Genomic DNA, 230,686 nt, shown 5'->3' with positions numbered 1-230,686 from the left:
ACCTCTATGTGAGAAATATTGCGATGGACCTCCGGCAATTGCCCGCCCTGAACGCAGTCAAAGCGTTCGAAGCCGCCGCCCGCCATGAAAGCTTTTCGCGCGCCGCCGACGAACTGTTCGTCACGCACGGCGCCGTCAGCCATCAGATCCGGGCGTTGGAGGCCGAACTCGGCGTCACGCTGTTTGCTCGCGACGGCAAGCGCGTCCGGCTCACCGACACCGGCCGCCGCTACGCCACCCGCGTGCGCACCGCGCTGATGGCGCTCGCCGACGCCACCCGCGAAATCCGCGCCGGCGACCGCGAGCGCCGGCTGGTCGTGTCCATGCTGTCGTCGTTTGCAGCGCGCTGGGTGACGCCGCGCATCGGCAGCTTTATTGAGGCGCATCCGCAGTGGGACCTCGAACTCCTATCCACCAACGCCCTGACCGACTTTGCGCGCGACGACGTCGACGTGGCGATCCGTTTCGGCTTCGGCAAATACCCGGGGCTGCATGCAGAGTTGCTGCTGGAGGAGATCTTCTTTCCGGCCTGCGCGCCCGGTTTCAACGGCGGCAAGTTGCCGAAGACGCCAGCCGATCTGGCCAACGTCCCGCTGCTACGTTCCGACGACGAACTGTGGCGCCCCTGGTTTGACGCCGCCGGCCTCACCGACTGGCCGGAACCGAAGCGCGGTGTGCTGTATCAGGATTCGTCGAATCTGTTGCAGGCAGCCATCGACGGTCAGGGGATCGCGCTCACGCGCCGGTCGCTGGCGATTCAGGAGATCGCCGCGGGCCGCCTCGTGCGGCTATTCGATGTGGATGGGCCGAGCCCGTGGCAGTACTACTTCATCTGCCCGCTGCAGATGCTCGAAACCGCCCGGGTCAAAGCGTTTCGCGACTGGGTATTCGAGGAGGTGGGACGGTTCAAACAGCTTTTCGACCGCGCCTGCCAGGCTGGGCCCGCCGCAAGCGGCGATCTGACGGCGGGCGCATCGCGCGCCATGCCGTAACGCGAGACATCAGGGCTCTACAACACCACTTTGACCATTGGATGCCCCGTGAGCGCGCGATAAATATCGTCGAGTTGCTCACGGCTCGTGGCGCGCACGGTGACCGTCAAACCGGTGTAATTGCCGCCGCTGGACGGCCGCGCCTCGACACGCGTGGCGTCGACCTCGTTATCGAACTGCCGGACCACCGTGACAATCGTCTCGGTGAACTCGGGATGCGATTTGCCCATGATCTTGATCGGGAAATCGCAGGGAAACTCAAACAGTGATTCGTTCACGGAACTCATTTTCTACTCCTTGCTGCGCCTGTTGCGCTTCCTTCGCCTTGGCACGCTGGTACGCCGCGTACAGCGCGGCAAACACCGCGCCCGGCTTGCCGTCGCCGACCGGCTGACCGTCGAGTTGCGTGACCGGCAGCACTTCCTTGGTGGCGGAACTGACCAGAATCTCGTCAGCGGTACGCAGTTCGGCTTCGGCGATCTCGCGCGCTTCGAAGCGGATGCCGCATTCGCTCGTCAGTTCTTCGATCAAACCGTAGCGAATCCCTTCGAGAATCTTGTGACTGCGCGGCGGCGCGAACAACACGCCGTCCTTCACCATCCAGATATTCGAGGAAGAACCTTCGGTTAGCATGCCGTCACGGAACTGGATCGTTTCGAACGCGTCGTTTTCGGCCGCGTATTGCGCCATTAACACGTTGCCAAGCAGCGACACCGATTTGATGTCGCAATTGAGCCAGCGGCGATCTTCCGCGCTGACGCAACGCACGCCCTGCGCGCGCTGCGCCGTGTCAGGCAGGTTCAGCGGCGTGACCATCACGAACACGGTTGGCTGAATGCCGGCCGGGAACGCGTGCCCGCGTTTCGCAACACCTCGGGTGACCTGAATATAGGCAATCGCGTTCTGATCGGCACGCAGACTGCCATCCGCCTCGTTAGCCGCGACTACCCGCTCGATCAGTTCGCGCCAGCCGGCGTCGCTGAACGGATTGACGATGCCAATTTTGCCCAGCGAACGCGCGAGCCGCGCCAGATGCTGCGTGAAGCGAAACGGCGTGCGGCCGCGTGCCTGCGCATACAGTGGCGCGACTTCGTAAATGCCGTCGCCGAAAATAAAGCCACGGTCGAGAACCGGCACGCGCGCTTCGGACAACGGCACCATTTCGCCGTTCAGAAAAACAATCGGATCGAGCGGAACATCAGAAACAGCGGTCATCGCAATCAGGCTCTTATTTCTTCTTGTTGAACATCAGCATCAGCGAATCCCACACGCGGCCGACCACGCCGGCTTGCGGCACAGCCTGCAAGGCGACCACCGGGAACTGCGCGAGAACCTTGCCGTCCGCAACCAGCTTCACAGTGCCGACCTGCTGACCATTCGCGATCGGGGCGATCAGCGGATCGATCTGCTCGACCTGCGGCTTCACCTTGTCGCCCATGCCCTTCGGCACGGTGATGTACTGGTCGCTCTTCACGCCGATCTGCACGGTGTCCTGGGCGCCCTTGTAGACGCGCGGCGTGCCGATCACCTGAGCGGCTTTGTACAGACGCACCGTGTCATACGCGGTGTAACCGTAGTTCAGCATCTTCAGGCTGTCCTGCACGCGGTCGTGTTCCTTGACCTCGCCCATCATCACCGAGACCAGACGGCGCGACGCGTCGGTCGCACCCGGCAGGGAGCGCTTCGCGCTCGCGATCAGGCAGTAGCCGGCGCCCTGGGTGTGGCCAGTCTTCAGGCCATCCACCGTCGGGTCGATCCACAGCAGACGATTGCGGTTCGGCTGCTTGATCTTGTTGTACGTGAATTCCTTGACCGAGAAGATGTTGTAGTAGTCGGGGAAGTCACGGATCAGACGCGCCGACAGGACCGCGAGGTCGCCCGCAGTGGTGTAGTGCTGCGGGTCGGGCATGCCGTTCACGTCGGCGAAATGGGTGTTCTTCATGCCGAGGCGCTGCGCTTCGGTGTTCATCATGTTGACGAACTGCGATTCGCTGCCGCCGACCAGTTCAGCCAGCGCGATTGCCGCGTCGTTACCCGACTGGATGATCATGCCGTAGACCAGATCGTGCACGGTCACCGGCTTGTTGGCTTCGATGAACATGCGCGATTCGTCGGTGCGCACGCGACGTACGGCTTCGCTCGGCATCACCGTCTGGTCCATCGCGATCTTCTTCGTCTGCAATGCTTCGAAGACGAGGTACGCGGTCATCAGCTTGGTCAGCGAGGCCGGTTCGACGCGCTCGTCGGGATTGCCGGACGCGAGCACCTGATTGCTGGTCGCGTCGACCAGCACCCACGAACGCGCGTTCACCGCGGGCGGCGGCACCTGCGCGAACGCCGTGCTGGCCACCAAAGTGGCCGGCAGAACGACGCCGAGGGTCACGGCACGGCTAAGGGTATGGGGAACAAAAGAAGAAACAGACTTGAGACCGGTGGTGGAAAAACGCATAGGGTCGATTCGTGCGGATAGATACAACGCGCACAGGGCGCATAGTTTGGAGGAGCCGGTCGGCGAGCGTCTGGCCGTTAAAACGGCGCGGCGCCCATTTGACTTCCGGCCACGCGATCGGTTCGCGCAGCACGCCTCGCATCCGGCACCGCTGCGCGCGAAAAGAAGCCACGCGTCGCGCGAACTGCCGGGTGGGCGGTGCTGCGCCCAAAAAAGAGCGCTCATTATACGCGCGCTATGCGCGCTGCCCGGCGCGATGGGCGGTGATTAATTTGCAATTGTGCGTACCTGTACCCCGGAAAACACACATTGCATACCGCTTATCGCCACGCGTCGACAATGATCCGCTTCAGGACATGCAGCTTGCGATGCAGAAAATGCTCAGCGCCCGGGATCACGACCACCGGTAATTCCTGCGGCCGCGCCCAGTCGTAAACGGATTGAATAGGCACGGTGTCGTCGGTTTCGCCGTGAATCACGAGCGTGTTTTCCGCCACAGGTGCCACTTCCCAACGGCTCGCCGCCGTGCCGACGAACACAATCCGCTCGATCTCCTGACCTTCTTCACGCAGCCGCGCGGCCACGTGCGAGAGCACGAAGGTGCCGAACGAAAAGCCCGCGAGTACAAGGGGCAGATCAGCCTGCCCCGCTTCCGCGCGCATGTGATCCAGCACCGCGCGCAAGTCGTCACGCTCGCCGATGCCCGCGTCGTGCTCGCCCTGCGTTTGGCCGACACCACGAAAATTCGAGCGATACGTCACGTAGTTCAACTGCACAAGCGTGCGCGCGAGCGTCTGCGCGACCTTGTTGTCCATCGTGCCGCCGAATAGCGGATGCGGGTGGGCGACCAGCGCGATCCCGCGTGGCGCGGCGCCGTTCTCGCGGGTTTCGTCGGGCAGATCCAGGGCGACCTCGATCTTGCCGACCGGGCCGTCGATCAGATACTTCTTCGTATGTACGTTCATGGCGAGGCTTATTGATCGATCTTCAGGCGCTCGACGATCTTGCCGTTCACAAGATGCGAATCGACGATTTCGTCGATGTCGCTTTCGTCGACATAGGTGTACCAGATGCCTTCCGGATACACGACCAGCGCCGGCCCGAGTTCACAGCGCTCCAGACAGCCCGCCTTATTGATGCGAACCTGGCCGGGGCCGGCGAGGCCAAGTTGCTTCACGCGTTTTTTAGCGTGCTCCTGCATGGCCTGCGCGTTGCAGTTCGCGCAACTCGGCCGTTCCGCGGCGGGATCGCGCTGATTAAGGCAAAAGAAGACGTGGTACTTGTAAAAGGAGTCCATGGTGTCCGGGGGCGAACCTGTAAGAATGGGGAACAGCGCTGGGCGCGTTGCGGCGCGCCTAGTGTGCGGACGATTATAGCGAGCGGGGCTGGCGGTCGCCGGAGCGCGGCGCATCGGCGAGCACCGCGCGTCGAAGAACATCACACGCGACGAACACGCCGCCTGAGCCACGCCTGTTCGACGAGAAACGCCAGCCACACCAGCGCCGCATACGGCCAGACCCATGCAAGCCAGTGCGCGAGACCATTGAAGTGCAGATAGCGTCCCTGCCGCCAATCGGCCAGCACGACGTCGAAATAGGGATTCACCGGCAGCAGATTGACGAACACCAGCGCGATGCTCAACGCGCAGGCCGCGAGCGCCGCGCGCGACCTGCGTTGCAAACGCAGCACGAGCAACGCTGCAACGATGCCGCATACCAGCCCGGTGAGCGCGCCGGGCGTCGCCCAGTCGAATGCGAGGCCGGATTGCGATTGCAGAAACGTGGCGCCCACCTTGACGAACAAGGTCGTGACAATGAATGCGAGCAGCAATCGCACACGAGGCGCGTGACGGCGCATCGGCAACGAAGCCAGCGCGCCCGCGGCGAAGAGATTGAGTGTGGTGATGACGGCTTCCCAGCCATTGTCAGGCAGCCACGCGGCGACCAGCATCGGCCAGGCGCCGACATGCCAGCCGGGCGGTGTCCAGGCAAGCAACGCATCCTGCGTCGTCGAGTCGAAACGCAGCCAGAGTGCGCGCGGCCAGTTGCCGAGGCCGAACAGACGCGGCGCCGGATACAGGGTCGCGAACGGCCACAAGCTGACCAGGCACGCGAGCGCCGCGCTATCGCGCTCAAACCAGACAAGCCGTAAGCGGCGCAGCAGGCCGCGATCGAGCAGCGCGCCGGTGGCCGGCGACATCATCGCCGCGCCGAGCAGCGAGCCGAGCGCATTGGCGGCGAGATCGAGGTTGGAGGCGACGCGCGTGGGCAGATAGGTTTGCACGGCCTCCATCGCGCCGGAGAGCAGCCCGCCGAGCACGAAGGCCAACGCCACCGCCAGCGTGCCGCGCCAGCGTGGATAGACGGCGAGCACCACCAGCGCGCCGAACGGCATATAGCCCAGCACGTTGCTGACGACGTCGAACGCCGTCAGGTACTGCGGCATGGGATCGAACAGAAAGGCGAACGGACCGAGGCCGAGCGAACGCCAGCCGGAAAACGGATACCACGAACCGTAGACGATCAGCGCCGCGTACAGCACCAGCGCCTGCCGGGCAAGCGCCGACGGCCGGCGCACCCAGGGCTTTACGCTCATGCAGCGCTCCGATGCGTGCGCTGCCGCGTGGTCATTGTGCGGCGACCAGTGCCTGCACGCCGAGCCATGCGCTGATCTGCGCGACGAGGTCGTCGCTGGCGGTGGCAAGCGCCTGCGCGCCGCCGGCGGCATCGGCCGAACTGGACGGCGCGCGCGCGATGAACGTGCGCTGGCTGAGCACCTTGCCGTTTTGCACCAGCGTGGCGCGCGCCGTGATCGCGCCGTGGCTTTCCGAGCGGCTATCGAACACCTGCTCGAACTCGCTCAGATCGACCTTCAGGACTGGCGCACGCACGCCGTCCGCGCCCGTCAGCACGGTGCCGCGCGAACTCAGCGCGCCACGCAGACGCTGCGTCAGCAATTGCGAAGGCGCCATGGTCCAGTGACTGTTCGCGTATGACGCTATCTGCTGCGCGTCGGCGTAGCTCAACCGGTAGATCAATTTATCGGACTCGAGCGTATCGGGAGCACTGACATCGAGCACCTTGACCGCCGGCTGCGAGCCGGCCGAGGCAGCCGGATTCGGCGGCCCGAAGTCGTAACGGATGTCCGAGATCGCGGCCGGCGTGCCGGCGCAGCCCGCAGCCAGGATGCCAAAAGCGAGCAGCACCGCCAGCGCGGCGCTCGACGGGAACAATCGGTAAATCGAGCGTGACATGAGAATCTTCCTTTCTTCAAACTTTCAGATCATTTGGCGGTACGGGCGGCGGGCCACGTAAAACCAGCCTCGCCTGGGCCGGGCGCCGCCGCCGGCGCGCCGAACAGCACGCTGCGCGGATTGGTACTGAACGTGTCGGCTGCGCGGTCCACCGAACGGGCCGCGGAGCGCACGTCGTCGGCGAGCGAATTGACACGCGGCAGCGTGTCGTAGCCGACTCGCGCGGAAAGCTCCTGCAACGAACCATCCATTGACACCAGCGCCTCGCCTGCCTGTTGCGCCGCCGTGCCGACCTTGTTCAGGTTGGTCTCGAACGGACCGTCCGGCCGGTTCAGACTGGTGATCAGCTGGTTGGTCGACGCCAGCGTGCGATCCAGCTGGTTGATCGTGGCGGGCAGCTTGCCGGCCACCGGGGTAATTTGCTGGGTCAGCGTGGCGACGCCGTCCGCAGCTTTCTGGATGCTTGCCGCCGTGCCCTGCAACTGGCTGACCATTTCCGGCGACAACAGTTTGTCGACGTCGTCGGCGACTTTTTCGAGCTTGCGCAGCAACACGTCGCCGCGCTGCTGCAACTGATCGAGCAGGCCCGGATGCATCGGCAACTGCGCGACATTCCTGGCCGACGACACCAGCGGCGACGGATCGCGCCCGTTGTCATCCAGCTGGATGAAGGCAATCCCCGTCACACCCTGGAAACCCAGGCTGCCAAAGGTTGAATGGGTAATGGGCGCGTGTGTGTCGACAAGAATGCGGATCAGGATCTGACCCGGATGATCCCGATCGAATTTGATCGACTGCACCTTGCCGACGTCGAGCCCGCGATAACGCACCGCTGCGTCGGTAAAAAGTCCCGTTACATTGGTGCGCGCGATCAGATCATACGGCACCCGCACCGAGCGATCGACGTTGAACAAAAAAGCCGCCACCGCGATCGCAACCAGCAAGGCCACCGTGAAAAGGCCTGCCCAGAAGGCATGTGATTTATTTTCCATTGTCAGGTTCCCTGGTTCACAGCGGCAATTCGGACGATGCCGATTCGAGCGCCGCACGCGGCAGCCTCGCGCGGCGCTCCGGCGGCAGCGCCTGCAGCGCGCGGCGCCCGCGCAGGCCGAGGAAATATTCGCGGATGAACGGATGATCGACGGCCGCCGCTTCTTCCACCGGCGCGGCGACCAGCACCTTGCGATCGGCCAGCACGGCGACGCGTGTGGACAGCGCGATCATCGTGTCCAGATCGTGCGTGACCATCACCACCGTCAGGCCGAGTGCGCGATGCAGCGCGGAAATCAGTTCGACGAATTCATCGGACGCCTGCGGATCGAGTCCGGCAGTCGGTTCGTCGAGAAACAGCAGTTCGGGCTCGAGTGCGATCGCGCGCGCGATGCCCACACGCTTGACCATCCCGCCCGACAGCGCCGAGGGCATCTTCGACGCGTGTTTGCAGGGCAGCCCGACCATCTCGAGCTTGAGCATGACGATGTCGCGCAGCAGGTCTTCCGGCACCTTGCCGAGTTCACGCAACGGCTGCGCAATGTTGTCGAACACCGACAGCGAAGAGAACAGCGCGCCGCGCTGAAACAGCATGCCGGAGCGGCTGCGCATCAGCAGCGCGGTATCCGGGGAAATGGTCGCCAGATTCTCGCCGAACAGCTTGATGGTGCCGGACGAGGGCCGCTCCAGCCCGAGAATCTGCCGCACCAGCGTGGTCTTGCCCGAACCCGAGCCGCCGACAATCGAGACGATCTCGCCGCGCCGCACTTCGAAATTCAGGTGCTGGTGCACGATATTGCGGCCGTAGCGCTTGGTCACGTCGATCACTTCGATCACCGGCTCGGCGATCTCGGGCATCGGCTGGCCGCGCACGGCCTGGGTGAGTGGCGCGATCATCCGAGCCCCACGTTCTGGAAGAGGATCGCGAACACCGCGTCCGCGAGAATCACGATGGTGATCGAGGTCACCACCGAGGTCGTCGTGCCTTCACCGAGACTCTGCGAATTGGCCTTGATGCGGAAACCGAAGTGACAGCCGACGATTGCGATCAGCATGCCGAACGCAACGCCCTTGCCGAGGCCGATCCACAGATTCGCCACCGGCACGACGCTCGGCAAGGCTCGCGCGAAGTAGCTCATGTCGATGCCGAGCACCACCTTCGCGGCGAGCGCGCCGCCGGTCAGCGCAACGATATTGGTCCACATCACGAGCAGCGGCATTGCCACGCCGAGCGCGATCACGCGCGGCAAGATCAGCCGCAGCCCATGCGGAATGCCCATCACGCGCATGGCGTCCAGTTCCTCGGTCACACGCATCACGCCGATCTGCGCAGTGATCGCCGAACCCGAGCGGCCCGCCACCAGAATCGCCGACAGCACCGGCCCCAGTTCGCGAATCACCGACAGCCCGAGAATGTTGACGATGTACTGGTTCGCGCCAAAAAGCCGCAGTTGCTGCGCGGACAGGTAGCTCAGCACGATGCCGATCAGGAACGCGACCAGCGCGGTAATCGGCAGCGCCTTGGTGCCCGCGTTGTAGATGTTCGCCGAGATTTCGGTCCACGGCGTGATTTTTGGTTTGCGCAGGATCGCCAACAGATCGAGCACTACGCGCCCGAACATGGCGACGCCGCCGTACAGATGCTCGAAGAACGAGAAGATCGCGAGGCCCAGCCGCGTGAACGGGTCGAACCTGAGCACCGGCTCGGCCGTTTCGCGCGCGGTGTCGAGCAGCGCGATGCGCTCGAAGATGTCGCGCTGCGTATCCGTGAGCGTAGTGTCGGCGGGCATCTTGTGGCCCCACACGCGCCACAGTGCCTGGCCGCCGACGTGGTCCATCCGGTCGATGCGCGACAGGTCCCACTGGCGGATACCTTCAGCGCCGATCAGCGACCGCAGAAGGGGGATGACATGGCCGGTGGCGCGGTCGCGCGCGAGCGCAAGCGCCGTCCAGTGGCCCGAAAGCCGGACGACCTTGCCTTGGCTGCCTGCCGCGACTTCGAGGCCGGGCGGAGTGTCGTAGTTCAAGGATCGCTGGAACATGGTGAGCGGATTAGGGGCCATTGTAACGAAGGCGCGGACGATGGACCGTCCTCGTGGGCTTGCAGGGTTCGCTATCGCTACAATATGAGACATGAACGCATCCAAGACCCCACCCCAAGCCGCTGCGGCGGATGACTGGCGCATCGACCGGGAACGCGCCGTGGCCCTGTTCGGGCCTCATGCGCATGACTGGCCGATCGAGATCGTCGAGGAAACCGGCTCGACTAACGCCGACCTGATGGCGCGTGTCAAAGCGTTGCCGCGCAAGGCCGGCGCGCTGCCGCGGCCGATCGTGCGAGTCGCGTATCTGCAAACCGCCGGTCGCGGCCGCCGCGGCCGCCCCTGGTATGCGGATCCGGGCAATGCGCTGCTGTTTTCGGTCGCATGTGTCCTGCCGCGTCCACTCGAAGGGCTAGCGGGCTTGAGTCTGGCCGTGGGCGTCGCGCTGGTGGACGGGCTGCGTACGCTGCCGATGGCGGGCCCTGGCCAGATCGCGCTGAAGTGGCCCAACGACGTGCTGCTGGAAGGCGACAAGCTGGCCGGCATCCTGATTGAAACCGCGTGGAGCACGGATGACGCGAGCGCCGTCGTGATCGGCATCGGCACCAATGTGAAGGGTGCGGACGATCTCGCCGCCAAGGTCGGCGCGTTGAACGCCGACGTGCCGCCGCAAGCGCGCGGCACTGTGCCGACGGCGCTGCAGCGCGCGTTGCCCAACGCCAATCTCACCGACACGCTGGCTGCGGAACTGAACGCGCTCGAACCCGCGTTGCAGCGCTTCGGCGCCGAGGGCTTCGCACCGTTCCAGCCACGCTGGAACGCGGTGCACGCCTATGCCGGGCGCGAAGTGGTGCTGCTGGAGCAAGGCGCGGAAATGACACGTGGCGTGGCGGTGGGCGTCGACGAACGCGGTCAATTGTTGCTCGATACGGCGGCTGGCCGTCAAACCATCTCGACCGGCGACGTCTCCCTGCGTCTGGCCGACGGTGCTGCATGACGAGCGGCGCGCCTTATCTGCTGATCGACGCGGGCAATAGCCGCATCAAGTGGGCGCTAGTGCAGCCGGACGGCACGCAAAGCGCGGCCGGCGCCCTCGCGCACGGCGGCACGGATCAACCGGACTGGTCGACTTTACCGACGCCCGCCGGCGTGTGGATATCCAACGTTGCGGGCGAAACCGTCGCAGCGCGAATCGTCGCGTTGCTCGACGCTCAATGGCCGCATTTGCCGCATTTGCCGCGCACGACGATCCGCGCGTGCGCGCGACAATGCGGCGTGACCAATAGCTACACCACGCCGCATGCGCTTGGCAGCGATCGTTGGGCGGGGCTGATTGGCGCACGCGCGGCGTTTCCTGGCGAGCACGTGCTGATTGCGACGTTCGGCACTGCGACCACGCTTGAAGCGTTGCGTGCGGACGGCTGCTTTGTCGGCGGATTGATTGCGCCGGGCTGGAGTCTGATGATGCGTTCACTGGGCGAGCACACGGCGCAACTGCCGACGCTCGACGCCCGCGCTGCGCGCGGCCTGCTCGATGCGGGCGAGAAGGCGGACGGAGAACGGCGCGGCCCATTTTTCGCGACTGACACACCGCGCTCCCTGTCTGCTGGCTGCACGTTGGCGCAGGCGGGCTTGATCGAGCGGATGTGGCGCGACTTGCAGGATGAGTGGCAGGTTCCGGTGCGGTTGGTCGTGAGTGGCGGAGCTGTGGACGAAGTGACAAGCGCGCTAAAAGTGCCGCATACTCGACACGATTCGCTGGTGCTGTCTGGGCTTGCGTTGATTGCTGCCGCGAGCGGGATGGAACGCGACGTCTGAATCGCGGCCATAGAAAAAGCGGCTCAACTATTGGACGGGGAAATCAAACGATGCTGCGCTGGCTGATTGCCATATTGTTTCTTGCCAACATGCTGGCCTTCGTCGCGATGCGCGGCGTATTCGGCCCGACGCCCACCGCTGGCGGCCGCGAGCCGAACCACCTGAACCGGCAGATCCATCCGGACTGGTTGCGCGTACAACCGGTAACAGCAGCCGAAGCCGCCGACCAGGCCGTAGTAGGCGGCCCAGCGCCGTCAGCACCGATCGCAGCATCGGCGCTGACGCAATAGGGGAAGACGGAGAAGACGGACGCGTAAGAGGCTCATCCAAGCTCCGCCGAAACACCAGAAGAAGCGACAACAGAGATGGTGTTGGAAATGCCGTTCGGCGCGCGCAGCGCCGCCGGAAGAATGACGGCCTGGTCACATAGGCCAAAAGGTGCGCAAGCGGAATCTCTACGGAGCCACGATCCCCTCCAAGCCAAGGGACCCGCTTAAGAATTGGCGGTGTAAAGCCGCTTTCTTTTGCCTACTTTTCTTTGCGGCCGGCAAAGAAAAGTAGGTGCCCCCCCGCACAGGGGGAACGCTAATAAACCAATAACAAAACAAGGAAAGGCCAAAGAAGCGAAAACCAGGAAAATGCCGCCGCCAAAGGCAAAAAACCGCTTACCCCTGTTCCCGAACTCTCTTCAAAAGCTTGGAAGTCGACCGATCATACTCGAAGGGAATAGCCAACACCGCCCCGCCCCATCCCCTCACAATCGCCGACTCCGGCAGCGCATCCATATCATAGTCACCGCCCTTAACGAGCACATCCGGCCGCAGCGCCGAAATCAACTCCACGGGGGTCTGCTCACCAAAACCAACAACATAATCAACGCTCTCAAGAGCAGCAAGCAACGCCATTCGATCAGCCTCATTATTGATAGGCCGATCATCACCTTTGCCTAGCATCCGCACGGACGCATCACTATTCACGCCGACGATCAGGCAGGCCCCCAACGCCTTGGCATCAGCCAGATAACTCACATGCCCGCGATGCAGGATATCGAACACGCCATTGGTGAACACCACCGGCGCTGGCATCGAGCGCCTGAGTTCAACCAACGCATCACGCGAAAAAATCTTACGTTCAAAACTAGCAGCCATGACGGAGTCAGAAAAGAAAAAAAGAAAGTTTCGCCACGATACACGCCGAACGGCATCAAGCAAAACGGCCCAGCAAGCTTACGCCTGCCGGGCCGCTATCAAAGCTGAAAAAACGGTCCGCGGCGCGAGCGCCGATCGAACTCAACAACATCAAGCCGGCTGTTCAGCCGTCTTCTGATCGGCCTGCAACCTCGCCACCACTTCCTTGCGATAGCGGTTCAGTTCCTGAGCGGTATTGAACGTGCGCTCGAACAGGATCGACAGGTTGTGCAGAATCCGCTCGACCACCTTCTTTTCCCAGCCGTCGTCGAAACGGATCTGGTCGTCGAGCCAGCGTTCGAGCCATTCCGGATCCGGCAGACGCGACTGGATCGTGTCGCGCGGGAACAGCGCCTGGTTCACGTGCAGGTTGGTCGGGTGCAGCGGCTTTTCAGTGCGGCGCGCCGATGCCATCAGAACGCCGATCTTCGCAAAAGCGGCGCGCGCGATGTCGCCGGTTTGCGCCATGGCCTTCTTCATGTAGCGCAGATAGGCGCCGCCGTGACGCGCTTCGTCGCGCGAAATGGTTTCATAGATCTGCTTGATGACCGGCTCGGTGTGCCACTCGGCTGCACGGCGATACCAGTGGTTCAGGCGAATTTCGCCGCAAAAGTGCAGCATCAGCGTTTCGAGCGGCGGCGCCGGATCGAATTCGAAGCGCACCGCGTGCAGTTCTTCCTCGGTCGGACACATTTCCGGCTTGAAACGGCGCAAATATTCCATCAGCACCAGCGAATGCTTTTGTTCTTCGAAGAACCACACGCTCATGAACGCGGAGAAATCGCTGTCGTGATGGTTGTCACGCAAGAACATTTCCGTGGCGGGCAGGGCCGACCATTCGGTGATCGCGTTCATCTTGATCGTCGCGGCCTGCTCGTCGGTCAGGAGCGATGCATCGAATTTATCCCAGGGAATGTCTTTCTCCATGTCCCATCGAACGGATTCGAGTGATTTATAAAGTTCCGGATAAAGCATGGTGTTCATAGTCCCACCCCTGTTCTGCGCATACCTGTTGTGTCTGTTACTACTACGTGTAGCACTCTTGCTGACGACGAACGAAACGGACCGTTTGTCGGCCAAGCATTCAATTTTACGCGGTAATCGACCGCCCAGATGCATCCGGCGGCAAAGAAGTCATGAGCGTTTGCGCTGCGGCGATAACCAGAGGTTACGCGCTGCGCGGCCAACCGTGGGTGAGGGATACCCTGTGCCTGAGGTCGAGCCAGTCTGCGATGAAAACCGCACCGTCCAGCCCTGCGCCGGTCGTACCGGCGACGAATGGAGCAAGGGCGGCTGGATTGGTTGTTTTCAGCGCACGCCCAAAAGCCATATAAAGCTTACACAATGATAGCACGCTGACTTTTCAGAACCCGCACGGTAAGCGTCGCAATTCCGGTGCCCGGATTGACTTGTCTCAATGAAGCGGGCAATCCGGGGAGTATGGCGAACGATCGCGGTCAAAACCGTGACAGGCGGCAAATCGGAGTCCGATCGCCGCCTGTCAGGAGGCGTCGCGCCCCCTTTATTCGCGCCGCTAGACCGGCTTTTTCGTGGCGCGCGGGCTGGTGGCCGAACTGCTTGCGCGCTTGGCGGGCGCCGACGCCCGCTTGGCTGCGGGCCGCTTCGCTGCTGATCCGGAGCCCGCCGCTTCTCCAGCCGCGCCAGCGGATTCCCCGGCGGAGGCTGAACCGGTCGCCGAATCTGGCGGCGAATCGGCGTCAGCGCCGCTCGCCGCACCCGCTGCTGGCTGCGTCATGGCGAACTGGGCGATCTGGTTGAATTGCGATTGCAGCAGATTCCACCAGGCCGACGCGTCGAACGGCGGCGTTGCAGCCGTCTCGCCCTCCTCGGCCTCCGGCTCGGCGCCGGCGGATGAAGCCGCGCTGGACGCGGCCGACGACGCACTCGACGCTTCCGGATGCGGCCACCCGGACGCCGGCGACGGGCTCGGCGCGGCGGACGCCGACTCCGGCCGGGACATCGACGACTGCGCGAACGCGCCGAACGCGCGCAGCGTCGCGAGCGTCGCGCGCTGCACTTCGAGCGCCTGAATCGCGGACTGCAGCATGCTCAGGTTAAGCTTGAGCCACTGCTCGACGGCACGCATGTCGGTGATCCGCTTGTCGAGCTCTTCGACGTTGGTGAGCGGCGCCATCATGTCGGACATCATCGACAACGACGGCCCAAGCCCGCCGCCGGTTTGCGCGCCCGGCATGGCCGAGCCGAACGGCGACAGGCGCATCATGCCCCACATGCGCTCGAGCATTTCAGCAGGCGGAAAACCAGGAAAGCCGGGGAAGGGGGGCGTAGAGCCAGATGTATCAGTCATGCTTGTCGCCTCGTTGCTTGAAGAGAAGAAAGTAACGCCGTCCCGCGCGCGTCCGATTCGATCATACCGCGCGCGGAGGCTGCCCACGCCACGGGTCCGCGCCGCCAAAGTCAGGCGCACGCCGCTCGCGCAGCGAGTTCACGCCTTCGCGCACATCCGGCCCCGCGAAACCCATGAATTCCAGCGCCAGCGAGGTATCGAAAGCCGGCCCCGCGGAGCGCAACCAGTTGTTCAACGCGTACTTGGTCCAGCGAATCGCCGTTTGCGAGCCATTGGCCAGTTTCCGCGCGACCTCGAATGCTTTGGGCAAAAGATCGCTTTCGTCGACCGCCAGCGATACCAGGCCGATGCGCTCAGCCTCTTCCCCGCTCACCGGCTCGCACAGCAGCAGGTAATACTTGGCCTTCGCCATGCCGCACAGGAGCGGCCAGACAATGGCCGCGTGATCGCCGGCCGCGACGCCTAAACGCGTATGGCCGTCGATGATGCGCGCCGTTTTCGTCGCGATCGAGATATCGGCGAGCAGGCCGGCCACGAGCCCGGCGCCAACCGCCGGCCCGTGCATCGCCGAGACGATCGGCTTGCTGCAATTGATCACGTTGTAGACCAGATCGCGCGCCTCGCGCCAGACTCGCGCGCGGACCTCGAAATCGGTCGCCATGTCCTCGACGAGTTGCAGATCGCCGCCTGCCGAAAAGCCCTTTCCTTCGCCCCGAATGATCGCGACGCGCGTGTCGGGATCCCGATCGATATCGCGCCAGATTTCAGCGAGTTCGAAGTGCATGCGCGCGTTAGCGGTGGCGAGTCCACTTTTGTTGGCGCCCTCGCCGCTCATCACGACCTCGAGCACGCCATCCGGATGACGGTGCAATTGCAGCGACTGGTAATGCGCGTAAAAGGCGTCGTTACTGTGTGGTACTTGAGACATGGTGCCATCCGTCCATCGGTATGTCTGTTAAACCCGCGCACGTTCGGAACACCGTCAGCGCGGCTGATAAACCCACTTTCCATTCATGATTTCGACCATCACGCGCGCCCGCTGGTCGAGCCCGAGGTGATCGGTCGCGCTCATGTTGACCACGCCGTTGGTGTCCGCGAGACCATGAGTAGCCTCGAGCGCATCGCGCAGCGCGCGGCGAAATTCCGGCGTGCCAGGCGCGCCCGCTTTCAGGGCGATCGGGATCGCGTTGCCGAGCAGCATGCCCGCGTCCCACGTGTACGAACCAAACGCCGACACCGTGCCCGGCCCGCGTGCCGCCTCGAAGCGCGCGATGTAGTCGAGCGCGAGGCGCTTGGCCGGATGGTCGGCCGGCAATTGCGCGGCGACCAGCACGGGGCTCGCGGGCAGGAAGGTGCCGTTGCAGTCGGCGCCGCACACGCGCAGGAAGTCGTTATTGCCGACGCCGTGGTTGTGATAGATCAGGCCTTTGTAGCCGCGTTCGCGCAGCGTTTTCGGCGGCAACGCGGCGGGTGTCCCGGCCGCGCCGACCACCACCGCATCGGGATGGGTCGCGAGGATCTTGAGAACCTGGCCGGTGACGCTCGGATCAGTGCGATTGAAGCGTTCGCTCGCCACCATGTTGATGTGATGCAGTTGCGCGAATTTCGCGACCTCGGTGTAGAAAGTTTCGCCGAGCGCGTCGGCCTGGCCGATGAACGCGATCGTTTTGACGTTGTGCGTGCTGGCATGTTCGGCGATCGCCGACGCCATCATTGCGTCGGTTTGCGGCGTCTTGAACACCCAGTGGCGTTTCGCATCGACCGGCTCGATGATTTTCGCCGACGACGCCAGCGAGATCATCGGCGTTTCGCCGTCGGCGACCACGTCGATCATCGAAAGCGAATTCGGCGTGATCGACGAACCGATGATGGCGTCGACGTGATTTTCGGAGATCAGCTTTTTGGTGTCCTGTACGGCTTGCGTCGTGTCGGAAGCATCGTCGAGCACGATGTATTCGACTTGCTGGCCGCCAATCTGTTTCGGCAGCAAAGCCACGGTGTCGCGTGCCGGAATGCCGAGCGACGCCGCCGGCCCGGTCAACGACAGCACGAGGCCGATCTTCACCTGCGCGAAGGCGAGGGCGGGCAACGCGGCGCACAGCGCGGCGGCAAGCCTGGCGAACCGATGACCCGATTTTGCTGCGTGCACGCCCGAGGCGCGAGCGCGCCAGGTTCCGGGTCCAATCGACTCAAATCGCGCCATGCTGTCTCCTCACGTCGGTTTTTCGTTTTTGATGTGCTGCCGATGTGCTGCCCGTTCTGCCGCTTGCGTGGTGCTCGTGTAACGCTCTACGTTGCTCCCGCAGCGAGGCCGCGGCCAGCAACCTCGCGCCGGCGCCGCCGCCAGTCAGTGTAGCGGCGCACTCGTGTGCCGGCATCGGGCGAAACCCTTTCGCCCGCAGGCGCCCTGCTCCGTTTCGCACAAAATCGGTGCCTCAGTCCAGCGGCGCGATACCTTGGTCGATTGAGCCGAAAATCGACTTGCCGGCCTCGTCGAACATTTCGATCTTCACTGTATCGCCGTATTTCATGAATTCGGTTTGCGGCGCGCCATGCTCGATGGTCTCGAGGCAGCGCTTCTCGGCGATACAGCAATAACCACGCTTCGCATCCTTGTTCGAGACCGTGCCCGAACCGACAATCGCGCCGGCGCGCAGGTTGCGCGTTTTCGCCGCATGCGCGATCAGTTGGCCGAAGTGAAACACCATGTCGGTGCCGGCGTCCGGCTGGCCGACCTTCTTGCCGTTCCAGTGGACGATCATCGGCCGGTGCACGCGGCCCTCGCGCCAGTGTTCGCCGAGTTCGTCCGGCGTCACGGCGACCGGCGCAAAAGACGTGGCCGGCTTGCTCTGGAAAAAGCCGAAGCCCTTCGCGAGTTCAGCGGGAATCAGGTTGCGCAGCGAGACGTCGTTGACCAGCGTCAGCAGGCGCACGCTCCTGAGTGCCTGGTCGGGCGTGGCGCCCATCGGCACATCCGTGGTGAGCACGGCGACTTCCGCCTCGAAGTCGATGCCGAATTCCTCGGAGGCGCACAGCACATCGTCTTTCGGACCGATGAAGTCGTCGCTGCCACCCTGATACATCAGCGGATCGGTCCAGAATTCCGGCGGCATATCCGCGCCGCGCGCCCGCCGCACCAGTTCGACATGATTCACGTACGACGAACCGTCGGCCCACTGAAATGCACGCGGCAGCGGCGCCATGCACTCCTTGGCGTCGAACGGAAACGCATTGCGCGCGCGCCCCTGATTGAGCGTGTCGTACAGCTCCTGCAATTGCGGCGCGTAGAAGGCCCAGTCGTCGAGCACGCGCTGCAGCGTGGGCGCGATGGCGTCGGCGACGGCCGCGGTATGCAGGTCGCGGGACACGACGATCAGCTGGCCGTCGCGCGTGCCGTCCTTCAGCGTGGCAAGTTTCATAGAGGAATGAGCCGTATTAGTGACGATAGAGGGAATCTATTCTACGATGGTGAATCGATGCGACCCAAATGCCGCCGCGCAGAAGCGGCTTGCGGACCGCGGCGTGCCGGCCATCAAGGGTCTGCTGCCCACTCCTTTCACCTCCTTTGAATGCGCTCCGTGCGCCTCGCTCATGCCTCCACATGCCCGCTCCGGCGCGATCCGTACCGACGCCGACCCCGCCGAAGCGCTGGATACACCCGATTCCGACGACGAAACCGTCGAGGCCGGCGAAGAGAAGCTGCGCTCGGGCATCCAGTCGATCGAAGTCGGCTTCAGATTGCTCGACGTGCTGACGCACGAACCGCGCGCCATGATGCTGCGCGATCTCGCGCAGCGCGCCGGCATGAGTCCGGCGAAGGCGCACCGCTATCTGGTGAGTTTCCTGCGACTGGGCGTGGTCGCGCAGGACCCGCTGTCGGGCCGCTACGAGCTGGGCGGTTTCGCGCTGCAATTGGGGCTTGCGCGCCTCGCCCGCGTCGACGGCGTCAAGCTCGCGCGCATTGCGCTTGCAGAACTGCGCGACCGGCTCGATCTGACGGTGGGCATCGCCGTGTGGGGCAATCAGGGACCGACAATGGTTCACTGGATGGAATCGAGCCACCCTGCAAAAGCGTCGCTGAAACTCGGCGATGTCATGCCGTTGCTCAGTTCCGCGACGGGCCTGCTGTTCGCCGCCTATCTGCCCTCGAGCAAAACGGCCGGGATGATCGAGCGCGAGCTGGCCGATTCGCGCCGCTCGTCGCACAGCAGCGGTCCACGCACGCACGAAGAAGTCGAACGGGCGCTCGCGGAAGTTCGCCAGCACGAAGCGGCGCGCGTGGAAGGCATGCTGCTGCCGACCATCCACGCCTTCTGTATGCCGGTGTTCGACTCGACCGGCGATCTGGCGCTCGGCCTGATCGCGCTCGGCCATGAAGGCGCGTTCGATATCCAATGGGGCGGCGAGATCGATACGGCGATGCGCGAATGTGCACAAAAACTCTCGTATGAACTGGGGTATAGTGCCGCGCCACGCTAGAAGCGGTGGGGGCTGATCGATACGTTCAATCGGCATGCGCCGGTTTTCGCCGTCGAGGAACATCCCCCGCTTCGCTGCGGTCGAACCCGTTCGCTGCGGGCCTGAGGGCAAGGCTTCGCATTGTCAGCAGCACGTTCGCCGATCCTGTCATTTTCCGCTCATCCCCCTTCACTAGCCGATGGCCTCACCCCCCTTCACACGCCGTTCCGACCGTCCATTGCCCGCTGGGCCGCGGCGCGGTTTGCGCGCGTGGCGATGGCTCGTGGTCCTGCTGGTGGTGGCCGTGCTGCACTGGCTTGCCGCGCAGTGGGTCGAGCGCAATCGCGCCACGTTGAACGCGTCGGACAGTGAGCACGTTCCCGTGCAGGTCGCGCTGCTGACACCCGAACGCATCGAACGCACGCCGGCCGCCGCGCCGTCCCCTCCGGCGCGGGCGCATAAGAACGCAGCAAGCAAGCCGCGCGAACATGTGCTGACAGCGACGCAGCCGCGAACGGAAGCACCCACGGCGACGGCCACCGCCGCGTCGGAAGCTGCATCCGAAGCCGCCGCAAGCGCCGCCGTCGCAGCAGCCTCGGCGGGCAGCGCCAATGCAAACGGCACGGCTAGCGCGGCCGCTGCCGCTGCCGCTGCCGCCAGTTCGCCACAAACGTCACCCGGCGTGAAATTTTCGGTCCCGCCCTCCGGTGAACTGCAGTACGACACCTTCTACAACGGTGTGCGCAACCAGCCCGGCACGATCCACTGGACCAGCACCGCCCAAAGCTACGAAATGGTCGTATCCGTGCCGTTGCCGTTCGTGGGCACTTTCGTGTATTCGAGCCATGGCCGCATCGACGCATTTGGTCTCGCCCCGGACCAATACATCGAAAAGCGCGGTCACCGCGCTGAAGATGTCGCGATCTTCAACCGCACCGACAAAATGATCGCGTTCACGCGCACCCCCGCCACACTGCCGCTGCCCGACGGCGCGCAAGATCGCTTCAGCATGGTGATGCAACTCGCAAGCCTGGTGCGCGGCGACCCTGCCGCCTACAAGCCGGGTGTCACGCGACAGTTCTTCGTAGTGGACAACAACAGCGGCGAGAACTGGCCGGTCGAGACCATCGGCGACGAAACCATCCGCACCGCGCAGGGCTACCTCGATACGCGCCATTTCAAACGCCTGCCTCGTCGCGACGGCGATCTGCGCCGCATCGACGTATGGCTTGCACCATCGCTTGGCTGGTTGCCCGCGCGAATCGTGCAGACCGAACCGAACGGTACGCAATTCGAACTGGTGTGGCGCGGCAAGCTCAATGTCGACACCGGAAATGGCTCGGCCAGCAGCGCGGATAACAGCGGCAATGCCCCGTCCGCGACTGCGCCCGCAGCCACACCCGATGCCGCCCCACCTGCACCGGCCAACCCGGCCGACCCCGGCAACTTCCCCGAAAAGCCCTGAACCCGAGTAGGGTCTCCAACAGGTCGTCGAAACTTCCATGCCGATGCTTACTCGCAACAGATAGCTGCAACCGTTCGCGCGTGCTCTGCATAGGTGCAATGAAGGTGGGACATAGCGCGCGGACGGCTCTTTCCACTGCGTTCCCCTTCCAGGAGCCCGCATGCAAGTGAACATCAACGGTATCGAAACGCGTTATGTACTGAGCAATGAAGGCGGCGGCCCGTGGCTCACGTTCATTCACCAGCTCGGTGGTGATCTGTCTGTATGGGATCAGCTCGCGGGCTATTTCCGCGACGACTACACCGTCCTGCGCTATGACGTGCGCGGCCACGGCAAGACTGATGTCTCTCGTGAACCATTTAGCATCACCGATCTGTCGCGTGATCTCGCTGCGCTGCTCGATGCACTCGGTGCACCCAGTACGCATGTTGTCGGTATGTCGATGGGCGGCATGGTCGCGCAGCAATTCGCGCTTGACTATCCAACGCGCATCGACAGTCTGACAATTGCCGACAGCTCGGGCGGCACGCCGCCCGAAGGCCGCGCACTCTGGAATCAACGCGCTGCATCGGCTCGCAACGACGGCATGGCGTCGTTGGTTCCTGCGACATTGAGCCGCTGGCTGACGCCCGATTTTCAGGCTGCGCATCCCGAAGCGGTCGAGCAGATTCGCGAGGTACTCACGCATACGTTGCCAGAAGGCTACGCTATGGCGTGCGTAGCGCTGCGCGATTTCGATCTACGCAGTAAGCTAGCAGCTATTCACCTCCCCACCCTGACGGTGGCGGGCCGCCACGACACAGGCACGCCACCTGCTGCTACACAGGCGATAGCACACGCCATTGAAGGCGCGCAGTTCGAACTCCTCGAAGCCGCTCATCTTGCGCCAATCGAGCAATCTCACCGTTTTGCTGCACTGCTTGAAACGTTTCTTGAAAGGCCGGTCTAACCGGTAGGTTCGGAACTTTTACAAGCGTCAATCCGGACCCACCCCTTGAATTCCACACCATACGCTCCACCTATGGCGCAGGAATGGCCAGGAGCCAACGGAAATAAGGAGTGTCGCCATGCAAATGATCTATAACAGCCCCAATTACTGTGTCGTCGAATTCCCGCCGCAAGAAGGTCCGCTGGCCATGAAGTCTGGTGGGTACGAGATCGTCGACAAAAACATGCAGCGCGAAATTTACATCGACGGTGCAATGGCGGCGCGCTTTCGCGAGCATGTGCAGAAGCTGATCGAAGAGGAACCGTCGCTGGATGAAGTAGACGAATTCCTTGGCCAGTTCGACAGCCTGATGCATCAACCGGTGATTCTTCACTAACCGCGGGGTTTGGTTTAGCAGTTTGGCGACCTTGGATTGACCGCGCCGTCCGGCCCAGCCGGCGGCCTTTACAAGACGGTCAGCATCAATCGAACGGCCCAGCAGGCTTTTGCTTCGCTGGGCCGTATTCTTTGCGGCTCCCGCGCGAGCGTTGATGGTCCGTGAGCCCCTCCCGCCCGCGCCCGGCGCAACCACGCCGCAGCGGCTACAATGACAGGTTTCCCGAAAAAGCCGGCGCAAGCCCACGTCCGCCATGAACCAGACTGCTCAAACCGCCACGCCAGTCCGCCCAGACGCCGCCTATACGCGCGGCGCGGCGCTGCCCGCGCTGCTCAAGTCGCGCATCCTGATCCTGGACGGTGCAATGGGCACGATGATCCAGCGCTACAAGCTCGACGAAGCCCGTTATCGCGGCGAGCGGTTCAAGGACTACGGACGCGATATCAAGGGCAATAACGAGCTGTTGTCGATCACGCAGCCGCAGATCATCAGCGAGATTCACGAGCAGTATCTGGCGGCGGGCGCGGACATCATCGAGACCAACACGTTTGGTGCGACCACGGTGGCTCAGGCCGACTACGGGATGGAAGACCTCGCCATCGAGATGAATCTCGAATCGGCCAGGCTGGCGCGCGCCGCCTGCGACAAGTATTCGACGCCCGACAAGCCGCGCCTCGTCGCCGGCGCAATCGGGCCAACGCCGAAAACGGCGAGCATTTCTCCTGATGTGAACGATCCGGGCGCACGCAACGTAACATTCGACGAATTGCGCGCAGCGTATTACGAGCAGGCGAAGGCATTGCTCGACGGCGGCGCCGATCTGTTTCTCGTCGAAACGATCTTCGACACGCTCAATGCGAAGGCCGCGCTGTTCGCACTGGACGAACTGTTTGAAGACACCGGCGAGCGCTTGCCGATCATGATCTCGGGCACCGTCACCGACGCGTCGGGGCGGATTCTGTCAGGCCAGACGGTTGAAGCATTCTGGAACTCGCTGCGTCATGCGAAGCCGCTCACGTTCGGGTTGAACTGCGCCCTCGGTGCAGCGCTGATGCGCCCGTACATCGCCGAGCTGGCGAAACTGTGCGACACCTACGTGTCGTGCTATCCGAACGCCGGTTTGCCGAATCCGATGAGCGATACAGGCTTCGACGAATTGCCGGCGGACACCTCGGGACTGCTGAAGGAATTCGCGCAGGCAGGGCTCGTGAATATCGCCGGCGGCTGCTGTGGCACGACGCCGGAGCATATTGCGGCGATCGCCCAGGCGCTGGCCGAAATCAAACCGCGTCAATGGCCGTCGCAATACCGCGACGCCGCCTGAGCCACCGCTCTTTCGCTATCGAAACAGCCGCACTCATCCGCACGTAAACGCACGCACCGAACCGCACATACGCCATGACCGATCACACCATGCGCCTTTCCGGCCTCGAGCCGTTCAACGTCACGTCCGGGACGCTCTTCATCAACGTCGGTGAGCGCACCAACGTGACCGGTTCGAAGGCGTTCGCGCGAATGATCCTGAACGACCAGTTCGACGAGGCAATCGCGGTCGCGCGCCAGCAGGTCGAAAACGGCGCACAGGTCATCGACGTCAACATGGACGAGGCGATGCTCGATTCAAAAGCGGCGATGGTCCGCTTCATGAATCTGATCGCCTCGGAGCCGGATATCGCGCGCGTGCCGATCATGATCGACTCGTCGAAGTGGGAAGTGATCGAGGCGGGTCTGAAGTGCGTGCAGGGCAAGGCGATCGTCAACTCGATCTCGCTGAAAGAAGGCGAGGAAGCGTTCCGTCATCACGCGAACCTGATCCGCCGCTACGGCGCGGCCGCCGTGGTGATGGCGTTCGACGAGCGGGGCCAGGCCGATACGTACGAACGCAAGACGCAGATCTGCAAGCGCTCGTATGACTTTCTCGTGAACGAAGTGGGCTTCCCGCCGGAGGACATCATCTTCGATCCGAACATCTTCGCGATTGCAACGGGTATCGAAGAACACAACAACTACGCGGTCGACTTCATCAACGCCACGCGCTGGATCAAGGAAAACCTGCCCTACGCGAAGATCAGTGGCGGCGTGTCGAACGTGTCGTTCTCGTTCCGTGGCAACGATCCGGTGCGCGAAGCGATCCACACCGTGTTCCTGTATCACGCGATCCAGGCCGGCATGGACATGGGCATCGTCAACGCGGGTCAGCTCGGCGTGTATGCCGATCTTGATCCGGAGTTGCGCGAACGTGTTGAAGACGTGGTGCTGAACCGTCGCGAAGACGGCACCGATCGTCTGCTCGAAATCGCCGACAAGTTCAAGACCGGCGCTGCGAAGAAAGAAGAAAATCTCGAGTGGCGCAACCAGCCTGTCGAGAAGCGTCTGTCGCATGCACTCGTGCATGGCATTACCAACTTCATCGTCGAAGATACCGAGGAAGTGCGCGCGAAGATCGCCGCGGCCGGCGGCCGTCCGATCAACGTGATCGAAGGCCCGCTGATGGACGGCATGAACGTCGTCGGCGATCTGTTCGGTCAGGGCAAGATGTTCCTGCCGCAAGTGGTGAAGTCGGCGCGCGTGATGAAGCAGGCGGTCGCGCATCTGATCCCGTACATCGAAGAAGAAAAGAAGCTGATGGCCGAAGCCGGCGCCGACGTGCGCGCAAAGGGCAAGATCGTCATCGCCACGGTCAAGGGCGACGTGCACGACATCGGCAAGAACATCGTCTCGGTGGTGCTTCAGTGCAATAACTTCGAAGTGGTCAACATGGGCGTGATGGTGTCGTGCAACGACATTCTCGCGAAGGCAAAGGTCGAAGGCGCGGACATCATCGGGCTCTCTGGCCTGATCACGCCGAGTCTCGAAGAGATGGCCTACGTCGCGTCGGAAATGCAGCGCGACGACTATTTCCGAGTGAAGAAGATTCCGCTGCTGATCGGTGGCGCCACCACCTCGCGCGTGCATACGGCCGTGAAGATCGCGCCGCATTACGAAGGCCCGGTGGTGTATGTGCCGGATGCGTCGCGCTCGGTGTCGGTGGCCTCGAGCCTGCTCTCAGATGAAGGCGCAGCCAAATACCTCGACGATCTCAAGACCGACTACGACCGCATCCGCCATCAGCACGCGAACAAGAAAGCGCTGCCCATGGTCACGCTCGCCGAAGCCCGCGCGAACAAAACCAAGGTCGATTGGGCCGGCTACCAGCCGGTCAAGCCGAAATTCATCGGCCGCCGGGTGTTCAAGAACTTCGACCTGAGTGAACTGGCGAACTATATCGACTGGGGTCCGTTCTTCCAGACCTGGGACCTTGCCGGCCCGTACCCGGCGATCCTGAACGACGAGATTGTCGGCGAATCGGCGCGGCGCGTGTTTTCCGACGGCAAGTCGATGCTCGCGCGCCTGATCCAGGGCCGCTGGTTGCAGGCGAATGGCGTGGTCGCGCTGTTGCCGGCCAATACGGTGAACGACGACGACATCGAAATCTACACGGACGAATCGCGCTCGGAAGTCGCGCTGACGTGGCGCAACCTGCGCCAGCAAAGCGTGCGTCCGGTGGTGGACGGCGTGATGCGGCCGAACCGGTCGCTCGCCGATTTCATCGCGCCGAAGGATTCGGGCGTGGCTGACTACATCGGCATGTTCGCGGTCACGGCGGGTCTGGGCGTTGACGTGAAGGAAAAGCAATTCGAAAAAGATCACGACGACTACAGCGCGATCATGCTGAAAGCACTCGCCGACCGTTTTGCGGAAGCCTTTGCCGAGGCGTTGCACGCCCGTGTGCGGCGCGATCTGTGGGGCTATGCGAACGCCGAGACGCTCTCCAACGAAGACCTGATCGACGAAAAGTACCGCGGCGTCCGCCCGGCGCCGGGTTATCCGGCCTGCCCGGATCACCTGGTCAAGCGCGACATGTTCGAGGTGCTGCAAGCCAACGAAATCGGCATGACCGTGACCGAATCGCTGGCAATGCTGCCGGCGGCAAGCGTGTCCGGCTTCTATTTGGCACACCCGGACAGCACGTATTTCTCGGTCGGCAAGATCGGCCAGGATCAGCTGGAAGACTACGCAAAGCGGATGGCGTTGTCGAAAACGGACGCTGAGCGGGCGCTGGCGCCCTTGCTGTAACGCTTGCGTGGCGGGAAACCCACTATATCGGGCGGGCTAGGCTGAATATTTGCGGCAGTGCAATTTTCGGCTTTGTAGACTGATTTGGTTTCAACCCGCCAGACGCGGCCAAAACGCGTCGGCTTATTTATTGCAATCGTCACGGAGAGAATCGTATGAAGAAGCTGACGCTGTTATTGACTGCTGTTTCGCTTGCCGCAGGCGCCTCGATGGCACAGGCGCAACCCGCCAGCGCGGTCAGTTCGTATTCGCCGCCTGTACAGAAACACGTCAAGAAGCCCAAGAAACAGAAAGCAAAGAAGGGCGCGTCGGCGCCGATGGCCGCCCCGGCGGACGCCGCCAGCCAGTAAGCTGCACGGCAAACCGGTCGATCACCGCCGGCAAAAGACAAAGAGCCCGCACAAAGCGGGCTCTTTTCATTGCTGCGGACGGTGTGCGTGGCGGGTTTGCGCCGGGGGGCACAACGGGCTCCCGGCTCGACTGGCAAATCCGGCGGCCGGCGATCCGGCGGCCGGCGATCCGGTGGCCGGCACTCCGGTGGCCGGCGATCCGGTGGCCGGCACTCCGGCGGCCGGCACTCCGGTGGCAGGCAATCCCGCGGCCGACAGTCGACAGGCCGGCACTCCGGGAATCACAGCCCCCAGACGATATCCGCGTTTTCCTTTTGCGCGGCGCGCAACATGTCGAGGAACGGATAGGCGCGCTGTGCCAGTCCGGGCGGAATCTCATGATGCTCGTGGCCGTCTTCGCCTTCGTGGAAATGGCCCTCGTGCTCGGCGCGCTCCTGCTTGTCGGTACTGATGGCCGATTCGAGTTTCGTGATCGCGACGCTCAGTTCGTCGTGGGTGATCACCCCTCGCTCACCCAGCCGCTTGCCGACAATGCCGACCAGGTACTGAGCGAGATTCTCCAGCATCATCACGTCTGGCGCAGCGCGACATTTGAAAGTAATCAGCATGACTGTTCCCTTTTTCGTCATGTTGGATCGACGCACAAGCGGCTGTAAGCCGGCCGCCGGCGCGCGCTTCGTTGACACGCCGATCAGGCACGGCGGCCACGGCCCTTAGTGGGCATCTCATTAAACATATTAGCACCTGCTAAAATCCGTCTGGACGGAAAAGCGCGCTGCCATGCGCCGTGCGCGGCAAAGCCGGGACGGTGCGGCTGAGCCGGCTGGCAGCGGTCTGTGTGCCGCCGTTGCGTGCCGCGCCTGCCCATGCCCATGCCCCTGCCTGTCGCCGCGCATCCGCATCAACTGCGTCGCAGGCAATGTGCCTGATGCCGCGACGCTATGCCCCGTGCGCCACGGCGGGCGCAGCACCGCTTTCCACGCTTCTGACGAATCGGCTGCGCCAGCTGCGCGGCCGGCGCCTCTTCCGCATCACCGGATTGCCTCACTGGACTCGCAACAAGCATGCTGCCTGCACACAAACATACCCTCGAAACCCTGCTCGCCGACACGGTGAAGCAGGTTGCGCAAGCGTCCCAAGGCGCAAACGAAGCGGCTTTCGTTTCGCCCACGATCACGCTGGAGCGCCCCAAAGTCGCCGCGCATGGCGACGTCGCCTGCAATGTGGCGATGCAACTCGCCAAGCCGCTGCGCGCCAATCCGCGCCAACTGGCGCAGCAGATCGTCGACGCGCTGCTCGCGCAACCGCAGGCCCAAGGTCTCGTCGAAGCGGCCGAAGTAGCGGGCCCCGGCTTCATCAACCTGCGCCTCGCGGCCGCGGCCAAGCAGGCGGTGATCGCCGCCGTGTTCGCCGAGAAAGATACGTTCGGCCGTTCGCAGCGCGACGCGGGCAAGCACGTGCTGATCGAATTCGTCTCTGCCAACCCGACCGGTCCGCTGCACGTCGGCCACGGCCGCCAGGCCGCCCTTGGCGACGCGCTCTCGAACGTGCTGGCCTCGCAGGGCTACGACGTGCATCGCGAGTTCTACTACAACGACGCCGGCGTGCAGATCCATACGCTCGCCGTGTCGACCCAGGCGCGCGCCCGCGGCCTCGCCCCCGGCGACGAAGGCTGGCCGGCTTCGGCGTACAACGGCGAGTACATCGCCGATATCGCGAAAGATTATCTGAGCGGCGCAACCGTGGCCGCGAGCGATGGCGAGCCTGTCACGGGCGCGGGCGACATCGAAGACCTCGAGGCGATCCGCCGCTTCGCGGTGGCCTATCTGCGCCGCGAGCAGGACATGGACTTGCAGGCGTTCGGCGTGAAGTTCGACCAGTACTACCTGGAATCGTCGCTGTACAAGGAAGGCCGGGTCGAAAAAACCGTCGAGGCGCTGATCGCCGCCGGCAAGACCTACGAGCAGGAAGGCGCACTCTGGCTGCGCACTACCGACGACGGCGACGACAAAGACCGCGTGATGCGCAAGAGCGACGGCACCTACACGTACTTCGTGCCGGACGTCGCCTATCACGTCGCCAAGTGGGAACGCGGCTTCACCAAGGTCATCAACGTCCAGGGCTCGGACCACCATGGCACGATCGCGCGCGTGCGTGCCGGCCTGCAGGGTCTCGGCATCGGCATCCCGAAGGGCTACCCCGACTACATCCTGCACAAGATGGTCACGGTGATGCGCAACGGCGAAGAGGTGAAAATCTCCAAGCGCGCTGGCAGCTATGTGACGGTGCGCGACCTGATCGAATGGTCGGGCGGCGCGACGCCGGGTTCGGAAGCCGCTGTCGATCTGATCGACGAAGAGACGATTCGCCGTGGCCGCGATGCCGTGCGCTTTTTCCTGATCTCGCGCAAGGCCGATACGGAATTCGTGTTCGACATCGACCTCGCGCTGAAACAGAACGACGAAAATCCCGTGCATTACGTGCAGTACGCACACGCCCGGATCTGCTCAGTCATCAATGAGTGCAAGCTGCGTTACAACACGGACGAGAGCACGCTGGCCGGCGTCGACGTGTCGCCGCTCACCAGCGAACGCGCGATGGCCTTGCTGAACAAGCTCGCCGAGTTCCCCGACATGCTGGAACACGCCGCCGACGAACTCGCGCCGCACGCGGTCGCGTTCTATCTGCGCGACCTCGCCGGGGAATTCCACTCGTTCTACAATGACAAAGCCGAACGCGTGCTGGTCGACGACGCCGCCGAGCGCAACGCACGCGTCGCCCTGCTCGCGGCCACGCGTCAGGTGCTGGCCAACGGTCTCGCGACGATCGGCGTCTCCGCTCCCGTCAAGATGTAAGTCCTCCGGCGCAACATGCATGCGGCCGTCGTTATAATCGACGGCCGTTCCAGGATTCTTTTTGCAGGTGATTCATACGATGGCAAAACCACGCCGCACAACAAAGCAGTCGAAACAAACCGGGGGGACTTTTCTCGGCATCGTGCTGGGCCTGATCGTCGGTCTTGCGATCGCGGTAGTGGTGGCGCTGTATATCACTCGCGCGCCCACGCCGTTCGTCTCGAAAGTCGCGCCGCCCGCGGCGTCGGATTCCGGTGCGACCCAGCCGCAATACGATCCGAACCGTCCGCTGCAAGGCAAGACACCGGGTCAGCCGGTGCCGCAAGCTGCGCAGCCGGCGCCGCCGAACACCGCGCCGGGCCAGACCAACGCGCAGACGCAGTCGGGCATGCTCGAAGAGCCGCAGATCGTCGAGGTGCCGCCGCAGAATGGCAACACCAACGGCACGGCGGTTGCGCCGAAGCCCGCGCAGGACAATGGCACCACGGCAGGCACCACCGTGCCGGCCAAAAAACCGCAAGCTTCTAGCGCGCCGGCAGCTACGGCGTCGAGCTCGGCGCCCAGGAGCACGTCGTCCACCGCCGCCGCCAACGCCAAACCGGGTTCCGGCGCAGCGCCGGCGGCTGGCGACGCGGACACGGGCTATTTCCTGCAAGTGGGCGCGTACAAGACTTCGGCCGATGCCGAGCAGCAGCGTGCGCGCCTTGCCTTCCAGGGTTTCGAATCGAAGGTTACGCAGCGCGATGCGGGCGGCGTCACATACTATCGCGTGCGCATCGGGCCGTTCTCGAAGTTTGAAGACATGAATTCGAGCCGCCAGCGTCTGTCCGACGCGGGTGTGGACACCGCAGTGATCCGCTTCACGAAGCAATAAGCAAACAATAAATAAACGGTGATTGACCGTAACGCGCCGCCGCCGAAACTATCGGCGCGCGGCGCCTGTCACAAGCACGACGGACGACTGAAACGTCCACAGCCGATTACGAAACGGTGACGGGCATTTGCGTGGCGCCACCGCTTTACCGCCTACCTGGGTTAGCACAACATGAAAAAACTGCTGAGCATTCTGTTCCTCTCGCTGGGCCTCGTGGCCGCCACGGCGCACGCATCGCCGGCCGCGCCGGTGTCCGGCAAAGACTTCACCGTACTGTCGGCGGCGCAGCCGACCGACGAGCCGGCGGGCAAGATCGAAGTCATCGAATTCTTCTGGTACGGCTGCCCGCACTGCAATGAATTCGACCCGTACCTCGAAGCGTGGATCAAGAAGCAAGGTCCGGACGTCGTGTTCAAGCGCGTGCCGGTCGCTTTCCGCGACGACTTCATCCCGCATTCGAAAATGTTCCACGCGCTCGACGCGCTCGGCCTCGCGCAACAGCTCACGCCGAAGGTTTTCAATGAAATCCACGTCAACAAGAACTATCTGCTGACGCCGGAAGACCAGGCCAAATTCCTCGCCAAGAACGGTGTCGATCCGAAGAAGTACATGGACGCGTACAACTCGTTCTCGACGCAAAGCGCGTTGCAAAAAGACAAGAAGCTGCTCGAAGACTACAAGATCGACGGCGTGCCGACACTGGCCGTGCAGGGCAAGTATGAAACCGGCCCGGCGGCAACCAACAGCCTGCCGGGCACGGTCCAGGTGCTCGATTACCTGGTGCAGCAGGTCCGCGCCAAGAAGATGTAAAGCCGAGGCGCCGGAATGAGTTTCCCCCAGAAAGTTTTCATTACCGGCGCCTCAAGCGGCATCGGCCTCGCGCTCGCCGCCGAATATGCACGGCGCGGCGCGATTCTCGGCCTGGTTGCCCGCCGCGGCGACGCGCTCGCCGCCTTCCAGGCGTCCCATCCGCAAAATTCCGTCTCCATCTATACCGTCGACGTGCGCGACGCCGAGGCGCTCGCCGAAGCGGCGGCGCTGTTCGTCAAGCAGCACGGGTTGCCGGACGTCGTGATCGCCAATGCCGGCATCAGCCGTGGCGCGCTGACCGGCCACGGCGATCTGCGCACCTTCCGCGAAGTGATGGACATCAATTACTTCGGCATGGTCGCCACCTTCGAGCCGTTCGCCGCCGCCATGGTTGCCGCGAAGAAAGGCACGCTGGTGGGGATCGCCAGCGTCGCCAGTGTGCGCGGCCTGCCGGGGTCCGGCGCCTACAGCGCGTCGAAGTCGGCGGCACTCAAGTACCTGGAAGCGTTGCGCGTTGAGATGCGGCCGCTGGGCGTCGGCGTGGTCACTATCGCGCCAGGTTATATCCGCACGCCGATGACCGAACACAACCCTTACACCATGCCGTTCCTGATGGACGCAGACCGTTTCGCGGTTAAGGCCGCTCAGGCGATCGAGCGACAGACGGCCTTTGCGGTGTTTCCGTGGCAAATGCGTATTGTCGCGGTGCTGCTGCATGTTCTGCCGCGCTGGCTCTACGACCGCGCCTTCGAACGCGCGCCGCGCAAGCCGCGCGCCGCCACCGAGTAAATCGTGCCGTCACGTGCGGTCGATGCAGCTGGCGTCGCGCACGAAACGTGGGGCGCCTCACGGATGCCCGCCCCACGCATCGTCTCGCTCGTGCCGAGCGTCACCGAATTGCTGTTTGCGCTGGGGCTCGACGAACAGATTGTCGGGCGCACCGGTTTTTGTGTGCATCCGCATGACAAAGTGCGGCAGGTGCGCAAAGTGGGCGGCACCAAGGCCGTGAATATTGACACGATCCGCGCGTTACGCCCCACTCATCTGATCGTCAATATCGACGAAAACGAACGCGAGACGGTCGACGAACTGCGCGCGTTCGTGCCGCATATCGTCGTCACCCATCCGCAAACACCGCAGGACAATCTCGCGCTGTACGCCTTGCTCGGCGCGATCTTCAATCGCGAACAGGAAGCGTCGCGCTTGAGCGGAGCGCTTGAAACGCGCCTGCGCGAAGCCGCAGCGCACGCGTTCGTGGCGCAGAACGTGCTGTATCTGATCTGGCGCGAGCCATGGATGACCGTCGCGCGCGACACGTACATCGCCGCGATGCTGCGGCTCGTGAACTGGCAGACGCTGCCTGACGTGCACGGCGGAAATGCCGGCGCCGCGCGCTATCCTTCGTTCGATTTCGACCACGCGCCATGGCTCGCCGACGTCGATCGCATCCTGCTTTCCAGCGAACCGTATCGCTTCACACAAACTCACTGCGACACGCTCAAACGCGATCCCCGGTTCGCCGGCAAGCGCATCGAGCTCATCGACGGCGAGCAGGTGTCGTGGTACGGCGTGCGCGCGATCGACGGGATCCGCTATCTGCTGGATCGGGCAACTGCCGTCTGAGCGCCATAGGCGCCCGGGGCCGCCGTAACACCTGAATCACCTGAAGCACCTCAAGCGCCTAGAGCACCCGAAGCCCCAACCATATAGATATGCGGATTAAGTTGTTGTCGCCGCAACCACCCTTCGATAAGCTTTCGCGAAGGCGGAGCCGCGCATGTGTCGTCACATCCAGGCCATGCGCCAGCGCCGGAAACGTATCAAAATAAAGAGGGTGGCCCGCCCGTCGCCGGCTGCCTGCCGTCACCGGAACATAAGCACACAACCAGACGCACTGCCTGACTGCGCTTGTTATGGGAGATCCTATGCGCTTCAAACTGCTCGCAGCCGCCGTACTGTTCACGGCGCCCGCGCTCGTGCTCGCCAAACCGCTGACCGTCTGTACCGAGTCGAGTCCCGACGGCTTCGATGTCGTGCAGTTCAACTCGCTGGTTACGACCAACGCGTCGGCCGACGTGATCTTCAATTCGCTGGTCTCGTACGACGAAGCCGCGAAGAAAGTGGCCCCCGCGCTGGCGGATAAATGGGACGTGAGCGCCGACGGCCTCACCTACACGTTCCACCTGCGTCCGAACGTGCAGTTCCAGACCACCGACTACTTCAAGCCCACCCGCGCGCTGAATGCCGACGACGTCGTCTTCACGTTCGACCGCATGCTCAACGACAGTAATCCGTGGCACAAGGTGGCGGGCGCGAGCGGCTTCCCGCATGCGCAGTCGATGGGTTTGCCGAAGCTCATCAAGTCCATCAGCAAGGTCGACGACAACACGGTCAAGTTCGAACTGAACGCGCCGGATGCGACCTTTATGTCGATCCTGACCATGGGCTTCGCGTCGATCTATTCTGCTGAATACGCCGACCAGTTGCTCAAGGCCGGCAAGCAGGTCGACCTGAACGCGAAGCCGGTCGGCACCGGTCCGTTCGAACTGAAGAGCTACACGAAAGACGCGGTGATCCGCTACGACGTGAACCCGACCTACTGGGGTCCGAAGCCAAAGATCGACCGCCTGATCTACTCGATCACGCCGGACGCCACCGTGCGCGCACAAAAGGTCAAGGCAGGCGAATGCCAGATCGCGCTGTCGCCAAAGCCGCAGGACCTCGCCGAAGCGAAAAGCGACAAATCGCTCGCCATTGTGCAAACGCCTGCGTTCATGACCGCGTTCGTCGCGCTGAACACGCAGAAAAAGCCGTTCGACAACCAGAAGGTGCGCGCTGCCCTGAACATGGCGTTCGACCGCACCACATACCTGAAGGCGATCTTCGACAACACCGCGACGCCGGCCGTCAATCCGTACCCGCCTAACACGTGGAGCTACGACAAGGCCGTGAAAGCATGGCCGTACGACCCGGCGAAGGCGAAGAAGCTGCTCGCGGACGCGGGCTACCCGAACGGCTTCGAAACCACCATCTGGGTGCGCCCGAATGGCAGCGTGCTAAACCCGAATCCGAAAGCCGGCGCCGAACTGCTGCAAGCCGACTTCGCCAAGATCGGCGTGAAGGCCGATGTGAAGGTGATCGAATGGGGTGAGTTGATCAAGCAGGCAAAGCAGGGTCAGCATGACACGCTGTTCATGGGCTGGGCCGGCGACAACGGTGATCCGGACAACTATCTGTCACCGCTTTTCAGCTGCAATGCGGTGAAGTCAGGGATCAATTTCGCGCGCTTCTGCGATCAGGATCTGGACAAGCTGATCGCCGACGGCAAGACAACGCCGGATCAGACCAAGCGTGCCAAGGCGTATGAACAGGCGCAGCAGATCATCCATGATCAGGCGCTGTGGATTCCGCTGGGTTACCCGACCGCTGCGGCCATCACGCGCACGAATGTGAGCGGCTATCACGTGAGTCCGTTCGGACGGCAGAACTTTGGGACGGTGGCGGTGCAATAAACCTCGGCCTACGACTCACAGCCTTTTTACACAGGCCCTGTTGCACCGCACAGGGCCTGTTTTCATTCTGTCTCACACAATTCGTACACCGCAATGTGTCTTATCGTGACAACGCACCACGCAGCGCAACCTTACGCGGCAAAATCAGCTTGCTATACTTTCGGCACTTTCCTCAACCGGTATCAGCCAAAGTGAATAACTAAGCCTTCCAGAATGTTTTCGCCATAGACCGCTTCCATGCGTGTCTGTGCGAAAGGTTTCACACATTTTCGGAGGTGCTTATGGCTCATATCGCGCCAGCATCCACACTCGTTTCCCTGCGTCAGGTCTCGTTCCATTTCGACGATGGCGCGACACTTTTCGATTCACTCAATCTCACGTTCGATCACGCGCGCACCGCGATCGCCGGCCGTAACGGCGTGGGTAAAAGCCTATTGGCGCGAATGATTGCGGGCGAGCTTGCGCCGTCGGCGGGAAAGATCGAGCGATACGGCTCGGTTGCTTTTGCCGCACAAGACGCACTTGTCGCGCCGGGCGCCACCGTGGCCGAGGCGGCCGGGCTGGCGGCCCCGCTCGACGCCCTGACACGCCTTGCCGCCGGTACTGCCGAGGCCGAGGCCGAAGCCGAAGCCGAAGCCGACATCGATCTCATCAACGGCCGCTGGGACCTTGCCGCACGCTTACTAAGCGCGCTAGCAGAAGCTGGCCTGCCCGGGTTGACACCCGATCATCCCGCTCGCTCGTTGAGCGGCGGCCAACTCGCGCGGGTCGCCCTGAGCGGCGCGCTGCTGTCCGGTGCCGATCTGCTGATCCTCGATGAACCGACCAATCACCTCGATCGTCAAGGCCGTGCGTGGTTGAGCCGGATGCTCGACGCCTGGTGCGGCGGTCTGATCGTCGTCAGCCACGACCGCGAGCTGCTCGGCAACGTCGCGAGAATCGTCGAACTGACGCCGCATGGGCCGCGTATTTATGGCGGAAACTATGAGGTATTCGTCGCCCGGCGCGAAGCGGAGGACGCCGCAGCGCAAGCCGCGCTCGGCCACGCTCGCACCGAACGCGCCCGCGACCGGCGGCGTCTGCAACGCGAACACGACACCGTGCAGCGACGCGCGGCGGCGCTGCGCCGTTATGCGGAAACAGCGAACGTGTCGAGTAACGAGCGCTCAGCAATGAAAGCCGCAGCCGCCGAAATCATGGGACATGTCCGGCGCGCCCAGCAGCAATTCAAAGCGCAACTCGACGCGCAGGTCGGCGAGAGCGCGGCGCGGCTGTTACCGGACAGCCCGGTGCTGCTCGCGTTGCCGGGCGCGATCGTACCGACGCGCCGTCAGGTGTTCACGCTAGACGATGCCCAACTACCGTGGCTGGCTACCGGCGACCCCTGCGCTACGGTGACGTGGTCCGTGGAAGGTCCGCTGCGCATTGCACTCATCGGCCCAAATGGCTGCGGAAAATCGACCCTGCTGCGAGTACTCGCAAGTCAGATCCCGCCGTTAAGCGGCACGAGCAGAACGCACGTGCCGTGCGCCTACCTCGATCAGCGGCTGGAACTGCTCAACCCGGAGTGCTCGATAGTCGAACAGTTGGGTGTGCTCGACACGCCGCTCGCCGAAGGCGAATTGCGCAGCCGCCTTGCCTTGCTGCAACTCGACGCACAACGCGTGACGCAACCCACACGCAATCTGAGCGGTGGCGAGCGCCTGAAAGCGGCGCTAGCGCATGCGTTATGGCGCGGCACGCCTGCGCAATTGCTCCTGCTCGACGAGCCGACCAATCACCTCGATCTCGAATCCGTGCTGGCATTCGAAGAGGCGCTAACGGACTTTCCTGGCGCCATAGTTGTCGTGTCGCATGACGCGGACTTCCTTGAAGCGTTGCACCCAACCCATACGATGCAATGGACCATCGCGGGTTGGCGCTTCGGACCGGTCACAGTGGACTAACCGGGCCACCATACGTTACGGACTATCCCGCGTGCTGAGCCGCCGAGAAGCGGATCACCCCATCCGCATCCTGCGTGCGCTTCAACTCGCCCGCGAGCCACAGCAGATGCAAGTGCGCCAAAGCCTCGCCCATCGCGAACGTCATCTGATGGATGTCGAGCTCACGCCTGAACATGAGCGGCACGATGTCCGCGGCGCTCTGCGGCCTCTCGGCACAGGCCTCGCGCACTTCAGCCAGACGCGCGTCATGATGCTCACGCAACTGTTTGATGCGCGTACGCACGCCGCGAAACGGCTTGCCGTGCGACGGCAGCACGAGCGTGTCTTCCGGCATGGTCTCGTAGCGGCCGAGCGATTCCAGATACAGCGCGAGCGGCGTGCCTTCCGGCTCCATGTCGAACACAGACACATTGGTCGAAATGCGCGGCAGCACCATGTCGCCAGAGATCAGTGTGCCGGTCCCTTCGCAATACAGCGCGCAGTGTTCCGGCGAATGACCGAAGCCGGTCACCACGCGCCACGTCTTGCCGCCGATCTTCACGCCATCAGCCTCGCGCAAACGGCGGTACTGACCCGGAATCGCCGGCACGAGGCTCGAGTAGTAGTTCGTGCGATTGCGCAGCTTCTCGAGCGACGCCTCGTCGTTCAAGCCATGCCGCGCGAAGTGCCGAGCCGCGCCCTCGCCGCCCGCATTCGAACCGTCGCCCGCCGCCATCACACGGGCCTGCATGTATTCGCCTAGCGTCGTCCACAAGCGCACGTCCCAGCGCTTCTTGTCGCCGCCGCTGCAAATCCAGTGCGCGAGGCCGATGTGGTCCGGATGGCAATGTGTAACGACCACGCGCAGCACCGGCAGGCCGTCGAGCACCGTGTCGAACACTTTCTCCCAGTTCTCCTTGATCACGTCCGATGTAATGCCGCAATCCACCACCGTCCAGCCCTCCTGCCCGTCGATTTCATCGCGTAGCAGCCACAGATTGATGTGGTCGAGTGCAAAGGGCAGCGGCATGCGCAGCCAGAACACGCCGGGCGCGACTTCCATTGCGTGGCCCGGCTCCGGCAAGGCGTCGTTGAATGGATAGTCGAGTTGATGTTCGAGTGCATTCATTGTGGGTGTCTTCCTCCGTCGACCGTGCGGCATGGCGAGGTATGCGATGCCGGACGGCGTGGTTGTGCCGCGTGGTTGTGCCGTATTGCGTTTCGATCAGGTTGACGATAACGTAAACGTCGATTCTATCGTCCAATCCGATTTTCTGCCCGGCTACGGGATCTCCCGATGAACACGCAATACACGATCACCGAGCTCGCACGGGAATTCGACGTCACACCGCGCGCGATCCGCTTCTACGAAGACCAGGGTTTACTCTCACCCAGTCGCGAGGGATCAAGTGGTTTGCGGCGCGTCTATTCGGGCCGCGACCGCACGCGGCTAAAGCTGACGCTGCGCGGCAAAAGGCTCGGCTTCACGTTGTCGGAAATCCGCGACCTGCTCGATGTTTACGAATCGCAAACCGATACCGTGCCACAACTGCATGCGTTCCTCGCGACCGTCGCCCGGCATCGCGAAGTGCTCGAACGCCAGCTGGAAGATCTGAACGCGACGCTCGAAGACCTCGCGCAATATGAAGGCCAGGCGCGCGCCCTGCTGGAGAATGGCTTACGCGAAGCCAAACCGGCGTGAGCCGCTAGCCCACCCGGACGCTACAATCACGGGTGTCTTCACGACATGGGACAAATGCACGGTCGACATGAATCACTTCCCTAAACTGTTGTCGTCGCAGATCGGCTTTGACGTCGCCCAGACGATGCTCGAAGGCTTCGATCGGCATTACCGGATCTTTCGCGACGCCGCGATCCATGCCAAAACGCTTTTCGAAGCCGCGGACTGGCATGCTCTGCAAAGGCTCGCGCGCGAGCGCATTACCTCGTATGACGAGCGCGTCGAGGAATGCGTCGTCTTGCTTGAAGACGAATACGACGCGGAAAACATCGACGACGAAGTGTGGCAGCAGATCAAGCTGCACTTCATCGGCCTGCTGACCACGCACCGCCAGCCCGAGTGCGCGGAAACGTTTTTCAATTCGGTGTGCTGCAAGATCCTGCACCGTTCGTATTTCAACAACGATTTCATTTTCGTGCGGCCGGCGATCTCGACCGAATACATCGAAAACGACGAACCAGCGGCGAAGCCGACCTATCGCGCGTATTACCCCGGCAAGGATGGTCTTGCCGCAACGCTCGAGCGCATCGTCACGAACTTTCAGCTGGAACCGCCTTTCGAAGATCTGCAACGCGACGTCGCATGCGTGATGCAGTCGATCCACGAAGCGTTCGGGGTATTCGACGAAGCGCCCAACTTCCAGATTCACGTGCTGTCGTCACTGTTCTACCGGAACAAGTCGGCGTATATCGTCGGGCGAATCATCAACGGCGACTCGCTGCTGCCGTTCGCGGTGCCGTTGCGCCACGTCACGCCCGGCGTCCTCGCGCTCGACGCAGTGCTGCTCAACCGAGACCAGTTGCTGATCATCTTCGGCTTCTCGCACTCGTACTTCCTGGTGGACATGGAAGTGCCGTCCGCTTACGTCGAGTTTCTCGGCACGATCATGCAGGGCAAACCGAAGGCGGAAATCTATACGTCGGTGGGCTTGCAGAAGCAGGGCAAGAATCTGTTCTATCGCGACCTGCTGCACCATCTGAAACATTCCAGCGATAAGTTCATCATCGCGCCCGGTATCAAGGGGCTGGTGATGCTGGTGTTCACGCTGCCGTCGTTTCCGTACGTGTTCAAGCTGATCAAAGATTACTTCCCGCCGCCGAAAGAAACCACGCGCGCGAAGATCCAGGAGAGGTATCAGCTCGTCAAACGGCACGACCGTCTCGGCCGCATGGCCGATACGCTGGAATATTCGAGCGTCGCATTGCCGCTGTCGCGACTCGACGACGCACTGTTGCGTGAGCTCGAAAAGGAAGTGCCGTCACTGATCGAGCACGACGGCGACAATCTGGTGATTCGCCATATGTATATCGAACGCCGGATGGTGCCGCTCAATCTGTTCCTGCACAACGGTACCGACGCGGACGTCGATCACGGCATCCGCGAATACGGCAACGCGGTGAAGGAACTGATGCAGGCGAACATCTTCCCCGGCGACATGCTGTACAAGAACTTCGGCGTGACACGTCACGGCCGCGTCGTGTTCTACGATTACGATGAAATCGAATATCTGACCGATTGCAACGTGCGCGCCGTGCCGGCGCCACGTAACGAGGAAGACGAAATGTCGGGCGAGCCATGGTATTCGGTCGGCCCGCACGACATCTTCCCGGAGACATACGGCACGTTTCTGCTTGGCGACCCACGCGTGCGCCAGTCCTTCATGCAGCATCACGCGGACTTCTTCGATCCCGCGCTGTGGCAACGGCACAAGGATCATCTACTGAAAGGCGAACTGCCCGACTTTTTTCCGTACGACAACAACGTGCGCTTCTGCATCCGCTATCCGGAACGATTTGCCGATGCACCGGACACGTCACCGGATGTACGCAACGTGCGCGCGGCGTAAGCATCACGCGCCGCCAGCATGATTGAATGCATCGTCCGTACCTTATATAACGACACCGACCGGTCAATCGGTCGAGCAACCGCCCAGACGCACCATGAACACGAACGCTTCTTCTCTTCCTAATCCGCTCGCGCATCTGTTCGACAACAACGACGCGTGGGTGGCCCGCAAACTGTCCGAAGACCCGGAGTATTTTTCGCGTCTCGCACATCAGCAAACGCCTGAATACCTGTGGATCGGCTGCTCCGATTCGCGCGTGCCGGCCAATCAGATCATCGGTCTGCCGCCAGGTGAAGTGTTCGTACACAGAAACATCGCCAACGTGGTGGTGCATTCGGATCTGAACTGCCTGTCGGTGATCCAGTTCGCCGTCGACCTGCTGAAGGTCAAGCACATCATGGTGGTTGGCCACTATGGCTGCTCCGGTGTCGGCGCGGCGCTGCACGGCCGCCGCGTGGGGCTGGCGGACAACTGGCTGCATCACGTGCAGGACGTGCGCACCAAGCACGCGGCGCTGCTCGAGGAGTGGCCGCTCGGCGAAGCGCGCCATCGGCGCCTGGTCGAACTGAACACCATCGAACAGGTGGTCAACGTGTGCCGCACCACCATCGTCAACGACGCGTGGGCGCGTGGTCAGGAACTCACGGTGCACGGCTGGGCGTACGGCGTGCACGACGGCAAGGTCCGCAATCTCGGCATGACTATCACCGAAGCGGCCGCGCTGGATGAGACCTATAAGAACTGCGTCGCGGCAGTGTCGGCGAGCCGCGCGCATAAAGCGGATAACGACGTGGTGGCCGCGGATGCGGCGCAGCTCGGCGACGTGCCGGCCATCGTCGAAGGTGTGATCAAGGAGCTTAAACATGAGTGATACACAGTCTGATCCGATCGTCATCGTAGGCGTGGCGCGCACGCCAATGGCTGCATTTCAGGGCGATTTCGCCTCGCTGACGGCGCCGCAACTCGGCTCGGTCGCGATCGAAGCCGCGGTGCAACGCGCGGGGCTGAAGCCCGAGCAGATCGACGAAGTGGTGATGGGCTGCGTGCTGCCCGCCGGCCTCGGCCAGGCGCCCGCGCGTCAGGCCGCATTGGGTGCCGGTTTGCCGATGAGTACCGGCAGCACCACGGTCAACAAGATGTGCGGCTCGGGCATGCGCGCGGCGATGTTCGCGCACGACATGCTGGCTGCGGGTTCCGTCGACGTGATCGTGGCAGGCGGCATGGAGAGCATGACGAACGCGCCGTATCTGTTGCCGAAAGCGCGCGGCGGTATGCGCATGGGCCACGGTCAGGTGATCGATCACATGTTCTACGACGGCCTCGAAGACGCCTACGAGAAAGGCCGCCTGATGGGCACTTTCGCCGAGGAATGCGCGGCGTCGTTCGACTTCACGCGTGAAGCGCAGGATGCGTTCGCGGTCGAGTCGCTGAACCGTGCGAAGCGTGCCAATGAAGACGGCTCGTTCGCATGGGAAATCGCGCCGGTGAAGGTGGCAGGCCGCAAGGGCGACGTGACGATCGATCGCGATGAACAACCCTTCAAGGCGAACCTCGACAAGATCCCCACGCTCAAGCCGGCCTTCAGCAAAACCGGCACGGTGACGGCAGCAAACTCGTCGTCGATTTCCGACGGCGCCGCCGCGCTCGTGATGATGCGTGAATCGACCGCGAAGCGTCTCGGCGTCGAACCGATTGCCCGCGTGGTCGGCCACTCGACGTTCGCGCAGGAACCGGCGAAGTTCACCACCGCCCCGGTCGGTGCGATTCGCAAGCTGTTCGAGAAGAACGGCTGGCGCGCGGACGAAGTCGATCTGTATGAGGTCAACGAAGCGTTCGCGGTGGTCACGATGGCGGCGATGAAGGAACACCGTTTGCCGCATGAGAAGGTCAACGTGAACGGCGGTGCCTGTGCGCTCGGCCACCCGATCGGTGCGTCGGGCGCACGGATTCTCGTCACGCTGATCGGCGCGTTGAAGAAGCGCGGTGGCAAGCGCGGCGTGGCGACGCTGTGCATCGGCGGCGGCGAAGCGACCGCAATGGGTATCGAACTGGTTTGAGTGTTTGACCAGTCACAGAGTCTGGGTGAGAGCATGAAGACAGTGTTGATCGTCGGTGCGTCGCGCGGCATCGGCCATGAGTTTGTGCGGCAGTACGCAAAGAGCGGCTGGCGGGTGCTCGCCACCGCACGCGACGGTGCTTCGCTCGACGCCTTGAATGAACTCGGCGCGGAAACCTTCTCGCTCGACGTCACCGTGCCCGAAGAGATCGGGGCGCTGGGCTGGAAGCTCGACGGCGAACGGCTCGATGCCGCGGTGCTGGTATCGGGTGTGTATGGCCCGCGCACCGAAGGCATCGAAACCGTCACCGCCGAAGACTTCGATCACGTGATGAGCACCAACGTACGGGGTCCGATGCAGTTGATGCCCGTGCTGCTGCCGCTGGTCGAAGAAAGCGGCGGCGTGTTCGCCGTGATCTCGAGCAAGATGGGCAGCATCAGCGACGCGAGCGGCACGACCGGCTGGTTGTATCGCGCGAGCAAAGCGGCGCTCAACGACGCGTTGAAGATCGCTTCGCTGGACGCGAAGCGCGCCGCCTGCATCGCACTGCATCCGGGCTGGGTGCGCACCGAGATGGGCGGTGCCCAGGCGGCCATCGATCCGGCACGCAGCGTCACCGGCATGCGTGAGGTGCTCGCGCAGGCCGCCGCCGCGCACGCGTCGTTTAACGGCCGCTTCTATCAATACGACGGCACGCCGCTCGACTGGTGAAATACGAATGAGGAGACTGAGCCATGGTGCTTGATCAGGATCACCTGATGGTCCGCGATGCGGTGCGCACGTTCGTGCGCGAAGCGGTCACGCCGCACGCTGCGCGCTGGGACCGCGAGCGTACTTTTCCAAAAGACGTGCATCGTCAGCTTGCCGAGCTCGGCGCCTATGGCGTGCTGGTGCCCGAAGCCTACGGCGGTGCCGGCATGGATGCGCTGGCGCTCGCACTGATTCTCGAAGAAATCGCCGCGGGCGACGGCGGCACCTCGACCGCGATCTCCGTCAACAACTGCCCCGTGTGCAGCATCCTGTTGACCTACGGCAACGACGCGCAGAAGCGCGACTGGCTCACGCCGCTCGCACGCGGCGAGATGCTCGGCGCCTTTTGTCTGACCGAACCACAAGCGGGCTCGGATGCCTCGGCGTTGCGCACCACCGCGACACGGGACGGCGATGCCTACGTGCTGAATGGCGTCAAACAATTCATCACGAGCGGCAAGAACGGCAACGTCGCGATCGTCCTGGCCGTCACCGATAAAGCGGCGGGTAAGCGCGGCATCAGCGCGTTTATCGTGCCGACGGATACCAAGGGTTACGTCGTCGCGCGCGTCGAGGAAAAGCTCGGCCAGCATTCGTCGGACACGGCGCAGATCATTTTCGAAGAGTGCCGCGTGCCCGCCGCGAATCTGATCGGTGCGGAAGGCGAAGGCTATCGGATCGCCCTTTCGGGGCTCGAAGGCGGCCGCATCGGTATCGCCGCGCAGAGCGTCGGCATGGCGCGCGCCGCGTTCGAAGCGGCGCTCAGCTATGCGAAGGAACGCGAGAGCTTCGGTCAGCCGCTGTTTTCGCACCAGGCCGTGCAATTCCGTCTCGCCGACATGGCGACCCAGCTCGAAGCCGCACGTCAGTTGATCTGGCACGCGGCGTCGCTGAAAGATGCGGGGCTGCCCTGCCTGACCGAAGCGGCAATGGCCAAGCTGTTCGCCTCGGAAGCAGCCGAGCGCATCTGTTCGGCGGCCTTACAGATTCATGGCGGCTACGGGTATCTGAGCGATTTCCCCGTTGAGCGAATCTACCGCGATGTGCGCGTGTGCCAGATCTACGAAGGCACCAGCGACATCCAGAAAATCCTGATTGCGCGCGGCCTTGCCTGAACGTCTGATGAATAAGCCCTTATTGAACACGCAACGCCCTGCCGACTGCCCGTGCGGCGGCGCCTCGCCCGGGCAGCGCAGCGGCGCCAAAGCGCCCCGCTTCGCACAATGCTGCGGCCGCTATATCGACGGCGGCGAAGCGGCGCCGCGCGCGCTCGAACTGATGCGCTCGCGCTACAGCGCGTATGTCGTGGGCGCAACGGATTATCTGCGCGCCACCTGGGCGCCCCATACCTGCCCTGCCGACCTCGACGCCGATCCAGCCGCGCCCGATGCGCCGCGTTGGCTCGGACTGCAAATCAAGGGCTTTGCGGAAACGGGTCCCAATCACGCGACGGTGGAATTCGTCGCACGTTATAAGGTGGGTGGCCGCGCTCATCGGCTGCACGAACTGAGCCGCTTCGCACGCGGCGAAGATGGTCGGTGGCGCTACGTCGAGGGCGACCTCACCGAATAGAACGAATCCTTCCGATCGCTTACGGGGCGCTATCGCACACCTGACACGCCGTCGCATCGGCACATATGGCCCTGAAAACCGGGCTTTTTTTTCGTGTTGGCGCTGCACCACAGCACGCGCTTTTACGCCGACTGTTTCGGGCAGCCAGGCACCGCCAGTCGGCGCTTCTGTGCCCACCTACCCTCTCGATCCGGACGCGGGAATTTTTGCGCCGCGGGTTCTCCTTGATTGCGCAAAACAAAATTGTCGTGCCAGGATGAGGCCGTAGGTTTATGACGCCACGTTGCGAGGACCGGCCGATATCGGTTCCGCAGACTGCGCAGGCGCCTCGCCGATCACTGGTCATTCTGGTACGGCGGCGGTTCCCGGCTGCTTCGTGTGGCGCTCATCATCGGCGCGTGGGGTCGCGTCGGCCGTTTGGGTTCATCCCGTGCGATCTCGATTAGCGTGCGTGCGCCTGGCGCACAACGTACGCGAGTGTGTTTTTGTTTGTCGAAAATGACAGCGAAAGGCAACTGTCAGTAACGAGTTTCGGCAAACAGGCGTCACGGTGTTCAGGGCAGGTCTTTGAGGCAGGTGCGTCAATGGTGTTCAGCAAGGTTCTGACGAAGTGTGCGGTGATTTGCGCAACGGCAACGTGCGCTATCGCCCTCGCACACGCCGATCCACTCGCCGACACCCAGGCCGGACCACTGACGCGTGCACACGTGCCCCGCATCGCGCTGGACGACGACGTCTACCTGCCGACCGCCGGCCTCAACGAACAGATCATCCGCGTGCCTGTCGATGCGTCCGGCGAGACCACGCTCGAAACCACGATCTACAAACCGGACGGCGCAGGCCCGTTCCCGATGATCGTTTTCAACCACGGCAAGATGCCTGGCGACCCGCGTACGCAGGAGCGCAGCGACCCGCTGCCGTTCGCGCGCGAGTTCGTGCGCCGCGGCTACGTGGTGGTGGCGCCGAACCGTCAGGGGTTCGGCCATTCCGACGGCACGTATCAGCAGGATGGCTGCGACGTTGAACGCAACGGTGTCGGCCAGGCCGGCGATGTGGCCGCGACCATCAACTACATGTCGAAGCAGTCGTATGTGGATGCGGCGCACATTGTGGTGGCCGGCACCTCGCACGGTGGTCTGGCGACCATGGCTTACGGCACGCAAGCGGCTCCCGGCGTACGGGCGCTGATCAATTTCTCAGGCGGATTGCGGCAGGACGCGTGTACGGACTGGCAAGGCAACCTGACACGCGCGTTCGGCGCTTATGGCGAGAAGACCAAGGTGCCGTCGCTGTGGCTGTATGGCGATAACGATTCGGTCTGGACTGCGCCGTTGGTGGCCGGCATGTATGCCGCGTATTCCGAGCATGGCGCGAGTGCCAAGATGGTGGATTTCGGCAACTACAAGAACGACGCGCACCGGCTGGTGGGTGATCGGGACGGCGTGCATGTGTGGTGGCCTGCGGTGGAGGCTTTCCTCGCGCAGGCGGGGATGCCGACTGGCGTGCAATATCGGGTGTCCGATCCTTCGTTGCCCAAGCCGAGTGGGTTTGCTGCTGTCGATGCGGTCGACGCCGTGCCGTTTGTCGACGAAGCTGGGCGCAATGGGTATCGGAATTTCTTGCATCAGTATCCGAGCCGGGCGTTTGCTGTTTCTGACTCAGGGGCGTGGTCCTGGGCCGAGGGCGGCGATGATCCGATGTCGGTGGCGATTGCCAATTGCCAGAAGCAGAGTTCGGATCCATGCCGGTTGTATGCCGTTGACAACTCCGTTGTGTGGGGTCAGGGGCAGGGTTCGCAGACTGCAGATGGGGCCGGTTCTTCGAACTCGGATAAGAGGGCTATTGCTAGCCGGGAATAGGGGTTGGTTTTTGCCTTTGGCGGCGGCATTATTTGGTTCGCCTGTGGCGTTGGCTGCTTCTTTTGCTTTTGGTTTATTAGCGTTCCCCCTGTGCGGGGGGGCACCTACTTTTCTTTGCCGCCGCAAAGAAAAGTAGGCAAAAGAAAGCGGCTCAAACCGCCAATTCTTAAGCGGGTCCCCTGGCTTGGAGGGGATCGTGGCTCCGTAGAGATTGGGCCTGCGCGCCTTCTGGCCTGAGTGACCAGGCTGTCATGCTTCCGGCGCCGCTGCGCGCGCCGATGCGGTACTTCACAAAACCATCCGTGTTTTTTCGGCGCCTCGCCGAGGCGAAGCCGATGGCCCCCGCCGCGTACAAACGAAGCACCCGGTTTCCCTGGCAGACCCGTCCGCGCGACGCACGCAGTGCGGAGTGGGAGCGGATGACGGCTGTGTCACAGACCGTTATGGACCGAGGTGTGATCCGTTAATCGGACCACAATCCCCTCCAAGCCAGGGGACCCACTTAAATGTTGGCGGTGTGAGCCGCTTTCTTTTGCCTACTTTTCTTTGCGGCCGGCAAAGAAAAGTAGGTGCCCCCCGCACAGGGGGAACGCTAATAAACCGATAAGAAAACAAGGAAAGGCCAACGCCGTAGGCATACAAGTCCACCGAAAGGCCAAAGACGCCAAAACCAGGAAATGCCGCCGCCAAAGGCAAAAAAACCCCCTATCCCATTCACTACCCCCCAACTACTTTGACGTCGCTAAAACCCCTGATCCTCAGCGATCAAAACAAAACCGCAGCGACTTGCCGCGAACACTCAACAACCTCAAGCGCCGCAGGCAAACCACCCCTCGAACCCCTAATGCAAACGAGCAAATAAAGCGCTAATCTCGACCCCGCAAAACCGCCAGGGCCGCGCGCAGCGCAACGAAATCGCGCATAAAAAAGCCAGCCTGCAACGGCAAAAAAAGCACCATGGAGTACCTCTTTGGAAAAGACAGCATCCCCAGAAGACTGGATCACCCGCAGCCTGCGTGCCGTCTGGCACCCCTGCACCCAGATGAAGCACCACGAGCGCCTGCCGTTGATCCCGGTCGCGCGCGGCCAGGGCGCGTGGCTCTACGACCGCGCCAACCATCGTTATCTGGATGCCATCAGCTCGTGGTGGGTCAACCTCTTCGGCCACGCCAATCCGCGTATCAATGCAGCGCTGAAAGACCAGCTCGATACGCTCGAGCACGCCATGCTCGCCGGCTGCACGCACGAACCCGCGATCGAACTCGCCGAACGCCTCAGCGCCCTCACGCACAACACGCTCGGTCACGCGTTCTTCGCGTCCGATGGCGCGTCGGCCGTCGAAATCGCGCTGAAGATGAGCTTCCACTCGTGGCGCAATCGCGGCTTCGCGGACAAGCAGGAATTCGTCTGCATCGCCAACAGCTATCACGGCGAAACCATCGGGGCGCTCGGTGTCACCGATGTCGCACTCTTCAAGGATGCCTACGACCCGCTGATCCGTCACGCGCACGTGGTGGCGTCGCCCGACGCGCGTCTCGCACAACCCGGTGAAACCGCCGAAGACGTCGCGCGCCGCGCGCTCGATCACGTTCGCGCGCTGTTCGACGCGCGTGCCGCGAAAATCGCCGCGCTGATCGTCGAGCCGCTCGTGCAATGCGCGGCCGGCATGGCCATGCACGACGCGTCCTATATCGCGGGCCTGCGCGCGCTGTGCGATCAGTACGGCGTGCATCTGATCGCCGACGAAATCGCGGTCGGCTGCGGACGCACCGGCACGTTCTTCGCCTGCGAACAGGCAGCCATCTGGCCGGACTTCCTGTGTCTGTCGAAAGGCATCAGCGGCGGCTATCTGCCGCTCTCGATCGTGCTCTCGCGCGATGAGATCTTCGAGGCCTTCTATCACGACGACACGGCGCGCGGCTTCCTGCACTCGCACTCGTACACCGGCAATCCGCTCGCCTGCCGCGCGGCGCTCGCCACGCTCGATCTGTTCGCGAGCGACAACGTCCTCGCCGCCAACGCGCGGAAGTCCGCGAAACTGAAGGCCGCACTCGCGCCGCTCGCGCAACACAGGCAGGTGCGCCATCTGCGTCAGTGCGGCACGATCTTCGCGTTCGACGCCGTGATCGACGACGCCCAGCACGCCCGAACATTCTCGCGCCGCTTCTTCGAAAACGCGTTGCAGCGCGAACTGCTGCTGCGCCCGATTTCGACCACGGTGTATCTGATGCCGCCTTATATCCTCGACGACGAAGAGCTCGCGCTGCTCGCCTCGCGCACCCGCGAGACCTTCGAAGCGACGCTCGCGGAGACCCGCTAATGCATTTGCTCGACACGCTCACCCAAGGACTCAAGGACATCGACGAACGCGGCTTGCGCCGTCGCCGCCGTACCGCCGACACGCCGTGCGCCGCACACATGACCGTTGATGGCCGCGCGATCATCGGCTTCGCAAGCAATGACTATCTCGGCCTCGCAGCGCATCCGCAACTGATCGCCGCGATCGCCGAAGGCGCGCAGCGCTACGGCGCGGGCAGCGGCGGTTCGCATCTGCTCGGTGGGCATTCGCGCGCGCACGCGCAACTCGAAGACGATCTGGCTGAATTCGCCGGCGGCTTCGTCGACAATGCGCGCGCGCTCTACTTCAGCACCGGCTACATGGCGAATCTGGCGACGCTCACCGCGCTCGCGGGACGCGGCACCACGCTGTTTTCCGATGCGCTGAATCACGCGTCGCTGATCGACGGCGCACGTCTGTCGCGTGCCGACGTGCAGATCTATCCGCACTGCGATATGGAAGCGTTGAGCGCGATGCTCGACGCCTCGGATGCCGAAGTCAAAGTGATCGTCTCCGATACGGTGTTCAGCATGGACGGCGACATTGCCCCGCTGCCGCGTCTGCTGGCGCTCGCGGAACAGCACGGCGCGTGGCTGATCGTCGACGACGCACACGGCTTCGGCGTGCTTGGCCCGCAAGGCCGGGGCGCAGTCGCAGAAGCGGCATTGCGTTCGCCCAATGTGATTTCCATCGGCACGCTTGGCAAAGCTGCGGGCGTGTCCGGCGCGTTCGTCGTTGCGCATCAGACCGTGATTGAATGGCTCGTGCAGCGCGCCCGTCCGTACATCTTCACGACCGCCTCGGTGCCCGCCGCCGCGCACGCGGTATCGGCGAGTCTGCGCATCATCGGTGGCGAAGAAGGCGACGCGCGCCGTGCGCATCTTCGGCAACTGATCGAACGCACGCGCGCGATGCTCAAGGCGACGCCGTGGCTACCGGTCGATTCGCATACCGCCGTGCAACCGCTCATCATCGGTGCGAACGACGCCACGCTGGACATCGCGGCCACGCTCGATCGCGCCGGTCTCTGGGTGCCGGCGATCCGTCCGCCGACCGTGCCCGCCGGCACGTCGCGGCTGCGCATTTCACTGTCGGCCGCGCATTCGCACGCGGATCTGGACCGGCTTGAAGCCGGCTTGCAACAACTCGGGGTCAAAGCGGCATGAGCGGCTCGAGTCAAGGCGCGTTGTCCCTGTTCGTCACCGGCACCGATACGGAAATCGGCAAGACCTTCGTGTCCGCGGCACTGCTGCGCGGCTTCGTGCGCGAAGGCCTGCGAGCCGCCGCGATGAAGCCGATCGCGGCAGGCGCATTCGAAGTGAATGGCGTGCTGCACAACGAAGACGCGGATCAACTCGACGCGGCATCGGGCGTCCTGCTGCCGCCCGCGATCCGCACGCCGTATCTGCTGAAGGAACCGGCCGCGCCGCATATCGCCGCCGCACTGGAAAACGTCGCGTTCGACATCGGCCACATTGTCGATTGCCACGCCCAGGCGCTCACGCGCGCGGATATCGTCGTGGTGGAAGGCGTGGGCGGCTTTCGCGTGCCGCTGACCATCACCCAGGACACCGCCGATCTCGCGGTCGCGCTGAAGCTGCCCGTCGTGCTCGTGGTGGGCATGCGCCTCGGCTGCATCAGCCATGCGCTGCTGACCGCCGAAGCGATCGCCGCGCGCGGTCTGACGCTGGCCGGCTGGGTCGCCAACCGCATCGATCCGAACATGACGTTCCCCGACGAAAACATCGCGTCGATCCGCGAGCATCTCGCGCGTGAACACGACGCGCCGCTGCTCGGCATCGTGCCGCATCTGAGCCCGGCCTCGCCCGAGCTCGCGGCAGATCAACTCGACATCAATGGCCTTCTAAACACGCTGCGCGCCGCGCAGCGTTGAACCCTATCAAACATCCCTCCATGAGGATTGACGACATGACGCAACTGAACATCGCTCCGACGCCAGCCGACACGGCCGCCGCGCACAACCATGCCAATAACGACGCCGCCGGCGCGAAACCGGTGGCGCGCTGGCGCGTCGCCGACATCGTCGCGCTGTACGAACTGCCGTTCAACGACCTGATGTTCCGCGCGCAGCAAACGCACCGCGAACACTTCGACGCGAACACCGTGCAACTGTCGACGCTGCTCTCGATCAAGACCGGCGGCTGCGAAGAAGACTGCGCCTATTGCCCGCAGTCGGTGCATCACGACACCGGCTTGCAAGCCGACAAGCTGATGCCCGTCGACGAAGTGCTGGCCGCCGCGAAGGTTGCGAGGGAAAACGGCGCGACACGCTTCTGCATGGGCGCCGCGTGGCGTAATCCGAAAGACCGGCATCTGGAGCCGATCAAGGACATGATCCGCGGCGTGAAGGCCATGGGTCTCGAAACCTGCGTGACGCTCGGCATGCTCGAAAAGCACCAGGCACAAGGTCTGCGCGAAGCGGGCCTCGATTACTACAACCACAACCTCGACACGTCGCCGGAGTTCTACGGCCAGATCATTTCGACGCGCACCTATCAGGACCGCCTCGACACGCTCGAACGCGTGCGCGACGCGGGCATCAACGTGTGCTGCGGCGGTATCGTTGGTCTGGGTGAATCGCGCCGCGAACGCGCGGGCCTGATCGCGCAACTGGCGAACATGGAGCCGTATCCGGAATCGGTGCCGATCAACAATCTGGTGCAGGTGGAAGGCACGCCGCTGACCGGCACTGAAGCGATCGACCCGTTCGAATTCGTGCGCACGATTGCGATTGCGCGCATCACGATGCCGCGTGCGATGGTGCGTCTGTCGGCGGGCCGCGAGCAGATGGACGAAGCGCTGCAGGCGCTGTGCTTCCTCGCCGGTGCGAACTCGATTTTCTACGGTGATCAACTGCTGACCACCAGCAACCCGCAGGCGGAAGCGGACCGCAAGCTGATCGAGCGCCTCGGCATTCGCGCGGAAGCGGCGCAGCAGATGCCTCTGGATCAGAGCGGCTGCGAACATGGCTGCGCGCATGAACACCACTCGCACGCCGCGTCGAACTAAAAGCTCAAGGTTCGGCAGCGTAGCAAGTACGCGCAAGCACGCGCAATAAAAAAGGCCGCCTCGTTATCGAGGCGGCCTTTCCACATCCAGCTATCAGACTTACTTTCTGTCCACGATGATCTGATCGAACGTGCCGCCATCGGAGAAATGCGTCTGCTGCGCTTTCTGCCAGCTGCCGAACATCTCTTCGACGGTGAACGTCTTGATCGGCTTGAATTCCGCCGCGTGCTTCTCGAGCACGGTCTTGTCGCGCGGACGCAGATGGTGCTACGCGATGATTTCCTGCGCGGCAGGCGACCACAGATAATCCAGATATGCCTGCGCTTCCTTGCGCGTGCCACGCTTGTCCACCACCTTGTCGACGATCGACACGGGCGGCGCAGCCAGCAGGCTCACCGACGGATACACCGCTTCGAAATTGCCCGCGCCCACGCCGCTATCGATCAGCGACACTTCGTTTTCGAATGTCACCAGCACGTCGCCGATGCCACGTTGCGTGAAGGTCGTAGTCGCGCCGCGGCCACCCGTGTCGAGCACCGGAACATTCCTGAAGATCGCCTTTTCGAAATCGAGTGCCTGCGTGTCAGTGCCACCGTGCTGCTTGCGATAACCCCATGCCGCCAGATACGCGTAACGGCCGTTACCCGAGGTCTTCGGATTGGCGATCACTACCTGCACGCCAGCTTTCGCGAGATCGTCCCAATCCTTGATGTGCTTCGGATTGCCCTTGCGCACGAGGAACACCATGGTCGTGGTGTACGGGGCGCTGTCGTCCGGCAGACGCGTGCGCCAGTTCGCGGGCACCAGTTGCCCCTTCTCGGCGAGCAGATCGATGTCGTTCGGCTGGTTCATCGTCACGACATCGGCCTGCAATCCCTGCAGCACCGACAGCGCCTGCGCGCTCGACCCACCGTGCGACTGACGGACCGACACGGTCTCGCCGCTCTTCTGCTTGTACGCCGTGATGAAGCCGGCGTTGATGTCCTTGTACAACTCGCGCGTCACGTCGTACGACACGTTGAGCAGCGCTGCGTCTGCGTGCGCCGCCGACACGCCGCCTAGCGCGAGCGTGATCGCCGTCATGCCGGCCGCCAGCCAGCGCGATGTCCCCGTCTTGCCTGCCATCCCTGTCCCCGCCTATCGTTGATGAAAACCTGTGGCCGCAGGAAGCCGCGGCATGAAGCGGGATTCTAACGGATCGCTTACTCGCTCACTTGCGCTGCGGCCAACGTCTAAACGCCGCGCAAAAAATTCAAACGAACGCGTGCTGCGCGGCCTCGAACGTTTCCTCGCGAAAGCGCAGCGGCGCCGCGCAATGCACCAGCGTGTCGACGAAATATTTCGCTCGCGGCCACGGACCGAATCCCGCCGCGGTGTTGATATGCCCGGCGTCGCCCAGATTGACGAAGGCGCTGCCGAAACGCCGTGCGAGCTCGCGCGATCCGGAGAGCGGCATCCATGGATCGGTTTCGCTGCCGATCAGGATCGACGGCACACCGAGGCGCCGCGCGTCGAACGGACCGGCGAAGGCGAATTTCTCCGGACTCGCCGGTGCGACAAACAACACGCCGACCACCTCGGCGACATACGAGGCCTGCTGCAGCGCATAGGCCGTCGCAAGACAGCCGAAGCTGTGCGCGGCCAGCACGAATGGCCCGCGCTCGCGCGCCAGCAGGTCGCGCAGCGACTGCGACCAGACCGCGAGGTCCGGCGCGTCCCAGTCGGCCTGTTCAACGCGCAAGGAGCGTGAGAATTGCCGTTCGAGCCATGTTTGCCAGTGCGCGCCCTCGCTGCCGTGAAGACCGGGAACGGTGACGAGCCGCGGCGGCCATGTCGATTTGATGCATGAAAGCATGTCTGTTCCTCGCTGCCGGAATCCGGGAAAGTATTGTCCCGCCCGGTGCCGCACTGGCGAACCAAGTTTTTGTGCTTTGTTTATGGGGCGGCAAGCGTTCAGCAATCGTTCAAACCACACGGCCGTGCGCAAACGCGCGCGATTCGCGTCGAAAAAGTAGAATGAACCCCGTCTCGACCACGCACGCGCCATCTGGACCGTATGAAAATCCTCTTTTACATGCCGCATGCCGACGCTGCAGCATGGCTGCACGACTTTGCCCGTGCGCTGCCTGAAGCCGATTTGCGCGAATGGCAGCCGGGCGACCACGCGCCGGCCGATTTCGCGGTGGTGTGGCGGCCGCCTCATGAGATGCTCGCCGGGCGCGACGATCTGCGCGCGATCTTCAATCTCGGCGCGGGTGTCGATGCGATTCTCGCGCTCGAACAAGCGCAGCCCGGCACCTTGCCACGCAACGCGCAACTGGTGCGGCTCGAAGACACCGGCATGGCGCCGCAAATGGCCGAATACGTCGCGCACGCGGTGTTGCGTTACATGCGGCGCTTCGACGAATACAAGTTGCAGCAAGCCGGGCGCCGCTGGCATGTGCTGGACCCGCATCCACGCGAGACCTTCACGGTCGGCGTGCTCGGGCTCGGCGTGCTCGGTGCGCATGTTGCGCGAACGGTCGCCGCGTTCGGCCTGCCGGTGCGCGGCTACAGCCGTAGCGCGCGGCATGTCGAGGGCATCACGACCTTTGCCGGTGAAGCGCAGTTCGACGCGTTTCTCGACGGCGTGAAGGTGCTGGTGAATCTGCTGCCGCACACGCCGGACACGGCCGACGTACTGAACGCACGCACGTTCTCGAAGCTGGCACGCGGCGCGTATCTGATCAACGTCGCACGCGGCGGCCACCTGGTCGAAGCGGATCTGCTCGAAGCGCTGGCAAGCGGCCAGCTTGCCGCCGCTACGCTCGATGTGTTCCGCGACGAACCGTTGCCGCCCGATCATCTGTTCTGGCAGGAACCACGCATCACGATCACGCCGCACGTGTCGGCGCTCACGCTGCGCGAAGAAAGCGTTGTGCAGGTCGCGCAGAAGATCACCGCGCTGACGCGTGGCGAAGCAATCAGCGGCGCGGTGGATATCGAACGCGGATACTGAGCAGTCGCGAAACCAACTGAAAGAGTGCCGCCACGCGCGGCGTCAACAAGTTACACGGGACCGGAGTAAGCGCTAAAGCGCCAACTCCGGTCGACATAGGAGACACATCATGGCCTTGCCTCAACAAGTCAAAATCGTCGAAGTGGGTCCACGTGACGGACTGCAAAACGAAAAAGAATTCGTCGCCACGGCGACCAAGATCGAGCTGATCAACCGCTTGTCCGCGGCGGGTTTCCGCAACGTCGAAGCGGCTTCGTTCGTATCGCCGAAATGGGTGCCGCAGATGGCCGACGGCGCCGACGTGATGGCCGGTATCGAGCGCCGCCCGGGCACGATCTATTCCGTGCTGACGCCAAATTTGCGCGGCTTCGAAGGCGCACTCGCCGCGCGTGCCGATGAGATCGTGATCTTCGGCGCGGCCAGCGAGGCGTTCTCGCAGAAGAACATCAATTGCAGCATCGCGGAAAGCATCGACCGCTTCGCGCCGGTCGCGCAGGCAGCGAAACAGCACGGTCTGCGGATTCGCGGCAGCGTCTCGTGCGCGCTCGGCTGCCCGTATCAGGGTGAGGTACCGGTGGCGTCGGTGGTCGATGTGGTCGAGCGGTTTGCGGCGCTGGGCTGCGATGAGATCGATATCGCCGATACGATCGGCGTCGGCACGCCGAAACGTACTCGCGAAGTGTTCGAAGCCGTCACGAAAGTATTTCCGCGCGAACGTCTGTCGGGCCATTTCCACGACACCTATGGTCAGGCACTCGCGAACATTTACGCCGCCCTGCAGGAAGGCATCGAGATCTATCACGCGTCGGTGGCGGGTCTCGGCGGCTGTCCGTATGCGAAGGGCGCGACCGGCAATGTCGCGACCGAAGACGTGCTGTACCTGATGAACGGCCTCGGCATCGAGACCGGCATTGACCTCGCGCAGGTCGTCGCCATTGGTGATTTCATTTCGACGTCGATTGGCCGGCCCAATGTGTCGCGCGCCGGCAAGGCCCTGCTCGCTAAAGCGCGCAGCGAACAATCCGACTGCGTTTGACTTGCCACACACAGGAAGGAAATAGAACGATGAGCGAACACGCTTCTCTCGAATCCGACGATCTCGACGCCCTGCCCGAGTCGGCACGCCGCGTCGCGTTATTGCTGCGTGAACGCGGTCACGCGGGCCGCATCGTGATGCTGCCGGAGACCGGCAAGACCTCCGCCGAAGCCGCCGCCGGGCTCGGCTGCTCGGTCGCGCAGATCGCCAAGTCGATCCTGTTTCGCCGCCGTGAAGACGACGCGCCGGTGCTGGTGGTCGCGAGCGGCGCGAATCGCGTCGACGAAAAGAAAGTCGCGGCGCAGGTCGGCGCGATCGGCCGTGCGGACGCGAAGTTCGTCCGCGAGAAAACCGGCTATGCGATCGGCGGCGTCTGCCCGATCGGCCACGCCACGGAGCCGGTCACGCTGATCGACGCCGATCTGCTCGAACTCGACAGCCTGTGGGCCGCCGCCGGCCATCCGCATGCGGTCTTCAATCTCACGGCGCAGGAACTGATTGCGCTGACCGGCGCGCCGGTACTCGACGTGGCGTTGCGCGAAACGGCGTGACGACATGACATCGGGCACCGACAACGAAGATCGCGCAGCCGTGCCGTCGCCGTGCATCAATGTGTGCAGGATGGATGCCTCGACCGGTTGGTGTGAAGGCTGTCTGCGCACGATCGACGAAATCGCCGGCTGGTCGTCATTCACCGACGACGCGAAACGCGCGGTCTGGGATGCGATCGAGGAACGCCATGTGGAGTGCATGGCGCGGCAAGCGCGGATTCAAACGCAGGTACCGCGATGAACGCCGCGCCTCGTATCGTGACGATAGGCGAGACATTCAGTTCGACGTTTGAACTATCAGCCGATTCGGTGAAATCGTTCGCCACGCTCGTCAACGACCTCAACCCGCTGCATCACGACGAAGCTTATGCCGCGCAAAGCCGCTTCGGCGGTCTGATCGCATCCGGCACGCAACCAACCGCGCATTTCATGGCGCTGCTGGCGACGCATTATTCGACCTACTCGCAGCCGCTCGGTCTCGAATTCAATATCAAGCTGAGGAAAGCCGTCCACGCGCACGACACGCTGACGATCACCTGGCGCGTGCGTGACGCGTACTGGAAGCCAAGTCTGAACGGCGATCTGACGCATCTCGAGGGCACAGTCGTGAATCAGCGCGAAGAGACCATGTTGACCGGCACATCGACGATTCTCGTGATGCCGAAGCCCGAAGTATCTGCACTACCGGCCACGTCATGACGACGCTACCGGAATCGATTCGCGTGTTCGAACGCGGCTGGCTTTCATCGAACAACGTGCTGCTCACCGACGATCAATGCGCCGCGCTGGTCGATACCGGCTACGCAACCCACGCGCCGCAAACGCTCGCGCTGGTGCAGCAGGCGCTCGGCGCGCGGCCGCTGGATCTGATCGTCAACACGCACCTGCATTCTGATCACTGCGGCGGTAACGCGCTATTGCAATCGACATGGCCGTGCCGCACGATTATCCCCGCTTCCGAGGCCGATGCGGTGCGCGACTGGGACGAAACGCACCTGACGTTTCGCGCGACCGGCCAGACCTGCGAGCGCTTCAGCTTCACCGGGACGACTACGCCCGGTGCGCATCTGCGGCTCGGCGCGCTCGACTGGCAAGTGCTCGGCGCGCCCGGCCACGATCCGCATTCGCTGATCCTGTACTGCGCGGACGAGCGCAGCCTGATCAGCGCGGACGCGCTGTGGGAAAACGGTTTCGGTGTGATCTTTCCCGAACTGGAAGGTGAAAGCGGTTTCGCTGAAGAACAGGCGGTACTCGAAGCCATTGCGCAACTCGACGTGCGCCTCGTGATCCCCGGCCATGGTTCACCCTTCACGAATGTCGAACAGGCGCTTGAACGGGCGTTTTCGCGCGTGGCGTGGCTGCGGGCCGATCCGGCGCGCAATGCAAAGAATGCGTTAAAGGTCCTGATCGTGTTCAAGCTGCTCGAAGTCCGCGCAATGCGCTTCGATACGCTATTGCAGATGCTCGACGACGCCGCCGTGATGCGCGCCGCCGCGTCCATGCTCAAGCCGCGCGGCGAATGGCCCAGATTGGTGCACACAATCGTCGAGGAACTGGCCGGCAACAACGGGCCGCTGCGGATCGACGGCGAGCGTATCGTTGCGCGTCAGGGCTGACGCGCTTGCGGCACAGGGCGCGGAGCGCGCCAATGACTGAAACCGTCGCCACAAAAAGAAAGCCGCTCGACCATCAAGGCGAGCGGCGGAAATTCTGTCGGACGTGATCAGCGTCACTGCGAATGATACGCGTGCCTGTTTTTTGATCGCATCGGTGATTTCCCTACAGAAGCATGACGGGCCCTTTTAAAGCCGCATACATGCGGCGTTACCAAGCCACGTAGTGCTGGGCGTTCGGCTCCATTAGTCCGTCGATGTGAACAATGCGGCGGCCAATTTGCTCCGGAATCCGTATCATTCGCGCCGCCGCCCAATCTGGATGTCCACTATCAGGTCGAAGACAGGCGCTTCTGCGGCACGATTCGCCAACCGAGATTGACGCCCGCTGCCGCGAGCAGAATCAGCACCGCGCCGAGCACCTGAATCCACGCTAGCGTCTGCCCGAACGCAACCCGATCCACGATGATTGCAACCACCGGATAGATGAACGACAGCGCGCCGGTCATCGAGGTTGGCAGCTTCTGGATACCGCCGTAGAGCAGCACATACATGAGCCCCGTGTTGACGACGCCGAGCACGATCAATTCGAGCCATTGCACTCCGGTGGTGGGCAACGCGTCGAAGCGCACGAACGGCGCGAGCATCAGCACTCCGAGCGATACCTGGATCAGCGCGATCAGATGCGGAGGCGTGCCCTTCAGCCGCTTCGTGATGATCGACGACACGGCGTACATGGCCGCCGCGCCCACCGCAAGGGCGACGCCTGTGAGGTATTGCCCCGGCATCGCCAGCACGGCCGGCTCGACCTTCACGACAAACACGAGGCCGATGAACGCGACCGCCAGCCAGGCCACCGTCGACGCGCTCACGCGTTCGCGGAACACCAGCGCGCCGAGCGCGACCAGCATGAAAGGCTGTGTGTTGTAGACGGCGGTCGCCATCGAGATCGACGCACGCGAATACGCGGCGAACAGCAATACCCAGTTGATGACGATCGCCGCGCCACCGAGCAGGGCGAGACCAAACATCTTCCACGAAAAGAGCTTGCGCCTGAACAGTCCGAGCAGGGCGCAGACCAGCGCCAAAGTTGCGCCGCCAAATACGCAGCGGAAGAACACCACGTTGAAAGCGCTCTGCTGCGACGACACGACCAGCCAGCCGATCGTGCCGGACATCAGCATCGCCGTGCTCATTTCAGCCGCGCCGCGGCGAATTTCGTTTGACGCCATGTTTCGATCCTCGAATTGATTCCTGCATGAAGCAGTGTAATTAATTCGAACGCACGAATACATGGCTAAACTTAAGCATTCCAGCACTCGCCCCTAAGAATCGAAGGCCATCATGTCCAAACGCCTTGTTCCTGCCGCCCTCGCGCCGCTCGACGACACCGATCGCGCATTGCTCGCCGCGCTGGCCGAAGATGCGCGCCAACCGGTGAGTGAACTGGCGCGACGGGTGGGTTTATCCGCGCCGAGCACGGCCGAGCGAGTGCGCCGGCTCGAAGCACAAGGCGTAATCGAGCGCTTTACCGTGCAGATCGACCCGCGCGCGCTCGGCTTTACGCTGCAGGCCATCGTGCGCGTCAAGCCGCTACCCGGGCAGTTGCATCTGGTGGAAGACGTGATCCGGCGGATTCCGGAGTTTGTCGAATGCGACAAGGTAACGGGCGACGATTGCTTCATCTGTCGCCTATACCTGCATTCGATCGAGCAGCTCGATGAAATTCTCTCTAAGGTCACCGAGCGCGCGGAGACCAGCACCGCGATCGTCAAGTCGACGCCGGTCGCCCGCAGACTGCCGCCGCTCGGCTGAACGCGGCGGCGTCGTCGCCGATCAGCGGCTTACTGTTCCACCGCTTCGAAAAACGACAGCATTTCGGCGACCAGTTCCTGCGACGCCTCTTCCGGGATGTAATGCCCGCACGACAGCGCCCGCCCGCTAACATCGCGCGCCACATGACGCCATTCCGCGAGCGCGTCGAAACACTTCTCGATCACGCCCTTGTCGCCCCAGAGCACCCGCAAAGGGCAGCCGATCTTGTGCCCACGTTCGATGTCGGCGCGATCGTGTTCGAGATCGATGCTCGCCGACGCCCGGTAGTCCTCGCACATCGCATGCACGGCGCCGGGTTGTGACAACGCCGCACGATAGGCGTCGAGCGCTTCGGGCGTGAACGGCGTGAGGCCTGCGTGGCGGCTGCCCATGACCGCATCCACGTAAGCGGACGGATTGGCGCCAATCAGCGTTTCGGGCAGCGGCTCCGGCTGGATCAGGAAAAACCAGTGGAAGTAATGCGTCGCGAAGGCGCGGTTGGTGGCTTCGTACATCGCGAGCGTCGGTGCGATATCGAGCAGCATCAGGCGCTCCACCGCGTCGGCGTGATCGAGCGCCATCCGGTGCGCGACACGCGCGCCGCGGTCGTGCGCGCAAACCAGAAATCGTTCGAAACCGAAGTGGCGCATCACGGCGACCTGATCGGCGGCCATCGTGCGTTTGGAATACGGCGTGTGGTCAGCATCGCTCGGCGGCTTGCCGGAAGCGCCGTAGCCGCGTAGATCGGTGGCGATCACGGTGAAATGCTCTGCGAGTTGCGCCGCACAGCGATGCCAGATCAGATGGGTCTGCGGATGCCCGTGCAGCAACAGAAGCGGCGGCCCTGCTCCGCCCTTCACTCCGAAAATATCGGCATCGCCCGCGGCGACGCGAAAGGGCGTGAAATCCTCGAAGGCCATGGCGGGTCTCTTGTCGTTTACGTGTGAAAGCATTGTAGAAGCGCAAAGTGCCGATGCGGGGTGGGATACCCCACGCAGACATAGAACCTGAACACTCCTTCCAACTGTTCAAAACGCACACGCCGGACGCAATTCGCGCGACTGGCATATAATCGAACGATCGTTCTTAAATTTCGGGCGGCATGGTGACCGTACGACCGCGCTGAGCCTCTTCAGCACCGCGCGTGCCATGTGCCGCTAAACTCATCAGTCGCCGGGCGACGAAACGCCCTGCCGACCTGCTCAATCAGGAGACTCGCACCATGGCATTGCCCGCCGTCCTGCAAAAACTCGCGCTGCCCGTCGTCGCCTCGCCGATGTTCATCGTCAGCTATCCCGAACTCGTGTTAGCTCAATGTAAGGCTGGTATCGTCGGCTCGTTTCCGGCGCTGAATGCCCGCCCGGCTGAATTGCTCGACGAATGGCTGACGCAGATTCAGGCGCAACTCGCCGAGCACAAGGCGGCCAATCCCGATGCAGTCATCGGGCCGATCGCCGTCAACCAGATCGTCCACCAGTCGAATTCGCGGCTCGAGCACGACGTGCGCGTGTGCGTCGAACACAAGGTGCCCGTCTTCATCACGAGCCTGCGCGCACCGGCGCGTGAGATCGTCGACGCGGTGCACAGCTACGGCGGCATCGTGCTGCACGACGTGATTAACCTGCGCCACGCGCAGAAAGCGCTTGAAGCGGGCGTCGACGGTTTGATCCTGGTGGCCTCGGGTGCCGGCGGGCATGCCGGCACCACCTCGCCGTTCGCGCTGGTCGGCGAAGTGCGGCGTATGTTCGACGGCCCGCTCGTGCTGTCGGGTTCGATCGCCAATGGCGGTTCGATTCTCGCGGCGCAAGCCATGGGCGCGGATCTCGCGTACATGGGCACGCGCTTTATCGCGACCAGGGAGGCGCACGCGGTCGAGAGCTACAAGCAGGCGATCGTCAATTCCACGGCGTCGGACATCATCTACACGAACCTGTTCACCGGCGTGCACGGCAACTACATCCGCGAAAGTATCGTGAATGCGGGGCTGGATCCGGACGCCCTGCCGGAATCCGACAAGACCGCGATGAATTTCGGCAACGACAAGGCGAAGGCGTGGAAAGACATCTGGGGCGCAGGCCAGGGCGTCGGCCTGATGGACGACGTGCCGAGCGTAGGCGAACTGGTCCGGCGTTTGTCGCAGGAATATAACGACGCGAAGGCACGGCTGGGAATCGCACGCTAAGCACGCTAAGGTGCGCACTCAAGGTGCTTTGCTGCGGTCCGCTCCCTGGTGGGCCGCAGCATCGATCGGCCTTACATATTGCGGCGGTACTGACCGCCCACTTCAAACAACGCGTGCGTGATTTGCCCGAGCGAGCAGACCCGCACGACGTCCATCAGCACCGCAAACACGTTTTCGTCGTCGATCACCGCGCGCTTCAGGCGTTCAAGCGCGGCCGGTCCATCGTCGCGATGCTGCGTCTGAAAGTCGCGCAGACGTTTCAACTGGCTCTGCTTTTCTTCATCGGTGGAGCGGGCCAGCGCAATCGGCTGCGGCGCTTCGTGCGGATGCGCGCTCAAGAACGTGTTCACGCCGACAATCGGATACGAGCCGTCATGCTTGCGATGCTCGTATAGCATCGACTCGTCCTGGATGCGCCCACGCTGGTAGCCGGTTTCCATCGCGCCCAGCACGCCGCCGCGCTCGGTGAGACGGTCGAACTCCGCCAGCACGGCTTCTTCCACCAGATCGGTCAGCTCCTCGATCACATAGCTGCCCTGATTTGGGTTCTGATTCTTCGCGAGCCCCCATTCACGGTTGATGATCAACTGGATCGCCACCGCGCGACGCACCGAATCCTCGGTGGGCGTGGTGATCGCTTCGTCGAACGCGTTGGTGTGCAGCGAATTGCAGTTGTCGTAGATGGCGATCAGCGCTTGCAGCGTGGTGCGGATATCGTTGAAGTCGATCTCTTGCGCATGCAGGCTGCGGCCTGAAGTCTGCACGTGATACTTGAGCTTCTGGCTGCGCTCGTTTGCACCGTAACGTTCGCGCATGGCGATGGCCCAGATGCGTCGCGCGACACGACCCAGCACCGTGTATTCCGGGTCCATGCCATTCGAAAAGAAGAACGACAGGTTCGGCGCGAAATCGTCGATCGACATGCCACGCGCCAGATACGCCTCCACATACGTGAAGCCGTTTGCGAGCGTGTAGGCCAGTTGCGAGATCGGATTCGCGCCAGCCTCGGCGATGTGATAGCCGGAGATCGACACCGAGTAAAAATTGCGCACGCCGTGATCGACAAAGTACGCCTGAATATCGCCCATGACTTTCAGGCTGAACTCGGTCGAGAAGATGCAGGTGTTCTGGCCCTGGTCTTCCTTAAGGATGTCCGCCTGCACGGTGCCGCGCACGTTTTCCAGCGCAGTGCGGCGCGCGGCGCCGAGCTGTTGTTCGGTGAGCGCGTGGGTTTGCTCCTGTTGCATCCGCGCGATCTGCTGGTCGATGGCCACGTTGAAGAACATCGCGAGGATGGTCGGCGCGGGGCCGTTGATCGTCATCGATACCGAGGTTTCCGGCGCGCACAGATCGAAACCGTCGTAGAGCGCCTTCATGTCGTCGAGCGTCGCCACCGAAACGCCCGAATTGCCGACCTTGCCGTAAATGTCGGGCCGCTCGTGCGGCTCCTCGCCGTAGAGCGTGACCGAATCGAACGCCGTCGAAAGACGTTTGGCGGGCATTCCTTCGGAAAGTAATTTGAACCGGCGGTTGGTGCGGAACGGATCGCCCTCGCCGGCGAACATGCGCGTCGGATCCTCGTTTTCGCGGCGAAACGGGAACACGCCCGCGGTGAACGGAAAATAGCCTGGCAGGTTGTCCAGCATCAGCCAGCGCAGGATTTCGCCATGGTCGACGAATTTGGGCAGCGCGACTTTGCGGACCTGCGAACCGGACAGCGTGGTGACAGTGAGCGCGGTGTGAATGTCGCGGTCGCGAATGCGGACAACGTGTTCGTCGCCGGAATAGGCGGCGACGGTGTGCGGCCATGCGTCGAGCAGCTTCCGTTCGCGCTCGCCGAGGCTGGCGGTGTGCTGGTCGATCAGGGTGTCGAGTTGGGTAGGGTCGGTTTTGTCCGCAGCGGCCGCGGCCGGTTCCGCTTCTGCCAACATGCGGCGTGTCTCGGCGAGTTGCCAGCGTTCGCGCGCCAGTTGTGCCTGAGCGTCGGCCCGGTCGCGATACGCGTGGACGGTCTGCGCGACATCCGCCAGATAGCGCACGCGCGCCGGCGGCACGATGGCGTTGCGCCCGCTCGAATAGCGCACGCTGTCGAGCCGTGGCAACTGGCCGCCGCCGGCACGCAAACCATGCCCACGTAATGCCTCGGCAACATGCTGGTAAAGCGCGGTCACGCCGTCGTCGTTGAAACGCGAGGCAATCGTGCCGAACACGGGCATCGCCTCCGGCGCCTTCGCGAAGTCGCCGCGATTGCGCTGCACCTGCTTGGCGACATCGCGCAACGCATCCGGCGCGCCCTTGCGGTCGAACTTGTTGATCGCGACGAAGCTGGCGAAGTCGAGCATGTCGATCTTCTCCAGCTGGCTCGCCGCGCCGAACTCGGGCGTCATGACATACAACGACTGGTCTACAAACGGCACGATCGCCGCATTGCCCTGCCCGATGCCGGAGGTTTCGACAATGATCAGATCGAAGCCTGCCGCTTTACACAGCGTCAGGACGTTGTCGAGCGAATCGGTGACTTCGCTCGCTGCATCGCGTGTCGCCATCGAGCGCATATACACGCGCGCGCCGCCGCCCCAGTCGCCGATGGCGTTCATGCGGATGCGGTCGCCAAGCAACGCGCCGCCGGATTTGCGGCGCGACGGGTCGATCGCGAGCACGGCAATGGTGAGGGCGTCGCCGTAGTCGAGGCGAAAGCGCCGGATCAGTTCGTCCGTGAGCGAGGATTTGCCAGCGCCGCCGGTGCCGGTAATGCCGAGCACGGGGACTTCGATCGCCTCCGCGAGAAACGTGAGCGATTCCTGCTCGACGGCGTTGATGCGCCCCGCTTCGAATGCGCTGATCAGTTGCGCGAGCCGGCGGAAAGTGAGCGATGCGGGGTCCTGCGCTTCGACGGTCTGGCAGACGCCGTCCGGCCGATGCGCTTCGGCAGTAGCGGGCTGACTGTCGCTCGCCTGATTGCCGGCGCGCGGCTCGAAGCGCGGCAAGCCATTCGCTGAGAGATCGGCCACCCATTCGCTAATCGGACTGTGCCGCGTGGCGGCAGCACGGCGCGCGGCTTCCGCACAGCGCCCGATCATGTCGTCGATCATGCCTTGCAGACCGAGCCGCTGGCCGTCGTGTGGCGAATAGATCTTTTCGACGCCGTAGCGTTCGAGTTCGGCAATTTCTTCGGGGACGATCACGCCGCCACCGCCGCCAAACACCTTGATGCGCTCGCCGCCGCGTGCGCGCAGCAGGTCGACGAGATAGCGGAAGTATTCGTTATGCCCGCCCTGGTAGCTCGACACGGCAACGCCGTCGGCGTCTTCGTGCAATGCGGCGGTGGCGACTTCGTCGACCGAGCGGTTATGGCCGAGGTGGATCACCTCGACACCGCTCGCCTGCAGGATGCGCCGCATGATATTGATCGACGCATCGTGGCCATCGAACAACGCAGCGGCAGTGACGAAGCGCAGGCGCCGGCCCGCCGGCAACTGGTGGCTGCCGGTGCGCTGCGGCGCGGACAGATCGGTCATGTTTCCCCCGGATCGATATGCGTATAAGTGCTGCCAATCAAGTATAGCGAAACGGCCTCCGGCGCCGCGCCGGGCTTAACCCGCCCGCTTCTGAGCTGGCTGCCGCACTGCCAGTGCCTTGATCTGTTCGAGCGACGGCCACAGCGACTCGTTCGCGAAGCGCTCGGCGAGAAAATCGACAAACGAACGCACCTTGGCCGACAAATGCCGGCGGCTCGCGTAGACCACATGGATCGGCAACTCGCGCGGCGGCACCTCGTCGACCAGCAACGGCACCAGGCGCCCCGCGGCCAGATCCTCGCCGATCACCTCGGTGCCGAGCATCGCGATACCCGCGCCTTGCAGCACGATCACGCGCTGCGCTTCCAGATGATTGACGATCAGATTGCCGGACAGGCGCACGCGCGGCGTGGCGTCGCCGGCCGCAAGCTCGAGCGCGGACACGCCCGCATACTGCAGATAATTGTGGCGCGCCAGTTCGGCGACGCTCTTCGGTGTGCCATGCCGGCGCAGGTACTCAGGCGATGCGCACAGCACCAGATGGGCGGTAGCGATCTGCCGCGCAATCAGCGAGGACGATTTCAGTCCGCTCGGCGAGGCGCGGATCGCGACGTCGAAACCTTCGTCGATCAGTTCGACGACGCGGTCGGACAGCGTCATGTCGACGATGACCTGCGGATACTGCGCGGCATAGTCAGCCACCGCGGCCATCACGTGGCTCAGGCCGAACGCCGAGAGCGACGACACCCGCAAGCGGCCCTGCGGCACGACGCTCGCCGCGCCGACCGCCTGCTCGGCTTCTTCCAGCTCGGTCAGCACCTGCGAGAGGCGCTCGTAGTATTCGCGCCCCGCCTCGGTCGGTGCAACGCGCCGCGTGGTGCGGTTCAGCAGACGCGCGCCGAGTTGCTGTTCGAGATGCATCACATGCTTGCTCGCCATTGCCGCCGACATCTCCATGCGCTCGGCCGCGCCGACAAAGCTCCCGACTTCGACCACATGCCGGAACACTTTCATGCTGACGAGGGTATCCATCTCAATCGCTCGCTTCAGGAATCAATCGACGTCATTTTGCCGGGTTTATCAAAGGCTGGTCAGCAAAATCGGTTGGATGGCGCCGTTAGAAGCGACAAAGCCCGCCTTCTTTCGGAGAAGGCGGGCTTTGCGGGTGGTGCTCGTTCCAGAGCCGCGCGCCGCCTGCAGGCAGGCGGTGGCGGGAGTCTCGGCGCCTAGAACTTCGCGCGCAGGCCGACGCCGTACGTGTTGCCGCTCGACTGATTGGTGATGTGGTCGTACATATACGCCGCGTAGATGTCGGTGCGCTTGGACAACGGATAGTCGTAGCCGACAGCAGCCGTCTGACGGGTCTGGTCGAAGCCGCCGCCGTCACGTGAGTAGGCGTACGACGCCATGACTGTGCCCGGGCCGGCCGGCACCGACACGCCGCCCTGCGCCGTATTGACGTGCCAGCTGGTGATTTGCTGGTCGTTGTACGTGTACATGTACTGGCCGAAGAACTTCACATACTTCAGGTCGTACGAAACGCCGGCCTGCGCCACGCTCTGGCTTTTCAGACCCGGCACACCCGACGTGCTGAAGCTGCCCAGATCGCCGGGCGTGTTGTTGAAGTTCACGTACTGGTACACAGCGGTCGCTGCGAACGGGCCGTTGAAGTACAGCACCTGGCCGCTCCACTTCTTCGCGCCGTTTTCCGTCGTGTTGCCGAGCGCGTACATCGCCGTCGCGGACAGGCCGTTGAAGTTCGGCGAAGAATACGACACCGCGTTGTTCCAGCCCGAATCGCCTGTCACGCCCTGATCCGTCGAGTACGTCGGGAACGTGCCGAGCCCGAGGTACACGTGAGTCACCATCGGCGAGAACACGTACGAGTCGATGAACGGGTTGAACAGGATCGTCGACACGAACAGCGGCGTCGTCAGACGGCCTGCCGTGACCGTGCCGTACGGTGATTCGATACCGACGTACGCGTTACGCGAGAACATCGTGTCGCCCTGGAAGCGGCCAAACTGACCGTTCTGCGCACGGAAGAAGCCTTCCAACGTGAAGATCGCCTTGTAGCCGTTGCCCAGATCCTCAGCCCCCTTCATACCCCAGTACGACGTCGACATGCCGCCGCCGGACACCTGCACCGAGGTCTTGCCGTCCGGAAATTTCTGCGCGCCGACCCATTCGTCGACCTGACCGTAGAGCTGCACGCTCGATTGCGCAAAAGCCGACGATGCGCTGGCCAGCACAGCGGCGCACGCAGTGGCCTTAAGGGAGGTCTTCAGCGCACGGCTGATGCTTGTTTTCATGGGTTCTCCTGTCTTTGTCAAAAGGGGTGTGGCTGTGCGAAAGGGGGAGCTCGCGCTAAACATTGTTGTTGTCCGTTCGATCATCGAGCCAATCTGGGCGGGACCATCTTTGCGGACCATTTTTATGGACAAAAATATCGTTGGTTATTGCCGGTATATCGGTCTGGTTAGTTTTGTCGCTTAACGGCCTGATAAAGCCACGATGCGACACCTCGACATCGCATCGCCGCAGAATGCGCGACGCGCCGCAAAGCGTTACTGAGATTGCGTCCGACTGGGTGATGACGGTTGAAATGACATGCGGATGACGCGCCGCCGCGGAAACGACCAAATTTGACGACGAGACGTGGCTGGCTGCCGAGTGTTTTCAAAAAAGTGTGGCGTCGAAACGTCACATTGACAGAGGCTTTTTGGAGCGCGCAGATGGGAAAAGCCGCAGCTAACCAGTTTGAAAGCTGGAATATCCGAGCTGGCGGAATGTGGAAGCGGATTGGAGCGGGCAAAGTGCGAGGTTTGGCTCGCGATTTATCCGCATCAGGTTAATGCGGAATGAATTGGCCAATGACAGGGCCAGGCGAGGCTTCGCCTAATTGCGGTAGGGCGAACCTTCGGGTTGACGCGGATCGTCGCCTTGGCGCTGCATGGCGCGGGTTGAACCGCGCTCTTCGTTGTACCGGGCGACATCCGCGCGAATCGAGCCTGAGCGAACTGGTGCGTTGGCCGGTGGACGCGGCACCGCGCGTGACTCGGCGCTCACTGGCGTGATCGCACCGGCATACTGCATGCCGCCACGGCCGTCGCCCGGATATCCGGCCGGCCCGGCGACGCGCCGCACACCTGCGTTGTACCTGCCGAAGCCGTTGACGTAATCACCGGCGGCGAAGTTCGCCCCGCCGCGCCGCGCGCCTGAATTGCCGTTGGTTGTGTTGTTGCGCGGCACGCCAACGTCGGCGACGCTGTAATAACGGGGGCCGCTGTGGGGATCGCCGCGCATGGCATGGTCGCCGGCAGCGTGCGCGTACGCACCGCCGTGCGACACGCCCGGCACTTTTGCATAGACGAACGAGCACAGCGCAGCGATGATCGCGCCCAAAACCAAGTGCTTCGTTTTCGACAACCCGTCCACCCGTTGACTCACATGCCCGAAGACCTGCCTGAAGCCCACCGTTCGAGCCGCGATGGACTTGTTCTGGGACCGGCGCGAGCGCTGCGAATGGATCGCGGCGCGGAGCATCCCGATGGCCTTTGTGCAGTAATTTATGGGCGCGCGCAGAGGGTGTCGAGCCAAAAAGTGTTAGGCCACCACGGCTGTTGTAACACCTTGTTACTGCGACGTTTTTCCGCGACAGAGCGCTTGCGCGAAAGCCTTGAAACAGCTTGTTGAAGCGGCATTTTGACCGCCCTGGAGGCGCTCTGAAGTATGAAGAATCGCAGCCGGTTTTTTGCCTCGATTGTCAAATCGGCAGTGGACCATTCAGGGGTCCTCGCCAATACTGGAATTGACGACGCTTTGCGCTGTTCAATGGCGCCGGGCCGCGAGTTGATGCAGGACGCTCATTAATCGATTCGGTAAATGAATTTGCATTTTCAATCGCTTTTCACCAACAATAGGCGTTTCCCATAGGCTGCGGTATGCGCCCTTACGCGCGCCCTGGTTCTTCCCGCACCACCGAATCGAGATTCCGATATGGCTCGCCCGAAACTGCTTCCCGACAACTTCACCTTGTGCCTCGTCGGCACCGTGATTCTCGCCAGCTTTCTGCCGGTGCACGGGCCGGCCGCAGTCGGGTTCAACTGGGTGACGAACATTGCGGTCGGCCTGCTGTTTTTCCTGCACGGCGCGAAACTGTCACGCGAAGCGATTATTGCGGGCGCGACGCACTGGCGCCTGCATCTGGTAGTGCTGCTCAGCACGTTTGCGCTCTTTCCGCTGCTCGGCCTCGCGCTTAAACCGCTCCTTTCGCCACTTGTCACGCCGGCGCTCTATGCGGGGATCCTCTTCCTCTGCACGTTGCCATCCACGGTTCAGTCGTCGATTGCGTTCACGTCCATTGCTAAAGGCAATGTGCCGGCCGCGGTCTGCAGTGCGTCGGCCTCGAGCCTGCTCGGTATCTTCATCACCCCCGCTCTCGTCAGCCTCGTCGTCACCAATCAGGCAGCGGGCGGCAGTTCGCCGTGGCATACGGTGGGCAACATCGTGCTGCAACTGCTGGTGCCGTTCGTGGCCGGCCAGTTGTTGCGTCCGCTGATCGGCAAGTGGATCGAGCGCAATCGCGGCGTGTTGAAGTTCGTCGACCAGGGTTCGATCCTGCTGGTGGTGTACGGCGCGTTCAGCGAGGCCGTGAACGAAGGCCTGTGGCATCAGATTCCGTTGTCCGCCCTCGGTGGCCTGCTGCTGATCAATGTGGTGCTGCTCGCGCTCGCGCTGGCCGTGACGATTTTCGCCAGCAAGCGGCTCGGCTTTAATCGCGCCGACCAGATCACGATCATTTTCTGCGGCTCGAAGAAGAGCCTGGCCGCCGGCGTGCCGATGGCCAAGGTCATTTTCGCCTCGCATGCGGTGGGCGCCGTGGTGTTGCCGCTGATGCTGTTCCACCAGATCCAGCTGATGGTGTGCGCCGCGCTCGCGCAGCGCTGGGGTGCGCGCGACATGAGCGGCGAAACCCGGGCTGCCTCTCGCGAGCAGGCCGCCGCCGCTGTCGCGCGCCATTGAATACGCACGTAATGCAAACAGGACATTCATAAGCGCCCTCCCTGAGCGTCATGTGAAGAAAGCCGCCTCGTGCGGCTTTTTTGTTATTTCACGCGGAAAAGCCGCTGCTGTCGCCTCGGCCGGATGGCATAGGAGGATTCCTGGACGCGCTGACTAGCACCAACCCGGTGCAACGATTCACTAAAAGTTCACTTAATCCTGCACAGGCCGCGCCGATAAGCCGAAGGTCGATCGCTACGCCTACCTGCCATGCAACTCCACTCGCCCTCCCAATCCGCTGCGCCGCGCATCGAGGAGTTGATCGCCCGGCGTAATCTGTCCGCCGTGTTTCAGCCGATCATCGATTTCGAAGACGGCGCGATCCTGGGCTACGAAGGCCTGATCCGCGGCCCGGCCGGCACGCCGCTCGAAGCGCCGTTCGCCCTGTTCTCGCAGGCGCTCGCCGAGGGCTGCACGATCGCGCTCGAACGCGCCGCGGCGCGCACCTGCATCGAGGCGTTTGCGAGGCTGAACGTCGACGGCAAGCTGTTCCTCAATTTCAGTGCGGGCGCGATCCGCCAGCTGGCCGAAGCACCTCGCGAGACGCTCGCGTTGCTGCGCCATTGCGGCGTCGACGCGCAACGGATCGTGATCGAGTTGACCGAACAAAGCACGATTCCGGACGTCGGCAACTTCCTGCCGGTGATTACGGCGTTGCGCACGGTCGGCGCCCAATTCGCGCTCGACGATTACGGCACCGCGAATGCCAGCATGAATCTGTGGGTACGGCTGCAGCCGGATGTGGTGAAGATCGACCGCTTCTTCATCCACGACATCGCCAGCGATCCGCTCAAGTTCGAAGCCGTGCGCGCGATGCAGCACTTCGCCAACGCCAGCGGCGCGCGGCTGGTGGCCGAAGGTATCGAGAACGAAGCCGATCTGATCGTGGTGCGCGACATGGGGATCGGCTGCGGGCAAGGCTATTTCTTCGGCCGGCCGAACGCCCAGCCGGCGCGGCGCGTCGCCGACGACGCCCGTGACGCCCTGCGCGCCGGCCACATCGCCGTGTTTCCGGAGACGACCCGCACGGTGAGCAGTGCTTCGCCGTCGGGCGGCATGGCGTCCGCGAAAATGCTGGTGCATGCGCCCGCGCTGCCGCGTCACGCGACCAACAACGACGTGCTCGAACTGTTCAACCGCCTGCCCGATCTGCACGCGGTGGCGGTGGTCGAACATCACGAGCCGGTCGCGCTGATCAACCGGCGCAGTTTCATGGACCGCTACGCGCTGCCGTACCATCGCGAGCTGTTCGGCAAGCGACCATGCCTGCTGTTTGCAAACGCATCGCCGGTGATCATCGAAAAATCGATGACCGTCGAGCAGATGGCCAAGCTCCTCGCGAGCGATGACCAGCGCTATCTCGCCGATGGCTTCGTGATCACCGACAACGGCAAGTACGCCGGCCTCGGCACCGGCGAGAACCTCGTGCGCGCGGTAACCGAGGTGCGCATCGAGGCCGCGCGCTACGCGAACCCGCTGACCTTCCTGCCGGGCAACATTCCGATCAGTTCGCACATTGCCCGCCTGCTCGGCAACAACGCCGGCTTTTACGCCTGTTACGTCGACCTGAATCATTTCAAGCCCTTCAACGACCAGTACGGCTACTGGCAAGGCGACGAGGTGTTGAAATTCGCCGCCGCCGTGCTCGCCGACGTATGCGACCCGACCCGCGACTTTCTGGGCCACGTCGGCGGCGACGACTTTCTGATCCTGTTCCAGAGCGACGACTGGCAGGAGCGCGTGCTACGTGCGATCCACGTGTTCAACGAGGGCGCCCAGCGGTTTTATGCGCCGGCCGACCGGCTGACTGGCGGCATCCACGGAGAAGACCGGCGCGGCAATCCGACCTTTTTCGGCTTCGTGACGATGGCGATCGGCTGCGTGCGCGTGGAGTCGGACGGCGGCCCGTCGCTGTATGGCAGCGACGAAATTGCGTCCGTCGCGGCGCTGGCAAAGCGGCGCGCGAAGCACGAGGTCAGTGGCTTCACATTGATCGACGCGGACGAAAGCGTTGCGCTGCTGCGCGGACAAGCCGAAATGGCTCAAGCCGAAGTGATTCCAGCCGAAACGGCGCACGTCGCATTCGACTAGCCAGCGGGCACGACGGCCAGATTACGACCCTGTTTAGCATTTTTTACTAAACAGCATATTTCGGGCCAACGTCAACATATACGGGTATTTCCGGGTGTTGATCGCGCCGCTGCTGGGCTGTTTTGGTCCGGTTTTACTATACAATCGCCCGAACTCAAACACCGTCGGTTGCGTGACTGCGGCCGCTTCATTCGATGGCCACAACCATCCGGGACGTCGCCCGCGCGGCCAGCGTGTCGATTGGCACCGTCTCTCGTGCATTGAAGAACCAGCCTGGCCTTTCCGAGGCCACCCGCGTTCGCGTTGTGGAAGCCGCGCGGCGGCTCGGCTATGACGCCGGCCAGTTGCGCCCACGCATCCGCCGCCTCACCTTTCTGTTGCACCGTCAGCACAACAACTTCGCGGTCAGCCCGTTCTTTTCGCATGTGCTGCACGGCGTGGAAGACGCCTGCCGCGAACGGGGCATCGTGCCTTCCGTGCTGACGGCGGGCCCGACTGAAGACGTGATCCAGCAGATGCGTCTGCATGCCCCGGATGCGGTGGCGATCGCCGGCTTCGTCGAGCCCGAGACGCTCACCATGCTCGTTGCCATGCAGCGCCCGCTCGTGCTGATCGACCTGTGGGCGCCCGGCCTGCGCTCGGTGAATCTCGACAACGCCGCGGGCGCCACGCTTGCCATGCGACATCTGTTCGAGCAGAAGCGCAAGCGGATCGCGTTCATTGGCGGGTCGCTCGCGCACTTCAGCATCGCGCAGCGCGCGCTTGGCTACCGGCGCGCGTTCTTCGAGGCGGGTCTGCTGTTCGATCCCTCGCTGGAAGTCACCATCGACGCCGGCCTCGACCCCGATAGCGGCGCCGCCCGTGCGATGCATCAGTTGCTCGACGCGCCCGGTCCGCGCCTCGACGCGGTATTTGCCTACAACGACGCCGCCGCGCTCGCCGCGCTGCGCGCGTGCCTTGCGCGCGGCCTGCGCGTGCCCGAAGACATCGCGATCATCGGCTTCGACGACATTCCCGCCGCCGCCCATGCCACGCCGCCGCTGTCGACCATTTCAGTCGACAAGGAAGCGCTCGGCCGGCGCGGCGTCGAGCTGCTACTTGAAGACGCACCTACCGAACTCGAAGTCCGCTTGCCCGTCCATCTCATTGCCCGTGCCAGTACTTTGGTGAAAACGCCATGACGCAATCCGATCCGCTTCACCCCTCCAACGGCGCTGCCGCCGCGGTGCCGCCTGTCGACAGCTTCCGCAGCCGCGAATTTCTGCTTTCGCATGTGCAGGACACCTTGCGCTTTTACGCGCCGAACGTGTTCGATCCGAGCGGCGGCTTCTTCCATTTCTTCCGCGACGACGGTTCGGTCTACGACAGGACCACGCGGCATCTGGTGAGCAGTTGCCGCTACGTCTTCAACTACGCGATGGCGTACCGCGAGTTCGGCGATCCGCAGCATCTCGAGTACGCGCGCCATGGCTTGCAGTTCCTGCGTGAAGCACACTGGGATGCACAGCATCAGGGCTACGACTGGGAACTCGAGTGGCGCGACGGCAGGAAGCGCACGCTCGACGCAACGCGCCACTGCTACGGCCTCGCGTTCGTGCTGCTTGCGTATTCGCACGCGGCGATGGCCGGCATCGAAGAAGCGAAGCCGATGATCGGCGCGACCTTCGAGTTGATGGAGCATCGCTTCTGGGACGCCGCCGCCGGTCTCTATGCCGACGAAGCAACGCCCGACTGGCGCGTCAGTTCGTATCGCGGCCAGAACGCGAACATGCATACCACCGAGGCGCTGCTCGCCGCACATGAGGCGACTGGCCACCTCGTCTATCTCGATCGCGCGGAGCGGGTGGCATCGAACATCACGCTGCGTCAGGCCAAGCTGTCGCAAGACCTCGTCTGGGAGCATTTTCACGCCGACTGGTCGGTTGACTGGCACTACAACGAAGAAGACAGTTCGAACATTTTCCGCCCGTGGGGTTTCCAGCCGGGTCACCAGACCGAGTGGGCGAAGCTGCTGCTGATCCTCGAGCGCTTCCGCCCGTTGCCGTGGCTGCTGCCACGCGCGATCGAGCTATTCGACGCCGCCATGACCCACGCGTGGGACGAAGACCACGGCGGCCTGTACTACGGCTTTGGCCCTGACGGTACTGTGTGCGACCACGACAAGTATTTCTGGGTGCAGGCTGAAACGTTCGCCACTGCCGCGTTGCTCGGCGAGCGCACAGGCAACGAGCGCTTCTGGGATTGGTACGACGAGATCTGGCGTTACAGCTGGGCCCATTTCGTCGATCACAAATATGGCGCGTGGTATCGCATTCTCACGTGTGACAACCGCAAGTACAGCGACGAAAAGAGTCCGGCCGGCAAGACCGACTATCACACGATGGGCGCGTGCTACGAAGTGCTGGCGCACGCGCTGCCTTCCGGCGCGGCTGCTGCGTCTGAATCCGTGGAGTGAACATCATGAGCGCGAACACTGAATTCCCCCTTTTCATCTCCGCCGGCGACATCCTCACCGACCTTGTGCGGACTGGCGCATCGCAATGGCTTTCGCGCCCGGGCGGCGCCGGCTGGAACGTCGCGCGCTGCGTGGCGCGGCTTGGATTGCCGACCGCGTGCGCCGGCTCGCTGGGCGTCGATAACTTTTCCGACGAGATCTGGAGCGCGAGCGTGGCCGCGGGTCTCGACATGCGCTTCATGCAGCGTGTGGAGCGTCCGCCGTTGCTGGCGATCGTTCACCAGACGCATCCGCCTGCGTATTTTTTCATGGGTGAGAACGGGGCTGATCTCGCGTTCGATCCGGCGCGCTTGCCGGCGGGCTGGATCGACCAGGTGAAGTGGGCGCATTTTGGTTGTATCAGTCTTGTGCGTCAGCCGTTGGGCAACACGCTTGCGGCGTTGGCCGCTCAATTGCGTTCGCGCGGTGTGAAGATCAGTTTTGATCCGAACTACCGGAATCTGATGGAACACGGGTACGAGCCGACCTTACGGAAGATGGCTGCGCTGGCGGATCTGATCAAGGTATCGGATGAGGATTTGCGGCTGCTGTTCAAGACTGACGATGAGGTTGGCGCGCTGGCGCAATTGCAGGCTATGAATCCTGAAGCGACTGTCATGGTGACCCGCGGGCCTGAATCCGCGATGCTGATCGATGGCGCCATGGTAGTTGAGGCTCGGCCGCCTCGGGTTGAGGTGGTGGACACCGTTGGTGCTGGGGATGCTTCTATTGGGGGCTTGCTGTTTAGTTTGATGACTGCTCCGCAGAGGGGGTGGTCAGAGCATCTGGCGTTTGCTTTGGCCGCTGGCGCGGCGGCTTGTCGGCATGCTGGGGCGCATGCGCCTTCTTTGGATGAAGTCGTGGCTTTGTTGTAGGTTCCTTTTTTGCCTTTGGCGGCGGCATTATTGCTGTATGCCTACGGCGGTGGTTGTTTCTGTTCTTGTTGGTTTATTAGCGTTCCCCCTGTGCGGGGGGGCACCTACTTTTCTTTGCCGGCCGCAAAGAAAAGTAGGCAAAAGAAAGCGGCTCCAACCGCCAATTCTTAAGCGGGCCCCCTGGCTCGGAGGGGATCGTGGCTCCGTAGAGATTGAGTCTGCGCACCTGCCTGCCTGAGTGACCAGGCCGTCATGCTTCCGGCGGCGCTGCGCGCGCCGGGGCGGTACTTCACAAAACCAATTGGTGTTTTCGGCGCCTCGCCCGAGGCGAAGCCGATGGCCCCCGCTCACGCGCAACCAAAGCGCCCGGTTTCCCTGGTGGACCCGTCCGCGACGCACGCAGTGCGGAGTGGGAGCGGATGACGGCTGTGTCACTGGCGGTGATTGACCGCGGCGTGATCCGTTAATCGGACCACCAGCCCCTCCAAGCCAGGGGACCCACTTAAATGTTGGCGGTTTGAGCCGCTTTCTTTTGCCTACTTTTCTTTGCGGCCGGCAAAGAAAAGTAGGTGCCTGCCCCGCACAGGGGCGACGCCAATAGACCAATAAGAATGCAAGGAAAGGCCAACGCCCTAGGCGAACAGACCAACAAGCAAACAAGGAAAGGCCAACGCCGCAGGCACAACGAAATGCCGCCGCCAAAGGCAAAAAACCAAACCTTCCCCATCGTGCTACGATAAAAAAAACCACCCCCCGGGAAGGAGCCAAATCATGGAGGACATCACCTACACGAAAGGCATCTACACAGCCACCGCATCGGTCCGCGAAGTAGAAAAAGACCAATTCCAGGGCGTGGTAACCCTCTCCCGCGATGAAGGCGACGCAACCGCCGACCCGGAAACCACGGTCTATGAAGTAGACACCACCTCATCCACGCCAGAGGAAGCATTCGAGGAAGCCAAAGCCCTCGCCCACCGCATCCTCGGCGAAATCGAACTCTAGGCAGCCTGGCGCCGCGCCCACCGCACTGCGCCCACCATGAACCCACCGGCTGGAGGCGATCATGACCGAACAGCTCTTCCTCTACGGCGTGTACTCGATTCACGTCCGCCCACTCGAACTGAACGGCGCACGCTGGGACGCGGAATACGAAATCCGGCAGCGTGAAAAAGCGGTCAAACCCTGGACCACCATCGGCGGCGATAACGGCTATGCCGACGAAGCCGAGGCAGTCGCCGCCGCGCATCAACAAGCAATCGACGACATCGAACACGGCGCCGGCATTCCAAAGCCAAAGGCCTTTCCGTAAGCCCCAGGCAAGCGCCTTTCATCGGTACACGCGCGTCAGGCGAGCGCGCCGCACCCGCCTCCCAAAGACGCTCGTCCAAAGCACCGCGCGCGCCGTGCAGGCGCCGCTTTTGCCCCCCGCGCGGCACGCTGAAAATCGACTTCCGCGCGCCAGCCGGCATGCTACGCTTTGCGCGTTTTCATCCCCACGGATACGCGATGGCCACTGAACCGTCAGACGGTTTTTCCAGCATCGGCGACGCGGAAACCCGTGCGTCGAAACGGCGTCCGCGCGGCAGCCGCGAAATGCGCCTGGACGATCGCGTCGTCATCGCCCACGGCCTGCCGGTGCCGGTCTGGCAAGACCTCTATCACCGCGCACTGATGGTGCGGTGGCCCGTGTTCTTTGTGTCGCTCGGCATTCTGTTCCTGCTGCTCAACACCACGTTCGCCACGCTCTACATGCTCGGCACCGCGCCGATCGCCAACCAGTTTCCGCCGGGCTTCAGCGGCGCGTTTTTCTTCAGCGTCGAAACACTCGCCACGGTCGGCTACGGCGACATGCATCCGCAAACCGTCTACGCGCACTGGATCGCGACGCTGGAAATTTTTATCGGCATGTCCAGCATCGCGTTGGCAACCGGGCTCATCTTCGCGCGCTTTTCACTGCCGCACGCCAAGATCATGTTCGCCCGCTACGCGATCGTGCGGCCGCTCGAAGGCCGCATGACGCTGGTGGTGCGTGCCGCGAACGCCCGTCAGAATGTCATCGCCGAAGCACGCGCAAAGCTGCGAATCATGCGGCTGGAAACCACCACTGAAGGCTTTACGCTGCGCAAGCTCTACGATCTCACCCTGGTGCGCGACCAACACCCGGTGTTCAAGCTCGGCTGGAGCCTGATGCATGTCATCGACGAAGCCAGCCCGCTCTTCGGCGAAACCGCCGAAACACTCAAGGCAAGCGACGCATCGCTGCTGATCACGATCGAAGGGGTCGATGAATCGACTTCGCAGACCATGCAGGCGCGCCACCTCTGGAGCTGCGATCGGATCCGCTGGCAACATCGCTACGTCGACATCATGCGCGAAGAAAACGGCGTGAGTCATATCGACTATTCGCATTTCGACGAAGTCGTCCCCCTTGACCCGCCGCCCGCCGCGACCGTCGCCAAAGCGCCGACGCCATAGACCGCGCAGCCAGTTCGAGCGTGCGAATCGCTGAGGACACGCGCCGCCCTCGCGCGCTCAGAACTTGTGGCGAATCCCCACCACGCCCACCACTTGCGTGTCGGTGCTCGACGGGTTGCTAATCCCCTCGATCGCCGCCACGGCATTCGACGACGAGCGCTGGTAGATCGCGTTCACATACACATCGGTGCGCTTGGACAGGAAGTACTGCAGGCCCGCGCTGGTCTGCAGGTAATGCAGGCTCGGATTTCCACTGTGCGTCGTATGAACCTGCGTGTACGTCTCGCCGATCGCAAAGGCCAGCGCCGGCGTGAAGCGGTAACGGAAGCTGCCTTCGTAATTGTTGAAGCGCTGCGACGCGCCCGTCTGCAGATTGAATAGCGACGTGGTGTAGAGCAGGCCGAAGGTCGCGTTGCCGAGGTCGTAAGTGCCTGCCGCGCCCCAGATCTGCTGCTTCGTAATGCCCTTCAGGAAGGTGTAATAGTTGTCCGACGGAATCGCGCCGGTTGTGTCGAGCGCCGGATTATCGAGGACCACGTAGGCAACGCCGAGGTGCAACGGCCCTTGCGCATAGGTACCGCCAACGCTCCAGGTGCGGTTCTGCGCGAAGTTGGTCGCGTTGGAGAAACCGTACATGGCGTTGCCCTGGAATCCGGCCAGGTTAGGTGTGACGTATTTCACCGAGTTGTCGGTTCGAAACGAGTTGTTCAGATCGTCGGTATCGAACGGATGCAGCGCGTATTGCGTGAGCGAGATGCTCGCACCAATCTGCAACGGCGCGAGTGAATCCTGCGCCGCGTTGTACTGGCGCCCCATGGTGAAGCTCCCCCAGCGCTGGTTCGACAATCCCACCCAGGCCTGGCGCCCAAATATGCGGCCGTTCGCGCTGGCCGTGCCGGTTTCGATGTTAAAGCCGTTCTCGAGTTTGAAAATCGCGCTGGTGCCGCCGCCCAGATCCTCCGTACCCACCATGCCCCAGCGCGTGCCCTGCTCGCTGCCGCCGGTCGCCTGCCAGGTCGAACTGCCCTTCTGGTTGCTCGTGTAGGTAATGCCGGAATCGACGATGCCATACAGCGTCACGCTCGACTGCGCCGCCGCGTTGCCGCACAACACCGCGCCCAGCCCCGCGCCCGCAAGCGCCATCCCTAAACCTTTCCTGTTCATGCTGCGTTTCCCTTGTCGTGAGTGTATGAGCCGGTGCGCCGAAGCCGCGCGATCTCTGATCTTTCAGCTTGCGCGTTTGTTTTATTGAATAAAACATTGGTTTGTTTATTATTCGAAATGCAAAATCCTCTGGTCAAGACTCAGGAAAAATTCTGGTTTGCCCGCATTGACCGGAAGCCGTGACGCTGGGGGTTTTACTGATTAACACGCCGGGAAACCCTGTCCATCAAGGCTTCGAAAATGAAGCGACCGGATAGCAAGGCTTTTAGCGAGTGACTTGACCTGCCATTCCGTTCAGCGTTAAATATTGATATGCCGTTTTATTTATTAAAACACCAAGGACGCTCAACCCGGCAACGACGCCATTTATCGCGCGTCAGCCGCCCGAAAGGAATTTGTTTTGACGCCCGCTAGCAACACTTTTGCCGCCCCTGCCGATGCACCGTTCTTCGTCGCCGAACCTGCGGGGGAACGGCTGCCGATCCTGTTCGACTCGCCGCACAGCGGCATCGCATTGCCGGCCGACTTCGGCACCGCCGCGCCAGTCGCCGCCATTCGCAGTTCGTGGGACGCATTCGTCGACGAACTGTGGGCCGCCGTGCCCGAGCAAGGCGGCGTGTTGCTCGGCGCGCATTTCCCGCGTGCCTACATCGACCCGAATCGCGCGATCACCGACATCGACGAGCAATTGCTCGCCGAGCCGTGGCCCGAGCCGCTGTCGCCGGAGAAATACACGCTGCGCGGCATGGGCCTGATCCGGCGCGACGCGCTGCCGAACGTGCCGATGTATGCGCGCAAGCTGTCGGTGGCCGAAGTGCAGTACCGGATCGACTCGTACTACCGCCCCTATCGCGCGACGTTGAAGAACGCGGCCGAGCGCGCTTACGCGCAGCACGGCGCGTTGTGGCACGTGGACTGCCATTCGATGAAATCACGCGGCAACGAGATGAATGTCGACGCAGGCGCTGCGCGCCCGGATTTCGTGATCAGCGATCGCCTCGGCACCACCGCCGACCCAGCTTTCACGCAATGGGTGGCGGACTATTTCAGCGGTGCCGGCTATCGCGTGCAGGTCAACGAGCCATATCAGGGTGGCGATCTGCTCGTCGCCGTCAGCGATCCGGCACGGCGCCGGCACAGCATCCAGATCGAATTGAATCGCGGGCTTTATATGGACGAAGCCGCGTTCGTCAAACACGCGGGTTTCGACGCGCTCAAACGCAATCTCGACGCCTTTGTCGCCGCGCTCGCCGACTACGTGCGCGCCCAACTTGCCGCGCCGCATCCCTCGCAGTGAAGGAACAACCGTGAACTACATCGTCGATTCCGTGGACAGCGCACTCAAGCTTTTGAGCCACGTTGCTGAACATCCTGGCCTTGGCGTTACTGAACTCGCCAATCAGCTCGGCATCAACAAATCGCGCGCCTACCGGATGCTGTGCACGCTGGAATTGCATCGCTTCGTCGTGCAGGACACGCGCGCCTCGACCTACGCGCTCGGTCCGCAGGCATTCGTGATCGGCGTCGCGGCCGCGCAGCAGAATACGCTCGTCCGCTCCGCACAAAAGCACATGCTCGTGCTCAACCAGGCGATCAATGAGAACGTCGTGCTGCGTGTGCGTGAAGGACTGGAAACGGTATGCGTCGCGCGTTGCGAGACGACGCATGAAATGCGCACGATCGGCGCGGTCGGCAATCGTCGGCCGCTCAACTCGGGCGCGTCCGGCAAGATCCTGCTCGCGTTCGCACCCGATGCGGTCAAGACCGAATACTTCGCGCGTTTGAAGAAGCTGCCGCAGGCGCCGGATCTGATGAAGCTCGTCGACGAACTCGAGGCGATCGCGCGCAAAGGCTACGCCGTCAGCGTGGGCGAGGTGACCGCCGGTGCGGTAGCGGTCTCGGTGCCAGTGCGCGACATGAGCGGCGCCACCGTGGCCGCGCTCAGCGTATCGGGACCGGAAATGCGTATCAGCCGGATCGAGATTCCCGACTACCTCGAACGTTTGCAGGCGTGCAGCCGCATCGTTTCCGCTGAACTCGGCTACACCGCGCCGCAGTCGACCCCGCAACCCGCGTGAGCGCGCCTCGGCGCCGGTGGGCACATTCCGCCCGCCGCGCTCAACCGCCGAGCGCCGATACGCCGCTCGTCACTCCGCGCGCCTCGAATCGCATGACAGGAACTCGCACATGACCACGCTCGCTCCACCCGCGGCCCCAGCCGCCGACGACGACCATCCGCACGGCAGCCGCCCAGGCAGCGACGAAAAGAAGCCCCACGGCAAAATGCTGCATCCGGTGGTGATGATGATCTGGGTCGTTCTCGCCGCCGTGGCGATGACCTATCTGATCGACGCCGGCCGCTTCGAGCGCCACGACAAGCTGGTGGTGCCGGGCACTTATCAGGTCGTGCCGAAGAGCCATAGCCTCGCCACGCTGGTCGCGCCGGGTGTCAGCAAAAGCACGCCTGAGCATGCCGCGCCGGCGAGTCTGGTGTCGGCGTTCGTCGCCGTGCCCAATGGGCTGATCAAGAACGCGCCGCTGATTTTCATGGTGATGTTCGTCGGCGGGATGTTCGGCGTGATGCGCAAGACCGGCGTGGTCGATGCCGGAATCGACCGGCTGCTGCAACTCACCGCCGGCAACGTCTATGTGCTCGCGCCACTGCTGATGCTGATCATCGGTCTCGGCAGCACGCTGCTCGGCTTCATCTCCGAATACCTCGTCATTATTCCGATGGTGATGGTGCTCGCGCGCCGGCTCGGCTTGTCGAACCTGTTCGCCGTTGGTCTCGTGGCGATTGCGGCGAAGGTCGGCTATATCGCTTCCGTGACCAATCCGCTGTCGCTCGCGGTCGCGCAACCGATCGTCGGCGTACCGCTCTTTAGCGGCATCGCGATGCGCATTGGCGTGTTCGTCGTATTCCTGACGCTCGGCATCCTGTATCTGCTGGCCCATGTGCGCCGGAGCGGCTACCGGCTGGCCGCAGCGCGCGCCAGCCTCGACGAACAGCCGCACGCGAAGCTGTCGGGGCGCCACAAGGCGACACTGATCGTGCTGACGATAGCCGCCGCGATGCTGGTGATCGGCACGCGTGAGCTGCATTGGGGCAACGTGGAGTTGTCGGCGTTCTATGTGTTCATCAGCATCGTGACGGCCGCCGTAGGCCGGCTGGACTCGCGCAGCGCCGCTGACGCATTCGTCGACGGTATGAAAGGGATGATTCTGGCGGGCTTGCTGATCGGACTCGCGGCATCCGTCGAACTGATCCTGCAGAACAGCCTGGTACTCGACACGCTGATCGAACATTTCACGCGTCTCGCGCGCGGCCAGTCGGCGGTGTGGGTGGCGAATGGATTGATGGCCGTGCAGATGGTGCTCGACGTGTTCATTCCCTCGGTGTCGGGCAAAGCGGCGGTCAGCATGCCGATCATCGGACCGATCGCGCAGCTGTCGGGCGTGAGCGGCCAGACCTCGGTGCTCGCCTTCGTCCTGGGCGGCGGCTTGACCAACATGGTGACGCCGACTTCCGGGATGCTGCTGGCCTATCTCGCGACCGCTCGTGTCGGCTTCGGCCAGTGGATCCGCTTCATTCTGCCGTTGTTCGTGGTGTTGCTCGTGCTGTCCGGCGGCGCGCTGGCGCTCGCCGTGTGGACGGGATATTGATGCCGAACCGGCGGCGCTACGACAGCCCCGCTGGGCATCCTCGAAAGCTGCAGCGAACCTCACGGTGCGCACCAGGGCATACCCGTATCCCGCTGCCGCGTGGCAGATACATCTCAAAACTTCGTTAAAACGCGCGACCCGTCGCGCACGTTTGCCGTTCGGGTTGCAAAGTAGTAAAAATTCACTCCAATCGGCGCTAAAAAATAGAGTCTCTTTCGCTGCGTCGCCTTTTGTGGTCCCCACCCATGGCGCGCGGATGCAAAACCGCAATCAAAATTGCATGGAGACTCACCCATGACCGCTCGCCTGCCCATCGACGGCACGCCCGCTCTCGCCGACTACAAGCTGTCCGATAACCTCACCGCCACGCGTGGCCGGATCTTCCTGACCGGCACGCAGGCGCTGGTGCGCCTCGCGTTGATGCAACGCGACGTAGACCGCACACACGGAATGAATACTGCCGGCTTCATCAGCGGCTATCGCGGTTCGCCGCTCGGCATGGTCGACCAGCAGTTGTGGAAAGCGCAAAAACTGCTCACGGCGAGCGATATTCGCTTCTTGCCGGCGATCAACGAAGAACTCGGCGGCACGGCTGTGCTCGGCACGCAGCGCGTGGAGTCGGACCCGGAACGTACCGTCGAAGGCGTATTCGCGATGTGGTACGGCAAAGGCCCCGGCGTGGACCGCGCGGGCGATGCGCTGAAGCACGGCAACGCGTACGGCTCGTCGCCGCATGGCGGCGTGCTGGTGGTGGCGGGCGACGATCACGGCTGCGTGTCGTCGTCGATGCCGCATCAGAGCGACTTCGCGCTGATGGCGTGGCATATGCCGGTAGTGAATCCGTCGAACATCGCCGACATGCTCGAATTCGGCCTGTACGGCTGGGCGCTGTCGCGCTTTTCGGGCGCGTGGGTCGGCTACAAGGCGATCTCCGAAACAGTCGAATCGGGCTCGACTGTCGACCTCGATGCGCTGCAAACCGAGTGGGCGATTCCGCAGAATTTCGAAGCTCCGGCGGGCGGCCTGCATAATCGCTGGCCCGACCTGCCGAGTCTGACAATCGAATCGCGGATGCACGCCAAGCTCGACGCGGTGCGCCATTTCGCGCGCACCAACAGCATCGACAAATGGATCGCGCCGAGCCCGCATGCGAACGTCGGGATCGTCACGTGTGGCAAGGCGCATCTGGATTTGATGGAAACACTGCGCCGCCTCGATCTGACGGTCGCCGATCTGGAAGCGGCCGGCGTGCGGATCTACAAGGTCGGCTTGTCGTTCCCACTGGAAATGACGCGCATCGATGCGTTTGTGTCGGGTTTGTCGGAGGTGCTGGTGATCGAGGAGAAAGGCCCGGTCATCGAGCAGCAGATCAAGGACTATCTCTACAACCGTACGCAAGGCACGCGTCCGGTTGTGGTCGGCAAGAATGCTGAAGACGGCACGATGCTGCTGTCGTCACTAGGTGAATTGCGGCCGTCACGCATTTTGCCGGTGTTTGCGAACTGGCTCGCGAAACACAAACCGGCACTCGATCGACGCGAACGCGTGGTCGATCTGGTCGCACCGCAAATCCTCTCGAATGCCGCGGACAGCGTGAAGCGCACGCCGTATTTCTGTTCGGGCTGCCCGCACAATACGTCGACCAAAGTGCCGGACGGTTCGATCGCGCATGCGGGGATCGGCTGCCACTTCATGGCGTCGTGGATGGAGCGCGACACCACGGGTCTGATCCAGATGGGCGGTGAAGGAGTCGACTGGGCCTCGCACTCGATGTTCACGAAAACGCGCCACGTCTTCCAGAATCTCGGCGACGGCACCTACTTCCATTCCGGCATTCTCGCAATCCGCCAGGCGGTCGCGGCGAAAGCCACCATCACCTACAAGATTCTCTATAACGATGCAGTCGCGATGACGGGCGGCCAGCCGGTCGACGGCAGCATTTCGGTGCCGCAGATCGCGCGGCAGGTGGAAGCCGAAGGCGTGTCGCGTTTCGTCGTGGTGAGCGACGAGCCGGAAAAATACGACGGCCATCACGACGTGTTTCCGAAGGGCACGACCTTCCACCATCGCAGCGAAATGGACACGGTGCAACGCGAGTTGCGTGATACCGATGGCGTGACCGTGCTGATCTACGACCAGACCTGTGCGGCGGAAAAACGGCGTCGCCGGAAAAAAGGCGAGTTTCCCGATCCGGACAAGCGTCTGTTCATCAACGAAGAAGTCTGCGAAGGCTGCGGCGATTGCGGCGTGCAATCGAATTGCCTGTCGGTCGAGCCGGTTGAAACCGTCTTGGGCCGCAAGCGCCGCATCGATCAGTCGTCATGTAATAAAGACTACTCGTGCGTGAACGGCTTCTGCCCGAGTTTCGTCACCGTGGAAGGCGGCAAGCTGAAGAAAGCCGCGGGCGCCGCATTCGATCCGGCGGCGCTGGCAGCACGCGTCGATGCATTGCCGGTTCCCGCGACCCATCTCGATGCCGCGCCGTACGACATCCTGGTGACGGGTGTCGGCGGCACAGGCGTCGTGACGGTGGGTGCGTTGATCAGCATGGCTGCGCATCTGGAAGGCAAGAGCGCGTCGGTGCTCGACTTCATGGGCTTTGCGCAGAAGGGCGGCTCGGTGCTGTCGTTCGTACGCTTTGCCGCACGCGACGAATGGCTCAATCAGGTACGTATCGACACACAACAGGCCGACGTGCTGCTCGCCTGCGACATGGTGGTCGGTGCGAGCGCCGACGCGCTGCAAACGGTGCGTCACGGCCGCACGCGCATCGTCGTCAACACGCACGCCATTCCGAACGCGACCTTCGTGACGAATCCGGACGCAACGCTGCACGCCGACGCATTGCTCGACAAGATGCGTCACGCGGCAGGACCGGAGCGCATGTCGACTTGCGATGCACAAGCGCTCGCGACGCGCTTTCTCGGCGACACCATCGGCGCGAACATCCTGATGCTGGGCTACGCGTGGCAGCTCGGTCTCGTGCCGGTGTCGTTCGCCGCGATGATGCGTGCGATCGAATTGAACAACGTGGCGGTGCAGATGAACCAGCTGGCGTTTTCGATCGGCCGTCTGGCCGCTGAAGATCCGGCTGCGCTTGAATCGCTGTGGCAAGCCCGTCATCTGGCGAAGCAGGCCGTGCGCGTCGATACGCTCGACGAGTTGATCGCGCATCGCGAGGGTCGTCTGCACATTTACGGTGGCGCAAGTTATGTGAAGCGTTATCGCGCGCTGGTCGATGCGGCACGTCGCGCTGAAACCGCGGCCGATGCAAAGAGCGAGCGCCTCACACGCGCGGTGGCGACGACGTTCTATCGCCTGCTGGCGGTGAAGGACGAATACGAAGTGGCGCGGCTTCATACAGACAGCGCATTCCGTGAAGCACTCGAAGCGCAATTCGAAGGCGTGGCGGGCAAGGACTTCGGCATCAAGTTCAACCTCGCGCCGCCGACGCTCACACGTCCGCAACCTGGCGTCAACCCGACCAAGAAGACCTTCGGTCAATGGATGTGGCCCGTGCTGGGCGTAATGGCGAAGTTCAGCCGCCTGCGCGGCACGATGCTCGATCCGTTCGGCCGCACGCTCGAACGCAAGATGGAGCGCGAACTCTCCGGCGACTACGAAACCACGCTGCAACGCGCCTTCGCGAAACTCAACGTCGACAATCTCGAAGACGTCGCGAAGCTCGCCGACCTGCATGCTCGTGTGCGCGGTTACGGTCACGTGAAGCTCGCGAATCTGGCGGGCGTGAAGCGCGGTGAGCGTGATCTCGCTGCGCGCCTGCAGATCGAAGCGGCGACGGGTGCGTCGGTGAAGCAATCGCTGGAAGAAGTGAAGGGTGCCGGGCAGTTGCGCGGCATTCCGGTGGTTGTCGCGAAGTAATTTCGCGCGTGCGATGAAGAAGGCCGTTTCGGGATCTCTCCCGAAACGGCCTTTTTTTGTTACGGAATCCGCTTACGCCGCGTCGAGCAGTGTTCTTACGCGCGCCACGCGTTGCGCGTCGACCGGCGTAAGACCCTGGCCGTCGACGCGCACGCCCGAGCCGAAATGCACCGCTTCGACATGCGTCGCCCGCATGAAATCGGCCACGGCGTCGATGGTCAAACCCGCGCCCGCCAGCACCGTGCAATGCGAACCGGACGCTTGCTGCACCAATGCCCGAATCGTCCCCTGCGCCTGCAACACGGATGGTTTGCCGCCCGAGGTCAGCACGTTCGTCACCGCCTCGAAACCGAGCAGCACGTCGAGCGCTTTATGCAAATCACGCGTTTCATCGAACGCACGATGGAACGTGATCGCCAGACCGTCCGCTGCATCGATCGCGCGTGCGAGTCCGTCACGATCGATCTCGCCTGCTGGCGTCAACATGCCGGTCACGACGCCGTTCGCGCCTGCCGCCTTTATCGCCCGCACGTCGCGCAGCATGACGGCGTAGTCGTCCGTGTCGAACACAAACCCGCGGCTGTGCGGCCGCACGATCACGTTCACCGGAATCCGCACGGCGGCAACCACCGCTTCGATCAGTCCGACGCTCGGCGTCAGCCCGCCCTCGCCCATCGCGGTGATGAGTTCGAGGCGGTCCGCGCCCGCTGCTTCGGCAAGCCGCGCGTCGGCTACGGTCGTGGCAATGACTTCAAGTAGAACGGACATATGAGCGGCTGAGTGTCGTTAAAAACGACATGATGTCAGAACTGCTCTTCGTCGATCCAGTCGATATCGCCGCACAGCACGCACGTCTGCTCACCGACGCGTGTCGCCACCGACAGCGTCACGCATGGCAGCGCCTCGTTAATCGACAGATACGGACGCGTCACATGCACGCGCTCAGGCGTACTGATCGCCGCGCGGAAGTACGGTCGGCGCAGCCAGTTCGCTCCTTGCGCATCCGAAAGCGGCAGAAAGCGCGTTTCGTGGGCCGCGCGATCGGCGCGCAGCACGACGTTGCGGCCGGCCTGCTTGCCGCTCGCGTCGAGCAGGAAGCAGCGCGCGGCGTGATCGAGTGCGAGAAAATTCCAGCACACTTCCTCGAGCGGTTCACCGGCCGCGAGCCGCTCGGCTGCGCGTTCGAACGCCCGCAGATACGGGGCAATACGACTCGCGTCGCGGCGCTCGCGCGCTTCGACCTGGTCGCGGTAACGGTCGGTGACTTCGCTGATGCAGGTTGCCGCGTGCAGCGCGTCGGCAGCACCGGGATTCGGACGGCCGAAGAAAAAACCCTGCACGAAGTCGGCGTCGCAGGCGAGCGCCATCTGCGCTTCATGCTCCGTTTCCACGCCCTCGATCAGCACCAGCTTGCCCGCTTCGTGCAGCAGCGCCACCAGCCCTGGCAGGATCGCCGCCATATCGGCGCGATGCGCGGCGTGCGACAGCATGATGCGGTCGAGCTTCACGATGTCGGGGTTCAACTGCCAGATCCGTTCGACGTTCGAATGGCCCGCGCCGAAGTCGTCGAGCGCGATCAGGAAGCCGCGTTCGCGGAATTGGCGCACAGCGTCGGCGAGACGTTCGAGGTCTTCCGCGCGCTGTTCGAGCACTTCGAGCACGATGCGCCGCGGCGGCAGGTCCAGTCGCCGCAAATTGGCCAGCAGCGCGGCGGACAGATACGGATCGGTGAGTGCACCGGGATGGACATTCAGAAACAGCCATTCGCGCTCGGCGCCGAGTACCTTGAAGTTCTCCAGATGCAGTGTCTGGGCGAGCCGGTCCAGTTGCAGGACGTCGCCCAGACGCGCCGCTTCACCGAATACGTCGAGCGGCGACACGGGCCGATCGAGTGCGTCATGCGCCCGCAGCAGCCCCTCGTAACCCACTGCCCGCATATGCGACAGACTGAAGATAGGTTGAAACACGCTGGTGAGCGTCAGTTCGCCGTGCTGCACTGAAAAACGTTCGAGCCCCGACGTCACTTCGACATCGAAGCCATGCGGCGCGCTGGCCGTTCTTTCGTGTTGCGCAATGGTCATGCAATCCTCTCACGCGAGGCTACGCGGAGGCGAGCAGCTCCGGCGCTAGTTCTCAAAATGTGCGTCATCAGTGTGGCATAAGCAAGGTCCGTGCGCACGGTGGCGCACATTTGAGTGAAATTTGCATGCGGTGGTGCACCTACGGGGGAATTGGTGCGCCGAGCGAGGGCGCGATGTGCACCTTTTCGGTGCGGTGGGTTTGTTTGTTTTGCCTTTGGCGGCGGCATTTCCTGGTCCTTGCCTCTTTGGCCTTTCCTTGTTTTCTTATTGGTCTGTTCGCCTAGGGCGTTGGCCTTTCCTTGCTTGCTTATTGGTCTGTTCGCCTAGGGCGTTGGCCTTTCCTTGCTTGCTTATTGGTCTATTAGCGTTCCCCCTGTGCGGGGGGGCACCTACTTTTCTTTGCCGCCGCAAAGAAAAGTAGGCAAAAGAAAGCGGCTCAAACCGCCAACTCTTAAGTAGATCCCCTGGCTTGGAGGGGCTGGTGGTCCGATTAACGGATCACACCTCGGTCCATAGCGGTCTGTGACACAGCCGTCATCCGTTCCCACTCCGCACTGCGTGCGTCGCGGATGGGTCAACCAGGGAAACCGGGAGCTTCGTTTGCGTGTAGCGGGCGCCATCGGCTTCGCCTCGGCGAGGCGCCGAAAACACCAATTGGTTTTGAGAAGTACCGCCCCGGCGCGCGCAGCGCCGCCGGAAGCATGACGGCCTGGTCACTCAGGCCAGAAGGTGCGGAGGCTCAATCTCTACGGAGCCACGATCCCCTCCAAGCCAGGGGGCCCGCTTAAGAATTGGCGGTTGGAGCCGCTTTCTTTTGCCTACTTTTCTTTGCGGCCGGCAAAGAAAAGTAGGTGCCGCCCCGCACAGGGGCGACGCTAATAGACCAAAAGCAAAAGAAACAGCCAACGCCGTAGGCATAGAGAACAAGGAAAGCCCAACGCCGCAGGCAAACAGCAACCCCAACCCTCAAGCCACCTGCGCCCCAGCAGGCCTCCTCCGCAGAAGGGCATACAGAATGATTGCCCCAAACGTGGCAGTCCCAATCCCCCCAAGCCCAAATCCTCCAAGCTTCAGCGAAAAATCCCCTGCCCCCAACACGAGCGTCACCGCGGCGACAATCAGATTCCGGTTGTCGGAGAAATCCACCTTATTCACGACCCAGATCCGCGCGCCGGTAACGGCGATCAAGCCAAAAACAACAATCGACACCCCGCCAAGCACGGGCCCGGGAATCGTCTGGATCACCGCGCCAAACTTCGGCGAAAAACCCAGCACAAGAGCAATCACCGCAGCAATCACAAACACAAGCGTCGAATAAATCTTGGTCACGGCCATCACGCCAATGTTCTCGGCATACGTCGTCACCCCGGTGCCACCGGCAAAACCAGACACAATCGTCGCGAGCCCGTCGCCGAGAAACGCGCGACCAACATAGCGGTCGAGGTTCTGCCCCGTCATCGCGCTAACGGCCTTGATGTGGCCAAGATTCTCGGCCACCAGAATCACCGCGATCGGCGCAAGCAAGGTCATCGCCTGCACGTTGAAAACCGGCGCCGTAAAGTGCGGCAAACCAAACCACGCAGCGTTCGCCACAATCGCGAAGTCGATCGGCTTACCCATGCCGAGCCCATTCGTGACAATCGCGTAAATCACATACGCCATCAGCAATCCGACCAGAATCAGCAAACGCTGCAGCATGCCGCGCGCAAACACCGCCACGGCGCCGACGCACAACACGGTCACCAGCGCCATCCACGAATCGAAGTTGCTGCCGCTCACGCCATGCACCGCGATCGGCGCCAGGTTCAACCCGATCACGCAGACAATCGCCCCCGTCACAACCGGCGGCATCAGCGTTTCAATCCATCGGGTGCCGACAACTGAAACGATCAGCCCAATGATGGCGTACACCACCCCGCACGCGATGATCCCGCCCAACGCCACTGGGATGTTCATGTTCGGACCATGCCCGCCGTACCCGGTCACTGCGATCACGAGGCCAATGAACGCAAAGCTCGAGCCGAGGTAGCTCGGCACCCGCCCGCCCACCAGCACGAAGAACAGCAGCGTGCCGATGCCCGACATAAAGATGCACAGGTTCGGATCGAAACCCATCAGCAACGGCGCGAGCACGGTCGATCCGAACATCGCGACCACGTGCTGGATGCCCATCGCGAACATCTGCGGCCACGCGAGCCGTTCGTCCGTGCCGACGATGCGGCCCTCGGCAGCACTCGGCTGGGTACGCCAGCGGGGGAAGTAGGAATCGGCCATGGCGGGGGTTCTCCTCTATCGGCGTTTTTGGTGGACGGCGCCGTAAACCAGTACCGTCTATGAATTACGCGCGAGTGTACGGAGTGCCATCTGGCCTGGCAAGGGCGACGCAACGCGCGCCGATCCGGGGGCGGCCGATCGATCAGCCGTGCCGCGCTTCCAGCGAAAACACCGTCACCGCCGCCTGCAACTGCCTCGCCTGGTCGGCCATCGATGCCGCCGCAGCCGCCGCCTGTTCGACCAGCGCCGCGTTCTGCTGGGTCACGTCGTCCATCTGCGCGACCGCGCGGTTCACCTCCTCGATACCGGTGCTTTGCTCCTGCGACGCCGACGAAATCTCGCCCATGATGTCGGTCACGCGTTTAACCGCGTGCGTAACCTCGGCCATTGTCTGACCGGCCCGCTCGGCCAGTTCGGCGCCGCTGCCCACGCGCGCGGTCGAGCGTTCGATCAGTTCCTTGATTTCCTTCGCTGAGATCGCGCTGCGCTGCGCGAGCGAGCGCACTTCGCCCGCCACCACCGCGAAGCCGCGCCCCTGTTCGCCGGCGCGCGCCGCTTCCACCGCCGCGTTCAGCGCGAGGATGTTGGTCTGGAATGCAATCCCTTCGATCACCGCGATGATGTCGGTCATCCGCTTCGATCCGGCAGCCAGTTCGCGCATCGTTTCGACCACGTCGCCAACCAGACTGCTGCCGCGCGCCGCCACTTCCGACGCGCCATGCGCCACGCCGCCCGCCTGCTGCGCGTTCTCGGCGTTCAGCTTCACCGTCGAAGTCAGCTCCTGCATGCTCGACGCGGTCTCCTGCAGCGCTGCGGCCTGCTCTTCGGTGCGTTGCGACAGATCGGTGTTGCCCTGCGCAATCTCGCCGGACGCCATCAGAATCGACTCGCTCGATTCGCTGATGCCCGCGACGATGCCCGCCAACCGCTCACGCATATTGCGCAGTGCGAACAGCATGCTGTGGGTATCGCCGGCACGGGTTTCCACGCGCACGCTCAGGTCGCCATCGGCGATACGGTTGGCAATCTGCATCGCGTAATCCGGTTCGCCACCAAGTTGACGCGACAGGCGGCGGGCAATCACAGCTGCCAGCAGCGTGCCCGCCGCGATGGCGCCCAGCACCAGCGCGAGCATCACGATGCGCATGTGCTGATAGTCGGCGGTGGCTTCCTGCTGGGCTTCGGTGGCCTGCTGACGGCGATAGTCGATCAGCGCCGTAATGCGATCGCGTAGCGCCTCGCTCGACGCAATCGCCCGGCGTACGAGTTCGTTATTGTCCACGCCGGCCGGAATCGGTTCGAGGCCAATCTGCTGATGCACGATGCCCTCCCACACGGCCGACTTGCGCACCACGTCGTCGAACATCTCTTGCCCCTTGCCGGTCTCGATCGTCGCGCGATACTGGTCGTAAGCCGCGTGCATGTCCTTGAGCGACCCGACGATGCCATCCTTAAGCTTTTGACGGCCGGCGTCGTCGGCTGCGTAACCGAGATTCGCGGCAGCAAGATCGGAATCGATCTTGTGGCGGTTCGCCTCTTCCATCCAGTAGAGACCGTTCATGTGCAGATCGCAGATGGCGTTAGTAATGCCATGCATCGATGAGAGCGTCGTCAGTGAAGTTCCGCCGACGACGACGCAGAACCCGATCACTACGGCAAACGCCAGCAGCAGCTTTTTGAATACGGTCATGCGGTCGAACCACTTCATTTCACCATCCTTCGTAAGTCCCGACGGGACGCTCCGTGCGCTACGCCGCAGCGCGAGATTTCGCGGTTTGTCGGATGTGCGGCGGCACTCCCACCTCATTTACGGCGGCGAGCACGGAGACTTGATGCGATAAATGCCGGGCATAACCAGGACAGGATGGTGTAAGGAATGCACGGCGTGCGGGGCCAGATCGGCAGGGCAGATGACGATGAGGAGACGGCCGAACAGGGTGCGTACGCGGCGTCGCGATTGGGAGTTGTCTGATAGGTGCGTAGCGGTCGAACTTTTAAACTTTCTTTGCTGCGTTGATCCCCCATGAGTAGGCGCATGCGATGTTGTTTTAACTCTCCGACTTTCCCGCTCACGCTCCCCCGGTGTGAGCGGTTTTTTTTTGTCCATACGCTTTGTTTGCCCGAACCCCGTCGGCCTCGACTGAGGCGGGCCGACTGAGCCGGCCCACAAATTCAAGGATGCGTGACGAAAGCCCCGACCGCGATTCGCAGCGTGTGATCGCGCACGTCGTACGGCCATGCCGCGACGATCGCGTCGAAACGCGGGCGATCATCGGCATATAGCGCGCGGGTGGCCTCTTCGTAGCCCGGCAGATTGCCCGCCAGCGCGGTCATGAAGCGATACACCGCCTCCTGCGCCAAACGCTTGCGATCCTTGTCCTCTCCAGCCTGCCGGGCCGCGTCAACCAGTTTGCGCAGCGCGACCGACGCACCGCCCGACTGACCGTTCAGCCAGTCCCAGTGACGCGGCAACAAGGTCACCTCTCTTGCCACCACACCGAGTTTGGGCCGGCCACGGCCACGCGGGCTGTCGTCTTCGATACTGTCGACGCTGGCTGCGGACGGTTCGCCGGCTTCGCTGCTCACCAACCTCGCCACAATCTCTTCGGGTGTGCCGCGCAGATCGAACTCAACCGGACGACTCGTCGCGTCGTCGAAAATCAGTACGGGCGCCTGTTCGCCGCGCGCGATCACCTCGCGTACGGCCAGTGCGACATCGGGCAAGACGCCCGAGGCGATACGGCGGTGCCCTTCGAAAGCCGTACAGGTCGCAGGAAAGGTAGTCATGACAAACTCCGTAAAGGAAGAATTTGTCGAATTATATCCGGGTATAAATTATATGCAACATATTACCCGGGTAAATTTATCCGCGCTGCCCGTCCGGATGACAGAGCGCTCTCAGCGCGACGGCTGCGCGGCAAAGCTGCCTCTTTCCGCACGCGCCGCAGCCGGATAGCACAGCACGCGGTTACGGCCTGCGTCCTTGGCTTCGTAGAGCGCCTCGTCGGCGGCGTTGACCAAGGCGCGGTTCGTCGCAAACGCCTGACCGCGCGTGCAGGCGATCCCGATGCTGACAGTCAGCACATGGTGCGAGCTCGCGACGTGGTGGAGCTGGAGTGCCTGAACCTCGGCGCGAATCTTCTCGGCAATCTGCATGGCACCGGTTTCGTCGGTATCGGGCAGCAGCACAGCGAACTCCTCGCCGCCGTAACGCGCCGCGGTGTCGCCGGGGCGTCGCACGCTCTGCGCAATGCTGCGCCCGACGCCGATCAACGCGTCGTCGCCCGCCGAATGGCCGTAGATATCGTTGAAGCCTTTGAAACTGTCGACATCGATCAGCAGCATCGACAGCGGCCACCCATTGCGTTGCGCGCGGCGCCACTCCGCTTCCGCATGCTCCTCGAAGCTGCGGCGATTGTTCAGGCCGGTTAGCCCGTCGGTGCGCGCCAGCATATGCAACTCGTCTTCCGCAGCACGCCGGCGCCGTAGCTGCTGCGAGAACAGGACAGCGAGCGCGATGATGGTCACATCCAGCGCGGCAATCAGCGAGCCGATGATCCAGGCGCGGTGGCGCCATTCAACGTAGATATCGTGCGTGGACAGCGCGACGTCGAGGATCAGCGGGTACATATCGATATGCCGGAACGCATACCAACGCTCGACGCCGTCAATCGCCGCCGTGCCGAAGAAATCCCCGCTCGGCTGCTGGACGAAGCGCGAGTAGTTCGCGGTGCCGGTCAGGTTGAAGCCAATGATTTTCGGATCGTACGGACGCCGCATCAGCATCGTGCCGTCGTTCAGCATCAGCGCCATCGAGCCGCCCGCGCCGAGATTCATGCCGGCGAACAGACGGCGGAAGTAGGTCAGGCGCATCGTCCCCGCCACCACGCCGCCAAAGCTGCCGTCCGGACGCGTGATGCGCCGGCTCAGCGCGATGCTGATGTCCTTGCCGGTGATCTTCGGCATAAACGGATGGCTGACGTACAAGCCCACATTCGGCGAGTCGCGTTGAACCCTGAAGTAATCGCGATCAGCGAGATTGACGCGGCGCGGCGGACTCGCCTGCGAGTCGAACACGACATTGCCGGCTGGGTCGATGACCAGAATCGAGCCCATGTCTTTCGCACTGGCCGAGCCGTCGAACAGCACCATCTGGCGGATTTCAGGCGGCAGGCTCAGGATGCCGGGTTGCTTCAGACCGTCCATCACCGCACGCAGCGAGAGGTCGTAGATTTCCAGGTTACGCGATATGTCGCGTTCGACCAGCAGCGAGACGTTGAATACCGAATCCTGGGCGCGCCGCAGGGCGTCGTCGCGCATCTGCGCCAGCACCCACACCGCGATCGCGAGGATCATGCTGGCCAGCACGATGCTAATGGCAATCACGATGTTCGGTCGACGCGTCACCATTGGTTTTTCGTTCGAGCATGCGCTGACCCACGCGCGTAAAGAAGTCGGTCGCGTCTGGAAGGCGCGCCGCATAAAACGGTAGCCTACCAGAGGCTGCGGAACATTCAACGCTCGAAACGACGGGATTTTGGTGGGCCAGGCGTGATGTGGATCATCGCGCGTGCTCAAGCCAACGCACCGCAGTTGCTGCCGCGCCCTCCCTCTGCGGCAATACCCGGCACCGTTGCGCGCTTTGCGCGAGCGTCAACCGGCGCGCAGATCCAGCGCCTGCGCGGATGCCGCGTCGCTAAGCGCGCGGATGTCAGCGGTTTCGAGCACCGCTTTGCCAGCACCGTGGCGCGCGACCGCCAGCATCGCCCGGCCGATGTCTTCCGTGCTCAGGATCTGGTTGGGCAACAGCGCGCGCAACGTCGACAGGAGCGGTTTTGTCGCCGCATAGAACAGCCGGTACGAACGGGTTTTCGAACGCGCGCCGTTCAACGGCTGGATCACGCCAGGACGAAACAGGTAGACGGCCTTGAACGGCAGCCGCTGCAACGCATTCTCGGTTCGGCCCTTGACGCGCGCCCACATGGTGCGGCCATGCTCACTGCTATCGGTGCCCGCGCCCGACACATAGGTGAAAGTCATCTGCGGATTGAGACGGGCAAGCGTCTGCGCGGCCGACAGCGTCAGATCATAGGTAAGCCGCGCATAGTCGGCTTCCTGCAAGGCCGCCGATGAAACGCCCAGGCAGAAAAAGCATGCATCGAAGTCCTTCAGCGACGATTCCACCGCGTGGTAATCCATCAGGTCGGACAGAATCAGCTCGTGCAAACGTGGATCGAGCTGGCCAGTGCGGGTGCGGCCGACGGTCTGAATCGCTTCGACGTCAGGTGCGTGCAGGCATTCGCGCAGAACGCCCTGCCCCACCATGCCGGTCGCGCCAAATATCAGAATCTTCACGATGCAAGCTCCGTGGCCGTGCGCGGCCTGTGCGTGTTGGTGATAGTGCGGTCCGGGGTAAAAAAAGCCACTTCTGGGCGATCCGGTGAAAAGACCTATCAACCGTAGCTTTCATCATGCGCCCAAATATATTCATCTATGCATGAATTGGCATTTTCTTCGTTCATTGCATGCAATCTTCATACAGACAAACCCGATTTCATTTAAGTAGTCGCCGGTTCGAACCGATATCCAGTAAATGGCATACCCGTTTAGTGCCTCGCGCGCGACGCGTTGTTTGCGATGCGACATGCAGAAGGCTTCAACGGGGAAAACAGCGCGGGGCCGCCAGAATATTCGGCGGCCGGACAGACGCACCCATGGCCCGGACCTGAGAGTCCATTGCGAACGCTTTTACGTTTCGTTATTGGAGAAACAATCGTGACACTCAAGCATCTCACCATTAAAACCAAACTCATTGCCGGTTTCGGCATGTTGTCTCTCATTGTCGTCGCGGTTTCCGGCCTCTCCCTGAAGGCGTTGAGTGATGCGACGGATGTCTTTTCCGGCTTCGTACATGGCATCAACGCACGCGCCGACATGGCGGCACAGGTGCGCACTGCCGTCGATCGCCGCGCGATTGCCGCGCGCAACCTCGTGCTCGTGACGAAACCTCAGGACCTCGAAATAGAGAAAGCCGATGTGACGCGCGCGCACGAAGACGTGCAAGCCGACCTGAAAAAGCTCAACGACATGATTGCGAGCGCGACGGATACGTCGGACAAAGCGCGCAGTCTTGTCGCCGAAATCAATCGCGTCGAAACGTCTTACGGCCCGGTTGCGCTCGACATCGTCAACCTGGCGCTTACCAACAAGCGTGACGAGGCGATCGTCAAGATGGACGATCAATGCCGGCCGCTACTTGCCGCGCTGATTCGCGCCACCAACGCGTATGCCGACTACACGCGTAGCCGCCAGGAACAACTGGTGAATGATTACGTAGCGCACTACGAAAACCAGCGCAACCTGCTGATTGCGATCTGCCTGATCGCGTTGGGACTTGCCGTCGGCGCATGTGTGCTGATTACGCGCGCGGTGACCGGGCCGCTGCGTCTTGCCATCGACGTTGCACGCACTGTGTCTGAAGGCGATCTGCGTACGCGCATCACCGTTGACGGCAGTGACGAAACTAGCAAGCTGCTCTCCGCGTTGCGCGAGATGACCGACCGACTGACGGCGATCGTCGGCCGGGTGCGCGATAGCAGCACCAGCATTGCCGGTGCCGCGCGACAGATCGCAGCCGGCAACATGGATCTGAGCCAGCGCACTGAACAACAGGCTGCTTCGTTGCAGGAAACCGCCTCCAGCATGGAGGAGCTCACGTCGACCGTGAAGCAGAACGCTGACAACGCGCAGCAGGGCAGCATGTTGGCTGCGAACGCTTCGACGGTGGCGCACAAGGGTAGCGAAGTGGTGGGTCAGGTGGTCGACACGATGCACGACATCAGCGACAGTTCGACCAAGATTGCGGAGATCACCGGCATCATCGAGGGCATTGCGTTCCAGACCAACATTCTGGCGCTAAACGCGGCGGTCGAAGCGGCGCGTGCTGGCGAACAGGGGCGCGGTTTCGCGGTGGTCGCGAGCGAGGTCAGGAGCCTTGCGCAGCGTTCATCGAGTGCGGCCAAGGAGATCAAGGATCTGATCGCGACCTCGGTGGCGAAGATCCGCGACGGTTCGGCGCTGGCGGGTGAAGCGGGTAAGACGATGGCCGAAGTGACCCAGGCCGTTGCGCGTGTGACCGACATCATGTCGGAGATCGCGGCGGCATCGACGGAACAGAGCCGCGGGATCGAGCAGGTGAATCAGGCGATCACGCAGATGGATAACGTGACGCAGCAGAATGCTGCGCTGGTTGAGGAAGCGGCAGCGGCTTCGCGGTCGATGGAGGACCAGGGGCAGCAGTTGAATGAAGTGGTGGCGTTCTTTCAGATAGCCGGTGGGGCGGGGTTTGTTTCTGTGGCTGAGGCGGGGTTTGCTCCGCGGCGGGAGGTGGGTGTGGCTGCGCCTGCGCGTGCGATTGGGAAGCGGGTTGTCATGGGGTCTGCTGCTGCCGGTGCAGCGCCGGTTGCAGTGCTTGCTGCCGCTGGTGCAAGTGGGGATAGTGGGTGGGATAAGTTTTGAATTTTTTTGTGAGCTAGTTACTGTGCAGGGGCTGTTTTCGCTTGTTCTGGGTTTTTTTGGCCAACGCCGTAGGCATACAGAAGAAGGAAACCCCGACCCCTTTGCTACAAAAACGCAAAAACCGGCGCGTAGCCGGTTCTCACATAAAACAAAAAATCCAATTGGTGGAGAGGAGGAGGATCGAACTCCCGACCTTCGCATTGCGAATACGAACAAGTCCAGATTCCTTCAGATAGATTGACATACATCAAAAAACATAAGTCACTGTATTTTAACAGATATTTCAAAACCAACCGCCGATTGACATTGATCTATATACCTTCACTACCGCATAATCTGGTTACACAGCGGTTACACGGAATTGCCGGCACACATTTACGGAGGCTCGGTGGCGAAGGTAAATTTCACTGCGGCCAGGGTAGACGCCCATCGCTGCGCCGAAGGCAAGTCACAATCATTTCTCTGGGACAGCAAGACCCCGGGGCTGGGGCTGCGTGCAACAGTTGGAGGTGCAAAAGCTTACATTTTCCAAGGGAAGATACATGGTTCAACAGTGCGGATCACTATCGGCGATCCAAGAAGTTGGACGATCGATGTGGCGCAGGAGCGGGCACGTAGCCTCCAGACGCTCATCGACGGCGGCATCGATCCGCGGGAACAAGAGGCTGAGCAGAAGGCAGCACACGAGGCTCGGCGGGCAGCAAAACGTCGCCAGGATGTGACGGTCGGCGAAGCGTGGGAGCAGTATCTGGAGCATCTGCGAACGAAGATTTCACCGAAGACAAAGAAGCCTAGGTCGGAGAGATACATCCTCGACCATGTCAACCTCTCGTCGCCCGGTGGAGGTATTGCAAAACGCGGCGGCAAAGAAAAAGTCCGTGGGCCATTGGCTCCGCTTATGTCGCACAGGTTGACCGAGATAACGGCAACTTCCATGTCCCAGTGGCTCGAGGCCGAAATACCTCGGGGGCCAACGAATGCCGGTCATGCATTCGGTCTTTTCAAGGCGTTCATTCGGTGGTGCGACACTCACGAGACGTATGCAGGCATCATCCCGCACGAAGCCTATGCTTCGCCAAAGGTCAAGGGAATTCTCCCTCGTAGCGCCGCGAAGGATGACTGCCTTCAGCGCGAACAGCTGTCTGTTTGGTTTAGCGCGGTACGTGGCATCGCTAACCCGGTAATCAGCGCATACCTTCAAGGACTCCTAATTACAGGCGCTCGCCGGGAAGAGCTGGCCGCGCTGCGTTGGGAAGACGTGGACTTCCGCTGGCGCAGCTTGACCATGAACGACAAAGTTGAAGGCACTGGCGGCCGGACTATTCCGCTCACTCCTTATCTTGCCGGTCTATTGCGACATCTTCAGCGCCTAAACGAGATGCCTCCGAATAAACGTCAAACCACTCGCCTCGCTGAAAGAGGCGAACAGTGGGAACCATCGGAGTGGGTGTTCGCCAGCAAAACAGCATCGGACGGAAAGATAGCGGAACCGCGTCACGCGCACAATCGAGCGTTGGAACCAACGGGTTTGCCGCACATTTCGCTGCATGGCCTGCGCCGGTCATTCGGCACGCTGTCGGAGTGGGTGGAGGTCCCGGTCGGCGTTGTCGCACAAATCCAAGGGCATAAGCCGTCGGCAATCGCCGAAAAACACTATCGCCGACGTCCCCTCGACCTGCTGCGCATGTGGCACGACAAGATTGAAGCCTGGGTGCTTGAGCAGGCGAAGATCAGGTTTGAGCCCTGAAGTTTACCCGGGTCGTCCGCCTATTCACGCACGACCGACTCCTGCAGATAAGTGATAGCGACACCAAGCGGAATCGAGTTGCCTCACCAGCAACCGTCGTCGTCCATTCATGCCAAAGTATGCGTTGCTAGAGCGAGGATCGAACTCCTGACCGTAGAACGGATAACAATCCCCGAATCTGCGATGCGGAGATGCCCCCAAACTTGCCCTCAGTGGGGACGTGCTGCATCCACGACGATCACTTACAATTCGACGCCGGTGGAATGTACTGTAAAGCACGTTGGCCGAAACCCTTAGCGGAGCAGGTAATACGGAGCTACTTGGCGACTGTTCGTGGTCTCATCGCTGAGCTGGTTTCTACGCGAAGCCGGCTACGGCCACGCGCCTGACAGCCTTTATGTGGAGGTTCAGGACACGCTTGAACGTTGCGTGGTTCTAGATACGACAGACATTAACTGGCGAATCGACGAAGTAGGAATAGAGGCGCTATGCGAGCTGCTGACCTGCTATGACCAGCAATTCGAGGCAGCACCTTTACATCGAACCGAGGGCGCCAAAAAGCAGATGCGGAGATCCGCGCGCGGAGACTGGTTACTCCCGTGGGCGGGCCGCTAACCGTACCTGCGCCGCGTGACGGTGGATTCCAGAGAATTTCAGACCTATATCACCGACGGGAGACAAGGGAATAGTCCCCTCTCGATTGATAACTATCCATTTACGGTCTTAATTTCCAGGAAACCACATGTTCTCGGATACTTCGCTTACCCATCGAACCTCGTGTGAATGTCCCCGGTGCCAGTCACCCCGCGTTGAAACCCGCAACAACGCCCGCAAAACAGGCGGCGCAATCGGCGCGGTCGCCGGTGCGGCAGGCGCTGCAAGCGCCGCCATGTCTGGCGCAGAAATAGGCGCGACAGCCGGCATGATCGGCGGCCCTGTCGGTTCAGTCTTCGGGCTAATTGCAGGTGCCGTTATCGGCGGACTCCTCGGCGGTGCGGCAGGCTGCGCGGTCGGCACCGCAGTCGGCGACGTTATCGACGATAACATCCTCGATAACTACCATTGCCTTACGTGCGGCCATACGTTCAGCAACCATCCACCTCAAGTCTGAATTCGTACTCCGGGCCATCGAACCTTTCACTTGGCGGTCCCGTCCGCCGCCGTCCCGATGGCCGCCGCGTCCCTTGCAGTCGGCTGCTGGCGCGCCGTGATCGAGCTGCGCGCCCATCCGTCGGCGCGCGGCAGATCCAGGGACATATGACGTCCAGGCCGGGCTTCTACACGAGTTCCAGCGCCTAGAGAACGCTATTTGCGTTGCAGTCAACGTTATGTGCTAGTAGAGTAACGTTGACAATGGGTGCGCCTATGCAAATCATCAAGGAAACAACGCTCCGCGAGCTCCAACAGGCAGAGTCCGTCGCATCGGTACTTGTCCGAGGACTGACCGGAGGCTACGCGCTCGTTATCCGCTGCGGCGACAACGAGCGCCTGCTGGCGACCACCCGCGGCGAGACGAGACTTTTTTCGCTTGAAAGTGCTGGTCGCTTTCTTAGGGAATTGGGAATTTCAAAATTCGAAGTCGATACCAGCGAATACGAACCCGGGCGCCTGCGTAAAGCTCGCCCTGATAGGGCTGCCGCGCTGCGCAAAACACGGTCGACGCCGGTTCAAGCCACGCTTATCTAACGAACTATCGAGCTCCGAACACAAGGTGCTGACACATGAAAAATTCACGCAAAAAGATCGAACAGGCGACTGCAGCGCCCACGAACTCACAACCGATACTCATTAACTCGTTTTTCGCTGGGATTGGTGGCTTCGACCTTGGATTCCAAAAGGCCGGTTGCGAGCCCGCATTTCATTGTGAAATCAACGAATTCTGTCAAAAGATTCTGAAGCGTCACTGGCCCACAGTGCAGACAGCATCAGACATCAGAGAAGTAAAAAGTGCGGACCTGCCTAAAGCCCAAGTCTGGTGTGGCGGCTTCCCTTGTCAAGACGTATCGGTGGCCCGCGGCGCGATGGGGCGTCAGGGCCTAAAAGGAAAAAACACGGGCCTCTTTTATCCGTTTATTCAACTGATCGGCGAAAGCCTCCCGCCCGTGGTGCTTATGGAAAATGTAACTGGTTTGCTGAGCTCTCACAGCGGCAAGGATTTTCTGACAGTCATCAGTAGCTTGACGCGGCTCGGATACGGGGTCGCATGGCGCGTATTTAACACCAGATATTTTGGAGCGCCGCAATCGCGACCTCGCGTGTACATCTGTGCTTGGCGCGAAGACGTTGCCAAAGCACTGTCCTCGTTGTACGAGCCTGGCGCAACCCATAAACCCGGCAATCCACGCAAGGGCTTTCTCACGTCGCATCGCTGCAATTCAAGTGGGGCAGTGGTGCCCGAGGTCTCGTACTGTCTCGCCGCTACCTCGGGGCGCCACACTGGAACCGATTGGAGTCGCACATATATCAGTTACGCTAAGCAGGTGCGTCGACTGACGCCGGTCGAATGCGAAGGGCTGCAGGGATTTCCTCGAGGCTGGACACTACCGTCGAAGTCCGCGACGGATAGTGATGAAATTGACACTCTACGCTATCACGCGCTGGGCAACGCGGTCTCGACTCCAGTCGTGGAATGGGTGGCACGCCGGATAGCAAATACACTTGGCAACAATGCAGCAACACCTCAAGCAACGGATCTCTTTGAGAGAGAGGTGCAGCCTTCGCCGGGGCAAGGTTACGAAGACTTCAAAGGTAAGCTTGCTCGAACTCAACGTATCAGCGCCCTTGATGCGGCATCTGCCTCTGAAGGTTTCGACGTCAAATGGAAGACGGGCGGCTACGCGATCGGAGACGCCATCTTCGACGCGGCGGTCTCCCCTGCGCCAAACGAACCAATCGTATCGAGGCTGATTGATGTCATTGAGAAGGGAGCCGTGGCCGAGCACTATTTCCTCAGCGCCAATGCGGCCACGGGAATTTTGAGGCGTGTCGATGGACAAGGCCGTGAGTTATTTGGGCCTCTTCGTGATGCGCTAGCGGCTTTAGCGTCCTCGATTGCGCGAAGTAGCGAGCATCGCTCCGGATCTCTTCGCGGTACGTCCGACCGGCTGGCGGAAGTCGTTTGATGCCAGCGCCTCGATTCGCAATCGTTAGACTCGGCAAGGAAAGTCTTGCCGACATCCATGCTGTCGACAGACTGACGAAGAGCCCCGCATCTGCGCTCGAAATCTCTGTTACGTGCACTCAAGTTCCCGGGGAAGTCATCCCCGGGACCTATGTTTTCGTGGTGCTCGGGTCTGATAACAACAAGGGGATTGATACTGCATGGAGGAAAGGGGTGCGGGCGTTGGGACGGGTGGTGCAAAAATCCGGTGGCCCTGCATACAACGATCAATGGGTGGTGCAACTTGAAGTCCATGTTGTACTCGGAGCTTCAGTCAATCATGATGACTTTTTGGCGAAGAGCCCGACTGCATATTACTGGTTCTCAAAGGTGCCCGTCCTAGGAGTGAGTAGCTTCGCCAATCAAACCTTCCAGATGATCAAGCAGCAAGACGTACAGCAAGACGTGAGAGCATTGCTGTACGCGATTGCATCGGTTCATCCCGGCCTTACGGCTGATGTAAGCGCGCGGTACCCAGAAATTTCTGGCTTACTTAACTATGCGCCACCTGCTCCTGATCAACATCAAACGGAAACAGCTCCGCTCTTCTCTCAGATTGGGCAGCCGACGGTCGAAGAAACTGTTGTCACTGTTGAGAAGCTACCGTTTCTTCCCGCGGAGTGGATATTAGCACTCGCGAGCAAGGGGTTTCTTTTGGTTACCGGACCTTCCGGGACAGGGAAAAGCCGTTTCGGTCGCGAAATCGCCGTAGCCACGGACTACACAGTCGACCAGAAATACGCGGCGACTCAATTGGCTGCGAAACCTGCAATTAACCTCGCGTTTGTACCGGTAGGTGCGGACTGGACAGATGACAGTCCACTGCTCGGATTTAAGAATGTGTTTGGAGCCCCCCTGAAGGCACAAGCAAAAGACCTAGATGACCGCTCGGGCGAGCGCTGGGAGCTGACGCCAGCCTTATTGCTAATGTTGCGTTGTGTGGCGAGACCGGATTCGCCGCACTTCCTCATTTTGGACGAGATGAATTTGTCTCATGTCGAACGCTACTTCGGCCGCTTTCTTTCAATAATGGAGGCAAATCGAGGCTTGTCTGAGTCGGCGAAGTTTTGCCTTCTAAGTCCCGAAGAAATTGCACTCGTGTCCACCACGCTCGCAGCGGACGAACACTACCCATTGGAGGCAGAATCGGCGGCCCGCTTAGCAAGAGAGAATTCTGGCCTTGCGTTTCCGGACAATATGTTGGTGGTCGGCACCGTAAATGTGGATGAAACCACCTACATGTTTTCGCCAAAGGTACTAGATCGTGCTCACGTCATCGAGATGGATGTCCCAGATCCTCTAAGCTACCTTCGTCGTAGCGCAGAGATAAACGTGCCATCGCTGTCTACAGAGACAGCCACCATGATTTTGCGGCGAGGGATTGCTAGGAGTCGAAGTGGCTACTGGGAGCGTGAAGCCCCGATGCCGCGGATCGTCGAAGGTTGCCGTGCTGGTTCATGGGAAGCGCATACCGAAGCAATCATTGACGCGGTGGAAAAGTCCATGGTCGCGTTGCAGCGCCTGCTCGTGCCGGTGGGATTTGGTTTTGCCTATCGATCGATTAATGAGGTGTGTTCTTACCTCGCGACCTACTTGGAATATGGCGATCAAACGTTGTTTGCGGCAGAGGGGCAAGCGGGATGGCAGGCCGCCCTTGACCGGGCTGTCTTCCAGAAACTTTTGCCCCGGCTGCATGGAAATCGCCGCCAGTTGGGAGATTGCTTGACGGCGCTGGAGCAGTTTCTGGCGGGCAGCGCTGCGCAGTATGTCATCGGTAACACACGGGTCGAAGTGACAGACGTCGAGAAGCTCGGATTTGAATTGAGGCAAAGCAGACGTAAAATTCGCCAAATGCTGTTGCGACTCGACGCGACGGGTCACACGACGTTCGTATGCTAGCTGCACTTGCGACCGCAAGGGTGGAATGGGCCGATGGAACCTACATTCTTGTTACCACCGCCGATGACTCCGGCGAAGATGTGTTTGAGCCACTCGGTGAGTCGGGACGCGCCACTCTATTCGGAGTAACGAAGCATGCTGACGCGCTCGGCTTGATTCACTACGCGCCAGCGCGTCATTCGGGCTTCCAACCGCTATCTATTTTTGAGAATGGTGAATACATCATCGAAGTGCGGCTACCGTTGCGACTTGAGGAGGCAATTACCAAGCGGGACACTGCTCTTTCACGGTCCTGGCCATTTCTAAATACCCGCCTTCATCCCTTCCTTCAAGTGGTTTCCGTAAGATCGTGGGTGGAGGACGTCGACGGCTTCACTAGAATCACAGCTTTCTTTAATCCTCGAGAGTTTCTCGGGTCTGTAGATTTGACTGTCTGGCGAGACGACAGAGAGCTCTTTGTCGAGGTGGAAAGCAGGAAGATTTCTTATCGAGACGAATACCAAGCCCTCCTCGAAAACGTTGCAGATTTCCATCTTGGGTTGATTCATGAAATTGGATCGCCGGCCGCGACTCAACTTCAGCACGGAGAGGCCATCGTCTCTAAACCCCAAGCTAGCTACTTTCACATGCGGCGATTGATGAGAGAAGAAGCGCTCCCAGACGCGCTTTCTCACATCCTACGATCCCCTATTTCAGTCCTAGAGATTGAACAGCGCTCAATGTCTCCTCACAGAGTTAGGCGCGTCTCGCCAGCGGAGATTTCAAAGCGGCGGGCGTCGATGGGTTTCCGGGCCGGAGGTCCGTTGGCGGACCATTTTGCGGGAAACACTCCGACCACGCTGCCGGTTCGCGTAAAGCAGGAATCTTTCGATACACCAGAGAATCGATTCGTCAAAGCATTCCTCCAAGATTTGTACGCTCTTCTGTGCGATCTGGAATCATCTGCGAAAGCAGACCGGAAGACAGGTATTTTGGAGGAGGTTAGGCGTTGGCGAGAATTGATCGAGGACTGGTTGATTCGACCAGTATGGCGAGGAATCAAAGCGACGAGAGAAGACGGCGCCAACTCTCAAAAACTTCAACGACGAATCGGATACCGAGAGGTTCTGCTGGCAGACGCGGAGATCAGGGAGGTCATAGCGCTACCATTGGACGGTTTGGAAAACCTGCCGGGAATAATGGGCGATGCGAAACCGGTGCATACTCTTTACGAGTATTGGTGCTACTTCATGGTACGCCAAGCAATGACGACCCTCTATGGCGAGGATTTGTTAAAAGGCAGCACTGCAATTAAGGAATCGAATGGTGGCCTAACGCTAACCTTGAAAACCAACCGAGGCAAAGCATCCGCGCAATGGAAATTACACGTCAGCGACCGCCTAATCGAAGTGTTTTTGTTTTTTCAGAAATCGTTTTCTCGGACGTATGAGAGCGAATGGGGGGCGTGGTCCGGTAGCTATTCGCTCCAATTCGATCCCGACATTAGCATCGCCGTCCGGATCGGTGAAGTCACGCATTGGTTAGTATTCGATGCTAAGTATAGACTCGAATCCGGTGGCTACGGAAGCGACGCTAGCCTGGTTCAGGATGCGGGAAAGGGCTCGAAGCAGACGTTTAAAAAAGATGACCTTAACAAGATGCACACCTATCGTGATGCGATCTTAGGATTACGAGGCGCCTTCATTCTTTACCCCGGTCCAAAGGACGATGCCAGATTCGAACGCTTTGTTCGGCAACCGATAACCGCTTCGAGCAACGAATCGTTTCCGGGCGTCGGCGCCCTCCCTTTGAGACCAGGAAACGTTGCCGGCGGAATTAGCCAGCTTCAAACGTTCCTGGATAGTTCAATTAAGACCTTGGCGAACTTCGGCAGATATCAGGAAGAATCAGCCGGCTTGAAGAAGTCATATCCGGATTTTTTTGAATGAATTCATCGCTGTTGATTTAAGAAGCGGTTATCTTTCGTCCTAGATATACGACATAAAGCTGGGTATCACCGGGTTGGAGAGGCCACGTAAAATGTAAGCGGAACGTTTTATACGAAAATTTCGTATGAAAAGGGCAAAACTCAGTGCGACCGTCTTTTGTGCAAACGAAAGTAAGCTCGTCCCGAAATTTTCGCTTGTTAGTCGTAGATTCATCGGAAAAAGGTGAGTCCTCATGTGCGAACATATCTTGGTAGAGACGATTATATTCCGTCGCGAGTTTTTCTACGTCTTCGTCGTCCGGTGCCTTCCTTGCTTGCTCTAGGCGGACCGCCACACCGACGATCTCGTTCAAGCGGGCGAGCTTCCCGTCTACCTGATCGTAAAGATTACTATTCCAAGCAGCGGTCTCCAACTTAGACTTCAGCTCGTCGCAAAACACGACGTATGGATACTTTTCGGAAAGCACTTCCAACGCCTCTTTCCAACGTGTAGGCATTATTGACGTCAGCCCAATATCGGCCAATATCTGAGCACGCGCGGTGAAATTTTGCAATATTACAGGAATTGAAGCATCGCCCTCTTGGATCATAAACTCGACCTGCTCGTCCGCGAAGGCGTGCGTCGATGCGCAAGAAATTAAGTACTCGCCTAGACTGGCATCCAAGTAGCGACGTACTGCAGCGCGAGCCGGTGCAGATCGGGTAACGTTTACTCCCGCGTGGAACGCACGAGCCCCGAATTCGGTATCGATTTCTTCGTGATACGGCCATGCCGCAATCTTATTCCAGAAGAATTGCGCCAAGCCTTTTTCAACAGCCTGCAGCGCAGATTCAACCGTATCGGTTTTGTTCATCTGTCGCGCAAGAATTGCACGGTTGACAAAGAACGCGCGGCCGTTTGCGGTCAACGTTTCGTGAATCCCATACCACAGCGCCACTTCCCGTTCTAAACATCGCCCCGCGTCCCTGTCGAACTGCTCATTGATTGACAGCTCGTTCGCGTAGTATGAGTTATTTAGCGTCATATTCACCCAACACGAGAGATCGAGCATCCGAGACAGCTTGGTCAAAGAAGCCTGCGGGCCATTTGCTTAAGGACCCCTTTTCGTCGATCAATATCTCTTCCAGTTCTGCTTCGCCAGGATGGGCTGGATCGTTGAAGATAGAATAAAACACCACTTTGTCGGCAAGGCCGGAGCGTGACGCGACGGCTTTTCGAATGCCATTAATGACATGGTCGCTGTGTGTTTCCAGCACTATTTGCACGCCAGCCGCCGCACATACTCCTATAAATTCCCCAACCCGGCTCTGCGCAGCAGGATGTAAGTGAACCTCGGGATTTTCGATAAGGAGAGTGTTCTGCTCAGTAGCAGCCAAACAAAGAACGACCAGCGGGAAGACTTGCGCAAAACCATAGCCCACCGATGCGGGTCTCCGGAATCGATCAAGCGAGTGCGACTGAAAACGCAGTCGGAAGAATGACGATGTTTCCACCGGGATCGCGTCCAACGACGCACCAGGAAACAACTTGCCCATCCAGGCGCGAACCTGCGGCAAAAGGGAACGTGCCTCTGTCTCCATCGCCCGGGGATCGTCTTCCTTCAGCAGCTTCTCGCTGGCGGTCATGAGCAAACTCATGGCCGCTTCGCCGTGCGCGCCAACGTCAATGCGGTCGTCACCAAACGCATTTGTCCGTCGCTCAAAGAAGTGATGGATTTCCTCGCCTGACTTGCGATCTGCCGTCAAATGCGCAGTGTCTAGGAGAGTCTGCGATACCGACGCGGCAATCGGCGTTTGAAAGGGCGTCAAACAGTCGAGGGTCGTTTTATCGAGCTGCGTCTGTCTCAGTTTTTCGCCGTCGTGGGAAATGTCGACAGCCATCACCCTTGCCCCGCTAAGTGCGCCCGATTCGCCGTTAAATGTCCAGTTAACAGAGTCCCCGTACAGGCCTAGCCCCAGAGAAAATTCGCTCCTCGCCTTGTGAATATTGACAACGTCCGAAAAAGCTCCCAGCGAAACGTGTTGGCCATTCAACGCCAGATATGCCGAATATCGAGCTTCAACAGCGGTTTGCATAAGCACCGAGAGGCCTTGAATAATGGTCGATTTTCCCGATGAATTAGGGCCAGCCAGAACCGTAAGCCCGCTTAATTCAATGCGTTTCTCGTCGAAGCACTTGAAGTGCTTAAGGTATATTGATTCAATCATTGATTGCAGCCCCAATTTCATTTAGCGCAAGAGAGAACCGTGTGCGCACTCGACCCGCGTCAGATGTCCCCAGTGAGATTGAGTCCCTGAAAGAATCATCCAGCATCAATTTGTAAAATCCTTTGCGAACCGCGTCTGCTTTTTCCAACGCTACGTCCGTGTCCACGTCAGCCAGCGCCACGGACATAACCTCGAACAGTGCTACGTTAATAACACTGCGCGATTGATTTGGTGAGGTGTGTTTTCGAAACGCATGCTGCGCGAAAATTAGCCTGTTATTCTGCATGGCGCGTATAAATCGAGCATTTAATGCCTCAATACCGACGACCCCTGACTGATTCATTAAATCCAATGCGCCGCCAAGGAATGCATCCATGTCTCCCCGGTATTCTTCTGGCCCCAATAGAAGAAACGCACAAAATCGATTTACGATCTCGCGGTCTCGCATCTGTTTTATGATATTCGGCGTTCGAAGACTGTTACCAGACGCCGAAGAAAGCGCGGAACCCGAAGCAGCAGTACGTAGAAATTCCGTTGCAATCCCATTGTAGAGCGCGTTCCGCATCTGCTGCCTTGTCAGCGGCACACCGCTATTTACCCGCTCGAAGATGTCCAGTCGCGCACGTTCAGTAACTCGCGCGTCGATCAGATACAGCGTGAGCGGCGCGTCTTCAATACGAGCTTTGAGGGTCTCCGGCAGCTCGTAAAACGCGGTACCGTTGTATTTGTGTCCAAATCCCGTCAATCCTTGGAGTTTGAAACGTCCATCTACGAAACGCTGAAATGTTGTCAACCGTTGCAACCCATCCACCACTACTACCTTTCCGTCAAGTCTTTCCGATAGGTAAAATGGCGGCAGTGGAATCCGCATCATTGCCGACTCGATAAATTTACTTTGCTTGTTTTCATCCCATACGAAATCCCGCTGAAAAGACGGATTTAAAATATAAGTCTTCCCATTAATTCTGCGCAGTACTTCGAACACAGTCCGCGGCTCCGCCCTAACGAAAACTGAATCAATTGGGTATGGGTCGTAGTCCGACGTTGTCGGTTGGAGGCCCTCTGGATACTCAAGCTCGTTTATTTCGCTATCTGCCTCTGCGCTCGCTGCCGGCGCTGAGCCGGGGATTTGCTCGGTCACGTCTGGGGAGTAGTCCAACAATACCGTCAAACTTGGATAGACCGAAGCCACGCAGTTTTGAAAGCTTGGTATTAGAGCCCCAATTGTGAAGAGCAGCGCTCGTACGTCTCTGCGGTCGCCCGGATTAATGAGTTGCGCCAGTTGGTTACTGAACGTGTTTAATCCAATGATTGGAATATCGGAAAACGCGGCGTAGGTTGAGCCAAAGCCTAAGTAGTCGCGATGGGATAAGGATCGGGGTAGCACAATACGCACTTTAAACGTTAACGCCCACTGATCGCGATACGTCGGCCCCCCTTCTTTCCGGACGAGTGTTCCGATCGCCCGAAGTCCTTTTTCCCAAGGTGTATCCAAGCCTTTGCTGTTATCAGACCCGAGCCAGATAAACACAATGCTGCCGGGACCAAGGTCGCTAGGGACCTGCGAGCATTGCAGATTGATCTCAAAGTCTACGGACTTCAGTGTCTTGAACTCATCGATTTTTACGATGGCGTCTACGCTGTCTCTTCCGAGCCGAATTACGCCAAATGTATCGCCTGCGCTCATAGTCCTTCCTAAATTATCGGGTACCGTCATCTTCCGGGACGAAAACTGAACGGGAAAGCCTGCAAAACACGTACCCTTTATGTGTGTCGAATTCTACAGAGATGAGGCGGCGACCGTCCAATCAGAAGATGCCGCTCAGATTGAAACCGTCGCGCACGGTCAAGGAGGCTTAGCTATGGCGATCACTCGCAGCGAGAACATGCGGTTGATCAAATCCAAAGATACCCGGCCCGAGCTCGAGTTGCGGAAACTGCTGCGACAGCTCGGGCATGGCGGCTATCGGCTACACCGGATGGACATTCCGGGACGGCCCGATGTCGCGTACGTCGGCCGGCGGAAGGCTATTTTCATGCACGGTTGCTTTTGGCACGGCCACGAATGCAAGCGAGGCGCTCGCGCTCCGAAGTCAAACATTTCGTATTGGGCACTGAAGATTCAGCGTAACCGGTTGCGGGACCAGTTAGTTCTCAGCCAGCTTGAGGCCGCTGGTTGGTCGGTACTTGTAGTGTGGGAGTGCGAGATCCGCCAACCGTCTGTCTTGTCCCCGAAGCTTTCGACTTTCCTTGAGCTGGCGACGTGAGCATACCGTCGACTTCTACGCGGAGCAGCTCTACGTCGTCAGCGGTTGCAGAGGGAGCCCGGAAATATTTGACCGGTCCGCACAAACGCAGGGCGCCTAGTGCGGCGCTAATAAAAAGCTGATTGCAGCCATCACGAACCAACTGGCTCGCGCTAACTCTGTTCGCCGCAGAATCGACACATAGTAGATGTGGCGGCGGCAAGTAAGGACGAGCGGCGCGCGAAGGGTCGTTGATGCAGCGGATTGCCCGCCGCCGCACCCGCCGTATCGATCTACGTCTGCGGCGACAACTGCCCTCCGCGCCGAGCATGCAGAAACAAACAAAGGCGCGTATTCGCGCACTTCGGGATGGGCTCAAGGCCTGCTCCGTATAGGCCCGAGTAACTTGAAGACACTGCTGAATCGCCTTGCGGATCGCTAAGCCACTATGGCCTATCTACTTACGTTCGTCAGAGACATCTTCGCGGAAAAAGACCGATTCCAGACAGTTTGAGACATATATAACTTAAATGAGACGAAGTAATAGTCTTCTCTCAATTCTATCGATTCAAGAAAGTCTTTAATTCCAAGGAAATCTGATGGCCTCTGACTATCTCACCGCCGAAACCAGCCTCGTCGAATGTCGCCGGTGCAGGTCCGCTTGTATAGAAACTCGCGACTACGGACGAAAAACCGGTGGCGCAATCGGTGCCGTCGCTGGCATCACCCGGCAGTGCAACGGCCGCATGGTCGGGCGCAGAAATAGGCGCGACGGTCGGGCTTATCTGTGGCCTCGTCGGAATCGCCGTTGGTCTTACTGCGGGCAGCACGATGATCGGCGGAGTGCTTGGGGGTGCCGCAGGGTTTGCACCGGCGCTGTAGTCGGTCAGGTACTCGATGGAAATATCTTCGATAACTATCGCTGCTTCAAGTGTAGCCATTCATTCAGCAAGCGTCTGACTTGAAGTTCCTCGCTAATTGGTCGGTTCTAAGTCGCGAGACTTTTTTGGCCGTCCCGTCTATTCCCATTTCCGAAAAAAACGCCCGGCTCTGACCGGGCTATATGCGCTCAATTTTTTCAAGGAGTTATCCATGCATCTCGTGCAAACCATGGCCTACGTCAACGATATCCCATGGCACGGCCTGGGCAATCAGCTTGCCCACAACCAGCCGCTCGAAGTCTGGGCGCAACAGGCGGGTATGAACTGGAAGATTGAAGAATCTGAGGTTCGTTTCGTAGCTGGCAACGCTGGTCTCGGTTCCATCCATGCGTTTCCGGAACAGAAGGTGCTGTATCGCTCGGACACCAGGGCACCGCTGTCCGTCGTGTCAAGCCGCTACCAGGTCGTACAGCCCTCGGAGATCCTGGAGTTCTATCGCGACCTGACCGAGGTCGGCGGCTTCGAGCTCGAAACGGCCGGCGTCCTGAAGGACGGGAAGAAGCTTTGGGCACTCGCGAAGACCGGTCAGAGCGCGACGCTCAAGGGCAGAGACAAGGTCAACGGCTATTTGCTACTTGCGACCGCGTGTGACGGCACACTCGCGACAACGGCACAGTTCACCTCTGTTCGTGTCGTCTGTAACAACACGCTCGCCATAGCGCTCGGCGACAGCACCGGAACGATCAAGGTACCTCATCGTAGCCAGTTCGATGCACCGGCCGTGAAGCGTCAACTCGGCATCGCCGTTTCGTCGTGGGACGGGTTCATGGTGCGCATGAAAGCGTTGTCGGAACGCAAGGTGACGGCCGAATCCGCTGAAGCCTATTTCCGCCGCGTGCTGACCTATCAGACCGGTAGCGCATCGGGGGCTGCGGACAAGCCGAACGCGACTACCAACGATAGCGCGATCCGTGCTGTGCACGACCTGTTCGCCGGTCGAGGCAAGGGCGCGACCCTCGCATCTGCGTCTGGAACCGCGTGGGGGCTGCTCAATAGCGTCACCGAGTTTGTCGACCACCAGCGCCGTGCGCGCAGCGAAGACCACCGGCGCGACGCGGCGTGGTTTGGCCACGGAGCAACGCTCAAACAGAAGGCTTGGGACGAAGCACTGAAGCTCGTCGTCTGAATCATCGCTATTGGTGGCTTCATCGTTACTCGCCATCTATCGTCTGTTTCCGTCATAAGGCGCCCAGTTGAGCTTCGGCTCACCGGGCGCTTTTTTATTTATCCGTCTGGGAGAAGGCCATGTCGCAACTCATCCAGGAAGAAAAAACCATCAGGAAAGGTTCCGCATTACGTCTGGTCGAAACGCGCAGCCTGAGTCGAACCGACTGGCTGGAGGTCCGCAAGACCGGCATCGGCGGCTCCGACGCCGCAGCAGCGGTGGGTCTCAATCCATACAAGAGCGCGCTCGAACTGTGGCTCGAAAAGACGGGGCGCGACGCGAATCTCGCCCAACCCGATCCGCACGACACCACTGAGCCGGTCTACTGGGGAACGCTACTCGAACCCATCGTCGCTGCAGCCTATACGCAGCAGACCGGCAATCGCGTGCGTAAGGTCAACGCGGTCCTTCAGCATCCAACGATTCCGTACATGCTCGCCAACCTCGACCGGGAGATTGTGGGCGTACCGGGGCTGCAGATTCTGGAATGCAAGACGGCCGGCGAGTTCGGTGCGCGGCTGTGGCGCGACGGTGTACCGGAATACGCGCAGTTGCAGGTCCAGCACCAGTTGGCTGTTACCGGTAAGCGCGCCGCCGACGTCGCTGTGCTGCTTTGTGGTCAGCAACTGGCGGTGCACCGTATAGAACGTGACGACGAACTCATCGCCCGGCTCATCCCGCTTGAGGCGGCGTTCTGGCAGTACGTCACCAGCGACACACCACCACCGGCAGACGGTTCCGAGTCGGCCGACCGCGCCCTGCGCTGTCTGTATCCGGGCTGCGCAGGTTCGGTGGATTTCACAGACGATCGGCGGCTCTCCGCAACATTCGCTGATCTAGTCGCAGTGCGTGCAGAAATTGAAGCACGCGCCCGACAGGAAGCGAAGTTCAAACAGACCATCCAGCAAGCGATGGGCGACGCATCCCGGGCGCTGTTCGAAACCGGTGAAGTGTCTTTCAAACGCAGCAGGGATTCAAGCGGAGTGGATCTGAAGCGGCTGCTCGCCGATCACCCCGAGTTCGAATCGCAATATGCCATCACGAAACCGGGCTCACGCCGCTTCCTGGTTTCCGTCTAAATTTTCCCTTCGCCGTAAACATCTTCAATTCAGGAGAGCCACCATGCTCAAGGGTCTGGCGATCACACCGCCTGCTATCGGTCGCATCACCATCGGCCGCGTCGTCGAAAAGAACGGCAAGCGCCTGCCGGAAAAGGACGACCAGTTCACCATCACCAGCCAAATGCAGCACGCGAGCGGCTGGCTGCTGCATCCCCTCAACGAAACACTCCGCAAAGCTACCACGGGCAAGCTGCGCTCGATCCCCGTCAGGCTGCTGTTCAACGATCCGGACCTGAACCTGCGTGCCGAATACAGCCTGTTCGATCGCAGGACCGGTCGCCCGGTTTGTGTCGGCGACGGCGAAACCTGCCGACGCGTCACGGACGGTGGCATTGCGTCCATGGGCTGTCCCACGCCTGATGGCTGCGAGTTCGGGGAAGCGGGCGGCTGCAAGCCTTATGGAAGACTCAATGTCGCCATCGGTGATGAAGATGAACTGGGTTCGTTCATCTTCCGCACCACCTCCTACAATTCGATCCGCACGCTCTCCGCGCGGTTGCAGTATTTCAATGCCGTGTCGGGTGGATTGCTCGCCTGCCTGCCGCTCGAACTGAAGCTTCGCGGGAAGTCGACCACACAAAGTTTCCGTTCGGCGATCTACTACGTCGATCTGGGTGTGAGAACTGGCAGTAATCTGGAAGAAGCCATCGGGGAGGCGCGAGAGCTTGATGCGCGCCGCCGCACGGCCGGCTTCGACCAGGCTGCGCTCGATGTGGCAGCGCGTGCGGGCTTCGCCAATGGCGCATTCGAAGACAGTGCCGAGGAAAGCGCCGCTGTGGCGGAAGAGTTCTATCCCGGCGCCGAATCCCGCGACGGGACAGGCACAGGCAGTTCTGGCGACGGAACCGCGACGCGGGTCGCCGATGATGCATCGGATACAAGCGGAAAACAGGGGAAACCCACGCTGCGTGACAAGCTCGACCGACGCGCGGCGCTGCTGGGAGGAGCGGGGGCATGAGCCACGAGTCTGGTGGGGCGGTCAGACGCTCGCATCGCGACGTGCCGTGGATGACCTTCGCGCTGGCAGTCGCTGCAACCGCGACGGCGATCTGCATGTCTCTGCTGGCCGGCTGGCAGCGCGGCGGCGAACTGCCGGAGCGGCTTGTCTGGGTGGCGATCGGCGTCGTGCTGGTTATAGGTGCTCACCTGCTTCCCGCGCTGTGCCGCTCCTCGCCCTGGTCGGTGCGCGGCGTCGGCGGTCTGCTCTGGGTCGCGTGTATGGCGACCGCCTGCTTCGGTCACGCGACCTTCTTCGTACTCGCGCAGCAGCATGCCGGGGAGCGTCGCGCGTCGTCGTTGGTCCCGGCGGTCTCCTATGCCGTACCAGCCGGGCGCAGCCTGACGGCGATCATGAACGATCGGGCGAGCGTGGTCCGGCAACTGGCGATCGCTGACTCACAGCGTTGTGAACGTGACTGTCCCATGCTCAAGGTCCGGCGTGTGGAGTTAGCGGCACGACTGGATGCGCTGAACGCCGAAGCCGATGATGTCCGGCGACAACAAACGGCGGACGACCGCAGGATCGAGCAGCGCGACGCACTGACTGCCGATCCAGTCACGGCAAAGCTGGCGGTGATACTCGGTACGACCGTGAGTGGCGTCGACGTGCTGTCAGGCCTCGCCTTGGCCGTAGTACTCGAAGGTGTCGCCTGTCTGCTCTGGAGTCTCACACTCAGGCCACCGCAATCCGTGGTCGTCACGCCCTCCGTCATCGACGCAACCAGTCCGGGTCACGACCCCGTCACGCCCGGTCGCGGCGTCGTTGATATGCCAGTCACACTGGCAGAAACAGAAGTCATGACACTGGCTCGCGAGGTTGCTGCCGGAACCGTCCGCGCTACCGTATCCGATATCCGGCGCCACCTCGGCTGCTCGCAGGCCAAAGCCACCACATTACGCCGGCAGCTCGCCGAACAGGCTTCTACGCCCTAGTCCGGACAACCGTCCGGATTCCCTTCATATCCCTTGCATCCGATTTTTCTTCGGAGGCGTTCGTTCGTCCATTGCCTAGAGAAACACTGTCATGAATCAGCTAGTTTCAAGACTCACGAAACCACGGCTCAAATGCGGGCGCCTGTTCGCCACGCCCGCCGCGCTCGAGGCGCTGCAGGCCGTCAACGTATCAGTCGGTGATCTGTTGAGCCGCCACCTGTGCGGCGACTGGGGCGACCTGAGCGCCGAAGACCGCGCGCAGAACGATCTCGCATTTGAAACCGGTCTACGCGTGTTGTCCTGCTACGTGCTCCCCGAAAACGGAAAGGTCTGGATCATCACTGAATGGGACCGTTCGATGACGACCGTCCTGCTGCCCGGCGACTACTGAGAACCGGTGTCTGCTTTGCAGTCATCCGCGATTTTCGTCTGTCGTCCATCCGCATTCCCCAACCACTTTGTCCACTATCTGCCACCGGCCATGTCCCGACGGCAGGATAAATAATGCTGGAGCCGCTATGCAATCCACAAACATTTACGACGAGATCCGCTTCAAGGCGGGCCGCACCACCGTCACCCCGGCCGCCGCCGCCGCACTCGAAGTAGCCAAGGTGCACGACATTCTTCTGCTTGCACGTCACCTTCACGGCGACTGGGGCGATCTGGGCGAGCGCGACCGCCTGCAGAATGAACTCGCCGTGCTCCTCGACCTGCGCATTCAGTCGCGCTACGCGCTGCTGTCCGGCACAGTCATCCAGGTCGTCACCAAGGCCGACCGCTCCACCACCACGATATTGCTTGCCGACGGTGGATAGCGTAACGCGACAGAATCCGGCGCCGGATATTTCTTTCAGCGCCGGGCGAATCTCGCCGTCAACTGTTCCACGATTCCCACGATCATCTCCCGGTCCTTCGGACCCACTCCGGCAAGCAGGCGGGTCAGATGTTTCGCCTGATCGCTCGGGCGACTGCTGACCTCGGTCAGCAGGTCTGCAATATCGCAATCAAAGGCGTCGGCCAGTTCCACGAGCCGCGCCACATTTGGCATGACCAGTCCACGCTCGATCCGCGATACCGCTTCATTTCCGATTCCCAGCTGTTCTGCGACCTGCTCTTGGGTCAGGCCCGCAGCGACGCGGTTTCTCGCTATCGCCCGTCCCACCATCCCAGCCAGTCGATCCATGTCAGTTTCCGGCATTCGCCCTCCCTTTCCACCCGAATGGTTGGCGATCACCCCACTGACATGAAGGGTTTTTCAGGCTGATATTCAACCTTTTAGGATGTTTGCCGTTATCCCTTCTGTACGGCGCCTCCCAGTCTGCTTAATCGGTTAGCAGGCGGGACGCCCGGGCACGTATGGTTGGCATGTCCGGCATGGAACGAAACATTCGCGCAATCCGGTCGACGGAGCAGTTCGATAGCCCGGTAGTCGCTCCATTTAGTCGCTGACAAACCTAAGAGGACAAGAAATTGAAGACTTTCGAGAGCGCAGGATTGATGAAGCTGACGCTTTGCGCGTCGCTCGCAGTAACGCTTGCCGCATGTGGTGGCGGCAGAAGTGACGGAAACGCAGGCGCCCCGGCTTCGCCCGCAGGAAACAGCAAGGCGCAACTCACCGGCAAGGCTATCGACGGCTATCTGTCCGGTGCGACCGTCTGTTTCGACAACGGTCAGGGGGCGTGCGATACGACGCAGCCTTCGGCCACCACCGATGCGAACGGCAACTACTCGCTCACGCCGAACGGCAACGTCGTTGGCAGACAGTTACTGGTGGTCGTTTCCCCGACGACAAAGGATCTCTCGCGCCCCGGCTACACATTTCCGACGTCGTTCACGCTTTCGGGCATCGTGACTGACCAGACCGGCCAGGCGCCCGTTACGCCGATCTCGACGATGGTGGTCGCAATGATGCAGTCCGGCATGAGCCAGTCGTCAGCAACGGCTGCGGTGTCGAACCTGCTGGGCGAGCCGGTGAATCTGGCGACCGATTACGTCGCGGCGAATGACACGACCGCGTCCACCTTTGCGACAAACGTCGTGAATACGGTCACCTCGTTCGGGTCGAACGGCACGACATCGGCGAGCACTGTGCGCTCGCTGCTTCAGGCGATGGTGGTCAACAACACCACGACGCCCACGCAGGCCCAGGTGACGGCACAGGCTGGTCAGCCCGTTTATCTGCCCGCAGATGCAACGCAGGTGCTGGCCAGTCCGACGTCTACGCTCGACGGCTATCTGTACGACTGGGTAACCGGGCCGAAGAATGGCACGAACCAGCAGGCTCCCGTTCAGACAATCTATCAACTCGCGGGTAGCGTGCTTTCCAGCACCCAGCAGGAGTTCGTCAACAACGCGTGGTCCACGCCGGACATCAGAAAATACAACCAGATGATCGGCGCCTACGAACTGAAGGCGGACGCGTCGGGCTTCTCGCCGTACGTGCCGCTCTCGCAATACAACACGCTGCTGCTCTCCGGCGTCGGCCCTACGCTCACCGGCACCGATCCAAGTACCGGCATCGCGTTCACGTATGAGTATCGCGCCGTGGACCTGAGCGGTCTGCCGATGTCGACGGCCGTTTCGCCCAATGGCGAATCGCTTTTCCCGCTCTGGACTTCATCGGCGATGACGTCCACCAAGTTTGCGGCGGGCACGAAAGCGTACGCCGGGCTGCTCTCGTACGCAGCAGATCGGGTGATCGTTCCGGTGTGGCAACCCATATGCGACGCGCCGGCAGTGACCAGCGGCGTGACGTGCGGAGGAGCGCCGGCTGTCATGGACGGCGCACAGGTCGTCGAGGTTTCGACACCGACGGCGGCCAGCTACAACTCCGTTCAGCAGGCGGTGGGTCTGACCATGCTCGCGCCGGGCGGCGGATCGTATTTCCAGCTACTGGCCAACGGCACTGTGCAGCAGGTTCAGCCGAACGCGCCCGGCACGCCGGTGACGGTCGTGAATCCGAACATCGGTTCATGGACGACGTATAGCCGCAACAGCAACGTGATCGTTGTCACGTTCAATGCGGCCGAAATGGCCGTACTGCGCGCTGCGGCTGCGTCGCAGCAACAGGCGCAGGTCGATCCGCAGACGGTACCGGTGCTCAATGGCGCGTCAACCGTAGTGGTGTTGGTGAACAACAATCTGATGGTGGGCTGGCTGTTCCCGGCGACCTATACGGACAGGTCGGTCCAGTTCGGCTCAGCGTTGCCGCAACCGTTGCTCGACGCGGTGAATGCAGCAGCCACTGCTTACTGGAGTTCGGTCGGTTCCTGAGCGGTAGCCAGGACGCGGGGCGCGGGGCGCGGTTCTCTTTAAAGACGCGCCCCGTCCGCCCCGAGACTCCATGAGCCGCCTCTGCCGACTGGGCACCCGGCTTGTGGGACGACGCGTGGTGCTGACCTACGGCCGCTTTTTTCAGGGTCATCGACGACCGAAACGCCCGGTATCTTTTTTTGTTCGCCCTCGTGGCGGGCGCAAATTCAACTCAACCAGAACCATGAAAGCTTTAAGGCACATATTTCTATCGGTCAGCGTGGCCAGCATCACGATATTCGGACTTGCGGCGTGCGGTAGCAAGACGCTGGACTACCGCAACGCACAAATATCGAACGGGAAGATTTTTGCTGGGGAAGACAACCACCCTTTCAGCGGTCATCTGACCAGTCTGCCGGATCAGCAACTCAGAAACTCCCAGAGCGGACTTGTGCAGATCATGCAGTTCGTCGGGCTGGGCAACCAGAACTTTCATGGAGGTGCGTCGACGGTATTCTGCGACGTCGATGTCAAAGAGGGCTACCTTGACGGCAAGGCTACGTGCAAGGAGTCCGGTTCCGGTCTCACCCGTTACGAAATGGCGTTCACAGGCGGCGCGCTTGACGGCGACGTCAAGGTCTACGCGCCGACCAGCGACAACAATGTGATATCGGAGGTCTCCTTCGAGAAGGGCCGCGCAGACGGGGAGCAGAAGATCTACAACATCGTCACCACAAACCTCGTGTACGACCTGCACTGGCAACGCGGGATATCGGTCGGCGATCAGTCACGCTTCGATGCCGGAACCGGCAAGATGACCTTCCAGAGTCACTTCGATGACGAAGGCAAGCTCGACGGCGATTACGTGGAATCGACACCTGACGGCATCGTCTTTCACAAACTTCGCTACGCACACGGGCAGAAAAACGGTGCCGAAGACGCCTTTGACAACGCAACCGGAAAGCCCACATCCCACATCGAATGGCAAAACGACCGGATGAACGGGACTTACAGGAAATGGGATGCCGACGGCAATCTCGTAACCGATGATACCTATCAGGACGGCGCGCTGGTGCCGACAGCGGCGGAGCAGCAGGCGGCGTCAGAAGCAGCAGCCGGGATGGCCCATGCGGACTGCATGAAAAAATGGCAACGGGCCAGCATGGCGCTGGACGTCCATACCGTCAGCCCGCAGGAAGAAGTCGGGCAATGGGAAGCATCGTGCCAGCAGGGCATATTGCCAGACTAACTTCCTAGAAGCTTCGCCCTTTTTTTGACATTGGCGACGTCCCAATGCATGGCGATACCTTATCAAATACTGGCAAAGCTCTCGAAATGGTTAAAATTTAACCGGCCACTTGGGTCGGTTTTTTTTGCGCTGACTCACGCGAAGGAAACGTAAGCGTGTTCGAGCCGCCGCGTGAGGCAAAATAAACGTAAGCATGTTCGGGCCGCCGCGTGAGGCAAAATTCGTCCATTGAGCGAACCTGCTCCGACAGGCCGCTCATGTCGAGGGTTGAACGTCTGCTGTCGCACACCGCGATCACCCGCTATAAGTCCCGCGTGCAAGTTTGGCATCAGACCGTGTCCGAACATAATGCGCCTTTCGATCGGACCGTGGCACCGACCGATGGAAGACAGTTCTGCTTCTGCAACGGGCCAACCAGAATCCATCGGCAGGAGACGGACTAGGTACGACAAACTAACTGAGCTGAGCCGCGTTGCCATCGCGTTTCTCACGGTCCTTCTCCTTGAGCGCTGCGCGACCCCGGAGCGCAGTTCTGCCAGCTTCACCCAGCTCGCTGAGCGTACGCCACGAGTGTCGTGCGACCACACGCGAGGCACCGCCTATGGATCACGTGAGACAAATTCTCTCCGCTGATGCCCGCAATATCTAGGCAGACGATTAAACGACTTCCTCAAACAAATATTTCACACGTAGCACTCAAGAGCCAGGAAAATCGGTCGTTACATAAACGGTAAGCTCTTGAGTCATTTTCCGCGATTCCATTTCCGATATGCTGGATCGAGAAATCATGCAGGTTCTGCCGGATGCTGGCAGAGACGAAGAACCGCTTTCCACTCCGGCGGTGCATCGCAAGCTCAGCGTCATGCTGGTTGATCCGCCGGTCGTGAAGACGGTGCAGCGCCGGCTGGAAGATATGCTCGAAAATGGGCTTGTCGTAATGGAGCAGCGTGGGCGGGCAAAGTATTGGCGCAAGGTTGCGGGCGCGAGCGGCCTAGCCGCGAACGCAGCCGGCGTGATGACGCACGATGAGGCGCTGGCCCTCCAGACGCTGCGCCGTTTTGCGACTTGGCGAATTCCGACGCTAGTGGCCGAAACGCTGGCACCGCTGTTCGATGTAGCAGGCAAGCGACTGGCAGCTGTCAACAGTGAGCACGAGCGACGCTACCGCAAATGGATCGACAAGATCGAAGTCGAGGCAGGCAGCTTCACGCTGCAATACCCTGAGGTCGATTCCGACGTCTTCGCTGAAGTTTCGCAGGCGCTCTTTTACGAGCAGCAACTTGAAATCGTTTACCAGCCACGTACGAAGGTCGATAACACTGATGCAAAGATCGTACACCCGCTCGGGTTGGTCGAAGTGGGCGGGCTGATTTATCTCGTGGCGGCGATGCCGCGTCATCCCAGTCCGGCGATGTATCGGCTGGATCGTCTCGTACGGGCGACCATGTTGCCCGAGTTATTTGCCTATCCACGGGGGTTCAGGCTTTCGGAGTATGTGCGGGAGCAGCGTCAGTTCGACTTTATGGTCGAAGGCGAGGTCCGCCTGATGCTGAGGTTCAGGAACGGCGCAGGCAATCACCTGCTGGAAGCGCCGCTGTCCTTAGATCAACAGGTCAGCCAGAGCGGCGACACGCTCAAGGTGCGTGGTACGGTGCTGTTGAGCCAGCGGTTACGGTGGTGGCTGCGAGCGTTTGGGCCGAACGTCGAAGTGTTGGCGCCGGAAGGCCTGCGCTCGGAGTTGGCAGCGGAAGCCAAGGCTTTGGCTGGGATTTACGAAGGCGAGTGAGATCGTGAGACGCGCTGCGCCGATTCACGAGCTAATGATGGAGTATGTGCAGCAATGCGGTTGCGCTATTGGCTCCGTTCCTGCTGAGGGCGTTCGGACATGATTTGTCTGAAAGTGGGGCTAACCTGATAGGGCGGCATGTTGATGCCGTCCTATTACACCTCTGACAGGAGAAAACATGTTCACGAATTGCAACTACTCCTCACCCCTGCAACATCTGGCCGCGTTTGCGATCGTGTTTGTCGTTGCTGTGGTGGGTACTGCGGCAGTTGGAGCATACGTCGATTCGGTAAAGACCGATGCTCAACGCGGATGACTCGTTTCACGCGTAATCGACGCTCGAACGAAGTAGTCCGCGACATATAACGAACAAGCTACCAGAAGCGATATGCCAGTACGCCCCGCGCCCTTTACGTTGAAATGTAGTCAGTGCGGTTGGAAACATACGTTTGCTCCGCTTAGCGATGTCCTGATACCGAACATGGATAGCCGCTCGCGTTGCCCGCGATGTGGTGCACATACGTTGGCTCTATCCCAGCCGAATCTGATTGAACGGGTTTCCGGCCGATTTAAGCAGGTTTGGCAGCGTGTGTGATTGAAGTACAACGCTCACGTGGATGATTTGCCAAACCGCCGCGAGTGACTTAAGACGTGATCTATCCGGTGAGCACCCATCGCGTCTGCTTGGTTAATTCTTAATAATTTCAGGTGAGGCTTTCCATGTCTATTGAGTTGGCGCTGTATACGACGGACGAACTGACAAACGCCAAGCTGGACAGTTTGATAGAGTCAAAAACATCGTTTGAGATCGTCAACATCCAGCACATGGGATCGGTGGTCGAAAAAGTCGAAGGACGGATCGAGAAGGCTGGTCTGAGCTGCCGCGTTTACACCGAGTACAGGTCGGCGGCAATGGCTGGTTCTGTGCTCGGTGGAATCACTGCAATTGCTGGCGTAGCAACGGCCGCAGCGATCGCAGCCCACAATCTGGCAACATGGAACCCAGACTATGAGTTGGGAAAGAACCAGATCAAGGGACAACTAAGCGTCGTCCATAAGAAAGAAAAATAACGAAATCGACAACAAGTGTGAATTGATGCAAGAAGGATAGTCACTTCCCTGACATGTCCCGAGTGTCGCGACTGCAACACGGTTACGCGCACTTGTTGTTTCGTTTTATTTCTCCAACCATACCTACAATATCGGTCCAGCATGCAACAAACCGACGATACATCATCGAATGGCCTACACCGAGCCGTATTGAACGAGATCGACGATTTGCTCAGGCAGCTCAAATTCGATGCAACGGACCCGCGCGTTGCGAGCACGATGAAGCAGGTCGTCGATCTCCTCGCTCCGATTCATGACGATCTTGCGAAGCGAATAGAGGCCTTGCAACGGCACGCGCGCTGGGACACGTTTACGATCGCGTTTTATGGCGAAACGAACGCGGGCAAGTCGACGATCATCGAAACGCTGCGTATCCTGCTGCAAGAGCGAACGAAGACGGAGGCGCGCTCCGCGTTTCGCGCGAAAGAGGCCGAGTTCGGCATCAGCGAAGCATCGTTGGCGGCGCGTGCCGAGTCAATCGAAGTGAGCCGAGCGACGCTCGACGCGCAGCGCGAGCAAGTCGCCGAACGTAAAGCGCAACTCGACGCCGATCGCGATGCGCTCCAACAGGAACTGAATGGGCTGCATCTCGCGATTGAGGCGAAGAAGCGGGCCGCATCGTTGTGGCAAAAGCTCGTGTGGCTGTTCAGCAAGCTACCGGAGCAACTCGAATTCGCGCGTACAGGGCAGCGGCAGCGGGAACTTGTGGCTGCGCACGAGGTGGAGCGCGCGCGGCTCGATGCGCAGCTCGACAGCGCGCAAACGGCGCTTCAGTCGCTCGAAGCCCAGCAGGCGAAAGCGCATGCGATGCTCGACAGCCTCGTGCCGTTCGCGGACGGCCAGATTATCGGCACGGGCCGCTCCGACTACACGCTCGACGCACACGGCTACGAATTCGATGCGAACGGTCAGCGCTTCGAACTGCTCGACGTGCCCGGCATCGAGGGCAAGGAAGCACGCGTCATTGACAGCATTCTTGGCGCGGTGAAGGCCGCACACGCGGTGTTCTATGTAACCGGCAAGCCTTCGGCACCGCAGACCGGCGACAAGGACGGGCAAGGCACGCTCGAAAAGATTCGCGAGCATCTCGGCGATCAAACCGAAGTCTGGTCGATTTTCAACAAGCGCGTCACGAATCCGATCCAACTCGAAAAGGGCGATTTGCTGAACCAGGGCGAACGCGCGAGCCTCGCCGTGCTGGACGAAACGATGCGCGAGCATCTGGGCAACAACTATCAGCGTTACATCGCGTTGAGCGCGCAGCCCGCGTTTCTCGCGGCGGGCGATTGTCTCGTGCCGGGCTCGGACGCCGCGCGCAGCCGCGAGAAATTCCTCGCGAAGGGGAGCCCCGCGGACGTGCTCGCTAGGTCGGGTTTCCAGTCGTTTCTCGACTGGTTGAGCCGCAGCATGGTAACCGACAGCGACGCGCGTATCCGTGCCTCGAACGTTCACAAAGTGCGCAGCGCCGTGCAGACGGCGGCCGGTACGATTGCGCTGATCCAGCGCGACAAGGTCGCGCCGCTCGCTGCGGACGTGCAGCGCGACTGGGCCCACGTCAGCGAGCAGTTGGAACTCGCGGTGAATGCGCTCGGCCCCGCGTTGCAAACGCATGCGGACGCCGCGATCCGCACGTTCGAAACGCGCGTCCGCGAGCAGATCTACGAGCGAATCAAGGACGGCATCGATAACGACGACGTGAAGGACGCACTGCGCGCGGCGATGAAGCGCGAGCAGGCGAAGCTTGAATCGGCCCTCCCGACGCTTATGGAGAGGGAACTCGCGCGTTTCCAGCGGGACGTGAGCGATACGCTTGAACGCTTCCAGCGGCGCATCGAGGAACTACAGGATGCGTATCGATCAATCGACACGCCGACACTCGGTAGCTTCGAATTGAACATGAAGTTCGATCGTGGCGTAAATTACATCTCGCTAATTGCGGCGCTCGCAGGGGGGCTAATGATGATCTGGAATCCCGCCGGCTGGGTGACGCTTGCCATCGGCGGAGTGACGCTTGTCGTGAGTATCGCGAAAGCAGTCTGGGGCTTCTTCGACAGTGATTACAAAAAATCGCAGCAGCGCAAGGCCGCGAACGAGAACATCGGGCGCGTCGTCGGCCGCATGGAAGACGCGATGAAGAGCAGTTGCGACAAGGCGATGGAGAGCGTTAAGACGCGCATCGACGAGATTGCTGCCGAAGTCGAGCGATCGGTCAATCAGGTGGCGCAAATCAATTCAACACTGATCCGCGTTAGCGCGAATCTCGCGCAATTTTCTACAACGATTTCCGAAACAGAGGCAGTGTAATGGAACAGACACTCAAGTCTTTCAAGGAACGGCAGGCGGAAACGTTGAAGGTGCTCAGCGATCTGCGATCGTTCCTCGCGCAAGGCGAAGCGTTCGGTATCGACACCGACACGAACGTCAAGACGAAGCTCGACAATGCGATCCGCAGCATGGAGGAGGACAAGCTGCGCGTCGTGCTGATCGGCGGTTTTTCCGAAGGCAAAACGGCGATCGCGGCCGCGTGGCTCGAACGGCTCGACAAGTCGACAATGAAAATCAGCCATGAGGAATCGTCGAATGCAGTTGCGGTCTATGAGGCGAGCCCCGATTGCCTGCTGATCGACACGCCGGGTCTGTTCGGCTTCAAGGAGCAGTTCGACACACAAACCAACACGCTCGAAAAGTACAAGGAACTAACGCGCAAGTACGTGAGCGAGGCGCATCTCGTGGTTTACGTGATGGACCCGACGAACCCGATCAAGGAGAGCCATCGAGACGATCTCACCTGGCTGTTCCGCTCGCTGAACTTGCTGCCGCGCACGGTGTTCGTGCTGAGCCGCTTCGACGCGGTTGCGGATGTCGAGGACGAGCACGAGTACGCGAAACTCTTTGCGATCAAGAAGGACAACGTGGCGGGCCGCCTGCGCGATCTGATCGCGCTGACCGACGCGGAAACCGCCGAGCTCGCCGTGGTGGCCGTTGCCGCCAATCCGTTCGAGATGGGCACGGAATATTGGCTCGCGGACCTCGAGCGTTTTCGCGCGCTCTCGCGCATCGGTCTGCTTCAGCGCGCGACGTCGGAAAAAGTTTCGGCGGCGGGAGGCATCGCGGCTGTCGTCGACGAGACGCGGCGCAGCATCGTGCGCGACGTGCTTGGTAAGCAATTGCCGATCGCCGTCCATAACGACGACCGCATCGCGCAGGAAGTGAACCGCCTCGAAACGATGAGCAACCAGTTGCGCAAGCAACTGATTTCATCCGATGCGCGCATCACCGATGTACGCATCGGTCTGCGCAGCTTTGTGACAGACTTCTTCACCGATCTGATTCTGCAGGCGCGAGGGCAGTCAATGGACACGTTCGCGGAATTCTTCGAGCGTAACGTTGGTTCGGACGGCGTGGTGCTCAACACGAGTCTGCAAAACGCGTTCGATCAGCAGATGCGCTCGGTGAAATTCGAGGTCAGCAAGATGGCCGTCGGCTTCGACGCGGAGGTGAATCACTTCAACGCGAGCGTGCGTGCGTACGGCAAGCAGGGCATCGATTACGTGGTCAAGAGTGGCTTGATAAACAACACGTCGGTGCTGGCGGCGCGCGATGGCATTGTCGGTGTCGCGAAGGTCGTCGGTCTCGATCTCGGCAAGATGCTGAAGTTCAAGCCGTGGGGCGCCGTCAATCTCGCGAAGGGGCTCAACGGCCTGCTGTCGGCATTCGGTCTTGCGCTCGAAATCTGGGACTCTGTGGAGCAGATGAAACGCGAACAGGCGTTCCGCCAGGTACTCGACAAGATGGTCGAGAACTTCGAGAAGCAGCGCGCGGAATTGCTCGGTTTGATCGGTGGGCCGCAATTCGAGGATCAGTTCTTCCCGGAACTTGTCGATTTGCGCGCCAACGTAACGGCGGTCGAGCAAAGCGTCGTGGCGGGACGCGAGAAGCGCGAGCAGTTCCATCGCTGGCGCGATCACGGTGAAGCGATCGATGCGGAGTTCCGGATGATGGATGCTGCTTAATCAGGCCTTGCGTTAATTCCGCGGTCCGACGTTGGTCACGCCGCCCGCAGTCTGGGTGGCGTGTCACGTGTGGCTCATGCGAATGGGAATGCGCGAGTTATGCCTGTATGTCGGCTTGACGTGCGGTGCTGTTTACAAGGCGGTCCCGAAGCGCTAACGCTGTGAGAGATTTAGTGGATGTCGTGAAAGAGGGCACGCCGCCGCGGTGCGCCCTCTAGTCATTTCTCTTTTTCCGTATCTCGCCGATCATGGCACATCGAGCTTGAGCTTGCTGAGAAGCGCGACGCACCAATTAGCATTTTAAAAGTCGGTGTTACCGTATCCGGGCCGTCCATATGCAGATGCTAGCGACACTCGACCATTCGACTCGATTTCTCGGTCAGTAGACTGATCCTGCTCTCCACCTTCTGATCGGTCTCGACCAGACGTATTCGCCACCGAAATCGCTCCGTCCAGCGCGCGGCCGCAGTGAGCGCACACGACCTCGTCGCCGGCCTGTTTGCGCCGCTTCCGTTCATCTGCAAGCATCGCCTTGAGACCACCGAGCGATAGATCCAGTCCATTGCGCTTGAGTTCGTCGACAATCTTCTTCTGCGGAACCTTACGATCCAGCGCGCGTTCGATAGCCGGATACGCTTGTTGAAACTTGTCGATTTTCTGTTGACGCTCGCCTGGCATTAACGCGTCCAAACTTGCAATCAGAGCATGATCGTCGTTCGTGCCCTGCAAACTTGCTGAATTCCACTTGTCTTTTTTTTCGTTCATCTTGAAACCTCGTACATTTTTACTGGATCTGTACTGCGCATACGCAGCATCAACCTGCGTTCGGTTGTTGCCCGAAAGAGAGAGTGGCGAACCGGCGTGGCAACCGGTGGCATGACAAAGCAGTCCGCCTTGACTTCCGGCAGAACGTCGAGTCGCCGCAGTCACGCCTCCATCTAGATCGACACAATGACGGTCCGCCGAACTTGCTGCTTACCTCCGATTTTTCCCAAAACGCCCAATGAACTGATTCACATATCAAGGAACTAATTCCGATACGGACCCCAGTCACCGTCGGTTTTGTCGGAAGAAGGCTCCGTCTCAGAGCCCTTCGCGAGTGTCTTCGGTGCGACAGTCCCTTTCCCGCGCGGCCGGCCCGAGCCTCCTTCAGCAACCTTAGGGAGCCTCCCCGTGCCGAAGAGTTTGCACTTCACGGACGGCTTCACGTACACGAACTGATCCTTCTTCGCCAGATATTCGAGGCGTTTCAACAAGCGTTCCCGCTTGTCAGTCTCGTGATATTCAACAGGTCCTAGGACGTAATCGCGGTATGCTCCGCGGTTGCAGTTGTGATACCAACCACGTCCGTTGGTGATGACGTTGACCCAATACTCACCGATCTGATCTGCGAGCCACTCGTGTTTGTGCACCTTGGAACCGTCAAATGCGAGCGCGCAATGCATGTGATAGCCACCTATACGCGACCATTCAAGACTCCATATGTGACCTGCCAAGTGCTCGAACAGCGACGGCTTGCCGCGCATGTTCTCAAACAGATGGTCCCTATCGCTCATCATCTCCTTGATGTCGACCCGCGCGATCGTCTCGCGCTCTCCCACGTCCTCCTTGCCATCCAGATACTTCGCCTGATCTCGTATGGCGATCGACTGCAACGTCGCGTCGATTTCGTTGATTTGTTGATCAGTCACGCACGTCTTTTTGTAAAGGAAATCGATCCGAATCCATACAAGCCGCGCATACTTGCGATATAAATAAGCTTCGTACTGGCGGAGCCTTCTACTGTTCTTCTTGTAGTTGCGCTGCCAATCAGCTACCTTTTTCTTCACGTTGATCCGTTCGCCTTCTTCACGAAGCTTTGCGATGAAGTCTTCAAAAACCCTCGCTTCGGGTTCGCCGCTGTGCGAGATCCGGTTCGGTGAATCCAGCACACAGTACCGAATAGGGTGCCTTCGATACACGTTAAAGTGCACTTGAATGTGCGGGGCGAAGACCAGATCGCGGGAATACACTTCCAAGAAACCATGGATTCCCTTGAAGTAGTAGCCAAGCTTAGACGCCGGCAGGTACTGCTTTCCACCGTGCACATTGATCTCCTTGAATGCGGGCCTGTTGCCTCGGATTACCAAGTTCATGAACCGAATGAGCATTCCCAACGTGAGATTGTATTGGCCAAGTAGCCAGATATTGCCGTTTTTATCTCTCGCTGAGTTCAATCTTGAGTCGATATCTTCGATTACCTCGAAGTCGATTGTGGGTGCGTCCTTTCTTGCTTTATCTGCCATCTTGATTTCCTGTTTCGTCACTGCATGATGACGATTGTCGATATACGAAAATCACTCGTACTTCGCAATGACTGATAGGGCGTGCACTGATGATCAAGCACATGTGTGCTTTCACCCCGTCGGTCAATGGGTCTAGTTTTTCGCATGGTTATTTAACTATTCATCAATTAGTTATCCTACTAATAACCAGAAAACCACACCTTTTGATATTACGAGGCCTATCGGGATAATCGCTTCAGCGAGGCAGAGAATTCCTTCGCTAGTGTGAACGTTGGGATATACAGAAACGTGCCGATTGAAAGAACACCACCGATAATCTTGACCGCAGTGGAGCGCGATATCCCATGGAGCGATCGGCATAGGAAGCCGTGAAAGATAATGCTCAAAAGTCGATCGCGTGACGGAATCGTGTCTTTCACAAAGGCGACTTCACTCCGCGGGGCTAGGTGAACCTGGATGCAAACTCCGAGGTCCCGGCCACGAGGCACAAGCGAAATCTCGAGTCGAGACGAGACTTCATTGCGCTTACAACAGACGGGAGCGACACGGGTCACTTGGCACCTCCGGCGAGCATCTGATCGATCGCATCCGCGGGCCAAAGGAGCCTACGCGAAGGCAATTTGCCCACTGGCCTGACTCCATGAAAACTACCGGTTTGGCTGTAGCGCTTATGAATGGTGCGAGGCTTGCATCCGGCAACTTCTGCGAGCTCCTCGGTAGTCAAGTGACGACTCGGAATGGCCATTGATGTATGCATCGGCATAGTACGGCTCCAATGTATGCAAACGATATACACGGTTTGCGTTCGTGGGTTCGTCGGCTTCGATCTGCATTGATCGTTTCAAACGACGTGTCCGCACTTTGCCGATCAGGAGGTACTCCGGCCGAACGGCTGGAGGTGACCTATAGCTTTTTCAGAGGCTTAGGAGAAAACGACCGGAGGTTGGCCGGACGTCACCGAGAAACGGAGTACCTCTTACTCCTTCGCTTTTGCGATCGCTCGATCCACTTTCGCTTTTCTTCCCAGAAGGGACGCCAAGGTTCAAGGCTCTCCTGTTTGAATACAGTGTCAAGACGAGTGAGACTCATGCTTCGCTGCCCCCACATCCACTCTGCAACAAGTACAGGATCCCAAAGCGCCTCGACGCCCGACTTTTCCGGCTCGTCTCGGGCGTCCTTCAGACCTTCCGGCACTGTGTCAAAGGCGCGATGCCAACCCGTCTTATTTTGGTGTGGAAGCCCCTCAAAAAGACGAATGACTTCGCTGGTCTGAATCTTTCGAGGTTTGACACACTCCCTGCCGGCGCATGTCTCCGACGGGGCAAGCTCAGATTTGCTGCGATTCTCTAGTAGCGTAGAAACCGCATCCGAATGTACCGCTACTTCAATGGGAATGATGTCGTTTGATTGAGCGACCGGACCATATAAGACATCAAGTTGGAAATTCACCCAGCACGGGTCGATACGGAGCCCCTCTTCCACGATCTGGACTTCGCACCACTTGAGGAACATGTCGGGCGGAAGACAATCATCAGGCTCGCGTTGATGGTCTTCGGTGAACTGACGCCAAACTTTCAGCACAAGCATTGCATCGTGAAAGCGATCGTTCCCACCGCTTCTAAACACGACTCCGTCTAGCCCGACGCCACCATCCGGTATAGCGGTCGCTCCGGCAGGTGGGTGCACCCCGCACATCAGCAGCGCAGCCATCACTGGCGTCCACGTTTGCATTTGCACGTACTGGGCAACTGCATCGCGCAATTGAATACTGGCTGCAATGCGCTCGCGGGGAGTCTTCGGGTCGGTCGCCATGCTACGTCCTGTTTATATTCGTCGTTTTAGCTCATGCGCAGCAGGTCAAGCTGACGCCTGCTGCAGCCCCACTCGGAAACTGCCAAAGGGGCGCCGCCCCCAATCTCCGCGACGACACGAACGAACCGTCCGGGAGCAGCCATGAGTGAAACGCGGCATGAGGCGTTTCGCAACTAAGGCCATTCAGTACACTGCGATCGGGTGGCTAGGGAAACCTTCCTTGATTATTACATTGCCGCTGTCGCGCGAAAGACGCGGCCGTCCCGCCGATTGCATGCAAGTTTCAGCAGCTCGCAAGGCAGATCGGCGTAGACCGAATACGGTTACACAGCGGTTACACGGATCGCAGAAACGCAAAAGGGTTACAGGCAAATCACCTGTAACCCTTTGAATTCTCTGGTGGAGGAGAGGAGGATCGAACTCCCGACCTTCGCATTGCGAACGCGACGCTCTCCCAGCTGAGCTACCCCCCCAACGTTCAAACAATTCTAGCACAGGCATTTTGCGTTTTGCCAAGCCCCTCGAGGTCGCAAAACATCACTTCGCTGGCGCCCCAGCCAGCACCCAATCCACTGCAGTGCGAATGTCCGCATCGCTCATCGATTGATGCGCGGGCATCGGAATCATCCCCCACACGCCGGAGCCACCATCCTTCACCTTGCGCGACAGTTTTGCCGGCGCTTGAGCATCGCCCTTGTACTTCGCAGCGATCTGCTGGAACGACGGCCCGACCAGCTTGCGGTCCACCGCGTGGCATCCCATGCAGGCATTCGCGTTGGCAATCACCTGACCGCGCGGCGCATCGGCCGCGCGCGCAGCGGAGGTGAAAGCGCCCGCCAACGTGCCAATCATCATCGTAGTTGCGACCAAAGACACACACCGCGTCATGGCGTGGCCTTGGGATTGCCTGGGTGCACGGAATTTGAATTGCTGACCGGCGCCGGCGCCTGCTGCTCGAGCGGCCGCGAACTCACCGACGAATCAGGAATCGCGCCAACCGTCGGCGCGCTCGCATCCGGCTGCGATGCCACCACCGGCGCGGTCGCTGCCGCAGCCGCGGCCGCCTCCTGCGGCTGAATGTACTGGAACACCTTCACAACCTGCGTGACGCCCGGCACACGGCTCGCAACATCCGCGCCGCGATTGCCCTCGTCCATCGTGACAAGGCCCATCAGGTACACCGAACCGCGCTCAGCCACCACCTTGAAGTCGTTCGCCGAAATGTTCTTCTCGGCGATCAGCGCGGTCTTCACTCGCGTTTCAAGGTAGGTGTCGTTCGTACGCGACGAGAACGAGCTAGCCGGCGCGATAGTCAGTTCATTGACGATCGTATTCACGTTGTTCAAGCCTCGCACGACCGACTCGGCCCGCTGCTTCGAAACTTCGCCCGGCACCTCGCCGGTCAGCAGCACCCGCCGGTTGAACACCGCCACATTGACGTGCGCGGCGTCAGGCAAATTCTGGGTGATCTGCGACAACGCCTTGACCTGCAACTCGCGATCCTCCGTCTGCGCACCGAGCGTGCGCCGGTCGGTCGCCACCAGCGCGCCGCCACCCGCCGCCGCGCCCACGGCCAGAAAGCACCCCTGCAAAGTCGCGGACAGCCCCGCCGCGAACCCGACCACCAGCACGGTTCTCACCAGTGTCTTCTTGACGCGGAATACGCTCATCAACTAGCTCTCCTTCGGAATCGGTCTCAGTCTTCGCCCAGCAACATGGCATCGATGCCGTCGCACAGACAATGGATGGTCAGCAAATGCACTTCCTGAATACGCGCGGTGCGATCGGACGGCACGCTCACGTGAATATCGGTGTCGCTCAAGACTTCCTGCATGCGGCCACCGCCCTTGCCGGTCAGCGCGACGACGATCATTTCGCGCTCATGCGCGGCCTCGATCGCTGCCAGCACATTGGCCGAATTGCCGGACGTGGTGATCGCCAGCAGTACGTCGCCGGGTTGGCCCAGCGCCCACACCTGCTTCGAGAAAATCTGCTCGAAGGAATAATCATTGGCGATGGCGGTGAGCACGGAGGTGTCGGTGGTCAACGCGATCGCCGGCAAGCCGGGACGCTCACGCTCGAAGCGGCCAATCAGTTCAGCGGCGAAATGTTGCGCGTCGGCGGCCGAGCCGCCGTTGCCGCACGCGAGAATGCGATTGCCGTTAGCAAGCGCGGCGAACATCGTGTCGACCGCAGCAGCGATCGGCATCGACAGGGTTTCGAGGGCTTCGAGTTTGACTGCCGCGCTGTCGCGGAAGTGTTGTTGAATACGTTCGACTGACATCGAGTCTCTATCTTCTACCGCGAATAGACCGCAGTGCGCGGCCGTGTTGTGAAGTCGTGTTGCCAAGCTTTAGCGTGCCGACGAACCACGCGGGCGATGGCGTGCGCACGCGTCGATACATCGCAAAACGCACGGCTTGCGCTACCATCCGCGCCTCGCCTGTGGCCCACACGCGAGCGCAAGTTTATCGCACTCACGCACGTTCTCCGCGTGCCACGTCAGACTTCGTCCGCACGAAACGCATCACGCAGCCAGACGAGCCGGCCGCCTTCGAACGCAATCACATCGAAACGGCACGCGGGTTCATCGCGCGAGCGCTGGCCGCGGGTTGCCAGATAGTGCCGCGCGGCACGTACAATGCGCCGCTTCTTATGCCACCCGATGCTCGCAGCGGCACCACCATAATGCCGCTGCGCACGCGCGCGAACTTCGACGAATACAAGGGCGCCGTCGCGCTCGCGCATCACGAGGTCGATCTCGCCGCCGCGGCACAAGACATTGCGCGCGACGACCCGCAGGCGTTGCCGCTGCAAAAATTCCAGCGCCCGCGCTTCAAATGCAGCGCCGACGAGATTGGACCGGGCGGGCCCCGAAAAGTTGTGCGCGTTGACAGGCATGCTGTGCGGCGTGGCGTCATTAGCGCACGGCCCTTGCCGCGTACCCACGCCAAAAGGATCAGGCGGCGCTGCGTGGCACAATGGCGGCCTTGTTCTGTCTGTCTGCGTTTTCTGCCTCATGACTCCTCTCTCCGAACTCGCGCAAGGGCAGCAGTACCCCGCTGCCGCGCTGTATGTGGTGGCCACGCCGATCGGCAATATCGCCGACGTCACCCTGCGCGCGTTGCATGTGCTCGGACTGGTGGATCGCATCGCGGCCGAAGACACGCGCAACACCGGACAACTGCTCGCGCGCTACGGCATCTCCAAACCGCTCGTCGCGGTCCATCAGCACAACGAGCGGGCCGCGGCGCTGCGCCTGATCGAACATCTGCAAGCCGGCGAGCGCGTGGCATACGTTTCCGACGCGGGTACGCCCGGCATCTCGGACCCCGGCGCCAAACTCGTCGACGCGGTCCGCGACGCCGGTTTTCCGGTCATTCCGCTGCCTGGCGCGAGCGCCCTCGCAACCGCATTGAGCGCGGCTGGCGACTGGGTCGCCACGTTCTCGTTCCTCGGCTTCCTGCCGCCGAAGGCAAAAGCACGCGCCGCGACACTGCAACCGCTCGCCACGCATCCGCACACCATGGTGTTCTACGAAGCGCCGCACCGGATCGTGGAAACCGTGCAGGCACTGGCGGACGCATTCGGCGGCGAGCGCAAGCTGCTGATTGCCCGCGAACTGACGAAGTTACATGAAGCGCTGCATTGCGGCACCCTGGCCGAAGGGCCAACGTGGCTCGCCGCCGATCCGAACCGGCAACGCGGTGAGTTTGTACTCGTGGTGGAAGGCGCGCCGCCGCAAACGGCAGGTGAAGAGGATCACGACGCGTTGCTGGGCATCCTGCTGGAAGAATTGACGGTGAGCAGCGCGGCAAAAGTCGCGGCGGCCATCACCGGCGCTTCTCGCAACGCGCTGTACACGCGGGCGTTGGCGTTGAAAAAAGACGAAGAATAAAGGGGCCGAAAAAAGCAAAGGGCCGCGCGAAGCGGCCCCTTGCTTGTTGGCTCGCACCACGAGCGTGCCTGAAGCACGCCCGCGGCCACACCATTACTTCTCGGCGGTCGACATGGAATTCGACGCCAGCATCTCGTTACGCGCCGTTCTGGCTTCCTGCTGCGACAAACCTTCGATCTGCACGCGCGCCGTGCCGGCGTGGCGCATGTCGAGCAGGTTCGCGGCGGCCATCGACAGATCGATCACGCGACCGCGCGCATACGGACCGCGGTCGTTGATACGGACGACGACCGAGCGCGAGGTGGCTGGGTTCGTCACCCGAACATACGAGCCGAGCGGCAACGTGCGATGCGCCGCAGTCAACGCGTGCATGTCGTAACGTTCGCCGTTAGCGGTGCGGCGGCCATGGAAGGCGCGGCCGTACCACGACGCGCGGCCGGTTTCACGATAGTCCGAAATGCCCGAACTGTCGTCTGTGAGAGGCTGCGCGTCGGCTAGCGGTGTGCCTTGGGTGGCAGCACCGGAGGCCGGCGCGCTACCGTAGGCTTGCGGTCCGAACGAACCCGCTTGCGCATTCCGGGTGCTGAGCGGCACGCCGCTTTCAGACGTGATGCTCGCGCCCGGAGGCGTCGCACAGCCGGCCAGCACAAAAAAGGCAAAAAGAGTCCCCAGACCACGGGATAACCGAGTTTTCATAAGACGTGCAATCAAATTGTCGAGCCGCATCACGCGAAGTTGAGCGTGTTGCCTGCGACTCCGGCGGCAATGAACGACAACGCGCCGCGCTAAAAAGCGCAGTACGTAGAAGCCCGGATGCGGCTCAAACAGCCGCTACCGCACGGTTAATTTTCACGTCTGGCGCAACCTGTCCCCGGCAGCCTGACCAGACCCCACATGCCGCCATCGAACGTGGCAAACACGTTCTTGCGTGCGAAACTCAGCGCGCAGGAACGGCGGCGTAGGCCCCACCCAGCGTCACGGCAGTTAAGTCCGTTGCAGGCGCGCGGCGCCTGGCTGGGCAAGACGTGTGCATCGAACGTATCGATGCTTGATGGCCGTCGACAACAGCGACAGCCCATACTTGAGTGGCGACCCGCGCTCCCATTTTTGATGGGGACGCATCGCCTTGTGGCAGCACAGTTTCCTGTGCAATTGAGGCCATTATACCCAAAACAGATTTTCGGGATGACAAGCGACTGAAAACCTTGATGAATTTTCACGCTTGCTGCAAAAATAAGCAGACAAACGTGCCTTGCGGCGGCCTCGAGCGCCTGCCGCGAGTCCGGACGAGAGGCCGGTACAATCAACGTTTTTCCAGCGGCGCCGCCCCCCATGAAAGTCACCCTGATCCCCGTCACGCCGTTCCAGCAGAACAGTTCACTGCTTGTTTGCGAGGTCACCGGGCGCGCCGCCGTGGTCGATCCGGGCGGCGATCTCGAGGTCATCCAGTCCGAGGTTGTACGTCAAAATGTAACAATTGAAAAAATTTTTCTCACCCACGGCCACATCGATCATTGCGCGGGGGCGAAAACGCTCGCCACGCACTACGGCGTGTCCATCGAGGGCCCCCATCCGGACGAGCGTTTCTGGCTCGATAAGCTGCCGGATCAGAGCACGCGCTTCGGCTTTCCGGCTGCCGAAGCCTTCGAGCCGGACCGTTGGCTGCACAACGGCGAGTCGGTGCAATTCGGCGACGAAACCCTCGAGGTCTATCACTGCCCCGGCCACACGCCGGGCCATGTCGTGTTCTTCAGCCGCAAGCATCGGCTCGCGCTGGTAGGCGACGTGCTGTTCGCCGGCTCGATCGGCCGCACCGATTTTCCGCGCGGCAATCACGCTGATCTGGTGCGCTCGATTCGCGAGAAGCTCTGGCCGCTCGGCGACGACGTCACCTTCGTTCCCGGCCACGGGCCGACCTCGACGTTTGGCGCCGAACGCCGCACCAACCCGTACGTTGCCGACGGAGTAGAAGCATGAGCAGCGAAATCTTTGTCAGCACCGACGTCGAAGCGGACGGCCCGATTCCCGGCCCACATTCGATGCTCAGTTTCGCCTCCGCGGCTTATACGGAAGACAAGCAGCTGATCGCGACCTTCTCGGCGAATCTCGAGTTGCTCGAGGGCGCCGCCCCGCATCCGGTGCAGGAGGCCTGGTGGAAAACCCAGCCCGAGGCATGGGAAGCCTGTCGCAAGGATTTGCAGCAACCGGCTGCCGCGCTGCAGGCTTATGTCGAATGGGTTGAGGCGCTGCCTGGCAAGCCAGTATTCGTCGCGATGCCGGCGGGTTTCGACTTCACCTATATGTTCTGGTACATGATGCGGTTCGTCGGCCGCTGCCCGTTTTCGTGGTCGGCACTGGACATCAAGACCCTTGCCTTCGCCATGACCGGCCTGCCCTACCGCAAAAACATCAAGCCGCGCTTTCCGAAGCACTGGTTCGACGAACATCCGCACACACACGTCGCGCTCGACGACGCCATCGAACAGGGTGCGCTCTTCTGCAACATGCTCAAGGAGCTCCGCGCGACCCAGGCAGTCACGCTGGCGGCCGCCAAAGATGGGGACGGCTCAGGACAAAACGCCGCTGAGGAACCGGCAAATTAGGTAATCTCCCTCGTCGAAGCCGTTTTCCATTGCGTTTCGTTTTCGCGCCCTCTACCATGCGTTGATACGGCGACGCAAATGGAGGCGCAGTTGACACTCGATACGTTCTCTCAAAAAATCCTGCGCCTACTGCAGCTCGACGCACGCCGCTCCGTGCAGGAGATTTCCGACCAGGTCGGCCTGTCAAGCACGCCATGCTGGCGGCGCATCAAGGACATGGAGCAATCGGGCGTGATCCAGCGCTATACGGCGCTGCTCGATCGCGAAAAACTGGGGCTGCACGTCTGCGCGCTGGCCCATATTCATCTCACGCGGCACACCGAGGGCGGCGTCGAGCAGTTCGAACGGGAAATCGCCACCTGCCCGGAAGTCACCGAGTGCTACAGCACCACGGGCGAATCCGATTACATCCTGAAAATCGTTGCGCCAGACATCAAGGCCTACGACAGCTTTCTGCACGAACGCATCTTCAAGATTCCCGCCGTTGCACAGGTGCGTACGAGCGTCGTGCTGCGCGAAATCAAATTCGATACGCAATTGCCGCTTTAACACTGTGAGGCTGAAACCCGCTCGCGCGGCCTTCTCCGGCGCGGGCGGCGGCTGAATCACGCGGCGCCATGCGATTCAATGGTTTTACCTTGAGCGACGGCCTCACCAGCACCGGGCTCCAGCGTTGCGTCGCCTTCGGTGGCAGGCGACAGGACCAGGTCCTGCAACACGCTCAGCTTACGGGCGCCCAGACGGCGCTTGAGCGCATCCAGATCGACGTGAGCCAGCCATTGCGCAGCGCTTTCCGAAGTCTGCGAACCCGCCGCCGGCAACACCACCTCGACATCCAATCCCGTGCTCAAGTAGTGAATGTTGACCGCTGCGGCCCGCACGCCAGCCTCAGCCAGCGCTGCGTCGACTTCAGCGATCACCCGCTCCCGCGTCGGCAAATTGACTGGCGGGCGAGCTACGGCGTCGTTCTCCGGGTCGACATGGATTAGCGCGTCGAGCACGCGGTTGTCGCCCAGCACGCGCAAACGCGCGGACTCCGCAATGTAGTGCCCCTCGGAGACCGAGATCAGCGGATCGACCAGAATATGGGCGTCCACCAATGCGAAGTCACCCATCTTGCGGGTGCGCAACTCGTGGACGTCACGCACGCCTGGGGTGGCGAGCAATAGCGCGCGCATATCGGCGGCGGCGGCTTCGTCGAGCGCGCGATCGGACAGATCTTGCAGCGCATCCCAGCCGAACATCCACCCCATGCGCGCCACCATGAATCCGACGATCGCCGCGGCGATCGGATCAAGCAGACGCACACCGGCAAGACTGCCGAGAATGCCGATCGCCACCACCAGCGACGACGCGGCGTCCGACCGCGCGTGCCATGCGTTCGCAATCAGCATGGCCGAACGCACGCGCTGCGCTTGGCGCAGCATGTAGCGAAACAGACTCTCTTTGCAGACCAGCACCAGCACCGCAACCGCGAGCGCGCTCATATGCACGGCGGGAATGCTTTGCAAATCGGCGAGACGGGTACCCGCGCGCCACAACATACCCACACCCACCGTAATCAGCAGCCCGCCTAAAAACAGCGAGGCGACGGTTTCATAGCGGCTGTGTCCGTAATTGTGATCCGCATCGGGCTTCGCCCCCGAGTGCCGATTAGCGACCAGTACGACAAAATCGGAAATCAGATCGGCGAGGGAATGGACACCGTCGGCGATCAACGCCTGCGAATGCGCGAACACACCGACGACAATTTGCAGTGTCATCAGCACCGTATTCAGCGCAATACTGACAAAGGTACTCTTGCGCGCAACGCGGTGTTTTTCAGCGGATTGGGCAGCGGCGGACGGCATCCCGGAGACAATGTAAAAAGGTTCAATGCCTGTATTCTACCCGGCGCATCTCGGAACGCGCTGACAACGGCATTAAAATTTCCTTTTAAATCAGCCGCTTATCGAAACGAAAAGCATTCGCGTTCCAGTTACACGGAGCACGTGCGAAAGAAAAGACACCTCGGATCGCAGTATGAATAAAAAAACCGCGCCCAGAACGGTACGCGGTTTTCTCTGACAGGAGCGGCGCGATAACGGCGCCGCTGCTGTACGGCATTACTTCTCGATCAGAAACTTCTCACGATCGAGACCTGCGATCCAGCGCGGTGGCTTGCCACGGCCGGACCACGTGCTGCCGCTGTCCGGGTCGCGGTATTTGGGCGCGACACCCGCGCGCGGACGACCGGCTTTAGCGCCCTTGGCATTGCGGCCACCACCGAGTTCTGTCAGAGAAATGCCGTAGTCGGCCATTTTCTGCTTGATCTCATTCAACACTTCAGCGTATTCGCGCGACTTCGCTTCTTCGATCTGCTTTTCGAGCTTCTCGCGCTGTGCGAGTAGTTCCTTGTAGGAAGACATAGGTTCCCTTGTGGTTTAGATAAACGACTGCCAGTCTTAAGCCAGCTTGCCCTTTGAAGGTGATCATGCCTCGGAATTTGATGGCGAGATTAACACAGAATAGAAAAACTACGAAAGCGCACTCGTAAAATTAATCCCAATTCGTTTCAAAAAATTTCGATAGGACGTGGCGTTACGAAACCTTTCAAATAGCTTATTTCGAATTTCACTGAAGAGAAGTTCTCACAAATCAGTAAATGGGGGATTAATTATCAAAAAATGAAAATTGAGATACCGATTTCCCGAAAACATTTCATCCCATGAGAGCTTTAACACGAAACGTCGTCACATATTGATACACGCCCAACACTGTTATTCCGGTATGCGTGTTTTCCCCAAACGGCAATCAATGCTTATTTGGCGTGACGCTGGATGCAATCTTCGAGCGCCGCATGCAAGGTTTCGGTATCGGCTTTAGCCTCGTCGAAGGCGAAACGGGCGCGCGTGCCGTCCAGTTTCAGATCGGCGCCATATCGATCAACGCCAAGCAACTGGTGTTTGCCGATGTGTGCCAGACGCGTTGTGAAGTGCGTAATCAGCGCGTCTTCTTCATCGACGGCAAGCGGCGGCAGCGGATCGAGTTCCGCGCCATCAAGCCATCCCATTGCACCGAAGCCGCCGATATAGCGCAGCCGTTCAAGCCGCATTACCCAAAATGTGAAATCGCCGAGAACCAGATAGCGCTCAGCGTCCGGGTGATAACGCAGATAGCGCTGCACGACCTCGGGCGTCGAGTCGACAGGTTCGAAGGTGCCAAGCAAGGTGACGCGCTGACCGCTCAGCACGTCACCATCGGGTGCATCGACAGCCAGAAAACCCGCGCGCGGATCGGCGTGCAGGTTATGCGTGTGTTCGGCGAGTCGGCTCACGAGAATGGTCGGGCGGTGCTGTGGGTCCGGTGCGAATGGCAGCACGGAAGGATAAGGAAAGCCTTGCGGCTGGCGCGCGTGGGTGGCGAGTGTGCCGACAGCGGCTGTGTGCAGCAGATGAAGCGGAGCGTGAGCGGGAATGTTCAAGTGCGCGTCCCTCAATGGATAAGCGGGTTGCGGACGGACGAGTGCCTCGCCCAATCCGCCCTGAATCATCGTAAAGCGTAGGTCGCCGCCCTCCAAGCACAAGAGGACGCCCTTCGTTAGAATCGGAAGTTCGCTTTCAATGCGCTTTCCCCCTGGCGCACGCCCCAACGACGAGATTTCAGTGTCCGACCGTTCCTCCGAATTCGCCGCTCTCCCCGCCGCCCATCGCGACCTTTCCGATACTGCACGGCAGCGCGCCCGTTGGGCGACGATGGCGGTCTTCTTTATCGCCGGCATGATGTACGCGTCGTGGGGCGTGCACGTGCCGACGGTACGCGACAACTTCCATCTGAACGCGGCGATGCTCTCGTTCGCGTTGCTGGCCGTGGCCGGCGGCTCGATCGGCGCGATGGCGCTGAATGCGTCGTGGATCGCGCGGGTCGGCACGCGCCGCGCCTGCCTGACGGGCGGCCTGGTGATGACGGTGTGCGCGGCGCTCATCCTGGTTGTGCCGGCCTACTGGCTATTGCTGGTTGTGCTGGCCATTTTCGGCGCGGGCATGGCCACCCTCGACGTCGCGATGAACGCCGAAGCCAGCGCCGTCGAGAAAGCGCTCGGCAAGCCGATCATGTCGTCGCTGCACGGCATGTTCAGCGTCGGCGGGATGTTCGGCGCAGCGGTTGGCGGGGCGCTGCTGTCGCGTGGCATGGCGCCTGCCGTGCATCTTGCACTGGCGGCCGCCGTCAGCGCGCTGGTGTTGATCGCGGCTTGCCCTTCCGTGCTGCCGCATGTGCCGCATGCCGACCATCCCGATGCCGCGACGCCGCGCGCCAATCGCTGGCGTTCGCCGGCGTTGTGGGCGCTCGGCCTGATGGCGCTGGTCGCGCTGATTGCGGAAGGCGCCATGTACGACTGGGCCACCGTCTATATGCGCGACGTGGTGCTGTCCACGCCGGCGCTCGCCAGCGCGGCGTACGCGGCGTTTTCGGGCGGCATGGCCGCTGCGCGTTTTGCCGGCGACGCCGTGCGCGCCCGCTTCGGCGCACCTCAACTGGTCATGGCGAGTGCATCGCTTGCTTGCGCGGGGATGGTCGGCGCGCTGTTGCTGCCGACTCCGGTTGCCGCATTGATCGGTTTCACGCTGATGGGACTTGGGCTCGCCAACATGATGCCGGTGCTGTTCGCGGCGGCGGCCAGCGTAAAGGGCATCCACGCGGCCGAAGGACTCGCGCATGTGGCAGGGCTAGCGTATTTCGGGCTCCTGCTTGGCCCGGTGATCATCGGCGCGGTGACGCAGGCGACCAGCTTGCCGATCGGTTTGTCGGTGGTGGCGGTGTGCTCGGCACTGATCGCGATGGTGGGTCCGAAGGTGCTGCGGCGCCTGAAAATCTAAACCGGCTCCAAATGACAAAGCAACGCCGCGACTCAACCGCGCCAGCCCCGCATTACAGCTCGTGATAAGTATCGTAATGACGCGAGAAGTCGTTACGCTGCAGAAAATTGGTGAACGTCATTGTCACTGAGGGATCGAGTCCTTCGACGTAATGCCACCAGCCGATTGGTAGAAACAGCAATTCTCCAGGCGCGAGCGTGCACTCGATCAACTGCGCATTGCGCATCGCCGGGAAACGCTCGTAGTCGATTGCACTGCCATCCACTAGCGAAAAACAATGCAGGTGGTTCGCCATATATTGCGTGTCGGACAGCGGAACCAGTTTGATATGTTTGCGGCCAATGACCTGCGCCATGAAGTTATTGGTCAGGTCATGGTGAAACGGCGTCTTCGTTCCGGCCGGTCCCATCCAGAAAAAGCCAGTGTCGGGCGAGCCAGCATCGAGATATTCGCCGATCGTCGGCACATCGGACCATAACGCCGCAAGGGCCGCGCGATTGTGCGAACTGTTATTGGCCGTCATATAGAAATCGTTGGTCGCACTGCTACGTTCGACGAGATCGACATAATCAGCAAAGCGCATCATGCGCTTGAGCTTCGGCTGATTGATTTCGTAATTCGCGTCCGACTCGCGGCCGAACTGCACTTCGACTTCACAATCGCCGCACCGTTCGCGAAAGTAGTCGAAGCTCCACTGCGTGCGCGCCGGCCAGAAATCGAACGCGCCGGTGATGATGACCGGCCGGTTCTGAAAATAGTACTGCTCAAAAAACTCCTCACGCGATAAACGCTCGCGTCTTTCGATCACGCCGCTGCTGGCGCGCATGCGATTTAACGTGCCGTACACCGACAATATCCAGTCGCGCTTACGCAAACGATTGCGCATGCGTGTCGCACCCTGCAAATACGGACTCGCGAGCGCCGTCTCGATTTCGCGCGCGGCTTCGGCCGCGTCGAAACCATGTCCGACCAACGCACCGTGCAGGGCGGGCGGCGGTGCGTCGAGCAGCAGATTCTCGGCGATCCAGCGGCGCCAGCCGTCATCAATTGAACGGGTCGCAAAAGCCATGGCATCCTCCCAAACAGTCGCCTTTAACCCTCCAGCCTGTCATACGAATACCCAAAAGAAAAGGCACGCGAGCCTTCCGGCGCGCGTGCCTTGTCAACCATTTGAGCCAAGACAGACAAAGCTGTCTTCGCTCACGCGGTTTTTACATCTTCACTACGTCGAGCAGCGTCTTCTTGCCCGCCTTGTAGTTGTACAGCGAGATCACGCCGTGCTGAAGGTCGCCCTTCGAGTCGAACGTGGTTTCACCGATCACACCCTTGTAGTCGGTCGCCGGCATCGCTGCCAGGATCTTCGCCGGATCGGTCGAGTTCGAACGCTTCATAGCGTCGACGATGATGTACACAGCGTCATACGTGAACGGAGCGTAGATCTGGATCGGCTGACCGAAACGCTTCTGATACTTGGCGAGGAACGCTGCGCCACCCGACATCTTTTCGAGCGCCATACCGGCTTCCGAGCAGACGATGTTGTCGGTTGCGTCGCCAGCGAGGTCCGACAGCTTGTCGGTACACACGCCGTCACCTGCCAGCACCTTCGCGCGCAGGCCAAGTTGCTTGGCTTGCTTGGCGAACGGGCCGCCGGTGGCATCCATGCCGCCGTACATGATCGCGTCAGGGTTTTCGCCCTTGATCTTCGTCAGAATCGCGCGGAAGTCGACAGCCTTGTCGTTCGTCGCGTCATGCGACATCACGTTCAGGCCCAGCGACTTGGCGGTCTTTTCGAATTCGTTTGCCAGACCCTGGCCGTAAGCGGTCGAGTCGTCAACGATCGCGACGCTCTTCACTTTCAGACCCTTGGCAGCGTAGTTAGCCAGTGCCGGACCTTGTTGCGCATCGGTCGCCACGACGCGGAACGTCGTCTTGAAACCTTGTTGCGTGTAAGCCGGGTTCGTTGCCGACGGCGAGATCTGCACGATGCCGGCATCGCTATAGATCTTCGAAGCCGGGATCGACGTACCCGAGTTCAAGTGACCAACCACTGCGACCACCTTGTCGTCGACCAGCTTCTGCGCGACTTGAGTTGCCGTGCGCGGGTCAGCTGCATCGTCTTGCGGATCGAGTTGCAGCGTGACCTTCTGGCCACCGATCGTCAGGCCCTTGGCGTTGATTTCCTCAACTGCCAGGCGCGCGCCGTTTTCGTTGTCTTTACCCAGGTGAGCGATACCGCCTGTCAGCGGCGCAACGTGACCGATCTTGACGACCGTGTCGGCTGCGGCCGAAGTTGCCAACGTGGCGAACAGCATCGCCGCAGCGCTGATCGGCAACAGCTTTTGAATCTTGATGTTCATATAAGTCTCCAGTTTCGGTCCCAAAAACAACGTAATCGCCCTGTGCCCCCGCTTCCCCAACACGTGTCGCTCAGTCCCGTGGACGACCACGCCGGTTGCATCGTTCATGCACTTGGCCAGCACGTGGACCAACCTGTTTGTGGCAGGCGGCTATCCGTACTTGCGCGCAAGTGTAGGCCATCAAATTAATTTGTGGGACTTTTTTGAGAAAGTGGGATGAACACTAATAGCGTTTATCCAACAGGCGCCAATTCCGCCTGAAAAGAGAGGCTGGAAAGCACCGGCCCATGCGGGTTTCCGCTAGGTGAGCCTGTCGTCTAACAGCACACCCTAAAGGTTTTCGCGTGCTAAACCGTTAATGATTCGAATGGGCTTTGTGTGTATAAAACGGGCACGCGGCAAACCCGTGCGAAACGCACCCGGACCCTGCCGAATCAACGCTTTAGCACGGCGATCCGCCGCGGCCGCATGCCATTCCTCGTGCGGTTGCCCAACCCTCGCTCGAACGCGGCATCGACGGATTGCGTATGTCACGAGCGTGACGCGCATGATCGCGCGCGTCACCGCCGTCAACGTATCGGACATCGACCGCACGCGGGTTTTCCATACGTGCGGTAGCGCACTCTCCAGACAAGTGAGGAAAGCGGTGCCTATTACATACAAGCCGTTTGCACGCAGACGGGCGGCCTCGTCCGAAGAAAACCATCCGGATATGCAGCTCGCCATCGGCACACGCGCAGTCCGATCGACGTGCGCATTTCAGTTGCACGCGAATGCGCCCGCAGCCGCCGCAAGCCAATACGCTCGACCGTACCCCGCCGGCCGGCGGCGGCGAAATGAATCATCGAAAATGTTTCAATCGTCTTACGGGACGGCCGTGACGCTAAGCGCCTTGTCGGCTCGCACGTGGCCTCACTGCACGGCGTTTCTTTTGGTGGCAAACTGACCGCCCGCTTCAGGCATTCAGGCCTCTGGCGTTCATTCGGACCGACCTCGCGCATCACCATGGAGAGCAACATGAGCACAACTTCCCGATGGATCGACATCCCCGCAGGTAACGACAGTTTCGGCGGCTACCTGGCATTGCCCAAGGGCGGCAAGGGACCGGCCGTCATCATCATTCAGGAAATTTTCGGCGTGAATAGCCATATCCGCTCGGTCGCGGATCAGTACGCGCAGGACGGCTACGTCGCGCTCGCGCCGGACGTGTTCTGGCGCGTGCAGCCGCGCGTCGAATTGACCTATGACGGCGCGGATCGCGAGAAGGGCATCGAATTGATGCAAAAGACCAACGTCGACCACGCCGTGGCCGACATCGGCGCGGCTGCCGCGGCATTGCGCGCCATGCCGGAAGTCACCGGCAAGGTCGCGGCGATCGGCTACTGCTTCGGCGGCCGGCTCGCGTATCTGGCCGCCGCTCAAGGCACGCTCGACGGCGCAGTCGCTTACTACGGCGGTGGCATCCAGAACCAGCTCGACGAAGCCGCGAAGATCAAGGTGCCGATGCAATTCCACTACGGCGAACTCGATGCGCACATTCCGCTGTCGGCCGTCGGCCAGATTCAGGAGCGCTTTGCCGGCCGCACCGATGCGGATTTCAACATCTATCCGAACGCCGATCACGGCTTCAACTGTTCGGATCGCGCGTCGTATAACCAGCGTGCTGCCGCACTGGCGCATGGCCGCACACTGACTTTCCTCGGCGAACGCCTGTAACTCGGGTACGCTCTCAAAGACGGCGCGCAGCGTGCGCGCCGTCTTCTTCCTTGCGCACGCATGAACGAGGACCACGGGACGTCCAGCGCAACCGTTTCATCGGCGACCATGCGAATGCGACTGGCAGATTCCAACACTTGAGAGCGAGGCCCATCCGTCGTGCAATCAGACTATCTCGTTAATGACGCCATCGGCCTCGCCGACCTGGTTCGGACCCGCGAAGCAAGTGCGCGCGAGTTACTGGATATCGCGATCTCACGCACCGAGGCCGTCAATCCCGCGATCAACGCGATTGTCCTGAAGGACTACGACGCTGCACGTCAACGCGCGTCGCAATACGACGCAAACCGCGCCAACGGCGCAGAGAGTGCGAACGGCATGAGCGCTCAGGCAGCGCTGGCAGGCGTACCCTATCTGATCAAGGATCTGGGCGCACCGGTCGCCGGGCTGCGCATGGCAATGGGCAGCCGTCACTATCGCCATTTCGTTCCTGCCGAGGATGCACCGGTCGTCGCGCTTGCCAAAGCCGCTGGCCTGAATATCTTCGCCAAGACCAGCACCTCCGAACTTGGCCAGATGCCTTATACGGAGCCCGAACTGTTTGGCGCGTGCCGCAATCCATGGAATCTCGACCATACGCCGGGCGGCTCGAGCGGCGGAGCGGCTGCGGCGGTCGCCGCGGGCATCGTCCCGCTCGCGCACGCTTCCGACGGCGGCGGCTCGATCCGCATTCCCGCGTCGTGCTGCGGATTGTTCGGCCTGAAGCCGTCACGTGGACGCGTACCACGCGGCGCGCCTGCAGCCGCCGGCGAACTCGGCGTCGATCACGCGGTGTCGCGCAGTGTGCGCGACAGTGCGTTGCTGCTCGATCTGCTCGCGGGCAACGCAGACAGACCGCTCGGTGCGCCGGGTACTTTCCTCGGCGCAACGCGCGAGCCGTGCAAGCCGTTGAACATCGCCTACGTGACGGAACCGATGCTGGCGCCTTCGCTATCCGCCGACGCGCGCGCCGCGCTCGACGACGCCGCGCAGCTCGCGATTTCGCTGGGACACAACATCGAGCCGGTTTCGCTCGGCATCGATTTCGCGGCGGTCCGGCATGCGTTCCTCACGCTCTGGTCGGTGACGGCGGAAGAGCTCGTGCTGAACGCCGATCGCATTACCGGTCGCAAGCCGCTGCGCGCCGAATTCGAAATTTCGACCTGGGCGATGGCGCATGTCGGCCGCAAACTCGGCGAGCGCGGCCTGCCTGCAGCGCTCGAAGAACAGCGCCGCATCACCGGGCGCCTCACTAGTTTGCTGAGCCGCTACGACGTGATTCTGTGCGCGACGCTCGCCGCGCCTCCAATCAAGATTGGGGAGATGCAGCCCACCGCGTCGGAGCGCATGCAGATGCGTGCCGTCACCGCGATGCCACTCGAACCGTTGATGAAGAAGCTGCTCACCGAAGCGTCGAACAAGGCATTCGCATGGGCAGGATGCACGGAGCTATTCAATCTGAGCGGCCAGCCGGCGATGTCGGTGCCCCTCTACTGGAATGCGCGCGGACTGCCCATTGGCGTGCAGTTCGCCGCGCGCGACGGCGGTGAGGCGACACTCTTGCGGCTCGCCGCGCAACTCGAAGCGGCGCGCCCCTGGTTTGATAAACGGCCGCCGCTGATGCAGGCGCGCAGCTAGTCGAAAGATTGCGCGCCGCGTGAAGAAATACGCTCAGGCGGGGTCGCGCCGCGCGTCGAGATCCGAGTGGCGCTTGCCGGGAATGCACGCCACGGCAAAAGATCGACAGCCCCAGCCCGCCCATCACGTAGTGCGTCGATCAAGCCTTCTTGTTATATGCGCTGCACCAACCCGTGCTCGCGACCTGCTTGCCCGCGAACATCGGGCAGCCGCCATACGGGTCCGTCGGCTTGGCTTGATAGAAGCTGCAGTTGCCGCAGTCCTGGCCGGCTGCGTACTTCGCGAACTTGGCCTTGTCGACTTTAGTGGCGTCGGCCTTGTAGCCCAGCGCTTGCGCAGTGGGATCTGTTTCCGCGACCTTCGGTGCGTCGGCGAATGCCTGGCGCGACAGTGCGAGCGTGGATGCAACACCAATGCTGGTGATCAAAAACGTACGACGGGAAGATTTCATGGGGACTCACTCCATTTATATTGAACTGATCGCCGTTCTGATGACAGCGGTCCCCAAGGATAGCAATGAAGCCGCCACGTGTGACGGCCCAAATGATAGAGATAACCGAATTGGTACTGCTCGGCGCGCCCTTATCAACCCGGCGCGCGGAAGCAGAGTAGGCGGTGAAAACCGGGTTGAGAATTATTACGCGCGACCGCTCAGTTCGCAGACGCGCTGCGCGATCGCAAGCGACGCCGTCAGACCCGGCGACTCGATACCGAACAGATTGACGAGCCCCCGCACACCGTGCGCGGCCGGACCTTGTATCACGAAGTCAGCAGCCGGTTCACCCGGGCCGGAAAGCTTCGGACGGATTCCCGCATAAGCAGGCTGCAATGCATCGTCGGGGAGCGCGGGCCAGTACGCGCGAATCGCCGCGTAGAAGGAATCGGCGCGGCGCGGATCGACGTCGTAATGGATCGTATCGACCCATTCGACATCGGGACCGAAACGCGCCTGGCCACCGAGATCGATGGTGAGGTGCACGCCGAGCCCGGCTTCATTCGGCATGGGATAGATCAAACGGCTGAACGGTGCGCGCCCCGAGATGCTGAAGTAGTTGCCGCGCGCGAGATAAAGCGGCGGCACGTGGCGCGCGTCGAGCCCGCGGATCTTGCGCGCGAGTGAGTTCGCGTGCAAGCCGGCGCTGTTGATCACGCATGCGGCGCTAATCGTGGTCGGCGCGCTGCCGCCCACCTTGATGACGAAGCGGCCGTTGCTCGCCTCGACGTCTTTGACCGGCGCGTGGAACGCGCACACTGCCCCGTCACGTTCGGCGTCGCCCTGAAGCGCCAGCATGAACTGGTGACTGTCGACGATGCCCGTCTGCGGCGAGAACACCGCCTCGACACATTCAAGCGCCGGTTCGAGCGCTTGCGCCTGGTCGCCGGTAATTCGCATCAGATCGAGCACACCGTTATCCCGCCCCTTCGCCATGATGCTTTCGAGCTGGGGAATCTGGTTGCGTGAGGTGGCGACCAGCAATTTTCCGCAACGCGAGTGCGGCACGTTGCGCTCGGCGCAGTAGTCGTACAGCATCTCGCGGCCGCGCACACACAGCGTCGCCTTCAACGAACCGCGCGGATAGTAGAGCCCCGCGTGAATCACTTCGCTATTGCGCGAACTGGTGCCCACGCCAATCGCCTCGGCCGCTTCGAGCACGATGACTTCGCGCCCGCGCGCCGCCAGTGCGCGAGCTACCGCGAGGCCGATTACTCCCGCGCCGATCACTACACATTCGATTTGATCCATGTCCCTTGACGCGGCCAACTTCACCGCGCGCTGCCTCGTTCACCCGATAAAGATGAAGCCAGCATGCGGCTACCGAGAGCCGCACACTGCTCGCTGTCGAACGCACCTGCCCATACGCAAAATTGTACGACGCTGCACAGACACAAATGCCCGCAGTCGGAAACGACTGCGGGCATTCGGTCTTGAGCTTATGGGCCGGACGGATTCAGTGTACGCCGTCAGAGGTCGTTGCGCTCGATTCTTCATGGGGACGACGGCTTCGCCGCTTAGTTCTGCGTGCTCGCGCCTGGACGCGATGCGTCCACCGCCGAGGTCGTCACCTGGGCGCGCGGCGCCGTGTAGCCGCCGGTCGCGAGTTGCTGCGGGTACGCCGGTGCGTTCGGGTTCAGATTCAACTGGCCATTCGCGCGGGCTTCGGCCAATTCGGCTTTCACCTGAGCACGCGTCTTCGGACCGTTGTCGGCGCTAGCGACGACGCTGTCAGCTGAAACCGGTGCATACGGATTCACGTTCAGTTCGCCGGCGGCGCGAGCGTGGGCCACATCGGCTTGCACCTGCGCGCGGGTCACCGTGCTCGGCTGCGTGTAGGTCGCGACTTCCGGACGATACGACGTGGCCGGACCGTAACCGCTTGCGAAAGCGGGAGCAGCGACCGTGGCGGAGAAGAGCAAGGCGAAGGAAGCGGTTCTCATCGTGGATTCCAATAGTCGTTGATATCGAATTCTGTGCATGCCGGAGTGACGCCGGGCGCCGTGGCGCAGAGGTCATCTCGTTGGGACTCAGTGTATACACCGACTATCGGAAAGTCAGATCGATTGAAACAACTTACCATCTCACAATTAGCAACAATGGCCGCAGCATTCACCCTAATTTAATTAGGGATTAATCGAATTAAGACGTAAAAAAGCCGCCCGGAGGCGGCTTTTAGGCATAAAACAGGCCGAAAAACGTCAAAAACCGATGGGTTTTCGGCGATTTCCGTAGTCGAGGCGGATATCGCCAGATTCGATCCGGTCGCGTCCGTCGATACGTGCCGCGCCGAAGCCATTGAGGATCGCCCGGCGCATTTCGCGCGGTGATGCCAGTTTCAGCGCATCCAGCGCGCCTTCACCCAACGACTCGGGAAAGCGCAAACCCCAGCCGTGCGCGGAGCGGATTTCACCGTAAATCGACTGGGCGATACGCCGAGCGCCGGCGTGATCCGGCGGCGGAATCTCATACACATTCATGCGGTTGAGAATTGGCTCGGGAATCGAGCGTTCGTCATTCGCGGTGGCGATCCAGATCACATGGCCCGCATTGATCGGAATCTCGGCGAATTCGTCGATGAAAGTCTGCGCCGTGTCGTGTTCGAGCAGGGCATACAGCGCGCCGAGCGGATCGTATTGCGAGTCGCCGCTGGCCTTGTCGATTTCGTCGACGGCGATCACGGGGTTCGCATAGCTGCCGTTCACGAGCGCGTCGAACACCTTGCCGGGTTTCGCATTCTTCCATTGCGACGAAGCGCCCGACAGAATCCATCCTGCCGTCAGCGAACTCATTGCCACATACTGGTAGGCCGTGCCGAGCAGGCGCGCCAACTGCTTGGCAAAATGCGTCTTGCCGATGCCGGGGTCGCCGAGCAGAAGAATCGGCATCAGTTCGAGGCGGTCTTCAGTCTCGAGGCACAAGGCGACCTGCTTGCGCACGTCGTCGAGCGGGCCGGCGAAGTTGGGCAGTGCGTCGATCAGATCGTCGATCGACGGCATGCGGTTCGGCTTGACGCAAAAGCGCAGGTTGCCGGTTTTCAGCATTTTTTCATACGTTGCACGCAGCGCCTCGTTTGCGCCTTCGCCGAGATCGTTCAGCGCGGTTTCGACCTGATCGAGGTCGTACACCTGACTGAAAGACGCCACCGCGATTTCCTGTTTGACCATGGCTGTTGTCATCGCTCACCCCGTCTGGCTGGCCTTGCTACTGCAGCACCCTGTTGGGCGCCGTTTCAAGTCCAGTGTAACGACGACATATTTGCGTGCAAGCCAGCAGTCATGCGGCTCTGCTGCTAACAACGGGTTGTTTTCGACGCTTCGCAACCCCACCTGAAGTGCAGGGTTGCTGAACCCGGTTCCCTTTGGCGAGTCAGAAAAGCGTTGCGCTTATCAGGCGTAAGATGGCCGTCTGACTACTCGGCGGGTGCAGTGACCCGGAGAATCCTTCTATGTGGAAAACCAGTATCGTGGCCGTGGTGCTAGGCACTTCGCTCAGCGCTTCGTTGCTTGCGAATGCACAACAACGGCCGGCCCAGCAGGTCGTGGAGTGGCAGTTGCAGGTCATGCGCGACGGCCAGCAGATCGACTCGTTCGACGGAACCACCACGGTTGGCCAGGCGCGTACGGACACGCATCACAAGATGGTGCAGCACACTGTCGGCTGCAAGGATCAGCCCGGCGGCAGCATCGATCTGGCGCGCACGCTCACGGTCTCGCCGCTGCAGGCGGACGCGAACGAAGTCACACTGTCGATCGAAGCGCAGGAAACTTTCGAGGAAGACGGCGCACGCCAGACCGATACGGGCTGCAAGCTGCCGCCGCAGCCGCGTCAGGTGAATGCAAGCCACCCGGGACTGAAGGTTGCGGCCGGCCAGTGGAGCAGCTGGACGATCGTGGACAAGAACCCGAACCTGGTCTATCGCGTGCGGGCGAGCCTCGCGGGTAATCCAGGCTAAAACGCTGCTGAAAGCGCAAGTGAGCGTGAATGAGCGCGCAACCTGACACAGGCTGAAGCGAACAACCGAAGCAAACCGAAGCCTTCAAACAGAACACGTGGACAACGCGGCATGCGAAACCCCGAAGAATTGATCCGCGAGAGCGTAGCGCCCAAGGATTTCATTGCGGTGAGCTGGAACCTGCATAAGGGTCGCACACCGCTAGGTTTTCAGGCCTGGCAGGCGATGCAACGCTGGGTCCAGTCAACCCACGCGGACGCCTACTTTTTGCAGGAAGCGATGGCGCGGCGCATGCCGTCGCCGGTATTGGCGAGCAGTTTCGGCGCGCCGCTCACCGATCCGTTGAGCGATGTCTGGCACTGCCAGGCGACCGAGATTGCGCGCGCGCTGGAACTCGAAATCGCGCTCGGACCGAACGTGTTCAAGCCGTCGTGGCGGCATGGCAATGCGATTCTGTCGCCGCATCCGCTCGATCTCGGCGGACGCTGGGACATCTCCGCGCATCGCTTCGAGAAGCGCGGGCTGCTGGTGGCGCGAGCCACCTTCGGCGGCCACTCGGTCACGCTGTTGTGCGCGCACCTCGCGCTCACCCGCTCGGCGCGTTTGCGGCAGATGAACTGGATCGCGCACTGGATCGCGAAGGAAGCGCCCGAAGGTCCGCTGGTTCTGGCCGGCGACTTCAACGACTGGCGCAACGATTCCGTGCCGCTATTCGGCGAACATGGTATGCACGAGGTGGCGACGTTACTTGGCGAATCGGGCCGAACCTTTCCGGCCTTCTCACCGGCACTCGCGCTCGACAAGATGTTCGTGCGCGGCATGCAGCCGATCGAATGGATCCAGCCGACGCAGGAAACCGCGTGGCTCTCGGATCACTTGCCTTACATGGCTCGCTTGCGGGTCGAATGACGGGTTTGGGCGGCGCTGTATTGGACGCCGCCCGCTTTACTCTTCTTCCCCGCAGCCATGCCGCTTATCAAGCGCGCCGCGGTGTCCAGTTAAGCGTGGCGGCGATCTCTTCGCCCGGCTGCAGCACGCAACCACCCACGTTCTCGCCCATGCCGGCCGCGTTGAAGCAATCGGTGGTGTTCGTCACCGGCTCCACGCAGAGTTGCGCGTCATTGGCCGGCGCGAAAATCACCATGTGATCGAATGGCGCGTCGGCCGTCATCAAGAGTTGGCGATGTTCGTCGGGCCACGCAATGGTCGCTTCGCGCGACCAGTTCGCGAAGTTGTTGTCGAGGTCGAAGGCATCCGGCGACATGCCCTGGCGCAGCGCCTGAACCGCGGGATGCGGACCGAGATGGGTCGGCAGCACCTCGGCATCTGCGTGCCACATGGCCTGCACGTCGGCGTACACGCGGGTTTGTGCGGTGCGCGGGTAGTACGGATGATGACCCATGCCGAACGGCATCGGCCGATCGGCGAGGTTCTGCGCGGACAATGTAATGCGCAGCGCGCCGCCGATCAATTCGATACGCTGCTGCGCGCGATAGCGAAACGGCCAGTCGCCGGGCAGACGTGAATCGGCCAGATGGTCGAAGTGCAAGTCCACCGCGCTTTCCGTGCGCGCTCCGACTCTCCACGGGTGCCGCCACGCGTTGCCATGCAAGGCGTGAGCGAAGCGCAGGTCGTTCCCGCTCAGGTCGACCGTGCCGCCGTCGAATTCGAAGCACGCGTCACGAATCCGGTTGCAGTACGGGAACAGCGGGAAGCTCGCCATGCGCAGTGGATCGCGCTCCACGAACGCCGCGTGCGTAGCCGGACGCAGCCAGTGCAGCGGTCCTTCAGGCGTCGTCTCGTAGTAGGCAGCGAGCGCGCCGCCCACTTCCGGCGCGATCACGAGGCGCATCGCTCCGGATTGCAGCGTGACAAGCGTCGGCGCAATAACGGGATCGTCGAGCCACGCGAGATCCGCCGCGGGCGGCCGGATCGGATTCAGGAAAACGTCGGGCATGGTCAGGAAAGGCAGGGCCTCAGGCGGATGGCGGAGTGAACGCGCATCGGTGTCTCCTATGACGTGCCGCGCACAACGCGCGGTCGGCGAACTGTCAGGGTCCGCGCGACCGAGAATCGCACGCCAAAGCGGATCGGTCAATATTATTAGTAATAAATTTACCGATCTGAGCCCGGCAAAATCAACCAACCCACCTCCCAAATGGACGGGTTAGCGTGCGTTGCCGCGCGCATATTATTAGTGGTACCGTCAGCACCACAATGCCTACGGCATGCCCTGCTTCTGCGCCGCTGCAACGCGGCCCGCATAATGAAAAAATCGACTCAACGCCGTCCCACCATGACCGACATCGCCAAGCTCACCGGCGTGTCGCAATCGACTGTCTCGCTGGTCCTGAACAACGCGACCGGCGCGAAGTTCTCCGAAACCACCCGTAGCAAGGTGTTGAAGGCGGCGCACGATCTCGGCTACCGGCTGTCGCCGCGCGAACCGGTATCGGCCTCGACCGACGAACGCAATCTGATCGTCTATCTGGCCGACGAAATCTCCACCAGCCCGCATCCGGTCGTGAATATCGACGGCGCGCGCGACGCGGCTTATGCAAGCGGCAAAATGCTCGCGGTCTACTCGACGCACGGCAACGCCGACATCGAAAAGCAGGTGCTCGACGCCACGCTGTCGAATCCGCACGTCTTCGGCGTGATCTATGCGACCGTCTACACGCGCAAGGTGACGCTGCCTGCAGCGCTCTCGCAGGTGCCAACCGTGCTGCTGAACTGCTACACCAGCGAGGGCGGCCTGTCGTCGGTCGTCCCGGCCGAGGTGGCGGGCGGCCATCTGGCCACCGACTATCTGCTGCAAGCCGGGCATCGGCGCATTGGCTATATCAACGGCGAACACTGGCAGGACGCGTCGAAAGATCGTCTCAAGGGCTATCGCACCGCGCTCGCCACTGCCGACCTGCCCTTCGCACCTGAACTGGTGCGCGACGGCGACTGGAGCTCGGGCCTGGGCTTCGAACTCACGCTCTCGCTGATGCGCGAACCGAATCCGCCGACAGCGATTTTCTGCGCCAACGACCTCACCGCCATCGGCGCGATCGAGGCGCTGAAGCAACTCGGCCACCGCGTGCCCGAAGACATCTCGGTACTCGGCTACGACGACCAGGAAATCGCCCGCCACACGCACCCGCCTCTCTCGACGGTGGTGCTGCCGAACTACGAGCTGGGGCGCTGGGCGGTCGAAACCCTGCTACAGGAAGAGCACAACCGGGCCGCCGGCGCGCCGGTGCGGCACCGCATGGTCAAGCTCGACGGACCGCTCGTTGAACGCGCGTCGGTCAGGGTAATTACCGAGGCGAAAAAGCCAATAACTAATATTATTAGTGATTGACCGATAATATTTCGAGATGAAATAATCGGCACGTCCGGTGGAGGCGGAACAGTGCCGGCCGGCAAGAGAAAGACTAAAAAGCAAATACACCTACCTCACCAGGTACTGGAGGAAGACATGGCGTCGCTCAACACGCAGTCGCGCAAGCATGCGCGCAAGCAGCAGATTCGTCCGTTGGCAGGTTCGCTGCTGGCTCTGGCAATCGGTCTTAGCGTCGCCACGGCGCATGCCGATGACGCGCTGCCGAAGCTGTCCACCAAGACTCCGCTGAAGGTCGGCTTCGCGCAGACCGAAAGCAACAATCCGTGGCGTCTCGCGGAAACGAAGAGCTTCAAGGAGGTCGCCGCGAAATGCGGCTGGCAGGTCGTGATGACCGACGCCAACGGCTCCAACTCCAAACAGGTGTCGGACATTCAAAGCATGATCGCGCAACACGTCGATCTGCTGGTGTTCCCGCCGCGCGAAGAAAAACCGCTGGCGCCGGTCGTGCTGCAGGCCAAGAAGGCCGGCATTCCGGTAATTCTGGTCGACCGCGACGTCGATCAGTCGGTGGCTAAGGCGGGCCGCGATTACATCACCTTCATCGGCTCGGACTTCATCGATCAGGGTCATCGCGCGGCTGACTGGCTCGTCAAGGCAACCGGCGGCAAGGCGAAGATCATCGAACTCGAAGGCACCACTGGCGCGTCGGCTGCGAACGACCGCAAGAAGGGCTTCGACGAAATCATCGCGAAGAATCCGGGCATGACGATCATCGCCTCGCAAAGCGGCGACTTCGCGCGCGACAAGGGTCGTCAGGTGATGGAAACGCTGTTGCAGGCGCATCCGGACGTGACCGCCGTCTACGCCCACAACGACGAAATGGCGCTCGGCGCGATCGCCGCCATCAAGGCCGCCGGCAAGCAACCCGGCAAGGACATCCAGATCGTCACGATCGACGGCACCAAGGGCGGTCTCGACGCCATCGCCGCCGGCGAACTTGGCGCAAGCGTGCAGTCGAGCCCGTTCTTCGGCCCGCTCGCCTGCGACGTCGCACAGCGCTATGCGAAGGGCGAAAAGATCCCGACGTGGGTCAAGGTGTCCGACCGTTTCTACGATAAGAGCAACGTGCAGCAAAGCATGCAGTACGGCTATTGATCCGTCGCAGTACCCCAGCCTGTCTCCCTGGGGGACGTGAAGGGTTCGAAGCGACGCGTTCGTGGCAGCACGGGCCGTCGCTTCGCTTTTATGCGGCGTAACATGCTTCGACAACGCCCTTGCATGGAGCCCGGACGGCCACGGCGATTCGCACGTGCAGCAAACGTAGGACATGCATCAGGAGGACACCCGTGACGGAATCCGGCACGCAGACGCCACACTCTCCCCTTACCCCATCGCCGCTGCTCGAGATGCAGGACATCGGCATCAGCTTCGGCGGCGTGCCCGCGTTGCGCAGCGCCAATCTGAGCGTTGCCGCAGGCGAAGTGCATGCGCTGATCGGCCAGAACGGCGCGGGTAAATCGACCATGATCAAGATCCTGACCGGCGCCTATCGACGCGGCTCGGGCAGCGTGCGCTTCGAAGGCCGCGAGGTCGATTTCCGCACGCCGAAACAGGCGCGCGAAGCCGGTATCAGCACGATCTATCAGGAGATCAATCTGGTGCCGTTCCGCTCGGTGGCGGAAAACATTTTCCTCGGCCGCGAACCGCGCCGCTTCGGTTTGATCGACTGGCGCGCGGTGCAGCACCGCGCCGCCGCGCTGCTCGAATCGTTCGGTTTGCAGATCGATGTGAAGAAACCCGTCGGCCGCTATTCGACCGCGATCCAGCAGATGGTGGCACTCGCGCGCGCGGTGTCGTCCGACGCGAAGATGGTCATCATGGACGAATCCACTTCGTCGCTCGACGAACGCGAAGTGGAGTTGCTCTTCACGGTAGTGCGCAAACTGCGCGACGACGGCCGCGCGGTGATCTTCGTCTCGCACCGGCTCGACGAACTGTATGCGCTATGCGACCGCGTCACCGTGATGCGCGACGGCCAGACCGTCGCACAAAGCACGATGGCCGAGATGGACAAACTGCAGCTCGTCACCACGATGCTCGGCCGCACGCTCGCCGCTGTCGTACAGGACGACACCGCCGCGCGTGAAGCGAATCTGGCGCGGCGCGGCAAGCAGGCGATCGCCGCCATGCATCTGAGCGCGCATCCGAAAGTGACCGACGTCTCGCTCGACGTGCACGCGGGCGAAGCGGTGGGCCTCGCGGGCCTGCTCGGCTCCGGCCGTACGGAAACCATGCGCCTGATGTTCGGCGCCGATGCGCTCGAACAGGGTTCGTTGTCGATCGGCGGCGAGACCGTCGCGCTGAAATCCCCGCAGGACGCCATCGCACGTGGCCTCGCCTATCTAACCGAAGACCGCAAGGGCGAAGGCATCGTCCCCGAACTTTCAGTGCGCGACAACCTCACGCTCGTCTGCCTGCGCACGCTGGCAAGGAATGGCGTGGTCGATGTGAAGAAACAGCAGGCGATCGTCGACCGGTTTATCGCGTCGCTCGGCATCAAGCTGCGCTCGCCCGATCAACCGATTCGCGAACTGTCCGGCGGCAATCAGCAGAAGGTTCTGCTTGCCCGCTGGCTCGCGGCCGAACCCTCGCTGCTGCTGCTCGACGAGCCGACCCGTGGCATCGACGTCGGCGCGAAAGCCGATGTCGCGAAGATCGTGCGCGAGTTACGCGACGCGGGACTGGCCGTGCTGCTGTCCGCCTCCGAGCTGGAAGAACTGACGGCCGTGGCCGATCGCGCGGTGGTGATCCGCGACGGCCGCACGGTCGCCGAACTGAACGGCGCGTCCATGAGCGAAAACGCGATCATGGACGCGATCGCCTATGGCGGCGACGGCCCTTCGCAACTGGTCGAAGCCGCCCAGACCGCCCATATCGAAGACGCGTTGGAGGGCGACCGTCATGGCGCTTAAGTCGTTACGCAACGAAACCGCGCCGCAGCTTCCTGCCGCGGGTGCGCCGCTTGCCGCATCGGCACCGGCACCGGCACCGGCACCCACGACGACGGTGAAGAAATGGCGCCATCTCGCGATGCAACGCGAAGTGATCGTGCTGCTCGCGATGGTGCTATTCAACCTGATCTTCACGCCGCATTTCTGGTCGCTGCAAACCTTCAACGTGAACATGACCCAGGTGGTGACGATCGTGATCGTCGGCATCGGCATGACACTGGTGGTGGCCACGGGGGGCATCGATCTGTCCGTGGGTGCCTCAATGGCGATCTCGGGCGCGCTCGCGCCGATGCTGTTCCTGAACATTCCCGGGCCCGGCGGCATTGCACTCGCGTTCGTGCTGCCGGTGCTGGCCGCCGCCGTATGTGGGGTCTTCAACGGCTTGCTGGTGACGAGGTTATCTGTCCAGCCGATTGTCGCGACGCTGGTGCTGTTCATCGCCGGGCGCGGCATCGCGCAAGTCGTCACCGACGGCAGCCTGCAGGCATTCAACACGCCCGCTTTCCAGTGGATCGCGCTCGGCAAGGTCGGTGGCGTGCCGTTCCAGGTGCTGCTGATGCTTGCGCTGGTCGCGCTATTCGTCTGGGTCGTGCGCAAAACACTATTCGGCCAGTACCTGCTGATCACCGGGGGCAACGAGAAAGCCGCCTATCTTTGCGGCGTGCCGACCGCCACCGTGAAGCTGATCGCCTACACGCTATGCGCCGCACTCGCCGGACTGGCGGGGCTGATCTCGATCTCGGTGAATTCGTCGTCGGATGCGAACGTGGTTGGGCTCGGCGTGGAACTCGATGCGATTGCCGCGGTGGCGGTGGGCGGCACCGCACTGACGGGCGGCAAGGCGTACATCGGCGGCACCCTGATCGGCGCGCTGATCATCCAGTTGCTGCGCTACACGCTGCTCGCGCACGGCATTCCCGACGCGGCGGCGCTAGTGGTCAAGGCCGGCATTATCGTCGCGGCGGTTTATGTGCAGCGGCGCTCGCGTTAAAGCCACAGGCCATTTTCGGACTCGATGCGATGAAAAAGAATCTTCCTATCCTACTGGCGCTGGCCGCACTCGTCGTGCTCGGCCTCGTGCGCTACGAGCACTTCGGCTCGGCGTACAACATCACGTCTTTCTGGCGCTACAACTCGATGTTCGCGCTCATTTCGGTGGGCATGGCGTTTGTGATCATCACGGGCGGCATCGACCTGTCGGTTGGCACGGTGGCCGCGCTGTCCAGCGTGGTCGCGGCGCTGACCAGCGTCTATGGCGGCTGGGTCGCCGTGCTGGCGGGGTGCGCGGCGGGACTCGCGGTCGGCGTGCTCAACGGCATCATCATCACGCGATTGAAAATCCTGCCCTTCATCGTGACGCTCGCGACCAGCCTCGGCGCGCATGGTGTCGCGCTGCTGCTCGGCAAGAACGATGCAGTGTCGATTGCGGCCGAGTCGAATTTCGGCAACTTCGGACAAGGCGATCTGTTCGGACTGCCGATTCCAGGCATCGTCGCGGTGGTCGCCGCGCTGGCCGGCTGGCTCGCGCTACGCAGCACGCGCTTCGGGCGGCATTCGCTGGCGATCGGCGGCAGCGAGGAAGCCGCGCGGCTGATGGGCCTGAATGTAGACCGGACGCTGGTGATGGCGTACGCGGTGAGCGGCCTGCTCGCCGGCATGGCGGGCGTGATCCTCGCCGCGCAATTCGGCGCCGGTCAGCCGAATGAGGGTGTTGGCTGGGAGCTGTTTGCGATCTCGGCGGTGGTGCTCGGCGGCACCTTGCTCACCGGCGGCGAAGGCTCGATCGCGATGACGATTGCCGGCGTCCTGCTGCTTGGACTGGTGTTCAATCTGCTGAATTTCGAAAACGGGCTGGGGTTCATCAGCCTGTCGGCGTACTGGCAATCGGTGATTCGCGGCGTGTTCCTGCTGCTCGTGATCGTGCTGCAGGCGCGGGTGCTGAAGCAACGCGGCAGGAAGCGGGTCACGGCTACGGCGTAATTTTTCAACGAACCGCCTGATTTCTTTGTTGGCATGGATTTCAGGCGATTATGGTGAGCCCGAAAACCGCTTTGTGTACCAACCCAGCGCGGCAATTCAAAGTCCATTAAAAGCCTCGGCCTGACGCTGCGTCATTCGCCACGCGCAGCGCATCGCCTCATTTTTCGGGCCCGCTTGATCTGCTTTTGCCAGTTTTGTCAGCAGGGTCAATGCTGCAGCGCAGGGCGGGTTTCGGTATCATCCTGAAAATGCTGCCCGCGCGGCGCGCCTATCCGGCGCATGCCGGACAGCCGATGGCAGCCACCCTGCGTGGCTTTCGCCCATCGCCGTACCCTTGCTGAAGCGCGGCTGCACTCACGCCAACGACTTTCGCGGCGCCGATCATAACAATGACCGGCACCGCCGCTTCCGGGTCCGGTAACCCGCTTCACCACGCTCAACCGCCGCGTCGCTGCCCTCAGGGAGCCGGCGCGGTAAAATAGCGGATTGCGCGTGATTCCCGACCACGGGTTAGCGCAGCATCGCCCTTGCCGTGCCGGCCGGCTAAACGACTGGCCGCCCTTGTTTTCGCACTATCCAAGAAGCCATGAGCAACCTGAATCCACAAACCGTCCTGAGCGTCCATCACTGGACCGATACGCTTTTCAGCTTCACCTGCACGCGCGATCCGTCGTTCCGTTTCGAGAACGGGCAATTCACGATGGTGGGCCTCGAAGTCGATGGCAAGCCGCTGATCCGCGCTTACAGCCTCGCGAGTGCGAACTACGAAGAGCACCTCGAATTCCTGAGCATCAAGGTGCAGGACGGCCCGCTCACGTCGCGTTTGCAGCATTTGAAGGTCGGCGATGAGGTTCTGATCGGCAAGAAACCGGTCGGCACCTTGATGGCCGACAACCTGCTGCCGGGCAAAACGCTGTGGCTGCTCTCCACCGGCACGGGCCTCGCGCCGTTCATGTCGATCATTAAAGATCCGGACATTTACGAGCGCTACGAGCGCGTGGTCCTGACGCACACCTGCCGTTTCGTCGACGAACTGGCGTACAAGGAATACATCACCGACCACCTGCCGGCGCACGAGCACCTGGGCGAGCTGGTGCAGGAAAAGCTGCTGTACTACCCGACGGTGACGCGCGAGGCGTTCCAGAACCGTGGCCGTATCACCGAACTCATCGAAACCGAAAAGCTGTTCGCCGATCTCGGCGTGCCGGGCTTCTCGCTCGAAAACGACCGCATCATGCTGTGCGGCAGCCCGCACATGCTGCGCGACACGCGTGAACTGCTGGACAAGCTGGGCTTCCAGGAAGGCAGCAACAATTCGCCGGGTCACTACGTGGTCGAAAAGGCGTTCGTGGGTTAAGCGTCTCTTGTGACTGGCAGCTAACGCTGTGCACGGATTGAAAAAGGAGCCTTCGGGCTCCTTTTTTATTGCGTCCGATGGCTCGGGTCAGGTCTGTTGCGCGGTTACAAATTCTGGCTGCGGCCCTGACATTTGGCGTCGGTATTATTCCTACACGGCTTGCGGCGCCGAACATCAACCATTGCATGAGATATAAGCGCTAACCCTTGGTGTACCTGCATTTTTTCTTTTTATAAGATATCATCGCGACGCATGTTCGGTCAGTTTGACCGCGTTGCATCGTCCGAACTGCTTGTTACTGAATGTAAATTTCGTTACATCACCCCGTAGCGATTTATCCGTCCCACACTGCGGGTAACGGACCTATCTGGAGGCCGGAGATTCGCATGCGTTCTTTCGTCTTCGCGCGCCCGATGCGTGCCCGCTTCGCCGTTCACACAGCTTCCTGACAGTGACAGTCATGGATACGTCGACTGCCGTCCCGTTCAGCGCGCACATTCCGCCTTCCGCCGCTCGCAACGAACTCGGCACACCGCTGTCATCCACCGAGCGTGAACTCGCGCGGTTGCGCGCCCAGGTGCGTGAACTGTCGGTTGAACTGGTTCGGGCACAGGAAGCTGCCTGCCGCCACGTGGCGCGCGAGCTTCACGACGGCGTCGGCGCCGAGCTGACCGCAACGCGCTTTGCCCTCGCGGGCGTCGAAACCTGGCTGCCGACCGATGCCCCGCCGCAATGCGCCGCCGCGCTGGCCGTCGCCCACCGTTCACTCGATGCGGCCTGCAATGCGGCCCGCCAGGCCGTGGCGGAACTGCATGCGCCGTCGCTGGATGCGGGCATTGTCCGCGCGCTGTCGCATTGGACCAGCGACTTCGCGACGCGTACCCGCCTGCGCACCAGCTTTGTCTGCGCGGCAGATGGGCGGCTCGCCCGCCTGCCCGCCGACGCTGCGCTTGCCATCTTCCGCGTGGCCCAGGAAGCACTGAACAATATAGCGAAGCACGCGCGCGCCGAAGCCGCCGACGTGCGGATCGAAACCAGCCGCCGCCACCTGACGCTGATCGTCGCCGATGACGGCGTCGGCGTGACACGCAACGACCGTCAGCGGCGCGGTCATTTCGGCCTGAGCGGCATGCAGGCGCGTTGCGCGGCGTTCGACGGCACGCTGCGCGTCAGCGCCCGCCGCGCTAACGGCGGCAATGAATCGCGCGGCACGATTCTGCACGCGCGTTTTGCGTGGGATGCGATGCTGGCGAGTGCGCCGGGCGTCGGGCGCCGCGCGCTGCAATCGTGAGCGCACTGATATGAGTCTGCGCATCCTCCTCGCCGACGACCACGCGGTGGTTCGCCAGGGCGTCCGCCAGTTGCTCCTCGACCGTGGCGTGGCGCGCGAAGTCGCCGAAGCGCAAAGCGGCGCCGAAGCGCTCGACGCCGTCGCCAGACACAGCTACGACGTGGTGCTGCTCGACATCTCGCTGCCCGACATGAACGGCGTGGAAGTGCTCAAGCGCCTGAAGCGCAAAGCCCCGCGCGTGGCGGTGCTGATGTTCTCGATGTACCGCGAGGACCAGTATGCAGTGCGTGCGTTGAAGGCGGGCGCGGCTGGCTACCTGTCGAAGACCGTGGACGCCGCGCAGATGATCGGCGCGATCCAGCAGGTCGCGGCGGGCCGCAAATACGTCAGCCCGGCGATGGCCGAAGCGCTGGCCGACTACGTCTCGTTCGACGGCGAGCAACTGCCGCACGAAAAGCTGTCCGATCGTGAGTACCAGACGCTATGCATGCTGGCGTCGGGCAAGCGTTTGACGGACATTGCCATGGCGCTGTCGCTCTCCGTGAAAACAGTCAGCGTGTACCGCACCCGGTTGCTCGAGAAAATGAAGCTGCGCAATAACGCCGAATTGACGTTCTATGTGATGAGTAACCGCCTCGTCGATCTGAATCCGGCCATGGCGGGTTAAAGCCGCTCTACTCCGACTTGTGAATCGATCGCCACGGCGGGCCCTTGTCCGCAAGAGAGCGATTCCCGCCCAGCTGATCCCTCATCCAGGATAAGCGTCGCCGCCTCTCATTGCGCGGCGCTAGACGCGTGTCCCGAATTCAACCCGACAGGCCGTTTCCGCGCGCTTGCCGCGTCGCCAAGAAGCCGTCCCAAAATGGTGCAGAGGCGCGTATCCGCTAAAATCCGGGGTTTCCCGACATTCGGCGCGCAAGACGCGTGCACTACTGGAGACCCCGCCAATGTCCCTGTTTCGCAAGAAGAGCGTCGAGCACATGCTCGCGGCCAGCGCCCAGAACGCCGGATTGAAAAAGGCGCTCGGCGCGCTCGATCTGACCTTCCTGGGTGTGGGCGCCATTATCGGCACCGGCATTTTCGTGCTGACTGGCACGGGTGCCGTACAGGCCGGCCCGGCGCTGATGATCTCGTTCCTGATTGCGGCGGTCGCCTGCGGCTTTGCAGCACTCGCCTATGCCGAGTTTGCATCGACGATTCCGGTCGCGGGTTCCATCTATACGTACTCGTACGCGACGCTTGGCGAGCTGGCCGCATGGATCATTGGCTGGGACCTGATGCTCGAGTACGGGCTGGCGACTTCCGCCGTTTCGGTGGGCTGGTCGGGTTACCTGCAATCGCTGCTATCGGGGTTCGGCGTGGCGTTGCCGGTGGCGTTGTCGGCGGCGCCGGGCGCATTGCCGGGGCACGAGACCTTCTTCAACCTGCCGGCTTTCCTCGTGATGATGGCGATCACCGCGCTACTGTCGGTTGGCGTGCGCGAATCCGCGCGCATCAACAACGTCATGGTGGCGATCAAGGTGATTGTGGTGTTGCTGGTGATTGGCGTTGGCGTATTCCACGTGACGCCGGCGAACTGGCATCCATTCATGCCCAACGGCTGGAACGGCGTGTTCGGTGCGGCCGCGGTGATGTTCTTCGCGTTCATCGGATTCGATTCGGTGTCTTCCGCGGCTGAAGAGGTGAAGAACCCGAAGCGCGACCTGCCGATTGGGATTATTGCCTCGCTGGGCGTATGCGCGGTGTTGTACGTCGCCGTGGCGGCCGTGGTGACGGGGATTGTGCCGTCGGCGCAGTTCGCGAACATCTCGCACCCGGTGTCTTACGCGTTGCAGGTAGCCGGCCAGCCGTGGGTGGCGGGGTTCATCGACCTTGGCGCGGTACTGGGCATGCTGACTGTGATTCTTGTGATGGCATACGGCCAGACCCGCGTCATTTTCGCGATGTCGCGTGACGGGTTGTTGCCCGCCCGGCTTTCGCGGGTGCATCCGCGGTTTGCTACGCCGTTCTTTACGACGTGGCTGGTGGGGATTTTCTTTGGTTTGATTGGCGCGCTGGTGCCGTTGAATGTGCTGGCTGAGTTGATCAACATTGGCACGTTGGCTGCGTTTTCGATGGTGTCGATTGCGGTTCTTGTTTTGCGTAGGACGCATCCTGAACTGCCGCGGGCGTTTCGATGCCCGGGGGTGCCGGTTGTGCCTGTGCTCGCCGTTGCTGCTTGTCTGTTTTTGATGGTTAATCTTCAGGCTATTACCTGGGTGGCGTTTGTGGTTTGGCTTCTGATCGGGATGGTGATTTATTTTGGCTACTCGCGGAGGCATTCTAAGTTGGCTAAATAGAAGGGGGTTTTTGCCTTTGGCGGCGGCATTTCCTTGTGCCTGCGGCGTTGGCCTTTCCTTGTTTTCTTATTGGTTTATTAGCGTTCCCCCTGTGCGGGGGGGCACCTACTTTTCTTTGCCGGCCGCAAAGAAAAGTAGGCAAAAGAAAGCGGCTCCAACCGCTAACTCTTAAGCGGCTCTCCTGGCTTGGAGGGGATCGTGGCCCCGTAGAGATTGGGCCTGCGCACCTCCTCGCCTGAGTGACCAGGCTGTCATGCTTCCGGCGGCGCTGCGCGCGCCGAGGCGGTACTTCATAAAACCAATCCAATTGTTGTTTTCGGGCGCCTCGCCGAGGCGAAGCCGATGGTTCCCACCGCGCGCACCCGAAGCACCCGGTTTCCCTGGTGGACCCATCCGCGACGCACGCAGTGCGAAGTGGGAGCGGATGACGGCTGTGTCACAGACCGTTATGGACCGAGGTGTGATCCGTTAATCGCACCACCAGCCCCTCCAAGCCAGGGGACCCACTTAAGAGCTAGCGGTTTGAAGCCGCTTTCTTTTGCCTACTTTTCTTTGCGGCGGCGTAACTATTCAGCAGCAGCCAGAGGCGAAACGACGAACCCCGCGAAGCTCAGGGCCAGCGCATTGATGAGCGAACGGCCCTGTTTGCGTAGGGTAGCGAGGTAGGAGCGGATCGTGCAGAACGCCTGCATGCCCGACTCTGCGCGGAAGCATCCGGAGATTTTCTGTTTGAGTTTGGGCATGCGGATATCGCGTTCGGCCTGGTTGTTGTCGAATGGTACGCGGTACTCCGTAATGAAGCGCCACACCTCGCGCACGTGCGTGCGCAGGCGCGCGAGCAGGTTGTAGGGGAAGCTTTGCCTGACCCTGCCGCGGCGTTCCTTGCGGGTCGGCTCGCGCGCCTGCCGCGGATTGAGCCTTCGCGCCTGGGCAAGCAGTGCCCCGTTGCGTCGCCTGTAGTAGCGTTGACGCGGCTCATCCAGCGCTGTGGCGCCCGCGGCCTGACTGAGCTGAACTTCCCGCTTTGCCTGGCAAAGCAGGTCGATCATCTGCTGGGCCCACGGTTGCTCCGTGGACTCCAGCACAAAGACCAGTTCGCGCAGATGGTGTGCATTGCATAGTGCATGTTCACACTCGTAGCGCGCGTAGGGCCCCCAGCCGTCATGTACCGCGATTCCCGGAAAGCCAGGCAGAATGCCGAAGCTGTCCAGCGCCTCACTACCACGCTTGCGGTGTGAGCCATACCAGCTCAACGCGCCGGTCGAGGCGACGTGCAGCCAGTAAGGCGTGCGTCCTACGCGCATGCTGCTCTCATCGAAATGCACCACGGGCTGCTCGCGCAGCGTCTGCCTGATCTGTTCAACCGCTGGCGCCAGCAACCGGGCCGCCTGATCAATGCTGTGCTGCACGGTACCCGTACTCACATGCAGGCCAAACAGATCCGCCAGCGCCTGGGCGGTACGCGCAACCGGCAACTGCTGGTATTGCGTCAGATAGACCGCAGCGGCGCGCACCTGAGGACCATACTGAACCGCCTGGCTCACGCCCTCGGGAAACGCGCCTGAATGGTGCTTGCCGCAGCGGCACTGCGCGATCTGCACGCGATGCTCGGTCACCTCAAGGCGCGTGGGCGGCAGATCGATCACCTGACGACCTTCAGGCAGCACGGTGATGTGAGCGCAGTCGATCCGCTGTCCACAGGCGTCGCACACCGGCGCCACCGGATGAATCTCGATGTGATCGGGCTGCGCCACGCGTTTGAGCGTCTTCCCCGGGTGCCCGGGCTGCGCGCCGGGCTTTGCGCCGCTCGTGCCGCGCAATGACTTCGGCTTGCGCCTGGGCCCATCGCCTGACGGTGGTTTGCTGGAGTTATGACTGTCCTTCTCAAGCTTCGCCTCAAGCTCGTTCAGACGTCTCACCAGATCAACGATGAGCGCGTCCTTCTGCTCCGGTGTCAGGTCCTTGATGTCGGGCATCTTCGTCATGTCCTTCACTATGCACGGCCTGCCTCAGGTTTACAACAGCTGAATAGTTACGCGGCGGCAAAGAAAAGTAGGTGCCCCCCCGCACAGGGGGAACGCTAATAAACCAAAATGAAAACAAGGAAAGGCCAAAGAGGCCAGAACCTGGAAATGCCGCCGCAAAAGGCAAAAAACCCCTCATAGCGCCATCGTCAAATTTGTGCTTTACTTTTCGGCGGAACCATAAAAACGAAGCACCCCGCATCGGACCCTAGCAACAGGCAGCCGAAGGCAACAAAAACCGAAGGCAAGAAAAACCAAGGTCCGGTCTCACCCCATAGGAGACACTTCATGGCGATCAGCATCAGTCTGACGGTGAACGGCGCGCCCATCAGCGCCTCAATCGACCCTGGCACCCTGCTTGTCCAGTTCCTTCGCGAGCAACTGCGCCTCACCGGCACACACGTCGGCTGCGATACAGCCCAGTGCGGCGCCTGCACAGTCCACCTGAACGGCCGCGCGATCAAATCCTGCAACATCCTCGCGGTCCAGGCCGAAGGCGCAGACATCACCACCATCGAAGGGCTCGCCAAAGACGGCGCCATGCATCCCATGCAAGCGGCGTTCAAGCACTGTCACGGCTTGCAGTGCGGCTTCTGTACGCCCGGCATGGTGATGAGCGCGGTCTCGCTCGTCCAGCGTCAACCGAACCTCACCGGCGACGAAGTGCGCGCCCAGTTCGACGGCAACCTGTGCCGCTGTACGGGATATCACAACATCGTCAAAGCTGTGCTCGAAGGCGCGGAAGGCATGAAGTCCGACGCCACAGTCACCGCTCAAGCCACCGCCTAGGAGCCGACGATGAACGCACCCGAAACCCACAGCCTCATCGGCGCCTCCGTCGAACGTAAGGAAGACTATCGGTTCCTGACCGGCAACGGTCAGTACACCGACGACATCGTCCTGCCGCAACAAACCTACGCCATCTTCCTGCGCTCGCCCCACGCTCACGCGAAAATCAACAGCATCGATACCGCCGCGGCGAAACAGTCGCCCGGTGTCGTCGCCATCTTCACCGGCGCGGACATGGCCGCCGAAAACGTCGGCGGCCTGCCGTGCGGCTGGCTGATCCACAGCACCGACGGCAAGCCGATGAACGAACCGCCCCATCCGGTGATGGCACACACGAAAGCGCGCCACGTCGGCGATCAGGTCGCGCTCGTGATCGCCGATTCGATCAAGGCTGCGAAAGACGCCGCCGAGCTGATCGAGGTCAATTACGACGTGTTGCCGGCCGTGGTCGATACCGCGCACGCGGCCGACGCGGGCCAGCCCGCCGTTCACGACGAAGTCCCGGACAACATCTGCTACAACTGGGGCCACGGCGATAAAGCCGCGACAGACGCCGCGTTCGCCAAAGCCGCGCACGTCACCACGCTCGACATCGTCAACAATCGCCTGATTCCGAACGCGATCGAACCGCGCGCAGTCAACGCGAGCTATTCGCCGCAGGACGACAGCTACACGGTCTACGTCGCGAACCAGAATCCGCACGTGGAACGCCTGCTGATGGCCGCGTTCGTGCTCTCGTTGCCGGAGTCGAAACTGCGCGTCATCGCGCCCGACGTAGGCGGCGGCTTCGGCTCGAAGATCTTCCTGTATGCCGAAGACGTCGCGCTCACGTGGGCATCGAAAAAGATTCGCCGGCCGATCAAGTGGACCGCGGAGCGCTCAGAAGCCTTCGTCTCGGATGCGCATGGCCGCGATCACGTGACCAAGGCCGAGCTGGCGATGGACGCCGACGGCAAGTTCCTCGCGATGCGCATCCACACCATCGCCAACATGGGTGCCTACCTGTCCACCTTCGCATCGAGCGTGCCGACCATTCTGTACGCGACACTGCTCGCCGGGCAGTACGCGACGCCGGCGATTTATGCCGAGGTAAAAGCGGTCTTCACCAACACGGTACCGGTCGATGCCTATCGTGGCGCGGGCCGCCCCGAAGCAACGTACGTGGTCGAGCGCCTGGTCGAAACCGCAGCGCGCGAGATGAAGCTCGATCCTGCGGAAATCCGTCGCCGCAATTTCATCCGCGCCTTTCCGTACGCGACGCCGGTCGGCCTCACCTACGATACCGGCGACTACGACACCACGCTGAACCGTGCGCTCGAACTCGCGGACGTCAAAGGCTTCGCGGCACGCAAACAGGAATCCGAAAAGAACGGCAAACTGCGCGGCCTCGGCTATTCGTGCTACATCGAAGCGTGCGGTTTGGCGCCATCGAACATTGCAGGCGCGCTCGGCGCACGCGCCGGGCTCTTCGAAGTCGGGCAGATTCGCGTGCATCCAACCGGCTCCGTGACGGTATTCACCGGCTCGCATAGTCACGGCCAAGGGCATGAAACCACCTTCGCGCAAGTCGTCGCGGAGCGGCTCGGCATTGCGCTGGAAAGCGTCGAGATCGTCCATGGCGACACCGGGCGGATTCCGTTCGGCATGGGGACGTATGGTTCGCGCTCAATCGCAGTCGGCGGCTCGGCGATCATGAAAGCGCTCGACAAGATCGAAACCAAAGCGAAGAAAATCGCCGCGCATCTGCTCGAAGCCGCGGCGGAAGACATCGAGTTCAAGGACGGCGTCTTCCGCGTCGCGGGCACGGATCGGACCAAGGCCTTCGCCGATATTTCGCTCGCCGCGTATGTGCCGCACAACTATCCGCTCGACGTGCTTGAGCCCGGTCTTGAGGAAAGCGCGTTCTACGATCCGACCAACTTCACCTATCCGGCGGGCGCGTACATCTGCGAGATCGAGGTCGATCCTGATACGGGCGTATGCCGTATCCAGCAGTTCACCGCAGTCGACGATTTCGGCAACGTGATCAACCCGATGATCGTCGAAGGCCAGGTGCACGGCGGTCTTGCGCAAGGCATCGGCCAGGCCATGCTGGAGCGCTGTGTGTACGACAATGAAAGCGGCCAGCTGCTATCCGGCTCCTACATGGACTACGCGATGCCGCACGCGTCCGATCTGCCGAACTTCACCGTCGAAACCGCGAAGGGCACGCCGTGCACGCACAATCCGCTCGGTGTGAAGGGCTGCGGCGAGGCGGGCGCAATCGGCTCGCCACCGGCGGTGATCAACGCGATCATCGACGCACTCGCGCCGCTCGGCGTGACCGATCTGCAAATGCCGGCAACGCCGCATCGCGTATGGTCCGCGATCCGCGCCGCAGCGCAACCCCACTGAGATCCTGAGCGGAGCATTCGACATGTATTCATTCGAGTATCAACGCGCGACGGATCCCAAAGCGGCCGCCGCAGCCCTCACCGCCGACAGCAACGCGAAGTTTCTCGCCGGTGGACAAAGCCTCTTGCCGACCATGCGGCTGCGTCTCGCGCAGCCGTCGCAACTGATCGACGTGACGCGCATTCCCGCACTCAAAACGATCACCGTGGACGCGAAAACGGTCACGATCGGCGCCGCCGTCTGCCATGCGGATGTCGCGGATCACGCTGAACTGCGGCGCGTGTTGCCCGCGCTCGCGGATCTTGCGGCGCACATCGGCGATCGACAGGTGCGCGCCCTCGGCACAATCGGCGGCTCGCTTGCCAACAACGATCCGGCGGCGTGCTATCCGGCCGCCGCGATGGCTCTCGATGCGACCATCGTCACCGACCGGCGGCGCATCTCGTCGAGCGACTTTTTTGTTGGCATGTATGAGACCGCGCTGGCGCCCGACGAACTGATCACCGCGGTCGAGTTTCCCGTGCCCGAGCGGGCCGCGTACGAGAAATTCCGCAATCCGGCTTCGCACTTTGCGCTGGTCGGCGTGTTCGTGGCGAAATTCGCGAACGGCGTGCGCGTCGCGGTGACGGGCGCGGCCGCCTCGGTATTTCGCGTGCCGGAGCTGGAAAGCGCGCTGACGGCGAATTTCACGCCCGAGGCGGCACGCGCGGTCAGCGTCCCCGCCACCGACCTGAACACCGACATGCACGCCAGCGCCGACTATCGCGCGCATCTGATTCCGGTCCTGGCGGCACGAGCGGTGGTGAAGGCGAACGCCTAGCGGTAAGCGTTGTTGCGGCTTGACGTGACGGGTTGACGTGACGGGTTGACGTGAAATTACGTGACGTAGCCGCTTCGCGCGGCGCGTCGGCCGCGCCGTTTGCTTTCACCGTGCAGATTCAGGAACACCATGCAGCCTGCTTCAATCGACGAAACCGTCGCCCAACTCGTCACGCAGAACTACTTCGCCAGCCGCGAGCTCGCGACGGCGCTGTATCTCGCGCTGCGCATGGAACGGCCGCTGTTCGTCGAAGGCGAGCCGGGCGTCGGCAAGACCGAACTCGCCAAGGCGGCGGCCGGCATGCTCGGCACCACCATGTTGCGGCTGCAATGCTACGAAGGGCTCGACACCGCCAGCGCGCTGTACGAGTGGGACTACCCACGGCAGATCATGGCGCTGCGCCTCGCTGAGGCCGCTGGCGAGCGTCCCGGTAACGACACGCTGTATCGCAGCGAATTTCTGCTGAAGCGCCCACTTTTGCAAGCGCTCATGCCTGACGAAAATCATCCGGGCGCGCGACGTGTACTGCTGATCGACGAGATCGACCGTGCCGATGAGCCGTTCGAAGCATTCCTGCTGGAACTGCTTTCGGACTTCCAGGTATCGATTCCCGAATACGGCACCGTGTGCGCCGCGCAGCCGCCGCTCGTGGTGATGACCTCGAACCGGACGCGCGAAGTGCATGACGCGTTGAAGCGCCGTTGCCTGTATCAATGGATCGGCTATCCCGAGCGCGATCGGGAACTGCAAATCGTCGCCGCCCGTGCGCCGCACACGTCGACGGAATTGCAGCGGCGTGCCGTCGATTTCGTGCATCGGCTGCGCGGCATGGACCTGTTCAAGGCGCCTGGCATCGCCGAGACGATCGACTGGTGCCGCGCACTCGAAGCGCTCTCGGTGACGGAACTCGATCCGCAATCGGTGCAGAACACCTTGGGGGTGCTGCTCAAGTATCAGGACGATCTCGCGCGCGTCGACGCCGCGCAGATCGCGCAGTGTCTCGCGACGCCGGGGTAGCGGCAATGACGGACGCGGCCAGCGCGGGCAATCCGCATTCGGCAAACGGCGCGAGCACGGCCGACACGCCCACGCTTGCGCGCAACGTCGTCCATTTTGTGCGCGTGCTGCGCGGCGCCGGCTTGCCGATGTCGCCGGCACAAGCCGTCGATGCACTCGCCGCCTTGCACTGGATCGATCTCGACCGACGCGACGACGTGCGCGCCGCGCTCGCCGCCCTGCTGATTTCCGCGCCCGATCAACGCGATTTGTTCAACGCCGCCTTCGATCTGTTCTGGCGCGATCCGGACTGGGAAGGCAAGTTGCGCGCGCTACTGCTGCCGAAAGTCCGCGACGGCCTGCCGCCGCCCAAACGCAATAACCGTCTCGCCGATGCCCTTGCCGTGCGCGCGCCGCCCTCCCCGCATAGCAAGCCGCCTCAGGAGACGGAGCAGCACGAACTGCACGCGCATGTCACCTTCAGTGCGGAAGAGCGGCTGCGTCAGCGTGACTTCGAAACGCTTTCCGCCGATGAATGGCGCACCTTGCGTCACCTGATTCGTGGACAGCGTCTGCCGCTTGCGACTGAGCCGACGCGCCGTCTGAAGGCCGCGTCGCATGGCACGCATGCGGACTTGCGTGCCAGCGCCCGTCAGGCGGTGCGGGCAGGCGGCGACTGGACGGTATGGAAGTATCGCGCCGTGGTCGAGCGCAAACCGCCGCTTGTACTATTGCTCGATATATCCGGCTCGATGAGCAGTTATTCGCGCGCGGTGCTCTATTTCTGCCACGCGCTTTTGCAGTCGCGCGAGCGCTTGCAGGTGTTCCTGTTCGGCACGCGTCTCACCAACGCGACGCGTGCGCTGCGCGAGCGTGATCCCGATGTCGCGATCGCGACGCTTACCGAGCAGGTGGTCGACTGGTCCGGCGGTACGCGGATCGGAGCGGCGCTCGCCGAATTCAACCGCCGCTGGGCGCGACGCGTGCTGACTGGCCGGGCCACCGTGCTACTGGTGACCGACGGCCTCGATCATGAAGCGATCGACGTGCTCGACATCGAGATGTGCCGGCTGCGCCGCTTCGCACACCGTATCGTTTGGCTTAATCCGTTGTTGCGCTATAGCGGCTTTTCACCCAAGGCGCGCGGCGTGCAGGCGATCCTGCCTTATGTCGACGCGCACCGTCCGGTTCATAATCTAGACAGTCTGACGGCATTCGGCCGCGATCTCGCGCAGCTCACGCGCGCGCCTCGCATGCCGGCAGCAGCCAGGACAACCGCAGGAGCTTCGCGATGGAACTGACCGACACCCATACGCTGCCTGTTTCGCAGCAGCGCACGTGGGACGCATTGAACGACACCGAGATCCTGCGCGCCTCGATTCCCGGCTGCGAGAGCATCGATGCCGATGGCGAGAATGCCTACGCGGTGGTGCTGAGCGCATCGGTGGGTCCGGTGAAGGCGCGCTTCAAAGGGCGTATGCTGCTGACCGATATCGACGCACCGAACTCCTACACCATCGTTTTCGAAGGCCAGGGTGGCGCGGCCGGCTTCGGCAAGGGCAATACGCGCGTCACGCTCGAACCCGAGGGTGACGCCGCAACCCGGCTGACTTACACGGCGACGGCGCAGGTCGGCGGCAAGCTCGCGCAGATCGGTTCGCGCCTTGTCGACGGCGCGGCGCGTAAAATCGCTGGCGAATTTTTCAAGCGCTTCGGCGCGCTGGTCAGTGGCGACGGAGACGACGCCAATGTCCCGGACGACGGCGCGGGTGCTGCTGTCGACGCAGCGCCGCAGGCAACAGAATCGAATGAGGCCACGGACCCGGAGTCCGGCGGCGACGGAACGAAGAGGAAGAAATCATGGACAGCGTGGATCTCGAAGTCCTGAAGTCCAGCGCACGCTGGCTGGAAGAAGGACATCGCGCGCTACTGGTAACGGTGGTGAAGACGTGGGGTTCGTCGCCGCGTCCCGAGGGCGCGATGCTCGCGGTGCGCGACGATGGCCTGGTGGTAGGCTCGGTATCGGGCGGCTGCATTGAAGATGATTTGATCGACCGTGTGCGGCGGAAGGGCATCGAGCAGACGCGCCCGGAGGCGGTCAAGTACGGCATCACGGCTGAGGAAGCGCATCGCTTCGGCTTGCCTTGCGGCGGGACGATCCAGCTGGTGCTCGAGCCTTTGACGCCGCAAAGCGGCATTGCCGAGCTATGCAACGCGGTCGAGGACGGCCGGCTGATGGCGCGCGAAGTCGACATGACGAGTGGCGTGGTGCGGCTCGAAACTGCGTTGGCGACCGACGGCGTGCATTTCGACGGGGAGCGGCTGCTGACGATACACGGGCCGCGTTACCGGATGCTGGTGATTGGTGCGGGGCAGTTGTCGCGCTATCTGTGCCACATTGCTGTGGGACTGGATTACCAGGTGACCGTGTGCGATCCGCGTGAGGAGTACACCGAGGAGTGGAATATTCCCGGCACCAGGATTGTTCGGACCATGCCGGACGATACGGTGATGGAGATGAAGCTCGATGAGCGGTGTGCGGTGATTGCTTTGACGCACGATCCCAAGCTGGATGATCTTGCCTTGATGGAGGCGTTGAAGACGCCGGCTTTTTACGTCGGTGCTTTGGGATCCCGACGGAATAATCAGGCGCGGCGTGAGCGGTTGAAGGAATTCGATCTGAACGATACGGAGCTGGCCCGGTTGCATGGGCCAGTGGGGATTTATATTGGTAGTCGGACGCCGCCGGAGATTGCTGTTTCGATTCTTGCCGAGGTGACGGCGGCAAAGAATGGGGTGTCGTTGCCGACCTTACTACAGGTTGAGGGCGCTAAGGCCGCGCGGGAGGTTGCTGCTTCGGGTGGGGCGGTTTGTGGGGTTTAAATAGGGGTTTTTTGCCTTTTGCGGGCGGCATTTCCAGGTTCTGGCCTCTTTGGCCTTTCCTTGTTTTCATTTTGGTTTATTAGCGTTCCCCCTGTGCGGGGGGGCACCTACTTTTCTTTGCCGGCCGCAAAGAAAAGTAGGCAAAAGAAAGCGGCTCCAACCGCCAACTCTTAAGTGGGTCCCCTGGCTTGGAGGGGACTGTGGTGCGATTAACGGATCACACCTCGGTCCATAACGGTCTGTGACACAGCCGTCATCCGCTCCCACTCCACACTACGTGCGTCGCGGATGGGTCCACCAGGGAAACCGGGTGCTTCGGGTGCGCGCGGTGGGAACCATCGGCTTCGCCTCGGCGAGGCGCCCGAAAACAACAATCGGATTGGTTTTATGAAGTACCGCCTCGGCGCGCGCAGCGCCGCCGGAAGCATGACGGCCTGGTCACTCACGCGAGGAGGTGCGCAGGCCCAATCTCTACGGGGCCACGATCCCCTCCAAGCCAGGAGAGCCGCTTAAGAGTTAGCGGTTGGAGCCGCTTTCTTTTGCCTACTTTTCTTTGCGGCCGGCAAAGAAAAGTAGGTGCCCCCCGCACAGGGGGAACGCTAATAAACCAATAAGAAATGAAACACCAACCGCCGTAGGCACGACCAAAACAATGCCGCCGCCAAAGGCAAAAACCACCCCTTACATTAATCCACAAACCACAGCAGCAACCAAAGACCCCCCAACCAAAACCACCCCCACTACCCGCCGCTTATTAAGCTCAGTCCACAGCAAGACGCCAGTCACCGACAGCAATACCATTCCACCAGCGATCGTATCGATCAACAAAACCCACCCAACACTCAACCCCACTCCACGATGCAGATTATTCATCGTGGTAAGAAACGAATTCTGCGTGCGTTTCACCGCAACAAACCCATTCCCCACCCAGTACTCGGCCTGCACATTCTGCGTAGGCCCAAAAATCCCGACTTGCCAGAACTCCGGCTGAACAGTACTTCGATCCCCCCAGGCAACCGGATGCGCGGGCTCGCGCCGCGCCTTCCCTGGCTTGCCGTCGATTTTCAACTCGCCCTGGAGCCACTTCGCCATATCCATCGGCGAAGTCAGCTTCTTCGCCGGTAACGCAATCTGCATCTCTTCAACCTGCGGCTCGCCCGATGACACCTTCAACGGCCCGCCCCGGTGGTTCAGCAGAAAACCGGTCGCACCAAACATCAATCCAAGCACCGCGCCCCACAACCCCACCCAGCCATGCACCTTGCGCAACCACTTGATGAAGTTCGCCCGCCGTGAACGCTGCCGCCGTGCAGCCTGCTCCGCATCGTCCATCAAATGATGACCGCGCTCCACCACATGAGCGGTGTAACGCGTGCCGCTACCCGCAGCAGGTTTCATATCTGTCGAATCAGGCGCGTTCACATCCAGGCTCCAGCCGCAGCAAGTTGATCGCCAGCGCGTAACGGCCCGACGCACGCTCACACCAGCAGGAAAAGAAGGTTCGAAAGGAAGTGCCGGACAACCCGGCTTGCGGTCCAGGCCATCCGGCTGAAAAGCTGGCTGGCAGTCACAGAGGAGGAGAAATGTGACAGAAAGCTGGCGACGCCTTTCAATTGAGAATGGATATCATTACATAATTGGGGCGTTTCCTCAATCGCAACGCGCGGCATCCGCTTGACATCCAGGCGGCGCGAACCGACGCTAGGCAGCGATCTACTCAGATCCTGTCAGATCCCGTCAACGTTGCCGTTCGGATACCTGCCCGCCATGCGCCTCGCCCCTTTAGTCTGTTTGGCCTCCCTTGGCTGGCTTGCCGGCATCCATGTCGCAAGCGCGAGCGTGTCGGGGAAACTCGATGACCCCTATACGAACGAGGGCGAGACGCAAACCTTCACCGTCAGTGCCGACGGCTCATTCTCGAAGCTCGATTCGATGACGCTGCGCGTGAACAGCGAAGCAGGCGTCGCGCGAGTGGCGCAGCAATATGTCTGGTTCAACCGCAACATGGCGGACGTGCAGATCATCGAGGCCTATACGACGAGCGCCGACGGTGTGCGTCACGACGTACAGCCCGAGCAGATTCGCGACGTCCAGGAAGCGCGCTCGTTCGACGCACCAATGTTCCAGGACATCCAGGAAAAAGTGATCGTGTTCCCCGCAGTCGAGCCGGGCGCGCGCGTGCATCTCACCTATCGCAAGACGCAAAAGCAGCCGATCGTCCCCGGCGAATTCAGCGACTTCACGCCACCGGATCTCGCCCCGACCCGCAATTTCCGCCTGATCTACGATCTGCCCGCCGACAAACCGCTCTACGCCGACGCACGCGGCTTCACGGTTCTGCAGCCGGTCACGCACGATGGCCGCACGCGCTACGAATACCGCTATGACAAAGCGCATTTCAGCCGTCTCGAGCGCGGCTCGATTGCGTACGTGTCGTACGGCGACCGCCTGATGGTGTCAACCTTCCCCGACTACGCCGCGTTCGCGGCAACCTACAAGGCATCGGCCGCCGACCCAACGGCACGCGACGCCACCGTCACGCGTCTCGCGCAAAACCTCACGGCGCACGATCGCACGCAGCGCGACAAAGCCAAGACGCTCTACGACTGGGTGCGCCGCAATGTCCGCTATGTGGCGATCAACGTCGGGCGCGGCGCGGTGGTGCCGCACAACGCGAGTGCGATCCTCGCGAACCGCTACGGCGACTGCAAGGATCATGTGGCGCTGTACGGCGCAATGCTCGACGCCGTCGGCATTCGCAATGAACCGGCGCTGATCAGCAGCGGCACGATCTACACGCTGCCCGCGGTGCCGGGCTATGGGGTCATCAATCACGTGATCACGTGGCTGCCTGATTTGCAGCAATACGCCGACTCAACCGCGTCGAATGTTGAATTCGGCTTTCTGCCGTCGTCCGATATGAACCGGCCCACCGTACTCGTCGATCAGGGCGTGCTCGCCAACACGCCCGCCACCGCACTCATGACGCGCAGCACCGACCTGTCGATCAAGCTCGAGCCGGATGGCTCGGCGAGCTTCACATACCGTCTGGAGGCATCCGGCGCATCCGCTGAACAGGCGCGCGCCATGTTGCGCATGCAAACGCCGGCGCAACGTGAAGAGTCGATTCAGGCGGAATTGCGCAGCGCCAATCTGCGCGGCACCGCTACTCTCACCACCAATGACCTCACCGTCGCCGACGGCCCGCTGACCATCACGATGAAGGGCACGCTGGAGAGTCTCGTGGTGCCTGGGGCGGCGGCGTCGATTCCGGCGCTGACCAGTCTGGCCGGTGGCTTCGATGCGGATACCCGCTACTGGCTTGGCGAACGCCAGCGCACGCAGCCGTTCGTCTGCCACAACCTCGAATTGCACGAACGCGCGCGCATCGCCTTGCCGGCCAATTTTCGCGTGCTCGACATGCCGGAGGCGAAGCGAACCCAGGATCGTTTCGTCGACTTCCAGTCGCAGTACACATTCGATCCACCCAGCAACGTCGTCACGATGACGCGCGACGGCGCCACCCATTTCGCAGCCGACGTCTGCACGCCCGAAGACTTCGTACAGATGCGCCCGGCCATCGAAGCGATCGGGCGCGACGTGCGCGCCGAAGTGATCGTCAAATCGACGCCGGTGGAGTCGTCGAGCGTGGCGTCGCAGGCGCCCTAGGAACAGTCCAGGCGCCCTTAACGCGACACCACGATCAGACGGGCCAGAGCGGCCCTTCCTGCATCGCGCCGAGCTGCTCGCGCAGTTCGAGGATGCGGTCTTCCCAGTAGCGCTGGGTGTTGAACCACGGAAACGCCGCTGGAAACGCCGGGTCGTCCCAGCGACGCGCGAGCCAGGCCTGGTAGTGAATCAGCCGCAGCGTGCGCAATGCCTCGACCAGATACAGTTCGCGCGGCTCGAAGTCGCAGAAGTCCTCGTAGCCGGCCAGCAGATCCGCCAGCGCGCGCGATGCTTCGGCGCGCTCGCCCGGCAGCAGCAGCCACAAGTCCTGCACCGCAGGACCCATGCGGCTGTCGTCGAAGTCGACGAAATGTGGGCCGGCGTCGGTCCACAACACGTTGCTCGGATGACAGTCGCCATGCATTCGCAACATGCGAATCTCGCCGGCACGCTCGAACGCACGTTCCACCCCTTCGAGCGCAAGGTTCACCACCGTTTCCCACGCAGTGCGCACGTCGTCCGGAACGAAACGCTGTGACAGCAGGAAGTCGCGCGGTTCGTAGCCGAAGGTGTGGATGTCGAGTGTGGGGCGCTCGGTGTAGTTCTGCGTCTGCCCCACCGCATGGATGCGGCCAATAAAGCGCCCCAGCCATTCGAGCGTATCGCGTCGATCGAGATCGGGCGCTCGGCCGCCGCGGCGCTCGAAGATCGAGAACCGGAAGCCGTCGAAGGTATGCAGCGTACGGCCTTCAAGAGCGCGCGCCGACACCGCAGGAATCTCGCGCGCGGCGAGATCGGCGACAAAGGCGTGTTCTTCGAGAATGGCGGCGTCGGTCCAGCGCTCGGGGCGGTAGAACTTGGCGACCACCGGCGGGCCGTCTTCGACGCCCACCTGGTACACGCGGTTCTCGTAGCTGTTGAGCGGCAGCATGCGCCCGTCGGTGCGCACGCCGACCGTGCTGAGCACGCTGTCGAGCGCGTCGAGCACGATTTCCGGCTGGAGCCGGGCGAAAGGCACGGCGCTGTTGGCGCCGTCCTGTAGATCGGGAGTGTCGTCGTTCATGCCCGCATTGTGCGCCGCGCCGCCGTCAAAGACGAGGGCATCGGCTCACAAGGCACGGGCTTACAAGCCACTTACCACCACGAACCGGAGTCAACCCGCCTTCAATGTATCTGCGCGCTGGACGGGCGCACCTGCTCGCCCGTATCGATCAGGTCTTCAAGGAAAAAGGGTTCAGTGTTCAGATGTTCCGACGTGCCGGGTTCACCGGCATACCAGGCCACCATCGCCATGTCACCGAGAATGCGCATGACGATCCCGCGCGCGCCTTGCGGCACGGCGATATGCACCGATCGGACAATGGAACCGATTTGCATGATGTTTCCCCGTTTCTCCCATAGCCGGCTTTATGATTGCCACGCCGGTCAAGGTGATGATAAAAGCGTCGCTTCGTCAATAACGTTGCGTACGCACCCAATCTGCTGCGCGTAATACGCGTGAGAGGTTCGAGTCATTGTTCCCGTTTTGCGGGGCCGTGGAAAGCGCGAACTGAGGGCTGTTCACCCGTCGTTTCGCCCTATTCCCATTACAGCGCGCCGGGCCGATGATCTGGGCGTAAAGCGTCGTAACGAGACCATCATAAACCCAGCCGGGGCGATATATCAAAATCATGCACCATCAGAACGATCCGCTTGATCCACTCATTGTGCCCGCCGGCCCTCGCCGCGGCATACCTCATGGCCGCCATGCGCGCCACACCGGCGGCGCCGGCTTTCATCAAGCTCACTAGCCATGTGGATCGTTCGTCTGGCGCTGCGGCGCCCCTACACTTTTGTCGTGCTGGCCCTGCTTTTGCTGATCGTCGGTCCGCTGACGATTCTGCGCACGCCCACCGACATTTTCCCAAATATCGACATTCCCGTGCTGTCGGTGATCTGGTCGTATAACGGCCTGCCCGCTGACGAAATGGAAAAGCGCATCGTGCTGAACTACGAACGCGGGCTGTCGACCGCGGTCAACGATATCGAACATACGGAGTCGACTTCGCTCAACGGAATCGCGGTGGTGAAGATCTTTTTTCAACCGCACGCGAATATCGACGAAGCACTCGCCGAAGTCACCGCGCTGTCACAAACGCAATTGCGTTCGCTGCCGCCCGGCATCACGCCGCCAAATATCCTGCGCTATAACGCCTCGACGGTGCCGATCCTGCGCCTCGCGCTGTCGTCCGCTTCGCTCACCGAGCAGGAGCTATTCGACTTCGGCAACAACTTTCTGAAGACGCAACTCGCCACCGTGCCCGGCGCCTCGGCGCCGCTGCCGTACGGTGGCAAGCAGCGACAGATCATGGTCGATATCGACTCGCGCAAGCTGCAGGAGCGCAATCTGTCGCCGATGGATGTGGTCAACGCGGTCACCGCACAGAATCTGATCTTGCCCTCGGGCACCGCGAAAATCGGCGCGACGGAATACTCGGTGGAAATGAACGGCAGCCCGGATTCGCTCGCCGGCCTCAATAACATTCCGATCAGATCCACCGCGAACGGCACCGTCTATATCCGCGATGTCGCGCACGTGCGTGACGGCTTCCAGCCGCAGACCAACATCGTGCGCGTGAACGGCCAGCGCGCCGCGTTGCTGACCATCAACAAAAGCGGCAATACGTCGACACTCGAAATTGTCGATCGCATCAAGACCATGATGCCGACGCTGCGCAATCTCGTGCCTGCCTCGCTGAATATCGATCCGGTTGCCGACCAGTCGCTGTTCGTACGCGCCTCGGTGCAGGGCGTGTTGCGCGAGGCGCTGATCGCCGCGTGTCTGACGGGCCTGATGATCCTGCTGTTCCTCGGCAACTGGCGCGCGACCTTGATCATCGCGGTATCGATTCCGCTGTCGATGATCACGTCGATCATCGCACTGTCGATGCTCGGCGAAACCATCAATATCATGACGCTCGGCGGCCTCGCGCTCGCGGTCGGGATTCTGGTGGACGATGCGACCGTGGCAATCGAAAACATCAGCCATCAACTCGAACAGGGCAAGACGCTCGAGCAGGCGATTCTCGACGGCGCGCATCAGATTGCGATTCCGACCCTGGTCTCGACCTTGTCGATTTGCATCGTGTTCGTGCCGATGTTTCTGCTGACGGGCGTCGCGCACTATCTGTTCATTCCGCTCGCGGAAGCAGTGGTGTTCGCGATGCTGGCCTCGTATTTCTTCTCGCGCACGCTTGTGCCGACGCTTGCGAAATACCTGCTGCGGCATCACCACAAACCCGCGGACCTGCATCACGCGCCACAGCAAACACGCAATCCATTCATGCGCGTGCACTACGCGTTCGAAGGCGGCTTCGCGCGTTTTCGCGACCGCTATCGCGTGTTTCTCGAAGCACGGGTTGCGCGTCCGGGCCTTTTCGTAACGCTGTTTCTGGTCTGCTGTGGTGCCTCGATGCTGCTGATGCCGTTTCTCGGCCGCGACTTTTTCCCGCAAGTGGATGCCGGCACCATCGCGTTGCATCTGCGTGCCAAAACCGGCATGCGGGTCGAGGAAACCGCGGTGGTGACCGATCGCGTCGACACGCGGATTCGTCAGTTGATACCGCCGGGCGAGTTGCATTCGCTCATCGACAATATCGGTTTACCGGTCTCGGGCATCAATCTCTCGTACAGCAACACCGGCACGATCGGCACCTCGGATTCAGACATCCTGATCACGCTGAATCCCGATCACCATCCGAGCGCCGGCTACGTGCGCACGCTGCGCCGTACGCTCACCGACGAATTCCCCGGCGTACAGTTCGCATTCCTGCCGGCGGACATTGTGAGTCAGACGCTCAACTTCGGCATGCCGTCACCGATCGACATTCAGATTGTCGGGCGCGAGGTGGCCGGCAATCGCGCCTTCTCCGCAAAGTTGCTGAACCGCCTGCGCACAGTGCCGGGTCTCGCCGATGCGCGCATCCAGCAACCCGCCGATTTGCCGCGCATCTTTATCGACGTGGACCGTACGCGCGCGCAGCAAGCCGGTTTTTCGCAACGCGATATCGCGAGCAATCTGCTGATTACACTGTCCGGCAGCCAGCAGACCACGCCGACGTTCTGGCTCAATCCGCGTAACGGCGTCAGCTACAACGTGATCACGGAAGCACCGCAATACACGATCGATTCGCTGCAGTCGCTCGCCAACATTCCGCTGAACGCGAACGGGCGCAGCAACATTCTCGGCTCGCTCGCCACCATGAAACGCGAGGCGGGCAACGCCGTGCTGACGCACTACAACGCGCAAACCACCATCGACATTTTCGGCACCGCCGACGGCCGCGACCTGGGCGGCGTTTCCGACGACATCCGCAAGATCATCGACGACGCCAAAGCCGATCTGCCCAAAAGCTCGACCGTCGAGGTACGCGGCCAGGTCCAGACGATGAACGATTCGTTCTCAGGTCTGTTCGCGGGCCTCGTGTTCGCGATCTTGCTGGTGTACTTGCTGATCGTGGTGAATTTCCAGTCATGGCTCGATCCGTTCATCATCATCACGGCGCTGCCCGGCGCGTTGGCCGGCATTGTGTGGATGCTGTTCCTCACCCACACGACGCTGTCGATTCCGGCGCTGACCGGCGCGATCATGTGTATCGGCATCGCCACCGCGAACTCGATCCTCGTGATCAGCTTCGCGCGCGAGCAACTGCTCGAACACGGCGACGCCACGCGCGCGGCGATCGAAGCGGGCTTCACGCGTTTTCGTCCCGTGCTGATGACCGCGCTCGCGATGGTGATCGGCATGGTGCCGATGGCTATCGGTCTCGGCGAAGGCGGCGAGCAGAATGCGCCGCTCGGGCGCGCGGTGATCGGCGGCCTGACGATCGGCACGCTGGCCACACTGATCTTCGTGCCGGTGGTGTTCTCGATGATCTACCGGCGGCTTGCGGCGCGGCGTCAGCGTGCAGCCGAACACGTGGTGCAAAAGCCATGATGTCCCGCTTGCGCGCCGCACCAGCAACACGAAGCACAAGAGGCAGCCTCGACTGTCCAGTTATTCCAACAGGGGAAGTTTGATGGAAGGAAAACGTCCAGACGAATTCAATGCGGCGCACAGCTCGGCAACGGGCAAGCGCGCGCGCTGGATCATCGTGGCGGTGGCGCTCGCCGTCATTGCGCTCGCCGCGCAGGGCATCTGGTCGCGCCATGATGCGCACGCCGCGCTCGAACGCGAGGCCGAGCATATGAGCCAGACGAGCGTGGAAGTCGTGCGTCCGCAAAAGTCGACAACCGGACTCGATCTCGTGCTGCCGGGCAACGTGCAGGCGTTTCTCGACACGCCGATTTACGCACGCACCAACGGCTATCTGAAGAAGTGGTATGCCGACATTGGCGCACAGGTAAAGAATGGCCAGCTGCTCGCTGAGATCGATACGCCCGAAGTCGACGATCAATTGCGCGCGGCCCGTGCCGATCTCGCGAATGCCAACGCCAACTACGCGCTTGCGAAAAGCACCGCCGACCGCTGGACCGACATGCTCCAGAGCAAATCGGTCTCGAAGCAGGAAACGGACGAAAAAGTGGGCGACATGCTGGCGAAAAAAGCCACCTTGGACGCGGCGCGTTTCAATGTCGCGCGTCTGGAGAAAACGCAGTCGTTCCAGAAGGTCTATGCGCCGTTCGACGGCATCGTGACCGCGCGCAACGTCGATGTCGGCGCGTTGATCGACGCCGGCAGTTCCGGCGGACCCGCCAAGGAACTGTTCCACGTCGCGCAGGCCGATAGATTGCGCGTATATGTGAACGTGCCGCAGGCGTACGCGCAACAGGTTCGCGCGCGGCAAACAGCGTTTCTGACGCTGACCGAGACGCCGTCGAAACATTATCCCGGCACCGTGGCCCGCACCGCGGGCGCCGTCGATCCGCAACAGCGCACCATGCTGGTCGAGGTGGATGTCGACAATCGCAATGGCGATCTGCTGCCGGGCGCGTACGCGCAGGTGCATTTCGCGCTGGGCACGGGTGCGGCGCCGTTCACCCTGCCCGGCAACGCGCTGCTGTTTCGCCCGGATGGCGTGAAGGTCGCAACCGTCGATGCCGATCACAAGGTGAAGCTGATGCCGGTTTCGCTCGGGACGGACTTCGGCACGCGCGTGGCAATCGTTTCCGGCTTGCATGGCGACGAACAGGTGATTCTGAATCCGCAGGATTCGATCGTCGACGGCGCGCCGGTGCGGATCGTGCCAGGCAAGGCGGGAGGTGCATCGTGAAAGCGCCGGCATCCGCTCGCCGTATTGGACCGCTTGCCTCGGCGCTGGCCGTCGCCTGCGCGCTCGCGGCCTGCACCGTCGGCCCCGATTACGTCAAGCCGCCCGCCACTTCCGCCGCGACCTACAAAGAACTCGAAGGCACCGGCTGGAAACCCGCGCAACCCGCCGACACCATCGCGCGCGGTGCCTGGTGGGGCGTCTACGCTGATCCGTCGCTCGACGCACTCGAGCAGCAGGTGGCGAGCGCGAACCAGAACGTGCAGGCCGCCGAAGCGCGCTTTCGCGCCGCCCGCGCCACGGTCGCGCAATATCGCTCCGGCTTCTTCCCGGTTGTGAGCGCCAATGGCGACTATTCGCGCGCGCGTTCGTCGTCGAATGTGCTGCACAAATCGACTGCCGGCCTCACGCTGAACGATTACCTCGTGCAGGCGGACGCCTCGTGGGAACCGGACTTGTGGGGCCGCGTGTCGCGCAGCGTCGAAGGCGCGAAAGCCGAGGCGCAGGCAAGCGCCGCCGACACACAAGCCGTGCTGCTTTCGATGCAGGCCGAGCTTGCCACCGACTACTTCGAGCTGCGCGGACTCGATCAGGAGCGCCAGCTTCTCGATGACACGATCAAGGCCTACAAGGAAGCCGTCGATCTGACGCAGCATCGTTACACCGGCGGCATCGCCACCGACGCCGACGTCGCGCAGGCGCAAACGCAGTTGCAAACCACCCAGGCGCAGGCGCTCGACCTCGGCGTGCAGCGCGCGCAACTCGAACACGCGATCGCGATCCTGATCGGCCAGACGCCGTCTACTTTCTCGCTGCCGGTGGCGCCGCTTACCGCAGCGCCGGTAGTCGCGGCGACGGGCGTACCGTCGGCGTTGCTCGAAAGGCGGCCCGACATCGCGTCTGCCGAGCGGCACGTCGCCGATATGAACGCACAGATCGGCGTGGCGACGGCGGCGTTTTTTCCGAACCTCATTTTGTCGGTGACAGGTGGCCTCGAAGCAACCAACTACAGCCAATGGCTGATGGCGCCGAGCCGCTTGTGGTCGCTCGGGCCAGCCCTCGCGGGGACCTTGCTGGACTTCGGCGGCCGGGCGTCGGTGAAAGACCAGGCCCGCGCGCATTACGACGAAAGCGTCGCGCAATATCGGCAGACGGTGCTGACCGCGTTCGGTCAGGTCGAGGACAACCTCGCCGCCTTGCGCATCCTCGATCAGGAAGCCGCTGCGCAGGACGACGCGGTGAGCGCCGCGCAGCGCTCATTGGCGGTCGTCTCGAACCGCTATAAAAACGGCGCGATCACGTATCTCGATGTCGTGGTCGCGCAAACCACGGCGCTCACCAATGAACGCGACGCAGTATCGATTGCGCGCCGCCGGATGGCCGCGAGCGTCGCCTTGATCAAAGCCTTGGGCGGCGGCTGGGATGTGTCCGCGCTGCCAACCGACGAACAGATCGTGCATCCGGCCACGCCTGCAAGCGATGCCGCAGCGCACGGCTAACCGTGCATTTCAGACGTGCCGTGCCGCATGACAATGTGCGGCCGCCCGCCTGCTTACGTTTATCAGCGTATCCTTAACACCTTCGAACCTGTTGCCTACTGCGTTTCCCAAGGAGATTGTTTCGTGACCGCATCGCCGGAATCCGACCGGACTGCTACTTCGGCCGTTCCGCCTTCGTCTCACTCTCCCGCGTCCCGGGCCGGGCCCGATATCCCCTATCTCGAACGCGGCACACGCGCGTATTGGCGCGCCAGCATTGCGCTGCTATTCGCCGGTTATGCAACCTTCTCGCTGCTGTATTGCGTGCAGCCATTGCTGCCGGCGCTTTCGGCGGCATTCAACGTGACGCCGGCCGAAAGCAGTTTGTCGCTCTCGCTGTCCACCGCCGCGCTCGCGCTCGCCGTGTTTGTCGCCGGTTTCGTTTCGGAAGGCTGGAGCCGCCACAAGCTGATGACGGCTTCGCTCACCGTGTCGGCGCTTTTGACGATCGGTGTGTCCATCGCGCCGCAGTGGCAGCAACTGCTCGTGTTGCGCACGCTTGAAGGACTCGCACTTGGCGGGGTGCCCGCCGTCGCGATGGCGTACCTCGCGGAAGAAGTGCGCCCGGATGGACTCGGCCTCGCGATGGGTCTATACGTCGGCGGCACGGCGATTGGCGGGATGGCCGGGCGCGTCATCACGGGCGTCGTCGCGGATCTGTTTTCCTGGCGCGCTGCGATCGGCACAATCGGCGTGCTCGGCATTCTGTCGATGCTCGCGTTTCGCGCCTTGCTACCGCCCTCGCGTCATTTCGTGCCGCGCCGTGGACTGGGCTTCGGCCACCATCGCAGTGCGCTGCTCAAACAATTCACGCGGCCCGGACTGCCCTTGCTGTTCCTGCTCGGCTTCGTGCTGATGGGTAGTTTCGTCACGCTGTACAACTACATCGGCTTCCGTCTGCTTGCGCCGCCTTATCAGTTGAGTCAGGCGGAAATCGGCGCGATCTTCGTCGTGTATCTCATGGGCGTGGTGGCGTCGCCGTGGTCCGGACGCATGGCCGATACGTTCGGGCGAGCGCGCGTGCTGACCGGCAGCCTGCTCCTGATGGCATTCGGCCTCGGACTCACGATGTTGCATCCGTTGATGGCGATTGCAGCTGGCATCGCATGTGTGACGTTCGGCTTCTTTGCCGGCCACTCGGTGGCGAGCAGCTGGGTCGGACTGCTTGCCAAAGAGGCCAAGGGCCAGGCTGCCGCGCTGTATCTGCTCGCGTATTACGTCGGCTCGAGCGTCGTCGGCTCTTATGGCGGTCATGTCTGGGCCGGTTATGGCTGGAACGGCGTCGCCGGGCTCGTGCTGGCGCTGCTCGCCGTTGGCCTTGCCGCGACAATCCGGTTGCGCGCACGCGAGCGCCTCGTCGCATGAATACCGACCCACCGGGCATCGAATAGGCTTCGAAAGTAAGGCCAGTGTAAGCAAACGCTTCACTGTTTTACCGTGTGTTTGCTGCGGCGCGGCATCTTGGCTGCCGTTGCCTGGCCGGGTTCAGCGGCTTGCGAATACGCGCTGCAGCGCCGCAAAGCGTCGTTACGTTGATCTAACCGTCGCCTATACTCGAATCGAGCGTTGGCAATGACATGACTCCAGCACTAGAGCCGCTGTCCGCGCGGGTACTACATAAGGAGACGACTATGACGACCTACTTCACAATCGGCGATTTCATCCTGGTCATTCCGATGGCGCTGGCCGGCGCCCTGTTTGTGGGCGCGCTCCCCTGCAAGACGGAATTGCGGCACAACGCGCTGCGGGTGCTTGGCGCGCTGATTGGCGTGATGTTCGCGGTCGTGCTGGTCGAAGGATTGCCTGCGCTGGTGTAGTGAGGGCTGGCGAAGACGTAGCTGGACGCTTTTGCCGATGGTTCGGTTCACTGAACGCGTCACTGCGCGCGTGACTGCGGTCACTGCGATGGTAGCGTGTAGCCGCTCCGTGCAAACAAGCCGCGTTTGACATGCGCCGATAAAAAAGCCGCCTTGCAGGCGGCTTTTCTTTTTCCACGTCTGTTTCCAGCGCATGGAAAGGTGGTGGATCAGATCGCCTGATCCGTCGACGGCTTTTCCCACAAATTGATGCCGCCTTCGGTCGCATAGCGGTCGATCTCCGCGAGTTCGTCTTTCGAGAACGCGAGGTTTTTCAGCGCACCGACGTTTTCGCGCACCTGCTCGGCGCGGCTTGCGCCGATCAACACGGAGGTGACGCGTTGATCGCGCAGAGCCCAGGCGAGTGCCATCTGCGCGAGGCTTTGTCCGCGACGCTGCGCGATATCGTTGAGCTTGCGCACGTGTTCGATGTTTTGCGGGCTCAGGTGTTCCTGCTTTAGCGAGCCGCCGCCCGGCTTGTTGACGCGCGCGTCTTGCGGCACGCCGTTCAGGTATTTACCGGTGAGCAGCCCCTGCGCCAGCGGCGTGAAGGCGATAGAGCCTGCGCCGACTTTCTCGAGCGTATCCAGCAGTTCGTGTTCAATCCAGCGGTTGAGCATGTTGTAGGCCGGCTGATGAATCAGCAGCGGTACTTTGTACTCGGCGAGCAGCCGGGCCATTTCGAGCGTCTTGGTTGCCGAATACGACGAAATCCCGATGTACAGCGCCTTGCCTTGCTGGACCGCGCTTGCCAATGCGCCGGCGGTTTCTTCGAGCGGCGTGTCGGCATCGAAGCGATGCGAATAGAAGATATCGACGTAGTCGAGCCCCATGCGTTGCAGGCTCTGATCGAGGCTTGCGAGCACATACTTACGCGAGCCGCCGCCCTGCCCGTATGGGCCTGGCCACATGTCCCAGCCTGCCTTTGATGAGATCAGCAGTTCGTCGCGATACGGTTTGAAGTCGTCTTTGAACAGACGGCCGAAATTGGTTTCCGCACTGCCGTACGGCGGGCCGTAGTTGTTGGCGAGGTCGAAGTGGGTGATGCCGAGATCGAAGGCCGTGCGCAGGATATCGCGCTGCGTGGAGATTGGCGTGGTGTCCCCGAAGTTGTGCCAGAGGCCCAGCGACAGCGCTGGCAGTTTGAGACCCGACTTGCCGCAGACGCGGTATTGCATGTCCGAATAGCGTTCTGAAGCTGCTTCGTAAGCCATTGCTAGAGTCCTTGAAGTTGAAGTCGCCCGGCAATTGCGGGCGTGGGAGATTGCATGCTGCGGGGCGTTTGGTTTTTTGTATGTGTGAGACCAGGGCAGACCGATATGGTAGCCAATCGGCGTGATGCCTGCAGATGTCCAGTATGCGGGATGGACGGTTGTAGGTTGGTCCCCTACACTTTGGACCGATTCAGGTTAATCGGGGAGGTTTATATGGGTAAGGCGATTTCAATCGCGCTGATTGTTGGCGGTATCGTGTTGTTGTATTTCGGCGGGCAAGCGTTTAATTCGGTTAGTAGCGAGGTGTCACGGGTTTTTACTGGGTCTCCGACCAATAAGGCGATCATGCTCATTATTGGTGGCGTTGTCGCCACTGTTGCTGGGTTGACTGGGGTTGCTGTTTCTGGGCGGAGGAAGTAGCGGTTTTTGCCTTTGGCGGCGGCATTTTTGCTGTGTGCCTGCGGCGGTGGTTGTTTCATTTTTTATTGGTTTATTAGCGTTCCCCCTGTGCGGGGGGGCACCTACTTTTCTTTGCCGGCCGCAAAGAAAAGTAGGCAAAAGAAAGCGGCTCACACCGCCAACATTTAAGCAGGTCCCCTGGCTTGGAGGGGCTGGTGGTGCGATTAACGGATCACACCTCGGTCCATAAGCGCCAGTGACACAGCCGTCATTCGCTCCCACTCCGCACTGCGTGCGTCGCGGATGGGTCTGCCAGGGAAACCGGGGGCTTCGTTTGTACACGGTGGGGGCCGTCGGCTTCGCCTCGGCGAGGCGCCGAAATACACCGACTGTTTTGTGAAGTACCGCCCCGGCGCGCGCAGCGCCGCCGGAGGAATGACGGCCTGGTCACTCACGAGAGCAGGTGCGCAGGCTCAATCTCTACGGAGCCACGATCCCCTCCAAGCCAGGGGACCCGCTTAAAAATTTGCGGTTGGAGCCGCTTTCTTTTGCCTACTTTTCTTTGCGGCGGCAAAGAAAAGTAGGTGCCCCCCCGCACAGGGGGAACGCTAATAAACCAGAAACAAAACAAGGAAAGGCCAACGCCGCAGACACAGGAAAATGCCGCCGCCAAAGGCAAAAACCTAAAAAGCAATTTCAGGTTTGGAAGCCGACCGAGACCCCGGCAGGGGCACATTACTTACCCCGTGATAGGTAAACACCAAAGAAAACTTAACCTGATCGCTAAGATTCTTCCCCGCCGAATGCAACGTATTGCAATGAAAAAACACCACATCGCCGGCGCGCAGTTCAGGCGACACAGCCGTGCGAATCAGCGCCTGATTCTCCTCGAGGTCCGAGCGAAAAAACTTGGCCTCATCAAAACGCTCGGAAGTAAAAGCCGCACTATGTGACTTCGGCACCAACCACAACGCGCCGTTATCAACCGTCTCATCTCCCACAGCAAGCCACACCGAAACCAGGTCGTCACGCTCGAACGACCAATACCGCACGTCGCGGTGCCAGCCCGTCAAACTGCCATAAGCAGGATGCTTGGTCATCATGCAGTTGTGATGCGCCCGCGATAAGCGTGGCTCCTCACCGAAATACAACTCCATCCAGCCACGAATCTCCGGCGCGGTCGCCCATTGCGCAAAAGCCGGATCACGCCCATACGCGTCAAGCAGCCGCCGCACCGTATGTCCTCCCGGCGCGTACCTGGACTCCGGTGCCCCCGGATAACGCAAATCCGCTTCAAACTCGATCGGCGCCGCCGCCTCCTGCAACTGCCGCTGCGCAATCTGCGTCAATTCCACACATCGCTCAGGCGACACCAACCCCGGTACAACAACAAAGCCCTGCTCCCGCAACGCTTGAATCTGCTCTTTCTTCGAATGGAGTGACATGGTGTTCCGTTACTTTCGACTAGCCGATGTTCGATTGTAAAACGGGCGCGATCGGACTGTGCGCTGTTTCGCCCTGCGAAAAGCCGCAGTCCAACGCACTACTTTCAGGCGCGACAGTGAATCGCACAGCACGCAGACAGGGCAAACGCGCACGAAAATCGACCACAAAGGGTACGATCCAACCTCGCGCGCAGCCGTCTTCACCCCGTAAAAACCCCTATTCGCAGGGTAAAAACGGACTTTCTGACGTCATGAATCACGTGTAGCCTGCACGCATGTTGATCGCCACGCACGCACTCTCGCGGCACGCACAGGCCGCTATGGCCAAATCCGCCGCCCTCTGCGCCCTTTTCAGTCAAATTCCGGGCTTTCGCGCCGTCCGTCGCGACACCGCCATTGGCATATTTGGTGCTCCGTCTAAAGGACATCCCGTCGCGCGACACGTTGCCTACTTGTGAAGCCATGCATACTCTTCTGAGCACCCGTCTTACCCATGCTGCATTGAAAGCCGCGCGTCCCGCGCGCCGCCATGTCGTGCGCGCTCTGCGCCACCACGCCACCCGCACGCGCGCATTAGGCGAGCAATGGCGCGACGCGAAAGCGGTCGACGGCATCCGCACCTGGTTCCAGACCTTCTTTTCCGCGCTGCGCCTGCACGGTAGCGCACGCCGCTTTTCGCTGCGCACGCTGCTGCGCAAACCGACGCCGCTTCGTCTGAGCGCGCCGCGCAGCGCACCGGTCGCCGCGCCGCAGAATACCAGCCGCCGCCCGCGCCGTATGTCGACGAACGGAAGTACCGGCTGGTTTGCGTTTGCATTCGCGAGCCGTTAAACGCCCGCGTTTCAACCAGCCGCGTCGAATCACCGCTGCAGGTGAGCGCGCGCCGTTCTACGTTGCGGCAAGACATTAAAAAACCCCGCCCGGCTCGCGCCGACGGGGTTTTTTGCTAAGACCGGACGAGCCGGTCAGCCGTGCTTACGCAACCGCGGCGACGGGTTCCGTGCCGGCGGCTTCGGCGAGTGCCAAAGCTTTATCTGTGGCTTCCCACGTAAATTCCGGCTCTTCGCGGCCGAAGTGGCCGTAAGCCGCGCTCTTTTCATAGATCGGGCGCAACAGGTCGAGCATTTGAATGATGCCCTTCGGACGCAGGTCGAAATGCTCCTGCACGAGCTTCGTGATCGTCGCATCCGACACGCGACCCGTGCCGAACGTGTTGACCATGACCGAAGTCGGCTGCGCCACGCCGATTGCGTACGACACCTGAATCAGGCAGCGCGACGCCAGACCGGCAGCCACGATGTTCTTCGCCACGTAACGGCCAGCGTAAGCCGCCGAACGGTCGACCTTGGACGGGTCCTTGCCCGAGAACGCGCCGCCGCCGTGCGGTGCGGCACCGCCGTACGTATCGACGATGATCTTGCGGCCAGTCAAACCACAATCGCCTTGCGGACCACCGATCACGAACCGGCCAGTCGGGTTCACGAGGAACTTGATGTCGCCCTTGATGAGCTCGGCCGGCAGCGTCGGCTTGATCACTTCTTCGATCACGGCCTCGCGCAGCGTGGTCAGATCGATGTCCGGCGAGTGCTGCGTGGACAGCACGACGGTGTCGATCGCATGCGGCTTGCCATCGACATAACGCACGGTGACTTGCGACTTCGCGTCCGGACGCAGCCACGGCAGACGGCCGTCACGGCGCAGATTCGCCTGACGCTCCACCAGACGGTGCGACAGGTGAATCGGCAGCGGCATCAGTTCCGGGGTTTCTTCACATGCATAACCGAACATCAGGCCCTGATCGCCAGCGCCCTGATCGAGGTTGTTGTCGTGCGCGCGGTCCACGCCTTGAGCGATGTCAGGCGATTGCTTGTCATATGCGACGAGCACCGCGCAACCGCGGTAGTCAATGCCGTAATCGGTGTTGTCGTAGCCAATGCGCTTGATCGTGTTGCGCGCGATCTGGATGTAATCGACGTTCGCCGTGGTGGTGATTTCACCGGCCAGCACGACCAGACCCGTGTTGCACAGCGTTTCGGCGGCGACGCGCGAATACTTGTCTTGAGCCAGGATGGCGTCGAGGATGGCGTCCGAAATCTGATCCGCGACTTTGTCGGGATGGCCTTCGGAAACGGATTCGGAGGTGAAGAGATAGTCGTTTGCCACGTTGCAGACTCCTGTTGTGTGGTTACGGTTGAGTTTCACGTAGCCAGCTTCGGGAGCCTTGAAGCGGCGACGCTTTAGCGGATTACCTTACCTACGGATACCAAACCACGTGTAGTCATGTGGTTCGCACCCGCCGGCTTCGCCCCGCAAGTTGTCTATTAACTCGGCGAAGACCGTATTATAGCGACTTCCTTTGATTGTCACAGAGTGCCCTCTAGTGCGGTATTACGTCCATTTTTCCGCTTTTCCGATTTCAGCAATGTGCAGCGCCCCGCATATGGGGGCGATATGCTGAGTCGCTTCGCCACCAGGCTCGCCATCGCGCTGCTGAAACTGTTCGCGCTGCTGCCGTACGGCCTGATCGCCCGCCTCGGCGACGGCCTCGGCTGGTTGCTGTACCAGGTCCCGAGCCGACGCAAGCGCATTGTCCATATCAATCTGAAGCTATGCTTTCCCGAGTGGAGCGAAGCGCGCCGCGAAGAGGTCGCCCAGAAGCACTTCCGCCACGCTATCCGCAGCTACCTGGAGCGCAGTGTCCAGTGGTTCGGATCGGCAAAGAAGCTCGAAAAACTGATTCAGCTCGACAGCGCGGTCGATCTCACCGACCCCAACATGCCGCCCACGCTGCTGCTCGGCTTTCACTTCGTCGGTATCGAAGCGGGTTCGATCTTCCTGAACTACTCGCTCCAGCGTCAATGCGGCTCGCTGTATCAGCCGATGTCGAACCCGGAACTTGAAGCAGTCGCGAAGGCCGCGCGCGGGCGCTTCGGCGCCGACATGGCGAGCCGCGCCGACAGCGCGCGCATCGTGCTGCGCTGGCTGCGGGAAGGCAAGCCGGTGATGCTCGGCGCCGACATGGACTACGGCGCACGCAATTCCACTTTCGTGCCGTTCTTCGGCGTCCCCACCTGCACGCTGACCGCGGTCGGTCGTCTTGCGAAGGTCGGGCATGCACAGATCCTGCCGTTCATTGGCGAAGTGCTGCCAAACTACAAGGGCTATCGGCTGAAGGTGTTCAAGCCGTGGGAAAACTACCCCACTGGCGACGACGACGCCGACGCGCGCCGCATGAACGCCTTCCTCGAAGAACAGATCCCGCTCATGCCCGAGCAGTATTACTGGGTGCACAAGCGCTTCAAGACCCGGCCGCCTGGCGACCCGAGCTTCTATTGACCGTTTACGAAAAAAAGCACCCGAACGCGGAAATGACGCCGCGCCCGGCGCACCCGCTGGCGCGTCACTTACAATAGCGTGATGAAACTGAAATTCACCAAAATGCACGGCGCGGGCAACGACTTCGTCGTGCTCGACGGCTACACCCAACCGGTCAACCTGACGCCGGCGCAGGTGCGCGCGCTCGCCGACCGGCATTTCGGCGTCGGCGCCGACCAGTTGCTGCTGGTCGAAAAGCCGACGGTTGACGGTGTCGATTTCAGATACCGGATCTTCAATTGCGACGGCGGCGAAGTCGAGCACTGCGGCAACGGCGCGCGCTGCTTCGTCAAGTTCGTGCGCGACAGCGGTCTGACCGACCAGCGCAGCGTGCGCGTGCAAGTGCAGAACGGCACCATTACGCTGACCATGCAGGACAACGGCGAGGTGCTGGTGGACATGGGCACGCCGGTGTTCGAACCGCCGCGCGTGCCGTTCGCCACCAAGGGCCTCGAAGGCCGCAGTGAAGGCGCGGACACGCTCTGGCCGCTCGACGTGAACGGCGCCACGCGCTGGATTTCCGTGGTGTCGATGGGCAATCCACATGCCGTCCAGGTCGTCGACGACGTCGAAGCATTCCCGGTACTCACCGATGGCCCGCTGATCGAGCGGCATGCACGCTTCCCGCAGCGAGTGAACGCGGGCTTCATGCAGATCGTCGGCCGTAGCGAGATCAAACTGCGCGTTTACGAACGCGGCGCCGGCGAAACCCTGGCGTGCGGTACGGGTGCTTGCGCCGCGGTCGCCGCCGGCATTCGCCGCGGCTTGCTGGATGCACCGGTGCTCGTGCACACGCACGGCGGCACGCTGACCATTACGTGGGACAGTACGCAGGAAGGCACGCCGTTGCTGATGGCCGGTCCCGCGGCAACCGTCTTCCAGGGTGAAATCGAACTGGCCGAGTAACCGGCCCAACCCCATTGACCGATGCGCCGCCCCAAGACGTCGCCCGGTAGTCCTTTAGCCGAAACCATGAACGATCGCGAAGTCGCCGACTATCTGCTTGCCAACCCCGAATTCTTCGCCGAACACGCGGAAATGCTCGCGACCATCCGGCTTGCGAACCCGCACGGTAAAGCCGCGGCGTCGCTGCAGGAGCGGCAGATGGAAATGCTGCGCGACAAGAACAAGCTTCTCGAACGGCGCCTTGCCGAACTGCTGCGTTACGGCCACGAGAACGACAGCATCGCCTCGAAATTCAATCGCTGGACCATTCGCGTGATGGCCGAGCGCGACCCGTACGCGCTGCCGCGCACGATCGCCACCGGTCTGCGCGATATTTTCGACGTGCCGCAAGCCGCGCTGCGCGTGTGGGATGTCGCCGAGCCTTATGCGCAAGCCGAATTCGCGCGCCATGTCGGCGAGGAAGTGCGGATCTTCGCGAACAGTCTCACCACGCCGTATTGCGGCGCGAACACCGGCTTCGAGGCCGCGCAGTGGCTGGTGCCGGCGCTATCGGCCGTCAGCGACGACGCGGCGGCGGGACTCGCGGGAGAGTCCGCGCACGCCACCGAATCAATTGCGCTGCTCGCCCTGCGCGACCCCGAGGGCAAGGAAGAAGCCCCCACCTTCGGTCTGCTGGTGATGGGCTCGGCCGACGCGCGGCGCTTTCACGACGGCATGGCCACCGATTTCCTGACGCAGATCGGCGCCCTCGCAAGCGCGGCGCTCAGCCGCCTGCTGCCGCGCTGATCCCGCGCTGCTCCGCCGCCAAGCCATCGTGACCGAAGCCGACCCGATCGCCGCCTACCTGTCGAATCTCGAACACGAGCGGCGGCTGTCGGCGCACACGCTGCGCGGCTACACCCACGAACTCGAAGAACTGAGGCTGCTGGCCAAAGGCCGGCCGCTGCAAAGCCTGACGGCCGTCGACATTCGCGGCGCGGTCTCCCGCGCGCACGCAGGCGGCCTGACGGCGCGCTCGATCAGCCACCGGCTCTCGGCATGGCGCGCGTTTTACCGTTGGCTGGCTGGCCGCGTCGACCTGCCCGCGAATCCGGTCGCCACCGTGCGCGCGCCGAAGCAGCCCAAAACACTGCCGAAAGCGCTGTCCGTCGACGACGCCACGCGCCTGATGGACAGCCCGCCCGCTGCGTCGCTGGAAGGTCTTCGCGATCACGCGATGCTCGAACTGTTCTACTCGTCGGGCCTGCGTCTCGCTGAACTGGTGGGCCTCGACGCCCGTTTCGCCGACGCCGATGGCTACCGCTCGGCAGGCTGGCTCAAGCTCGACGCCGCCGAAGTCGAAGTGCTTGGCAAGGGCAACCGGCGCCGCATCGTGCCGGTCGGCAGCAAAGCACTCGGCGCCCTGCGTGCGTGGCTCGAAGTACGCGACCAGATGGTGAAGCACGATCCGCATCCGCTGTTTCTGTCGGCGCGCGGCAATCGCCTGTCGCCGAATGTCGTACGCGACCGCGTGAAGCGCGCGGCGCTGGTCGCCGGCATTCCCGCCAACGTGCACCCGCACGTGTTGCGGCATTCGTTTGCCACCCACGTGCTGCAATCGAGCGGCGATCTGCGGGCCGTGCAGGAACTGCTCGGCCACGTCAGCATCACCGCAACCCAGGTCTACACCGCGCTCGATTTCCAGCACCTTGCGCACGTCTACGATCAGGCGCATCCGCGCGCCAAAAAACGCGACTGACTCCGCGCATTGCGGTTTGCAGTCTCCGCCTTTCGCTTCACCCGCCGTATGCGCCGTTGCCATGCGGCACCTTGCTCTGCTGACACCCTGATGAATATCGTTACGCTCAAACCGTCGAAAGAAAAGTCGCTGCTGCGCCGCCATCCGTGGGTCTATGCCAACGCGATCGATCGCGTGGATGGCCATCCCGCTGCCGGCGCCACCGTGCTGGTGCGCGCGCACGACGGCCGGTTCCTCGCCCGCGCGGCCTACAGCCCGCATTCGCAGATCCGCGCCCGCGTATGGAGCTTCGACGAAGCCGAGCCGATCGATCACGCGTTCTTCAAGCGCCGCGTGCAGCGCGCGCTGGCGCATCGTCAGACGATGGTCCACGACACCGGCGCGGTGCGGCTGATTTTCGGGGAAGCGGACGGTCTGCCCGGCCTGATCGTCGACCACTACGTCGCCGAAGACGAAGGCCAGCGCAGCCAGCTGGTGTGCCAGTTCATGGCGGCCGGCGTGGAAGCGTGGAAGGAACCAATCGTCGCGGCACTGACCGCCGCGACCGGTTGCCCGAACGTCTACGAACGCTCGGACGTGTCGATCCGCCAGAAAGAAGGGCTTGAACAGATCGTCGGCGTGCTGGCGGGCGAAGCGCCATCGGAAAAACTGATCTCGAGCGAAAACGGCGTGCGCTATCACGTGGACGTGCGCAACGGTCACAAGACCGGCTTTTACGTCGACCAGCGCGACAACCGCCTGCTGGTGCAGCAGCTCGCGCAGGATCGCGACGTGTTGAACTGCTTCTGCTACACCGGCGGCTTTTCGCTCGCGGCGCTCAAAGGCGGCGCCAAACGCGTGGTGTCGATCGATTCGTCGGGTGAGGCGTTGGCGCTCGCCCAGCAGAACGTCGCGGCCAACGGTTTCGATGCCGAACGCGCCACCTGGCTCGACGCCGACGCGTTCAAGACTCTGCGTCGTCTTTACGACGAGGGCGAGCGCTTTGACCTGATCGTGCTCGATCCGCCGAAATTCGCGCCGTCGCGTGAACACGTGGACCGCGCGTCGCGCGCCTACAAGGATATCAATCTGACCGGCCTGAAGCTGCTGCGCCCGGGCGGCCTGTTGTTCACCTACTCGTGCTCCGGCGCCATCGATTCCGAACTGTTCCAGAAGATTGTCTCCAGCGCGGCTGCGGATGCGCGCGTGGATGCACGAATTCTCAAGCGTCTCGGCGCCGGCGTGGATCACCCCTTGCTCACCGCATTCCCGGAAGGCGAGTATCTCAAGGGCCTGTTGTTGCAAATCGCCTGATCGCCCCAATTTCAGGGTGATATCTGGGCGTGGCGAAACGGACTGGACCTCCGGTTTGGACCCACCGCCAGCACTGGCTCGACAGATATGTTTCAATATCCGGCTTGATCGGGCTGCGCGCCGCCAGGCTGGCGCGCCCGGTGAAACGGCTTCGCAAACGCATTCGCTGCGGCATTAGACTACGCATAGACCCACGTACTTACAGGCGACCCACATGATTCCAGTTACCATCCTGACCGGCTTTCTCGGCAGCGGTAAAACTACCCTGCTCAAGCGCATCCTGAACGAAAAGCACGGCATGAAGATCGCCGTGATCGAGAACGAGTTCGGCGAAGAGAACATCGACAACGAAATCCTCGTGCAGGACACAAGCGAGCAGATCATCCAGATGAGCAACGGCTGCATCTGCTGCACGATTCGCGGCGACCTGTCGCGCGTGCTGGGTGATCTGGCGGCGAAGAAGCAATCCGGCGAAGTGGATTTCGACCGCGTTGTGATAGAAACCACCGGCCTCGCGAACCCCGGCCCGGTCGCGCAGACGTTCTTCATGGACAACCAGATCGCCGACGAATTCCTGCTCGACGCGATCATCACGCTGGTCGACGCGAAGCACGCGAACCATCAACTGGACGAGCACGAAGTGGTGCAGCGCCAGGTCGGCTTTGCCGATCGTCTGTTCATCACGAAGGCCGATCTGGTCGATGAAAAGCATATGGACGATCTGCGCCACCGCCTGCTGCATATGAATCCGCGGGCGGCGATCAAGGTCGTCAATTTCGGCGAAGCGGACATCAAGGAAATCTTCGATCTGCGCGGCTTCAATCTGAATTCGAAGCTCGAAATCGATCCGGACTTCCTCGCTGAAGACGAACACGCGCACAGCCACGCGCATGCTCACGACGAGCATGGCCACACCCACGCCGATCACGATCACGAAAACTGCGATCACGACCACGGCAAGTGCGATCACGAAGGCCATGATCACGCCCATCACCACCACGCGCACCACGACGACAAGATCAAATCGTTCGTCTACCGCAACGACCGTCCGTTCGATGCGAACAAGCTCGAAGACTTCCTCGGCGGCATTCTGCAGATCTACGGCGAGCGTCTGCTGCGCTACAAGGGCGTGCTGTATATGAAGGGCGTCGACCGCAAGGTAGTGTTCCAGGGCGTGCATCAGATGATGGGCAGCGATCTGGCCGCGAAATGGCAACCGATCGAGAAGAAGACCAACAAGATGGTGTTCATCGGCATCGAACTGCCGCAGGATCTGATCACCGACGGCCTGGACGCCTGCCTGGTCTAAAGCACCTTGGCGGGGCACGCTTGCCACGTCATTCGTCTGCTGAATTGCGTCCGGGAGCGGCGAAAGGCCGCTGAAATGTCGCGCGTATGAAAAACACGTGAAAACCCTGCTGTATTAATGCGTGCACGACCATCGCTTTTTGATCGTGCGCGCGTTATATTTTCGGGATATCAGTGTGCCGCAGGGGATTTTCACCAGTTGCGGTGCTGGATTGTGATTCAGTTACAATACGTGCCCACTGGAGAATGACAACGAATTGCCCGGTCAGCGCGTATCACGCGCCGGGCCTGAAACGGCGCCGGAAAATCTCATCCGGGCAATACGCCGAGAATGCCTGGCACCGCCTGAAAAGGCGCGCTGCCGGCAAGCAATGCCTCAGGAGCATTTGAGAACCGGTTTCCAGAGGAGTTCGGCCCCGCATTGGCGTAGCGACGCCGGGCGCGTGGGCGCCAGGCGCTGCGGCGTCACGACAGCCCATCGTCCGTGCTCGCCTTGGCGCTCAGCGTCTTCGAGGCGTCTTTGCGGGCAACACGAAAGTGCGGGCACTATGTAAGAGTTTTGCCTCACATTGAAGAAGCAAGCCAGATGACGACGAAACGACTCTTGACTGAAGCCGAAATCCTGAAGATGAGCGACAAGGATTACATGAATGAGGATCAGCTCGCTTTCTTCAAGAACAAGCTCGAACAGCTGCAGGCGGACATTCTCCGCAATGCCGGCCAGACGACCGAGAACCTGCGCGAAACAGTAATCGTGCCGGACCCGGCCGACCGCGCAACGATCGAGGAAGAGCATGCGCTCGAACTGCGCACGCGCGACCGCGAACGCAAGCTGCTGAAGAAAGTGCAGCAATCGATCGCGCGCATCGATTCTGGCGATTACGGCTGGTGCGAAGAAACCGGCGAGCCGATCGGCATTCCGCGTCTGCTCGCACGACCCACGGCCACCCTGTCGCTTGAAGCGCAGGAACGCCGCGAACTGCGCCAGAAGCTGTTCGGCGACTGAACGCCATCGGCGCGGCTTCGGCTCCGCGCCCACATACGCTGCTTCGTCGAGAGGCGCACGGTGATCCGTGCGCCTTTTTTCTTTTGCAAGCCGCTACGCCGCGTGCACGACGGCACACTTGCCGCGGGCCGGTGGAAGGCCGCGGGAAGCCCGCTAGTGGCCTGTCGGTGGCCTGTAGCGGCCGTTCTGCCCGGCGTCCGCAGGCCGCGCCCCGCCTGCCAGTCCGGCTCTCAATTCCCTGTTTTTTGTCTTATGCCATTTGCCGGCTCTTGATATGACCGCGCACGCCCTAAAATAAATCGGACATGCGTCGCACGAGCGCGCGCCGGCCGGTCTGGATTTCAACGTCGCGCGCCGTCCGCTTTCAGGATTCATGCGGTGGTGCGCTGCGCCGCCGTGTCCTACCCGTTTTGCAAAGAGGAACGCATATGGAGCAATTTCACGGCACGACGATCGTCTCCGTGCGCCGCGGCGACAAGGTCGCGCTCGGCGGCGACGGCCAGGTGACGCTGGGCAATATCGTCATGAAAGGCGGGGCGAAAAAAGTCCGGCGCATCTATAACGGCAAGGTGCTGGTCGGCTTCGCCGGCGGCACGGCCGACGCCTTCTCGCTGCTCGACCGCTTCGAAGCGAAGCTGGAAAAACATCAAGGCAATCTGACGCGCGCGGCGGTCGAGCTCGCCAAAGACTGGCGCACCGACCGCATGCTGCGCCGCCTTGAAGCCATGCTGATCGCGGCCGACGCCACCACCACGCTCGTCATCACCGGTAACGGCGACGTGCTCGACCCGGAAGGCGGCATCTGCGCGATCGGTTCCGGCGGTGCGTACGCGCAGGCCGCCGCGAAAGCGCTCGCGGACAACACTGAGTTGTCACCGCGCGAAATCGTGGAGAAGTCACTGGAGATTGCCGGCGACATGTGCATCTACACGAACCACAACCGCGTTATCGAGACGATCGAGTAAGGACCCACGATGAGCACCATGACCCCTGCCGAGATCGTCTCGGAACTCGACAAACACATCATCGGCCAAGGCCGGGCGAAGAAAGCGGTGGCTGTCGCGCTGCGTAATCGCTGGCGCCGTCAGCAGGTCGAAGAGCCGCTGCGCCAGGAAATCACGCCGAAGAACATTCTGATGATCGGACCGACGGGCGTCGGTAAAACCGAAATCGCGCGGCGTCTGGCGAAACTGGCCGACGCGCCGTTCATCAAGATCGAAGCCACCAAGTTCACCGAAGTCGGCTACGTGGGCCGCGACGTCGACAGCATCGTGCGCGATCTGATGGAAATCTCGATCAAGCAAACGCGCGAAACAGAAATGCGCAAGGTGCGGACCAAGGCCGAAGATCAGGCCGAAGACCGCATCCTTGACATCCTGTTGCCGAGCGCGCGTCCGGTCGGTTTCGGTGCGAGTTCAAGCGCCGCGGACACGGCTGACGAAGGTAGCAGCACCACGCGCCAGACCTTCCGCAAGCGCCTGCGCGAAGGTTTGCTGGACGACAAGGAAATCGAGCTCGACGTCGAACAGCCGCAAGTGGGCATGGACATCATGGGGCCGCCGGGCATGGAAGACATGACCGAGCAGATCCGTTCGATGTTCGCGAACATCGGCGGTGGCAAGAAAACGCGCCGTAAGCTGAAGGTGAAAGAAGCGCTAAAGGTCCTCACCGACGAAGAAGCCGGCAAGATGCTCAACGACGAAGAGGTGAAAGCCAGGGCGGTCCAGAACGTCGAGCAGAACGGCATTGTGTTCCTCGACGAAATCGACAAGATCGCATCGCGCAACGAAGCCGGCGGCGGTGAGGTGTCGCGCCAGGGCGTGCAGCGCGATCTGTTGCCGCTCGTCGAAGGCACCACGATCAACACCAAGTACGGCATGGTGAAGACCGATCACATCCTGTTCATTGCGAGCGGGGCGTTCCATCTCGCCAAGCCGAGCGATCTGATTCCGGAACTGCAAGGGCGCTTCCCGATTCGCGTTGAACTGGATTCGCTCTCGGTGAAGGACTTCGAATCGATCCTCGTGTCGACCGATGCGAGCCTCGTCAAGCAATACCAGGCGCTGCTGGCCACGGAAGACGTCCACCTCGAATTCGCCGACGACGGCATTCGGCGTATGGCCGAAATCGCGTACTCGGTGAACGAAAAGACCGAAAACATCGGTGCGCGCCGCCTTTACACGGTGATCGAAAAGCTGCTCGAAGATGTCTCGTTCGCAGCGGGCAATCACTCGGGTACGACGGTGAAGATCGACGCGGCGTATGTGGATCGCGCGCTGAACGAAGTGGCGGACAACGAGGATCTGTCGCGCTACGTGTTGTGATGGTGCTTTAGCCGCGCGCGTTGCAGAAAAGGCTGCCTCTCACGAGGCAGCCTTTTTTGCATTCGAAACACTGGCGAACTAGATAGCCAACGACGCGCCTATTGCTTGACCGGCCGCTTCCCCAGCTTGCGCTGCAACGTTCGGCGATGCATGTTCAACGCCCGCGCGGTAGCTGAAATATTGCCTTTGCGCTCGACGAGCAAGCGCTGAATATGCTCCCACTCGAGACGCGGGAGTGACAACGGCATGGGATGTTCGATCGCCTCTTCGGCTTGCAAGGCACTCGCCTCGCTTTGCAGCGCCGACAAAATCGTTTCGACGTTGGCAGGCTTGGCCAGGTAATTATCGGCGCCGTCTTTGACTGCCTGTACCGTCGTGGCGATGCTGGCGTAGCCCGTCAGCACCAGCATGCGTGCGTCCGGTTGCAATTCGCGCAAGGGTGCGACGAGCGTGAGGCCCGAGTCGTTGCCGAGATGCAGGTCTACCGTGATGTGGCTGAACTTCTGCCGGTTCGCGAGCCTGATCGCCTCGGCCGCGTTATGCGCCTCGGCCACCGTGTAACCGCGCCGCGTCAGACCGCGTGCGAGGGTGACGGAGAACACCTCATCGTCGTCGATCACCAGAAAATTCATATCGCTCATGCCTGTTTCTCCGTGTTGGATGGCGCGGCGCCCTGACGGCCCGCGCCGGATGATTTGCGCGCGGCAAGCGGCAGTCTCAGCACTGCACGCGTGCCACGCGGCTTGACTTCGCTGACATCGGTCAACTCGATCGCTCCCTTCAGACGCGCCGCCGCCGAAAACGCCAGATACAGGCCCACGCCGTGGCCGCCCTGCGTGCTGTTGACCGGTATCGTGCCGAGCGACCCGCGCAACGCCGCCGGAATGCCGGGTCCCGCGTCGCACACTTCAAATTCGATCTGCTCGCCGCGAGCGGTGAGCGTGCAGGAAAGCGTCACGTGATCGCGGCTCGCACGCGCGGCGTTGTCGAGCAGAATCGTGAGAATCTGACTGACGGCCACTGTGTCGTCAAGGCTGACATCGGCGGGCGGCACACCGATCCGCTCAAACTTCACATGCGGATGACGCAAGCGCCATTGCTCGCCGAACGACTCGAGCCATTCGCCGACCCGTTGCCGGTTAGTGGTTGTCGTCGCGCGACTGCGCAGTCGTGCAAGCGCCGATGTACATAGCGTCATTTGCTGATCGAGCAGCTCGAGGTCGGCGGTATAGGGCTCCAGACCCTGATCTGTACGCGCGGCGTCGCGCAACTCTTCGGACAGCATCGCAATGGTAGACAGCGGCGTGCCGATTTCGTGCGCGACCGTTGCCGCCTGAACGCCGAGCGCCACGGCGCGTTCATCGTGGAGCAAGCGCTGCTGGGCGTCGCCGAGCGCTGCGTCACGTAGCCGCAGGGCGCGCGACATGCGCGCGACGAACCATGCAATGAGACCAACGCTCACCATGAAGTTGACCCACATGCCGGCGCGATAGTAGTCGAACAGGTTCGCGGGATTGTCGAGATTGAGTGGCACCGAATCGAAACCGAGCACCGCATAGCAGGCCACAGCAAACGCCGCGAGCCACGCCATCAGATGCCAGGGCAGCACGGCCGCCGCAATGGCGAGCGACGGCAGATAGAGTGAAACGAAGGGATTGGTGGTGCCACCGGAGAGAAACAACAGCGCGGACAACGCGCCCAGATCGACCCAGATCTGACCGAACAGTTCGAGATTGGATTCGGGGCGCTGCTGTGAAACGCGCCACCACGTGAGGCCGTTGAAGACCGCTTCGAGCGCGATCACCAGCAACATCGCGGGCAATGGCAGGTGCACGCCAACGAAGATTTGCACGACCGCGATCGTCGTCAGCTGGCCAATGATCGCGAGACTACGCAGCCAGAACAGATGACCGAGGTTGACCCGGCCGGTGTTGGTTGTACGATGCATGACTTCAGTTTACCCGTTCGGAGTTGTCCGACACATCCCGCGGCCCTTTGCCGGTAACATGGAATTCTTGCGACAGTACCGCGCGTTCTGATCTCGCCTCGCGTTCCCGCGCCGCCCAGACTCACTTATGCCGTCTACCTCTTTCGATTCCGAAGCCGCTTCGTCAGCTTTCCTGAGCTTTCTGCGACATGCTGCCGCAGCCCAACTAAATGGGGCGGTAGACGCGCAAGCGAACTGGCTCAAAGCCGCCGCGCAGCTTCATCCGGTCGACGAGCCGGCGCTCGAATCGCTCTTCCACGCACTGCTTCAGCAACATTGTCACGACGACGCCATTGCGCTCGCCGCCATTATTGCCCAACTCCAGGCCGATCGCGCATCGGCGCACTTCCGCCTTGGCTACGCGCTGCAAATGGCGAAGCGGCACAGCGAAGCCATTGCGCCATATCGCCGCGCACTCGCACTCGATCCACACCTGCCGCAACTGCGGAACAATCTCGCGGGCGCGTTGACGCTCACGGGCGGCGACCTGGGCGAGCAGGTCACGTTACTGGAAAGCGCGGCACACGACGAGCCTGACAACGGTGACATATGGACCAATCTGGCGCAGACAAGCCGCGTCAATTTGAATCTGCCGCGCGCACTCGAAGCTGGCGCGCGAGCCGTGGCATGCTCACCGGATAGCCCGCTGGCGCACAACAACTATGCGCTGGCACTGCGTGAAGCGCAACGCTGGGACGAAGCGGAGGCTGCTGCAAAAACGGCCTGCGCACTGGCGCCCAACGACCCGACCATGCGCTCCAATCTCGCCATGCTACAGCTCATGCGCGGCGACTATGCGCATGGCTGGCCGGCCCACGAAGCGCGCTGGGACGGTTCGCTTGAACTCGGCGGCAACCGTCCAGCAATGCCAGCGCCGACCTGGCGAGGCGAATCGCTCGCGGGCAAGACGCTGCTGGTTTGGGGCGAGCAGGGCATGGGCGATCTGTTGCAGTTCAGCCGCTATATTCCATTGCTGGCCGAGCGGGTTCATCGCGAGGGCGGCCGCATCATCTGGAATTCGTTTCCGCAAATGGGCGCGCTGCTGGTGCGCAGCCTTGGCAATCATGTGGACAGCTACTCGGCAGGCGGCGGCGTCGAATCCCTGCCGTCGTTCGACTACGAGATTCCGCTACTCAGCGTGCCACTCGGATTCGACACCCGCGAAGACACGATCCCCGCCGCTACGCCATATTTACACGCGGACACCGCAGCCTGCGCGTCATGGCGAACCCGGCTCGCCGCAGAAACCCGGCTCAAAGTAGGACTGGCCTGGACCGGCAGTCCCGGCCATCAGCGCAATCCATTCCGGCGCATCGGTTGGGAGCGCTACGCGGCTCATTTCAGCGGCCTGCACAATGTGGCGTTCTACTCGTTGCAACCGGGCGCGGATGCGGACGTTGCCGCCGCGCGCGCAGGCGGTCTGCCGATGATCGACTACACCGCCGGCTTCGGCAGCTTTGACGACACCGCCGCGTTTGTCAGCGCGCTCGATCTTGTCATCACGGTTTGCACGTCCGTGGCGCATCTGAGTGGTGCGCTCGGCCAGCGCACATGGGTACTGCTCGACGTCAATCCTCACTGGGTCTGGCTACTCGACCGGAGCGACAGCCCGTGGTATCCGGGTACGACGCTATACCGGCAGCAGCAATTCGGCCAATGGGAGCCGGCGCTCGCAGCCGTTTCACGCGATCTGGGCGCGCTCGCCGCCCGGCACGGCGCCGCCTAGCCCGCAACGCCAACGCGCCGCCAGCAAACTGCCGGCTTCAGGGCGCACCGGCGCCCGGCCCTGCCTGCGCGGCTTGGGCAATTTCCGCGGCCAGACATTCGGGGCACAGACAGCGGCCGCGCGGATCCAGTCTGTCGGCAGGCATCGGCGGCATCTCGCGGCACCAGCAGTCGAACGGCACGCCATGCATCGCGCAATCGAACGCGGCGCCACAGCGTGGGCAGCGCGCGCTGCTTCCGGCACGGGAGGTGGAGGTTTTCATGACGGGCCGGATGATCTCGCTAGGCGTCGGTCTGGAAATGATGCCACGACTGGCAAGCCCCGGTGATTCGTCCGTTCGGCCAATTGCCGGGCGCTTGCGAATACCGGTACGCTTCATGTCCGGCCGTCGCTTTCGCACCGTCATTGCGCAGTGCGCAAAGGGCGCGCCGCCCGCTGTCCGCGCCGAAGTCGAAAACCCTGTTGCAGCGCGCCAGTCCTGTACAATTCGCCCTGATTCAACTGTTCCGTGCCTGAGCCCGCCGCCATGTCCGAGCTTCCCGACCTTTCGCAGATTGCGCCCACCCTGAAGGCTGAAATCCTGGCCGAGGCGCTGCCTTACATTCGCCAGTATCACGGTAAGACCGTAGTCATCAAATACGGCGGCAACGCCATGACCGAGGAGCGCCTGAAGCAGGGCTTCGCGCGCGACGTGATTTTGCTGAAGCTGGTCGGTATCAATCCGGTCATCGTGCACGGCGGCGGTCCGCAAATCGACCAGGCGCTGAAGAAAATCGGCAAGCAGGGCACGTTCATCCAGGGCATGCGCGTCACTGACGAAGAGACGATGGAAGTCGTCGAATGGGTGCTCGGCGGCGAAGTGCAGCAGGATATCGTCACGCTGATCAACCATTTCGGCGGCCACGCGGTCGGTCTGACCGGCAAAGACGGCGGCCTGATCCACGCGCGCAAGATGCTGATGCCGGATCGCGACAATCCGGGCCAGTATGTCGATATCGGCCAGGTGGGCGAAGTCGAGGCGATCAATCCGGCCGTCGTGAAAGCGCTGCAGGACGACGCGTTCATTCCGGTCATCTCGCCGATCGGCTTCGGTGAAGACGGCCTGTCGTACAACATCAACGCGGATCTGGTCGCGGGCAAACTGGCAGTGGTACTGAATGCCGAAAAGCTCGTCATGATGACCAACATCCCCGGCGTGATGGATAAAGAAGGCAATCTGCTGACCGATCTGTCGGCGCGCGAGATCGACGGCCTGTTCGCCGACGGCACGATCTCCGGCGGCATGCTGCCGAAAATCTCGTCCGCGCTGGACGCGGCCAAGAGCGGCGTGCGCTCGGTACACATCATCGACGGCCGGATCGAACATTCCGTGCTGCTGGAGATTCTCACCGAACAGCCGTTCGGCACGATGATCCGCTCGCATTGATCCCCGCCTCACACACGGCGCACGGGGCTCGCCAACAAGGCGGCCCCTGTGTGTCTTGCTGTTCCGCTGCCGCCGCGTCAGGCGACCCACAACGCACCGTCTTATCGCGCATACGCGCTCTCCCCTTTTTTAACGCCGCCCGCATCCCGAACCGTTCGCGTTCGCGTTCGCTGCATGATGCGGGCGCACACCGCTAGCCGGCTCTCCTTATCATGCGCACTTCCACTTCCCGGCGCCGTCGCCCGCACATTGCAGGCGGCAGTCCGGTCTGGCTGTTCGATCTCGACAACACGCTGCACCACGCTTCGCACGCCATCTTTCCGGCGATCAATCAGGCGATGACGCAGTACATCATCGACGCGCTTCAAGTCGAACGTGACGAAGCCAACCGGTTGCGCTCCGGGTACACGCAGCGCTATGGCGCGGCGCTGCTCGGGCTCGCACGGCACCATCCACTCGATCCCAACGACTTCCTGAGAGTCGTGCATACCTTTCCCGATCTCGGTTCGATGATTCGCCACGAACGCGGCGTCGCGCGCCTTGTCGCGGCGCTGCCAGGCCGCAAGATCGTGCTGACCAACGCGCCGGAAGCGTATGCGCGTGCAGTGCTGGCGGAGTTGCGCATCGAGCGGCTGTTCGAACAGGTGATCGCGATCGAGCATATGCGCGACCGTCGCCGCTGGCGCGCCAAACCCGACCACGCGATGTTGCGCAAAGCGATGCGTGACGCCCACGTTTCGCTCAAGGACGCGATCCTCGTCGAAGATACGCGCTCGCATCTGAAGAACTACCGGCGGCTGGGCATCCGTACCGTGTGGATCACCGGCCATCTGCCGCGCAAGCCGCACGCGGACGGCATACCCACGCGTTTGCCGGGCACCGGCCGACCGCACTATGTCGACAGATGCATTCGTTCGTTAAAATCGTTGCGACTGGGCACCCGCTCGGTTCGATTGAAGGGACAGCAGACGGGACGACAGCCATGCAGCGGATCGACAAGCCTGACGAAGCCTTAGCCGAACATGAACCTGCCGCGCAGCCCGCAGCGCGTGCGCCGCGTCTGAAACCGGGCGAGCGCCGCGTGCACATCCTGCAGACGCTGGCAGCGATGCTGGAAGCGCCCAAGAGCGAAAAGATCACCACGGCGGCGCTCGCCGCCCGTCTCGGCGTCTCGGAAGCCGCGCTGTACCGTCATTTCGCCAGCAAGGCGCAAATGTTCGAAGGGCTTATCGAGTTCATCGAGCAGACCATCTTCGGCCTGATCAACCAGATCACCGGCAAGGAAAGCAATGGCGTGCTGCAGGCCCGCGCGATCGCGCTGATGCTGCTCAACTTCCCTGCAAAGAATCCCGGCATGACGCGTGTATTGACGTGCGAAGCGTTGGTTGGCGAGCATGAACGGCTGACCGAACGCGTCAACCAGATGCTGGAGCGGGTCGAGGCGTCGCTCAAGCAATGTTTGCGGCTCGCGCAAATGGAGAACGCGAACGCAGAAGGCGCGACAAGCACGCACGCCGCCGCGCCACTGCCCGCCGACTACGATCCCGCCATTCGCGCGAGCCTGCTGTTGAGCTACATCATCGGCCGTTGGCACCGGTATGTACGCGGCGGCTTCACACGATCACCCGCCGAATACGCCGATGCACAACTGCTGCTGATTCTTCAGTAGTCCGCGTGGCATAGGCTCGCAGCACGCGAGCGCTTCGACGCTGTCGCGTGAGATTTTCCGCTATACTTTGCGCCTGATTGCAGCGCCTGGAGACACCCGGCGCCGCAATCCGCAACACCTCGAATACCTGAAACGCGCCGATTTGCTGACTCGATTGCGGGCGCGCGAACTGCCGGGAACGATCCCGCGGTTCACTACAAATGCGGCTAAAGAGGTCGTCAGCCGCGCACATCGTCTTTCTCCCCGTGCCTCGCCGACGCCATCTAGCCGCCCTGTTTTTGTTAAATGGCGGAATGAATGGAATCGATCGGTATCGTCGCTCCCCAAAAAATGCATTTCAACGAGCCGCTGCGCCTGCAGAACGGCAGCTCGCTGGCCGGTTACGACCTGATGGTCGAAACCTACGGCACGCTGAACGCTACACGCAGCAATGCCGTGCTGGTGTGCCACGCGCTCAACGCGTCGCACCACGTGGCGGGCGTCTATGCGGACAATCCCAAGGACATCGGCTGGTGGGACAACATGGTGGGGCCGGGCAAGCCGCTCGACACCGACCGGTTCTTCGTGATCGGCGTGAACAATCTCGGCTCGTGCTTCGGCTCGACCGGTCCGATGAGCATCGACCCGGCGACGGGCAACCCGTATGGCGCGACCTTTCCCGTCGTGACGGTTGAAGACTGGGTCAACGCCCAAGCCCGCGTCGCTGACGAATTCGGCATCACGCGCTTTGCCGCGGTGATGGGCGGCAGCCTTGGCGGCATGCAGGCGCTCGCATGGAGCATCATGTATCCGGAGCGCATCGGCCATTGCATCGTGGTCGCGTCCACGCCGAAACTGTCCGCGCAGAACATCGCGTTCAACGAGGTGGCGCGCTCGGCGATCCTGTCGGACCCCGACTTCCATGGCGGCAACTACTACGCGCACAACGTGAAGCCGAAGCGCGGCTTGCGCGTCGCCCGCATGATCGGCCACATCACGTATCTGTCCGATGACGACATGGCCGAGAAATTCGGCCGTTCGCTGCGCCGTGCGGAAGGCGCGGTAGACGCATACAACTTCAACTTCGACGTGGAATTCGAAGTGGAGTCGTACCTGCGCTACCAGGGCGACAAGTTCGCCGATTACTTCGACGCGAACACGTATTTGCTGATCACCCGCGCGCTCGACTATTTCGACCCGGCCAAAGCTTTCGACGGCGATCTGACGGCCGCCGTCGCGCACACCACGGCAAAATTCCTGATCGCCAGTTTCTCGACCGACTGGCGCTTCGCGCCGGCCCGCTCGCGCGAACTGGTGAAGGCGCTGCTCGATCACAAGCGCACGGTGACGTACGCGGAAATCGACGCACCGCACGGCCACGACGCCTTCCTGCTCGACGACGCCCGCTATCACAACGTGATGCGCGCCTATTACGAACGTATTGCGAACGAGGTGAACCCATGAACCAGCGAGCACTCGATTACCTGGCGCTGCGCCCGGACTTTCGCGCGATCGCCCGCTGGGTCGAACCGCGCGCCACTGTGCTCGATCTCGGCTGCGGCGACGGCTCGCTGCTGTCGCTGTTGAAGGAAGAGCTGGACGTGCAGGGCTACGGCATCGAAATCAATGACGCCGGCGTGCTGGCGTCGACCCAGAACGGCGTCAACGTGATCCAGCAGAATCTGGAAGACGGCCTGCGTCTGTTCGAGGACAGCAGCTTCGATTTCGCGATTTTGTCGCAAACGCTGCAAACTATTCATCAGACCGCCGCGATCCTGCGCGAAACCGTGCGGGTGGGCAAGGAATGCATCGTGTCGTTCCCGAATTTCGGCTACTGGGCACACCGCCTTTCGGTGCTGCAGGGACGCATGCCGGTGTCGAAGTCGTTGCCTTATCAATGGCACAACACACCGAACGTGCGGGTACTGACTATCGAGGATTTCGAGGCGCTCGCGCCCGAGGTCGGCATCGAAATTCTCGACCGCGTGGTGCTGCATGACGGCCAGGTGGTGCGATGGGGCGTGAACTGGCGTGGTAGTCTTGCGGTCTATCGCGTCAAGAAAAGCTAACGCAAATTATCCACATGTCGAACCCGCCGCACGAGGCGCCTGCACTTACCGCTCACGAAGAACATCCCGGCTGGCGCGCGTTCCTGAATACGCGCATGCTGATTTGCGTCTTTCTCGGCTTTACGTCGGGACTGCCGCTGTTCACCCTCGTCTATCTGGTGCAGGCGTGGCTACGCTCCGAAGGCGTCAATCTGAAGGAAATCGGCCTGTTTGCGCTGATTCAGTTCCCGTACACATGGAAATTCATCTGGGCGCCGCTGATGGACCGCTACGTGCCGCGTCTTCCGGGCTGGCGTCCGGGCAGACGGCGCGGCTGGATGCTGGTCACGCAGATTCTGGTGGCGGGCGCGATCGCCGCACTCGGCTTCGTCTCGCCGCGCGATTCCATCTGGATGGTGGCCGCGTTGACGGCGCTGGTCGCGCTCTTCGGCGCGAGTCAGGACATCGCGATCGATGCCTACCGCCGTGAATTGCTGAGCGACACGCAGCAGGGTCTCGGCAATGCCGTGCACGTGAATGCCTACAAGATTGCCGCCCTGGTGCCGGGTTCCCTGGCGCTGATTCTGTCCGATCATCTGCCCTGGGCTACCGTATTCGCGGTCACCGCCGCGTTCATGCTGCCGGGCATGATCATGACGCTGGTGGTTCGCGAACCCGAGGTCCACGGCGCGCCGCCGAAAAATCTGCGCGATGCGATCGTGCTGCCGTTTCGCGAATTTATCCAGCGCGATGGCTGGCGTGGCGCGCTCTTTGTGCTGGCGTTCATTTTTCTCTACAAACTCGGCGACACGATGGCAACCACGCTGTCGACGTCGTTCTTTCTCGACATCGGTTTCTCCCGCACGCAGATCGGCGTGATCGCCAAGACCACCGCGTTCGGCGCGAGTCTCGCGGGTGGGATTGTCGGCGGAATCTGGCTGATGCGTATCGGCATCGGGCGTGGGCTGTGGATTTTCGGCATCCTGCAAATGGTGTCGACGCTCGGCTTCGCGTGGCTCGCGCATATCGGCCCTGCCTCGCCTGGATTGGCTGTCGTCTACGACATTGCGGTTGGACTGAGCCAGGGGACGACGAAACTGCTATCGGTGTTCGGCATCGACTGGACTGTCCAGCTCGATCCGCGCTCGGTGGCGCTCGCACTCGTCTACGGCCTTGAAACCTTTGCCACCGGCCTGACGATGGCTGCCTTCGTCGCCTACATCGCCAGCACCACTGATCCGCGTTATACGGCCACGCAGTTCGCGCTCTTCACGAGCCTGGCTTCGGTGCCGCGCACGCTGGCATCGGCGGCAAGCGGCTACGTGGTCGCGCGGATCGGCTGGTTCGACTACTTCATCGTGTGTACCGCGCTGGCGCTGCCAGGCATGCTGCTCCTGTTGCGCATCGCGCCCTGGAGGAAGCCGTCGTGACGGTGCGCAAGCCAACGTACGCGATGCGCGCGGACACCTCTGGAACTGCGTCCCGCAAGGCCGGCGACCGCGCCGTACTGGGTACCGCATTGGCACTCGCCTGGGCGAGCCTGACGCTGACGTCGCCGTTGAGCGCGCACGCGGCAGCTATGCCGGCAATCAGCACAAGCGCGCCGAGTGCCGCTGCGCCTGCACCGGCTCCGGCTCCGACCACGCCGCCAGCGGCAAAGACCGCACCAGCCCCAGCGAGCGCGGAGAACACCACGCCGGCGCCCCCCGCCGCGACCAGTGCCGCAAACGCGGGCAGCGCGCCTGCCGCGGCCACGTCGCCGTCAGCACCGTCAGCGCCTGCATCACCGCCGCCACCACAACCCGTGACAGCCAAAACGCCCGCGCCGACTTCAGCGCCGGCCGCGGCCGCCAAAGCGCCCAGCGCCACCTCGACGCCCGCCGCCAACGCGCCCGCATCATCGTCGTACGGCCAGAACTCGCAACTGCGCTACGGCGGCTACATCGTGTTCCGCAATCTGATTCCATCGCCGATGCTCGAGGCGCAAGCCGCAGAAGAGTTCGATCAGATCGCCCGCGGTGCGGACCATGCAAACCGTCTATACGGTGAAACCGACGCACACGTCACGCGCGTACGTTCGATCATGGACAAGCTGATTCCGTACTCGCTGAAATGGAACGAGCGCGCAAAAGGCTGGAAGTGGGATGTCGCGGTGGTGCGCTCGCCCGATATCCGCATGTACTGTCTGCCGGGCGGCAAGATCGTCGTGTACAGCGGTCTGCTCGACCGCACACGTCTGAACGACAACGAACTCGGCATGCTGATCGGCCACGAGATCGCCCATGCGCTGCGCGAACACGCGCGCGAGCGGCTCGGCGAACAGCAAGCGGGGCAACTCAGCTCGTCGGGTGGGATACCGCAGTTGTTCGGTCTCGCCGATCTCGGCGCAGCGCCGCTCGGCATCGGTTCGCAATTGCTGGAAATGAAGTACGAGAGCACCGACGAAACCGAAGCCGACGTGATCGGTAGCGATATCGCGTCGCGTGCGGGCTTCGATCCGCGCGCGGCAGTCACGCTGTGGGACAAGCTGGCGACGGCGACGCGCAGCAATCGCGAGCAGGGCTTCATCTACGTGCATCCGTACACGCCGGCGCGCCGCCAGGACATCGTCAAGCGCCTGCCGGATATGCTGCCGCTCTACGCCAAGGCCGTGGGTAAAGCGGTGGACACGCTGCCGGACTACGCCGGTATGGGCCGCCCGCGCCGCAAACCGGCGCGCGAATAATTCAGCCCGAGCCGCGAGCCCCGCGGCTCGCGTGTCATGGCTCCGGCGCTTACTTCCTGCTCTTGCCCACCTTGTGGTCGTAGTCGACCGTGAGCGGCGCATGGTCGCTGAATTTGATGTCGCGGAACACGTCGGTGCGCTTTGCCTTGCTGGCGATACCCGGCGTCGCGATCTGATAATCGATCCGCCACCCGACATTCTTCGCATACGCCTGGCCGCGATTGCTCCACCACGTGTACTGTTCCGGCCGTTGGTCGAGCGTACGGAACACGTCGACGTAGCCGACTTCATCGAACAGCGTGTCGAGCCACGCGCGCTCTTCCGGCAGGCAGCCTGAATTCTTCTGATTGCTTTTCCAGTTCTTGATGTCGATTTCCTTGTGGACGATGTTCACGTCGCCGCACACGATCACTTCGCGCTCTTTGGCGAGTTCCGCGAGATGCGGCAGGAACACGTCCATGAAGCGGTACTTCGCCTGCTGGCGCTCCTCGCCGCTCGAACCCGACGGCACATACACCGAAACGACCGACAGCTTGCCGAACCGCAACTCGACGTAGCGGCCTTCCGCGTCGAACTCTTCGCTGCCGAAGCCGATCACGACTTCATCCGGCTCGTGACGCGTGTACACGCCCGCGCCGCTATAACCCTTTTTCACCGCGTGCTGGAAGTAGCCGGTGAAATCGTGCGGCGCCATGAATTCCGGCGTCATATCGTCCTGCGAGCATTTGATTTCCTGCACGCACAGTACGTCGGCCTGCTGCTCGCCGAACCACTCGAAAAAGCCCTTCTTCGCCGCGGAGCGGATGCCGTTCAGGTTGGCGGTAATCACACGCAACATGTCGTTCCTTTCTGATTCATTTCGTTGTTAGTCAAAGGGCCGGTCACACGACCTTCACGCCCTTCAGCGATTCTTTGGCAGGCGGGTATTCGAGCTTCAGCCCCTCGAACATGCGCAGCAGCAATTCGCCGACCATCACGTTGCGGTGCGTTTTTGAGTCGGCCGGAATCACGTACCACGGCGCGTAATCCGTTGAAGTCGCAGCCAGCGCGTCGCGATACGCCGCCTGATATTTGTCCCACTGCTTACGCGCATCGAGATCAGCGACATCGAATTTCCAGTGTTTGCTCGGATCGTCGATGCGCGCCTGCAAACGCGCGCGCTGCTCGTCTTTCGAAATGTGCAGCATGCATTTGATGATGCTCGTGCCGCTATAGGCCAGCATCTCCTCGAACTGACGAATATGGCAGCAACGTCGCTCGAATGCTTCGGCATCCAGATCGCCAAGCACCGTCGGCACCAGCAGATCTTCATAGTGACTACGGTTGAAGATCGTCAGCTCGCCGGCGGCGGGTGCCTGCGAATGCACGCGCCACAGGAAATCGTGCGCAAGCTCGAGCGGCGTCGGTGCCTTGAACGGCACGATGCGCAAACCCAGCGGATCGACTTCGTGGAACACCGCGCGGATCGTGCCGTCCTTGCCGCTCGTATCCATGCCCTGCAACACCAGTAACACGCGACGCTTTTGCTGGGCGTGCAGACATTCCTGCAAGGTGTCGAGCGTGGCGCCGATCTCCGAAAGACGCGCACGGTCTGCGTCTTTCGAGCCGCTCGAAAAAGGCTTGGCGGCCGGATCGAAAGCGTCGAGCGAGAATTTGCTTTTTTTCTTGCTGTCGTCGCAATACGGTACGCGGAAATCGTCGAGTTCGGGTTGCTTCGCCATCCACACACTCCATGATCTGCGTTAAAAGTGACCTCGCGTGGCCCGCAAAATGAAACGGGCCGTTGCCCCACTTTCGTTTCCGGCAACAGCCCGCGATGGCCAAAGCGTCTGCTTCAGCCGTGCTCTTTCAATTGAGTCTCAACTCAGGACAGCTTCTTCTTCAGCAGTTCGTTGACCTGCGCCGGATTCGCCTTGCCCTTGGTCGCTTTCATTGCCTGACCGATCAGCGCATTGAACGCTTTTTCCTTGCCGGCGCGGAATTCCTCGACCGACTTCTGGTTCGCCGCGAGCACTTCGTCGATGATCGCTTCCAGCGCGCCGGTGTCCGAAATCTGCTTCAAACCCTTCGCTTCGATGATGCGATCGGCCGCGGCTTCGTCGGTGGCTTTCTCTTCCCAGATCGCGAGGAAAATTTCCTTGGCGATCTTGTTGGAGATCGTGCCGTCGGCGATACGCTGCAGCAGCAAGGCGAGTTGCGCCGACGAAACGGGGCTATCGGCAATATCGAGGCCTTCGCGGTTCAATTGCGACGACACTTCGCCCATCAGCCAGTTAGCCGCGACCTTGGCGTTCGACGGGCCCACCTTCAGGACGACCGCTTCGTAGTACGCGGCCATGGCCTTGCTCGACGTCAGCACGTTCGCGTCGTACGGCGTGAGGCCGTATTGCGACACAAAGCGTTGCTGAATCGCTACCGGCAGTTCCGGCATCTCGCCCTTCACGCGCTCGACCCATGCCGCGTCGATCATCAGCGGCATCAGATCCGGATCAGGGAAATAGCGGTAGTCGTGCGCGTCTTCCTTGCTGCGCATCGAGCGCGTTTCACGCTTGTCCGGATCGTACAGACGTGTTTCCTGCACCACCGTGCCGCCGTCTTCGATCAATTCGATCTGGCGGCGCACTTCGTACTGAATCGCTTCTTCGAGGAAGCGGAACGAGTTCAGGTTCTTGATTTCCGCGCGCGTGCCGAATTCCGCCTGTCCGACCGGCCGCACCGAGACGTTCGCGTCGCAACGGAACGAGCCTTCCTGCATGTTGCCGTCGCAGATACCGAGCCAGGTGACGAGCGTGTGCAGCGTCTTCGCATAGGCAACGGCTTCTGCCGCGCTGCGCATTTCCGGTTCCGTGACGATTTCGAGCAGCGGCGTGCCGGCGCGATTCAGGTCGATGCCGGTCATGCCCGCGAAGTCTTCGTGCAGCGACTTGCCCGCGTCTTCTTCGAGGTGAGCGCGCGTCAGGTTGACGACCTTCTCGTACGCTTCCTTGCCCGCCTTTTCGTTAGCCGGCACCTGAATCGTCACCTGGCCGCCCTGCACGACGGGAATCTCGTACTGGCTGATCTGATAGCCCTTCGGCAGATCAGGATAAAAATAATTCTTGCGCGCGAAAATGCTGCGCGGCGCGATCGTGGAACCAATCGCGAGGCCGAACTGGATCGCTCGCTCCACGGCGCCGCGGTTCATGACCGGCAGCGTGCCCGGCAAGGCCAGATCGACGGGGCACGCCTGGGTGTTGGGCGCAGCGCCGAATTGCGTGGCGGCGCCGGAGAAAATCTTCGATTGCGTCGACAGTTGCGCGTGGGTCTCCAGACCGATCACGACTTCCCATTGCTTGGTCATGGTGCTCAGACTCCTGCCGGTGCTTTGCGGTGCCAGTCGGTTGCGCGCTGGAACGCGTCGGCCACCTGCAGCATCCGGGCTTCATTGAAATAGTTGCCGATGATCTGCAGACCCACCGGACGCTGCGCATTCGCGCCCGCGCCGAAGCCGCACGGCACGCTCATGCCCGGCAAGCCGGCCAGGCTCACCGACAGCGTATAGATGTCGGCCAGATACATCTGCACGGGATCGTCGCCCTTCGCGCCGAGATCCCACGCCACCGACGGCGCCACCGGCCCCATGATCACGTCGCACTGCCTGAATGCTTCCTGGAAATCCTGCGCGATGATGCGGCGAATCTTCTGCGCCTGCAGGTAGTAGGCGTCGTAGTAGCCATGCGACAGCACATAGGCGCCCACCAGAATGCGGCGCTTCACTTCCGGACCGAAACCCTCGGCACGCGACTTCTTGTACATGTCCAGCAGATCGCGGTATTCCGCCGCACGATGACCGAAGCGCACACCGTCGAAACGCGACAGGTTCGACGAAGCCTCCGCCGGCGCGATCACGTAGTACACCGGGATCGACAGCTCGGTTTTCGGCAGCGAGACGTCCACCAGCGTCGCGCCGAGTGCTTCGTATTGCTTCAACGCGGCGTCGATCGAGGCGCGTACGTCGTCGGCGAGGCCCGCGCCGAAATATTCTTTCGGCAGGCCGATACGCAGGCCGGCGAGCGGTTTGTCCGCGCTGTCTTCCTTCCAGTTCTTGCCGAGATAGCGCGTGAAGTCTTCGTCCTCGCGCGTGAGGCTGGTCGAATCGCGCTCGTCGAAACCGGCCATGGCGTTGAGCAGCGTCGCACAATCCGCGGCGGTTTGCGCCATCGGGCCGCCCTGATCCAGCGACGAGGCGAACGCAATCATGCCGTAACGCGACACGCGGCCGTACGTGGGCTTGATACCCGTGATACCGGAGAACGACGCCGGCTGACGAATCGAGCCGCCGGTATCGGTGCCGGTGGCTGCGGGCGCGAGACGCGCGGCCACCGCCGCAGCCGAACCACCCGACGAACCGCCCGGCACAGCCTGACGATCCCACGGATTCTGCACGGGACCAAAGTACGAATTCTCGTTGGAGGAGCCCATCGCGAACTCGTCCATATTGGTCTTGCCCACACACACCATGCCGGCGTTCTGCAGACGCGCGACCACGGTGGCGTCGAACGGACTTTCGTAGTTCGACAGCATCTTCGAGCCGGCCGTGGAGCGCCAACCCTTGGTGACGAACACGTCTTTATGCGCGATCGGCAGGCCGGCCAGCGGGCCGGCATGGCCGGTGTGAAGCAGCGCGTCGGCCGCTTTCGCCTGCGCGAGCGTCAGGTCGGCGTCGACCTGAATGAAGGCGTTCAGGCTGTTGGCCGCGTCGATGCGCTTCAGATAGGACTGCGCCAGTTCGACGGCGGAGCATTCCTTGGCCGCCAATGCGGCACGCAGTTCGGTCAAGCTTTTTTCATGCATTGCGTTTGTCCTCGGCTTGATTCGCGGCTGTTACTCGATCACCTTGGGCACCAGGTACAGGCCGTCCTGGACAGCCGGCGCCGGGCGCTGGAAAGCTTCACGTTCGACCGTTTCGGTCACCGCGTCGTTACGCAGACGCAGCGCGACGTCTTCGATCTGTTCGATCGGGTGCGCAAGCGGTGCAATGCCGGTGGTATCGACCGCCTGCATTTGCTCGACGAGGCCGAAAAAATCATTGAGCTGGGCAAGCGTGTGCTCAGCGGCGGCGTCGGCCAGTTCGAGCCGCGCGAGATGCGCGATGCGTTTAACATCGGTCAGGGTCAGAGCCATGCTTTCACCGGAAAGTGTGGTGGACTGCCGCAGCGCGGAAAAAACGATGCTGCGACAGCGGGTTACGACACTGGAGGAAGACCTCGAAAAAGGGGCCAGCGGCAGCAAAAAGTGCCACCCGTTTCCTTCAAATCAACCAAAATTATAAGGTATCATTACGCGTTCGACCCAAACCCGGACCGACTTACCAAGACCTTTCTGAACAATTCCCAAAGATAGTTCGGATTTTTCCACCTTGGCTTTGCAACGGCCTCCGGTAGACTCCCTCGCAGCTTCAAGTTCCTGTGGCGCCGCTTCCGCCCGGTTGAAGCTGTTATTTTTTCCGCTGCCGCCCTACGCAAACGTGCGAGGCCCGGCCCCAAGCGAGACAGGATTTTGAATGTTCGGTTTTTTGCGCAGCTACTTCTCCAACGATCTGGCGATTGACCTTGGCACTGCCAACACGCTCATTTACATGCGTGGCAAGGGTATCGTTCTTGATGAACCGTCGGTGGTCTCGATCCGCCAGGAAGGCGGCCCCAACGGCAAGAAAACTATTCAGGCAGTCGGTAAGGAAGCCAAGCAGATGCTCGGCAAGGTGCCGGGCAACATCGAGGCGATCCGCCCCATGAAAGACGGCGTGATCGCCGACTTCACCGTCACCGAACAGATGATCAAGCAGTTCATCAAAACTGCTCACGAATCGCGCATGTTCTCGCCGTCGCCGCGCATCATCATCTGCGTGCCGTGCGGTTCGACCCAGGTCGAGCGTCGCGCAATCAAGGAAGCCGCTCACGGTGCGGGCGCTTCGCAGGTTTACCTCATTGAAGAGCCGATGGCCGCAGCAATCGGCGCCGGCCTGCCGGTGTCGGAAGCCACCGGCTCCATGGTTGTCGATATCGGCGGCGGCACGACCGAAGTCGGCGTGATCTCGCTCGGCGGCATCGTGTACAAAGGCTCGGTGCGCGTCGGTGGCGACAAGTTCGACGAAGCCATCGTCAACTACATCCGCCGCAACTACGGCATGCTGATCGGCGAGCAAACCGCCGAAGCCATCAAGAAAGAAATCGGCTCCGCGTTCCCGGGTTCCGAAGTCAAGGAAATGGAAGTGAAGGGCCGCAATCTGTCGGAAGGCATTCCGCGCAGCTTCACGATCTCCAGCAACGAAATTCTCGAAGCCCTCACCGATCCGCTGAACCAGATCGTGTCGTCGGTGAAGATCGCGCTCGAACAGACGCCGCCGGAACTCGGCGCGGACATCGCCGAGCGCGGCATGATGCTCACAGGCGGTGGCGCACTCCTGCGCGATCTGGACCGCCTGCTCGCCGAAGAAACCGGCCTGCCGGTGCTCGTCGCCGAAGACCCGCTGACCTGCGTTGTGCGCGGCTCGGGCATGGCGCTCGAACGCATGGATAAGCTGGGCAGCATCTTCTCGTACGAGTAAGCGAGCCCGTCTCCATGTCAGTAGCGCGGATCTGGCAAACGGCCCCTTGTGGGCCGGTTTGCCGTTGGCTGGGCCTACCAGCCTCCGTGCGCTGAACGCGCGTCCCTCGCGCGCCGCCGTCTCACCCAACCGCTCACGCCCCCGGCGCCGACCATGGAATACAGTCCGCCGCCCCTGTTCAAGCAAGGCCCGTCCGCGCTCGCACGGCTGGTGTTTTTTGTCGTGCTGGCGCTGGCCCTGCTGATCTCCGACGCACGTTTCAAAACCCTCGAAATCGTTCGTGGCGTGCTCGGCGCGGGTCTTTATCCGTTGCAACGCGCGGCCCTCGTGCCGCGCGACGTTTTCATGGGCGCCGCCGACCTGGCCGTGACCAGCGCCACGCTGCGCGGCGAAAACGACAAGCTGCGCACCAAGGATCTTCAGCTCTCGCAGCAGGCCAATACGGCGGCCGAGTTGGCGGCCGAAAACGGACATTTGCGCGCGCTGCTGGAACTGTCGCAACGCTCGACCACGCAATCGCTGCCCGCCGAAATCCAGTACGACACGCGCGATCCGTTCACCCAGAAGGTGGTGATCGGGCGCGGTGCGCAACAGGGCATCCAGAACGGCTCACCGGTCGTCAACGAAGACGGCGTAATCGGTCAGGTGACGCGCGTGTTCCCGTTGCAGGCCGAAGTCACGCTGCTGACCGACAAGGACCAGGCCGTGCCCGTGCAGATCGTGCGCACGGGCTTGCGCAGCGTGATTTACGGCACGCCGAAGGGCGATACGCTCGACCTGCGCTTCGTGCCGATCAGTGCCGATGTGCAAACCGGCGATGAACTTGTCACCAGCGGGCTCGACGGCGTGTATCCGCCGGGTTTGCCGGTCGCCAAGGTGGTGCGGGTGGATAAGCAGGCCGATACGGCGTTTGCGCGCGTGATCTGCCTGCCGATCGCGCCGGTGCGCGGTGCGCGCCAGTTGCTGGTGCTGCACTACATCAACAACGTACCGCCGCGTCCAGCCGAAGAGCCCGATGCGGCCACCGCTGCCAAAGACGCGAAAGCGAAAAAAGGCGGCAAACCGGCCGACGGCAAGGCTGCAGCGGACAAAGCCGCCGCCAAACCGGCTGACAAGGCCGCGGAAAAAGCGCCTGAGAAGGCCGCGCCAGCCAAACCCGCCGCCGCGGAGAAAAAGTCCGCCGCCGAAAAGAAACCGGCCGCCGAGAAGAGCGCCAAGCCGCAAGCCACGCCGGGGGCCAAGCCATGAACCGTCCGCAATACATTCTGCAGCCGGTCAACCCGTACTTCATTTCGTTCAGCCTCGCTGCGGCGTTTTTGCTGAACCTGATGCCGTGGGGACGCCTCGTCGGCGTGCCTGACTTCGTGGCGCTGGTGCTGCTGTTCTGGAACGTGCACCAACCGCGCAAAGTCGGCATGGGCATCGCGTTCTTCCTCGGTTTGTTGATGGACGTGCACAACGCCAGCCTGCTCGGCGAACATGCGCTGGCGTATACGTTGTTGTCGTATGGTGCGATTACGATCCATCGCCGCGTGCTGTGGATGTCGCTCGGCGTGCAGACCTTCGCGGTCATGCCATTGCTGGTGATCGCGCAACTGGTGCCGTTCGTGATCCGTCTGCTGACGGGCGCGGCGTTTCCGGGCTGGGGCTATCTGATCGACGGTTTCGTCGAAGCAGCGCTGTGGCCGGTCACGAGCATTCTGCTGCTGATGCCGCAGCGCCGCCCGGCCGATCCGGACGACACGCGGCCGATTTAACCCCGCAGCGAGCGCGCCGGCCGTTCTGATGGAACCCACGTTCCCGGCCCTTTCGACACGCCTCGCTGCTCATGCCTCCCGGTTCCGGCCGGATTGGGCGCACACTTATGGTGGCCGTCACGTGGCCTTTTGCAGAATCGCATGACCGAATTCAAGGACACTCAGCAACAGCTCTCGAAATTCCGCCTGCGCGTCGCGGCGGCGGGCCTGTTCGTGTTCGTCTGCTTCGGGCTGATCGGCTTCCGCTTCCTGTTCCTGCAGGTCTGGCACTACAGCAAGTACTCGTTGCAGGCCGACGAAAACCGCATCTCGGTCGCGCCGATCGTGCCGAATCGCGGCATCATCACCGATCGTAACGGCGTGGTGCTGGCCAAGAACTACTCGGCGTACACCCTGGAACTCACGCCGTCGAAGCTCAACGACACGCTCGAGAACGTCATCGACAATCTGGCCACGGTGGTCTCAATCGATGCACGCGACCGGCGCCGCTTCAAGAAGCTCCAGGAAGACTCGAAGAACTTCGAGAGCCTGCCGATCCGCACCCGTCTCACCGACGACGAAGTCGCGCGCTTCACCGCGCAGCGCTTCCGCTTTCCGGGCGTGGAAGTGCGCGCCCGCCTGTTCCGTCAATATCCGCTTGGGCCCACCGCGGCGCACGTGATCGGCTATATCGGGCGGATTTCGCAGCGCGACCAGGAGCGCATCGACGACGCCAGCGACCAGAACGACAGCGATCAGGATCACTACGATCCGCGTCTGGACGCGAACAACTACAAGGGCACGGACTACATCGGCAAGATCGGGGTCGAGCAGAGCTACGAAACCGAACTGCACGGCCAGACCGGTTTTGAGGAAGTCGAAGTGACGGCAGGCGGCCGGCCGGTACGCACCTTGTCGCGCACGCAGGCCACACCGGGAAACAACCTGCAGCTATCGATCGACATCGGCCTGCAGCAGGTTGCCGAGCAGGCGTTCGCGGGCCGTCGCGGCGCACTGGTCGCGATCGAACCGGCGACGGGCGACATCCTCGCCTTCGTCTCGGCACCGAGCTTCGATCCGAATTCGTTTGTCGACGGTATCGATCAGCAAACGTGGGACGAGCTGAACAACTCGCCGGATCACCCGCTGCTGAACCGTCCGCTGCACGGCACCTATCCGCCGGGCTCGACATACAAGCCGTTTATGGCGCTCGCCGCACTGACGCTGCACAAGCGCACGCCTGGCTGGGGCTTCCAGGATCCGGGCTCGTACACGTTCGGCGGCCACACCTTCCGCAACGACGTACGCTCGGGCCAGGGCTGGGTCGACATGAACCGCGCGATCGTGGTGTCGAACGACACGTATTTCTACATGCTTGCGCATGATCTCGGCGTCAACAACATCGCCAATTTCATGAAGCCGTGGGGCTTCGGCCAGATCACCGGCATCGATATTTCAGGCGAAGCGAAGGGCATTCTTCCTTCGACCGAATGGAAGCGCAAGGCGTATCGCAAGCCCGAACAGCAGCGCTGGTACGAAGGCGAAACGATCAGTCTCGGCATCGGCCAGGGCTACAACTCCTTCACCATCCTGCAACTCGCTCACGCCACCGCAACGCTTGCGAACAACGGCGTCGTGATGAAGCCGCACCTCGTGCGCGACATCGAAAATCCGATCACGAAAGATACGCGCCCGGTCGTGCGAGACCCGAGCGACAAGATCGCCGTGAAGCAATCGGATATCGACATCATCAAGCACGCCATGGAAGGCGTGGTCACCAACGGTACGGCATCGAAGCTGTTTATCGGCGCGCAGTATCAAGCGGCCGGCAAGACTGGTACGGCTCAGGTCTATTCACTGCAGGGCGCGAACTACAAGGGTCACGCGATTGCGGAACATCTGCGTGACCACGCGCTCTTCATCGCGTTTGCGCCGGTCGAGCAGCCGAAGATCGCGCTCGCGCTGATCGTCGAAAACGGCGGTTGGGGTGCGGAGTCGGCCGGTCCGATCGCACGCCGCGTGCTGGATTACTACCTTGTCGGCAAGCACAAGCCGGGCGTCCAGGCGGCGGCCGTCGAAGCGGCCGCTTCCGCGACGCAGGATGCGTCCGCGCCTGAAGTCGGCGAAGCGCCGACGCCGCAAGACAGCGCGCAGCCGGTCAAGGTCGCGGCAGGCTTCAAGGCGCTGCCGATGCCGGGTGCCGCTTCGGCGCCTGCTGCAGTCTCGGCTGCAGCGGCTGCTTCCGCGGCGGCGGCTGCTTCCGCGGCGGCTGCTTCTGCGGCGGCAGGGGCTTCGGTGCCGGTGGCAACGTCCGCGCCGGCCGCATCGGCTGCTGTCGCCAGGGCAGCATCGGCTTCCGCAAAGAGTTCGGCGGCTGTCGCAGCGTCGGCTACCGCAAAAACGCCGCGCAAATCCGGCGCCCCGCATAAACCCCGCCCAGCCAGCGAGCCGGTTCCGACCGCCGCTGCGCCGTCGCGGGATGACGCGTCGCCCCGCCAGCCGGTTTCCGGCGGCATCGACGAGTAAGGAGAAAGGCATGCAATTCGACAAGCGCGCCTGGCTCGACCGTATCAAGCGAATGTTCGCGGGCTTTGATCGCCCGCTCGCGTTGATCGTGTTTCTGCTGTTGTGCGTCGGCATCGTCACGTTGTACAGCGCGAGTCTGGACGTCCCCGGCCGCGTGGAAGACCAGTTGCGCAATATCATGCTGACGTTCGTGCTGATGTGGGGGCTCGCAAATGTGCCGCCCACCACGCTGATGCGCTTCGCGGTGCCGCTCTACACCTTCGGTATCGCGTTACTGGTCGCGGTGGCGCTGTTCGGCCTCACCCGCAAGGGCGCCAAGCGCTGGATCAACGTGGGCGTGGTGATCCAGCCTTCGGAGATTCTGAAGATCGCGACACCGCTGATGCTCGCCTGGTACTACCAGCGCCGCGAAGGTGTGATGCGCTGGTACGACTATCTGGTCGGCTTCCTGATTCTGATCGTGCCAGTCGGCCTGATCGCGAAACAGCCGGACCTGGGTACCGCCGTGCTGGTGTTCGCCGCTGGGTTCTTCGTTATTTATTTCGCGGGACTGAGTTTCAAGCTGATCGTGCCGGTGCTGATCGCGGGTGTGATCGCGGTCGCCTCGATTGCGGCCTTCCAGGATAAGATCTGCCAGCCGGAAGTGCAGTGGCCGCTGATGCACGACTACCAGAAGCATCGCATCTGCACGCTGCTCGATCCGACCTCCGACCCACTGGGCAAAGGCTTCCACACCATCCAGGCGGTGATTGCGATCGGCTCGGGCGGCCCACTCGGCAAGGGCTGGCTGAAGGGCACCCAGGCGCATCTGGAGTTCATCCCCGAGAAGCACACCGACTTTATCTTCGCGGTGTTTTCCGAGGAGTTCGGCCTCGCGGGCGGCATCGTGCTGCTGACGCTTTACATGCTGCTGATCGCGCGCGGGCTGTTTATCGCGGCCAATGGCGCGACGCTGTTCGGACGCCTGCTGGCCGGTTCCTTGACGATGGCGTTCTTTACCTACGCGTTCGTCAATATCGGCATGGTGAGCGGGATCTTGCCGGTGGTGGGCGTGCCGTTACCATTCATGAGCTATGGCGGCACGGCGCTGACAACGTTAGGGGTGGCGATCGGCCTCATCATGAGTGTCGCGCGGCAGAAGCGACTGATGCAAAGTTAAGCGTGACACCGTCGGCTCAAAAACAAAAGGGGCGCACTGCAGGTGCGCCCCTTTTTCATTCGCTACCGGTTTTCGTTACTGCGGTTTCACTTCCTTCTGATCCCGCAACTGCGCACTGAGTTGCTGGTACTTGAGCCGCGCCGCCGGATCGCCTTGCGCCGCGGCTGCCGCGTAATAGGCGCGGGCCACATTCAGATTCTTGTCCACGCCGTCGCCGCCACGCTCGTAGAACGAACCGGTCACATATTGCGCGGTCATGTCACCGCCTTGCGCCGCCTTCTTGTACCAGACGAACGCCTGCCTGTTATCGCGCTCGGTGCCACGTCCGTCGAGGAACTGGTTGGCAAGCGCCAGTTCCGCCTGCACGTGCCCTTGCTGCGCGGCCTTCAGGAACCAGCGGTGCGCCTCAGCCGGATCGCGGCTGACGAACTCGCCATCGTCGTACATCTTGCCGTACACGTACTGCGCGTGCGACATGTTGGCGTCGGCGGCCTTGCGCAGCCACTTTTTGCCTTCGTCGACATTCGCGGTCGTGCCTTCGCCGTTGAGCAGCATCATCGCGTAGTTGAACTCGGCGAGACGGCTGCCGCGCTCGGCCGCTTTGCGAAACTCGGCCAGCGCCGCGCCAAGGTTGCCGGCGTTGTAGTCGGCGACCGCCGTTTGCGTCTCCGGGTCGTTCGACTTGGCGACCCGGTCCTGCGCGTAAGCCGTCGCACCGATTGTCAGCGCCGTTGCCAGCGCGACACGCATCGCGCACTGCACCATCCCCTTCATGACCTCACCTCCTGCAACGCCTGGCGAGTCGCGCGCAACATCCACATGACGTCCGCGGCCAGGGCGATAAAACGGAAACCGGCGTCGCGACACTGCTTGGCGCTCGCGACGTCCATGGCAAAAATGCCAGCGGCAATGCCGGCCTTGTCGGCGGCGCTGACAATGC

At 61.8% G+C, this 230,686-nt stretch carries 198 protein-coding genes, 2 tRNA genes and 2 pseudogenes (1 of these 202 running past the window's edge); 126 read left to right on the top strand and 76 right to left on the bottom strand.

Features of this window, described 5'->3' with window-relative positions; genetic code table 11:
* Window positions 1–23 precede the first annotated feature (23 nt).
* Complete coding sequence (gene gcvA / locus PQR27_RS01265) at window positions 24–992, top strand: transcriptional regulator GcvA (protein WP_408521926.1); 969 nt, start codon at window positions 24–26, stop codon at window positions 990–992.
* A gap of 17 nt (window positions 993–1,009) precedes the next feature.
* Here gcvA and PQR27_RS01260 read toward each other — a convergent pair whose 3' ends face one another.
* The 10 genes from PQR27_RS01260 to PQR27_RS01215 all read right to left on the bottom strand — a co-directional run bounded on the left by PQR27_RS01260 (window position 1,010) and on the right by PQR27_RS01215 (window position 9,711).
* Window positions 1,010–1,279 carry a DUF493 family protein gene (locus tag PQR27_RS01260; RefSeq protein WP_408521925.1) on the bottom strand — a complete coding sequence of 90 codons (270 nt, stop codon included), beginning with the start codon at window positions 1,277–1,279 and terminating at the stop codon, window positions 1,010–1,012.
* Complete coding sequence (locus tag PQR27_RS01255) at window positions 1,251–2,207, bottom strand: D-amino acid aminotransferase (protein WP_408521924.1); 957 nt, start codon at window positions 2,205–2,207, stop codon at window positions 1,251–1,253. The genes PQR27_RS01260 and PQR27_RS01255 overlap by 29 nt, the downstream gene beginning before the upstream one ends.
* 13 nt (window positions 2,208–2,220) lie before the next feature.
* On the bottom strand, window positions 2,221–3,441 hold the full coding sequence (locus PQR27_RS01250; protein WP_408521923.1) for a D-alanyl-D-alanine carboxypeptidase family protein: 1,221 nt from the start codon (window positions 3,439–3,441) through the stop codon (window positions 2,221–2,223).
* 320 nt (window positions 3,442–3,761) lie between these two features.
* Window positions 3,762–4,406 carry an alpha/beta hydrolase gene (locus PQR27_RS01245; RefSeq protein WP_408521922.1) on the bottom strand — a complete coding sequence of 215 codons (645 nt, stop codon included), beginning with the start codon at window positions 4,404–4,406 and terminating at the stop codon, window positions 3,762–3,764.
* An 8-nt stretch (window positions 4,407–4,414) separates the two neighbouring features.
* Window positions 4,415–4,738 (bottom strand): (2Fe-2S) ferredoxin domain-containing protein, encoded by a 324-nt coding sequence (locus PQR27_RS01240; RefSeq protein WP_408521921.1) that lies wholly within the window; start codon window positions 4,736–4,738, stop codon window positions 4,415–4,417.
* Window positions 4,739–4,878: 140 nt separating this feature from the next.
* On the bottom strand, window positions 4,879–6,036 hold the full coding sequence (locus tag PQR27_RS01235) for a VanZ family protein (protein WP_408521920.1): 1,158 nt from the start codon (window positions 6,034–6,036) through the stop codon (window positions 4,879–4,881).
* A gap of 31 nt (window positions 6,037–6,067) precedes the next feature.
* Entirely contained in the window at window positions 6,068–6,694 is a 627-nt protein-coding gene (locus tag PQR27_RS01230) for an ABC-type transport auxiliary lipoprotein family protein (protein ID WP_408521919.1), read from the bottom strand.
* A 29-nt stretch (window positions 6,695–6,723) separates the two neighbouring features.
* Window positions 6,724–7,686 carry an MlaD family protein gene (locus PQR27_RS01225; protein WP_408521918.1) on the bottom strand — a complete coding sequence of 321 codons (963 nt, stop codon included), beginning with the start codon at window positions 7,684–7,686 and terminating at the stop codon, window positions 6,724–6,726.
* A 16-nt stretch (window positions 7,687–7,702) separates the two neighbouring features.
* Window positions 7,703–8,581, bottom strand: a complete 879-nt coding sequence (locus tag PQR27_RS01220; protein WP_408521917.1) for an ABC transporter ATP-binding protein — start codon at window positions 8,579–8,581, stop codon at window positions 7,703–7,705.
* Entirely contained in the window at window positions 8,578–9,711 is a 1,134-nt protein-coding gene (locus tag PQR27_RS01215; protein WP_408521916.1) for an MlaE family ABC transporter permease, read from the bottom strand. Before PQR27_RS01215 ends, PQR27_RS01220 begins: the two co-directional genes overlap by 4 nt.
* 106 nt (window positions 9,712–9,817) lie before the next feature.
* Here PQR27_RS01215 and PQR27_RS01210 point away from each other — a divergent pair, with 106 nt between their 5' ends.
* From PQR27_RS01210 to PQR27_RS01200, 3 genes are read left to right on the top strand one after another with little or no spacing between them, the layout of a single operon-like run.
* Window positions 9,818–10,723: a biotin--[acetyl-CoA-carboxylase] ligase gene (locus PQR27_RS01210; protein WP_408521915.1), complete on the top strand. Its 906-nt coding sequence runs from the start codon at window positions 9,818–9,820 to the stop codon at window positions 10,721–10,723.
* On the top strand, window positions 10,720–11,544 hold the full coding sequence (locus PQR27_RS01205) for a type III pantothenate kinase (RefSeq protein ID WP_408521914.1): 825 nt from the start codon (window positions 10,720–10,722) through the stop codon (window positions 11,542–11,544). The genes PQR27_RS01210 and PQR27_RS01205 overlap by 4 nt, the downstream gene beginning before the upstream one ends.
* A gap of 50 nt (window positions 11,545–11,594) precedes the next feature.
* Entirely contained in the window at window positions 11,595–11,834 is a 240-nt protein-coding gene (locus tag PQR27_RS01200; protein WP_408521913.1) for a hypothetical protein, read from the top strand.
* Between the two features lie 375 nt (window positions 11,835–12,209).
* Here the strand turns inward: PQR27_RS01200 and rfaE2 are convergent, their stop codons facing one another.
* The 6 genes from rfaE2 to PQR27_RS01170 form a co-directional block, all read right to left on the bottom strand.
* Window positions 12,210–12,692, bottom strand: a complete 483-nt coding sequence (rfaE2, locus tag PQR27_RS01195) for a D-glycero-beta-D-manno-heptose 1-phosphate adenylyltransferase (RefSeq protein ID WP_408521912.1) — start codon at window positions 12,690–12,692, stop codon at window positions 12,210–12,212.
* A 150-nt stretch (window positions 12,693–12,842) separates the two neighbouring features.
* A complete protein-coding gene (locus PQR27_RS01190; protein ID WP_408521911.1) occupies window positions 12,843–13,715 on the bottom strand; it encodes a ferritin family protein in 873 nt (290 codons plus the stop codon).
* A gap of 550 nt (window positions 13,716–14,265) precedes the next feature.
* Entirely contained in the window at window positions 14,266–15,060 is a 795-nt protein-coding gene (locus PQR27_RS01185; RefSeq protein WP_408521910.1) for a PhaM family polyhydroxyalkanoate granule multifunctional regulatory protein, read from the bottom strand.
* 61 nt (window positions 15,061–15,121) lie between these two features.
* Complete coding sequence (locus PQR27_RS01180) at window positions 15,122–15,988, bottom strand: enoyl-CoA hydratase/isomerase family protein (protein WP_408521909.1); 867 nt, start codon at window positions 15,986–15,988, stop codon at window positions 15,122–15,124.
* 54 nt (window positions 15,989–16,042) lie between these two features.
* Window positions 16,043–17,263: an ABC transporter substrate-binding protein gene (locus tag PQR27_RS01175; RefSeq protein WP_408521908.1), complete on the bottom strand. Its 1,221-nt coding sequence runs from the start codon at window positions 17,261–17,263 to the stop codon at window positions 16,043–16,045.
* Between the two features lie 232 nt (window positions 17,264–17,495).
* On the bottom strand, window positions 17,496–18,479 hold the full coding sequence (locus PQR27_RS01170; RefSeq protein ID WP_408521907.1) for a fumarylacetoacetate hydrolase family protein: 984 nt from the start codon (window positions 18,477–18,479) through the stop codon (window positions 17,496–17,498).
* A gap of 19 nt (window positions 18,480–18,498) precedes the next feature.
* On the opposite strand from PQR27_RS01170, the gene PQR27_RS01165 reads away from it, so the two are divergent.
* The 7 genes and pseudogenes from PQR27_RS01165 (at window position 18,499) to PQR27_RS01135 (ending at window position 26,774) form a co-directional block, all read left to right on the top strand.
* The gene (locus tag PQR27_RS01165) at window positions 18,499–19,539 is read left to right on the top strand and encodes an IclR family transcriptional regulator (protein ID WP_408521906.1); all 1,041 of its coding nucleotides are present in this window, start codon (window positions 18,499–18,501) and stop codon (window positions 19,537–19,539) included.
* A gap of 178 nt (window positions 19,540–19,717) precedes the next feature.
* Complete coding sequence (locus PQR27_RS01160) at window positions 19,718–20,983, top strand: DUF3108 domain-containing protein (RefSeq protein WP_408521905.1); 1,266 nt, start codon at window positions 19,718–19,720, stop codon at window positions 20,981–20,983.
* A gap of 160 nt (window positions 20,984–21,143) precedes the next feature.
* Entirely contained in the window at window positions 21,144–21,932 is a 789-nt protein-coding gene (locus PQR27_RS01155) for an alpha/beta fold hydrolase (RefSeq protein ID WP_408521904.1), read from the top strand.
* A gap of 118 nt (window positions 21,933–22,050) precedes the next feature.
* A complete protein-coding gene (locus tag PQR27_RS01150) occupies window positions 22,051–22,308 on the top strand; it encodes a BTH_I0359 family protein (protein WP_007179533.1) in 258 nt (85 codons plus the stop codon).
* A 253-nt stretch (window positions 22,309–22,561) separates the two neighbouring features.
* The gene (locus tag PQR27_RS01145; RefSeq protein WP_408521903.1) at window positions 22,562–23,632 is read left to right on the top strand and encodes a homocysteine S-methyltransferase family protein; all 1,071 of its coding nucleotides are present in this window, start codon (window positions 22,562–22,564) and stop codon (window positions 23,630–23,632) included.
* A gap of 68 nt (window positions 23,633–23,700) precedes the next feature.
* Window positions 23,701–26,424 (top strand): annotated as a pseudogene (metH, locus tag PQR27_RS01140) (methionine synthase); the annotation flags it as partial.
* 155 nt (window positions 26,425–26,579) lie between these two features.
* Window positions 26,580–26,774 carry an acid-shock protein gene (locus PQR27_RS01135; RefSeq protein WP_408521902.1) on the top strand — a complete coding sequence of 65 codons (195 nt, stop codon included), beginning with the start codon at window positions 26,580–26,582 and terminating at the stop codon, window positions 26,772–26,774.
* 281 nt (window positions 26,775–27,055) lie between these two features.
* Here the strand turns inward: PQR27_RS01135 and PQR27_RS01130 are convergent, their stop codons facing one another.
* Window positions 27,056–27,382, bottom strand: a complete 327-nt coding sequence (locus PQR27_RS01130) for a DUF1840 domain-containing protein (protein WP_408521901.1) — start codon at window positions 27,380–27,382, stop codon at window positions 27,056–27,058.
* Between the two features lie 456 nt (window positions 27,383–27,838).
* Between PQR27_RS01130 and argS the strand changes: the two genes are divergently transcribed.
* The 7 genes from argS to PQR27_RS01095 all read left to right on the top strand — a co-directional run bounded on the left by argS (window position 27,839) and on the right by PQR27_RS01095 (window position 36,771).
* Complete coding sequence (argS, locus tag PQR27_RS01125) at window positions 27,839–29,629, top strand: arginine--tRNA ligase (protein ID WP_408521900.1); 1,791 nt, start codon at window positions 27,839–27,841, stop codon at window positions 29,627–29,629.
* A 61-nt stretch (window positions 29,630–29,690) separates the two neighbouring features.
* Window positions 29,691–30,503, top strand: a complete 813-nt coding sequence (locus tag PQR27_RS01120; protein ID WP_408521899.1) for an SPOR domain-containing protein — start codon at window positions 29,691–29,693, stop codon at window positions 30,501–30,503.
* A 171-nt stretch (window positions 30,504–30,674) separates the two neighbouring features.
* The gene (locus PQR27_RS01115) at window positions 30,675–31,313 is read left to right on the top strand and encodes a thiol:disulfide interchange protein DsbA/DsbL (RefSeq protein ID WP_408521898.1); all 639 of its coding nucleotides are present in this window, start codon (window positions 30,675–30,677) and stop codon (window positions 31,311–31,313) included.
* A gap of 15 nt (window positions 31,314–31,328) precedes the next feature.
* Window positions 31,329–32,102, top strand: a complete 774-nt coding sequence (locus PQR27_RS01110) for an SDR family oxidoreductase (protein ID WP_408521897.1) — start codon at window positions 31,329–31,331, stop codon at window positions 32,100–32,102.
* A 3-nt stretch (window positions 32,103–32,105) separates the two neighbouring features.
* The gene (locus PQR27_RS01105; protein ID WP_408521896.1) at window positions 32,106–32,936 is read left to right on the top strand and encodes a helical backbone metal receptor; all 831 of its coding nucleotides are present in this window, start codon (window positions 32,106–32,108) and stop codon (window positions 32,934–32,936) included.
* 302 nt (window positions 32,937–33,238) lie between these two features.
* Window positions 33,239–34,825, top strand: a complete 1,587-nt coding sequence (locus PQR27_RS01100) for an ABC transporter substrate-binding protein (protein ID WP_408521895.1) — start codon at window positions 33,239–33,241, stop codon at window positions 34,823–34,825.
* Between the two features lie 281 nt (window positions 34,826–35,106).
* On the top strand, window positions 35,107–36,771 hold the full coding sequence (locus tag PQR27_RS01095) for an ATP-binding cassette domain-containing protein (RefSeq protein ID WP_408521894.1): 1,665 nt from the start codon (window positions 35,107–35,109) through the stop codon (window positions 36,769–36,771).
* Window positions 36,772–36,793: 22 nt separating this feature from the next.
* On the opposite strand, the gene PQR27_RS01090 is transcribed toward PQR27_RS01095, so the two are convergent.
* The gene (locus PQR27_RS01090) at window positions 36,794–37,879 is read right to left on the bottom strand and encodes an MBL fold metallo-hydrolase (RefSeq protein WP_408521893.1); all 1,086 of its coding nucleotides are present in this window, start codon (window positions 37,877–37,879) and stop codon (window positions 36,794–36,796) included.
* Window positions 37,880–38,047: 168 nt separating this feature from the next.
* Here PQR27_RS01090 and PQR27_RS01085 point away from each other — a divergent pair, with 168 nt between their 5' ends.
* The 12 genes from PQR27_RS01085 (at window position 38,048) to bioB (ending at window position 51,943) form a co-directional block, all read left to right on the top strand.
* Window positions 38,048–38,452, top strand: coding sequence for a MerR family transcriptional regulator (locus PQR27_RS01085; RefSeq protein WP_408521892.1), 405 nt, complete (start codon window positions 38,048–38,050; stop codon window positions 38,450–38,452).
* A 67-nt stretch (window positions 38,453–38,519) separates the two neighbouring features.
* Entirely contained in the window at window positions 38,520–40,337 is a 1,818-nt protein-coding gene (gene aceK, locus PQR27_RS01080) for a bifunctional isocitrate dehydrogenase kinase/phosphatase (RefSeq protein ID WP_408521891.1), read from the top strand.
* A 94-nt stretch (window positions 40,338–40,431) separates the two neighbouring features.
* Window positions 40,432–41,208, top strand: a complete 777-nt coding sequence (gene can, locus PQR27_RS01075; RefSeq protein ID WP_408521890.1) for a carbonate dehydratase — start codon at window positions 40,432–40,434, stop codon at window positions 41,206–41,208.
* Window positions 41,201–42,394 (top strand): acetyl-CoA C-acetyltransferase, encoded by a 1,194-nt coding sequence (locus PQR27_RS01070; protein WP_408521889.1) that lies wholly within the window; start codon window positions 41,201–41,203, stop codon window positions 42,392–42,394. The genes can and PQR27_RS01070 overlap by 8 nt, the downstream gene beginning before the upstream one ends.
* Before the next feature lie 33 nt (window positions 42,395–42,427).
* Window positions 42,428–43,105, top strand: coding sequence for an SDR family oxidoreductase (locus PQR27_RS01065; RefSeq protein ID WP_408521888.1), 678 nt, complete (start codon window positions 42,428–42,430; stop codon window positions 43,103–43,105).
* 23 nt (window positions 43,106–43,128) lie between these two features.
* Window positions 43,129–44,259, top strand: coding sequence for an acyl-CoA dehydrogenase family protein (locus PQR27_RS01060; RefSeq protein WP_408521887.1), 1,131 nt, complete (start codon window positions 43,129–43,131; stop codon window positions 44,257–44,259).
* A gap of 7 nt (window positions 44,260–44,266) precedes the next feature.
* The gene (locus PQR27_RS01055) at window positions 44,267–44,716 is read left to right on the top strand and encodes a YchJ family protein (RefSeq protein WP_408521886.1); all 450 of its coding nucleotides are present in this window, start codon (window positions 44,267–44,269) and stop codon (window positions 44,714–44,716) included.
* 584 nt (window positions 44,717–45,300) lie between these two features.
* On the top strand, window positions 45,301–46,575 hold the full coding sequence (locus tag PQR27_RS01050) for a dienelactone hydrolase family protein (RefSeq protein WP_408521885.1): 1,275 nt from the start codon (window positions 45,301–45,303) through the stop codon (window positions 46,573–46,575).
* A gap of 970 nt (window positions 46,576–47,545) precedes the next feature.
* Window positions 47,546–48,895: an adenosylmethionine--8-amino-7-oxononanoate transaminase gene (gene bioA, locus PQR27_RS01045; RefSeq protein ID WP_408521884.1), complete on the top strand. Its 1,350-nt coding sequence runs from the start codon at window positions 47,546–47,548 to the stop codon at window positions 48,893–48,895.
* The gene (gene bioF, locus PQR27_RS01040) at window positions 48,895–50,079 is read left to right on the top strand and encodes an 8-amino-7-oxononanoate synthase (protein WP_408521883.1); all 1,185 of its coding nucleotides are present in this window, start codon (window positions 48,895–48,897) and stop codon (window positions 50,077–50,079) included. The genes bioA and bioF overlap by 1 nt, the downstream gene beginning before the upstream one ends.
* Window positions 50,076–50,807, top strand: coding sequence for a dethiobiotin synthase (bioD, locus tag PQR27_RS01035; RefSeq protein ID WP_408521882.1), 732 nt, complete (start codon window positions 50,076–50,078; stop codon window positions 50,805–50,807). The genes bioF and bioD overlap by 4 nt, the downstream gene beginning before the upstream one ends.
* Window positions 50,808–50,842: 35 nt before the next feature.
* Window positions 50,843–51,943, top strand: coding sequence for a biotin synthase BioB (bioB, locus tag PQR27_RS01030; RefSeq protein ID WP_408521881.1), 1,101 nt, complete (start codon window positions 50,843–50,845; stop codon window positions 51,941–51,943).
* 99 nt (window positions 51,944–52,042) lie between these two features.
* Here the strand turns inward: bioB and PQR27_RS01025 are convergent.
* Both PQR27_RS01025 and PQR27_RS01020 read right to left on the bottom strand, forming a co-directional pair.
* Window positions 52,043–53,068, bottom strand: a pseudogene (locus PQR27_RS01025) (sulfate ABC transporter substrate-binding protein).
* A 127-nt stretch (window positions 53,069–53,195) separates the two neighbouring features.
* On the bottom strand, window positions 53,196–53,798 hold the full coding sequence (locus tag PQR27_RS01020; RefSeq protein ID WP_408521880.1) for an RBBP9/YdeN family alpha/beta hydrolase: 603 nt from the start codon (window positions 53,796–53,798) through the stop codon (window positions 53,196–53,198).
* A 201-nt stretch (window positions 53,799–53,999) separates the two neighbouring features.
* On the opposite strand from PQR27_RS01020, the gene PQR27_RS01015 reads away from it, so the two are divergent.
* The 6 genes from PQR27_RS01015 (at window position 54,000) to PQR27_RS00990 (ending at window position 58,144) form a co-directional block, all read left to right on the top strand.
* Window positions 54,000–54,941 (top strand): 2-hydroxyacid dehydrogenase, encoded by a 942-nt coding sequence (locus PQR27_RS01015; protein WP_408521879.1) that lies wholly within the window; start codon window positions 54,000–54,002, stop codon window positions 54,939–54,941.
* Between the two features lie 109 nt (window positions 54,942–55,050).
* On the top strand, window positions 55,051–55,977 hold the full coding sequence (locus PQR27_RS01010; protein WP_408521878.1) for a hydroxymethylglutaryl-CoA lyase: 927 nt from the start codon (window positions 55,051–55,053) through the stop codon (window positions 55,975–55,977).
* Between the two features lie 29 nt (window positions 55,978–56,006).
* A complete protein-coding gene (locus PQR27_RS01005; protein WP_408521877.1) occupies window positions 56,007–56,528 on the top strand; it encodes a YbaK/EbsC family protein in 522 nt (173 codons plus the stop codon).
* Window positions 56,529–56,532: 4 nt separating this feature from the next.
* On the top strand, window positions 56,533–56,769 hold the full coding sequence (locus PQR27_RS01000) for a DUF1289 domain-containing protein (protein WP_408521876.1): 237 nt from the start codon (window positions 56,533–56,535) through the stop codon (window positions 56,767–56,769).
* Complete coding sequence (locus PQR27_RS00995; RefSeq protein ID WP_408521875.1) at window positions 56,766–57,227, top strand: MaoC family dehydratase; 462 nt, start codon at window positions 56,766–56,768, stop codon at window positions 57,225–57,227. The genes PQR27_RS01000 and PQR27_RS00995 overlap by 4 nt, the downstream gene beginning before the upstream one ends.
* On the top strand, window positions 57,224–58,144 hold the full coding sequence (locus PQR27_RS00990) for an MBL fold metallo-hydrolase (protein WP_408521874.1): 921 nt from the start codon (window positions 57,224–57,226) through the stop codon (window positions 58,142–58,144). The genes PQR27_RS00995 and PQR27_RS00990 overlap by 4 nt, the downstream gene beginning before the upstream one ends.
* Before the next feature lie 329 nt (window positions 58,145–58,473).
* Here PQR27_RS00990 and PQR27_RS00985 read toward each other — a convergent pair whose 3' ends face one another.
* A complete protein-coding gene (locus PQR27_RS00985; protein WP_408521873.1) occupies window positions 58,474–59,373 on the bottom strand; it encodes a DMT family transporter in 900 nt (299 codons plus the stop codon).
* A gap of 112 nt (window positions 59,374–59,485) precedes the next feature.
* Between PQR27_RS00985 and PQR27_RS00980 the strand changes: the two genes are divergently transcribed.
* Complete coding sequence (locus tag PQR27_RS00980) at window positions 59,486–59,956, top strand: Lrp/AsnC family transcriptional regulator (protein WP_408521872.1); 471 nt, start codon at window positions 59,486–59,488, stop codon at window positions 59,954–59,956.
* A 29-nt stretch (window positions 59,957–59,985) separates the two neighbouring features.
* Here PQR27_RS00980 and PQR27_RS00975 read toward each other — a convergent pair whose 3' ends face one another.
* Window positions 59,986–60,876, bottom strand: a complete 891-nt coding sequence (locus PQR27_RS00975; protein WP_408521871.1) for an alpha/beta fold hydrolase — start codon at window positions 60,874–60,876, stop codon at window positions 59,986–59,988.
* 302 nt (window positions 60,877–61,178) lie between these two features.
* On the opposite strand from PQR27_RS00975, the gene PQR27_RS00970 reads away from it, so the two are divergent.
* Window positions 61,179–62,138: an NAD(P)H-dependent flavin oxidoreductase gene (locus PQR27_RS00970; protein WP_408521870.1), complete on the top strand. Its 960-nt coding sequence runs from the start codon at window positions 61,179–61,181 to the stop codon at window positions 62,136–62,138.
* Between the two features lie 71 nt (window positions 62,139–62,209).
* Here PQR27_RS00970 and icmF read toward each other — a convergent pair whose 3' ends face one another.
* From icmF to PQR27_RS00950, 4 genes are all read right to left on the bottom strand, one after another.
* Window positions 62,210–65,656, bottom strand: coding sequence for a fused isobutyryl-CoA mutase/GTPase IcmF (gene icmF, locus PQR27_RS00965; RefSeq protein ID WP_408521869.1), 3,447 nt, complete (start codon window positions 65,654–65,656; stop codon window positions 62,210–62,212).
* A gap of 75 nt (window positions 65,657–65,731) precedes the next feature.
* Entirely contained in the window at window positions 65,732–66,688 is a 957-nt protein-coding gene (locus PQR27_RS00960; protein WP_408521868.1) for a LysR family transcriptional regulator, read from the bottom strand.
* Between the two features lie 194 nt (window positions 66,689–66,882).
* The gene (locus PQR27_RS00955) at window positions 66,883–67,968 is read right to left on the bottom strand and encodes a porin (protein ID WP_408521867.1); all 1,086 of its coding nucleotides are present in this window, start codon (window positions 67,966–67,968) and stop codon (window positions 66,883–66,885) included.
* A gap of 586 nt (window positions 67,969–68,554) precedes the next feature.
* On the bottom strand, window positions 68,555–69,094 hold the full coding sequence (locus PQR27_RS00950; RefSeq protein WP_408525371.1) for a hypothetical protein: 540 nt from the start codon (window positions 69,092–69,094) through the stop codon (window positions 68,555–68,557).
* Between the two features lie 561 nt (window positions 69,095–69,655).
* Between PQR27_RS00950 and PQR27_RS00945 the strand changes: the two genes are divergently transcribed.
* The 8 genes from PQR27_RS00945 to PQR27_RS00910 all read left to right on the top strand — a co-directional run bounded on the left by PQR27_RS00945 (window position 69,656) and on the right by PQR27_RS00910 (window position 78,655).
* On the top strand, window positions 69,656–70,681 hold the full coding sequence (locus PQR27_RS00945; RefSeq protein WP_408521866.1) for a bile acid:sodium symporter family protein: 1,026 nt from the start codon (window positions 69,656–69,658) through the stop codon (window positions 70,679–70,681).
* Window positions 70,682–70,930: 249 nt separating this feature from the next.
* Window positions 70,931–72,811 (top strand): EAL domain-containing protein, encoded by a 1,881-nt coding sequence (locus PQR27_RS00940; RefSeq protein ID WP_408521865.1) that lies wholly within the window; start codon window positions 70,931–70,933, stop codon window positions 72,809–72,811.
* 194 nt (window positions 72,812–73,005) lie between these two features.
* Window positions 73,006–73,992 (top strand): LacI family DNA-binding transcriptional regulator, encoded by a 987-nt coding sequence (locus PQR27_RS00935; RefSeq protein ID WP_408521864.1) that lies wholly within the window; start codon window positions 73,006–73,008, stop codon window positions 73,990–73,992.
* Window positions 73,989–75,266, top strand: coding sequence for an AGE family epimerase/isomerase (locus tag PQR27_RS00930; protein WP_408521863.1), 1,278 nt, complete (start codon window positions 73,989–73,991; stop codon window positions 75,264–75,266). Before PQR27_RS00935 ends, PQR27_RS00930 begins: the two co-directional genes overlap by 4 nt.
* A gap of 5 nt (window positions 75,267–75,271) precedes the next feature.
* Window positions 75,272–76,180 (top strand): carbohydrate kinase family protein, encoded by a 909-nt coding sequence (locus PQR27_RS00925; RefSeq protein ID WP_408521862.1) that lies wholly within the window; start codon window positions 75,272–75,274, stop codon window positions 76,178–76,180.
* A 771-nt stretch (window positions 76,181–76,951) separates the two neighbouring features.
* Window positions 76,952–77,182 carry a hypothetical protein gene (locus PQR27_RS00920; RefSeq protein WP_408521861.1) on the top strand — a complete coding sequence of 77 codons (231 nt, stop codon included), beginning with the start codon at window positions 76,952–76,954 and terminating at the stop codon, window positions 77,180–77,182.
* A gap of 61 nt (window positions 77,183–77,243) precedes the next feature.
* Window positions 77,244–77,489, top strand: coding sequence for a hypothetical protein (locus PQR27_RS00915; RefSeq protein WP_408521860.1), 246 nt, complete (start codon window positions 77,244–77,246; stop codon window positions 77,487–77,489).
* Between the two features lie 197 nt (window positions 77,490–77,686).
* Complete coding sequence (locus PQR27_RS00910) at window positions 77,687–78,655, top strand: ion channel (protein ID WP_408521859.1); 969 nt, start codon at window positions 77,687–77,689, stop codon at window positions 78,653–78,655.
* 57 nt (window positions 78,656–78,712) lie between these two features.
* Here PQR27_RS00910 and PQR27_RS00905 read toward each other — a convergent pair whose 3' ends face one another.
* On the bottom strand, window positions 78,713–79,819 hold the full coding sequence (locus PQR27_RS00905; protein WP_408521858.1) for a porin: 1,107 nt from the start codon (window positions 79,817–79,819) through the stop codon (window positions 78,713–78,715).
* Between the two features lie 400 nt (window positions 79,820–80,219).
* Between PQR27_RS00905 and PQR27_RS00900 the strand changes: the two genes are divergently transcribed.
* The 4 genes from PQR27_RS00900 to PQR27_RS00885 all read left to right on the top strand — a co-directional run bounded on the left by PQR27_RS00900 (window position 80,220) and on the right by PQR27_RS00885 (window position 87,364).
* Window positions 80,220–81,116 carry an N-formylglutamate amidohydrolase gene (locus tag PQR27_RS00900; RefSeq protein WP_408521857.1) on the top strand — a complete coding sequence of 299 codons (897 nt, stop codon included), beginning with the start codon at window positions 80,220–80,222 and terminating at the stop codon, window positions 81,114–81,116.
* Window positions 81,117–81,126: 10 nt separating this feature from the next.
* Entirely contained in the window at window positions 81,127–81,897 is a 771-nt protein-coding gene (locus tag PQR27_RS00895; RefSeq protein ID WP_408521856.1) for an IclR family transcriptional regulator, read from the top strand.
* Between the two features lie 109 nt (window positions 81,898–82,006).
* Complete coding sequence (locus tag PQR27_RS00890; protein WP_408521855.1) at window positions 82,007–83,482, top strand: YfcC family protein; 1,476 nt, start codon at window positions 82,007–82,009, stop codon at window positions 83,480–83,482.
* 294 nt (window positions 83,483–83,776) lie between these two features.
* Window positions 83,777–87,364 (top strand): indolepyruvate ferredoxin oxidoreductase family protein, encoded by a 3,588-nt coding sequence (locus PQR27_RS00885; protein ID WP_408521854.1) that lies wholly within the window; start codon window positions 83,777–83,779, stop codon window positions 87,362–87,364.
* Between the two features lie 72 nt (window positions 87,365–87,436).
* Here the strand turns inward: PQR27_RS00885 and PQR27_RS00880 are convergent, their stop codons facing one another.
* The 7 genes from PQR27_RS00880 to PQR27_RS00850 form a co-directional block, all read right to left on the bottom strand.
* Window positions 87,437–88,132, bottom strand: coding sequence for a copper homeostasis protein CutC (locus PQR27_RS00880; RefSeq protein WP_408521853.1), 696 nt, complete (start codon window positions 88,130–88,132; stop codon window positions 87,437–87,439).
* Between the two features lie 35 nt (window positions 88,133–88,167).
* Window positions 88,168–89,445 (bottom strand): sensor domain-containing phosphodiesterase, encoded by a 1,278-nt coding sequence (locus tag PQR27_RS00875; protein ID WP_408521852.1) that lies wholly within the window; start codon window positions 89,443–89,445, stop codon window positions 88,168–88,170.
* 966 nt (window positions 89,446–90,411) lie between these two features.
* The gene (locus tag PQR27_RS00870; RefSeq protein ID WP_408521851.1) at window positions 90,412–91,719 is read right to left on the bottom strand and encodes a solute carrier family 23 protein; all 1,308 of its coding nucleotides are present in this window, start codon (window positions 91,717–91,719) and stop codon (window positions 90,412–90,414) included.
* 142 nt (window positions 91,720–91,861) lie between these two features.
* The gene (locus PQR27_RS00865; protein WP_408521850.1) at window positions 91,862–93,427 is read right to left on the bottom strand and encodes a methyl-accepting chemotaxis protein; all 1,566 of its coding nucleotides are present in this window, start codon (window positions 93,425–93,427) and stop codon (window positions 91,862–91,864) included.
* A 464-nt stretch (window positions 93,428–93,891) separates the two neighbouring features.
* Complete coding sequence (locus PQR27_RS00860) at window positions 93,892–94,506, bottom strand: DUF2239 family protein (protein ID WP_408521849.1); 615 nt, start codon at window positions 94,504–94,506, stop codon at window positions 93,892–93,894.
* 111 nt (window positions 94,507–94,617) lie between these two features.
* Entirely contained in the window at window positions 94,618–96,129 is a 1,512-nt protein-coding gene (locus PQR27_RS00855; RefSeq protein WP_408521848.1) for a sensor domain-containing diguanylate cyclase, read from the bottom strand.
* Window positions 96,130–96,372: 243 nt separating this feature from the next.
* On the bottom strand, window positions 96,373–97,074 hold the full coding sequence (locus PQR27_RS00850) for an NAD-dependent epimerase/dehydratase family protein (RefSeq protein ID WP_408521847.1): 702 nt from the start codon (window positions 97,072–97,074) through the stop codon (window positions 96,373–96,375).
* Window positions 97,075–97,494: 420 nt separating this feature from the next.
* Here PQR27_RS00850 and PQR27_RS00845 point away from each other — a divergent pair, with 420 nt between their 5' ends.
* A complete protein-coding gene (locus PQR27_RS00845; protein ID WP_408521846.1) occupies window positions 97,495–99,237 on the top strand; it encodes a methyl-accepting chemotaxis protein in 1,743 nt (580 codons plus the stop codon).
* Window positions 99,238–99,399: 162 nt separating this feature from the next.
* Here the strand turns inward: PQR27_RS00845 and PQR27_RS00840 are convergent.
* Window positions 99,400–99,467, bottom strand: a tRNA-Ala gene (locus PQR27_RS00840).
* 158 nt (window positions 99,468–99,625) lie between these two features.
* Here PQR27_RS00840 and PQR27_RS00835 point away from each other — a divergent pair.
* The 6 genes from PQR27_RS00835 (at window position 99,626) to PQR27_RS00810 (ending at window position 107,971) form a co-directional block, all read left to right on the top strand.
* Entirely contained in the window at window positions 99,626–100,984 is a 1,359-nt protein-coding gene (locus PQR27_RS00835) for a tyrosine-type recombinase/integrase (RefSeq protein WP_408521845.1), read from the top strand.
* Window positions 100,985–101,873: 889 nt separating this feature from the next.
* The gene (locus PQR27_RS00830; protein WP_408521844.1) at window positions 101,874–102,095 is read left to right on the top strand and encodes a hypothetical protein; all 222 of its coding nucleotides are present in this window, start codon (window positions 101,874–101,876) and stop codon (window positions 102,093–102,095) included.
* 254 nt (window positions 102,096–102,349) lie between these two features.
* On the top strand, window positions 102,350–102,670 hold the full coding sequence (locus PQR27_RS00825; RefSeq protein ID WP_408521843.1) for a ParC-related protein: 321 nt from the start codon (window positions 102,350–102,352) through the stop codon (window positions 102,668–102,670).
* 35 nt (window positions 102,671–102,705) lie between these two features.
* Window positions 102,706–104,106, top strand: coding sequence for a DNA cytosine methyltransferase (locus PQR27_RS00820; RefSeq protein WP_408521842.1), 1,401 nt, complete (start codon window positions 102,706–102,708; stop codon window positions 104,104–104,106).
* Entirely contained in the window at window positions 104,106–106,043 is a 1,938-nt protein-coding gene (locus PQR27_RS00815; RefSeq protein WP_408521841.1) for an McrB family protein, read from the top strand. The genes PQR27_RS00820 and PQR27_RS00815 overlap by 1 nt, the downstream gene beginning before the upstream one ends.
* Window positions 106,037–107,971 (top strand): DUF2357 domain-containing protein, encoded by a 1,935-nt coding sequence (locus PQR27_RS00810; protein ID WP_408521840.1) that lies wholly within the window; start codon window positions 106,037–106,039, stop codon window positions 107,969–107,971. Before PQR27_RS00815 ends, PQR27_RS00810 begins: the two co-directional genes overlap by 7 nt.
* A gap of 16 nt (window positions 107,972–107,987) precedes the next feature.
* Here the strand turns inward: PQR27_RS00810 and PQR27_RS00805 are convergent, their stop codons facing one another.
* The 3 genes from PQR27_RS00805 to PQR27_RS00795 are packed head-to-tail and all read right to left on the bottom strand — an operon-like array spanning window position 107,988 to window position 111,865.
* Window positions 107,988–109,022, bottom strand: a complete 1,035-nt coding sequence (locus tag PQR27_RS00805) for a hypothetical protein (protein ID WP_408521839.1) — start codon at window positions 109,020–109,022, stop codon at window positions 107,988–107,990.
* On the bottom strand, window positions 108,982–110,178 hold the full coding sequence (locus tag PQR27_RS00800) for a DUF3696 domain-containing protein (RefSeq protein ID WP_408521838.1): 1,197 nt from the start codon (window positions 110,176–110,178) through the stop codon (window positions 108,982–108,984). Before PQR27_RS00800 ends, PQR27_RS00805 begins: the two co-directional genes overlap by 41 nt.
* The gene (locus tag PQR27_RS00795; RefSeq protein WP_408521837.1) at window positions 110,171–111,865 is read right to left on the bottom strand and encodes a GmrSD restriction endonuclease domain-containing protein; all 1,695 of its coding nucleotides are present in this window, start codon (window positions 111,863–111,865) and stop codon (window positions 110,171–110,173) included. The genes PQR27_RS00800 and PQR27_RS00795 overlap by 8 nt, the downstream gene beginning before the upstream one ends.
* Before the next feature lie 175 nt (window positions 111,866–112,040).
* Between PQR27_RS00795 and PQR27_RS00790 the strand changes: the two genes are divergently transcribed.
* Entirely contained in the window at window positions 112,041–112,445 is a 405-nt protein-coding gene (locus PQR27_RS00790) for a very short patch repair endonuclease (protein ID WP_408521836.1), read from the top strand.
* Between the two features lie 539 nt (window positions 112,446–112,984).
* Here PQR27_RS00790 and PQR27_RS00785 read toward each other — a convergent pair.
* Window positions 112,985–113,365, bottom strand: a complete 381-nt coding sequence (locus PQR27_RS00785) for a hypothetical protein (RefSeq protein WP_408521835.1) — start codon at window positions 113,363–113,365, stop codon at window positions 112,985–112,987.
* 151 nt (window positions 113,366–113,516) lie between these two features.
* On the opposite strand from PQR27_RS00785, the gene PQR27_RS00780 reads away from it, so the two are divergent.
* The 6 genes from PQR27_RS00780 (at window position 113,517) to PQR27_RS00755 (ending at window position 118,398) form a co-directional block, all read left to right on the top strand.
* Window positions 113,517–114,491: a DUF932 domain-containing protein gene (locus PQR27_RS00780; RefSeq protein ID WP_408521834.1), complete on the top strand. Its 975-nt coding sequence runs from the start codon at window positions 113,517–113,519 to the stop codon at window positions 114,489–114,491.
* 119 nt (window positions 114,492–114,610) lie between these two features.
* A complete protein-coding gene (locus PQR27_RS00775) occupies window positions 114,611–115,609 on the top strand; it encodes a YqaJ viral recombinase family nuclease (RefSeq protein ID WP_408521833.1) in 999 nt (332 codons plus the stop codon).
* Between the two features lie 43 nt (window positions 115,610–115,652).
* Entirely contained in the window at window positions 115,653–116,609 is a 957-nt protein-coding gene (locus PQR27_RS00770; RefSeq protein ID WP_408521832.1) for a recombination directionality factor, read from the top strand.
* Window positions 116,606–117,583: a hypothetical protein gene (locus PQR27_RS00765; RefSeq protein WP_408521831.1), complete on the top strand. Its 978-nt coding sequence runs from the start codon at window positions 116,606–116,608 to the stop codon at window positions 117,581–117,583. The genes PQR27_RS00770 and PQR27_RS00765 overlap by 4 nt, the downstream gene beginning before the upstream one ends.
* A gap of 91 nt (window positions 117,584–117,674) precedes the next feature.
* A complete protein-coding gene (locus PQR27_RS00760) occupies window positions 117,675–117,974 on the top strand; it encodes a hypothetical protein (RefSeq protein WP_408521830.1) in 300 nt (99 codons plus the stop codon).
* 127 nt (window positions 117,975–118,101) lie between these two features.
* On the top strand, window positions 118,102–118,398 hold the full coding sequence (locus PQR27_RS00755) for a hypothetical protein (protein WP_408521829.1): 297 nt from the start codon (window positions 118,102–118,104) through the stop codon (window positions 118,396–118,398).
* 35 nt (window positions 118,399–118,433) lie between these two features.
* On the opposite strand, the gene relB is transcribed toward PQR27_RS00755, so the two are convergent.
* A complete protein-coding gene (gene relB / locus PQR27_RS00750) occupies window positions 118,434–118,766 on the bottom strand; it encodes a type II toxin-antitoxin system RelB family anti-toxin (protein ID WP_408521828.1) in 333 nt (110 codons plus the stop codon).
* A 287-nt stretch (window positions 118,767–119,053) separates the two neighbouring features.
* Here relB and PQR27_RS00745 point away from each other — a divergent pair, with 287 nt between their 5' ends.
* From PQR27_RS00745 to PQR27_RS00715, 7 genes are all read left to right on the top strand, one after another.
* Window positions 119,054–120,856, top strand: coding sequence for a hypothetical protein (locus tag PQR27_RS00745; RefSeq protein ID WP_408521827.1), 1,803 nt, complete (start codon window positions 119,054–119,056; stop codon window positions 120,854–120,856).
* A 70-nt stretch (window positions 120,857–120,926) separates the two neighbouring features.
* Window positions 120,927–122,084 carry a toxin-antitoxin system YwqK family antitoxin gene (locus PQR27_RS00740; protein WP_408521826.1) on the top strand — a complete coding sequence of 386 codons (1,158 nt, stop codon included), beginning with the start codon at window positions 120,927–120,929 and terminating at the stop codon, window positions 122,082–122,084.
* Window positions 122,085–122,871: 787 nt separating this feature from the next.
* A complete protein-coding gene (locus tag PQR27_RS00735) occupies window positions 122,872–123,870 on the top strand; it encodes a helix-turn-helix transcriptional regulator (RefSeq protein ID WP_408521825.1) in 999 nt (332 codons plus the stop codon).
* A gap of 178 nt (window positions 123,871–124,048) precedes the next feature.
* Complete coding sequence (locus PQR27_RS00730) at window positions 124,049–124,186, top strand: hypothetical protein (RefSeq protein ID WP_408521824.1); 138 nt, start codon at window positions 124,049–124,051, stop codon at window positions 124,184–124,186.
* 404 nt (window positions 124,187–124,590) lie between these two features.
* Window positions 124,591–124,941 (top strand): hypothetical protein, encoded by a 351-nt coding sequence (locus PQR27_RS00725; protein WP_408521823.1) that lies wholly within the window; start codon window positions 124,591–124,593, stop codon window positions 124,939–124,941.
* A 189-nt stretch (window positions 124,942–125,130) separates the two neighbouring features.
* Window positions 125,131–127,284 carry a hypothetical protein gene (locus PQR27_RS00720; protein ID WP_408521822.1) on the top strand — a complete coding sequence of 718 codons (2,154 nt, stop codon included), beginning with the start codon at window positions 125,131–125,133 and terminating at the stop codon, window positions 127,282–127,284.
* A complete protein-coding gene (locus tag PQR27_RS00715; RefSeq protein ID WP_408521821.1) occupies window positions 127,284–128,993 on the top strand; it encodes a LeoA/HP0731 family dynamin-like GTPase in 1,710 nt (569 codons plus the stop codon). Before PQR27_RS00720 ends, PQR27_RS00715 begins: the two co-directional genes overlap by 1 nt.
* Before the next feature lie 300 nt (window positions 128,994–129,293).
* Here PQR27_RS00715 and PQR27_RS00710 read toward each other — a convergent pair whose 3' ends face one another.
* From PQR27_RS00710 to PQR27_RS00675, 8 genes are all read right to left on the bottom strand, one after another.
* A complete protein-coding gene (locus tag PQR27_RS00710) occupies window positions 129,294–129,758 on the bottom strand; it encodes a hypothetical protein (RefSeq protein ID WP_408521820.1) in 465 nt (154 codons plus the stop codon).
* 263 nt (window positions 129,759–130,021) lie between these two features.
* The gene (locus PQR27_RS00705; protein WP_408521819.1) at window positions 130,022–131,278 is read right to left on the bottom strand and encodes a YagK/YfjJ domain-containing protein; all 1,257 of its coding nucleotides are present in this window, start codon (window positions 131,276–131,278) and stop codon (window positions 130,022–130,024) included.
* Between the two features lie 954 nt (window positions 131,279–132,232).
* Window positions 132,233–133,090: a hypothetical protein gene (locus PQR27_RS00700; protein WP_408521818.1), complete on the bottom strand. Its 858-nt coding sequence runs from the start codon at window positions 133,088–133,090 to the stop codon at window positions 132,233–132,235.
* Between the two features lie 397 nt (window positions 133,091–133,487).
* Window positions 133,488–133,563, bottom strand: a tRNA-Ala gene (locus PQR27_RS00695).
* 64 nt (window positions 133,564–133,627) lie between these two features.
* Window positions 133,628–133,978: a c-type cytochrome gene (locus tag PQR27_RS00690; protein WP_408521817.1), complete on the bottom strand. Its 351-nt coding sequence runs from the start codon at window positions 133,976–133,978 to the stop codon at window positions 133,628–133,630.
* Window positions 133,975–134,760 carry a BON domain-containing protein gene (locus PQR27_RS00685; RefSeq protein ID WP_408521816.1) on the bottom strand — a complete coding sequence of 262 codons (786 nt, stop codon included), beginning with the start codon at window positions 134,758–134,760 and terminating at the stop codon, window positions 133,975–133,977. The genes PQR27_RS00690 and PQR27_RS00685 overlap by 4 nt, the downstream gene beginning before the upstream one ends.
* A 26-nt stretch (window positions 134,761–134,786) precedes the next feature.
* The gene (locus tag PQR27_RS00680; protein WP_408521815.1) at window positions 134,787–135,374 is read right to left on the bottom strand and encodes a phosphoheptose isomerase; all 588 of its coding nucleotides are present in this window, start codon (window positions 135,372–135,374) and stop codon (window positions 134,787–134,789) included.
* 218 nt (window positions 135,375–135,592) lie between these two features.
* Window positions 135,593–135,991, bottom strand: coding sequence for a YraN family protein (locus tag PQR27_RS00675; protein WP_408521814.1), 399 nt, complete (start codon window positions 135,989–135,991; stop codon window positions 135,593–135,595).
* Between the two features lie 118 nt (window positions 135,992–136,109).
* Between PQR27_RS00675 and rsmI the strand changes: the two genes are divergently transcribed.
* Entirely contained in the window at window positions 136,110–136,988 is an 879-nt protein-coding gene (gene rsmI / locus PQR27_RS00670) for a 16S rRNA (cytidine(1402)-2'-O)-methyltransferase (protein WP_408521813.1), read from the top strand.
* Window positions 136,989–137,081: 93 nt separating this feature from the next.
* On the opposite strand, the gene PQR27_RS00665 is transcribed toward rsmI, so the two are convergent.
* Window positions 137,082–137,684, bottom strand: a complete 603-nt coding sequence (locus tag PQR27_RS00665; protein ID WP_408521812.1) for a septal ring lytic transglycosylase RlpA family protein — start codon at window positions 137,682–137,684, stop codon at window positions 137,082–137,084.
* Window positions 137,685–138,320: 636 nt separating this feature from the next.
* On the opposite strand from PQR27_RS00665, the gene PQR27_RS00660 reads away from it, so the two are divergent.
* The 3 genes from PQR27_RS00660 to PQR27_RS00650 all read left to right on the top strand — a co-directional run bounded on the left by PQR27_RS00660 (window position 138,321) and on the right by PQR27_RS00650 (window position 140,140).
* A complete protein-coding gene (locus PQR27_RS00660; protein ID WP_408521811.1) occupies window positions 138,321–138,965 on the top strand; it encodes an MBL fold metallo-hydrolase in 645 nt (214 codons plus the stop codon).
* Window positions 138,962–139,591: a 3'-5' exonuclease family protein gene (locus PQR27_RS00655; protein ID WP_408521810.1), complete on the top strand. Its 630-nt coding sequence runs from the start codon at window positions 138,962–138,964 to the stop codon at window positions 139,589–139,591. The genes PQR27_RS00660 and PQR27_RS00655 overlap by 4 nt, the downstream gene beginning before the upstream one ends.
* A 78-nt stretch (window positions 139,592–139,669) precedes the next feature.
* The gene (locus PQR27_RS00650) at window positions 139,670–140,140 is read left to right on the top strand and encodes an Lrp/AsnC family transcriptional regulator (RefSeq protein ID WP_211193365.1); all 471 of its coding nucleotides are present in this window, start codon (window positions 139,670–139,672) and stop codon (window positions 140,138–140,140) included.
* Window positions 140,141–140,196: 56 nt separating this feature from the next.
* Here PQR27_RS00650 and PQR27_RS00645 read toward each other — a convergent pair whose 3' ends face one another.
* The 3 genes from PQR27_RS00645 to PQR27_RS00635 all read right to left on the bottom strand — a co-directional run bounded on the left by PQR27_RS00645 (window position 140,197) and on the right by PQR27_RS00635 (window position 143,054).
* A complete protein-coding gene (locus PQR27_RS00645; protein ID WP_408521809.1) occupies window positions 140,197–141,441 on the bottom strand; it encodes a cation diffusion facilitator family transporter in 1,245 nt (414 codons plus the stop codon).
* A gap of 255 nt (window positions 141,442–141,696) precedes the next feature.
* Window positions 141,697–141,999, bottom strand: coding sequence for an H-NS histone family protein (locus PQR27_RS00640; protein ID WP_408521808.1), 303 nt, complete (start codon window positions 141,997–141,999; stop codon window positions 141,697–141,699).
* A 392-nt stretch (window positions 142,000–142,391) separates the two neighbouring features.
* On the bottom strand, window positions 142,392–143,054 hold the full coding sequence (locus PQR27_RS00635; RefSeq protein ID WP_408521807.1) for a HugZ family pyridoxamine 5'-phosphate oxidase: 663 nt from the start codon (window positions 143,052–143,054) through the stop codon (window positions 142,392–142,394).
* A gap of 181 nt (window positions 143,055–143,235) precedes the next feature.
* Here PQR27_RS00635 and PQR27_RS00630 point away from each other — a divergent pair, with 181 nt between their 5' ends.
* Window positions 143,236–144,447 carry an MFS transporter gene (locus PQR27_RS00630; protein ID WP_408521806.1) on the top strand — a complete coding sequence of 404 codons (1,212 nt, stop codon included), beginning with the start codon at window positions 143,236–143,238 and terminating at the stop codon, window positions 144,445–144,447.
* A 52-nt stretch (window positions 144,448–144,499) separates the two neighbouring features.
* On the opposite strand, the gene PQR27_RS00625 is transcribed toward PQR27_RS00630, so the two are convergent.
* Both PQR27_RS00625 and PQR27_RS00620 read right to left on the bottom strand, forming a co-directional pair.
* Complete coding sequence (locus PQR27_RS00625; RefSeq protein ID WP_408521805.1) at window positions 144,500–145,516, bottom strand: cupin-like domain-containing protein; 1,017 nt, start codon at window positions 145,514–145,516, stop codon at window positions 144,500–144,502.
* A 142-nt stretch (window positions 145,517–145,658) separates the two neighbouring features.
* A complete protein-coding gene (locus PQR27_RS00620) occupies window positions 145,659–146,804 on the bottom strand; it encodes a branched-chain amino acid ABC transporter substrate-binding protein (protein ID WP_408521804.1) in 1,146 nt (381 codons plus the stop codon).
* Window positions 146,805–147,821: 1,017 nt separating this feature from the next.
* On the opposite strand from PQR27_RS00620, the gene PQR27_RS00615 reads away from it, so the two are divergent.
* Together PQR27_RS00615 and PQR27_RS00610 are read left to right on the top strand one after the other, a co-directional pair.
* Window positions 147,822–148,520: a dienelactone hydrolase family protein gene (locus PQR27_RS00615; RefSeq protein ID WP_408521803.1), complete on the top strand. Its 699-nt coding sequence runs from the start codon at window positions 147,822–147,824 to the stop codon at window positions 148,518–148,520.
* A gap of 159 nt (window positions 148,521–148,679) precedes the next feature.
* Window positions 148,680–150,197, top strand: coding sequence for an amidase (locus PQR27_RS00610; protein WP_408521802.1), 1,518 nt, complete (start codon window positions 148,680–148,682; stop codon window positions 150,195–150,197).
* Window positions 150,198–150,336: 139 nt separating this feature from the next.
* Here the strand turns inward: PQR27_RS00610 and PQR27_RS00605 are convergent, their stop codons facing one another.
* From PQR27_RS00605 to PQR27_RS00590, 4 genes are all read right to left on the bottom strand, one after another.
* Window positions 150,337–150,648, bottom strand: coding sequence for a high-potential iron-sulfur protein (locus tag PQR27_RS00605; RefSeq protein WP_408521801.1), 312 nt, complete (start codon window positions 150,646–150,648; stop codon window positions 150,337–150,339).
* 186 nt (window positions 150,649–150,834) lie between these two features.
* Complete coding sequence (locus tag PQR27_RS00600) at window positions 150,835–151,941, bottom strand: NAD(P)/FAD-dependent oxidoreductase (RefSeq protein ID WP_408521800.1); 1,107 nt, start codon at window positions 151,939–151,941, stop codon at window positions 150,835–150,837.
* A 266-nt stretch (window positions 151,942–152,207) separates the two neighbouring features.
* Entirely contained in the window at window positions 152,208–152,633 is a 426-nt protein-coding gene (locus PQR27_RS00595; RefSeq protein WP_408521799.1) for a DUF4148 domain-containing protein, read from the bottom strand.
* A 258-nt stretch (window positions 152,634–152,891) separates the two neighbouring features.
* On the bottom strand, window positions 152,892–153,869 hold the full coding sequence (locus PQR27_RS00590; RefSeq protein WP_408521798.1) for an AAA family ATPase: 978 nt from the start codon (window positions 153,867–153,869) through the stop codon (window positions 152,892–152,894).
* A gap of 269 nt (window positions 153,870–154,138) precedes the next feature.
* Here PQR27_RS00590 and PQR27_RS00585 point away from each other — a divergent pair, with 269 nt between their 5' ends.
* Together PQR27_RS00585 and PQR27_RS00580 are read left to right on the top strand one after the other, a co-directional pair.
* Window positions 154,139–154,645, top strand: a complete 507-nt coding sequence (locus tag PQR27_RS00585; protein ID WP_408521797.1) for a hypothetical protein — start codon at window positions 154,139–154,141, stop codon at window positions 154,643–154,645.
* Window positions 154,646–154,756: 111 nt separating this feature from the next.
* Window positions 154,757–155,554, top strand: coding sequence for an endonuclease/exonuclease/phosphatase family protein (locus tag PQR27_RS00580; RefSeq protein ID WP_408521796.1), 798 nt, complete (start codon window positions 154,757–154,759; stop codon window positions 155,552–155,554).
* 67 nt (window positions 155,555–155,621) lie between these two features.
* On the opposite strand, the gene PQR27_RS00575 is transcribed toward PQR27_RS00580, so the two are convergent.
* Window positions 155,622–156,602 carry an aldose 1-epimerase gene (locus PQR27_RS00575; protein WP_408521795.1) on the bottom strand — a complete coding sequence of 327 codons (981 nt, stop codon included), beginning with the start codon at window positions 156,600–156,602 and terminating at the stop codon, window positions 155,622–155,624.
* Window positions 156,603–156,941: 339 nt separating this feature from the next.
* Between PQR27_RS00575 and PQR27_RS00570 the strand changes: the two genes are divergently transcribed.
* The 9 genes from PQR27_RS00570 (at window position 156,942) to bcaP (ending at window position 167,954) form a co-directional block, all read left to right on the top strand.
* Window positions 156,942–157,994: a LacI family DNA-binding transcriptional regulator gene (locus PQR27_RS00570; protein WP_408525370.1), complete on the top strand. Its 1,053-nt coding sequence runs from the start codon at window positions 156,942–156,944 to the stop codon at window positions 157,992–157,994.
* Between the two features lie 117 nt (window positions 157,995–158,111).
* The gene (locus tag PQR27_RS00565; protein WP_408521794.1) at window positions 158,112–159,131 is read left to right on the top strand and encodes an ABC transporter substrate-binding protein; all 1,020 of its coding nucleotides are present in this window, start codon (window positions 158,112–158,114) and stop codon (window positions 159,129–159,131) included.
* A gap of 251 nt (window positions 159,132–159,382) precedes the next feature.
* Window positions 159,383–160,948, top strand: a complete 1,566-nt coding sequence (locus PQR27_RS00560; protein ID WP_408525369.1) for a sugar ABC transporter ATP-binding protein — start codon at window positions 159,383–159,385, stop codon at window positions 160,946–160,948.
* Window positions 160,938–161,978: an ABC transporter permease gene (locus PQR27_RS00555; RefSeq protein WP_408521793.1), complete on the top strand. Its 1,041-nt coding sequence runs from the start codon at window positions 160,938–160,940 to the stop codon at window positions 161,976–161,978. Before PQR27_RS00560 ends, PQR27_RS00555 begins: the two co-directional genes overlap by 11 nt.
* Before the next feature lie 29 nt (window positions 161,979–162,007).
* Window positions 162,008–162,967: an ABC transporter permease gene (locus PQR27_RS00550; RefSeq protein WP_408521792.1), complete on the top strand. Its 960-nt coding sequence runs from the start codon at window positions 162,008–162,010 to the stop codon at window positions 162,965–162,967.
* Window positions 162,968–163,553: 586 nt separating this feature from the next.
* A complete protein-coding gene (locus tag PQR27_RS00545) occupies window positions 163,554–164,324 on the top strand; it encodes a ferredoxin--NADP reductase (RefSeq protein WP_408521791.1) in 771 nt (256 codons plus the stop codon).
* A 460-nt stretch (window positions 164,325–164,784) separates the two neighbouring features.
* A complete protein-coding gene (locus PQR27_RS00540) occupies window positions 164,785–165,615 on the top strand; it encodes a sensor histidine kinase (protein ID WP_408521790.1) in 831 nt (276 codons plus the stop codon).
* Between the two features lie 10 nt (window positions 165,616–165,625).
* Window positions 165,626–166,282: a response regulator transcription factor RqpR gene (rqpR, locus tag PQR27_RS00535; RefSeq protein ID WP_408521789.1), complete on the top strand. Its 657-nt coding sequence runs from the start codon at window positions 165,626–165,628 to the stop codon at window positions 166,280–166,282.
* A gap of 280 nt (window positions 166,283–166,562) precedes the next feature.
* The gene (gene bcaP, locus PQR27_RS00530; RefSeq protein WP_408521788.1) at window positions 166,563–167,954 is read left to right on the top strand and encodes a branched-chain amino acid transporter BcaP; all 1,392 of its coding nucleotides are present in this window, start codon (window positions 166,563–166,565) and stop codon (window positions 167,952–167,954) included.
* Between the two features lie 566 nt (window positions 167,955–168,520).
* Here the strand turns inward: bcaP and tnpC are convergent.
* A complete protein-coding gene (gene tnpC / locus PQR27_RS00525) occupies window positions 168,521–169,939 on the bottom strand; it encodes an IS66 family transposase (protein ID WP_408521787.1) in 1,419 nt (472 codons plus the stop codon).
* Window positions 169,940–170,266: 327 nt separating this feature from the next.
* On the opposite strand from tnpC, the gene PQR27_RS00520 reads away from it, so the two are divergent.
* From PQR27_RS00520 to PQR27_RS00490, 7 genes are all read left to right on the top strand, one after another.
* Complete coding sequence (locus tag PQR27_RS00520) at window positions 170,267–170,767, top strand: (2Fe-2S)-binding protein (RefSeq protein WP_408521786.1); 501 nt, start codon at window positions 170,267–170,269, stop codon at window positions 170,765–170,767.
* Window positions 170,768–170,776: 9 nt separating this feature from the next.
* Window positions 170,777–173,161 (top strand): xanthine dehydrogenase family protein molybdopterin-binding subunit, encoded by a 2,385-nt coding sequence (locus PQR27_RS00515; RefSeq protein WP_408521785.1) that lies wholly within the window; start codon window positions 170,777–170,779, stop codon window positions 173,159–173,161.
* Between the two features lie 22 nt (window positions 173,162–173,183).
* On the top strand, window positions 173,184–173,981 hold the full coding sequence (locus PQR27_RS00510; RefSeq protein WP_408521784.1) for an FAD binding domain-containing protein: 798 nt from the start codon (window positions 173,184–173,186) through the stop codon (window positions 173,979–173,981).
* Between the two features lie 129 nt (window positions 173,982–174,110).
* Complete coding sequence (locus tag PQR27_RS00505) at window positions 174,111–174,998, top strand: AAA family ATPase (protein ID WP_408521783.1); 888 nt, start codon at window positions 174,111–174,113, stop codon at window positions 174,996–174,998.
* Window positions 174,999–175,003: 5 nt separating this feature from the next.
* Window positions 175,004–176,278 (top strand): vWA domain-containing protein, encoded by a 1,275-nt coding sequence (locus PQR27_RS00500; protein WP_408525368.1) that lies wholly within the window; start codon window positions 175,004–175,006, stop codon window positions 176,276–176,278.
* Complete coding sequence (locus PQR27_RS00495) at window positions 176,269–176,865, top strand: SRPBCC family protein (protein WP_408521782.1); 597 nt, start codon at window positions 176,269–176,271, stop codon at window positions 176,863–176,865. Before PQR27_RS00500 ends, PQR27_RS00495 begins: the two co-directional genes overlap by 10 nt.
* Window positions 176,838–177,860 (top strand): XdhC family protein, encoded by a 1,023-nt coding sequence (locus PQR27_RS00490; RefSeq protein WP_408521781.1) that lies wholly within the window; start codon window positions 176,838–176,840, stop codon window positions 177,858–177,860. Before PQR27_RS00495 ends, PQR27_RS00490 begins: the two co-directional genes overlap by 28 nt.
* Before the next feature lie 681 nt (window positions 177,861–178,541).
* Here PQR27_RS00490 and PQR27_RS00485 read toward each other — a convergent pair.
* Window positions 178,542–179,282, bottom strand: a complete 741-nt coding sequence (locus PQR27_RS00485) for a PepSY-associated TM helix domain-containing protein (protein ID WP_408521780.1) — start codon at window positions 179,280–179,282, stop codon at window positions 178,542–178,544.
* Between the two features lie 345 nt (window positions 179,283–179,627).
* Here PQR27_RS00485 and PQR27_RS00480 point away from each other — a divergent pair, with 345 nt between their 5' ends.
* The gene (locus PQR27_RS00480) at window positions 179,628–181,529 is read left to right on the top strand and encodes a DUF3857 domain-containing transglutaminase family protein (RefSeq protein ID WP_408521779.1); all 1,902 of its coding nucleotides are present in this window, start codon (window positions 179,628–179,630) and stop codon (window positions 181,527–181,529) included.
* 34 nt (window positions 181,530–181,563) lie between these two features.
* Here the strand turns inward: PQR27_RS00480 and PQR27_RS00475 are convergent, their stop codons facing one another.
* Both PQR27_RS00475 and PQR27_RS00470 read right to left on the bottom strand, forming a co-directional pair.
* Window positions 181,564–182,592, bottom strand: a complete 1,029-nt coding sequence (locus PQR27_RS00475) for a serine/threonine protein kinase (protein ID WP_408521778.1) — start codon at window positions 182,590–182,592, stop codon at window positions 181,564–181,566.
* A gap of 101 nt (window positions 182,593–182,693) precedes the next feature.
* Window positions 182,694–182,906, bottom strand: a complete 213-nt coding sequence (locus tag PQR27_RS00470) for a hypothetical protein (RefSeq protein ID WP_144143966.1) — start codon at window positions 182,904–182,906, stop codon at window positions 182,694–182,696.
* Between the two features lie 415 nt (window positions 182,907–183,321).
* Between PQR27_RS00470 and PQR27_RS00465 the strand changes: the two genes are divergently transcribed.
* From PQR27_RS00465 to PQR27_RS00445, 5 genes are all read left to right on the top strand, one after another.
* Window positions 183,322–186,504: an efflux RND transporter permease subunit gene (locus PQR27_RS00465; protein WP_408521777.1), complete on the top strand. Its 3,183-nt coding sequence runs from the start codon at window positions 183,322–183,324 to the stop codon at window positions 186,502–186,504.
* An 82-nt stretch (window positions 186,505–186,586) separates the two neighbouring features.
* Complete coding sequence (locus PQR27_RS00460; protein ID WP_408521776.1) at window positions 186,587–187,780, top strand: efflux RND transporter periplasmic adaptor subunit; 1,194 nt, start codon at window positions 186,587–186,589, stop codon at window positions 187,778–187,780.
* Complete coding sequence (locus tag PQR27_RS00455; RefSeq protein WP_408521775.1) at window positions 187,777–189,276, top strand: efflux transporter outer membrane subunit; 1,500 nt, start codon at window positions 187,777–187,779, stop codon at window positions 189,274–189,276. The genes PQR27_RS00460 and PQR27_RS00455 overlap by 4 nt, the downstream gene beginning before the upstream one ends.
* 123 nt (window positions 189,277–189,399) lie before the next feature.
* On the top strand, window positions 189,400–190,680 hold the full coding sequence (locus PQR27_RS00450; protein WP_408521774.1) for an MFS transporter: 1,281 nt from the start codon (window positions 189,400–189,402) through the stop codon (window positions 190,678–190,680).
* A 266-nt stretch (window positions 190,681–190,946) separates the two neighbouring features.
* Entirely contained in the window at window positions 190,947–191,132 is a 186-nt protein-coding gene (locus tag PQR27_RS00445) for a hypothetical protein (protein WP_063494498.1), read from the top strand.
* Window positions 191,133–191,341: 209 nt separating this feature from the next.
* Here the strand turns inward: PQR27_RS00445 and mgrA are convergent, their stop codons facing one another.
* Window positions 191,342–192,385, bottom strand: coding sequence for an L-glyceraldehyde 3-phosphate reductase (gene mgrA, locus PQR27_RS00440; RefSeq protein WP_408521773.1), 1,044 nt, complete (start codon window positions 192,383–192,385; stop codon window positions 191,342–191,344).
* Between the two features lie 213 nt (window positions 192,386–192,598).
* Here mgrA and PQR27_RS00435 point away from each other — a divergent pair, with 213 nt between their 5' ends.
* Window positions 192,599–192,805: a DUF3185 family protein gene (locus PQR27_RS00435; RefSeq protein ID WP_408521772.1), complete on the top strand. Its 207-nt coding sequence runs from the start codon at window positions 192,599–192,601 to the stop codon at window positions 192,803–192,805.
* A gap of 662 nt (window positions 192,806–193,467) precedes the next feature.
* On the opposite strand, the gene PQR27_RS00430 is transcribed toward PQR27_RS00435, so the two are convergent.
* Window positions 193,468–194,229 carry a phytanoyl-CoA dioxygenase family protein gene (locus PQR27_RS00430; protein ID WP_408521771.1) on the bottom strand — a complete coding sequence of 254 codons (762 nt, stop codon included), beginning with the start codon at window positions 194,227–194,229 and terminating at the stop codon, window positions 193,468–193,470.
* A 462-nt stretch (window positions 194,230–194,691) separates the two neighbouring features.
* Here PQR27_RS00430 and PQR27_RS00425 point away from each other — a divergent pair, with 462 nt between their 5' ends.
* Complete coding sequence (locus PQR27_RS00425) at window positions 194,692–195,060, top strand: hypothetical protein (RefSeq protein ID WP_408521770.1); 369 nt, start codon at window positions 194,692–194,694, stop codon at window positions 195,058–195,060.
* A 144-nt stretch (window positions 195,061–195,204) separates the two neighbouring features.
* Here the strand turns inward: PQR27_RS00425 and metK are convergent, their stop codons facing one another.
* Entirely contained in the window at window positions 195,205–196,392 is a 1,188-nt protein-coding gene (gene metK / locus PQR27_RS00420) for a methionine adenosyltransferase (protein ID WP_408521769.1), read from the bottom strand.
* Window positions 196,393–196,680: 288 nt separating this feature from the next.
* On the opposite strand from metK, the gene PQR27_RS00415 reads away from it, so the two are divergent.
* The 9 genes from PQR27_RS00415 to hslU all read left to right on the top strand — a co-directional run bounded on the left by PQR27_RS00415 (window position 196,681) and on the right by hslU (window position 206,179).
* A complete protein-coding gene (locus PQR27_RS00415) occupies window positions 196,681–197,565 on the top strand; it encodes a lipid A biosynthesis lauroyl acyltransferase (RefSeq protein ID WP_408521768.1) in 885 nt (294 codons plus the stop codon).
* Between the two features lie 81 nt (window positions 197,566–197,646).
* Window positions 197,647–198,510, top strand: coding sequence for a diaminopimelate epimerase (gene dapF, locus PQR27_RS00410; RefSeq protein ID WP_408521767.1), 864 nt, complete (start codon window positions 197,647–197,649; stop codon window positions 198,508–198,510).
* 66 nt (window positions 198,511–198,576) lie between these two features.
* Window positions 198,577–199,296, top strand: a complete 720-nt coding sequence (locus PQR27_RS00405) for a DUF484 family protein (protein WP_408521766.1) — start codon at window positions 198,577–198,579, stop codon at window positions 199,294–199,296.
* A 28-nt stretch (window positions 199,297–199,324) separates the two neighbouring features.
* Window positions 199,325–200,248: a tyrosine recombinase XerC gene (gene xerC / locus PQR27_RS00400; RefSeq protein ID WP_408521765.1), complete on the top strand. Its 924-nt coding sequence runs from the start codon at window positions 199,325–199,327 to the stop codon at window positions 200,246–200,248.
* Between the two features lie 90 nt (window positions 200,249–200,338).
* Window positions 200,339–201,541, top strand: a complete 1,203-nt coding sequence (locus tag PQR27_RS00395) for a class I SAM-dependent rRNA methyltransferase (RefSeq protein WP_408521764.1) — start codon at window positions 200,339–200,341, stop codon at window positions 201,539–201,541.
* A gap of 214 nt (window positions 201,542–201,755) precedes the next feature.
* Window positions 201,756–202,850 (top strand): CobW family GTP-binding protein, encoded by a 1,095-nt coding sequence (locus PQR27_RS00390; protein ID WP_408521763.1) that lies wholly within the window; start codon window positions 201,756–201,758, stop codon window positions 202,848–202,850.
* Window positions 202,851–203,435: 585 nt separating this feature from the next.
* Window positions 203,436–203,855: an RNA polymerase-binding protein DksA gene (dksA, locus tag PQR27_RS00385; RefSeq protein WP_012431412.1), complete on the top strand. Its 420-nt coding sequence runs from the start codon at window positions 203,436–203,438 to the stop codon at window positions 203,853–203,855.
* Window positions 203,856–204,283: 428 nt separating this feature from the next.
* Window positions 204,284–204,820, top strand: coding sequence for an ATP-dependent protease subunit HslV (hslV, locus tag PQR27_RS00380; RefSeq protein ID WP_006050517.1), 537 nt, complete (start codon window positions 204,284–204,286; stop codon window positions 204,818–204,820).
* 9 nt (window positions 204,821–204,829) lie between these two features.
* Window positions 204,830–206,179 (top strand): ATP-dependent protease ATPase subunit HslU, encoded by a 1,350-nt coding sequence (gene hslU / locus PQR27_RS00375; RefSeq protein WP_408521762.1) that lies wholly within the window; start codon window positions 204,830–204,832, stop codon window positions 206,177–206,179.
* A gap of 98 nt (window positions 206,180–206,277) precedes the next feature.
* Here hslU and PQR27_RS00370 read toward each other — a convergent pair whose 3' ends face one another.
* Both PQR27_RS00370 and PQR27_RS00365 read right to left on the bottom strand, forming a co-directional pair.
* Window positions 206,278–206,820 (bottom strand): response regulator transcription factor, encoded by a 543-nt coding sequence (locus PQR27_RS00370; protein ID WP_408521761.1) that lies wholly within the window; start codon window positions 206,818–206,820, stop codon window positions 206,278–206,280.
* Window positions 206,817–208,127, bottom strand: coding sequence for an ATP-binding protein (locus tag PQR27_RS00365; RefSeq protein ID WP_408521760.1), 1,311 nt, complete (start codon window positions 208,125–208,127; stop codon window positions 206,817–206,819). Before PQR27_RS00365 ends, PQR27_RS00370 begins: the two co-directional genes overlap by 4 nt.
* Window positions 208,128–208,254: 127 nt before the next feature.
* Between PQR27_RS00365 and PQR27_RS00360 the strand changes: the two genes are divergently transcribed.
* Entirely contained in the window at window positions 208,255–209,892 is a 1,638-nt protein-coding gene (locus PQR27_RS00360) for a tetratricopeptide repeat protein (RefSeq protein WP_408521759.1), read from the top strand.
* Window positions 209,893–209,929: 37 nt separating this feature from the next.
* Here PQR27_RS00360 and PQR27_RS00355 read toward each other — a convergent pair whose 3' ends face one another.
* On the bottom strand, window positions 209,930–210,154 hold the full coding sequence (locus PQR27_RS00355; RefSeq protein ID WP_408521758.1) for a cysteine-rich CWC family protein: 225 nt from the start codon (window positions 210,152–210,154) through the stop codon (window positions 209,930–209,932).
* 264 nt (window positions 210,155–210,418) lie between these two features.
* Between PQR27_RS00355 and argB the strand changes: the two genes are divergently transcribed.
* From argB to PQR27_RS00320, 7 genes are all read left to right on the top strand, one after another.
* Window positions 210,419–211,318: an acetylglutamate kinase gene (gene argB, locus PQR27_RS00350; RefSeq protein ID WP_007179687.1), complete on the top strand. Its 900-nt coding sequence runs from the start codon at window positions 210,419–210,421 to the stop codon at window positions 211,316–211,318.
* 212 nt (window positions 211,319–211,530) lie between these two features.
* Window positions 211,531–212,334: a pyrimidine 5'-nucleotidase gene (locus tag PQR27_RS00345; protein ID WP_408521757.1), complete on the top strand. Its 804-nt coding sequence runs from the start codon at window positions 211,531–211,533 to the stop codon at window positions 212,332–212,334.
* Window positions 212,301–212,987: a nucleoid occlusion factor SlmA gene (gene slmA, locus PQR27_RS00340; RefSeq protein ID WP_408521756.1), complete on the top strand. Its 687-nt coding sequence runs from the start codon at window positions 212,301–212,303 to the stop codon at window positions 212,985–212,987. The genes PQR27_RS00345 and slmA overlap by 34 nt, the downstream gene beginning before the upstream one ends.
* A 297-nt stretch (window positions 212,988–213,284) precedes the next feature.
* On the top strand, window positions 213,285–214,430 hold the full coding sequence (gene metX, locus PQR27_RS00335; protein ID WP_408521755.1) for a homoserine O-succinyltransferase MetX: 1,146 nt from the start codon (window positions 213,285–213,287) through the stop codon (window positions 214,428–214,430).
* Window positions 214,427–215,035 carry a methionine biosynthesis protein MetW gene (gene metW / locus PQR27_RS00330; protein WP_408521754.1) on the top strand — a complete coding sequence of 203 codons (609 nt, stop codon included), beginning with the start codon at window positions 214,427–214,429 and terminating at the stop codon, window positions 215,033–215,035. Before metX ends, metW begins: the two co-directional genes overlap by 4 nt.
* Before the next feature lie 14 nt (window positions 215,036–215,049).
* Window positions 215,050–216,444 (top strand): AmpG family muropeptide MFS transporter, encoded by a 1,395-nt coding sequence (locus PQR27_RS00325; RefSeq protein WP_408521753.1) that lies wholly within the window; start codon window positions 215,050–215,052, stop codon window positions 216,442–216,444.
* Window positions 216,445–216,467: 23 nt separating this feature from the next.
* On the top strand, window positions 216,468–217,739 hold the full coding sequence (locus tag PQR27_RS00320; RefSeq protein WP_408525367.1) for a M48 family metallopeptidase: 1,272 nt from the start codon (window positions 216,468–216,470) through the stop codon (window positions 217,737–217,739).
* Window positions 217,740–217,788: 49 nt separating this feature from the next.
* On the opposite strand, the gene PQR27_RS00315 is transcribed toward PQR27_RS00320, so the two are convergent.
* The 5 genes from PQR27_RS00315 to gatC form a co-directional block, all read right to left on the bottom strand.
* Entirely contained in the window at window positions 217,789–218,577 is a 789-nt protein-coding gene (locus PQR27_RS00315) for an exodeoxyribonuclease III (protein ID WP_408521752.1), read from the bottom strand.
* A gap of 43 nt (window positions 218,578–218,620) precedes the next feature.
* Window positions 218,621–219,460, bottom strand: coding sequence for a PPK2 family polyphosphate kinase (locus tag PQR27_RS00310; RefSeq protein ID WP_408521751.1), 840 nt, complete (start codon window positions 219,458–219,460; stop codon window positions 218,621–218,623).
* Between the two features lie 143 nt (window positions 219,461–219,603).
* Window positions 219,604–221,079: an Asp-tRNA(Asn)/Glu-tRNA(Gln) amidotransferase subunit GatB gene (gatB, locus tag PQR27_RS00305; protein ID WP_408521750.1), complete on the bottom strand. Its 1,476-nt coding sequence runs from the start codon at window positions 221,077–221,079 to the stop codon at window positions 219,604–219,606.
* Between the two features lie 5 nt (window positions 221,080–221,084).
* Window positions 221,085–222,572 carry an Asp-tRNA(Asn)/Glu-tRNA(Gln) amidotransferase subunit GatA gene (gene gatA / locus PQR27_RS00300; protein WP_408521749.1) on the bottom strand — a complete coding sequence of 496 codons (1,488 nt, stop codon included), beginning with the start codon at window positions 222,570–222,572 and terminating at the stop codon, window positions 221,085–221,087.
* A 30-nt stretch (window positions 222,573–222,602) separates the two neighbouring features.
* Window positions 222,603–222,902 (bottom strand): Asp-tRNA(Asn)/Glu-tRNA(Gln) amidotransferase subunit GatC, encoded by a 300-nt coding sequence (gene gatC, locus PQR27_RS00295; protein WP_408521748.1) that lies wholly within the window; start codon window positions 222,900–222,902, stop codon window positions 222,603–222,605.
* A gap of 379 nt (window positions 222,903–223,281) precedes the next feature.
* Here gatC and PQR27_RS00290 point away from each other — a divergent pair, with 379 nt between their 5' ends.
* The 5 genes from PQR27_RS00290 (at window position 223,282) to rodA (ending at window position 229,746) form a co-directional block, all read left to right on the top strand.
* Window positions 223,282–224,325, top strand: coding sequence for a rod shape-determining protein (locus PQR27_RS00290; protein ID WP_004189550.1), 1,044 nt, complete (start codon window positions 223,282–223,284; stop codon window positions 224,323–224,325).
* A 153-nt stretch (window positions 224,326–224,478) separates the two neighbouring features.
* On the top strand, window positions 224,479–225,573 hold the full coding sequence (gene mreC, locus PQR27_RS00285) for a rod shape-determining protein MreC (protein ID WP_408521747.1): 1,095 nt from the start codon (window positions 224,479–224,481) through the stop codon (window positions 225,571–225,573).
* On the top strand, window positions 225,570–226,082 hold the full coding sequence (mreD, locus tag PQR27_RS00280; RefSeq protein ID WP_408521746.1) for a rod shape-determining protein MreD: 513 nt from the start codon (window positions 225,570–225,572) through the stop codon (window positions 226,080–226,082). The genes mreC and mreD overlap by 4 nt, the downstream gene beginning before the upstream one ends.
* A gap of 141 nt (window positions 226,083–226,223) precedes the next feature.
* The gene (gene mrdA / locus PQR27_RS00275; RefSeq protein ID WP_408521745.1) at window positions 226,224–228,587 is read left to right on the top strand and encodes a penicillin-binding protein 2; all 2,364 of its coding nucleotides are present in this window, start codon (window positions 226,224–226,226) and stop codon (window positions 228,585–228,587) included.
* Between the two features lie 10 nt (window positions 228,588–228,597).
* Entirely contained in the window at window positions 228,598–229,746 is a 1,149-nt protein-coding gene (gene rodA / locus PQR27_RS00270) for a rod shape-determining protein RodA (RefSeq protein WP_408521744.1), read from the top strand.
* A 75-nt stretch (window positions 229,747–229,821) separates the two neighbouring features.
* Here rodA and PQR27_RS00265 read toward each other — a convergent pair whose 3' ends face one another.
* Together PQR27_RS00265 and PQR27_RS00260 are read right to left on the bottom strand one after the other, a co-directional pair.
* The gene (locus PQR27_RS00265) at window positions 229,822–230,520 is read right to left on the bottom strand and encodes a tetratricopeptide repeat protein (protein WP_408521743.1); all 699 of its coding nucleotides are present in this window, start codon (window positions 230,518–230,520) and stop codon (window positions 229,822–229,824) included.
* A protein-coding gene (locus PQR27_RS00260) for an HpcH/HpaI aldolase family protein (RefSeq protein ID WP_408521742.1) crosses the window boundary here: on the bottom strand, window positions 230,517–230,686 show its end. 613 nt of this gene lie beyond the right edge of the window; 170 of the gene's 783 nt are visible here — the last part of the coding sequence; the start codon falls outside the window, past its right edge; the stop codon is at window positions 230,517–230,519. Before PQR27_RS00260 ends, PQR27_RS00265 begins: the two co-directional genes overlap by 4 nt.

Origin of the sequence: Paraburkholderia fungorum (assembly GCF_046027215.1) — a bacterium.
GTDB classification, from domain to species: domain Bacteria; phylum Pseudomonadota; class Gammaproteobacteria; order Burkholderiales; family Burkholderiaceae; genus Paraburkholderia; species Paraburkholderia fungorum_D.
The sequence above is the reverse complement of the archived record's forward strand: the minus strand, read 5'-3'. Positions and strand labels throughout refer to the sequence as shown.

Bases quoted from the DNA above. Each gene is read 5' to 3' on its own strand.
- PQR27_RS00885 (WP_408521854.1), top strand. From the start codon at position 83,777: ATGACCGCTCGCCTGCCCATCGACGGCACGCCCGCTCTCGCCGACTAC.
- PQR27_RS00355 (WP_408521758.1), bottom strand. From the start codon at position 210,154: ATGAAAACCTCCACCTCCCGTGCCGGAAGCAGCGCGCGCTGCCCACGC.
- PQR27_RS00655 (WP_408521810.1), top strand. From the start codon at position 138,962: ATGAGCAGCGAAATCTTTGTCAGCACCGACGTCGAAGCGGACGGCCCG.
- PQR27_RS00855 (WP_408521848.1), bottom strand. From the start codon at position 96,129: ATGGTGACGCGTCGACCGAACATCGTGATTGCCATTAGCATCGTGCTG.
- rqpR (WP_408521789.1), top strand. From the start codon at position 165,626: ATGAGTCTGCGCATCCTCCTCGCCGACGACCACGCGGTGGTTCGCCAG.
- PQR27_RS00595 (WP_408521799.1), bottom strand. From the start codon at position 152,633: ATGAGAACCGCTTCCTTCGCCTTGCTCTTCTCCGCCACGGTCGCTGCT.
- PQR27_RS00815 (WP_408521841.1), top strand. From the start codon at position 104,106: ATGCCAGCGCCTCGATTCGCAATCGTTAGACTCGGCAAGGAAAGTCTT.
- PQR27_RS00860 (WP_408521849.1), bottom strand. From the start codon at position 94,506: ATGACTACCTTTCCTGCGACCTGTACGGCTTTCGAAGGGCACCGCCGT.
- PQR27_RS00675 (WP_408521814.1), bottom strand. From the start codon at position 135,991: ATGCCTGTCAACGCGCACAACTTTTCGGGGCCCGCCCGGTCCAATCTC.
- PQR27_RS01200 (WP_408521913.1), top strand. From the start codon at position 11,595: ATGCTGCGCTGGCTGATTGCCATATTGTTTCTTGCCAACATGCTGGCC.
- PQR27_RS01170 (WP_408521907.1), bottom strand. From the start codon at position 18,479: ATGAAACTTGCCACGCTGAAGGACGGCACGCGCGACGGCCAGCTGATC.
- PQR27_RS01145 (WP_408521903.1), top strand. From the start codon at position 22,562: ATGAACCAGACTGCTCAAACCGCCACGCCAGTCCGCCCAGACGCCGCC.
- PQR27_RS00715 (WP_408521821.1), top strand. From the start codon at position 127,284: ATGGAACAGACACTCAAGTCTTTCAAGGAACGGCAGGCGGAAACGTTG.
- bioB (WP_408521881.1), top strand. From the start codon at position 50,843: ATGACGCAACTGAACATCGCTCCGACGCCAGCCGACACGGCCGCCGCG.
- bcaP (WP_408521788.1), top strand. From the start codon at position 166,563: ATGTCCCTGTTTCGCAAGAAGAGCGTCGAGCACATGCTCGCGGCCAGC.
- PQR27_RS01235 (WP_408521920.1), bottom strand. From the start codon at position 6,036: ATGAGCGTAAAGCCCTGGGTGCGCCGGCCGTCGGCGCTTGCCCGGCAG.
- PQR27_RS01250 (WP_408521923.1), bottom strand. From the start codon at position 3,441: ATGCGTTTTTCCACCACCGGTCTCAAGTCTGTTTCTTCTTTTGTTCCC.
- PQR27_RS00315 (WP_408521752.1), bottom strand. From the start codon at position 218,577: ATGTTGCGTGTGATTACCGCCAACCTGAACGGCATCCGCTCCGCGGCG.
- PQR27_RS00370 (WP_408521761.1), bottom strand. From the start codon at position 206,820: ATGAGCGATATGAATTTTCTGGTGATCGACGACGATGAGGTGTTCTCC.
- PQR27_RS00995 (WP_408521875.1), top strand. From the start codon at position 56,766: ATGAACGCCGCGCCTCGTATCGTGACGATAGGCGAGACATTCAGTTCG.
- PQR27_RS00700 (WP_408521818.1), bottom strand. From the start codon at position 133,090: ATGGCGACCGACCCGAAGACTCCCCGCGAGCGCATTGCAGCCAGTATT.
- PQR27_RS01000 (WP_408521876.1), top strand. From the start codon at position 56,533: ATGACATCGGGCACCGACAACGAAGATCGCGCAGCCGTGCCGTCGCCG.
- PQR27_RS01065 (WP_408521888.1), top strand. From the start codon at position 42,428: ATGAAGACAGTGTTGATCGTCGGTGCGTCGCGCGGCATCGGCCATGAG.
- bioF (WP_408521883.1), top strand. From the start codon at position 48,895: ATGCATTTGCTCGACACGCTCACCCAAGGACTCAAGGACATCGACGAA.
- PQR27_RS00625 (WP_408521805.1), bottom strand. From the start codon at position 145,516: ATGGCTTTTGCGACCCGTTCAATTGATGACGGCTGGCGCCGCTGGATC.
- PQR27_RS00585 (WP_408521797.1), top strand. From the start codon at position 154,139: ATGTGGAAAACCAGTATCGTGGCCGTGGTGCTAGGCACTTCGCTCAGC.
- slmA (WP_408521756.1), top strand. From the start codon at position 212,301: ATGCAGCGGATCGACAAGCCTGACGAAGCCTTAGCCGAACATGAACCT.
- PQR27_RS00955 (WP_408521867.1), bottom strand. From the start codon at position 67,968: ATGAAAACAAGCATCAGCCGTGCGCTGAAGACCTCCCTTAAGGCCACT.
- mreD (WP_408521746.1), top strand. From the start codon at position 225,570: ATGAACCGTCCGCAATACATTCTGCAGCCGGTCAACCCGTACTTCATT.
- PQR27_RS00985 (WP_408521873.1), bottom strand. From the start codon at position 59,373: ATGGCGTCAAACGAAATTCGCCGCGGCGCGGCTGAAATGAGCACGGCG.
- gcvA (WP_408521926.1), top strand. From the start codon at position 24: ATGGACCTCCGGCAATTGCCCGCCCTGAACGCAGTCAAAGCGTTCGAA.
- PQR27_RS00600 (WP_408521800.1), bottom strand. From the start codon at position 151,941: ATGGATCAAATCGAATGTGTAGTGATCGGCGCGGGAGTAATCGGCCTC.
- PQR27_RS00620 (WP_408521804.1), bottom strand. From the start codon at position 146,804: ATGAACATCAAGATTCAAAAGCTGTTGCCGATCAGCGCTGCGGCGATG.
- PQR27_RS01070 (WP_408521889.1), top strand. From the start codon at position 41,201: ATGAGTGATACACAGTCTGATCCGATCGTCATCGTAGGCGTGGCGCGC.
- PQR27_RS00310 (WP_408521751.1), bottom strand. From the start codon at position 219,460: ATGGCGAAGCAACCCGAACTCGACGATTTCCGCGTACCGTATTGCGAC.
- PQR27_RS00445 (WP_063494498.1), top strand. From the start codon at position 190,947: ATGACGACCTACTTCACAATCGGCGATTTCATCCTGGTCATTCCGATG.
- PQR27_RS00705 (WP_408521819.1), bottom strand. From the start codon at position 131,278: ATGGCAGATAAAGCAAGAAAGGACGCACCCACAATCGACTTCGAGGTA.
- PQR27_RS00760 (WP_408521830.1), top strand. From the start codon at position 117,675: ATGAATCAGCTAGTTTCAAGACTCACGAAACCACGGCTCAAATGCGGG.
- PQR27_RS00510 (WP_408521784.1), top strand. From the start codon at position 173,184: ATGTATTCATTCGAGTATCAACGCGCGACGGATCCCAAAGCGGCCGCC.
- PQR27_RS00520 (WP_408521786.1), top strand. From the start codon at position 170,267: ATGGCGATCAGCATCAGTCTGACGGTGAACGGCGCGCCCATCAGCGCC.
- relB (WP_408521828.1), bottom strand. From the start codon at position 118,766: ATGGATCGACTGGCTGGGATGGTGGGACGGGCGATAGCGAGAAACCGC.
- PQR27_RS01255 (WP_408521924.1), bottom strand. From the start codon at position 2,207: ATGACCGCTGTTTCTGATGTTCCGCTCGATCCGATTGTTTTTCTGAAC.
- PQR27_RS00495 (WP_408521782.1), top strand. From the start codon at position 176,269: ATGGAACTGACCGACACCCATACGCTGCCTGTTTCGCAGCAGCGCACG.
- PQR27_RS00570 (WP_408525370.1), top strand. From the start codon at position 156,942: ATGACCGACATCGCCAAGCTCACCGGCGTGTCGCAATCGACTGTCTCG.
- PQR27_RS00725 (WP_408521823.1), top strand. From the start codon at position 124,591: ATGTCTATTGAGTTGGCGCTGTATACGACGGACGAACTGACAAACGCC.
- mgrA (WP_408521773.1), bottom strand. From the start codon at position 192,385: ATGGCTTACGAAGCAGCTTCAGAACGCTATTCGGACATGCAATACCGC.
- PQR27_RS00865 (WP_408521850.1), bottom strand. From the start codon at position 93,427: ATGAAGTGGTTCGACCGCATGACCGTATTCAAAAAGCTGCTGCTGGCG.
- PQR27_RS00425 (WP_408521770.1), top strand. From the start codon at position 194,692: ATGCATACTCTTCTGAGCACCCGTCTTACCCATGCTGCATTGAAAGCC.
- metW (WP_408521754.1), top strand. From the start codon at position 214,427: ATGAACCAGCGAGCACTCGATTACCTGGCGCTGCGCCCGGACTTTCGC.
- PQR27_RS00890 (WP_408521855.1), top strand. From the start codon at position 82,007: ATGACCACGCTCGCTCCACCCGCGGCCCCAGCCGCCGACGACGACCAT.
- PQR27_RS00990 (WP_408521874.1), top strand. From the start codon at position 57,224: ATGACGACGCTACCGGAATCGATTCGCGTGTTCGAACGCGGCTGGCTT.
- can (WP_408521890.1), top strand. From the start codon at position 40,432: ATGAACACGAACGCTTCTTCTCTTCCTAATCCGCTCGCGCATCTGTTC.
- hslV (WP_006050517.1), top strand. From the start codon at position 204,284: ATGGAGCAATTTCACGGCACGACGATCGTCTCCGTGCGCCGCGGCGAC.
- PQR27_RS00805 (WP_408521839.1), bottom strand. From the start codon at position 109,022: ATGCTCGATCTCTCGTGTTGGGTGAATATGACGCTAAATAACTCATAC.
- PQR27_RS00740 (WP_408521826.1), top strand. From the start codon at position 120,927: ATGAGCCGCCTCTGCCGACTGGGCACCCGGCTTGTGGGACGACGCGTG.
- PQR27_RS00660 (WP_408521811.1), top strand. From the start codon at position 138,321: ATGAAAGTCACCCTGATCCCCGTCACGCCGTTCCAGCAGAACAGTTCA.
- metX (WP_408521755.1), top strand. From the start codon at position 213,285: ATGGAATCGATCGGTATCGTCGCTCCCCAAAAAATGCATTTCAACGAG.
- argS (WP_408521900.1), top strand. From the start codon at position 27,839: ATGCTGCCTGCACACAAACATACCCTCGAAACCCTGCTCGCCGACACG.
- PQR27_RS00645 (WP_408521809.1), bottom strand. From the start codon at position 141,441: ATGCCGTCCGCCGCTGCCCAATCCGCTGAAAAACACCGCGTTGCGCGC.
- PQR27_RS01210 (WP_408521915.1), top strand. From the start codon at position 9,818: ATGAACGCATCCAAGACCCCACCCCAAGCCGCTGCGGCGGATGACTGG.
- PQR27_RS00590 (WP_408521798.1), bottom strand. From the start codon at position 153,869: ATGACAACAGCCATGGTCAAACAGGAAATCGCGGTGGCGTCTTTCAGT.
- PQR27_RS00810 (WP_408521840.1), top strand. From the start codon at position 106,037: ATGCTAGCTGCACTTGCGACCGCAAGGGTGGAATGGGCCGATGGAACC.
- PQR27_RS01085 (WP_408521892.1), top strand. From the start codon at position 38,048: ATGAACACGCAATACACGATCACCGAGCTCGCACGGGAATTCGACGTC.
- PQR27_RS00830 (WP_408521844.1), top strand. From the start codon at position 101,874: ATGTCTGGCGCAGAAATAGGCGCGACAGCCGGCATGATCGGCGGCCCT.
- PQR27_RS00465 (WP_408521777.1), top strand. From the start codon at position 183,322: ATGTGGATCGTTCGTCTGGCGCTGCGGCGCCCCTACACTTTTGTCGTG.
- PQR27_RS01225 (WP_408521918.1), bottom strand. From the start codon at position 7,686: ATGGAAAATAAATCACATGCCTTCTGGGCAGGCCTTTTCACGGTGGCC.
- PQR27_RS00945 (WP_408521866.1), top strand. From the start codon at position 69,656: ATGGCTCGCCCGAAACTGCTTCCCGACAACTTCACCTTGTGCCTCGTC.
- PQR27_RS00650 (WP_211193365.1), top strand. From the start codon at position 139,670: ATGGAGGCGCAGTTGACACTCGATACGTTCTCTCAAAAAATCCTGCGC.
- PQR27_RS01185 (WP_408521910.1), bottom strand. From the start codon at position 15,060: ATGACTGATACATCTGGCTCTACGCCCCCCTTCCCCGGCTTTCCTGGT.
- PQR27_RS01220 (WP_408521917.1), bottom strand. From the start codon at position 8,581: ATGATCGCGCCACTCACCCAGGCCGTGCGCGGCCAGCCGATGCCCGAG.
- PQR27_RS00540 (WP_408521790.1), top strand. From the start codon at position 164,785: ATGGATACGTCGACTGCCGTCCCGTTCAGCGCGCACATTCCGCCTTCC.
- PQR27_RS01090 (WP_408521893.1), bottom strand. From the start codon at position 37,879: ATGAATGCACTCGAACATCAACTCGACTATCCATTCAACGACGCCTTG.
- PQR27_RS01205 (WP_408521914.1), top strand. From the start codon at position 10,720: ATGACGAGCGGCGCGCCTTATCTGCTGATCGACGCGGGCAATAGCCGC.
- PQR27_RS00395 (WP_408521764.1), top strand. From the start codon at position 200,339: ATGAATATCGTTACGCTCAAACCGTCGAAAGAAAAGTCGCTGCTGCGC.
- PQR27_RS01015 (WP_408521879.1), top strand. From the start codon at position 54,000: ATGAAAATCCTCTTTTACATGCCGCATGCCGACGCTGCAGCATGGCTG.
- PQR27_RS00320 (WP_408525367.1), top strand. From the start codon at position 216,468: ATGCGCGCGGACACCTCTGGAACTGCGTCCCGCAAGGCCGGCGACCGC.
- PQR27_RS01010 (WP_408521878.1), top strand. From the start codon at position 55,051: ATGGCCTTGCCTCAACAAGTCAAAATCGTCGAAGTGGGTCCACGTGAC.
- PQR27_RS00940 (WP_408521865.1), top strand. From the start codon at position 70,931: ATGCAACTCCACTCGCCCTCCCAATCCGCTGCGCCGCGCATCGAGGAG.
- tnpC (WP_408521787.1), bottom strand. From the start codon at position 169,939: ATGACGAAGATGCCCGACATCAAGGACCTGACACCGGAGCAGAAGGAC.
- argB (WP_007179687.1), top strand. From the start codon at position 210,419: ATGTCCGAGCTTCCCGACCTTTCGCAGATTGCGCCCACCCTGAAGGCT.
- PQR27_RS01245 (WP_408521922.1), bottom strand. From the start codon at position 4,406: ATGAACGTACATACGAAGAAGTATCTGATCGACGGCCCGGTCGGCAAG.
- rsmI (WP_408521813.1), top strand. From the start codon at position 136,110: ATGACTCCTCTCTCCGAACTCGCGCAAGGGCAGCAGTACCCCGCTGCC.
- icmF (WP_408521869.1), bottom strand. From the start codon at position 65,656: ATGACCGATCTGTCCGCGCCGCAGCGCACCGGCAGCCACCAGTTGCCG.
- gatA (WP_408521749.1), bottom strand. From the start codon at position 222,572: ATGCATGAAAAAAGCTTGACCGAACTGCGTGCCGCATTGGCGGCCAAG.
- PQR27_RS01160 (WP_408521905.1), top strand. From the start codon at position 19,718: ATGGCCTCACCCCCCTTCACACGCCGTTCCGACCGTCCATTGCCCGCT.
- PQR27_RS00480 (WP_408521779.1), top strand. From the start codon at position 179,628: ATGCGCCTCGCCCCTTTAGTCTGTTTGGCCTCCCTTGGCTGGCTTGCC.
- PQR27_RS00615 (WP_408521803.1), top strand. From the start codon at position 147,822: ATGAGCACAACTTCCCGATGGATCGACATCCCCGCAGGTAACGACAGT.
- PQR27_RS00800 (WP_408521838.1), bottom strand. From the start codon at position 110,178: ATGATTGAATCAATATACCTTAAGCACTTCAAGTGCTTCGACGAGAAA.
- PQR27_RS00905 (WP_408521858.1), bottom strand. From the start codon at position 79,819: ATGAACAGGAAAGGTTTAGGGATGGCGCTTGCGGGCGCGGGGCTGGGC.
- PQR27_RS00915 (WP_408521860.1), top strand. From the start codon at position 77,244: ATGACCGAACAGCTCTTCCTCTACGGCGTGTACTCGATTCACGTCCGC.
- PQR27_RS01150 (WP_007179533.1), top strand. From the start codon at position 22,051: ATGCAAATGATCTATAACAGCCCCAATTACTGTGTCGTCGAATTCCCG.
- PQR27_RS00790 (WP_408521836.1), top strand. From the start codon at position 112,041: ATGGCGATCACTCGCAGCGAGAACATGCGGTTGATCAAATCCAAAGAT.
- mrdA (WP_408521745.1), top strand. From the start codon at position 226,224: ATGACCGAATTCAAGGACACTCAGCAACAGCTCTCGAAATTCCGCCTG.
- PQR27_RS01260 (WP_408521925.1), bottom strand. From the start codon at position 1,279: ATGAGTTCCGTGAACGAATCACTGTTTGAGTTTCCCTGCGATTTCCCG.
- PQR27_RS00475 (WP_408521778.1), bottom strand. From the start codon at position 182,592: ATGAACGACGACACTCCCGATCTACAGGACGGCGCCAACAGCGCCGTG.
- PQR27_RS01005 (WP_408521877.1), top strand. From the start codon at position 56,007: ATGAGCGAACACGCTTCTCTCGAATCCGACGATCTCGACGCCCTGCCC.
- PQR27_RS00605 (WP_408521801.1), bottom strand. From the start codon at position 150,648: ATGAAATCTTCCCGTCGTACGTTTTTGATCACCAGCATTGGTGTTGCA.
- aceK (WP_408521891.1), top strand. From the start codon at position 38,520: ATGAATCACTTCCCTAAACTGTTGTCGTCGCAGATCGGCTTTGACGTC.
- PQR27_RS00560 (WP_408525369.1), top strand. From the start codon at position 159,383: ATGCAGGACATCGGCATCAGCTTCGGCGGCGTGCCCGCGTTGCGCAGC.
- PQR27_RS00290 (WP_004189550.1), top strand. From the start codon at position 223,282: ATGTTCGGTTTTTTGCGCAGCTACTTCTCCAACGATCTGGCGATTGAC.
- PQR27_RS00505 (WP_408521783.1), top strand. From the start codon at position 174,111: ATGCAGCCTGCTTCAATCGACGAAACCGTCGCCCAACTCGTCACGCAG.
- PQR27_RS00960 (WP_408521868.1), bottom strand. From the start codon at position 66,688: ATGGATACCCTCGTCAGCATGAAAGTGTTCCGGCATGTGGTCGAAGTC.
- PQR27_RS00265 (WP_408521743.1), bottom strand. From the start codon at position 230,520: ATGAAGGGGATGGTGCAGTGCGCGATGCGTGTCGCGCTGGCAACGGCG.
- hslU (WP_408521762.1), top strand. From the start codon at position 204,830: ATGAGCACCATGACCCCTGCCGAGATCGTCTCGGAACTCGACAAACAC.
- PQR27_RS00365 (WP_408521760.1), bottom strand. From the start codon at position 208,127: ATGCATCGTACAACCAACACCGGCCGGGTCAACCTCGGTCATCTGTTC.
- PQR27_RS00515 (WP_408521785.1), top strand. From the start codon at position 170,777: ATGAACGCACCCGAAACCCACAGCCTCATCGGCGCCTCCGTCGAACGT.
- PQR27_RS00755 (WP_408521829.1), top strand. From the start codon at position 118,102: ATGCAATCCACAAACATTTACGACGAGATCCGCTTCAAGGCGGGCCGC.
- PQR27_RS00565 (WP_408521794.1), top strand. From the start codon at position 158,112: ATGGCGTCGCTCAACACGCAGTCGCGCAAGCATGCGCGCAAGCAGCAG.
- PQR27_RS01055 (WP_408521886.1), top strand. From the start codon at position 44,267: ATGAATAAGCCCTTATTGAACACGCAACGCCCTGCCGACTGCCCGTGC.
- PQR27_RS00975 (WP_408521871.1), bottom strand. From the start codon at position 60,876: ATGGCCTTCGAGGATTTCACGCCCTTTCGCGTCGCCGCGGGCGATGCC.
- PQR27_RS00690 (WP_408521817.1), bottom strand. From the start codon at position 133,978: ATGACGCGGTGTGTGTCTTTGGTCGCAACTACGATGATGATTGGCACG.
- PQR27_RS01180 (WP_408521909.1), bottom strand. From the start codon at position 15,988: ATGTCTCAAGTACCACACAGTAACGACGCCTTTTACGCGCATTACCAG.
- PQR27_RS00730 (WP_408521824.1), top strand. From the start codon at position 124,049: ATGTTCACGAATTGCAACTACTCCTCACCCCTGCAACATCTGGCCGCG.
- PQR27_RS00680 (WP_408521815.1), bottom strand. From the start codon at position 135,374: ATGTCAGTCGAACGTATTCAACAACACTTCCGCGACAGCGCGGCAGTC.
- rodA (WP_408521744.1), top strand. From the start codon at position 228,598: ATGCAATTCGACAAGCGCGCCTGGCTCGACCGTATCAAGCGAATGTTC.
- PQR27_RS00470 (WP_144143966.1), bottom strand. From the start codon at position 182,906: ATGCAAATCGGTTCCATTGTCCGATCGGTGCATATCGCCGTGCCGCAA.
- PQR27_RS00780 (WP_408521834.1), top strand. From the start codon at position 113,517: ATGCATCTCGTGCAAACCATGGCCTACGTCAACGATATCCCATGGCAC.
- PQR27_RS00500 (WP_408525368.1), top strand. From the start codon at position 175,004: ATGACGGACGCGGCCAGCGCGGGCAATCCGCATTCGGCAAACGGCGCG.
- PQR27_RS00770 (WP_408521832.1), top strand. From the start codon at position 115,653: ATGCTCAAGGGTCTGGCGATCACACCGCCTGCTATCGGTCGCATCACC.
- PQR27_RS00555 (WP_408521793.1), top strand. From the start codon at position 160,938: ATGGCGCTTAAGTCGTTACGCAACGAAACCGCGCCGCAGCTTCCTGCC.
- PQR27_RS00870 (WP_408521851.1), bottom strand. From the start codon at position 91,719: ATGGCCGATTCCTACTTCCCCCGCTGGCGTACCCAGCCGAGTGCTGCC.
- PQR27_RS00735 (WP_408521825.1), top strand. From the start codon at position 122,872: ATGCAGGTTCTGCCGGATGCTGGCAGAGACGAAGAACCGCTTTCCACT.
- PQR27_RS00775 (WP_408521833.1), top strand. From the start codon at position 114,611: ATGTCGCAACTCATCCAGGAAGAAAAAACCATCAGGAAAGGTTCCGCA.
- PQR27_RS00665 (WP_408521812.1), bottom strand. From the start codon at position 137,684: ATGAAAACTCGGTTATCCCGTGGTCTGGGGACTCTTTTTGCCTTTTTT.
- rfaE2 (WP_408521912.1), bottom strand. From the start codon at position 12,692: ATGGCTGCTAGTTTTGAACGTAAGATTTTTTCGCGTGATGCGTTGGTT.
- PQR27_RS00325 (WP_408521753.1), top strand. From the start codon at position 215,050: ATGTCGAACCCGCCGCACGAGGCGCCTGCACTTACCGCTCACGAAGAA.
- dksA (WP_012431412.1), top strand. From the start codon at position 203,436: ATGACGACGAAACGACTCTTGACTGAAGCCGAAATCCTGAAGATGAGC.
- PQR27_RS00430 (WP_408521771.1), bottom strand. From the start codon at position 194,229: ATGTCACTCCATTCGAAGAAAGAGCAGATTCAAGCGTTGCGGGAGCAG.
- PQR27_RS00685 (WP_408521816.1), bottom strand. From the start codon at position 134,760: ATGAGCGTATTCCGCGTCAAGAAGACACTGGTGAGAACCGTGCTGGTG.
- PQR27_RS01020 (WP_408521880.1), bottom strand. From the start codon at position 53,798: ATGCTTTCATGCATCAAATCGACATGGCCGCCGCGGCTCGTCACCGTT.
- PQR27_RS00825 (WP_408521843.1), top strand. From the start codon at position 102,350: ATGCAAATCATCAAGGAAACAACGCTCCGCGAGCTCCAACAGGCAGAG.
- PQR27_RS00405 (WP_408521766.1), top strand. From the start codon at position 198,577: ATGAACGATCGCGAAGTCGCCGACTATCTGCTTGCCAACCCCGAATTC.
- PQR27_RS01230 (WP_408521919.1), bottom strand. From the start codon at position 6,694: ATGTCACGCTCGATTTACCGATTGTTCCCGTCGAGCGCCGCGCTGGCG.
- PQR27_RS00925 (WP_408521862.1), top strand. From the start codon at position 75,272: ATGAGCGCGAACACTGAATTCCCCCTTTTCATCTCCGCCGGCGACATC.
- PQR27_RS01110 (WP_408521897.1), top strand. From the start codon at position 31,329: ATGAGTTTCCCCCAGAAAGTTTTCATTACCGGCGCCTCAAGCGGCATC.
- PQR27_RS00875 (WP_408521852.1), bottom strand. From the start codon at position 89,445: ATGACCATTGCGCAACACGAAAGAACGGCCAGCGCGCCGCATGGCTTC.
- PQR27_RS00545 (WP_408521791.1), top strand. From the start codon at position 163,554: ATGAGCAACCTGAATCCACAAACCGTCCTGAGCGTCCATCACTGGACC.
- PQR27_RS01240 (WP_408521921.1), bottom strand. From the start codon at position 4,738: ATGGACTCCTTTTACAAGTACCACGTCTTCTTTTGCCTTAATCAGCGC.
- PQR27_RS01130 (WP_408521901.1), bottom strand. From the start codon at position 27,382: ATGCTGATTACTTTCAAATGTCGCGCTGCGCCAGACGTGATGATGCTG.
- PQR27_RS00435 (WP_408521772.1), top strand. From the start codon at position 192,599: ATGGGTAAGGCGATTTCAATCGCGCTGATTGTTGGCGGTATCGTGTTG.
- PQR27_RS00345 (WP_408521757.1), top strand. From the start codon at position 211,531: ATGCGCACTTCCACTTCCCGGCGCCGTCGCCCGCACATTGCAGGCGGC.
- gatB (WP_408521750.1), bottom strand. From the start codon at position 221,079: ATGACCAAGCAATGGGAAGTCGTGATCGGTCTGGAGACCCACGCGCAA.
- PQR27_RS01175 (WP_408521908.1), bottom strand. From the start codon at position 17,263: ATGGCGCGATTTGAGTCGATTGGACCCGGAACCTGGCGCGCTCGCGCC.
- gatC (WP_408521748.1), bottom strand. From the start codon at position 222,902: ATGGCTCTGACCCTGACCGATGTTAAACGCATCGCGCATCTCGCGCGG.
- PQR27_RS00550 (WP_408521792.1), top strand. From the start codon at position 162,008: ATGAAAAAGAATCTTCCTATCCTACTGGCGCTGGCCGCACTCGTCGTG.
- PQR27_RS00880 (WP_408521853.1), bottom strand. From the start codon at position 88,132: ATGTCCGTTCTACTTGAAGTCATTGCCACGACCGTAGCCGACGCGCGG.
- PQR27_RS00820 (WP_408521842.1), top strand. From the start codon at position 102,706: ATGAAAAATTCACGCAAAAAGATCGAACAGGCGACTGCAGCGCCCACG.
- PQR27_RS00640 (WP_408521808.1), bottom strand. From the start codon at position 141,999: ATGTCTTCCTACAAGGAACTACTCGCACAGCGCGAGAAGCTCGAAAAG.
- PQR27_RS00935 (WP_408521864.1), top strand. From the start codon at position 73,006: ATGGCCACAACCATCCGGGACGTCGCCCGCGCGGCCAGCGTGTCGATT.
- PQR27_RS00415 (WP_408521768.1), top strand. From the start codon at position 196,681: ATGCTGAGTCGCTTCGCCACCAGGCTCGCCATCGCGCTGCTGAAACTG.
- PQR27_RS01050 (WP_408521885.1), top strand. From the start codon at position 45,301: ATGGTGTTCAGCAAGGTTCTGACGAAGTGTGCGGTGATTTGCGCAACG.
- PQR27_RS00980 (WP_408521872.1), top strand. From the start codon at position 59,486: ATGTCCAAACGCCTTGTTCCTGCCGCCCTCGCGCCGCTCGACGACACC.
- PQR27_RS00795 (WP_408521837.1), bottom strand. From the start codon at position 111,865: ATGAGCGCAGGCGATACATTTGGCGTAATTCGGCTCGGAAGAGACAGC.
- PQR27_RS01115 (WP_408521898.1), top strand. From the start codon at position 30,675: ATGAAAAAACTGCTGAGCATTCTGTTCCTCTCGCTGGGCCTCGTGGCC.
- PQR27_RS00910 (WP_408521859.1), top strand. From the start codon at position 77,687: ATGGCCACTGAACCGTCAGACGGTTTTTCCAGCATCGGCGACGCGGAA.
- PQR27_RS01060 (WP_408521887.1), top strand. From the start codon at position 43,129: ATGGTGCTTGATCAGGATCACCTGATGGTCCGCGATGCGGTGCGCACG.
- PQR27_RS00360 (WP_408521759.1), top strand. From the start codon at position 208,255: ATGCCGTCTACCTCTTTCGATTCCGAAGCCGCTTCGTCAGCTTTCCTG.
- PQR27_RS00930 (WP_408521863.1), top strand. From the start codon at position 73,989: ATGACGCAATCCGATCCGCTTCACCCCTCCAACGGCGCTGCCGCCGCG.
- PQR27_RS00920 (WP_408521861.1), top strand. From the start codon at position 76,952: ATGGAGGACATCACCTACACGAAAGGCATCTACACAGCCACCGCATCG.
- PQR27_RS00710 (WP_408521820.1), bottom strand. From the start codon at position 129,758: ATGAACGAAAAAAAAGACAAGTGGAATTCAGCAAGTTTGCAGGGCACG.
- PQR27_RS01190 (WP_408521911.1), bottom strand. From the start codon at position 13,715: ATGAACACCATGCTTTATCCGGAACTTTATAAATCACTCGAATCCGTT.
- PQR27_RS00785 (WP_408521835.1), bottom strand. From the start codon at position 113,365: ATGGCTACACTTGAAGCAGCGATAGTTATCGAAGATATTTCCATCGAG.
- dapF (WP_408521767.1), top strand. From the start codon at position 197,647: ATGAAACTGAAATTCACCAAAATGCACGGCGCGGGCAACGACTTCGTC.
- mreC (WP_408521747.1), top strand. From the start codon at position 224,479: ATGGAATACAGTCCGCCGCCCCTGTTCAAGCAAGGCCCGTCCGCGCTC.
- PQR27_RS00970 (WP_408521870.1), top strand. From the start codon at position 61,179: ATGGCATTGCCCGCCGTCCTGCAAAAACTCGCGCTGCCCGTCGTCGCC.
- PQR27_RS00460 (WP_408521776.1), top strand. From the start codon at position 186,587: ATGGAAGGAAAACGTCCAGACGAATTCAATGCGGCGCACAGCTCGGCA.
- PQR27_RS00575 (WP_408521795.1), bottom strand. From the start codon at position 156,602: ATGCCCGACGTTTTCCTGAATCCGATCCGGCCGCCCGCGGCGGATCTC.
- PQR27_RS01155 (WP_408521904.1), top strand. From the start codon at position 21,144: ATGCAAGTGAACATCAACGGTATCGAAACGCGTTATGTACTGAGCAAT.
- bioD (WP_408521882.1), top strand. From the start codon at position 50,076: ATGAGCGGCTCGAGTCAAGGCGCGTTGTCCCTGTTCGTCACCGGCACC.
- PQR27_RS00765 (WP_408521831.1), top strand. From the start codon at position 116,606: ATGAGCCACGAGTCTGGTGGGGCGGTCAGACGCTCGCATCGCGACGTG.
- PQR27_RS01100 (WP_408521895.1), top strand. From the start codon at position 33,239: ATGCGCTTCAAACTGCTCGCAGCCGCCGTACTGTTCACGGCGCCCGCG.
- PQR27_RS00490 (WP_408521781.1), top strand. From the start codon at position 176,838: ATGGACAGCGTGGATCTCGAAGTCCTGAAGTCCAGCGCACGCTGGCTG.
- PQR27_RS00580 (WP_408521796.1), top strand. From the start codon at position 154,757: ATGCGAAACCCCGAAGAATTGATCCGCGAGAGCGTAGCGCCCAAGGAT.
- PQR27_RS01095 (WP_408521894.1), top strand. From the start codon at position 35,107: ATGGCTCATATCGCGCCAGCATCCACACTCGTTTCCCTGCGTCAGGTC.
- PQR27_RS01135 (WP_408521902.1), top strand. From the start codon at position 26,580: ATGAAGAAGCTGACGCTGTTATTGACTGCTGTTTCGCTTGCCGCAGGC.
- PQR27_RS00390 (WP_408521763.1), top strand. From the start codon at position 201,756: ATGATTCCAGTTACCATCCTGACCGGCTTTCTCGGCAGCGGTAAAACT.